Genomic DNA, 230686 nt, shown 5'->3' with positions numbered 1-230686 from the left:
GCGCCAGGCCGGCGATCGTCCGGGCGAGCCGGTCCGCCGAGCCCACAGGCACGGTCGACTTGCCGACGACGAGGGCGGGGGCGGTGAGGTGCGGGGCGAGGGACTCGATCGCGGCGTCGACGTACGACATGTCAGAGGCGTACTCGCCGTGCTTCTGCGGGGTGTTCACACAGACGAAGTGGATGTCACCGAAGGCGGCGACCTCGGCCCAGTCCATGGTGAAGCGCAGTCGCCCGGTGGACCCCTCGATCCCCACGACATGCTTGCGCAGCAGCTCTTCGAGCCCGGGCTCGTACATCGGGGCCTGCGCGCGCCGCAACAGGTCGATCTTCTCCTCGACGACATCGAGGCCCAGCACCTCGAAACCCAGTTCTGCCATGGCGGCGGCGTGGGTGGCGCCGAGATATCCGGTGCCGATCACGGTGATCTTGAGAGCCATGGGTGCTCCTGGGTATGACTTCGGGTGCGGTCTGGGGGTGGTCGTACGTGCGATGGCGAGCATAGTCGGGGCGTTTCAGGGCCCTTCACCGGGCAGATCCCCTCCAGTTCCTCCTCCAAGTTCCTCCTCCGGTTCTCCCTTGTCGCCAAGGTCACGTATCAGTCCGGTGGGCGGGCCCTTAAAATTTGGGTTACTTAACGGTAGTTAGCCTCAGTCACACAGCGTCTTTGGAGCGTGAGAGACCTTGGCCGGATCGGCTGATTTCGACCTGTACCGCCCGTCCGAGGAGCACGACATGCTCCGTGACGCGATCCGCTCCCTGGCCGAGGCGAAGATCTTGCCGTACGCCGCCGTGGTGGACGAGGAAGCCCGCTTCCCCCAGGAGGCCCACGACGCGCTGGTCACCGCCGACCTGCACGCCGTGCACGTACCCGAGTCGTACGGCGGCGCGGGCGCGGACGCGCTGGCGACGGTGATCGTGATCGAGGAGGTGGCGCGGGTGTGCGCCTCCTCGTCCCTGATCCCGGCGGTGAACAAGCTCGGCTCCCTCCCGGTGATCCTGTCCGGCTCGGAGGAGCTGAAGAAGAAGTACATGACGCCGCTCGCCAAGGGCGACGGCATGTTCTCGTACTGCCTCTCGGAGCCCGACGCGGGCTCGGACGCGGCCGGCATGAAGACGAAGGCGGTCCGCGACGGCGACTTCTGGGTCCTCAACGGCGTGAAGCGCTGGATCACCAACGCGGGCGAGTCCGAGTACTACACGGTGCTGGCCGTGACCGACCCCACCAAGCGCAGCAAGGGCATCTCGGCGTTCGTCGTCGAGAAGTCCGACGAGGGCGTCTCCTTCGGCGCCCCGGAGAAGAAGCTCGGCATCAAGGGCAGCCCGACCCGCGAGGTCTACCTCGACAACGTGCGCATCCCGGCCGACCGCATGATCGGCGACGAGGGCACCGGCTTCGCCACCGCGATGAAGACCCTGGACCACACCCGCATCACGATCGCCGCGCAGGCACTCGGCATCGCGCAGGGCGCCCTCGACTACGCCAAGGGGTACGTCAGGGAGCGCAAGCAGTTCGGCAAGCCGATCGCCGACTTCCAGGGCATACAGTTCATGCTCGCCGACATGGCGATGAAGATCGCCGCCGCCCGCGCCCTGACCTACCAGGCCGCGGCCGCCTCGGAACGCCTCGACAGCGACCTCACCTTCCAGGGCGCGGCGGCGAAGTGCTTCGCGTCGGACGTGGCGATGGAGGTCACCACGGACGCGGTCCAGCTGCTGGGCGGCTACGGCTACACCCGCGACTACCCGGTGGAGCGCATGATGCGCGATGCGAAAATCACACAAATCTACGAGGGTACGAACCAGGTCCAGCGGATCGTGATGGCCCGCAACCTGCCGTAAGCGGGACAGGCTGCCAGTACACGTTCGCCCCTGCCCGTCGGGCAGGGGCGAACGTGTTTCATGCTGTACGAGGGAGCCGCACAAGGGCTCAGCGGCGGCTGTCCGGCGCTCTCACAGCTTGGGCGCGGCCTGGGCGAGGCAGAGGAGCCCGAAGCCGCCTCCGGCCAGCAGGAGTGCCGTCCCCCGGTCGTGGATCCCGCCGGCCAGGAACGTCACGCCGCCGCCGATCAGCAGGAGCACGGCGACGAGCGTGAGGACCATGACGAACGCGCGGCTGTTCATGACGGGGACCGGAATCCGGTAGCTGTGCTCAGTTGCCCGTGACCGTGACCGTCTCGTCGTTCTTCAACTCGTCCACCAGCTTCTTCACCTTCGTCTTGTCCCAGACGAGGTTGCCGCCGGTCGAGCCCGAGATCGGCATGTTCATGGACTTGCCGTCGCCGCCCGTGACGCCCTTCATCGCCCAGAACATGTCGCCCAGGTCGAACAGACCCATGTCCTTGTCGACGATCAGAGTGTCGAGGCCCGCGCTCATCGTCGGGTAGAGCTTGAAGGGGTTCAGGATCGTGCCCGGCGTCGCGGTCTGGCTCGCCAGCGCCGCGAGGAACTTCTGCTGGTTCTTCGTACGGTCGAGGTCGCTGCCCGCGAGGGCGTAGCGGGTACGGACGAAGGCCAGGGCCTGCTGGCCGTTGAGGGTCTGCTCGCCCGCCGAGAAGTTCGCGCCGGACTTCGTGTCCTTCATCCCGCCCTTGGGGATGGTGAGGTCCACGCCGCCGACCGCGTCCACGATGTTCGCGAAGCCGGCGAAGCCGATCTCCACATAGTGGTCGATGCGCAGGCCGGTGTTGAACTCGACGGTACGGACGAGCAGCTCGGGCCCGTCCGTCGCGTACGCCGCGTTCAGCTTCGTGTGCTTGCCCGTGCCCTTGTACGTCTTGCCGGACTCGGAGCCGACGAACGTCGGGATCTCCACGTCCGAGTCGCGGGGGAGGGAGATCAGCGTCGGGCCGTTGTCGCCGGTGTGCAGGATCATCATCGAGTCGGTGCGCTTGCCCTCGGCGGATCCGGTGTGGAGCGCCTTCTTCTCCTCGGCGGACATGCCCGCACGGCTGTCGGAGCCGACGATCAGATAGTTGGTGCCCTTGCCGCCGTCCGGCCGGTCGATGACCTTGGACAGGTCGACCTGGCGGTTCAGCTTGGAGTCGGCCCAGAAGTACGTACCGACGGACACCACGACCAGCAGCGTGACCACGGTGATCGCGGTCCACTTGATCCGCTTGCGCCAGTTCGGGGCAGGGCGCGCACCACGACTGCTCGCCATGGCACCGGGCCCGCCCGGCCCGCCACCCTGGCCACCGGCGTCCGGCGCGCCGCCGTAGACCTGGCCGGTGTTGTACCCGCTGTCGAAGCCGTTGCCGTACGGGTCCTGCCCCTGGCCCTGATCACCGGCGTACGGCTGCTGCTGCGGGATCCCGCCGCCGTAGGGAGGGGCGGCCGGATTCTGGCCGTACTGGCCGGCTTGGCCGCGCTGGACCTGCCGCATCGCGCGCGCACCCTCGGGCTGTGCGTTCGCGCTGCCGCGTCCGTACCGGTTGTTGCGGTTGTCGTCGGACCACGCGTCGGGCCAATCGTTCATGCGGACCAGTGTGCAGTGCCGGGCCATACCCTTTACAAGGGTCGAAGGAAATTAGGAGCACTGCTGTTGCGAAGCTGACACAAATCGCCCACGTGTACGCCCCTGGCGTCTCACCCGCACTCCACCTGGTCCCCCGTACTCGCCCCGAACTCCCCGGCCCGAACCTTCCGCACCCCCTGGTAGTCCGCCCCGACAACCACCTTCAGCACCGGCCCCTGTCCCCGCACCACCCGCAACGAACTCCCCGGCAACGCGGCAGCCAGCGACTTCGCGGACCGGTCCCAGCGGGGGTCGTGCGCGATCACCGTCCGCCCCGCCCCCCGGTCCCGTGCGTTCACCGGCACCCGCGTGGTCCGGAACCCGGTCGCGGCCAGCGCCCGGTCCACCTTCCGCCCCAGCCCGGCGGTCAGCGTCCCGTTCTCCACCTGCACCCGAATCTGCTGCGGCGCCACCTCGACCCGCACCGGCGCACCACCCCCCTTACTGCCGCCCCCGCCCTTCCGCACCGCGAGCGGCTCGTCCTCCCGCAGCGCCCGGAACAGCCGCCCCGCCTTCGCCGCGTCCCACTTCAACGTCGAACCGATGCCCTTCACGGCGTACCCCATCCGCCCGATCGGCACGGTCGTGAACTCGGACGACGCCGGAGAGAAGTTCCGCATGGCCCGCCCGAGGTCCAGCAGCTCACCCGTACCGAACTCCTTGTCCGCCCGCACCGACCCGAGCACCGCCCGGGTGATGTCCCGGAACTTCATCGGGTTCAGCAGCACCCCGGACGACGTGGACTGTGCCATGAGCGCCGCCATGAACCGCTGCTGGCGCTGCATCCGCCCGAGGTCGGAGGACCCGTCGGCGTGCCGTGAACGCACGTACTGCAACGCCTCCCCGCCGCTCAGTTCATGCGTCCCGGCGGCGAGATCCAGCCCTGTGTAGGAGTCCTTCAGCGGCTTCGGCGTACAGATCTCGACTCCTCCCAGCACATCCACCGTCTTCATGAAGCTCATGAAGTCGATCTCCAGGTAGTGGTCGATCTTCACGTGCGTCATGTGCTCCACCGTCCGCACGGTGAGGTTCGGGCCGCCCTCCGCGTACGCCGCGTTCAGCTTGAGGACGTGTCCGCCGTGCCGGTGCCCGGTGGTCCGGTCGGTGTGCGGGGGCGTCTGGGCGTACGAGTCGCGCGGCAGGCTGACGACACTCGCCCGTTCCCGGTCCTCCGAGATGTGCATGATCATCATCGTGTCGGTGCAGTGGCAGGGCGCGCCGCCGAGCCGGTAGCGGCGCCGCTCGGCCTCACTGACCCCGCCCCGGCCGTCCGTGCCGACCAGCAGCACGTTCATGCCGTGACCGGCCCGCGGACGGTTCTTCATGTCCTTGAAGGGGTCGACGCGGGCGATGTCGGCATCGAGGCTGGAGACCACCGCGTGACCGATCCCGGCCGCGGCGAGCACCACGACGGACAGCGTCGTCACCGCCCGCATGGCCCAGCGTGGCTTTTTCCGCCGTACGGGGGGACGCGGGCGCCCGGACGACGGCCGTGGCCGGCGCTGCGGGGAACCGGGGGAGCGGGGGGATGCGGGGGATGCGGGCATGGGGGAACACCTCCGCGAAGGCAGGCCGGGGGAGGGGGGAGGGGGCCGAACGTGGGATCCGCGAGCACCGTAGGCCCATACGATCTGCGGCCCGGGTCAGGGCGCGGGCGGCGCGCGTCGGTGTCCCCCGTTCGCGGTAACGTGAGCCCCCTATGAACGCCAAGCCCGACGTGCAGCTGCCCGCCGTGTCCGTGATCATGCCCGTCCTCGACGAGGAGCGGCATCTGCGCGGAGCCGTCCAAGCGATCCTCGCCCAGGAGTACGACGGCGAGATGGAGGTCGTCATCGCCCTCGGTCCCTCCACGGACCGCACGGACGAGATCGCCGCCGAGCTGGTACGTGAAACGGCCGGTACAAGCAAACGCGTTCAAACGGTCCCCAACCCGACCGGCCGTACGCCCGCCGCGCTGAACGCCGCGATCAAGGCCTCCCGCCACCCCGTCGTCGTGCGCGTCGACGGACACGGCATGCTCTCGCCCGACTACATCGCGACCGCCGTACGTCTCCTCGACGAGACCGGCGCGCAGAACGTCGGCGGGATCATGCACGCCGAGGGCGAGAACGCCTGGGAGCACGCGGTGGCCGCCGCGATGACCTCGAAGATCGGCGTCGGCAACGCCGCCTTCCACACGGGGGGCGTGGCCGGACCCGCCGAGACCGTGTACCTGGGCGTCTTCCGACGCGCCGCTCTCGAGCAACAGGGCGGCTACAACGTGGAGTTCGTCCGCGCCCAGGACTGGGAGCTGAACTTCCGGATCCGGGAGGCGGGCGGCCTCATCTGGTTCTCGCCCGAGCTGCGGGTGTCGTACCGGCCGAGGCCCTCCGTGCGCGCGCTGGCCAAGCAGTACAAGGACTACGGCCGCTGGCGCCATGTCGTCGCCCGCTACCACGAGGGTTCCATCAACCTGCGCTATCTCGCGCCGCCCACCGCCGTGGTCGCGATAGCGGCGGGCGTGCTGCTGGGCGCCGTACTGACCCCGTGGGCCCTCCTGGTGCCCGGCGGCTACCTCGCGGCGATCGCGGCGGGCTCGGTCCCGGCGGGCAAGGGACTCTCACTGAAGGCCCGGCTGCAGATCCCCGTAGCCCTCGCCACCATGCACATGTGCTGGGGCTGGGGCTTTTTGACGAGCCCCAAGTCGCTTGCCAGGAAGGTGATCGCGGCCCGCCGGCCGGCGGTCCTGGACGGCGCGAACGCGGCCTGAACGATACGACAACGAGTCGGGGGTCTGCCGTCGGTCACTGACGGCAGACCCCCGACTCGTATGCGCGCAGTCGTTCACCAGCGATAGGGCGAGTACACCTCCATGCACGCGCCGGTGTCCGAACCGACCACCTTGTCGGCGGTGTCGGGCAGTTGACCGGCCTTCGGCGCGGTCTGCTTCGGATACGCCGTGCCCTCACGCCAGTCGGCGCCCACGGTCACCGTCACCCCGGAGACATCCGTCGACTTCTTCACCGAACTCGCCGGAATTCCAAGGGACTTGGCGACGAGCTGGGCATCGCCCGCCAGGTCCGCGCTCGGGTAGCTCACGACCGTCCTGTCCACGGACAGCGATCCGGAGGTGTCCGCCGCCGCGTTCGTGAAGCCCTTGCCCGAGAGGACCTCGCTGATCGCGGTCGCCCGGCGGCCGACCGCGGCGAGTGTGGCCGTCCGGGTGCCGTTCTGCACGAGCACGCCGATCTTTCCGGGATCGGCCGCCGGGTCCGTCGAAGCCGTCGCCGAGGCCGCCGCCTTCGGGGACTTCGCCGCCGCGGCGCCGCCCTTGTCGTCGAAGGCGATGTCGTCGCGGAGCATCGTCCACATCGTCTCGGCGTCGGTGTCGGCCGGCACCAGATGGTTCTCGTTCTGGGGGTCCACGACGGTCGGCATCGTCGTCATCGTGATGCGGTCGGTCGGTACCGACTTGAGCTGCATGCCCAGGTCGTACAGCTCCTTGACCGTGCCGAGCTCCTCGGACACCGTCAGGGACTTGGTGGCCGCCTCGGCCAGACCGGTCAGCCGCCCGGCGTCCGTGAAGACGTTCTGCCCCTTCAGCGTGCGGATCATCGAGTTCATGTACATGTGCTGGGCCTTGGCACGCCCCAGGTCGCTGTAGAAGGCATGCCGGGTACGCAGCCACTGCAGCGCCTCCTTGCCCTGGACCTTGTGCTTGCCGGCCGTGAGCTTGAGCCCGGAGCCGCCGGACACGTTGGGCAGCGGGTGGTCCCACACGTTCTGCTTCACACAGACCTCGACACCGCCGATGGCGTCGGCCATCTTCACCACGCCCGCGAAGTCGATCGTCATCCAGTGGTCGATATAGACCCCGGTGAGGTTCTGCCAGGTGGCGAGCGTGCAGCCGGCGCCGCCCCGGGCCAGCGAGGTGTTGATGATCTGGTTGGTCGCCGCGAACTTCTCACCGGTGTCGGGGTCCGTGCACTTGGGTATGTCGACGCGGGTGTCGCGCGGAATGCTCACCACGGCCGCGCTCTTGCGGTCGGCGGAGACGTGGACCAGCATCTGGACGTCGCCCAGCGGCGGGTTGCCGCGGTTCGCCTTGTCGCCGCCCAGGGACACGTTGGCGTCGGAGCCACGGCTGTCCGAGCCGATCAGCAGGATGTTCAGCGGAGTCTGCCCGGCCGCGTTCGGCTCGGTCTTCTGCGCCTTGGAGTCGCCGCTGCTGCGCTTGCCCTTCTGGATGTTGCTGTTCAGGTGCTCGTAGTACAGGTATCCGACACCGGCCGTGCCGAGTATCAGCACGGAGAGGGTCGCCGCCGACCAGCGCAGCATCTTGCGCCTGCCGGCCCGCTGCCCGCTTCCCCCCGGAGCAGCGCCGCTGCTGCCGTCGCCGGCCGTGCCGTCCCCGCTCCCGTCCCCGGCGTCGCCCCCCTGCTCGCGCGAACGGTCTCTCTGCCCCGGAACCCGAGCAGGCCGGACGCCTGGTCGCGTCCCCTCCCCGTGCACACTGCTCTGTGTCATTCCCCTGCCTCCCCACCCTTGCGCCGCCGTCGAACAGGCCTGCCTTGCGTCCCGTAAGACGCAAGGCAGGCCTGTCAGGTCAATCGGCGCACCAAAAACATCTGGCGCAGACACCCATCAGTCAGAGGGTGTGCTCAGCTGGCGCACTGCGCCTTGTCCGCCGTGGACTGTCCCTGCACGGTCGGTGCCTTCGCCGGCGCGGTGAGCGAGACGCCGGCCTCCTTGAAGTCCTTGCCCAGGGTCAGCGTCATGGTGGGCAGCCCCTGGGAGTTCGTCACGCTCTTGCCGGGCTTCATGGCCGAACCGGACAGCCCCATGATGGCGGCCAGCTTCCGGGCCTGGTCGGCCTGGTCGGGCGCATACTCCAGCGTCGTCTTCGCGAGCTCCGCCGGAGCGTTGCCCGCGTTCTCGGACTTGGTCACGCCCTCATCATTCTGCAGGTAGTTGAGAACCGCCTGTGCGGAGCCTCCGGGGGCGCCGCCGTTCATGATCCGCACCCGCACCTCGGAGGCGGCGGACTGGGTGCCCTTGAGGCGGGCGGTGACGGCAGCCGCCTCCTTCGCCTTCTGCTGCTTGACCGCGGTGAACGACACGTCGTTCGCGATCGCGTTGAACACCTCGGGACCCGTGGTCTGGTCGACGATCACTGTCTTGCGGACGACGCCGTCCGCCGGGTTGTCTGTGACCGGCACGGTCATGAAGGTGATGTTCTTCGTCGGCACCTTCTTCAGCTCCAGCGCCACGTCCTTGAGCGTGGAGACATTGCCGATACCGGTGTCCACGGTCAGCGCCTTGGTGGCCGCCTCGGCGAGCTTCAGCAACTTGGCCGGGTTGGTCAGGGTGTCGCTGGAGGCCATCTTGCGCATCAGCGAGCTGAGGAACTGCTGCTGCACCTTGATCCGGTCCAGGTCGCCCTGGTTGCCGAAGCTGTGCCGCGTACGGACGAAGGCGAGCGCCCGCTCTCCCTCGACCGTCGACTTACCGGCGGGCAGCTTCAGCTTCGACTCCTTGTCGTTGACGGCCTTGGTCACGCAGACCTCGACCCCGCCGACCGCCGTCGTCAACGTCTTCACGGCGTTGAAGTCGGCCATCATGAAGTGGTCCGGCGAGATACCCGTGACCTCCTTCACCGTGCGCATGGTGCAGCCCGGGTCGCGCTCGTCCTGCCCGAGGCTGGTGTTGAAGCGGACGTTCTGGGTACCGGTGATGATCTTCTCGGTCCCGTCCGCCAGCTTGGTCGGACAGTCCGGGACGTCGACGATCAGGTCACGCGGAATGCTCAGCGCGGTCGCGTTCGTCCGGTCCTTGGAGACATGCAGCAGGATCGTCGTGTCCGCGTGCCCGACGCTGCCCGCGTCGCCGTAGGCCTCGTTGCCCGCACCGGTGCGCTTGTCCGTGCCGATGATGAGGATGTTGAAGGCCTCGTCCTTGCTGAAGCCGGACTTGCCCGCCGTACCGACGTCCGTCGTCTGGACGTTGCCCTCAAGGTGCTTGAGGTAGAAGTAGCCACCCGTGGCGGCGGCCACCATGACGAAGGCCATGGTCCCGCCCGTCCAGAGCAGTATCTTCTTGGCCTTCGACTTCTTCTTCTCCGGCGCCCGCGAGCGGCGCCGCCCGGGCAGCGGCTCCTCGGGCACACCGCGACGCCGTCTCGGCGGCGGCACCTGCGCGGGCGTGCCTGGCACGCCGTGCGTCTCTCGCTCGTGCTCCCGCTCCGGTGCCGCCGAACGCCCGCGTCCCGCACCCGCGTTGGCGGGGGCAGCTCGACGAGGTCCCGGGACCGCTGATTGCGGTGCGGAGGGAGTCAGTCGCAGTTCGTATTCGCCGGTGCTCGGGTTGAGCACCCACTGGTCTGCGGGGTCGATGTCGTCCGCCCGCCCACGGCCTTGCGCGTCCACGGTTGTCTGCATCCTCCGTCGGGGCCACGCGGCGCCTTTCCCCCTCCAAAGGCGCTCGGGTCTCGGTCTACCGGTGTGCACACGACACGTGTCCTGACGCACCGGATCGCTCACACTATCCGTCCCATTGGGCGTCAAGCGACGACGGTGACAAATTCCACGCCCCTACAACTGGGCAATCCACCCATTTTCTTGAACTAAGGTTCGCCGACTTGGCAAGCGCTTTACCCGCAGACGCTCCGGGCGGCCGTGTTTCCGCGAAAAGTGGGTACGGGGACGGGTTCCGCGGGCGGGGTGACGGAATCGCTGCGAACCGGGATTTCCTCCGTGACGGTGACCGGCGTGTCCGTTCGCAATCGCTCGAACAACCGCCCGACATCTGGTTCGGCAAGCTGGTCACGATTGACGTCGTAGGCGTACGACTCCCGCGGAACGGTCAGGAATCGCACACGTTCCGTAGGGATGTCGCGCATACCGCGCACCAAACAGCGAGGAGGTCGCGGCAGGACGTCTGGTCCACCCGCGCGGTGTCGCTCCCGTTGCCGAGGCCTGACCCTCCATGGCGGGTACGTGCTCTACGACCATGACTCGGCGGGGAGGCGAGGGCGCCCGCTGCTGGGCTGAACGACTGAACGCCGGGCGAGGCGACGCACCCAGGGGTGCGGCACGCCCCGACAGGCCCGCAGCCGGGAAAACGACTCCCTACCCGCGCCGCGTAGCCGTAACCCGCTCATCCTCAACCCGCCTGGCCACCACATCCTCAGACGCTCGCTCAAGATGTCGGCACAACACCACAGACCCCCCGGTGGCGAGCGGCGAGTACAACCCCGCACTCACGCCCTCCCACGTGTCGTATCCCAACCCCGACAACAACCGTGACCCGGGCCCCGTAAGCCCCAACCCGACCGCATCCGCGCCCGCCAGCTCCACAACCTCCGCCCCGCTGAACTCCCGCCCCGCCACAATCAGCGCCGCCCCCGCCGGATCGACGGGCGCGTACGGGACAAAACGGTCCCCCTGCCCCGGCACCTCCACCGCGTAGTCGGCGAAGCCGGCCGGAGCCTGCGGAAACCGCCCGCCCAACGGCCGCAGCGCGAGGGCGATCCGCTCACCGGAACACGCGCGCGCCGCGTCCAGCGTGTCGGGCCCGCTGACGACGATGTCGGCGGCACCGGGCTCGCCCGCCATGTCCGCGACGACACCCACCGACGAACACGCCAGCAGCCACACCGCCGTCTGCCAGTGCGCGGGCAGCAGCAGCGCGACCCGGTCACCGGGTTCGGCGGACAGCTCGCCCTGGAGGAGATTCGCGGTCTTGGCCACCCAATTGGCGAAGGTGGCCACGGACAATTCGACACGTTCGCCCGTGGCGTCGTCGTAGAAGGTCACCAGGGGGCGTGCGGGATCCGTGGCGAGCGCGGATCGCAGCAGGTCGGCAGGGGTGCGGTCGGTGGCGTTCACCCGCGCAAGGGTACGCCGGGTCGCAGACGCGAACCGCCCCGCGCAGCCACCGGTTCGGGCCAACACGCCAGACGGTTCGTCAGTTCATCGTTGGACAGATATGTATGACTATGTCCAATATCAGGGGCATGCGTGGATATCTGTCTTCCTCTATCGGCGTCGTATGCGCAACCGCCCTGGCGCTTCCGTTGACCCTGCCCACAACTCCGGCTTCGGCCCTGGCGAGACCCGCCGAGGCAAGACCGGCGACGGCGGCATCCGCCGCTCCATCCGTCCCCGGCAGCACCCAGTCGCTCCCGCTCGCCCCCCGCCCCGGCGACCGCATCCTCGGTTCGGCCGCCGAACAGGGCCTGTACCGCCCGGACGTACGGCACTTCTCGCTCGTCGGCGTCGTCTGGGACAACCCGGACACCGAGTTGTACGGCCGGGTCGAGGTCCGTACCCGGGAGACCGGCAGCGGCCAGTGGTCCGGCTGGCAGGACGTCGAGACGCACAACCACGAGCACGCGGCCGACCCCGACACGGCCGAACGCGCCTCGGGCCGGGTCCGCGGCTCCACCGCACCGCTGTGGGTGGGCGACTCGGACGGCGTGGAGGTGCGCGTACGCGCGGACGGCGAGGAGCGCGCGCTGGACGCCCGCGCCCCCCTCCCTGCCGGCCTGCGCCTCGAACTGGTGGACCCGGGCCCGGCACCCGCGGAATCCGGCCGACAGCGCACTCGCGCCATGGGCACGGCGGAGACCGAGTACTCCACCGCGTCCGCGGAGTCGGCCGCGGCGAACGCGGACCTTGCCCCCCTCGGTGCCACCGAGATCCCCGCGCTGAACCAGCAGCAGACGGAAGAAGAGGCACTGACGCTGCAGCGAGCGGAAAAGCAACCGGATGGGAGACCGGGGACGCGATCGGAGGAGCGACGGGTGAAGCCGTACATCGGCCCACGCCCGAAGATCGTCACGCGTCGCGGCTGGGGCGCCGACGAGAAGCTGCGTGAACGCGGCTTCGTCTACATGAAGAAGGTGAAGGCGGCCTTCGTGCACCACACGGCCTCGGGCAACAAGTACTGGTGCTCGCAGGTCCCGTCCGTCATCCGCGGTATCTACCGCTACCACGTGCTGAGCAACGGCTGGCGGGACATCGGCTACAACTTCCTCGTCGACCGGTGCGGAAACATCTACGAGGGCCGCGCCGGGGGTGTGGCGAAGGCTGTGAAGGGCGCACACACGCTCGGCTTCAACACCGACAGCATGGGGATCGCGGTGCTCGGAACCTTCACCGGCACCAAGCCGTCCCAATCCGCAGTGAACGCGATCGCTCGGCTCACCGCCTGGAAACTCGGTCTGTACGGGGGCAATCCGAACGGAAAGACATACCTGAAGTCGGGTGGTGGCAATCTCTACCGAAAGGGAAAGAACGTACGACTGAACGTGATCTCCGGCCACCGGGACGGCTTCGCCACCGAGTGCCCGGGCCGGCTCCTCTACGGGAAGCTCGGCACGGCACGCAAGGCGGCGGCCAAGTACCAGGGGCGATGAGTTCTCGCATCGCGACACCGGAGCTCGGTTCTGCATACGAAAACGAACGGTCTGCACACACTGGCCGACCGAAGGACATTTCGGTCGGTCCCGGCAGGAAGCAGAGACGACAGGTGACAGAAGCGATCCTCCTGGTCGGCGGCAAGGGAACCCGGCTGCGTCCGCTCACCGTGCACACCCCCAAGCCGATGGTCCCGGCGGCCGGGGTCCCCTTCCTCACCCACCAGTTGGCGAGAGCGAGAGCGGCGGGGGTGGAGCACATCGTCCTGGCGACCTCCTACCTGGCTGAGATCTTCGAACCGCACTTCGGCGACGGCTCCTCGCTCGGCCTCCACCTGGAATACGTGACCGAGGACGAACCGCTGGGCACGGGCGGCGCGATCCGCAATGTCGCCTCACGCCTGCACTCCGCCCCCGACGACCCGGTCCTCATCTTCAACGGCGACATCCTCACGGGCCTGGACATCAGGGCCCTGGTACGCACCCACGAGGCGACGGCGGCGGACGTCTCGCTCCACCTGACCCGGGTGACGGACCCCAGGGCCTACGGTCTGGTCCCCACGGACGAAACGGGCCGGGTAACGGCGTTCCTGGAGAAACCGCAAACCCCCGAGGAGATCGTCACCGACCAGATCAACGCGGGGGCGTACGTCTTCCGACGCTCGGTCATCGACACGATCCCGGCAGGCCGCCCGGTGTCGGTGGAGCGGGAGACATTCCCGGACCTCCTCTCCATCGGCGCACACCTGCAAGGCCTGGTCGACTCGACGTACTGGCTGGACCTGGGCACCCCGGCGGCCTTCGTACGCGGCTCGGCGGACCTGGTCCTGGGCCGCGCCCCGTCCCCGGCCGTCCCCGGCCGCTGCGGCGACCGACTGATCCTCCCCTCGGCCCGAGTGGCCCCGGACGCCAAACTGACCGGCGGCACGGTGGTGGGCGAGGGCGCGTACGTGGCGGAGGGCGCACGCGTCTCGGGCAGCACGATCCTGGCGGGCGCGGTCGTCGAACCGGGCGCGGTCATCACCGACTCCCTGATCGGCAGGAGGGCCCGCGTGGGCGAACGCTCGATCCTGACCGGCGCTGTCATCGGCGACGACGCGATCATCGGCGCCGACAACGAACTGAGGGAGGGCGTACGGGTGTGGTGCGACGCCCAAATCCCAGCGGGCGCGCTCCGCTACTCGTCGGACCAGTGACGCCGGGTCACCCGGCCCTCTTTGCAGCCCCGGACGGCACCTTCAGGGCCGTTGGGGGGTCTGGGGGCGCAGCCCCCAGGAACGGGATGGGACGGGTAGGGGCGGCGGGGGCGAAAGACCACACCCCCACCTCAAAGCCGCCCAATATCCCCCTTGCGCATCCGCGGCCCCCGCCTCCCCGGCGTACGCCCACTCAGCAGGATCAACCGAGCCGCCCGATGCCGCTGCCCCGCATACGGCTCCAGCAACGACAACATCACGTCGTCATCCGCATCCCGATCCCCCGCCAGCGCGAACCCGACGATCCCCGGCAGATGCAGATCCCCCACGGTCACCGCATCCGCCGCCCCATGACTCCGCTGCACAACCTCCGCCGACGTCCAAGGCCCGACCCCGACAACCACCTCCAACCGAGCCCGCGCCCGCTCCGGATCCAGCGTCACCGCCTCCTCCAGCCGCCCCGCGACCCGAACCGCCCGCAGAATCGTCGACGCCCTCTTGTTGTCGACCCCGGCCCGATGCCACTCCCAGGACGGAATCAGAGCCCAGTCCCGAGCCGCAGGCACAACAAACAACCCTGGGCCCCCACCAGCACCCGCACCCGCACCTCCGGGCCCCGGCGCAGGCTCCCCGAACTTCCGTACGAGCAACCGCCAAGCCCGATAAGCCTCATCGGTCGTGACCTTCTGCTCCAGCACGGACGGAATCAACGACTCCATGACCAGCCCGGTCCGAGTCAGCCGCAACCCCGGCCGCCGATGCCGCGCGAGCGCGACAACCCGGTGCCGAGGCGCGAACGCCTCGGGATCGTCCGCCGCTCCCAGCAACTCGGGCAACTGCTCCAGCAACCACTCGGCCCCGGGCCCCCACGCCTCCCCCAGGACCACCCCGTCCCGCAGCGCGACCCGCAAGGTCCCCGGCCCGGCAGGCGTACGGCTGGTCCGCCACACGGACCCGTCCGGCGCCGCCCGGAACGTAGGGTCGCCGGGCCCTCGCCGCAACGGCCCCAGGACCAGCCCGAGGTCGAGCGGCACACCGGGCACCCAGGTCCGAGTCCGCCCCGGCGCGGCAGCCTGCCGGGGCACCCCACCAGGCACGACGACATGCCCACCCCGCACGGTCGTACGAGTGGGCCGGGAAGGCTGGGAAGCGAACCGTCCTGCCACGAAACCGTTCCTAGCACGCGAAGAGCAAAGCCAGAAGAAACGAACCCTCTAAAACAACCCCTCGAGGGGAGGAAGCCCAGGAAGTCCAGGAAGCCCCCAGACGCGCCTCACCCCGCACCCCTCACCGCACCTCGATAAACGCCCCCGCATCCCGATCCACCCGGGCCCGCGGCACCTCCGCCGGATGTCCGACCGCGACCGCCCCCATCGGATCCCACCCCGCAGGCAGCCCCAGCACCTCCCGAACGACATCCCGGCAGAACATCGTCGACGACACCCACGCCGACCCGAGCCGCTCCCCGGCGAGCGCGACGAGGAAGTTCTGCACCCCGGCCCCGGCCGCGACCACGAACATCTCCCGCTCGGCCCCGTCCCGCCGCGCGTCCCCGTACGTGTGCGATCCATCCATCACCAGACAGGGCACCACGAGATACGGCACCCCCCGCAGCACATCACCCCGCCGCACCCGCTTCTCGATGGACGCCTCACTCTTCCCGTCCCGCCGCAGATCCGCGATCCAGGCGTCCCGCATCGCGTCGAGCAGTTCGGTCCGCGACCGCTCCGACTCCAGCAGTACGAAGCGCCAGGGCGTCGTGTGATGAGGGGCCGGCGCGGTCACCGCGGCGGCGACCGCCCGCCGTACCGCACCGGGGTCGACGGGCTCGTCCGTGAAGGCCCGCACCGTACGCCGCTGCGTCACCGCCTCCCGTACGGCCTCCGACGTGCCGAGCCGGAACATGTCGTCGCGGGCGTCGCGCACCATGGCCCGCGCCCCCGTCGCCTCGGCGTCATCGCCCTCGACCACCACATGCGGCAGCCCGCGCACGACGGCGACGGGCAGCCCCGAAGCCTTGCCCTTGACCAGATCCCCGGCGGCGGCCAGCTCATCGGCGGTCGCCACGACCGTCGCGGAGAGCGGATTGCCGTACGCGTCCGTGCCCCCGCGCAGATCGTCGAGCACGCGCACGCCCGCGGCGCCGATCGCCACGTCCGTGAGCCCCGCGCGCCAGGGTCGCCCGAAGGTGTCGGTCACGAGGACCCCGATGTTGACGCCCAGCGCGTCCCTCAGTCCGTCCCGGACCGCCCGCGCGGACGCATCGGGATCCTCGGGCAGCAACAGCACTGTCCCGGAAGGCGTGTTGGAGGCGTCGACGCCGGCCGCGGCCATCACCAGCCCCTGCCGGTTCTCCACGATCCGCAGCGCCCCGCGCCGGGCGACGACCCGCACGGTCTCGGCGTCGATGGCGGCCTCCCGGTCCGCCGCCTCGACGACGCGCCCCTCGGCCTTGGACACGATCTTCGAGGTGACGAGCAACACGTCCCCGTCGAGCAGCCCGGGCTCGGCGGCGGCGATGAGCTTCGCGAGATCGTCCCCTGCCTGAACCTCGGGCAGCCCACGCACGGCCCAGACCCGATACCCGCTACCGCCACCGGTACCGACACCGGTGGCACCCTCGCTGGAAAGCTCGCCACTCAAGCGCCCCGCACCTCCTCCGCCAGCGCGAGCGCCTCGCGCGCCATCTGCGCCGACGCCTCCACGTCCGTCATCATCAGCGGCACAGCACGGCAGCGGATGCCGGCCGTCTCCACCCGCTCCACCGCGCCCGCGTCGACCGTGTCGACGAGCCAGCCGTCCAGCAGCCCCGAGCCGTAGTGCTCGGCGACCGCCGCTGCCGTCGCCTCCACGCCGACCGCCGCGAGCACCTTGTCGGCCATCCCGCGCACGGGCGCGTCCCCGACGATGGGGGAGAGGCCCACCACGGGCACCCCGGCCTCCGCGATCGCCTCACGGATCCCGGGCACGGCCAGGATCGTGCCGACGGACACGACCGGGTTGGACGGCGGAAAGAGGATCACGTCGGCGTCGGCGATCGCCTCAAGGACCCCCGGTGCCGGCTTCGCCTGCTCCGCGCCGACCGGCACGATGGCCTCGGCCGGAACGGAGGCCCGCAGCCGCACCCAGTACTCCTGGAAGTGGACGGCCTTGCGCTCACCGTCGACCTCCACGGCGACATGGGTCTCCACGCGGTCGTCGGACATCGGGATGAGCCGCACCCCGGGTTTCCACCGGTCGCACAGCGCCTCCGTGACGGCGCTCAGCGGATAGCCCGCGCCGAGCATCTGCGTCCGCACGATGTGCGTGGCGAAGTCCCGGTCGCCGAGGCCGAACCACTCCGGTCCGACGCCGTACGCCGCGAGCTCCTCCTTCAGATGGAAGGTCTCGTCGGTCCGCCCCCAGCCCTGCTCCTCGTTGATGCCGCCGCCGAGGGTGTACATCACCGTGTCGAGGTCGGGGCAGACCTTGAGCCCGAAGAGGTGAATGTCGTCCCCGGTGTTGCCGATGACGGTGATGTCCGCGTCCGGCACGGCCCGCTGAAGACCGCGCAGGAACCGGGCACCGCCGATGCCGCCTGCCAGAACCACAATGCGCATGCGGCCAAGTCTTGCAGGCGGGTACGACAACGCGTCGGCCGGTCGCCGGGACCCCTGTCAGTGGCTCTCGGCCGTCACCGCTGCCGAGGGTGCGCAGCGTGCCGCGTGCATCGGCATCTCCGTCAGGCCCGGGTAGTAGACGTGCAGGCTCACGGCCGGTTCGAGGCTGTCGTTGACCACCTCGTGGACGTACCCCGGAGCGAACACCCGTTGCGACCCCGCCCGCAACGCGCGCGTGCCGCGCTCCGTCCGCTCGGTCAGCTGCCCGTCCAGGACCGTCAGAACGCCTGACGAACCGCCGTGGTCGTGCAGCCCGCTGCCCTGCCCGGGGACCCAGGACAGCAGCCACACCTCGTAGCCGGGGCCGGTGCGCAGCCGGTGGTACCAGCGCGACGTCGCGTCGTACTGGACGAGGTGCTCCCACTGGGAGCGGTCCGCGGCGACGGCGCGGGCCAGGCCGACGAAGTCGGCGACGGTGGCCGGGTGCTCGCGCGGGGCCTGGAGGAGGTGCGGTACTTCGAGGATGTCGCCGGCGATCTGGAGGTCGCTGTCGCTGTTCATGGAGTGCGGAGGTCCTCGGCAGGAGTGTGGGGGTTGGCTGGGTGTCGCGTACCGTTCGCCCGGGTCACGGGCGGGAAGGGCATCGCCCTGGTGTGGGCTTCGGGGGAAACAGCAGCCGAGTCGCGGTGGACTCAAGGGCAGCCGGAGCGCGTTGGGCTCAACAGCTGGAACAGCAACAACAGCTACAGCGAGCACGGGCAGCACCGAGGGACCGCGCGGAGCGGGTCGAGGTGAGTGCCGAGTTCGCGAGCATGCCCACAAGGACACCGGTTCACACCTTCACTGTCAACTCGACACCCGGTATGTGGGACAAGTTTCACCTCATCCGGGTCACCTCTCAGGTGAAAGGTTTGTTCGCGCGTCTTCGAGGACACATGGCGCACAACCAGGCGCACGGACCTCGGAACGAGATCGAACTTCTGGGCGTCCTCCCTCGTGCAGGCTCTGTGCGGGGTAGTCGTCCCCCGGGGCCTCCTCTGCCCTGTCAAGGTTTATGCCGATTTGAACACTTTCCGCATGGCCTTGGTTCCGCAGAGTGAATAAGGGGCCCAATAGCAGATCTCGGCTTGACTCGCCCGGAGCAGCACACTTGTAATTTCACTCGTGTCGTTCGGCCGATATCGGTTAACGGCAACCTCACGGGGACGTGAAAGACAGACGAGGGGCGCACATGACCGAGACGGTGCAGCAACTGCTGGTCGACGACGCGGACGAGGAACTCGGCTGGCAGGAGCGCGCGCTGTGCGCCCAGACCGACCCCGAGTCCTTCTTTCCCGAGAAGGGCGGGTCGACCCGCGAGGCCAAGAAGGTCTGCCTCGCGTGCGAGGTCCGCTCCGAGTGCCTTGAGTACGCCCTCGCGAAAGACGAACGCTTCGGCATCTGGGGCGGCCTGTCCGAGCGCGAACGCCGCCGGCTGAAGAAGGCCGCCGTCTGAGGCGTACGGCAGCACAACGAACGGCCCGTCGCGGGTGGGGTTATCCACAGGCGGCGGGCCGCTGTTCCCGCCCGCCGCCCGACCACCGCCCCTCATCGAGGCGCTTCGCGCCGCCCCTCTTGATTCTGCCGATAGTGTGGCTGCTCGTCCGAGACGCCCCGCCGCTCACAGAGGGCACAGGCGTCCACCACAGTCCACCGAACCGGGGCCCGTACCTCGATGTCCGCGCACAGCCACACGGCAGCCGACTACGGCACTGCCGCAACGCCCGAGTTCCCGCGTCACGTGGTGACCGCGGTGCTCGTCTCCCACGACGGCGCCCGCTGGCTGCCTGACGCGCTTGCCGGGGTGCTCGGCCAGGAGCGCCCGGTGCAGAACGTCATGGCGGCCGACACCGGCAGCGCGGACGAATCCGCCCAGCTGCTCAGCGACGCCCTCGGCGCCGACCGCGTCCTGCACCTCGCCCGCCGCACCGGCTTCGGCCAGGCCGTCGAGGAGGCCCACCGCACCGCGCCGGTCCTCACCCCGGACGAGCTGACGTACCTGAAGCGCCCCAGCGGCTGGGACCCCGTCTCCCGCAGCTGGCGCGACGACGCGTACGACATGCCGGAGCTCCCCCACGGGGAGCCGGTCCAATGGCTCTGGCTGCTGCACGACGACTGTGCCCCCGACCCGGACGCCCTGGCCCAGCTGCTGCGGGTTGTGGAGCACGAGCACGAGTTGGGCCGGGGCGACGACATCGCGGTGGTCGGCCCCAAGCTGCGCGGCTGGTACGACCGCAGACAGCTCCTCGAAGTCGGCGTGACCATCGCCAACTCCGGCCGCCGCTGGACCGGCCTGGACCGCCGGGAGCAGGACCAGGGTCAGCACGACCATGTCCGCCCGGTGCTGTCCGTGTCCACCGCCGGCATGCTCGTACGGCGCGACATCTTCGAGGAACTCGGCGGCTTCGACCGCAGGCTGCCCCTGATGCGCGACGACGTCGACCTGTGCTGGCGCGCCACCGCCGCCGGCCACCGGGTCCTCGTCGCCCCGGAAGCGGTCGTACGGCACGCCGAGGCGTCCTCCCGCGAGCGCCGCACCGTCGACTGCGTGGGCCGCACCTCCGCGTCCCCGCACAAGGTCGACAAGGCCGGCGCCGTCTACACCCTCCTCGTCAACAGCCGTACGGCACAGCTGCCCTGGGTGCTGCTGCGCGTGATCCTCGGCACGCTGGTGCGCACGGTGGCGTATCTCGTCGGCAAGGCCCCCGGACAGGCCGTCGACGAGATCCGCGGCCTCCTGGGCACCCTGCTGCGGCCTGAGCGGATCATCGCCGGGCGCCGCCGCCGAGGTGTGCCCCAGATCGACAAGGGCGAACTGAGAGCACTGTTCCCGCCGCCCGGCGCGACCGTGCGGGCCACCATCGAACAGGTCGCCGGCGACCTCGGCGGCCGCTCCGACCCCGAGGTCACCTCCGGCGCGGGCCGGCACGGCAGCGCGGTCGAGTCCGGACCCGGCGGTGACGACGCCGACTTCCTGGAGGTCGAGCAGTTCGTCCGCCTCAAGCGCATCGCCCGCAAACCCGGTCCGGTGCTCTTCCTCGTACTTCTGCTCGTGTCACTCGTCGCCTGCCGCGAACTGCTCGGCGGCGGTGCCCTCGCGGGCGGCGCGCTGCTCCCGGCCCCCGCCGACTCCGCCGAACTCTGGGCGCGCTATCTGGACGCCTGGCATCCGGTGGGCGTCGGAGACACCTCGTCGGCGCCGCCCTATCTGGCGCTCGTCGCGATGCTCGCCTCCACCCTGTTCGGCTCGACGGGCCTCGCGGTCACCGTCCTGCTGATCGCCGCGGTGCCGCTGGCCGGTTTCACCGCGTACTTCGCCTCCCGCCCGCTCGTCGAATCACGGCTCCTGCGCGCGTGGGCGGCCGTCGTCTACGCCTTCCTGCCCGCCGCCACCGGCGCCCTGGCAGGCGGCCGGATCGGCACCGCCGTACTCGCCGTCCTCCTGCCGCTGATGGCCCGCGCGGGCATCGCGGCAAGCGGTCTCACGCATGCGTCGGGAGCGCGCGGCAGCTGGCGCGCCACCTGGGCGTACACACTGCTGCTGACGATCACCACGGCCTTCACCCCGATCGTGTGGCCCATCGCCCTGCTGCTCGGTCTCGCGCTCCTCGTCGTACGGCGAGGCGAGATCGCCGCCTACGGGGTGCGCTTCCTGGCCCAGTTCGGCGTACCGCTGCTGGTCCTCGCCCCGTGGTCGCTGTCCCTGCTCCCGTTCGGCTTCTTCCAGGAAGCGGGTCTGGAGTACGGCTCCGGCGCCGCCGGCGCCCTCGACCTCCTCGGCGCCAGCCCGGGCGGCCCCGGCACGGTCAGCGGGCTGATGCTCATCGGCGTCGTGCTGGCCGCACTGGCCGCCCTGCTGCGCACGGAGCGCCAGTTCGGCATCTGGACCGCCTGGGCGGTCGCCCTGGTGGCGCTCGTCTTCGCGGTCCTCTCGAACAGTTCGGCGTGGGCCGGACCCGCCACCCTCGTCTACGGTCTCGCCCTGCTCGCCGCCGCCGCACTCGGTGCCGACGGGGCACGCTCGCGCGTGGCCGAGCAGAGCTTCGGCTGGCGCCAGCCGGTCGCCGCGCTGATCGCTTTCGCCGCCGCCGCAGGCCCGCTGCTTCTCGCCGCCGGCTGGATGATCAGCGGTGCCGACGGCCCCCTGGAACGGCGCGAGCCCGTCCAGGTGCCCGCCTTCGTCGCCGAGGAGAGCGGCACACGCGACCAGGCCCGCACCCTGGTCCTGGCCAGCGACTCCACCGCCCGTGTCGGCTACACCCTCGTCCGCGGCTCCGGCGCCCGCCTCGGCGACGGCGAACTCGCGGCCCAGAGCGGCGAGAACGCGCTCCTCGACAAGGTCGTCGCCAACCTCGTCGCGGGCTCGGGCGCCGACCAGGCCGACGAACTCGGCGACTTCGCCGTGCGCTACGTCCTCGTCCACCGGGGAGCGCCCCGCCAGGTCAGCCGCGTCCTGGACGCCACGCCAGGACTGAGCAGGCTCAGCCAGCGGGACGGCGGCGCGCTGTGGCGTGTCGACCAGCAGGTCTCGCGCGCAGCCATCGTCCCGGCGTCCGGCTCCGGCGACCCGCAGCCCGTCGCCGCCGGACCCGTCGACATCCACACCACGATCCCGGCCGGCTCCGGCAGCCGCGTCCTGCGCCTCGCCGACGCCGTCGACGAGTCCTGGACAGCCACGCTGGACGGCGAACCCCTCACCCCCACCACGCTTGACGGCTGGGCCCAGGGCTTCGAACTTCCCTCCTCCGGAGGGAAGCTGGACGTCACCTTCGACACCCCGATCGGCCACACCGCCTGGCTGTGGACGCAGGGCGCGCTCGCCGTCGTCCTCGTCGTCATGGCCCTGCCGGGCCGCCGCCGGGACGTCGACGACGACCTCCCCGAGGAAGAGCGCGAGATCCCCGCCCAGGCCGCCACCGGCGAGGGCCGCCGCGCCCGCCGACTGCGCGCCCAGGCGGAGGCCGACCAGACCGAACAGCCCGACGACCAGGCCGAGTTCCCGTCGGACCCCCCTCCTCCTGCGGAGGAGGCCCCGGCCGCGATCCCGCACCAGCAGCCCTACGGCGACGAATGGAACAACGCGGCCTACGCGGGCACCCAGTACGAGGGCTACAGCGCCGACCAGTACCAGAACGCCCAGCAGTACCCGCCGGGCACCTACGACCCGGCGTACCAGGGGGACCCCTACCAGAGCGGCCAGTACGACCCGTACGCGTACGGCGGTTCGCCGCAGACGACGCCGTACGACCAGACGTACACCCAGGATTACGACCCCGCGTACGACCCGGCGCAGCCACACCAGCCCCACCCGCAGGGTGAGCACCCCGACGGGAGCCAGCAGTGAACCGCACCACCATCTCCCTGATCGCCGGCACGGCCGCGCTCGCCGCCGTCACCGGGTTCGCCTCGCTGAGCGCACCGGACGCGTCCGACGCGGGCACGGCCAAGGCCGCCGCCCAGCTGCCCGTGGAGCGCACGAGCCTGCTCTGCCCGGCTCCCAGCGCCTCCGACCTCGCGGAGACGACGTACACGTCCTTCACGCCCGTCACGGAAGGCACCGGGAGCGACGGCAAGGCCGAACTCACCGCTGTCACCGCGAAGTCGGCCGCCGGCGCCAAGGGCAAGGGCAAGGCGGCCAAGCCCGTCCTCACCCCCAAGGAACCCGGCAAGCCGGTCACGGGGGACACCTCGGGTGGTGACGCGCCCGCGCTCGTCGGCACCGCCGAGGGGAAGTTCGCGCCGGGCTGGACCATGCAGGAGACCACCGAGGTCGCCGCAGGCATCGGGCGCGGCCTGCTGGGCGTCAACTGCACCGTCCCGGACACCGAGTTCTGGTTCCCGGGCGCCAGTACCGCCGCCGACCGCACGGACTACGTCCACCTGACCAATCCGGACGACTCCGCCGCGGTCGTCGACATCGAGCTGTACGGCAAGGACGGCAGCCTCAAGTCCGAGGTGGGCGAGGGCATCACGGTCCCGCCGCACGGCAGCGAGCCGATCCTGCTGTCCACGCTCACGGACGGACCGCAGGCCGACCTCACCGTGCATGTGAACGTGCGCAGCGGCCGGGTCGGCGCGGCCGTCCAGGCCCTGGACGCCAAGACCGGCGGCGACTGGCTGACCGCGTCCACCGAACCGGCGGGCAGTCTGGTCCTGCCGGGCATCCCCAGGGACGCCACCGCCGTACGCCTGATCGCGTTCACGCCCAGCGACAGCGACGCCGACCTGAAGGTGCGCCTGGCCTCTCCGACCGGCCTGATCACCCCGGCCGGAAACGAGACGCTGCACATCAAGGCGGGCATGACCGCCGCCGTCGACCTCGGTGACCTCACACGCGGCGAGGCCGGCTCCCTGGTGCTCACACCGACCGACAGTGCGGTGCCGTTCGTCGCCGCCCTGGAGGTCGTACGCGGCAAGGGCGCCAAGCAGGAGACCGCTTTCATCCCGGCCACGGGGCCGGTCTCCGCGCGCGCGACGGTCGTCGGCAACACCGCCAGGGGCACCATCCTCTCCCTGACCGCCCCGGACGGCGCCGCCCAGGTCAAGGTCACGGCGTCCGCGGGCAGCCAGGGCGGCACGGCGGCTACGAAGACGTACACGATCAAGAGCGGTACCACCCAGGACGTCGAACTCCCCGTCCCGGCAGGCCTGAAGGGCACGTACGCGCTGACGGTCGAGCGGGTCTCCGGGGGAGCCGTCTACGCGTCCCGGACCCTCGTCGCACCGGTGAACGGCATCTCGGCGTTCACGGTCCAGACCCTGCCGGACGACCGGGGGACGGTGGCGGTGCCTGACGCGGAGCAGGATCTGTCGGTCCTGCAGAAGTGATCGACGTACGGAGGCGATCGCCGCGGGAGGCGATCAGGGGCGTCATTCCTCGCCGTACCGCGGATCCACGGTGTCCGGGGTGAGCCCCAGAAGTTCGGCGACCTGCTCGACCACGACCTCGTGGACCAGGGCCGCGCGTTCGTCGCGGCCCTTGGTGCGGATCTCGACCGGGCGGCGATAGACCACCACGCGCGCGGGGTGACCCTCATGGGCGGGAATCGTGCCCCCCAGGGGGACTGTTTCGTCGGCCCAGGCCTCGGGCGGGCCTTCGAGCCGCGGTACTTCGAGGACGAGGAAGTCGATGTCCGCGAGCTGCGGCCACCGCCGCTCCAGCCGCTCCACCGAGTCCTGCACCAGATCCGCGAACGCCTCGGCGCGGCTCGCGGAGAGCGGAACCTGCGGCGGCGCCACGGGGCCGCGCATGCCACGGCCGTGGCGATCACGGCGGCGGGGCCCGGGTCCTGCGGCGCGGGGCGGTACGGGGTTGTCCATCACTGACGAAGCGTAGTCCCCGCGACCACCGCACGGGCGCCGGGCACGCTGCGTCCGTCGGCATCAGCCGAGGCCGGACGGCCTGTCGACGACATGTCGCAGGATGACCATTCCGGCCAAGGTTGGGCTCGATTTCGTATGCCTCCTGGATCGTCGACGACCGTCGATATCATGGCAATTGACATGATTTATGCCAAGTGGCGACCGAGGCGGGGCTGTTCGGAATCTCGTACTGCGATGTCGCCCCAGGTCAACGAGGTGTCCCAGAAGCCCCGTGTGGGCGGTTTCACACCACGACACGGGAGAGTGGCCTGGTGGGGAGTCGTCGCGGCCCGCTCAAGAGTGCGGTACCGTCCAACGTCGTGAGCCCTGTACGTCGCTGTTCGCGCACCGCTTGCGGCCGTCCCGCCGTCGCGACGCTGACGTACGTCTACGCCGACTCGACCGCGGTCCTCGGCCCTCTCGCCACCTACGCCGAACCCCACTGCTACGACCTGTGCGCCGAGCACTCCGAGCGCCTCACCGCGCCGCGCGGCTGGGAGGTCGTCCGGCTCCTGGACAGCTCCGCTCCCGCGCGGCCCAGCGGTGACGATCTGGAAGCGCTTGCCAACGCGGTCCGCGAAGCGGCCCGTCCACCGGAGCGGGCGGCCGAAGCCGGCGGCGGGGCACGCATGGCCGACCCGCGCGAGGTCGCACGACGTGGGCACCTGAGGGTGCTGAGGTCCCCGGACAACTGAGCCCGCACGCGGCACTTCGGCATCGTCGATGGTGCACGGGGGCTGTCAGTGCCGACGGGTAGTTTGGGGTGACCGATAGGACTTTCAGGAGGGACGGCCGTGTCTGCAGATCTGTCGCAGCTCGTGAAGGCGTACGACGTACGTGGAGTGGTCCCGGACCAGTGGGACGAGCCGCTGGCGGAACTGTTCGGCGCCGCCTTCATCCAGGTGACCGGGGCGGACGCGATCGTGATCGGACACGACATGCGGCCCTCGTCGCCCGGCCTGTCGCGGGCCTTCGCGCGCGGAGCGGCGGCACGCGGCGTCGACGTGACCGAGATCGGGCTGTGCTCCACGGACCAGCTCTACTACGCGTCCGGCGCGTTCGACCTGCCCGGCGCCATGTTCACCGCCTCGCACAACCCGGCCCAGTACAACGGCATCAAAATGTGCCGGGCAGGTGCCGCGCCGGTCGGTCAGGACACGGGCCTGACCGAGATCCGTGAACTGGTCGAATCCTGGCTGGACTCAGGCGCACCGGAGCGGGAGTCCGTGACCACGGGAACGATCACGCGGCGGGACACGTTGGAGGACTACGCGGCACACCTCCGCTCGCTCGTCGACCTGACCTCCATCCGCCCCCTGAAGGTCGTCGTCGACGCGGGCAATGGCATGGGCGGCCACACCGTCCCGACGGTCTTCGCCGGTCTGCCCCTCACCGTCGTCCCCATGTACTTCGAGCTGGACGGCACGTTCCCGAACCACGAGGCCAACCCACTCGACCCGGCCAACCTCGTGGACCTCCAGAAGCGCGTCCGCGAAGAGAACGCCGACCTCGGCATCGCCTTCGACGGCGACGCGGACCGCTGTTTCGTGGTCGACGCACAGGGCGCCCCGGTCTCGCCGTCGGCGATCACGGCCCTGGTGGCCTCCCGCGAGCTGGCCCGCAACGGCGGCTCCGGGACGGTCATCCACAACCTGATCACGTCCTGGTCGGTCCCGGAGGTCGTCCGCGAACAGGGCGGCACACCGGTACGCACGCGCGTGGGCCACTCCTTCATCAAGGCGGAGATGGCGCGCACGGGCGCGATCTTCGGCGGCGAGCACTCCGCGCACTACTACTTCAAGGACTTCTGGAACGCGGACACGGGAATGCTGGCCGCCCTGCACGTCCTCGCCGCGCTCGGCGGCCAGAACAGCCCTCTGTCGGCCCTCGTCGCCCAGTACGACCGGTACGCGGGCTCCGGCGAGATCAACTCCACGGTGGACGACCAGACGGGCCGCCTGGCCGCGATCAGGACGGCCTACGAGGCCCTGGACGGCATCGAACTCGACGAGCTGGACGGCCTGACGATCGCGGCGACGGACTGGTGGTTCAACGTCCGCCCCTCCAACACGGAGCCCCTGCTACGCCTGAACGCGGAGGCACGGGACGAGGAGACGATGGCGAAGGTACGGGACGAAGTCCTGGCCATCATCCGAGCCTGACCCCGCGACGGGCGACACCTTCAGCCCGTCCGGCGTTTGAGGACGAGGCCCGTTCAGGGCCCTAGGGGGGTCTGGGGGCGCAGCCCCCAGGAACGGGAGGGGACGGGTAGGGGCGGCGGGGGCGAAAACCCTCCCACCCCACCCGCTCCGAGCCCGCCACCCCGCCCCCACGGCGGTACCCTGACCAGGCCACATCAGCGCACCCCGAAGGGACACCTCATGCCGCTAGAAGCCGGCCTCCTGGAGATCCTCGCCTGCCCGGCCTGCCACGCTCCCCTCAAGGAGCAGGAGACCGAGCTGATCTGCACCGGCCAGGACTGCGGCCTGGCGTACCCCGTCCGGGACGGAATCCCCGTACTGCTCGTCGACGAGGCCAGGCGCCCCGCGTAGTCCCGACCCGGCGATCGGAGGTGCCACCCATGCTCGACGAATCGCTGCTCGACGCCCCCGAGGCGTTGGCGGACGCAGACCGCCGCGGCCTCCTCCGCGGTGCGGCCGAAGCAGGCGCCCGCGTCCGTACCGCCGCCCGGCACGCGGCCGAGGCAGGCATCAACGACCTGAAACCGGACGGCCGCCCCCGCGCCGTCCTGATCGCGGGCCCCGGCGCCGCCGCGACCTGCGTCGCCGACCTCCTCGGCACCCTCGCCGGCGCGACCACTCCCGTAACACGCCTGGCCCCCACCGGCGTCGCCCCCGCGGCAGGCGCCCTGCGCTGGGACCTGCCGGGCTGGGCCGGCTCCGTGGACCTGCTCCTGATCGCCACTCCCGACGGCACCGAACCGGGTCTGTCCCTGCTCGCCGAGCAGGCCTACCGCCGCGGCTGCACCGTCGCCGCCGTCGCGCCCGCAGGCACGCCGCTCGCCGAGACGGTGCAGGGCGCGGCCCACGGCCTGTTCGTACGGATGGCGACCGCCCCGTACGAGCAGGAAGAGACGGACCAGCCGCTCGCCGCGTCCGCCCCCGGCGTCCTGTGGGCACTGCTCACCCCGCTGCTCGCCCTCCTGGACCGCACCGGCCTGCTCATCGCCCCGCCGGACGCGCTGGAGAAGGTCGCCGACCGCCTCGACCACATCGCCGAACGATGCGGCCCGGCCATCGCGACGTACAGCAATCCGGCCAAGACCCTCGCCGCCGAACTCGCGGACACGCTCCCGGTGATCTGGACGGAGGGCACGTCGGCCGGGCCCGCGGGCCGCCGGTTCGCCGCCGCACTCGCCGAACTGGCCGGCCGTCCCGCACTCGCCGCCGAACTCCCCGAGGCGCTCGCCGCGCACGGCGCCCTGCTCGCGAGCCGACTCGCCGCGGGCGCCGACCCCGACGACTTCTTCCGCGACCGGGTGAACGAGGCTCCCGCCCTGCACGCGCGCGTGGTCCTGCTCCGCGACCGCCCGACCGGCGGCCTCAGCGCCGCCCCCGCCGCCCGCGAACTCGCCCTCGGTCATGACACGGCGATCAGCGAGCTCGAACCGGAGGACGGCGCCGAACTGGAGACCCTGGCGGAACTGATCGCCACCACGGACTTCGCAGCGGTGTACCTGGCGCTGACTGCCGGGACCTGAACGACAGAAGAACCGCTGGGACAGAACCTCGAAACCACCCCATCCCCTTCTCCACCTGCATCTCCACCTGCCACTTCCTCTCAATCTGCACGCAGAAAGACCGGTATGGACCGCCTCGACAACACCATCCGCCCCTACGCCTGGGGATCCACCACCGCCATCCCGGCGCTCCTCGGTACCGAGTCGACCGGTGAACCGCAGGCGGAGATGTGGATGGGCGCCCATCCCGGCGCCCCCTCGCGCACCGGACGCGGCACGCTCGTCGAGGTCATCGACGCGGACCCGCAGGGCGAACTCGGCGCGGCGGCCGTCACCAAATTCGGCCCCCGCCTCCCCTTCCTCCTCAAGATCCTCGCGGCCGGCGCCCCCCTCTCCCTCCAGGTGCACCCCAACCTCGCCCAGGCGAAGGAGGGTTACGAGGACGAGGAGAACCGCGGGATCCCGGTGGACGCCGGGCACCGCAACTACAAGGACGCCAACCACAAGCCCGAACTGATCTGCGCCCTCACCGAGTTCGACGGCCTGTGCGGTTTCCGCGACCCGTCGCAGGCCGCCGAACTCCTCGCGGGTCTGGACGTCGACTCCCTCAAGCCGTACGTCGACCTGCTGCGCGCCCACCCGGAGGAGTCGGCGCTGCGCGAGGTACTGACGGCCGTACTCAGCGCGGACCGCGAGGACATGGCCCGCACGGTCACCGAGGCCGCGACCGCCTGCGCCCGCCTCGGCGGCGACTACGCCCCCTACGCGGACATCGCCCACCACTACCCCGGCGACCCGGGCGTCATCGCCGCGATGCTCCTCAATTACGTCCGACTCCAGCCCGGCGAGGCCCTGTTCCTCGGCGCGGGCATCCCGCACGCCTACCTCAACGGCCTCGGCGTCGAGATCATGGCCAACTCCGACAACGTCCTGCGCTGCGGTCTGACGCCCAAGCACGTCGACGTCCCCGAACTCCTGCGCATCGTGCGCTTCGAGGCGAGCGACCCCGGCGTACTGCGCCCGGAGGCCTCCGCCGACGGTGAGGAGGTCTACGACACCCCCATCGACGAGTTCCGCCTGTCCCGTTACGTCCTCCCGCAGACCGCGCCCGCCCGCGACCTCACTCTCCCGACCCCGCAGATCCTGCTCTGCACGGCAGGCTCGGTCCGTACCGGAGACATCGAACTCGCCCCGGGCCGGTCGGTCTTCGTACCGGCGAACGAGAAGACCGAAGTGTCCGGCCCCGGCACGGTGTTCCGGGCGACAGTCGTCGTCTGACACCGCCCGGAGACTGCCGGAGACTGTTCGAGCGCATCCCGGGCACTGGTTGCCAGGGCCTGTGTGACAGCCTGACGGGTCGTTGTCGGAGGGGGCTGCAACAATGGCCCACCGGCAAAGGGCGGGCAAAGCCCGGGACAGCGAACGTACGAAGGGACAACGCGAACACATGAGCGCGTCAGGCGGAACCAAGGCGATCGTGGCGGCACTCGGCGCCAACCTCGCGATCGCGGCAGCGAAGTTCGTGGCGTTCCTCTTCAGCGGTTCGTCGTCGATGCTCGCGGAATCCGTGCACTCGCTCGCCGACTCCGGCAACCAGGGCCTGCTCCTCCTCGGCGGCAAGAAGGCCCAGCGCGAGGCAACCCCGCAGCACCCCTTCGGCTACGGCCGCGAGCGGTACATCTACGCCTTCCTCGTCTCCATCGTGCTCTTCTCGGTCGGCGGCATGTTCGCGATCTACGAGGGCTACGAGAAGATCAAGCACCCGCACGAGATCGAGCACTGGTACTGGCCGGTGGGCGTCCTCGTCTTCGCAATCATCGCCGAGAGCTTCTCCTTCCGTACGGCCATCAAGGAGTCCAACCCCCTGCGCGGCAGCGAGTCCTGGAAGGAATTCGTCCGCCACGCCAAGGCCCCCGAACTGCCCGTCGTCCTCCTGGAGGACCTCGGTGCGCTCGTCGGCCTGGTCCTGGCCCTCGGCGGTGTCGGCCTCGCCCTCGCCACCGGCGACGGCGTCTGGGACGGCATCGGCACCCTCTGCATCGGCATCCTGCTCATCCTGATCGCGCTGATCCTGGCCGTCGAGACCAAGTCACTGCTGCTGGGCGAGGCCGCCGGTGCGGAAGCGGTCGTGAAGATCGAGAAGGCGATCGTCGACGGCGACACCGTCACCGGCATCATCCACATGCGCACGCTCCACCTCGGCCCCGAGGAACTCCTGGTAGCGGCCAAGATCGCCGTCCAGCACGACGACACCGCCGCCGAGGTGGCCACCGCGATCAACGCCGCCGAGTCCCGTATCCGCGCCGCCGTCCCGATCGCCCGCGTCATCTACCTGGAACCGGACATCTACAGCGAGAAGGACGCGGCCAAGGGCCCCGACCGCGAGGCAACCCCGGGCGGCCCGGCCCAGCCCGTCGGCCACTGAGTTTCCCTCCACTGGGTCTTGATCTGTCCTGATGTGTTCGTAGGCGGACTGGGGACGGTCGGGCCGACAGGTGTAGCTTGGGACGGAGCCAGACGTCGCTGCTGATGGCGGTCGGGCGGTCCCAGCACGGACCGACCGAGGGAGAGAGGGCCTCCGACGGACTGCGCTGCGCGCACTCGGGCATGCCTGTGTCCTCTTCGGGCACCCTGTGTCCGCCGTCGCGCAGACCAGCCGTATACACCTCGCCCCAACCTTGAGGAGCAGCCCGTAATGACGACTGTCGACAACCGACAGGACTTCAAGGTCGCAGATCTCTCCCTGGCCGAGTTCGGCCGCAAGGAGATCACCCTCGCCGAGCACGAGATGCCCGGCCTGATGTCGATCCGCAGGGAGTTCGCCGCGACCCAGCCGCTGGCCGGCGCCCGAATCATGGGCTCGCTGCACATGACCGTGCAGACCGCCGTCCTGATCGAGACCCTGGTCGCCCTGGGCGCCGAGGTCCGCTGGGTGTCCTGCAACATCTTCTCCACCCAGGACCACGCGGCCGCCGCCATCGCGGTAGGCCCGAACGGTACCCCCGAGAACCCCCAGGGCATCCCGGTCTTCGCCTGGAAGGGCGAAACCCTGGAAGAGTACTGGTGGTGCACGGAGCAGGCCCTGACCTGGCCGAACACCCCCACCGGCGGCCCGAACATGATCCTGGACGACGGCGGCGACGCCACCATGCTCGTCCACAAGGGCGTCGAGTACGAGAAGGACGGCAAGGTCCCCTCCGTCGACACCGCCGAGTCCGACGAGCACCGCGTCGTCCTCGAACTCCTCGACCGGACCATCACCGACGGCTCGCAGAAGTGGACCCAGCTCGCCTCGGAGATCCGCGGCGTGACCGAGGAGACCACGACCGGCGTCCACCGCCTGTACGAGATGCAGCGCGACGGCACCCTCCTGTTCCCGGCGATCAACGTCAACGACGCCGTCACCAAGTCGAAGTTCGACAACAAGTACGGCTGCCGCCACTCCCTGATCGACGGCATCAACCGTGCCACCGACGTCCTCATCGGTGGGAAGACCGCGGTCGTCTTCGGCTACGGCGACGTGGGCAAGGGTTGCGCGGAGTCCCTGCGCGGCCAGGGCGCCCGAGTGATCGTCACCGAGATCGACCCGATCTGCGCGCTCCAGGCCGCGATGGACGGATACCAGGTCGCGACCCTCGACGACGTCGTCGACAAGGCCGACATCTTCATCACCACCACCGGCAACAAGGACATCATCATGGCCAGCGACATGGCCAAGATGAAGCACCAGGCGATCGTCGGCAACATCGGCCACTTCGACAACGAGATCGACATGGCCGGCCTCGCGAAGATCCCGGGCATCGTCAAGGACGAGGTCAAGCCGCAGGTCCACACCTGGAAGTTCCCCGACGGCAAGGTGCTCATCGTGCTGTCGGAGGGCCGCCTGCTGAACCTGGGCAATGCCACCGGTCACCCGTCGTTCGTGATGTCCAACTCCTTCGCGGACCAGACCCTGGCCCAGATCGAGCTGTTCACCAAGCCCGACGAGTACCCGACCGACGTCTACGTGCTGCCCAAGCACCTCGACGAGAAGGTCGCCCGTCTCCACCTCGACGCGCTCGGCGTGAGGCTGACGACGCTGCGCCCCGAGCAGGCCTCGTACATCGGTGTCGAGGTCGAGGGCCCCTACAAGTCGGACCACTACCGCTACTGAGCCGGCACCCCCGCCAGTGGTGAGCACATCCGTGCACTGACGCGCTCACCACCAGCAGGACCTCCGAGGCAGGCCCCCGCACCCCCGTGCCGGGGGCCTGCCCCTTTGCCGAGGCTCAGAGGCTCGAAGGCCCAAGCGACAGCCCGAAGAACCCAGGACCCCCATGCCCCGAGGCCGCTATTCGCTCCACGATCCGCACGATCACACCCCCCTCGCAGAAGAACACTTCCACTGCGCCCCCGGCCCCTCCGGCTGGCGCTATGTCTCCCAACTGACCGCCCCCTCGGGCGGCCACAGCGGCTCCGTCGACCTCACCCTCGACGACCTGGGCCGTCCGATCCGCCTAGAACTCCACGCGGCGAGCTGGCAGGTCCGCGGTGCCGCGCTCGACGGTGTCACCTGGGTACGCACCGACCCCACCGGCGCCCACGCCACCGAAGGCAACGTCCGCGCCCATGCCTTCACCGGCGCATCCCCCGCGTTTCTGGTCGCCACCGCCCGTCTCTTGCGCCTCACCCCCTCCGCCACTGCGACTCGCGTACGCCTCGTCGCCCTCACGGACCCGGTCCTCGCCCCCCGCACCGTGGACCAGTCCTGGGCCTTGGTGAAAAGAGAAGCACACGCCACTGACAACGGCCCCCTGACCGTGGACGAATACCAGGTCACAGCCCTGGACACGGGCGAACAGCGCGCTGTACACATCGCCGGCGACGTGGTCCTCGCCGCACCGGGCATCGAGCTGGAACACCTCGAGTCCCCGCCGTCGACGTTCGCCGACTAGGCAGGCGGCGCGAACCCACCGGAGGAGCGGCGATCGCCTGCCTGGTCCGGCGGCGCACCTTCGACGACCGGGACGGGGACGACAGCTTCGGCAGCCGCAGGATAGGGAACGCCGGCAGGCGGATAAGAAGCCGCAGCCAGTGATTGCGGCGCCGGAGCCCCGAACGCACCAGGCACCCCGGGCCGCACGGCCGCCGCCCCGCTCCCGAACGCCCGCCGAGCCTCCCGCACCTGCCGCTCCTGCACCACAGCCGCGAGATAGGCCGCCGGCGGGACACCCTGTGGCGCCGGAGCCCCCGTACGCGCCGCCACCTCGGAGGCGAGCCGCTCGGCCATGGCCCAGCCCACCTGCGGATCCAGCTGCCGCATACGCGTCAGATACTGACGTACGGCCAGCCACAACCCGTCGGGCACGGCCGACAGATCGAGTTCCGCGAACCGTCCGGACAACCATGGCGGCGGGGGAGGAACGAAGGCGCTCCGACCGACGGGCACTCGCTCCCGTACGACGAGCGTGCCCGCGACGACGTCACCGAGCCGCCGTCCCCGCGCCGACACGAGCGAGGCGATACAGGCCACCACCCCGAACGTGATCAGAATCTCGACCACACCGACCGCACCCCGCACCAGCGCATGCCGGAACCGGATCGGCCCACCATCGTCCCGCACCACCCGCAGACCGCACGCCATCTTCCCGAGCGATCGTCCATGGCTGAGGGTCTCCACCGCGATCGGCGCGCCCACCAGCACCAGAACGAATGCGGCGACGGCGAGAGCGGCCTGCGCCGCCTCGTCCAGTGAAGCCGTGGATATGACCAGCACAATGGTGACGGCGGTGTACACCAACCCGACCACAACAAGGTCGAGCAACACGGCGAGCGCCCTGCTGGGCAATTTCGCGGGGCGCAGCTCCAGCGCCACCGCCTCGCCCGTAACCAGCTCACTCACGCCTGCCGTCCTTCCTGACCTGCCCCTGGAACCGCCAGTCTGCCAAGCTGAAGGGGCATCGTGCCCCAGTACGACAAACCGTCACCCACGACGTGCAGTCGACGAACAGCCGAGGAGCAGGCAAACCGATGGACCTCGACGTCTTCGCCTCCGCCCACCGAGCCGAGTGGGACCGCTTGGACGCACTGCTCCGCCGCCAGCGCCGCCTCACCGGAGCCGAGGCCGACGAACTCGTCGTCCTCTACCAACGCACCGCCACCCACCTCTCGCTGATCCAGTCGAGCGCCCCGGACCCCCAGCTGACCGGCCGGCTCAGCCAACTGGTGGCACGCGCGCGCAGTGCCGTGACAGGAACCCGCCGTGCCTCCTGGCGCGACGTCACACGCTTCCTCACGCACGGTTTCCCCGCGGCGGTCTACAGATCGCGCCACTGGTGGGTCCCCACCGCGCTCATCTCCACGGCCGTGGCGGTTCTCCTGGGCTGGTGGATAGGCACGCACCCCGAGGTGCAGTCCTCCATAGCGGCCCCCGACGAACTGCGCGCCCTCACCCGCCCCGGTGGCGAATACGAGACGTACTACTCCAGCCATCCCGCCGCATCCTTCGCCGCTCAGGTGTGGACGAACAACGCTCAGGCGGCCGCGTTGTGCCTGGTCCTGGGAGTCTTCCTCTGTTTCCCGGTCATCTGGATCCTCTTCCAGAACATGCTCAACGTGGGCGTCGGCTTCGGCCTGATGTCCTCGGCCGGCCGACTCGACACCTTCCTCGGCCTGATCCTGCCGCACGGCCTCCTGGAACTGACCGCAGTCTTCGTAGCCGCCGGTACGGGCCTCCGCCTCGGTTGGACCGTCATCGACCCGGGCCCGCGTTCCCGCCGCACAGCGCTGGCCGAGGAAGGACGAGCAGCCGTGGGAATGGCGATCGGCCTGGCTCTGGTCCTCTTCGTCTCAGGCGCCATAGAAGGCTTCGTCACCCCGTCCGGCCTGCCCACATGGGCCCGCATCACGATCGGGGTCGTCGCCGAACTGGCCTTCCTCGCGTACGTGTATGTCCTCGGTGGTCGCGCGGCACGCGCCGGCGAGACGGGCGACCTTGAAGCGGCCGAGAGGAGCGCCGCAGTCCCCACCGCTGCCTGATGTGCGGACACAGCGACCGGGCTGCTAGTCTCCTCTTCGCCCCACAAGCACCGTTGACGCGGAGCGAGTGGGGAGGTAGATTAGAGCAGTTGCCTAGAGCCCGACAGGTTCGGTGGCAACCGTGAAAAATCTGTTGGTTTCTCGAGAACTTGGATTCTTGAGGGCCACATCCCGATGAATCTCAGGAACGAGCGGCCGGTCAGTCCGGCCAAAAACTTCTGATAAAGTCGGAGTCGCCGGAAAGGGAAACGCGAAAGCGGAAACCTGGAAAGCACCGAGGAAATCGGATCGGGAAACGGTCTGATAGAGTCGGAAACGCAAGACAGCAAGACCGAAGGGAAACTGCCCGGAGGAAAGCCTGAGAGAGTCTCTCGGGTGAGTACGAAGGAAGCGTCCGTTCCTTGAGAACTCAACAGCGTGCCAAAAATCAACGCCAGATATGTTGATACCCCGTCTCTCCCGTTCGGGAGGGCGAGGTTCCTTTGAAGTAGTAAACACAGCGAGGACGCTGTGAACGGTCGGGCTTATTCCGCTTGACTGTTCCGCTCTCGTGGTGTGACCCGATTACGGGTTGACATTCACGGAGAGTTTGATCCTGGCTCAGGACGAACGCTGGCGGCGTGCTTAACACATGCAAGTCGAACGATGAAGCCTTTCGGGGTGGATTAGTGGCGAACGGGTGAGTAACACGTGGGCAATCTGCCCTGCACTCTGGGACAAGCCCTGGAAACGGGGTCTAATACCGGATAATACCTTCCCTCGCATGGGGGTGGGTTCAAAGCTCCGGCGGTGCAGGATGAGCCCGCGGCCTATCAGCTTGTTGGTGAGGTAGTGGCTCACCAAGGCGACGACGGGTAGCCGGCCTGAGAGGGCGACCGGCCACACTGGGACTGAGACACGGCCCAGACTCCTACGGGAGGCAGCAGTGGGGAATATTGCACAATGGGCGAAAGCCTGATGCAGCGACGCCGCGTGAGGGATGACGGCCTTCGGGTTGTAAACCTCTTTCAGCAGGGAAGAAGCGAAAGTGACGGTACCTGCAGAAGAAGCGCCGGCTAACTACGTGCCAGCAGCCGCGGTAATACGTAGGGCGCAAGCGTTGTCCGGAATTATTGGGCGTAAAGAGCTCGTAGGCGGTCTGTCGCGTCGGATGTGAAAGCCCGGGGCTTAACCCCGGGTCTGCATTCGATACGGGCAGACTAGAGTGTGGTAGGGGAGATCGGAATTCCTGGTGTAGCGGTGAAATGCGCAGATATCAGGAGGAACACCGGTGGCGAAGGCGGATCTCTGGGCCATTACTGACGCTGAGGAGCGAAAGCGTGGGGAGCGAACAGGATTAGATACCCTGGTAGTCCACGCCGTAAACGGTGGGAACTAGGTGTTGGCGACATTCCACGTCGTCGGTGCCGCAGCTAACGCATTAAGTTCCCCGCCTGGGGAGTACGGCCGCAAGGCTAAAACTCAAAGGAATTGACGGGGGCCCGCACAAGCAGCGGAGCATGTGGCTTAATTCGACGCAACGCGAAGAACCTTACCAAGGCTTGACATACACCGGAAACGTCTGGAGACAGGCGCCCCCTTGTGGTCGGTGTACAGGTGGTGCATGGCTGTCGTCAGCTCGTGTCGTGAGATGTTGGGTTAAGTCCCGCAACGAGCGCAACCCTTGTTCTGTGTTGCCAGCATGCCCTTCGGGGTGATGGGGACTCACAGGAGACTGCCGGGGTCAACTCGGAGGAAGGTGGGGACGACGTCAAGTCATCATGCCCCTTATGTCTTGGGCTGCACACGTGCTACAATGGCCGGTACAATGAGCTGCGATGCCGTGAGGCGGAGCGAATCTCAAAAAGCCGGTCTCAGTTCGGATTGGGGTCTGCAACTCGACCCCATGAAGTCGGAGTTGCTAGTAATCGCAGATCAGCATTGCTGCGGTGAATACGTTCCCGGGCCTTGTACACACCGCCCGTCACGTCACGAAAGTCGGTAACACCCGAAGCCGGTGGCCCAACCCCTCACGGGGAGGGAGCTGTCGAAGGTGGGACTGGCGATTGGGACGAAGTCGTAACAAGGTAGCCGTACCGGAAGGTGCGGCTGGATCACCTCCTTTCTAAGGAGTATCTAGGCCGCCAGGTATGTCCTGGTGGTCCAGGGCCATTACGTCGGCATACGTCCGGCGGTGGTTGCTCATGGGTGGAACGTTGATTATTCGGCCGGTTTCACGGGTCGGAGGCTGCAAGTACTGCTCTCGCAAGAGGGCGTGGAAAGCATGATCTCCGGGCGGGGACGGGTCGGGCACGCTGTTGGGTGTCTGAGGGTACGGCCGGTAACGGCTGCCTTCAGTGCCGACCCCGGTAAAGATCTGCTTCGGCGGGTTGTGACGGGTGGTTGGTCGTTGTTTGAGAACTGCACAGTGGACGCGAGCATCTGTGGCCAAGTTTTTAAGGGCGCACGGTGGATGCCTTGGCACCAGGAACCGATGAAGGACGTGGGAGGCCACGATAGTCCCCGGGGAGTCGTCAACCAGGCTTTGATCCGGGGGTTTCCGAATGGGGAAACCCGGCAGTCGTCATGGGCTGTCACCCACATCTGAACACATAGGGTGTGTGGAGGGAACGCGGGGAAGTGAAACATCTCAGTACCCGCAGGAAGAGAAAACAACCGTGATTCCGGGAGTAGTGGCGAGCGAAACCGGATGAGGCCAAACCGTATACGTGTGAGACCCGGCAGGGGTTGCGTGTGCGGGGTTGTGGGATCTCTCTTTCACGGTCTGCCGGCCGTGAGACGAGTCAGAAACCGTTGATGTAGGCGAAGGACATGCGAAAGGTCCGGCGTAGAGGGTAAGACCCCCGTAGTCGAAACATTAACGGCTCGTTTGAGAGACACCCAAGTAGCACGGGGCCCGAGAAATCCCGTGTGAATCTGGCGGGACCACCCGTTAAGCCTAAATATTCCCTGGTGACCGATAGCGGATAGTACCGTGAGGGAATGGTGAAAAGTACCGCGGGAGCGGAGTGAAATAGTACCTGAAACCGTGTGCCTACAAGCCGTGGGAGCGTCGCTGTATGTGCTTGCACATACAGTCGTGACTGCGTGCCTTTTGAAGAATGAGCCTGCGAGTTTGCGGTGTGTTGCGAGGTTAACCCGTGTGGGGAAGCCGTAGCGAAAGCGAGTCCGAATAGGGCGTTTTAGTAGCGCGCTCAAGACCCGAAGCGGAGTGATCTAGCCATGGGCAGGTTGAAGCGGAGGTAAGACTTCGTGGAGGACCGAACCCACCAGGGTTGAAAACCTGGGGGATGACCTGTGGTTAGGGGTGAAAGGCCAATCAAACTCCGTGATAGCTGGTTCTCCCCGAAATGCATTTAGGTGCAGCGTCGTGTGTTTCTTGCCGGAGGTAGAGCACTGGATAGGCGATGGGCCCTACCGGGTTACTGACCTTAGCCAAACTCCGAATGCCGGTAAGTGAGAGCACGGCAGTGAGACTGTGGGGGATAAGCTCCATGGTCGAGAGGGAAACAGCCCAGAGCATCGACTAAGGCCCCTAAGCGTACGCTAAGTGGGAAAGGATGTGGAGTCGCACAGACAACCAGGAGGTTGGCTTAGAAGCAGCCACCCTTGAAAGAGTGCGTAATAGCTCACTGGTCTAGTGATTCCGCGCCGACAATGTAGCGGGGCTCAAGCGTACCGCCGAAGTCGTGTCATTCCAGCAATAGGGCCAACGCCCGTTGGGATGGGTAGGGGAGCGTCGTGTGCCGGGTGAAGCTGCAGCGGAAGCTAGTGGTGGACGGTTCACGAGTGAGAATGCAGGCATGAGTAGCGATACACACGTGGGAAACGTGTGCGCCGATTGACTAAGGGTTCCTGGGTCAAGCTGATCTGCCCAGGGTAAGTCGGGACCTAAGGCGAGGCCGACAGGCGTAGTCGATGGATAACCGGTTGATATTCCGGTACCCGCTGTGAAGCGTCAAACATTGAACCAGGCGATGCTAAGTCCGTGAAGCCGCCCCGGAGCCTTCGGGCAAGGGGAGTGGTGGAGCCGGCGGACCAGACCTGCAGTAGGTGAGTGATGGGGTGACGCAGGAAGGTAGTCCATCCCGGGCGGTGGTTGTCCCGGGGTAAGGGTGTAGGACGGTGTGTAGGTAAATCCGCACATCATGAGTCTGAGACCTGATGCCGAGCCGATTGTGGTGAAGTGGATGATCCTATGCTGTCGAGAAAAGCCTCTAGCGAGTTTCATGGCGGCCCGTACCCTAAACCGACTCAGGTGGTCAGGTAGAGAATACCGAGGCGTTCGGGTGAACTATGGTTAAGGAACTCGGCAAAATGCCCCCGTAACTTCGGGAGAAGGGGGGCCATCACCGGTGATTGAATTTACTTCATGAGCTGGGGGTGGCCGCAGAGACCAGCGAGAAGCGACTGTTTACTAAAAACACAGGTCCGTGCGAAGCCGTAAGGCGATGTATACGGACTGACGCCTGCCCGGTGCTGGAACGTTAAGGGGACCGGTTAGTCACTCTTCGGGGTGGCGAAGCTGAGAACTTAAGCGCCAGTAAACGGCGGTGGTAACTATAACCATCCTAAGGTAGCGAAATTCCTTGTCGGGTAAGTTCCGACCTGCACGAATGGCGTAACGACTTCTCGACTGTCTCAACCATAGGCCCGGTGAAATTGCACTACGAGTAAAGATGCTCGTTTCGCGCAGCAGGACGGAAAGACCCCGGGACCTTTACTATAGTTTGATATTGGTGTTCGGTTCGGCTTGTGTAGGATAGCTGGGAGACTTTGAAGCGGGCACGCCAGTGTTTGTGGAGTCGTCGTTGAAATACCAGTCTGGTCGTGCTGGATGTCTAACCTGGGTCCGTGATCCGGATCAGGGACAGTGTCTGATGGGTAGTTTAACTGGGGCGGTTGCCTCCTAAAGAGTAACGGAGGCGCCCAAAGGTTCCCTCAGCCTGGTTGGCAATCAGGTGTTGAGTGTAAGTGCACAAGGGAGCTTGACTGTGAGACCGACGGGTCGAGCAGGGACGAAAGTCGGGACTAGTGATCCGGCGGTGGCTTGTGGAAGCGCCGTCGCTCAACGGATAAAAGGTACCCCGGGGATAACAGGCTGATCTTCCCCAAGAGTCCATATCGACGGGATGGTTTGGCACCTCGATGTCGGCTCGTCGCATCCTGGGGCTGGAGTCGGTCCCAAGGGTTGGGCTGTTCGCCCATTAAAGCGGTACGCGAGCTGGGTTTAGAACGTCGTGAGACAGTTCGGTCCCTATCCGCTGCGCGCGCAGGAACATTGAGAAGGGCTGTCCCTAGTACGAGAGGACCGGGACGGACGAACCTCTGGTGTGCCAGTTGTCCTGCCAAGGGCATGGCTGGTTGGCTACGTTCGGGAGGGATAACCGCTGAAAGCATCTAAGCGGGAAGCCTGCTTCGAGATGAGTGTTCCCACCCACTAGATGGGGTAAGGCTCCCAGTAGACGACTGGGTTGATAGGCCAGATCTGGAAGCCCGGCAACGGGTGGAGGTGACTGGTACTAATAGGCCGAGGGCTTGTCCTCAGTTGCTCGCGTCCACTGTGTTGGTTCTGAAACCACGAACAACCCCACACCCAAGGTCACGGGTGTGGTGCGGTTGATGTGTTTCACCGTGTTTCGGTGGTCATAGCGTGAGGGAAACGCCCGGTTACATTCCGAACCCGGAAGCTAAGCCTCACAGCGCCGATGGTACTGCAGGGGGGACCCTGTGGGAGAGTAGGACACCGCCGAACAAATATTGCGAAAAGCCCCGTACCGGGTACACCGGAACGGGGCTTTTCTGCGTTTCTCTGCCTTTCTCTGCGTTTCACAATTCATTAAAAGTGGTGTCTCTCCTCCGAGGAGAGACACCACTTAGAGGCGCCCTGCAGCCTTAAGGGCCAGATATGTGTCCGCCAGCGCCGGGGCCAGGTCATCCGGAGTTGCGTCGACAACCGTGACGCCGTGGCGGCGAAGTTGTTCGGCGGTTCGATGACGTTCCGTTTGTGCTTGGGCGGCGGCCGCAGCCTCGTACACCGCTTCTGTGTTTCCTCGGGCTGCTGCCATTTTTGCGATGTGAGGGTCGGCCACCGAGGCCAATAGGACTGTGTGGCGCTGGGTCAGTTGAGGGAGGACGGGGAGGAGGCCCTCTTCGATGGGGGCCGTGTCGAGGCTGGTGAGCAGGACGATCAGGGAGCGTCTGGGGGCCGTACGGAGTGTGGTGGCCGTGAGGCCGCGGGCGTCCGTTTCGATGAGCTCAGGTTCCACGGTGGCCATCGCGTTGACCAGGGACGGGAGGACGTCGGCTGCGGCGCGGCCCTGGACCAGGGCGCGCACCCGGCGGTCGTACGCGAGGAGGTCCACACGGTCGCCGGCTCGGGAGGCGAGGGCTGCAAGGAGGAGGGCCGCGTCCATGGAGGCGTCCAGGCGGGGGATGTCGCCCACGCGGCCCGCCGACGTACGGCCGGTGTCGAGTACCAGGAGGATGTGACGGTCGCGTTCGGGGCGCCAGGTGCGTACGGCGACCGTGGTCTGGCGGGCTGTGGCGCGCCAGTCGATGGAACGGGTGTCGTCGCCGGGGACGTATTCGCGCAGGCTGTCGAATTCTGTGCCTTCGCCGCGGGTCAGGACGCTGGTGCGGCCGTCGAGTTCGCGTAGGCGGGCGAGCTTCGAGGGCAGGTGCTTGCGGCTGGTGAACGGGGGGAGGACGCGTACCCCCCAGGGAACCCGGTGGCTGCCCTGGCGGGCGAAGAGGCCCAGGGGGCCGTACGAGCGGATCGTTACGCGGTCGGCCTGGCGGTCGCCTCGGCGGGTGGGGCGCAGGCGGGTGGTGACGCGGCGCCGTTCGCCGACGGGGACCGTCAGGCTGTGGCGGGAGGCCTCCACCTCGGTGCCGGACTGCCAGCTGCTGGGGGGCCAGGCATCGCGGAGGCGGGCGCGGAGCAGGCGGTTGGAGGGGTTGGTGACCGTGAGTGTGACGTCCGCTGATTCGCCCAGACGTGCGGATGTGTCGCCGGAGCGGGTGAGGCCGAGGCGGCGTACGGGGGCGGCCAGGGCGTAGTCGCAGGCGCACGCGATGGCCAGGGGGCCATTCACGGCGAGGATGCCTGTCCAGCCGGGGCCCCAGATGCCGATGGGGATCGAGCCCAGGGCCGCCAGGAGGGCGGCGCGTCCGGTGAGGGCCATCAGCGGGGGACGGGGACGTGGGCGAGGATCGCGTTGATGACCGAGTCGGCCGTTACGCCCTCCATCTCGGCCTCCGGGCGGAGTTGCACGCGGTGGCGGAGGGTGGGCAGGGCCAAGGCCTTCACGTCGTCGGGGATGACGTAGTCGCGGCCTGTCAGCCAGGCCCAGGCGCGGGATGTCGCGAGGAGGGCGGTGGCGCCTCGGGGGGAGACGCCGAGCGCGAAGGACGGGGATTCACGGGTGGCGCGGCAGATGTCCACCACATAGGCGGTGATCTCGGGGGAGATCGCCGTCTTGGCGACGGCCGCGCGGGCCGCTTCCAGGTCTGCCGGACCCGCGACTGGGCGTATGCCGGCGGCGCGCAGGTCGCGCGGGTTGAAGCCCTCGGCGTGGCGGGTCAGGACGTCGATCTCGTCCTGGCGGGAGGGGAGGGGGATCGTGAGCTTGAGGAGGAAACGGTCCAGCTGGGCTTCGGGGAGGGGGTACGTGCCCTCGTACTCGACCGGGTTCTGGGTGGCCGCGACCAGGAACGGGTCGGGAAGTGGGCGCGGGGTGCCGTCGACTGTGACCTGGCGTTCCTCCATGGCTTCCAGGAGGGACGACTGGGTCTTCGGGGGCGTGCGGTTGATTTCGTCCGCGAGGAGGAGGTTGGTGAAGACCGGGCCCTGCTGGAAGGAGAACTCCGCAGTGCGCGAGTCGTAGACGAGTGAGCCGGTGATGTCGCTCGGCATCAGGTCGGGAGTGAACTGGACGCGCTTGGTGTCGAGTTCGAGTGCGGAGGCGAGTGCCCGGACGAGCAGCGTTTTGGCTACTCCGGGGACGCCTTCGAGGAGAACGTGTCCGCGGCAGAGGAGGGCGACGACGAGGCCGGTCACGGCGGGGTCCTGGCCGACCACGGCTTTCGCGATCTCGGCGCGCAGGGCTTCCAGGGAGGCCCGGGCGGTGCCCGGATCCCCGGTGATCCCGGCGTTGTCAGTGGTCGGGTCCATCATGGACGGCGTACCTCTCTTTCGAGGGCGTCTAGCTGGTCGGCGAGGGAGATGAGGCCGGCGTCGTCGCCGGGCGGCGGGCCGAAGAGAAGGGAATGCAGGGACTGTCCGTCTCCGTGGTCGTGGAGGTGGGCGGACAGAGCGGGGAGCAGGGCCTCGGGCGCGTGTGCCTGGGGCACGGGGACGCCTACGAGGGGGGCGAGGCGAGTGCGGGTGGTGGAACGAAGAGCGCCTGCCGCGCGGTCGCGGGCGTTGGTCTTGCGGTAAAGGCGGGCGCGGCCTTCGACGGTTTCGGAGGCGCGGATCGCCACCGGGAGAGGTTCGGGTACGAGGGGGCCGAATCGGCGTGCCCGCCAGAAGGCGGCCAGAACTGCGGCGAAGAAGAGTTGCAGGGAGCCCCAGAGCCAGCCGGAAGGGAGCAGGTCGACGAAGCTGCGCTCGCCGGAGTCGGTGAGCGAGTCGTCGGAGAGCGAGGGGAGGTACCAGACCAAGTGGGGGCGGGAACCGAGCAGTTGGAGGGCGAGCGAGGCGTTGCCGTGCTCGTCGAGACGGTCGTTGTAGAGGATGTCGGGTGCGCCGAGCACGACGGTGTCGCCGTTCCCTGTGGCCGCGGGCACGCGCACGAGAGTGGGAAGGCCGTTGCTCGGGTAGCACGCGTCGGCGCCGGGGGCGGTGGTGTCGTAGCGGAAGCCTCCCGTGTCCGCCGTGCCCGCGCGTTTGGCGGCGGGCAGGTCGCAGTCCGGGGAGAGTTTCGAGCCGAAGCTGATCGCGGGGTCGGCGGTGACGCCGGGGGCGAGTGTCCCGATGGACGGGCCGCTGGGGGCGATCAGGACCGTGCGTCCGCCGGAGCTCGCCATCGCCGTGTGCAGTTCGTCCTGTTGACGGTCGGTCAGCAGGTCGGGGACCGCGATCAGGAGGGTTGTGTCGGCGTCGGCTGCGGCGCTCGCCCGGGCGAGGGTGGTGACCACGCGCGTGGACACGCCCCGGTCGGCGAGCAGTGTGGCGACGGCACGACTGCCGCGGGGGTCGGCGGAACGCGGGTCGAGGCCGCCGCGCTCAGTGCCAGAGCTGATCACTGCGATCGTTACGGCACCCACGAGGAGCAGAACGACCGCGAGTACGACGCCTCGCGCGCGGGTCCACACCTGGCGTGCGGTGGGCGAGGCCGAGGTGGTGGCCGGGAGCGTGGCCTCGGTGCTCATTCGGCGGCTCCCTGGCGGGCGTTGTGGGCCGTGCTGGGGGCGCTGCTGTTCGCGAGGGCCGGTTTCGTGCGCTCCAGGTCGTCGTCGAGTTCGGTGAGCCGGCGGTACATCTGTGGGGACGCGGTGCGTCCGCCGTACGTCACGTCGTCGAAGTCCCGGGCCGCGGTGCGCAGGCGTTCGGTGTGCGTGGGCAGGGTGCGGCCCGCTTCCGCGGCTGCCTCGTCGGCGGTGCGGCCGGGGCGGGCGTCGAGCAGGGCGCGTTCCTCCAGGGAGCGGACGACGGCGCGCATGCGTTCCTGGAGTGCCTGGTTCCAGTGGCCCTGGGCGGCGTGTGCCTCGGCGGCGGCGCGGTGTTCGGCGGCGCTGCGGGGGCGGTCGTCGAAGAGCACGGCGGAGGAGGTGGGGCCGGAGCGCGGGGTGCCGAGGCGCCACCACAGGGCGCCGATCACGGCGACGACGGCGAGGAGGACCACCATCAGCCCGACGGCTCCTCCGGGAGTCGCGGTCGAGGTCGCGTTGAACAGCCTGCCGAGCCAGTCCCAGAGGGCGTCCATGGCCCGTTGGAGCAGGCCGGGGTCGTTCTCGTGGTACATGCGCTTGGACAGCTCGCGCCTGGCCGCCTCCCGCGCGGGATCACGCGGGATCGTCACCGGCGGTTCGTCGGCCGCCAGTGACAGTACGGCGGTGTCGCCGGCGCGCAGCAGGGCTCGTACGGCCGCTTCGGCGGTGTGCGGCAGGGCCGGCACCGTAGTGAGAAATCCCCCCGTCAGGCTCACCGCATCAGCTCCCCGGTGTGGCGCCCGCCGCGCCGGAGCCGTGGTCCTGGACGCCGGCGGCGCGGGCCAGGTCGAGGTCGAGGGCTTCGCGACGGATGCGCTGGTCGATGTAGAGGAGCACGGTCACGCCCGCGGTGATGGGGAAGGTGATCGTGGAGCCGATCACCGAGCCGATGCCGCTGACGATCAGGAACGTCCAGCCGAAGCCGCCCGTGCCGTCGAGGATGCTGCTGATGCCCTCTCCAGTCAGGGCTGCGGCGATGAAGGTGAACGGGACGACGACGAGGGAGGAGACGATGCCCGCGATGATCGCGGCGAGCAGTTGGATGCCGAAGACCCGCCACCAGGAGCCGTGGACGAGCTTTGTCGAACGGCCGATCGACTTGATGATGCTTTGCTTCTCCAGCATCAGTGCGGGCGAGGCCAGGGAGAAGCGGATCATCAGCCACAGCGCGACGACGCTCGCGCCGAAGCCGCCCAGGACGGCGAGTGCCGCGCCGCCGCTCTTCGAAGCCGTGAGAGCCACGAGGATGCCCGGCGCGATGCCGACGGCGACGACCGCGGCGACCGTGAGCAGCAGCAGGAAGATGAGGCCGAACAACTTCGGGATCTGAGGGCGGGCGTCACGCCAGGCTTCGCCGATGGTCACCGGCTTGCCGAGCACGGCGCGGCTGGTCACGGTCGTGAGCAGCGCCGTCGCGATGACGGTGGCGATGATGGAGATCACGAAGATGACGCCGGAGCTGAGCATGGCGTTGCCCATGGCGCGGCTCAGTTCGTCGAGGCTGGCGCTCGTGTCGTTGAGGGTGTCGACGCTTGTGCTGTCGTCCAGGACGAATCCCTGGAGGAGGACGGCGACGATCTCCGTGACGACCGCGACGGTGAGCGAAATGCCCAGCACGGTGCGCCAGTAGGCGCGCATGGTGGAGACGGCACCGTCGAGGATCTCGCCGACGCCGAGGGGGCGCAGTGGGATCACGCCGGGTTTGGCCGCGGGCGGGGGGCCGCCCCAGTTGCCTCCCCAGCCGGGGTAGCCGCTGGTCGGGCCGTATCCGCCGTACCCTCCGGGGGCGCCAGCAGGGCCGCCGCCCCAGCCGGGGCCGGGAGGCGGTGGTGGGGGCGGGGCCTGGCCGGGGCCCTGGGTGCCGGTGGGGGCGGACCACTGGGCGGGCGGAGGCTGCTTCTGGGACCAGTTCGGGCCTGGGCCGGTCGTGTCGGGGGGCGGCTGGTCCGCGGGCTCCGCGGGGTCAGGGCGGTCGGCTGGGGCGGACGCGCCGGGCTGCTGCCCTTCGGAGGGGGCAGATCCGGGCGAGGCCCAGCCCGGAGTGTCGTTCATCGTCGCTCCTTCACGGTGCCCGTCCGCGTTCGCGGCAGGTTGGCAGCCATCGTGCCATGGGGAGAGCGCGGGGGGATCGGCCCCTGTATGGGCTGGACACCTTCAATTGTCCGACGGATAGGGGGCAGACTGGGTGGATGGGTGATCAGTACGCGCAATCCCGCGAGGACAACAGGCCCACCGAGATACCGGCGATCCGCTGGGAGGAACCTCCCGAGGGTCCGGTGCTGGTCCTTCTCGATCAGACGAGACTGCCGGCCGAGGAGGTCGAGCTGGTCTGTACGGACGCGCCCGCGCTGGTGGCGGCGATCCGTTCGCTGGCCGTGCGCGGGGCGCCGCTGCTCGGTATCGCGGGGGCGTACGGTGTCGCGCTCGCCGCCGCACGCGGCTTCGACGTGGACGAGGCGGCCGACGCGCTGGCGCAGGCCCGGCCCACCGCCGTGAACCTCGCTGTGGGGGTACGCAGGGCCCTGGGGGCGTACCGGGCGGAGCTTGCCAGGGGCGGTGACCTGGAGCAGGCGGCTGGGGCTGCGCTGGCCGCGGCGCGGGCGCTGCACCGGGAGGACGCCGAGGCCAGCGCGCGGATGGCGGTGCACGGGCTGGCGCTGCTGGACGAGTTGCTGCCCGGTGGCGGGCACCGGCTGCTCACGCACTGCAACACCGGATCGCTGGTGTCGGGTGGTGAGGGGACGGCGTTCGCGGTGGCACTGGCGGCACACCGGGCGGGGCGGCTGCGCAGGCTCTGGGTGGACGAAACGCGTCCGTTGCTGCAAGGTGCTCGCCTGACGGCATATGAGGCGGCGCGCAGCGGAATGGCGTACACCTTGCTCACGGACAATGCGGCGGGCTCCCTGTTCGCCGCGGGCAGGGTGGACGCGGTGTTGATCGGGGCCGATCGGATCGCGGCCGACGGATCGGTGGCGAACAAAGTGGGGAGCTATCCGCTCGCCGTGCTGGCCCGGTACCACCACGTGCCGTTCATCGTGGTGGCGCCGGTGACGACGGTGGATCCGGACACCCCCGACGGGGCGTCCATCGAGGTGGAACAGCGTGCCGGACATGAGGTGACGGAGATTGCCGCACCTCAGGTGCCGGTGGCGGGAGTGGAAGCGGGAGGCGGGATTCCGGTGGCACCCCTGGGGACCCAGGCGTACAACCCGGCGTTCGATGTGACGCCTCCCGAGTTGGTGACGGCGATCGTCACCGAAGCGGGTGCTGTTTCGCCCGTGACGGCTGAGGCGCTGGCAGAGCTGTGTGACAGGTCACGACAGATAACGATTTAGTTAATGGGATGATGTCGTTTATGAAGGGACGAGTCCTTGTCGTCGATGACGACACCGCACTGGCCGAGATGCTCGGCATTGTGTTGCGTGGTGAAGGTTTTGAGCCGTATTTCGTAGCCGACGGCGACAAGGCGCTGGCCGCTTTCCGTGAGTCCAAGCCCGATCTGGTGCTCCTGGACCTGATGCTTCCCGGCCGGGACGGCATCGAGGTGTGCCGCCTGATCAGGGCGGAGTCCGGGGTACCGATCGTGATGCTCACGGCCAAGAGCGACACCGTCGATGTCGTCGTGGGCCTGGAGTCGGGTGCCGATGACTACATCGTGAAGCCGTTCAAGCCGAAGGAGCTGGTAGCCCGGATCCGAGCGCGGCTGCGGCGGTCGGAGGAGCCGGCGCCCGAGCAGCTGACCATAGGCGACCTCCTCATCGACGTCGCCGGTCACTCTGTGAAGCGGGACGGGCAGTCGATCGCGCTGACGCCTCTGGAGTTCGATCTGCTGGTGGCGCTCGCGCGAAAGCCGTGGCAGGTGTTCACGCGGGAGGTGCTTCTGGAGCAGGTCTGGGGATACCGCCACGCGGCGGACACCCGGCTGGTCAACGTTCATGTGCAGCGGCTGCGCTCCAAGGTCGAGAAGGACCCGGAGCGGCCGGAGATCGTGGTGACCGTCCGTGGCGTCGGTTACAAGGCCGGACCGAGCTGACATGTCCGAGGACAGTGCCGCTTCGCCCCCCGGGCGTTCCGGGGGGCGTGCGGAGCGGCCTGTCGGGCGGCAGAAGGTGAGCAGGCCCGGCTCCGGCTGGCGGCAGTTCTTCGAGGGCGGGCTGCTCCAGGGCGGTGTCCAGGGCAGCCCGGTCCTTCGGCTGTTCATGCGCTGGGTGCGGCGCCCGCTGCTGCCCGTCATGCGGTTGTGGCGGCGCAACATCCAGCTCAAGGTCGTCGCCACGACGTTGCTGATGTCGCTCGGCGTCGTCCTGCTGCTCGGCTTCGTCGTCATCGGACAGGTGCGCAACGGCCTGTTGGACGCCAAGGTGAAGGCCTCGCAGAGCCAGGCTGCGGGCGGATTCGCGGTGGCCAAGCAGAGGGCGGACACGGCGGCCGGCGCCAGTGGGGACGACGGTTCCGGCACGGGCGGCCAGCCCGTGCAGAACGTCTTCCGGTGGATGAGTGACCTGGTGGAGTCCCTTTCCAGCGGCGGCCAAGGTGCCTTCGACGTCGTAACGCTCCCGGCCGGTGCGGTGGGCGACGACAACGGCGGCGGGCGCGGACTGCGTGCTTCCGGCGGGGTGGACCCGACCGCGAGCGTGCCCGAGGCGCTGCGCGAGCGGGCCGACGACAACACGCTGATGGCCCAGAGCTACACCCGTATCACCTACACCAACGGCAGTGAGTCACAGCCCGCGCTGATCATCGGCAAGCAGGTCGACGACCCGAACGGCGAGCCGTACCAGCTGTACTACCTCTTCCCGCTCACGCAGGAGGAGAAGTCGCTGAGCCTCGTCAAGGGGACGCTGGCGACGGCCGGGCTGTTCGTCGTCGTACTGCTGGGAGCTATCGCCTGGCTCGTCGTGCGGCAGGTCGTGACGCCCGTGCGGATGGCGGCGGGGATCGCCGAGCGGCTGTCCGCAGGGCGGTTGCAGGAGCGGATGAAGGTCACCGGCGAGGACGACATCGCGCGGCTCGGCGAGGCCTTCAACAAGATGGCGCTGAATCTGCAGCTGAAGATTCAGCAGCTGGAGGAGCTGTCGCGGATGCAGCGCCGGTTCGTGTCCGACGTGTCGCACGAACTGCGGACGCCGCTGACGACCGTACGGATGGCAGCCGATGTCATCCATGACGCGCGCGTGGACTTCGATCCGGTGACCGCGCGGTCGGCCGAACTGCTCGCCGATCAGCTGGACCGGTTCGAGACGCTGCTCGCGGACCTGCTGGAGATCAGCCGGTTCGACGCGGGCGCGGCGGCGCTGGAGGCCGAGCCGATAGACCTCAGGGAGGTCGTCCGGCGGGTGGTGAGCGGTGCCGAGCCGCTGGCCGAGCGCAAGGGGACGACGGTACGGGTCGTCGGCGATCAGCAGCCTGTCGTGGCCGAGGCCGATGCGCGGCGCGTGGAGCGGGTGCTGCGCAACCTCGTCGTCAACGCCGTGGAGCACGGCGAGGGCAAGGACGTCATCGTGAAGCTGGCCGCCGCGGGCGGTGCGGTCGCGGTGGCTGTGCGTGACTACGGGGTCGGGCTCAAGCCCGGTGAGGCGACCCGCGTCTTCAGCCGCTTCTGGCGGGCCGACCCGGCACGCGCGCGTACCACCGGCGGTACGGGCCTCGGCCTGTCCATCGCGCTGGAGGATGCCCGGCTGCACGGGGGCTGGCTGCAGGCGTGGGGCGAGCCGGGCGGCGGTTCACAGTTCCGGATGACGCTGCCGCGCACCGCCGACGAGCCCCTGCGGGGTTCACCGATACCGCTGGAGCCCAAGGACTCACGGCGTCACCGGGAGCTCAACGACGCGGGTCTGCCGCACGCAGGCGGTGACAAGCTCGCCACGGTGCCGGTGCACACGGCAGCTGCCGAACAGCGGCCGATAGCGCCGCGGCTCGCCGCCATGGCTCCGTCCGCCGACCCCACGGCGCTGCCCGGCAACGGCGCCCGCGTGGTGCCGCGCCCGGGCGGCGGTGCGCGGCGGGACGGTGTGTCCGGTACGGAGTCGCAGTCCTCGGAAACGGTGTCCTCGGATGCCGGGCCGGATCGTGTGGATGAGCAAGGGGAGGCATTTCGTGGGCCCTGACCGCGAGCGTGAGTGGGGCGGTCGGCGGCGGGAAGCGGCTCGCGCGGTGGTGTACGCCGCCTGTGGCGCCGTCCTGCTGGCCGGCTGCGCCTCGATGCCCGACAGCGGGGATCTGCGCGGAGTCGAGTCCACGCCCCGGCAGGACGCCCAGGTACGGGTCTTCGCCCTGCCGCCCCACGAGAACGCCCTTCCGGGGCAGATCGTCCAGGGCTTTCTGGAGGCGCTGACCAGCGACGATCCGCACTACGAGACGGCGCTCAAGTACCTGACGGCGCGTGCCGTGAAGGCGTGGCGGCCCGACGCGTCGACCACGGTGCTGGACGGCGGGCCCACTGCCGAAGCCGTCCACGACGGCAGCCGGGACGACACCGAGGACTACGCGGCCACGCTGACCGGCGGAAGGTTCGCCACGCTGGACTCCCAGCAGTCGTACGAACCCGCCGACGGGCAGTACAGGGCGACGCTGCACCTGACGCGCGAGAAGAAGAGCGGGCAGTGGCGCATCGACGATCTGCCGCAGGGTGTCGTGATGGGCACGTCGGACTTCCTGCGCAACTACACGTCCGTCAATAAGTACTACTTTGCTTCGAACGCGCCGTCGGAGTCGGACGCCCAGCCGGTGTCCGTCGCCGATCCGGTCTACGTCCGCAAGAAGGTCGACCCGATGACGCAGACGGTGAATTCGCTGCTGGAGGGCCCTTCGCGCTGGCTGGGACCGGTCGTCCGGTCGAGTTTCCCTACCGGTACGGAGCTCAAGAAGGGCGTCACCTCACTGGCCCCCGACGACCAGAACCGGTTGACGGTGCCGCTCAACGACAAGGCGAACCGGGTCGGGTCGGCCAAGTGCACCGAGATGGCGGCCCAGCTCCTCTACACCCTCCAGGACCTGACACCCACGGGTGTCGACGAGGTCGCCCTGCAGCGCGCCAACGGCACCCAGCTGTGCGCCCTCACAAAGAACGGGGCCGAGCCCGTCGCCGCGCGCGGTGTGGTGCAGCGCCCCGAGTTCCAGTACTTCATCGACGGCAAGCACCGGCTCGTACACGTGGCCGGCAATGACAGTCCAGCCGCCGACGTCACTCCGGTGCCGGGCGCGTTCGGCGAGGGCGAGAAGCAGCTGCGGTCCGCGGCGGTCTCGCGCGCCGAGGACAGCGCGGCCGGGGTCTCGCTGGACGGGACCATGCTGTACGTGGGGTCGCTGGTGTCCGGCGGATCGCTCGGTGAGCCCGTGCTGACCAGCCAGGGCAGCACCAAGGCCGACCGGCTGACCACACCCAGCTGGGACGGCGACGGCGACCTGTGGGTGGCCGACCGCAACCCCAAGAAGCCTCGGCTGTTGCTCCTGGAGAAGGGTGCGGGCGAGCCGCTGGAAGTCAGGACCCCGGGGCTCGACGGGCGCATCGAAGCGGTACGGGTGGCCGCCGACGGGGTGCGGATCGCGCTCATCGTGGAGAAGGACGGCCTGCGGTCCCTGTACATCGGGCGGATCGAGCGGGACGAGCGGTCGGCGCAGCCGGCGGACGGTTCGGCTCAGGAGAAGACGCCAGCGGAGCCGGGGCGGGCAACGGGGCAGAAGGCCGGCGACCAGTCGGTCGTCTCGGTCCTCGAACTGGACTCCGTGACACCGCAGTTGGAGGAGGTCACCGCCATGTCGTGGGCCGGGGACAGCCGGCTCGTGGTGGTCGGGCGTGAGCAGGGTGGCGTGCAGCAGATGGGCTATGTGCAGGTCGACGGCTCGACGCCGGTGGGGTCGGCGCCGGCCGCGCTGACCGGCGTCAAGGGCATCGCCGCGTCCGAGGACGAGATGCTGCCGCTGGTGGCGTACTCGGAGGAGGACGGCATCGTGCGGCTGTTGTCCGGTACCAAGTGGCAGAAGCTGGTCAAGGATGGGTCGGCTCCGGTCTATCCGGGGTGAGAGGCCTCGCCGGGAGTGCAGTGGGTTTTGACGGCCCGTCGAATGTCCGGCGGGCCGTCGGCGTTTCCGGGCGCCGCTTGTGGGGTGCGTGGAGTTGTCCACAGGACGTTGTCCACAGGGGTGGCCGAGTCGCGTCGGTGTTGGCACAGTGGTGCGCATGCGGGGCTGGTGGCGGGACCTCAGTGACTTGGTGCTGCCGGCCGAGTGCGGAGGCTGCGGGATGCCTCGCACGGTGCTCTGCCCGGAGTGCCGTGCCGCCTTGAACGGGGCCGTTCCGAGCCGGGTGCGACCGGTGCCTGAGCCGCTCGGGCTGCCGGTGGTGTACGCGGCGACCCGGTACGAGGACGAGGTGCGTGCGGTAGTCCTCGCGCACAAGGAAAGGGGTGCGCTGGCACTCGCGGGGCCGCTCGGGACGGCGCTGGCGGGAGCTGTGCGGGCAGGGCTCGACGGGGCCCTGCCCGGTCGTACGGGCGTGCTGCTCGTTCCTGTGCCGTCCGCGCGGCGGGCTGTACGGGCGCGAGGGCATGATCCGGCCCGGCGGATCGCGCTCGCCGCGGCGGGTGAGCTGCGTGGTTCCGGTACGCAGGCCCGGGTGCTGGCGGTGCTGCGGCAGCGCCGGGTCGTGGCTGATCAGGCGGGCCTCAACTCCCGGCAGCGGCTGGACAACCTCGCCGGTGCGCTGAGCGTGGTCCCCGGGGGCGGGCAGCTGCTCGCGGGTGCGGGTGCGGTCGTCCTGGTCGACGATCTGATGACGACCGGAGCCTCGCTTTCCGAGGCCGCGCGTGCCGTGCGGGAAGCGGTCGGGTGCGGAGAGGCGGGAGGGGCCGAATGGGCGGGAGAGATGGGGGACGTGAGAAGAGTGAGAAACGTCGTGTACTCGGACGCGGGGCGGGAAGGCAGAGGGCAGCGGGGGACGGGAACCACGGCCGCGGGCGTGGAGCGGAGGCCAGGGATGTCGGGAATCGCGGCGGCCGGCGCCTTCGGGGGCGTGATCTGCGCGGCTGTGGTCGCGGCGACGCCTGATTCTTTCGAAATAAACTGGAACTGACCGCGAACTTGCATCGTTGCAGGTAGCGAGAGGGTCAATTCACTGGAACGGAGGTACGCGGCAGTAGAGGGTGACGACATACGTCCGGGCGAGATATGTTCGGTTGTGAGGGAAAGCCGCAGGCCACACCTCGCAAATCCGAATGCCGTGCTGTGGATTTTCCTTAATCACCCCAGCCGGCCGAGTGGGGATCTTGCTCATGGGGGAGGAGGAGGTGGAAGTCACCGAGTCCGAGGTTCCGGGGCACACCGGAGCCTGGTGCGAAAGGGAGACGCTCCGCCACTGAAGCGGGGCGATCCGGGAACGGAGTTCTGCGTGGACATCGTCGTCAAGGGACGCAAGACCGAGGTGCCCGAGCGGTTCCGGAAGCACGTGGCCGAGAAGCTGAAGCTGGACAGGATCCAGAAGCTCGACGGCAAGGTGATCAGCCTCGACGTCGAGGTATCCAAGGAGCCCAACCCCCGGCAGGCCGACCGCTCCGACCGAGTGGAGATCACGCTTCACTCCCGCGGTCCGGTGATCCGGGCGGAAGCAGCGGCAAGCGACCCGTACGCGGCACTCGACCTCGCGGCGGACAAGCTCGAGGCCCGGCTGCGCAAGCAGCACGACAAGCGTTACACCCGCCGAGGCGCCGGCCGGCTGACAGCCGCCGAGGTCGCTGACCACGTCCCGGACGCGGCAACGCTGAACGGCAATGGTCACCCCGTCCACGAGGAAGACGCGGACGGCGTGCCCGTGAAGAGGATCGGCTCGCTGGAAGTGAAGGGCGAAGGCCCCCTCATCGTCCGCGAGAAGACCCACGTCGCCTCCCCGATGACGCTTGACCAGGCTCTCTACGAGATGGAACTGGTCGGGCACGACTTCTATCTGTTCGTCGACTCCGAGACCAAGGAACCGAGTGTCGTCTACCGGCGACACGCCTACGACTACGGCGTGATCCACCTCAACACGGACCCGATGGTCGCCCACCAGGCGCACGCCCCCGCGGCGGGTGGCACGCTGGGTGGCTGACCGCCCCCGGTGACAGCCGAGCGGGTGCCCCTGGAGCGCGTGTGCGCCCCCAGGGGCACCCGTGTGCGCCCCCTCCGGGGCCCGCTCTGTCACCGCACTGTCACCCGGGCATGGAATCATGGCCGCAACGGCTCAACCGGTGGGCCGTTGCCTTGGGTTGGCGATGGCACAGGACCACAGGCCACAGCCTTCAGGGGGAGGAACGATGGCGGACAGCTTCGGACCGATGCAGGTCGACCATGCCGACGACGGCGTCACCGGCATGGGCCCGGACGCGGGCACCTCGCGCAAGGAGCCGATCAGAGTCCTTGTCGTGGACGACCATGCCCTCTTCCGTCGTGGACTGGAGATCGTGCTCGCGGCCGAGGAGGACATCCAGGTCGTCGGCGAGGCGGGGGACGGTGCGGAGGCTGTCGACAAGGCAGCCGATCTGCTGCCCGACATCGTCCTGATGGACGTACGGATGCCGAAGCGCGGGGGGATCGAGGCCTGCACCTCCATCAAGGAGGTCGCGCCCAGCGCCAAGATCATCATGCTGACGATCAGCGATGAGGAAGCCGATCTGTACGAAGCGATCAAGGCGGGTGCGACCGGTTATCTCCTCAAGGAGATCTCCACCGACGAGGTGGCCACGGCCATTCGCGCCGTGGCCGACGGGCAGTCGCAGATCAGCCCCTCCATGGCGTCGAAACTCCTCACCGAATTCAAGTCGATGATCCAGCGGACGGACGAGCGGCGGCTGGTGCCCGCGCCGCGGCTCACGGAGCGCGAGCTGGAAGTGCTCAAGCTGGTCGCCACCGGGATGAACAACCGGGATATCGCCAAAGAGCTGTTCATCTCCGAGAACACCGTGAAGAACCATGTGCGCAACATCCTGGAGAAGCTGCAGCTGCACTCCAGGATGGAGGCGGTGGTCTACGCGATGCGGGAGAAGATCCTCGAGATCCGGTAGAGCGATCTTCGGTAGAGCGATCTTCGGTAGAGCGGTCGGGGGTTATCCGAGGGCCTGGGCCAGTTCCCTTGTCAGGGGGGTGCGCAGGTCAGGGGCGTCCACCCGTTCCACTCGTACGTTCGTGCAGTTCACCCAGCTTGCTGCCTCCAGCAGGGCCTGGGCCACCGCAGGGACCGCCTTGGGGCCGTTCAGAGTGACCTGTCTGGCCACCAGGGTGTTGCCCTCCCGGGCAGGGTCCACTCGTCCTACGAGGTGGCCGCCGGCGAGGACCGGCATCGCGAAGTAGCCGTGCACGCGCTTCGGCTTGGGGACGTAGGCCTCCAGGCGGTGGGTGAAACCGAAGATCCGTTCTGTGCGGGCCCGTTCCCAGATCAGGGAGTCGAAGGGGGACAGCAGGGTCGTGCGGTGGCGGCCGCGCGGGGGCGTCGCCAGGGCTGCCGGGTCGGCCCAGGCCGGTTTGCCCCAGCCTTCGACCGTGACGGGGACCAGACCCGAGTCCGCGATCACCGCGTCGACCTGCTCTGCCTTGAGACGGTGGTAGTCGGCGATGTCCGCGCGGGTGCCGACGCCCAGGGACTGGGCCGCGAGGCGGACCAGGCGGCGCAGGCATTCGGTGTCGTCGAGGTCGTCGTGCAGCAGTGTGTCCGGGATGGCGCGCTCGGCGAGGTCGTACACCCGCTTCCAGCCCCGGCGCTCCACGCACACCACCTCGCCGTACATCAGGGCGCGTTCGACAGCGACCTTGGTGCCGGACCAGTCCCACCATTCGCTGGTGCGTTTCGCGCCGCCCAACTCCGTTGCGGTGAGGGGGCCTTGCGTGCGGAGTTGTTTGACGACCTGGTCGTAGACATCGGGCGGGAGGTCGTGGTTCCAGTGGGGCCGGGAGCGGTAGGCGCGGCGGCGGAAGGCGAAGTGGGGCCATTCCTCCGCGGGGAGGATGCAGGCGGCGTGCGACCAGTATTCGAAGGCGTGGGGGTGGGGGGCTGGGGTGAAGGTTGGGGCTGGGGTGGAGGTTGAGGTGGGGGTGGGGGTTGTTGTTTGGGGGGTCGTTGACGTCGGGTTCCAGTAGGCGTCTTCGATTTTTTTGCGGGGTATGGCGCCCAGGCGGGCGTACGGGATGAGTTCGTGGGAGCGGGCGAGTACGGAGATCGTGTCGAGCTGGACCGCGCCCAGGTGTCGGAGGATGCCGCGGACGCCTGCCTTGCGGTTGGGGGTGCCCAGGAAGCCCTGGGCCCGTAGGGCGATTCGGCGGGCTTCGTCGGCGGAGAGTTTGGTGTGGGGGGTGGGGTTGGGCGGGCTGCTCGTCATGCTTCCGCACGATAGGGGGTGGGACTGACAGTGGGGGTGAGCTGGGGGTTTGGGGGTGGAGGGGTTTCGCCCCCGCCGCCCTTACCCGTCCCATCCCTGGGGGCTGCCGCCCCCAGACCCCTGCTTACGGCCCTGAACGGGCCTTGTCCTCAAACGCCGGACGGGCTGGATGGTGCCGGCCGGGGCTGAGGAGGTGGCGCACGGGGCTGAGGAGGGGCGGGCCGGGCTGAGGAAATGCCGCGCCTGGGTCCTGAGGGGTGCCGCCCTGAGCCTGAGGGTGCTCGTCCGGGTGTGAGGGGTGCCGCCCAGGGCTGAAGGATGCCGCCCGGGTCCTGAGGGGTGCCGCCCGGGGCTGGAGGAGGTGCCGCCCTGGGGCTGAGGGGGGTGCCGCTCAGGGCTGAGGGGTGTCGCCGCCCCGGGGCTGAGGTGTCGCCGGGGCTGCAGAAGCCGGTGGGAGTGGGGGTGGTGGGGAGGGGCTGGGTGGGTCTGTGTCGAGGGGGCGGGCGAGGGGCGGGTTGGTGGGAGAGGAGGGTCAGTTGGCGGGGCGGCTGGGGGTGTAGGGGGCCGTTGAGGGGAGGCCGAGGTCTGAGGGGAGTAGGGAGGCCACCCAGCAGTCCCGGCGTACTCCCTTGTTGTTGATTGCTGAGCGCAGGGTGCCCTCCATGGTGAAGCCGGCTCGTTCCGCTGCTGTTCGGGACGCCGTGTTGCCGACTTCGGCCCTCCACTCCACGCGGTCCACCGACAGATGGGTGAAGGCCCAGCGGGAGGCGGTGATCGTGGCTTCTGTGATGTAGCCGTTGCCGCGGTGGGCCTTGTCGGCCCAGAAACCGACTTCGCTGACCCCCAGGGAGCGCATGGTCAGGGCGAGCATGCCCACCAGCTCCTCCCCTTCGGGGAGGAAGACGCCGAACGTGAACATCGAGCCGTCCGCCCAGCCGTCGGGCACCAGCTGGGAGGTGAACCCGCGGGCGTGTTCGGGGAGGTAGGGCGACGGGATCGTCGTCCAGCGCTGGATGTCGGCGTCCTGCACCGCGGCGTACACGGCGTCCGTGTCGTGTGGGCCGACGGTGCGCAGGAACAGGCGGGCCGTGGTGAGCGTGACGGGGTCCATCGGCCGATTCTGCTCGGGGCGGGATGAGGGCGCCATCCCTTTTGCTGTGCGTGAGTTCGTGATCACAATTCGTGCAATTCATGAGTGGGGCGCGGCACCATCCGTGACTCCCGGCCGTTCTCCTTATGGCTGTCCCACTGGCAGACCTCCCGGCTTGGCGGGGTCCTCGCATACGATGGCCGTTGCTCAGTTAAGACAATGGAAACCGACCGTCCTAGGCCCGACCGGCAAGGAGACCAACCCCCGTGTCCGTCCTCTCAAAGATCATGCGTGCAGGCGAAGGCAAAATCCTGCGCAAGCTGCACCGCATCGCGGACCAGGTCAACTCCATCGAAGAGGACTTCGTCGACCTCTCCGACGCCGAGCTGCGGGCCCTCACCGATGAGTACAAGCAGCGGTACGCCGACGGTGAGAGCTTGGACGACCTGCTGCCCGAGGCCTTCGCCACCGTGCGCGAGGCCGCCAAGCGCGCCCTCGGCCAGCGTCACTACGACGTGCAGATCATGGGCGGCGCCGCGCTTCACCTCGGCTATGTCGCCGAGATGAAGACCGGTGAGGGCAAGACCCTGGTCGGCACGCTTCCCACGTATCTGAACGCCCTCTCCGGAGACGGCGTCCACCTCATCACGGTCAACGACTACCTGGCCGAGCGCGACTCCGAGATGATGGGTCGCGTCCACAAGTTCCTGGGCCTGACTGTCGGCTGCATCCTCGCCAACATGACGCCGGCCCAGCGGCGTGAGCAGTACGCCTGCGACATCACGTACGGCACGAACAACGAGTTCGGCTTCGACTACCTGCGCGACAACATGGCGTGGTCCCAGGACGAACTCGTCCAGCGCGGCCACAACTTCGCCGTTGTCGACGAGGTCGACTCGATCCTCATCGACGAGGCCCGTACGCCGCTGATCATCTCCGGCCCGGCCGACCAGGCCACCAAGTGGTACGGCGACTTCGCCAAGCTGGTCACGCGCCTCAAGCGCGGCGAGACGGGCAACCCCCTCAAGGGCATCGAGGAGACCGGCGACTACGACGTCGACGAGAAGAAGCGCACCGTCGCCATCCACGAGTCGGGTGTCGCCAAGGTCGAGGACTGGCTGGGCATCGACAACCTGTACGAGTCGGTGAACACGCCGCTGGTGGGCTACCTGAACAACGCCATCAAGGCCAAGGAGCTCTTCAAGAACGACAAGGACTACGTCGTCATCGACGGCGAAGTCATGATCGTCGACGAGCACACCGGCCGTATCCTCGCCGGCCGCCGCTACAACGAGGGCATGCACCAGGCGATCGAGGCGAAGGAAGGGGTGGACATCAAGGACGAGAACCAGACCCTCGCCACTATCACCCTGCAGAACTTCTTCCGTCTCTACGACAAGCTCTCCGGTATGACCGGTACGGCCATGACCGAGGCCGCCGAGTTCCACCAGATCTACAAGCTCGGTGTCGTCCCGATCCCGACCAACCGTGACATGGTCCGCAAGGACCAGTCCGACCTGATCTACCGCACCGAGGTCGCGAAGTTCGAGGCGGTTGTCGACGACATCGCCGAGAAGCACGAGAAGGGTCAGCCGATCCTCGTCGGCACGACCTCGGTGGAGAAGTCCGAGTACCTGTCGCAGCAGCTCTCGAAGCGCGGCATCCAGCACGAAGTGCTGAACGCCAAGCAGCACGACCGGGAGGCGACCATCGTCGCCCAGGCCGGCCGCAAGGGCGCCGTCACGGTCGCCACCAACATGGCCGGCCGTGGTACGGACATCAAGCTCGGCGGCAACCCCGACGACCTCGCCGAGGCGGAGCTGCGGCAGCGCGGCCTCGACCCCGAGGAGCACATCGAGGAGTGGGCCGCGGCCCTGCCGGCCGCCCTGGAGCGGGCCGAGAAGGCCGTGAAGGCCGAGTTCGAGGAGGTCAAGGACCTCGGCGGGCTCTACGTCCTCGGCACCGAGCGGCACGAGTCCCGACGGATCGACAACCAGCTGCGCGGTCGTTCCGGACGGCAGGGCGACCCCGGCGAGTCGCGGTTCTACCTCTCCCTCGGTGACGATCTCATGCGGCTGTTCAAGGCCCAGATGGTCGAGCGAGTCATGTCGATGGCGAACGTCCCGGACGACGTACCGATCGAGAACAAGATGGTCACCCGTGCCATCGCGTCCGCCCAGTCGCAGGTCGAGACGCAGAACTTCGAGACCCGCAAGAACGTCCTCAAGTACGACGAGGTCCTCAACCGGCAGCGCGAGGTCATCTATGGCGAGCGGCGCCGCGTCCTGGAGGGCGAGGACCTGCACGAGCAGGTCCAGCACTTCATGGACGACACCATCGATGCCTACATCGGCGCGGAGACGGCCGACGGCTTCGCCGAGGAGTGGGACGTGGACCGGCTGTGGGGCGCCTTCAAGCAGCTCTACCCGGTGAAGGTCACCGTCGACGAGCTGGAGGAGGCGGCGGGCGACCGGGCCGGGCTGACCGCCGAGTTCATCTCCGAGTCGATCAAGGACGACATTCACGACCAGTACGCGTCGCGTGAGGAGCAGCTCGGCTCCGAGATCATGCGTGAGCTGGAGCGTCGGGTCGTGCTGTCGGTCCTCGACCGCAAGTGGCGCGAGCACCTCTACGAGATGGACTACCTCCAGGAGGGCATCGGTCTGCGCGCCATGGCGCAGAAGGACCCGCTGGTCGAGTACCAGCGCGAGGGCTTCGACATGTTCACCGCGATGATGGAGGGCATCAAGGAGGAGTCCGTCGGCTACCTGTTCAACCTGGAGGTCCAGGTCGAGCAGCAGGTCGAGGAGGTCCCGGTCGCGGACGCCAAGCCGTCGCTGGACAAGGGTGCCGAGGACTCGGTGCCGGCGCAGGCGGGTGCCGGTTCCCGGCCCGAGATCCGTGCCAAGGGGCTCGACGCCCCGCAGCGGCCGGACCGGCTGCACTTCTCCGCCCCGACCGTGGACGGCGAGGGCGGCATCGTCGAGGGCGACTTCGTCGGGGACGACGACGAGGTGCGGTCCGAGGCGGACGGGCTCACGCGCGCGGAGCGGCGCAAGCAGCAGCGGAGCGGGCGTCGGCGTAAGAAGTGAGCAGCCTCCAGCCGGCGGTGAGCGGTGAGTCGCTAGTCGCTGTGTGACGTGTGGTGTGAAGGGCCGGGCATCCTGCGAGGGTGGCCGGCCCTTCTGCGTGTGCCGGGTGCCTAGTCGTCCGCCGTGTGTGGCCTTCGGGGGCCGCCCAGTTCCACGGCCGTGCAGCGCCAGCGGAAGTCCCGGCCCAGTTCCAGGCGGAAGGCCATCGCACGGAGCTGGTCGCCGGCGCCGATGCGGGCGAAGGCTTCCAGCGCGCCTCGGCTGGGCTCGTAGTAGCCGACGTCGCGGACGACTGGGCGGGTGCCGCGGGTTCGCAGGGGGCCGCGGGCCGCGAGCCAGGCGAGTTCGTCGTAAGCGCGGCCCACGGTGTGGCGGAGCATGCTGTGGACGGGGCGTTCGCCGCTCAGGACGGCCAGGAGGCGGTCGGCGAAGAGGTCGGTGGGGCGAGGCTGCGGGAGAGCGCGGGGCTGCTGGAGGGCCGTCTGGCGGGGCTGGGAGGGCTGCTGGAGGGGGCGCGGGGGCGTCGGCCTGTGCTGTTCCGGGTGCTGTCCTTGCCCCCCTCCTTGTCGCTGTCCCGGCCCCTGTCGCTGTCCCTGGGCGGGGACTCGGGGTTCGGGGTGGGTCTCGGAGGGGGCGGTGGCTTCGGGGAAGGGCGTGCGGGGGGTACCTCCACCCGGGGGCGTGCGGTGAGGGGTGCTGCCGGGGCGGCGCGTGTCCCGGCGTACCGGCGGGCGGGACGGGGTGTGGCGGACCGTCCTTGTCATCACCTTGTTCATGGAATGTCCCCGTTCTTGGGGCCCGGGGTGGGATACCGGGCGGTAACTTTCTGGTGGGGATCTTGTACGGGGAGTGATCGGCCGGGCGCAAGGAGAGACGGGGTGCGGGTCGGGGGGTCCGGAGGTTCACTTATCAGGGTGATTCTCGGATGGGAAAGGCCTGGTGGGAGGGGTGGCCGGGGTGAATTTCGAGGAGCGCTGTGGACGCTCGGAGAGGTGTGAGCGGGGACTCGAAAGGGGACGCCGCGACGTATCCTGAGGGTCTTCCCGGGTCGTGCGGGAGGGTCTCGGCTGCTGGTTTCCGGTTACTGGTTCCGGTACTGGGCCCGGTGCTGGGCCCGGTCACGGAAACGCCTTCTACGAAAGCGGTCAGCCATGCGCGTCTACGTCCCCCTGACCCTCCAGGGCCTTGCCGAGGCGTACAAGACGGGTGAGTTGGGGGCGGGACCGTTCGCCGCGTACGCCGTCACGCCCGCGTTGCGTGAGTGGTACCTGTCCGACGACATCGAGGAACTGGAGTACGCGGCGCTGAATCGGGCCGCGCTGGCGTCCCTGCGGTTGCTTGCGATGGACCCGGGGGTGACGCGGCGGCGTGTGGTCGTCGCCGTTGATGTCGCGGACGGGGTGGCGGTGGCCGACCCCGACCGGGGGCTCGATCCGGTCGCGCTGGGTGAGGTTCGCGTTGGTGGGGCCGTGTCGTTGGGGAAGGCGGCGGCCGTGCATGTCGACTCGGGGGATGCGAAGGGGGATGTCGCCGCAGCTGCGGCGGCGTTGGGGGCGGCGGATCAGGGGGATGACGACGCGCAGTTCACGGTGGACGGGGCAGAGGATCATGAGCTGCTTTGGTATGCCACGCAGGAGATTCCGAACCTGGTGGGGTTGTTGGACTGAGGGGTGAGCGGGGCTCAGGAGGGTTTTCGCCCCCGCTGCCCCTACCCGGCCCATCCCTGGGGGCTGCCGCCCCCAGACCCCCGCTCCGGCCCTGAACGGGCCTTGTCCTCAAACGCCGGACGGGCTGGGGGTGCGGTGGGGGGTGGCTGTATTTTCTTGGTATGGGGAAGTACGGAGTGGCGCACATCGTGTGGGACTGGAACGGGACGCTGTTTCATGACACCGATGCCGTCATAGGTGCGACGAACGCCGCATTCGCCGAGCTGGGGCTGGAGCCGGTCACGCTGGAGCAGTACAGGGCGCTGTACTGCGTGCCGGTGCCGAGGTTCTACGAGCGGCTGCTCGGGCGGCTGCCCACGGATGCCGAGTGGGCTGTCATGGACGAGATCTTCCACCGGTACTACGCGGAGCACCGGGTGGCATGTGGGCTGGCCGCCGGTGCGCGGGATCTGCTGGCCGGGTGGCAGTCGGCGGGGCGCAGTCAGTCCATTCTGAGCATGTACGGGCATGCCGAACTCGTCCCGCTGGTCAGGGGGTTCGGGATCGAGTCGCACTTCGTACGGGTCGACGGGCGGACCGGGCCCTCCGGTGGCAGCAAGGCCGAGCACATGGTGCGCCATCTCGGTGCGCTCACCGGCGTCGAGGCCGCGCGCACGGTGGTCATCGGGGACGCCGCCGACGATGCGATCGCCGCCCTGCACGTGGGTGCGCGCGCCGTGCTCTACACCGGTGGCTCCCATGGCCGGGCCAGCCTCGAAGAGGTGGGCGTGCCTGTGGTGGACAGTCTGGAGGAGGCCGTCGCGGAGGCCGAGCGGCTGGCTGCGTAGCCGCAGTGCCTCTCCCGTTCGGGGCGTTTCGGGCATCTTCTTTTCTCCACTGTGCAGAACGGCAAACTTCCCGGCCTTCTTTTGTACACAAATGGCGCATGACGTGGCCCCCGTCATGAGCGATAGCCTTATGGCGTGATCAGCGCGATACGTCGCGGGGGCGTCCTCGTCCCTGCCTTGCGCCCGGAGTGCACGGACCACATCCGTGCCCGGGTGGTGATCGCTGGTCGGCGCGGGCGGGACGGAACCCCGAGGGTTCCCAGGACGCCATACGCATCCCACGGACCGGCGTTGCCGAGAGCAGCGTCACACTCCGCCGGGGTGCCGAGAATGGCCGATAACCCCCCGCTCTTCCCACCTTGCGGCATAGCGTCGGAGCAGACCGGAGACCCCGCGTCGAGGCGTTGTACCGCAGGAGGAGCCGTACTTCCTTCTACGTCACGCAACGGCGCGCGACAGGAGTCAGAGGACAATGCAGACCAAGCTGGACGAAGCCAAGACCGAGCTGCTCGAAAAGGCCGCCCGGGTAGCTGAGAACAGCCCGGTCGGGGGGCGCCTACCGACCGGGACGACACGTGCAACCGCGCCCGGCGGAGACCCCGGAACCCCGGACCACGACACCGTGCTCGCGTTCCTCCAGCGCTACTACCTGCACACCGCCCCGGAGGACCTCGCCGGCCGCGAGCCGGTGGACGTCTTCGGCGCGGCCTTCTCGCACTACCGGCTGGGCGAGACGCGTCCGCAGGGCACGGCGAGCGTGCGGGTGCACACCCCGACTGTCGAGGAGAACGGCTGGACATGCAGCCACTCCGTCGTCGAGGTCGTGACCGACGACATGCCCTTCCTCGTCGACTCGGTCACCAACGAACTGTCCCGGCAGGGGCGTGGTATCCACCTCGTCGTCCATCCGCAGTTCGTCGTACGACGGGACCTGAACGGCCGGCTCATCGAGGTACTGCCCGACCGGCCCACCGGGAGTGCGGCCGTGGAGGGCGCCGACCTGCCGCACGACGCGCACGTCGAGTCGTGGATCCACGTAGAGATCGACCGCGAGACGGACCGCGCCGATCTGAAGCAGATCACCAACGACCTGCTGCGCGTGCTGTCCGACACCCGTGAGGCCGTCGAGGACTGGGAGAAGATGCGCGATGCCGCGCTGCGCATCGCCGACGAGCTGCCCAAGGAGCCGACCGCCGGCGACCTGATCGACCAGGACGTCGAGGAGGCGCGCGAACTGCTGCGCTGGCTCGCGCGTGACCACTTCACCTTCCTCGGCTACCGCGAGTACGAGCTGCGTGGAGACGACTCGCTGGCCGCCGTGCCGGGGACCGGGCTCGGCATTCTGCGGGCCGATCCGCACCACTCCGAGGACGAGGGACATCCGGTCAGTCCGTCCTTCGAGCGGCTGCCCGCCGACGCCCGGGCCAAGGCCCGCGAGCACAAGCTCCTCGTACTGACGAAGGCCAACAGCCGCGCCACCGTTCACCGGCCGTCGTATCTCGACTACGTCGGGGTCAAGAAGTTCGACGCGAACGGTGACGTCGTCGGTGAGCGGCGGTTCCTGGGGCTGTTCTCCTCCGCCGCGTACACCGAGTCGGTGCGCCGGGTGCCCGTCGTCCGGCGCAAGGTCGACGAGGTGCTGCGGGCCGCCGGGTTCTCGCCCGACAGCCACGACGGGCGCGACCTGCTCCAGATCATGGAGACCTACCCGCGCGACGAGATCTTCCAGACGCCGCCCGACGAACTCCGGTCGATCGTCACCTCGGTGCTGTATCTGCAGGAGCGGCGGCGGCTGCGGCTCTACCTCCGCCAGGACGAGTACGGGCGTTACTACTCCGCCCTCGTCTACCTGCCGCGCGACCGGTACACCACCGGCGTACGGCTGCGGATCATCGACATCCTGAAGGAGGAACTCGGCGGAACCAGCGTCGACTTCACCGCCTGGAACACCGAATCCATCCTGTCCCGGCTGCACTTCGTCGTCCGGGTTCCGCAGGGCACCGAGCTGCCGCAGCTGTCCGACCAGGACAAGGAGCGCATCGAGGCGCGGCTCGTCGAGGCCGCCCGGTCATGGGCCGACGCCTTCGCCGAGGCCCTCAACGCCGAGTGCGGCGAGGAGCGCGCCGCCGAACTGCTTCGCCGGTACGGGAACGCCTTCCCCGAGGGCTACAAGGCCGACCACAGTCCGCGCGCCGCCGTCGCCGACCTCGTCCACCTCGAAAAGCTGGGCGTCGGCACGAACTTCGCGCTGAGCCTCTACGAGCCGGTGAACGCGGCGCCCGGTGAGCGCCGCTTCAAGATCTACCGCACCGGCGAGTCCGTCTCGCTGTCCTCCGTGCTCCCCGTCCTCAACCGGCTCGGCGTCGAGGTGATCGACGAGCGGCCGTACGAGCTGCGCTGCTCGGACCGGACCACTGCCTGGATCTACGACTTCGGGCTCCGGCTGCCCAAGTCGCTGAGCAGCGGCGGGGATTATCTCGGGGACGACGGCCGCGAGCGTTTCCAGGAGGCCTTCTCGGCCACCTGGACCGGGCAGGCAGAGAACGACGGTTTCAACGCGCTGGTGCTGAGCGCGGGCCTCGACTGGCGTCAGGCGCTGGTGCTGCGGGCGTACGCCAAGTACCTGCGGCAGGCCGGTTCCACGTTCAGCCAGGACTACATGGAGGACACCCTCCGCAACAACGTCCACACCACCCGGCTGCTCGTGTCCCTGTTCGAGGCGCGGATGTCGCCGGAGCGGCAGCGGGCGGGCGTCGAGCTGACCGACGCTCTCAAGGAGGAGCTGGACGCGGCCCTCGACCAGGTGGCCTCCCTCGACGAGGACCGCATCCTGCGGTCCTTCCTCACCGTCATCAAGGCGACCCTCCGGACGAACTTCTACCAGGAGAGCGCGGGCGGCAAGCCGCACGACTACGTCTCCATGAAGTTCGACCCGCAGGCCATCCCGGACCTGCCGGCGCCGCGTCCCGCGTACGAGATCTGGGTGTACTCGCCGAAGGTGGAAGGCGTCCATCTGCGGTTCGGGAAGGTGGCGCGCGGTGGGCTGCGCTGGTCGGACCGGCGGGAGGACTTCCGTACCGAGATCCTCGGGCTGGTCAAGGCGCAGATGGTGAAGAACACCGTCATCGTGCCGGTCGGCGCCAAGGGCGGGTTCGTCGCCAAGCAGCTGCCGGATCCGAGTGTGGACCGGGACGCGTGGCTCGCCGAGGGGGTCAGGAGCTACAAGACGTTCATCTCGGCGCTCCTCGACATCACCGACAACCTGGTGGCCGGCGAGGTCGTGCCGCCCGCCGACGTCGTACGGCACGACGAGGACGACACCTATCTCGTCGTCGCCGCCGACAAGGGCACGGCGACCTTCTCGGACATTGCCAACGAGGTCGCCCAGTCGTACAACTTCTGGCTCGGGGACGCCTTCGCGTCGGGTGGCTCGGCCGGGTACGACCACAAGGGCATGGGCATCACCGCGCGGGGCGCCTGGGAGTCCGTCAAGCGGCACTTCCGCGAGCTGGGCGTGGACACGCAGAGCGAGGACTTCACCGTCGTCGGCGTCGGTGACATGAGCGGTGACGTGTTCGGCAACGGCATGCTGCTGAGCGAGCACATCCGGCTCGTCGCCGCCTTCGACCACCGGCACATCTTCATCGACCCGAAGCCCGACGCGGCCACCTCCTACGCCGAGCGGCGGCGCCTGTTCGAGCTGCCGAGGTCCAGCTGGGCCGAGTACGACAGCCAGTTGATCTCCTCCGGGGGCGGCATCTTCCCCCGTACCGCCAAGGCCATCCCGGTCAACTCGCACATCCGCGAGGCGCTCGGCATCGAGGGCGCGGTCAGCAAGATGACACCGGCCGACCTGATGAAGGCGATCCTCCAGGCGCCGGTCGACCTGCTGTGGAACGGCGGCATCGGCACCTACGTCAAGTCGAGTACGGAGTCGCACGCCGACGTCGGTGACAAGGCCAACGACGCCATCCGTGTCGACGGCGGCGACCTGCGCGTCAGGGTCGTCGGCGAGGGCGGCAACCTCGGGCTCACCCAGCTCGGGCGGATCGAGTTCGCGCAGGTCGGCGGGAAGATCAACACCGACGCCATCGACAACAGCGCGGGCGTGGACACCTCCGACCACGAGGTGAACATCAAGATCCTGCTCAACTCCTCTGTCGCGGAAGGCGACATGACCGTCAAGCAGCGCAACAAGCTGCTCGCCCAGATGACCGACGAGGTCGGCGGGCTCGTCCTGCGCAACAACTACGCGCAGAACACGGCCATCGCCAACGCCCTCGCCCAGTCCAAGGACATGCTCCACGCCCAGCAGCGCTTCATGCGCCACCTGGTCCGGGAAGGGCATCTGGACCGGGCGCTCGAGTTCCTCCCCACCGACCGGCAGATCCGCGAACGCCTCAGCGGCGGCCAGGGGCTGACCGGTCCGGAGACGGCCGTGCTCCTCGCGTACACGAAGATCACGGTCGCCGACGAGCTGTTGAAGACCTCGCTGCCCGAAGACCCGTATCTGCGCCGCCTGTTGGACGCCTACTTCCCGAGCGCGCTGCGCAAGAAGTTCCCCGAGCAGATCGACGGGCACGCGCTGCGCCGCGAGATCATCACGACGGTCCTCGTCAACGACACGGTCAACACGGGCGGTACGAGCTTCCTGCACCGGCTGCGCGAGGAGACGGGTGCCTCGCTGGAGGAAGTGGTGCGGGCGCAGACCGCGGCTCGCGCGATCTTCAACTCCAGCGCGGTGTGGGACGAGGTCGAGGCGCTCGACAACACGGTCGAGGCCGCCGTCCAGACCCGGATCCGCCTCCACTCGCGGCGACTTGTCGAGCGCGGCACGCGCTGGTTGCTCAACAACCGGCCGCAGCCGGTGCAACTCACGGAGACCGTCGAGTTCTTCGGCGAGCGGGTCAGTCAAGTCTGGTCCCAGCTCGCCAAGTTGCTGAGCGGCGCGGATCTGGAGTGGTACGAGAAGATCTACGACGAGCTGACGGGCGCCGGAGTCCCCGACCAACTCGCCACCCGGGTCGCGGGCTTCTCGTCCGCCTTCCCGACGCTGGACATCGTCTCGGTCGCCGACCGGATGGGCCGGGACCCGATGGACGTCGCCGAGGTGTACTACGACCTCGCCGACCGTCTCCACATCACCCAGCTCATGGATCGCATCATCGAGCTGCCGCGGGCCGACCGCTGGCAGTCCATGGCCCGCGCCTCCATCCGAGAGGACCTGTACGCGGCTCACGCGTCCCTCACGGCTGACGTCCTCGCGGCCGGCAACGGCTCGTCGACGCCCGAGCAGCGCTTCAAGGCGTGGGAGGAGAAGAACACCGCGCTCCTGGGCCGGGCGCGCACGACCCTGGACGAGATCCAGAGCTCGGACGCCTTCGACCTGGCGAACCTGTCGGTCGCCATGCGGACGATGCGGACACTGCTGCGGAGTCATTCGTAGCCGGTACGCGTTCGTACGCGTGTACAGGGGCGCCCCGAGCCGTGATGGCTCGGGGCGCCCCTGTTTTTCTTGACAACTGTTAGAGAAAAGCAGACAGGGAATTTACCCTTTCCTGCTAGACCGGGCACCTCGGATAAAGTCGCGGGCGTGAGTGTGAATGTCTCCGAGGACCGGATGTCCGTTCCTGCCCGACCGGTGCGGCGCGTAATCCTCGAAGCGGTGAAATTCGGGGCCGTCGGCGGCAGCGGTGTGCTCGTGAACTTCCTGGTCTTCAACCTGCTGCTGCACGGCCTCGGTTGGCGGGCGATGACAGCCACGGTCCTCGCCAGCTTCATCGCCATGGGTACGAACTATCTGGGCTTCCGCTATTTCACGTACCGGGACAGGGCCTCACGTACCAGGCAGCAGATCGCGCTGTTCTTCGTGTTCAGCGCGATCGGCATCGCGATGGAAAGCGGACTGTTCTACATCGGCTATCACGGTCTGGGATTGCACGGTCCGGTCGAGTCGAATGAGGTGAAGGGCGTCTCGATCGTGCTCGCGTCGGCGTTCCGCTTCCTCGTCTACCGGACGTGGGTCTTCCGGCACTAGAAACGAACAGGCCAAAACGAACAGGCCAAAAGGCTCTATGCGGCGGCGCGGGCGGGCTTCGCCGGGCGGTTCGTGAAAGCCTCGTACTCCTTCAGTACGTCGTCCGTCGGGCCGTCCATGCGGAGTTCGCCGCGTTCCAGCCACAGGACCCGGTCGCAGGTGTCGCGGATCGACTTGTTGTTGTGGCTGACCAGGAACACCGTGCCCGCGTGCTGGCGCAGTTCGCGGATGCGTTCCTCGGAGCGCTGCTGGAACGAGCGGTCGCCGGTCGCCAGCGCCTCGTCGATCAGCAGGACGTCGTGGTCCTTCGCGGCGGCGATGGAGAAGCGCAGGCGGGCACCCATGCCGGAGGAGTACGTCCGCATGGGGAGGGTGATGAAGTCGCCCTTCTCGTTGATCCCCGAGAAGTCGACGATGCCCTGGTAACGCTCCTTGATCTGCTCCCGGGACATGCCCATCGCGAGACCGCCGAGATAGACGTTCCGCTCGCCCGTCAGGTCGCCCATCAGGGCCGCGTTGACGCCGAGGAGGGAGGGCTGGCCGTCCGTGTAGATGCTGCCGTTCTCCACCGGAAGCAGTCCCGCGACCGCCTTGAGCAGCGTGGACTTCCCGGAGCCGTTGGTGCCGATCAGGCCGACGGCCTCGCCGCGGTAGGCGACGAAGGACACGTTCTTGACGGCGTGCACCTTGCGTACACCGGCCGCCTTCTCGCTCTGCTTGCGCCGCATCATGCGGTTGAGGGCGGCGGTCGCGGTGCCGCGTCCGGCGCCCGTGCCGTTGACCCGGTAGACGATGTCGACGCCGTTGGCGACGACGGTGGGGATCTGCTCGTTCGGGTTCTCAGCCACGGCCGTACGTCTCCTCAGCCTTCCAGAAGTAGATGAAGCCGCCGACGCCCGCGAGCAGCGCCCAGCCCGTCGCGATCGCCCAGACGTGCGGCGGCAACGAGCTGGAGTGGTAGCTGTCGATCAGGGCGAAGCGCATCAGGTCGATGTAGATCGCCGCCGGGTTGTTCTCCAGCATCACCGACACCACGTGCGGCATGTGGTTCTTCTGGGACAGCTTGTCGAGGCTCCACATGACCCCGGACACATACATCCAGGTGCGCAGCACGAACGGCATCAGCTGGGCGATGTCCGGAGTCGACGCGCCCATCCGCGCCATGATCATCGACACGCCCGTGTTGAACACGAACTGGAGTGCCAGGGCGGGGATTACCAGCAGCCAGGAGGCGGTGACGGGGATGCCGAAGCAGAGCAGAATCACGATCAGCGCGGCCATCGAGAACAGCAGTTGCTGGAGCTGCTGGATGCAGAAGGAGATCGGCAGGGCCGCGCGCGGGAAGTGCAGCGCCCGGACAAGGCCGAGATTCCCGGCGATGGCGCGGGTGCCCGCCATGATCGAGCTCTGGGTGAACGTCCAGATGAACACGCCCGTGACCAGGAACGGGATGTAGTCCGGCACGCCGTGCTTGGTGCCCAGCAGGACGCCGAAGATGAAGTAGTAGACCGCCGCGTTGAGCAGCGGGGTCATCACCTGCCAGACCTGGCCGAGCTTCGCCTGGCTGTACTGGGCGGTGAGCTTGGCGGTGGCGAACGCGGTGATGAAGTGGCGCCGCGCCCACAGCTGGCTGAGATACGTGCGCAGGGTGGGACGGGCGCCGCTGACCGAGAGCCCGTACCGGGCGGCGAGCGCCGTGAGGTCGTCGTCGGCCGGGGTGGCCTGTGACGGGGGCGGTGTGTGGAGGACCTGGCTCACATCCGCTGCTTTCACTTGGGGGGAGTGGAGAGGGGTGCACGAGCGGTCCCGTTTCCCGGCGTCCCCCGCCGGCCTGAGAAGCCGGTTCCTTACGCGTTTCTTTCCAAACTCTTACGTCGGGACGGGACCGTATCGTCGCAACGGGAGCGTATTCCGATTCGGCGTCGGAACGCAACCGTTTCGTCGTAACGCCCCTATGCTGGTCCGTATGACGACGAACACCGACGAGCCCGGGACCGCACCGGCACGGACCCGCCGCCGGGCCCCCGCCGGAGCCGCCGTACTGCGGGAGGACGTGACGGAGGCCATCCGGACGGCCGTGTTCGAGGAACTGGCGGCCGTCGGATACGCGCGGACGTCCATCGAGGGCATCGCGCGCCGGGCGGGCGTCGGCAAGACGGCGGTGTACCGGCGCTGGCGTTCGAAACTGCACCTGGTGCTCGACCTGGTCTCGGCGCTCGCGGTGCAGGGGCTGCCGGCGCCGGACACGGGCACCCTGGAGGGCGACCTGCGGCTGCTGTACGAGCTGACGTCCCGCGCGCTGCGCCACCCGGTCGCCTCGCAGATCATTCCCGACCTCCAGGCGGAGGCCGCCCGCAACCCCGAGATCGCCGACGCCATGCAGAAGGCGCTGCGGGAGGGGCAGGAAGGGGTGGCGAGCGGGATCGTCGCGGCGGCGGAGCAACGGGGGGAGGTCCGCTCGGGCATTGACCCCGACCTGGCCCTCGACCTGATCTCGGGACCGCTCTACTGGCGTTCGGTGGTGATCCGCAGCCCGAAGCTGCCGAAGGGGTATCTGGGATCGCTGGCCCGGGCGACCACCGCCGCGCTGAAGGCGCTGTGACGGGCTGATCCGTACGACGGAACGGGGGCGGGCGGTGACCGTGGTCACCGCCCGCCCCCGAAGATGGTGTAGCGGGCTACACCCTCACCGGGGAGCAGGCTTTCCCGTGCGTCCGCTGCCCCGTCGCCTAGCCTCATGACCATGTGGAAGACACTGCGGCAAGCAGCGCGGGCCACGGGCCAGCTGGTCGCGGTCGCGATCCTGGCCTTCGCCTCGTACATATTCATCACCGTCCTGCTGATCACGGCCACCGTCTCGCTCGCGGTCATCGGCATCGGGATGCTGCCCGAGACGACCCTGCTCATCCGCCGGATCGCGGGCACCAAACGGCGGATGGCGACCGAGTGGTCCGGCGTGGAGATCCCCGAGGTGTATCTGCCCATCGAGGGCAGGCTGAAGGAGAAGCTGCGCACCGTGGTCCGCGACCCCGGTACGCGCACCGATCTGCGCTGGATGCTCGCCCACTATGTGTACGGCGCCCTGCCGCTGCTGATGATCCCGCTCTGGCCGGTGGGTCTGGTCGTCGACGGTGTGTGGTGCGGGCTGCTGCGCCGCGAGGCGGTCGTCCTCCCTCTCATCAGCAGGCTCGCCGACCTCGACGCCTCCTGGTCGGCCGCCCTGCTCAAGCCCTCGCCCAAGGCGCAGCTCGTCGAGCGTGTCGAACAGCTGAAGGCGACCCGGGCCGACGCGGTCGCCGCGCACGGGGCCGAACTCCGGCGCATCGAACGGGACCTGCACGACGGCGCGCAGGCCCGTCTGGTCTCCCTGTCCATGCGGATCGGCCTCGCGAAACGGGCGTACGACCGTGACCCGGACGCCGCCCGCAAGCTGCTGGAGGACGCCCAGGACCAGGCCGAGGAGGCGCTGGCCGAGCTGCGCAACGTGGTGCGCGGCATCCATCCGCCGATCCTCACGGACCGCGGGCTGGTGGGCGCCGTACGGGCGTTGGCGTCGAGCAGCGGCCTGGAGGTCGGCGTGCGTGACGACGGTGTCGAGGACGGCGTACGGCCGCCCGCGGCCGTGGAGGCCGCCGCGTACTTCGTGATCGCCGAGGCGCTGACGAACGCGGCGAAGTACAGCGGTTCACCGACCGCCTGGGTCGAACTCGTCCGCGTACCAAGGGGGTTGCAGGTCCGGGTGGGCGACCACGGCCAGGGCGGCGCCGACGAGAAGGGCGGCACAGGACTGCTCGGGATGCGGCGGCGGGTGGCCGCGCTGGACGGCAGCGTGGACGTGTCGAGTCCGGTAGGAGGGCCGACCGTGATCGAGGTGGAGCTGCCCTGCGTATGGTGAGCGCGACCGCCGCTGAGCCGGCGAACTGGACCGGATCCGGATCGAGAACAGGACCGTCATGCGCGTAGTGATCGCCGAGGACAACGCCCTGCTGAGGCAGGGGCTCGTCCTGCTGCTGACGTCGGCCGGGCACGAGGTCCTGGCCGAGGTGGGCAGCGGCCCCGAGGTACTGCCGGCCATCCTCGAACATCGCCCGGACGTCGCGGTCCTGGACGTCCGGATGCCCCCCGGCTTCCGCGACGAGGGACTGCGCGCGGCGCTGGAGGCGCGGGAGCAGATCCCCGGCCTCCCGGTGCTCGTCCTCTCCCAGTACGTGGAGGAGTCGTACGCGGCGGAGCTGCTGGGCGGCGGTGCGAGCGGCGTCGGTTATCTCCTGAAGGACCGCGTGGGCAGGGTCGACGAGTTCCTCGACGCCCTGGAACGCGTCGCCGCCGGCGGCACGGCCCTCGACCCGGAGGTCGTCGCCGAACTCCTCACCCGCCGCCGTGACTCGCCTCTCGACTCCCTCACCCCGCGCGAGCGCGAGGTCCTGGAGCTGATGGCGGAGGGCCACGACAACACGACGATCGCCAAGACGCTGGTCGTCACGGAACGCTCGGTCAGCAAACACATCGGCAACGTGTTCCTGAAGCTGGGCCTGCCCCCGAGCGACAGCGGACACCGCCGGGTGCTGGCGGTACTGGCCTACCTGAACAACCGGAAGGGTTCGGCTACCGGGTGACCAGCCCGCGCGCCAGTGACACCAACTCCGGTGTGCGCACCACCCGTTCACCGAACCCCGGCAGGGGCACGTGCAACGGCCCGGTCCAGCGCGCGGGGATGCCGGTGACGCCGTACACCGCTCCGGCGAGGGTGCCGGTGACGGCTGCGACGGTGTCGGTGTCGCCGCCGAGGTCGATCGCCGCGCGGACGGCCGCCTCGTACGAGGACGTGGTCCGCAGCGCCCAGACGGCGGAGCCGAGACAGGGCCAGACGGCGCCGTTGAACTCCGTGGCCAGGTCGGGGTGCCAGCCGGGGGCGAGGACGGTGGCGTAGCGGGCCCGGTGTTCGGGGTGGACTGCGGCGAGGGCCTCCGGTACGGCGGCGAGCGGGTCGTCGCCGTCCAGCGCGACGCGTACCAGCTCGTGGCAGAGGGCCGTCCCCTCCCAGGCGGCGCGGTCCCCGTGAGTGAGCGCGGCAATGCGCCGACCGGCGTCCATCGTGGCCTGCCGGCCCTGGTCGGCGAAGTACACGGCCGAGGTGGCCGCCCGCATCAACGCGCCGTTGCCCGCGCCGCGTTGGCTGGCCTGAAAGTGCAGGGCGGCGGCCAGGTCCCAGTCGTCGGGGCCGCACAGCACCGCCTCCGTCTGCAGCCCGATGTCCTTCGGCTCGCTCACCGCCCACTTTCGGAACCGCCGGAAGACGTCCGGGAGTTCGAGCCCACCACACTCCAACAGCGATTCCCCGACCAGCACCGCCATCTGTGTGTCGTCGGTCGCCTCTCCTGGGTCCCAGCCACCGCCCCCGCACATCTCGCCGCCCTGGCCGGTCGAGGGGAAGCGCGCGGAGAAGGCGCCCTCGGGGCCGAACTCGAAGGGCGCGCCCAGCGCGTCACCGACGGCCGAACCGACGACGGCGCCGACAGCGAGCCGTACACGTTCCTGCTGAGCACCCTGGTCATCCACAGTCGCAGAATACGGAGGCCGCCGTACCTGCGGTGTGGCTAGGGTGTCGTCGTTCCCGCCTCCGGATGCAGCCGTACCCACCCCTCCCACGCCGATGTGATCATGTCCTGGACGTCGTGCTTCGCCTTCCAGCCCAGTTCCGTGGAGATGCGGTCGGCCGAGGCCACGACCCTTGCCGGGTCGCCCGGGCGGCGTGGGGCCACGACAGGGGGCAGGGTGTGGCCCGTCGCGTCGTTCACCCGGTCGATCATCTCTCGGACCGAGACGCCCTCCCCCCGGCCGATGTTGAGGGTGAGCTCGCGTCCCGGCGTCGCCTCCAGGGCCCGGGCCGTCGCCACATGGGCCTCCGCCAGGTCCATCACGTGGATGTAGTCGCGCACGCAGGTGCCGTCCGGGGTCGGGTAGTCGTCGCCGAAGACGCGCGGAGGTTCGTTGGCTGTCAGGCGTTCGAAGATCATGGGGACGATGTTGAAGACGCCCACGTCCGCCAGCTCAGGGGCCGCCGCGCCCGCCACGTTGAAGTAGCGCAGGCTCGCCGTCGACAGGCCTGTCGCTCTGCCCGTCGCGCGGACCAGCCACTCGCCCGCCAGCTTCGTCTCGCCGTACGGGCTCATCGGGACGCACGGCGTGTCCTCCGTCACCAGGGCTCCGTCCTCGGCGGCGGACGGCATGCCGTAGACCGCCGCCGAGGACGAGAACACGAAGGACGGCACCTGGGCCGCCGTGACCGCGTCCAGCAGGACGCGCAGCCCCTCCACGTTCTCCCGGTAGTAGTGCAGGGGGCGGTCCATCGACTCGCCCACCTGTTTCTTCGCCGCCAGATGGACCACCCCCGTCACCTCGTGGTCCCGCAGGGCACGCGCCACCCGCTCCCCGTCCAGGGTCGAGCCGACCACCAGCGGTACGCCGTCCGGCACGCGCTCGGCGATTCCGGTGGACAGGTCGTCGTACACCACAGCTCGTTCGCCCGCCTCGGTCATCGCGCGCACCACGTGCGCCCCGATGTAGCCGGCGCCGCCGGTGATCAGCCAGGTCATGTGCGGCCGTCCCCTCGTGTGGTCGGATGGTCGGTCGGACTTTGTCAGTTAACTACCGTTAAGGCGCACTAAGTTCCCGCTCGGGGAGTGAACGAACGGAAGAAGGCGCCGGGACCGGCACCGCGCCGGGGCGGGCCGAGCGCCACAACCGTACGAAGGACAGGATCGCCGCCGCGGCCAGCAGACCGTTGCGTACCACCATCATCGCCACGCCCGTCCAGGTGCAGTGCACGACTTCGGCGTACAGAACCGGATAGTCGAGGCCGCTGACCGCCGCGGCCGCCAGCAGCAGCCACGCCACCGGGCGCTGGCTGGTGTGCCGCGAGGTCAGGCACACGGCGGCCAGTCCGAGCAGCCAGACCAGGTACTGCGGGCTGATCACCCTGCTGGTGACCGTGAAGAGGAGTACGGCCGTCAGCGCCGCGTCGAACGGTGTCGCCTCCGTCCAGCGCCGGGCCCGCACCCGCCACAGCAGCAGGAGCCCGAACGCCACGGCAGTCAGGGCGAGGGACAGCGCCGCCACGGTCGAGACGTGCGGGCCCACGAACTCCATCGCGCCGTACTGGTAGCGCACGCGCCCCTCCCACCCGGCGCGCGTGGCGAGGGAGAGCGCGGTGCCGCCGAACGACTCGATCTGCACACCCCGCCCGCCCTGCTGGCGCAGAAACGCGAAGGGGCTGCTGAAAACCGCCGCCAGGAGTGCCAGCGCGGCCGTCGCCGTGACCGTGGCGGACGTCCACACCGACCGGGTCGTACGGCCCTTCGGCATACCCAGCAGCACCAGAGCGGGCCAGACCTTCACCAGAGCGCCCAGTGCCGCGAACGCGCCGCACGCGCGCGGGGAGCGCGACAACGTCAACAGGGAGATGACGGCGAACGCCGTGACCTGCACGTCGTAGCGTGCGAGCGGCACATGGAGGAGCAGTGGCAGGCCCGCCGTCCAGTACCCGGCACCGCGCAGGGAACGGTCAGGACGCCTCCCCGCGCGCGTGAGTGCCAGCAGGATCAGGGCGTCGGCGGTGAGCGTGAGCGCCACGAACGCCTCGAAGTACGTCAGCGTCGGCAGCAGCGTGGGTGACAACAGCACCGGACCGGCACCCGGCGGGTACTGCCACAGCGTGTCGTGCGCCGGGAACGCGCCCTGCGTGAGGACGCCGTACCAGCGGAAGTACAGCCGCTGTACCTCGCGCGCCACCGCGCCGCCGCCGAGCAGCGGGAGGTCGTCGTGGACCAGCAGCCACAGCATCAGGGCACGGGAGGCGGCCCAGCCGACGGCGAGGGAGGAGAGGGCGGAGGGTCTCTTCACGGCGGGATCGTAAGCCGCATGGATGCCATATTCACGTCAATTCATGGTCAATCACCATCAAACGTTCTCTAATCTCACAAAATCAGGCCTGTGATCAACAGGTCGATGAACAAGGAGATGAGCAGGAAGACCGCCGCCGTCGCGGTGCCACTGATCCCCATGGCCGTCATGCTGGTGATCGGCTGCTGGGGGCTGGACCGGGGCGGCATGTGGCGCGACGAGGCGGCCACCTTCCAGGTCGCGCGGCGCACGGTGCCGCAGATCTGGCGGCTGCTGCACGAGGTCGACGCCGTGCACGGCCTGTACTACCTGCTCATGCGGCCCGTCCTCGCCCTCCACCCCGGCGAGGTCCTCCTGCGGCTCCCGTCGGTCCTCGCCGCTGCCGCGACCGCCGGCCTGGTCGCGGCCCTCGGCGCCCGCCTGGCCCGCCCGCGCGTCGGCCTCTGGGCCGGTCTGCTGTACGCGGTCAACCCGATGGTCGGCCACTACGCGCAGGAGGGCCGGTCGTACGCGATGGTCGCGGCCGGCGCGGCCGGCGCGACGCTGCTGCTCGTACGGGCGGTCGGGAGCCGCTCCTGGACGGCGTACGCAGTGGTCCTCGCCGTCACCTGCCTCCTCCACGAGTTCGCCGTACTGCTGCTCCTCGCGCACGCTGTGACCCTCGCGCTCGCCGGTGTCCCCCGGCGGGTGTGGGCGGGCTGGCTGTACGCGGCCGGCGTCGTGGCGCTGGTGCTGCTCCCGCTGGCGCTGCTCTCGCACGCCCAGTCGGCGCAGGTGGGCTGGCTGCGGTCACCCGGGCAGGGCAGCGTGGACCGACTGGTGCACCAGTTCGCCGGCCCGACGGACGTGGTCCTCGTGCCCTGCCTGCTCCTCATGTACGTGGCCCTGCGCCGCCCCTGGACCACACGTCACGGCAGCGAACCGACCCTCGCCGCTGTCGCGCTCCCGCTGCTCCTCGTGCCGCCCGCGATCCTCATGACCGTCTCCCAGTGGTCGCCGCTCTACGACGACCGATACGTCCTGTACGCCCTCGCCGGCGCCCCCCTCCTCGCCGCCGCCGGGGCCGACCGCATCGCACGTGCCGTGCCGCGCCTGCCCCGGGCGACCGTGACCGCGGCCGGGGTGCTCGCGGTGGCCGTCGTCTGCGCGCACCAGCTGCCGCTGCTCCGGCAGGAACGTTCCGTGGCCGAGCGCGGCGGCGACAACCTCGCCGCAGCCTCCGCACTCGCGGCCCGTGAACTGCGCCCCGGCGACCCGGTGCTGTTCCTGCCGTCCATCGGGCGGCGCTCGGCACTGGCGTACCCGAAGGGGTTCCGCGGCGCCCGCGACGTGGCGCTCGCCGAGTCCGCCCGCGCGTCCGGCACGCTGTACGGCGTCGAGGTGGGCCCGGCCGCGCTGCGGCGACTACTGGCGGGGCTCGACCATGTCTGGCTGGTCGCGGAGCCGTACGCCCTGGACCCGTCCTGGCACCCGGCCGGCCCGACCGAGCGGGCCAAACGGGCGGTGGTGGAGGAGGAGTTCGAGTCGAGGCGGGAGTTCAGGGGTAGCGGGGTGACCCTGCGCCTTTATGAGCGCAGGCCGACGACAGCGCCCCGATAGGGGCGCGGGGCGGTATTGATATGCGGCTCCGCCGCGTGGGCGCGATCACCCACGACGGCGCCGCAGCCGAAGACCGACGTCACATTCCGGCGCCCCCAGCGGAGCGCTACGCCTCCAGCGCCGCAGCATCCAGAGCGACAGTGAGCTCGTCCAGACGAGTCCGCAACGCCCGGATCTCGTCCACGTCGAAGCTGGTCGCCGCGACGATCCGGCGCGGCACCTGAAGCGCCCGCTCGCGCAGCGCGAGGCCCTCCTCGGTCGCCCGCACCTCCACCGACCGTTCGTCCCGGGCGCTGCGCTCGCGCTGGACGAGGCCGGCCGTCTCCAGCCGTTTGAGCAGCGGGGACAGCGTTCCGGAGTCGAGGCGCAGGTGTTCGCCGACCTTCTTCACGGGCAGTTGTCCGTGCTCCCACAGCACGAGCATCACCAGGTACTGCGGGTAGGTGAGCCCGAGGTCCTTGAGGACCACGCGGTAGACGCCGTTGAAGGCACGGGACGCCGCGGCCAGCGAGAAGCAGATCTGCTGGTCGAGACGGAGGTAGTCCTCGGCGGAGGTTGCTGACATGCCTCCAGGGTACCTCTTTGCCCGCCATATAGTTGTGCACAACTTAATTGTGTGCTTAAGTTATTTCCACAAGGAACCCCGCAAGGGGCTCCGGAGAAGCTTTTGACGAGAGGGACGGGTTCCATGGACGCGATCTACACCGCAGTCGCCACCGCCACGCACGGCCGCGAGGGCCGCGCCGTCAGCTCCGACGGCAAGGTGGACCTCGCGCTCGCCATGCCGGTGGAGCTGGGCGGCAACGGTGCCGGAACCAACCCGGAGCAGCTCTTCGCCGCCGGTTACGCCGCCTGTTTCGGCAGCGCGCTGGGCCTGGTCGGCCGCGGCGCCAAGGTCGACGTCAATGACGCCGCGGTGACCGCCGAGGTCGGCATAGGCAAGCAGGGCGAGGGCTTCGGCCTCAAGGTCACCCTCCGCGTCGAGCTGCCCGACTCCGTCGACGCGGAGACCGGCCGCAAGCTGGTCGAGCAGGCCCACCAGGTCTGCCCGTACTCCAACGCGACGCGCGGCAACATCGAGGTCGACCTCGTCATCGAGTAGTACGGCCAGTGCATCCGGTACGTCACCAGCACATCTGGTACGTCGTTCAGGAACCGTTGAGGGCCGGCGCGCCGTCGGGGCTGAGCTGCGGATGCGGCACGCTCGCGAGCGGCGCGCCGGCGAACCCGGCCGCCGCCGACGGCACCGGGTGGCGCTCGGCGAGCGGAGTGACCGTCTGCCCGGTCGTCTCACCCAACACCAGCCGCCGAACGACCCGTTCGGCGGCGCGCCCGTCGTCGTACGGACAGAACCGCTCGCGGAACGCGGTCCGCAGCTGGGTGGAGCGTGACCCGCGCCAGTGGCCGGTCGCGAAGATGTCGATCAGCTCGTCCTCGCTGCGCGCGACCGCGCCCGGCGGGAAGGCGCGCAGGTCGAAGTAGGTGCCACGAGCCGCCTCGTACGCCTCCCAGTCGTCCGCGTGGACCACGATCGGCCGGTCCAGGTTGGCGTAGTCGAACATCAGCGACGAGTAGTCGGTGACCAGCGCGTCCGAGGCGAGGCACAGCGACTCGATGCTCGGATGGTCGGTCACGTCGATGAGCCGGCCGCCGGAGGCGTCCGTCAGCGGGGCGTCGTAGACGTGGTGGGCGCGGGTCAACAGCACGTAGCGCGGGCCGAGTTGGCGCAGCACGCGCTCCAGGTCGAGGGTGAGGCGGGCGCCGCGCTGGTAGTCGCGGTGGGTGGGCGCGTACAGGATCGCCACCGAACCCTCCGGGATGCCCAGCGACTCGCGCAGCCGGGTCACGTCCGTCGAAGTCGCCTGCTGGAACACGTCGTTGCGAGGCTGGCCGGTCTCAAGGGTGGCGTAGCCGCCGGGGAAGACGCGCTCCCATACGAGGGTGGAGTGGCGGTTGGCCGACAGACAGTGGTCCCAGGTGTCGACGTCCGCGAGGAGTGCCGTGAAGTCGGTGTCACGGGCGGCGGCCGGCCGGTCCTGGAGGTCGAGGCCCATCCGCTTCAGCGGCGTCCCGTACTGGGTCCGGATCACCGTCTGGCCGGCCCGCTTCACAAACCGCTCGTCCCAACTGCCGTTGTTCACCAGGTACTTGGAGCGGGCCAGCGCCGTCCAGTAGCGGGCGGTGCCGGGTCGCACCCGGGCGGTCGCCGTCGGGAGCGTGTGATGGTGCTCGGGGCGTGCGACCCACGCTGTGCGCATGCCCGGTACGAAGGAACGGAACGCGGCCTCCAGGGCGCCCGGGTTGCAGCCGTACCCGCGCCCGGAGTGACTGGTGAAGACGGCCCGGTCGGCGCGCAGCGGCAGCCGCCGCTGGACCCGGTAGTGCAGCCGCAGGGCGGACGAACGGACGCTCCGCGCAAGGGACTTGACGAGGCGGGTGATGCGCCTGCGCAGGGCGGACGCGAGTCGCACCGCCCGATACGTGCGGTAGCTGCCCGTCCGGACGAGAAGGTGGCGGAGCCGGGCGCGCAGCGGTACGGCGGCGCCCGGGGTGCGGTAACGGCGGTAGTGGGCCCGCGACTTGCGCAGGAACTCGGCACGGGCGCCGCTCGGCAGCCGGTCGGTCCGGGCCAGTACCGACATCAGCTGGTCGACCATCCGGCGGAACAACACCGGCCGCCAGCGCGTGAGTTCGGGGCGCGCGTCGACGAACGCGAAGAGCCGGTCGTACTGCTCGTGGATGTCGAAGTGCCCACGGTCCGTGGGGGCGTCGGTGTTCTGGCGCGGCCGGCGGTGGTGGACGCAGACCCGGTCCAGGGTCGCGACCGACTCGGCGGCCAGCAGGGCGGGGACCGTCCAGGGGATGTCCGCGTCGGCGCCGGGCGGGAACGTGAGGTTCTCGCGCTCGACGAACTCCCGCTGGTACGCCTTGTTCCAGGCCACCAGCGGCAGCTTCAGCAGCAACGGCCGGTCGTCGAGCCGGAAGGGGACGGGACCCTGCTCGGTGAGCTGCCCGAGGAACGGGCTGCGGACGGTTTCGCCGGTCCAGAGGGCGTTCGCGTGGTCGTAGACGATCACTTCCGGATCGCCCGCCTCCTTGATCCGGTCGGCGATCGCCCGCAGCGCGTCCGGGGCGAGGGTGTCGTCGCCGTCGACGAAGACGAGATAGTCCCCGGTCGCGTGCTCGATCCCCGCGTTGCGCGCCGCGCCCACCCCGCCGTTCTCCGGTAGATGGACGGGGCGCACACGGGCGTCGCGCACCGCGAACTCGTCGACGAGCGCACCGCAGGCATCGGGCGAGCAGTCGTCGACGGCGATCACTTCGAGATCCGGATACGACTGGCCGAGCACCGATTCCAGGCAGTCCTGCAGATACGCCTGAACCTTGTACGCGGGGACGATGACACTGAACCTGGGCAAGGCACATCCATGGGTCGGCGGGTCGGCGCGGGCCTACTGCCCGGGAACGGCCGATGGAGTGACTTGGTTACGCCGATTGCGGCATGTGGGGGACCGGGTGAAATGGGCTTCTTGTCCGGCCTTCCGCTCGTCCGGTTGTGAGCTTGTCCGGTTACTTGACCGCGCCCGCCATCACCCCCGACACGAACTGCCGCTGGAACGCGAAGAACACGGCCAGCGGGATCACCATCGAGAGGAACGCGCCCGGCGCCAGCACCTCGATGTTGCTGCCGAACTGCCGTACCTGCGACTGGAGCGCGACCGTCAGCGGCTGCGACTGCGAGTCGGAGAACACCAGCGCGACCAGCATGTCGTTCCACACCCACAGGAACTGGAAGATCCCCAGGGACGCGATCGCGGGCGCCGCGAGCGGCAGGACGACGGTCGCGAACAGCCTGATCTCGCCCGCGCCGTCCAGCCGGGCCGCCTCCAGCAGCTCGCGCGGGATCTCCGCGAAGAAATTCCGCAGCAGGAAGATCGCGAACGGCAGTCCGAAGCCCACATGGAACAGCACCACCCCGATGATGTCGCCGAAGATCCCGATCTTCCCGAAGAGATCGGAGAGCGGGATCAGCGCCACCTGCACGGGTACGACGAGCAGCGCGACGACGACCAGGAACCACCAGTCGCGCCCCCTGAAGTCCATCCACGCGAAGGCGTATCCGGCCATCGCGCCGATCATGACGACCAGGAGTGTCGCCGGGACCGTGATCCAGATGGTGTTGAAGAGGGAGCTCGTGATCGCGTCGTTCTCCAGCAGCGTCCGGTAGCTCTTGGCGGTGAGCTGCCCGGGCGCCGTGAACACCTTCCACCACCCGGAGGTGGAGATGTCCGTCGGGTCGCGGAACGACGACACGAGCAGCCCGAACGTCGGCACCATCCAGATGAGCGCGACGAGGATGAGGAAGAACCGCATCACGCCGCCCGCGGCGCCGGCGGCCACGCGGGCGGCGAAGGAGCGCTTGGCGCGCACGGGCGGGTCGAGGGGTCGGTCGAGGGTCGGGTCGACAGTCGTCACCGCTGACGCTCCTTCCTGAGTCGACGCAGATTGACGAACATCACCGGCAGGACGAGCAGCAGCAGAAGCACGCCGATCGCGCTGCCGACGCCGTAGTTGCCGCCCCCGCCGAACGACGACAGGAACAACTGGAGCGCGAGGACGTTGGCGTCGTCCTGACTGGGCTGCGGGGCGATGATGTAGACGAGGTCGAACACCTTCATCACATTGATCATCAGCGTGACGAGAACGACGACCAGCACGGGCGCGAGGAGCGGGACGGTGACCCGCCGGAACACCTGCCACTCGTTGGCGCCGTCGACGCGCGCCGCCTCCAGCAGATTCCGGTCCACGCCCGCGAGTCCCGCGGCGATGAGCACCATGGCGAACCCGGCCCACATCCACGTGTAGCTGCCGATGATGGCCGGGGTGACGAGGGTGGGCCCGAGCCAGTCGATCCCGTTGTAGGCGGCGGCGAAGTTCGAGCCGGGCAGGCGCAGTTGGGCCCCGTCGGCGTCGGCGGGCAGACTGAACGTCCCGTCGGCGCCGCTGGTCGCCGAGGCGACGACCTTCCCGTCCTTCACGGCCTCGACCTTGACCCCCTCCAGTGCCTTCTCACCCGGGTCGACCTGCCCCTTCGTACCGCCACCGCCGAGCTTGAAGTCCAGCCAGACGGTGCCGGTGACCCCGGAACCGGAGGCGCCCGCGGCCTTCGCGTTCTCCGGCGTGCCGGGGAGCTTGTTCGGGGCGATGCCCACGAGGGGCAGCAGCGCCGGGGTGCCCGGACTGACGGTCCCGGTGGAGGTGAACGAACCTCCGCCGGACGCCTTGAGGTCGCTGGCCTGGGCGTTTGGGCGGGCCTTCGGATAGACGGAGGCGTCCACGAAGGCGTCGTGCACTGACGTCACGATCGCGTTGGCGACACCCTGGTCCGGGTCCGCCTCGTAGACGAGGCGGAAGATGATGCCCGCCGCGAGCATCGAGATCGCCATCGGCATGAAGACGATCAGCTTGAACGCCGTACCCCAGCGCACCCGTTCGGTCAGCACCGCGAAGATCAGACCGAGCGCGGTGACGAGAGCGGGGGCCACGGCCACCCAGATCGCCGTGTTGCGTACGGCGGTCAGCGTGGCGTCGTTCGTGAAGATGTCGCCGTAGTTCTCCAGGCCGACGAAACCCGATCCGTCCGCGTCGTAGAGGCTGCGCCAGACGGAGTAGCCGATCGGGTAGACGACGAGCGAGCCGAGCAGCACGAGGGCGGGCAGCAGAAACAGACCTGCCACCCACCAGCGGGTGCCGGTGACGCTCTTGCGGGGGGAGGCGGGCGAGGGGATGAGGGTTGGAGCGGGGGTGGGGATGGGGGTGTCGGGGGGCTTGTTCTCCTTCGACTCCATATTGGGGCCGTCAGCCGTTCTTGTACGCCTTGGCGGCGTCGGCCTCTAGTTTCTGCTGGGTGCCCGCGATGTCCTTCGGGTTCTTGAGGAAGTCCTGGAGGTCCTTCCACTCGCCGACGCCTTGGGTACCGCCGAAGGCGGCCGGGGCCTGGTCGGACATGTCGAACCGGAAGTCGTCGCCGGCCGTGATGAGGGCCTTGGCGATGTCCCGGGTGACATCGTCCTTGTACGCCGACTGGTCCATCGTCTTGCTGGGCGAGAGGAAGCCGCCCTGGGCCGCCCAGATCTCGGCCGCGTCGGTCGAGCCGAGGAACGTCAGGAGGGCCTGGGCGCCCGCGCCGCCCTTCAGCGCGACGGCGACGTCGCCGCCGCTGACGACGGGTGCCTGGTCGCCGACCGCCGGGAACGGGAAGACCTTAGCGTTCGTGCCGATCTTGGCCTTTGTGTCCGCGTTGATGTTGGCGGCCACGAAGTCGCCCTCGAAGACCATCGCCGCCGGGGTGTCACCCGTGAAGGTCTGGGTGACCGACTTCGGGAACTCGGTCGCCAGCGCGCCGGAGCGACCGCCCGCGAGGAGGTCGTCCTTGCCCCAGAGCTCGGCGAGGGTGGTCAGGGCGTCCTTGACGGAGGGATCGGTCCACTTGATCTTGTGCTGGGCCAACTGGTCGTACTTCTCCGGCCCCGCCTGTGACAGATAGACGTTCTCGAACCAGTCGGTGAGGGTCCAGCCGTCGGCGCCGCCCACGGAGACGGCGGGGGAGCCGGCGTCGGAGAGGGTCTGGGCAGCAGTGACGAAGTCCTTCCAGGTGGTGGGAACTTCGGTGAGGCCCGCGGCCTCGAACGCGGCGGTGTTGTACCAGACCAGGGACTTGTTGGCGGCCTTGACGTAGATGCCGTACTGCTTGCCCTCGAAGGCACCGAGGTCCTTCCAGCCGGCGGAGAAGTTCTTGTCGAGCTGGGCCTGGGCGTCCGCGCCGAGCGGCTTGAGCCAGCCCTTCTCGGCGAACTGGTGCAGTACGCCCACCTGGGGCAGGAACGCGACGTCCGGCGGCTTGCCGCCCTGGATCTTCGTACCGAGGAACGTGGAGGTGTTGTTGCCGGTCGGCACGAAGTTGACCTTCGCACCGGTGCGCTTCTCGAACTCCTGCAGAACCTTGGTGAAGTTGTCCTGCTCGGGGCCCGTCCAGACGGCGGCGACCTCCAGGGTCTGGCCGTCCAGCTTGGGGAGCTTGACGGAGGCGGAGGTGTCACCGCCGGTACCGGTACTGGGCCCGGTGCCTTTGTCGCCCGGGTCGTCGTCGGAGCCACAGGAGGTGAGGGCGAGAGCGAGGGCTGTGGCGGAGAGGGCGGTCAGGGTGCGTGTACGTAACGTGCTGCGCATGTTTGCCCCGTTCGTCGTTCGGCGTTGAACGTGTTCGGCGCTGTCCCGTGGGCTCTGGTCTACGCCCGGTCGTGGGGGTCGGCAAGGGCGCCTACGCTGTCAAGCGGGTGATCGTGACCGCGTCGTGTCCTTTGCTTCCCTGTTTGCCGGGTGCCCTCGAATTTCTTTCCCACCCGCTCCGGGGAACAGGAGAGGAAGCCGCCGGGAAGGCGGCGGCGCATGGTGTGGGCCATGTCTGCATGCCGCTCGAAAAGTTCGAAGAACAGGCTGCTGTTGGTGATGCCCTATCACCAACTCGCCAGGAAGGCTGCCGAGGCGGGCTTCAAGGTCTGGTCTCTGTGGGACCCCTGGATACCTGAGGCCGACTTCCTGTCGCAGGTCGCGGATGCTTCGGAGGAACTGCTGCACACCAGTTTCGCGGACGAGGCGAGGCTGCGACGGTTGGTGACCCGGATCTCGCATCAGCACAACCTCGGGACCGTGCTGCACTGTGGCAGCGGGCCATCCGTGCTGCCGGTCGTCGAGGAGGCGTGGCATCTTGGGCTGTCTCCGAATCCGCCCGAGGCACTCAGGCGGCTCCGGGAAGCCGACGAGCCATTGGATGAGCCATCAGCGCAGGTCCCTCGGCTGGCTGTACAGACGCTCACCGTGGACGGCTCCCACCACGTCGTGGGCATGGCTTCTCAACTCACCAGCGGTCCACCGGACTTCGCCGTGACGGGGTATCTGTGCCCCGCGCCGCTGTCGACCCCGGAGCGGGCGATGGTCGAACAACTCGTCTGCCTGTTGCTGCGGGCGAGCGGCTACCGATTCGGGCCGGCGCACACCGAAGTGGCGCTCACCGCCGACGGGCCGCGGGTGGTGTGCTGCCGGCCTCGGCTCAGCCCCGATCGCATCCCGCTGCTGATCCAGGTCGCCAGCGGGTTCGACTGTGAGGCGGCGCTCTTCGACGCGCTCCTCGGCGAAGCTCCGCGGCCTCGGCCCGCGTACCAGTACGCCGAGATCGGTTTCTTCCCGCTGCCCGAAGGCCGGTTGCGGGCCTATACGGGGACGGAGGACATAGCGGTCACACCCTGGGTGCGCGGTGCGCGCTTCCCGTACACCGTCCACGACCGGATCCCACCCGCCACGGATCCCCGCTCGCGGCGCGCCTACGTGGTGGTGGAAGGCGGCTCGCCGGAGATCACGGGGGAACGGGTCCGCCAGGCGCGGGCCGACCTCGTCACCGACATCCGTACGGAGGGATGAGCGACCATGAACAGCGGAAGCAACTCCCTGAACGTCCTGGGCATGGACGCGGCGTGCGAAGCCGTCTACCGGCGGCTGCTGGCGCTTCCCGGGGCAGGCAGGCAGGAGCTGGCCGACAGCCTGGGACTGTCCGACCGGGCGCTGGGCGTGGCCCTGGGCCGCCTGCGGGCACTGGGATTCGTACGCCCGGCTGCCGAGCCCCCGCATCAACTGCATGCCGTCAGCCCACATCTGGGCATGGAGATCCTTCTCTCCCGGCAGGAGGCTGAGCTGGGCGCGCGTCAGCAGCGGCTACGAGAGGGGAGGGCTGCGGCAGCACGGCTGCTCGGTGAGTTTCCGCCACCCGGGGGCAATGTGCCGCAGGACGGCGTGGAATTCCTCGACGGGCTCGACAGCATCCGGGACTTCCTGAAGATCCTCAACTCCGAGGTCGGTGAGGAGATGCTGGCCTTCGCACCCGGAGGCGCGCAGACCGACGCGAACATGCGCGCTTCCCGTCCGCTGAACCGACGGCTCCTCGACCGCGGGGTACGGATGCGCACCGTCTATCTCGAAAGTCTGCGACGCGACCGTGCCAGCGTGGCCCACGCCGAATGGCTCACCCTGCACGGCGGAGAAGTACGGACCACGCCGACCCTCCCCAACCGCGTGATCATCTGCGACCGGAGGGTGGCCCTCGTCGCGGTGGACAGTGAACACACCGGGGCGGGTGCCGTCGTCCTGCGGACCCGCGGGCTGGTCGAGACGCTGTGCGCGCTCTTCGACGAAACCTGGCGGCGGGCCGATCCTTTCGGGGCACCTCAGCGCAGGGACACCACGGAGTTCACGCCGCAACAGGCGGAGGCGTTGCGGCTGCTCTCCCAGGGCCACACCGACCAGGCTGTCGCCAAGCGACTCGGCGTCTCGCCACGTACCGCCCGGCGCACCGCGGCCGAGGTCATGGCCCGGCTGGACGCGCGCAGCCGATTCCAGGCCGGGGTCATGGCCGCACAGCGAGGACATCTGCCCCGGCCCTACGCCTGAGCACGGCGTCCACGAGCGACGATCTGGGCCCCCGTGCCGGTCACGACCCGGACCTGGAGGGCACCGCAGGAGCAGTGCAGCCAGATCGTGGTGCCGACTGGGGTTCGCTGCCGGGTGAGGACCTGGAAGTCCTCATGCCCATCGGCTCCGCAGTAGGTGCACAGCGGCTTCTTCGGCGGCTGGGAAGTCCCTGTCGGGACGGCTGTGGAGCCGGTGAGCAACTGGGTCATGGCGGAACTCTCCTGTGGCTTCGGGGACGGTGCGTCGCTGCGTCGCTCCGTACGGCGGTAGGCGGTAGGCGGTAGGCGTCAGGCGGTGCGCGGGGTGCGTACGACCATGGCCATCAGGGCCGCGACGAGGCAGACCGCGCTCAGCGTGGCCCACACCACGTCGTAGGTGCCGAACAGGTCGCGGGCGGTGGCGCCGAGGAAGGCGGAGGCTCCCGCGCCCAGTTGGTGGGCGGAGTTCGTCCAGCCGAAGACGATGGGGCCGTCCTCGCCGTAGACGCGGCTGGTGAGCGCGATGACCGGTGGGACGGTCGCGACATCGACGAGGCCGTAGACAACCACGAAGACGATCATTGGGAGCGTGACCGTGGAGGAGAACACCATCGGCAGCACGAGCAGCGTGAGCGCGCGGATCGCGAAGTAGGCGGTCAGCAGGCGGCGAGGGTCGAAGCGGTCGGTGAGCCAGCCGGAGAAGACCGCGCCCAGGGCGGAGAAGATGCCGATCAGGGACAGCATCGAGGCCGCGGCCGTGACCCGCATGCCATGGTCGTGGGCGGCGGGCGCCCAGTTGCTCCACATGATGCCGTTGGTGGAGGCGCCGCAGATGACGAACATGCCGGCCAGCAGCCAGAACGGGCCGGTGCGCGCAGCGCTGAAGAGCACCTTCACCGTGCGCTGGGCCGCTCCGGACGCGGGTGCGGGCTTGGGCACGAACTCCGTTGCCCCGTACGGCTTCACGCCCGCGTCGGCCGGGTGGTCGCGCAGCAGCAGGAGCACCAGGGCGGCCACCGCCAGCGCCACGAACGCCAGTGTCACCACCGGCGGTTGCCAGCCGAAGCGGTCGACGGCCCACGCGAGCAGCGGCAGGAAGAGCAACTGGCCCAGGTGGCTGGAGGAGCTGAGCGCGCCGGTGACCAGTCCACGGCGCCTGTCGAACCAGCTGCCGGTGACACTGGCGGCGAAGGTCATGGTGAGGCAGCCGCTGCCGAGACCGATCAGTACGCCCCAGTACGCGACGAGCTGCCAGGGCTGTGCCATGACGCTGGTGAGCAGGGCGCCCGCGGTGATGAGCAGCAGCGCACCCACGACCACGCGGCGGATTCCGACCCGGTCCATCAGAGCCGCCGCGAAGGGAGCGGTGAGACCGAAGAGCACCATGTTCACCGAAGCGGCCAGGGCGATCTGGCCGCGGTCCCAGGCGTAGTTCTCATGCAGCGGCGTCACCAGCAGGCCGGGGACGGTGGTGAAGGCACCGGCCGTGACAATGGCCGCGCCCGAGACGACGGCGATGGCCCAGGCGCGGTGGAAGCGTGGCCCCCGGGCGCGCGGTGAGGTGGGCGGTGAGGTCTGTGTCAGCTGAGCCATGCCTCAAGCCTGGTGGGGGAGTCCCACCAAAACGAGGGTCCAGATGGCCGACATGCGCAAGGATATGGCCATGCCTGTCTTCTCCCACACCGGACGGCACCACATCGCCGTCCTCGCCCGCCAGGCCTTGCTCCCCATCGAGCTGGGCATCGTGCACCAGTTGTTCGGACAGGCCAAAGAGGGGGCGTCGGCGGACGGAGAGTGCCTGTACGAGGTCGCCACCTGCACGTTGCGGGCCGGCGACGTGCGTACGGACGGCGACTTCACCGTCCGGGTCCCGCACGGCCCCGAGGCGCTGGCCGAGGCGGACACCGTGATCGTTCTGTCGTCGTACGAGGACTACGTCCAGGAGGTCCCGGAGCTTCCGGCCCCGCTCGCCGCGGCCTTCGCCCGCATCCGCCCCGGCACCCGGATGGCCTCGATCTGCACCGGCGCTTTCGTGCTCGCCTCCGCCGGGCTGCTCGACGGGCACACCGCGACGACGCACTGGCGCTACACCGGCCTGTTCTCCAGGCTGTTCCCGCAGGTCGAACTGGACCCGGACGTGCTCTACACAGACGCCGGAAGCGTGCTGACCTCGGCGGGCTGTGCCTCCGGAATCGACCTGTGCCTGCACATGATCCGGCGTGACCACGGAACGGCCGTCGCCAATGACGTCGCCCGCCGCACCGTCGTACCGCCGCATCGTGAGGGCGGCCAGGTCCAGTACATCCGCCGCCCCGTGCCCGCCCTTTCGGCGCCCGCCACATCGGCCGCCCGCGAGTGGGCGCTGCGGCGCCTGAAAGAGCCCATCACGCTGGGCCAACTGGCAGCCAGAGAAGCGATGAGCGTGCGGAACTTCAACCGGCGTTTCCGCGACGAGGTCGGCATGACGCCGATGAACTGGCTGATCCAGCAGCGACTCGAACGCGCCAGGGAGTTGCTGGAGGAATCGGATCTGCCCGTCGACCAGGTCGCCGCGGAGACAGGACTCGGTACGGCGGCCAACCTGCGTCAGCACTTCCACGCGGCGCTGGGCATCTCACCGAGCGCCTACCGCACCACGTTCCGCGGTCCCGGAGATCCGAGGCCGGCGTACACATGACGAGGCGCGGGGCGGCTCCACCGGAGCGCCCCGCGCCTGACGGGTCATTCGGCTGAGGTCACATCCCGCGTGCGAACTCCCGGTTGCCCAGGTGCTGGGGGGCTCCGCTTGCGGTTGTCCCGTCCATGTCTGAAATCGCGGCCTGCACGTAGTACCGTTCCTAGTGTGATGCGCCAGAAGTCTTGAGGGTTAGTTCTTCTCTGTTTTCTGGTTGTCGGTTCCGACCTTGGTGAGGTAGTCGGCGAGGGAGTTGAGGATCTCGTCGGCGGTCTTGGTCCAGGTGAAGGGCCGTGGGTTCTCGTTCCAGGTGTCGATCCACGCGGCGATGTCGTCCTCCAGGGCCTTCACGGACGTGTGGACGCCCCGACGGATGAGCTTGTCGGTCAACAGGCCGAACCACCGCTCGACTTGGTTCATCCAGGAGGAGCCGGTCGGGGTGAAGTGGACGTGGAAACGGGGGTGCCTGCCCAGCCACGTCTTGATGTCGGCGGTGTTGTGCGTGGCGTAGTTGTCGCACACGAGGTGGACGTCGAGGCCGGCGGGCACCGCCTTGTCGATCGTGACCAGGAACTTCTTGAACTCGATCGCCCGGTGGCGGCGGTGCAGTGCCGATATGACGGTGCCGTCGGCGATGTTGAAGGCCGCGAACAGGCTGGTGATGCCATGCCGGTAGTAGTCATGGGTACGCCGCTCGGGCATGCCCGGCATCATCGGCAGCACCGGCTGCGAGCGGTCCAGCGCCTGGATCTGGGACTTCTCGTCGACGCACAGCACCACAGCTTTCTCAGGCGGGTGGTGGTACAGGCCGACGACGTCGACAACCTTGGCGACGAACTGCGGGTCGGTGGAGAGTTTGAAGGAGTCCTGGAGGTGCGGCTTGAGGTCGAAGCGCTTCCAGATCCGCCCGATGGTGGATTTCGACAGGCCCGTGCGCTGGGCCATCGAGGCCCTTGACCAGTGCGTGTCCTTGCCCGGAGTGGACTCCAGGGTCGCCACGATGACGTCCTCGACCTGATCGAGCAGGATCGAGGGCGGCCGGCCCACCCGGGGCTCGTCGGACAGGCCGTCGAGGCGCTTGACGATGAACCTCGCACGCCAGCGTTCCACCGTCGACTCGTCAACACCCAGGTCGATCGCGGCCTGCCGGTTCGTCCCGCCCTCTGCACAGCGCAGCACGATCCTTGCGCGCAACGCCAGATACTGGGCCGTCTTCGCCCGCCTCGCCCACCGGATGAGCTGATCCCGCTCAGCCTCAGTCAGGACCAGGTCGGCCTTCGGTCGGCCGATACGAGCGGCATCCTCAAGCCCGGCCAGCCGCTCAGCGGCGAACTTCCCGCGCCACTTCCTCACCGTCGACACCGTCACGCCGACCTCTGCTGCCACACGCGCATTCGGCGCACCGTCCGCGCACGCCAGCACAATGCGCGCCCGCTCCACAAAACGTGGCGCCACCACCCCACTGACCCAACGGGACAACTCCGCGCGCTCCTCAGCGGACAGAGTGACTTCAACAGCACGAGGACCCGGCGACATACAAACAGGCTAGCGACTTAGCCCCGATATTTCTGGCGCATCACACTAGAGACTGAGCGGGAGTGAGTTCTGTTGCCAGAACCCATGCTCAGCCGAACGCCCCGGACGGTGTTGGGCGTTCTGGTTGCCCGCGTTCGCTCCGCGTCCGGGCGGCACGGATCGTGTCCGTGGTCCGGGGATGCGGGGGCGGGTTCCCTCACGCCCAGGAACACGCCGATCGGCCTGGACGGTCCGATGCCCCACCGCATCACTCCGGTGTGGTGGGGGCGGTGTCGTCCGTCGCCGGATCGGGTGTCCCTGGGCGCGCCTTCCGATCGCCACGGCAGCAGTCTCGTGACGAGTGGTCTTACGGATAGTGGTGGTGAGGGGTTTCTGCCAGTGCTGGGCACCCCAGTGGCTGGTGTAGGCGGGGTCGACGGCGATGACCGCGACACCTGTCTGATCCGCCATCGAGGACAGCCGGGCGCGGAGTTTGCCGATGGGCATGCCGGAGATCAGCTGCCGGAAGCGTTTCCTGCAGCCGTGTTTCTCCCGGGTCTTCTCCGCCGCGAAGTCCAGGTCCTCCACCGCGACCGCCTTCACCCCGCACGTGTGGGCCCAGTGCAGGAGGCGGGTGAGGGCGTGGCGGACCTGGGCGTCGCGGTGTTCGGCGGTGCCGGTCAGGTCGTAGGAGAAGCGGCGTGGGCTGCCGGTCGGGTTGCCGTGGATGTCGAGGTTCCAGGCGGCGAGGTGGTCGGCGTTCATGTCGACACCGATCACACCCTGGGCGAGCGCGGCCTCCAGCGGGACGGTCTGTGCGACCGGAATCTGCCAGGAGGCGGTCAGGTACCAGCGGTCCCGGCCGGTATCGAGGTGGATGCGGTAGGCGACCGCCCGGTTCGCTGCGACCCTGTCGGCCCACTCACCGCCCCGGTGCGCGAACCGCACCGCGCAGGCCAGGACGTACCGTCCGTGCGGGGCGTTCGCCAGTTGAGCGAGAGGCGCGGGAAGCTTGATGCTTACCTCGCCGTCGGGGCTGATGCGGATCGTCTCGTTGCCGTAGCGCTTGCCGGACTCACCGTCCGCCTGACAGAACCAGCGCTCCGCCTCCCAACATCCGCGCCACTGCGACTCTGTGATCTGGGCCGCGTCCAGATGGTGGCGGGTGCGGGCCAGACGTTTGCCGCCCCGCACGACGTGCACGAGGCCGGCCTCACGATCTGCCCGCGCAGTGGCCAGCCGGTCCTCCAGTACGCGCAGCCTCCGGGACTTCGCATGCCACTCCCGCTGGGACCTGTATCCCCCGGGCGCGTGCTTGGTTCCCTTCTGCCCGACCGGCAGGGACAGCCGGTGTTCGATGGTGCGGATGCCCGCTTCCAGGTTGTGGAGGTGCGCGAGCTGGCCACGGCGGGCCAGCGCCCACTGGTCGTGCGTGGCCTTGGTGATCGACCCGGCCCACCGCGACGACGACAGTGGCGTCAGCTCCCGCTTACGCACCGCCCACGCCTCACCGGAATGCGCCAGACCGTCCCGGCAGCGCGCCTTGAGATCCTTCGAAGCCAGCGACCCCAGATGCGCACCCATCAGACGCAGCACCTTCTCATCGCCTGGCGTCAGCTCTTTGAGACGGGTACGGACGGCCACACCACTGGGACCCGACGCGACGAACGGCGGCGCGATGCTCCGCAGTTCACCCACCTCGCCACCCCCGCCCGGCCCCACCCGAAGAACCTTGTCGCCATGGGAAACGAGCGCTACCCAAGGAGGTCACGCATTCGATGAGGGAACGTCAGTTCCCTCATCGAAAACCGGCCCCACGGCCGAGGAGCGCGACACCCACCAGAGCATCAACACTCACTCCCACTCACCAAAACGCTCTTCAACACACTCCAGCGCCAACAGCTCCAAACCCCCTACGGACGATGCCTGCCTTCGAGCCCAAGTTGTGATCCTAAGCTCATGCAGGGGGCACCTACCCGGGTGCCCGCCCCGCCCCGTCACAGCAGCGACGGCACCTCCACTGCCGACACCGACCGCGCCGCCCGCTCCAACGCGCTGGCCAACAGCGCCAGATCCGTCGGCCCGTTGCCCAGTTCCCGCACCGGCCGACGCGCCGGCGGATCACCCATGCGCTGCCAGTCCAGCGCGGCGACAGTCGGCCGCAGCGTCGCCGTACGCGGGATACGCCCCGTCACCCGCCCCCCTTGGAACGGGACACCCCTTCCGTCCGCCCCGCTCAACCGCCCCCGCCCGGCCGCGGGTTCGTCCGGCCCCGGCGCGGTCGCGTCCAGCACGACCCGCAGCGCGGCCCCCCGGGCCAGTTCCGTCTCCGCCGTACGCCCGCCGACGCCCGCCGCGGCCACCAGATGCACCCCGAGCCGCTCGCCCTCCCGGGCCACCGCCTCCAACGCCCGCACCACGGATCCCGCCGACGGCCGCCCCGGCGACCCCAGCGGCGGCGACACCAACGCGTCCAGGTCGTCCACGACCACCACGAGACGGGCCAGGGGCGGTGTCTCCGTACGCCGCCGACTCGCCGCCGGCCGCAACCTCATCGTCGAACTGGGCGGCGAATCGAGATCCCCGGCGCCCTCCCCCGCCCCCGCGCCCAACGCGCCCACCGAACCGTGCGTGCCCGCCCCGGACTTCGACCGCTGCGGCCCGATCCGGCCGGACAGTTCGCGCCCGGTGTGCCACTCGGCGAAACCGACCCGCCCGAGCAACTCGGCCCGCCGCTTCAGTTCGGCGCTGAGCGACTGGGCGAACTCCCGCATGCGGACGGGATCGTTGGCCGTGAGGTGAGTGGTGACATGCGGAAGGTCGGTACACACCCGCAGCCCCTCCCCGTGCTGCGCACCGCCACCGCTCCCGCCGCTCCCACCAGTGCCGTCCCGGCCGTCCATCAGCACGATGCCCAGCCGGTCGGGCCGCTCGGCGGCGGCCAGTGACGCGACGACCGCCCGCAGCAACTCCGTACGCCCGCTGCCGGGCGGCCCCTCGATCAGCAGGTGCGGTCCATCGGCCGCGAGGTCAACGCCGACGGGCCCGCGCGGGCCGGCGCCGAGTACGGCCCAGGCCCGGCCGCCGAGCGTCTCCTTGTCGTCGGCCGCGTCCGCCCAACGGGCCATCAGGGACGCCGGGGTGGCCCGGGCGAGCCCCAACTCGTCGAGCAGCCGCGCCGCTTGCGGCAAGGGAGCGGAGACGCGCTGCTGCCGTCCCCCGGCGGCACCGTCGGTGCGCAGCGGAGCCAGCGCCCGCGCGAACCGCTCGGCCCAGGCCAGCGAGACGGCATCCACGGCGGCGACGGAACCCTGCCCGACCAGCCCGGCGCCGCCGGCGGGCGCTCGGCCCGTCGTACCGCCGGAGCAGTAGCCGGAGCCGGCATCGAAGCCTGCGTCGGTGGCATCCGCCCGCCCAGGCGCCGTCACCCCCGCCCGTGCCACCCGCATCACATGCAGCGCCGTGGCCACGTCACCGCTGAGCAGTGCCACCGCCCCGCACTCACGGAACGGCGGTGAGGCCGCGCACGCCGCCTCGTACGTCTCCGTCACCGGTGACGCGGGCGACGCCGCCTCCGTCTCCGCGAGGCACACGACGTGTATCCCGGCCCGGGGTCCCTCCTGCGCCAACCGAGCGACGGCCTCCCGGACCGCGGCACCGCCCGGGTCCCCGTCCACGACGACCACGGTGTACGGCCCCGCGAAACCGTCCGCCGACGCGGCAGGGCCGTCGTCCCGGGCCCACGAGGGCCGTCGGGCCGCTCCCCGGTCACCCTGCGCGCCCAGGTCCGGGTCTCCGCCACCCTCGGTGAGGCACTTCGCCGCCGTTTCCGCATCGCGGTCCTCCAGGCGGCGCAGGAGTTCGTCGGTGCGGGCCGTGGCCTGTTCGCGGTCGTAGGCGACGAGGAGGCGGCAGTCCTGACCGTGCCCGGGGCGCAGATGCGGGAGCCACCCGAGCCAGGACCACTCGGCGGTGCGCTCCTCGGGGGTGCGCGCGCGGTCCGTGCTGATCAGGACGACTTCCAGGGCCTCGGGGGAGTGCAGCGCCGTCAGCTGGGCCACCACCGCACGGGCCAGCCCCGCGAGCCGCGCGCGCGGCCCCGCCAGCCCCAGCGCCCCGACCTCACGCAGCCCGGCGGTCACCGGTACGGCGGGCAGCAGCCCCGAGCCGTCGGGGGCCGCGCGGTCCGCCGTACCGAGCCGGACCGTGAGCGCTTCCGGGTGGCCCGGGCCGCGCTCCCAGAGCCGAGGGCCCGGGCCCAGGGCCGTGAGCAGCAGCGTCGCCGGGTCGGGCCAGCTCTCCGGTGCCTGCGACGGGACGTCCGTGAACTCCGGGGCGGCCGGGTCGGACACCGGCCCCTCGTCGTCGTACACCTCGCCCTCGATCGCCTCCTGCTCCGCGCGCCCGCCGGTCAGCCGCCGCGCCCACTTGGAGAGCCCACCGCGCCTGCGCACGCCCTGCGGAACGTCCGTCCCCCTGACGGGCGTGCCCTTGCGCCCGCTGCCCGCGGAAGCCTCCGCCTCGCCCTCGCCCACGTCGTGGGAGCGTGCCCGCGGTACCGCGGCAGCCCCGGACACCGGCCCCGGCACGGAGAAGCCGGCGCCGTGGGTGTCCCCGGCGCCGCCGGAAGCCCTCGCCGTACCCGCGGTTCCCGGAGCGCCTGCCGGGCCCGTGGACCCCCGGCGCTCGATCTGCGGTGCCCGCCCCTGACCCGGGACGAGCGGCTGCGCCGCCTCCGCCGAGTTTCGCGGGGCACGTGACTCGGGTGCGCCCCCGGCGGCTCCCCAACTCGCCGAACCGTAGGCGTGATGGGTCTCCCCGGAGGGCGGTTTCGCCGTGCCGCCGGGCTGCACGCGCGCGTGAGGCGTCTGAGCCGGACGAGACGCGGATGTGGATCGGGAGGGGGATGTCGTGGGGGAGGGGCGCCTGCCGTGGGTGTCCTGGGCGTCCTCGGGGGCCACCGACTCGTCCGCCGGGCGCCCCGCGGTCGTCGTGCGCCCTTCGGTGACGCTCACGCGCACGTGGCCCTCGCCGTCGGGGGTCGTGCCCACGCGTGTGCCCGCGTCCCCGGGCGGCGTCAGCCGCAGGGCGGACTCGCCGATGCGCAGCAGCGCGCCCGGCGCGAGACGGACGGGGCGGGTGCCGAGGCGGGTGCCGGACAGCGTCGTACCGTTCGTGGAGCCGAGGTCCGCGACCCCTATGCGGCCGTCCGCCGCGACCGTGACCGCGCAGTGCAGCCGGGATACGTCCGGGTCGTCCAGCGGGACGTCGGCGTCGGCGGAGCGGCCGATGGTGATCTGGCCGCCGTGCAGGAGATGGACCCCGCCCGCGTCCGGTCCCGCGACCACGTGCAGCTGGGCCGCCACCTCGTCCGCCTCGGGGTGCGGCTCGGGCTCCGCGGGTGTACCGAGGGCGAGCACGGCGCCGTCGACCAGCGGGGGCTCCCCGAGGGTGCAGCGCTGGGCGTCGAGGCGCTGGTCGCCCGCGTAGAGCACCACCGCGCCACCGCTCTCGCGGTCCCGGCCGCGCTCGGGCAGTGACGAACCCCCGTCGCCCGCGACCACCGACGCCAGGGCCGAGGCGACCGTGGCGAGCGCCGTGCCGGCGGGAGCGGTGACCAGTACGTCGCAGCTCGCGGCGCGCGCCCACGGCTCCGAGGGCGGGCCCAGCGGGTCTACGACGGTCAACCGGATCTGCATCGCCGTCAGCGGTCCCTTCTGCACGGACACCCGGAAAGGAGGACGAAGTCACGCCACGGGTCCCACCACCGCGGACTTCCCCCACCGCACACGAGCACGTAGGCCAGTACTGGAGGCATCCTCGCACCTGCCACTGACAACGCGCCCGCCCCCCACCGATAAGTGATCTTGAATGGTCGTCTCTGCCCGCAAAAGTGCCTGACCAGTGACTGGCGGCTGTCCGTTTGGGATCGGTTTGGTTATCGGTTTGAGATCGGTCACGTTCGGGATTCGGCAACCGAGGTGACCGATCGAGACGTCTTTCCCGACGACTTTCCGACAGCTTTTCCCACGTTTCCCATGTCTTTTCGTCGAACGCGCGAAGGCGGCCGTACGTAGCCGTCTGTGGGTGGCGGCCGCTGCCCGGGGTGTTCAGGGAGCGCGGCACTACAGTGGGTCGGAAGACCGTGTACGGGATGTACGTATGTAAGGGAGCCATGACGTGCGGCCGGTAGGGAGCAAGTACCTCCTTGAGGAGCCGCTGGGACGCGGCGCCACAGGCACCGTCTGGCGCGCCCGCCAGAGGGAGACCGCGGGAGCCGAGGCAGCCGTGCCCGGCCAGCCCGGCGAGACCGTGGCGATCAAGGTCCTCAAGGAGGAGCTCGCCAACGACGCGGACATCGTGATGCGCTTCCTGCGCGAGCGGTCCGTGCTGCTGCGGCTGATCCACCCGAACATCGTCCGCGTACGGGACCTGGTGGTCGAGGGCGATCTGCTGGCGCTGGTCATGGACCTCATCGACGGGCCCGACCTGCACCGGTACCTGCGGGAGAACGGTCCCTTCACGCCCGTCGCCGCCGCCCTCCTCACCGCCCAGATCGCCGACGCGCTCGCCGTCAGCCACGCCGACGGTGTCGTGCACCGGGACCTGAAGCCCGCCAACGTCCTGCTCATGCAGGACAACGGCCGGATGCATCCGATGCTCACCGACTTCGGCATCGCCCGCCTCGCCGACTCCCCGGGCCTCACCCGCACCCACGAGTTCGTCGGCACTCCCGCCTACGTCGCCCCGGAGTCCGCCGAAGGCCGTCCGCAGACCTCCGCCGTCGACATCTACGGCGCCGGCATCCTGATGTACGAGCTGGTCACCGGCCGTCCGCCGTTCGGCGGCGGGTCCGCCCTCGAAGTACTGCACCAGCACCTCACCGCCGAGCCGCGCCGCCCGTCGACCGTGCCCGAACCCCTGTGGACGGTCATCGAGCGCTGCCTGCGCAAGAACCCGGACGAACGCCCCAGCGCCGAGAACCTCGCGCGCGGGCTGCGCGTCGTCGCCGAAGGCATCGGCGTCCACGCCAACTCGATGCAGATCGCGGCCGCCGAGGGTGTCGTCCACCTGCTCGCACCGGATCCGGCGCCGACCGCGGTACCCGGGGCGGGCGACCCGACCCAGGTGCTGCCGCACAGCGCGGGCATGCCGGGGGCGTACGACCCGAACGCCGCCACCAGCGTGCTGCCGCACACCGGGGGTCCAGGTGCCGTGGGAATGGGTGCCGTGGGCGCCGCGGACCCCACGGCCGTCATGCCGCCCGTGCCGCAGAACCAGCCCGGGGGGCCCGAGGACCCGCACCCCTGGCAGAACCAGCTGCGTGCCGCCCGGGACCGAAACGAGCAGACGCAGGTCCAGTACCTGGACCCCGGCGAGGACCCCCTGCGCCGCCGGCCCCAGCGGCAGCCGGGCCGGCCGCCGCAGCAACAGCCCCAGCAGCCGCCGTACCAGCAGCAGACGTCGCGTCAGCAGCGGGGGCCGCAGCCCCAGCCCGGATACGGATATCCGCAGGGGCAGGGGCAGCCGCCCCAGCACCAGCAGTACGCGCCGCCTCAGCACCAGCAGCACCAGCAGCCGCAGCGGTACGCGCCGCCCGCTCCCGCTCCCGTTCCCCAGCGCCCTCAGCAGCCCGAGGGACGGCCGCCGCGTGAGCCCAGGGAACCGAGGGAACCCAGGCAGCGCAGCGCCAACCGGATGAAGATCCCCGGGCTCGGCTGCCTCAAGGGGTGCCTGTTCACGATCATCATCCTGTTCGTCGCCGCGTGGCTGATCTGGGAACTGAGCCCGCTGCAGGGATGGATCGGGTCGACGAAGGGGTTCTTCGCGCAGCTCGGTGACTGGATCGACACCGTCAGCGGGTGGGTCGGGGATCTGGGCGGGGGCTCCGGCGGATCCGGGGGCTCTGGGAACTGACCCGGGACCCGGCGGCGCGCGAGTGGCCCGGCTGCCCCGGGCCGGCTGTCCCGGCCGCGAGGAGGTCACCCGGGCAATCTGGCGGTAGTCGGTGCATATGAGGACCAGACGGGCGGTGCTCCGGTCGTGATTCCGGTGCGACTCTGGGGATTTGTCGACACCTGGCGGGTGATTTCCGTCCCGGCGGTGAAGGTTGGGCCTCCGGACGCGTAGCTTTATCGGCTGAGGTCGAGGTCTGTCGGCTGGAGGTCCAGGGGCCCGCGGCACAGCCGCTGGTGTTTCGCCCCGGATCGGCGCCGCGTCGGCAACACGCGTCTGTAGGAGCAGTCTTGGCACGGAAGATCGGCAGCCGGTACACCGCCAACCAGATCCTGGGGCGGGGCAGCGCCGGCACGGTGTGGCTGGGCGAGGGCCCCGAGGGGCCCGTCGCCGTCAAGCTGTTGCGCGAGGACCTGGCGTCGGACCAGGAGCTCGTCGGACGCTTCGTGCAGGAGCGGACCGCGTTGCTCGGTCTGGAGCATCCGAACATCGTGTCCGTACGGGACCTGGTGGTCGACGGCAACGACCTTGCGCTCGTCATGGACCTGGTGCGGGGTACGGACCTGCGTACCCGGCTCGACCGCGAGCGCAGGCTCGCACCCGAGGCCGCGGTCGCGATAGTGGCCGACGTCGCGGACGGGCTGTCCGCCGCGCACGCCGCCGGGGTCGTGCACCGCGACGTGAAGCCGGAGAACGTCCTGCTGGACATGCAGGGCCCCCTGGGCCCCGGCGGCTCGCACCCCGCCCTCCTGACGGACTTCGGCGTCGCGAAACTGATCGACTCACCGCGACGGACCCGGGCCACGAAGATCATCGGTACACCGGACTATCTGGCGCCGGAGATCGTCGAGGGCCTGCCCCCGCGCGCGGCGGTCGACATCTACGCGCTGGCGACCGTCCTGTACGAGCTGCTGGCCGGCTTCACGCCCTTCGGCGGCGGCCACCCGGGCGCGGTGCTGCGCAGGCATGTGACAGAGACGGTGGTCCCCCTCCCCGGGATTCCCGAAGAACTGTGGCAGCTGCTCGTGCAGTGCCTGGCGAAGGCGCCGGCGTCGCGGCTGCGGGCGTCGGAGCTGGGGGCGCGGCTGCGGGAGCAGTTGCCGTTGCTGGTGGGGATGCCGCCGCTGGACGTGGACGAGCCCGACTCGGAGGAGGACGGGGCGGAGTTCGGCCAGGGCCCAGGGCATGGGCATGGGCAGGGTGCGCGGGACGAGGCGTACGACGAGGTGGCCGCGCCGGCGGGGGAGCGGGTGCGGCGGGGCGCGGTGCCGTTGGTGCGGGGCGCGAAGCCGGATTCGAACCGGGACACGCACACGTCGATGCGGGTGCCCGGGCCGGACGAGCTGGCGGGCGGGGCGCTGGGTACGGCCCGCGTGCCGCGTCCCGTGGGCGCGCCGCGTCCTGGCTCGGCCCGGCATCGGGCTTCGGCGCGGCGGCGCAGGGTGACGTTGGGGGCGGCTGCGGTGGTGCTGGTGGCTGCGGTGGGGGTCGGTACGTGGGTGGCCGCGTCGGGCGACGACGCGGGGGCGACGCCTCAGGACACGAGAAACTCGGCACCGGCGTCGCCGTGAGGGGCGGTTTTCTCGACCCCGCCGCCCCTACCCCCCCGTCCCTGGGGGCTGCGCCCCCAGACCCCCGCTACGGCCCTGAAGGGCCTTGTCCTCAAACGCCGGACGGGCTGAAATGCCTGGTCCTGGGCTGGACGGAGGCGGTGACGGGAGGGCGTGACCACGTCTGTCGAACGTCGGACGGACAGGTGGGAAAAGCCCGCCCCAGTTCAAGAGACGGCACCGAAATCCTGCCGCTCGGCGGAGCCGTTACGCTGGTGTCGTGGCAGTCGTCGATGTATCCGAAGAGCTCAAGTCCCTCTCCTCGACCATGGAGTCGATCGAGGCCGTCCTGGACCTCGACAAGCTGAGGGCAGATGTCGCCGTGCTCGAGGAGCAGGCGGCAGCCCCGTCCCTGTGGGACGACCCGGAGGAAGCGCAGAAGATCACCAGCAAGCTTTCCCACCTCCAGGCGGAGGTGAGGAAGGCCGAGGCGCTGCGCGGGCGGATCGACGATCTGAGCGTGCTCTTCGAGATGGCCGAGGAGGAGGACGACCCGGACACCCGCGCCGAGGCCGAGACCGAGCTGACCTCCGTCAAGAAGGCCCTCGACGAGATGGAGGTCCGTACCCTCCTCTCCGGTGAGTACGACGCCCGTGAGGCCCTCGTCAACATCCGCGCGGAGGCCGGTGGCGTGGACGCCGCCGACTTCGCCGAGAAGCTGCAGCGGATGTACCTGCGGTGGGCCGAGCAGAAGGGCTTCAAGACCGAGGTCTACGAGACGTCGTACGCCGAAGAGGCCGGCATCAAGTCGACCACCTTCGCCGTCCAGGTGCCGTACGCCTACGGGACGCTGTCCGTGGAGCAGGGCACGCATCGCCTCGTACGCATCTCGCCCTTCGACAACCAGGGGCGCCGGCAGACCTCGTTCGCCGGTGTGGAGATCCTGCCCGTGGTGGAGACGACCGATCACATCGAGATCGACGAGTCCGAGCTGCGCGTCGACGTCTACCGGTCCTCCGGCCCCGGTGGCCAGGGCGTCAACACCACCGACTCGGCGGTGCGCCTGACCCACCTCCCTACCGGCATCGTCGTCTCCTGTCAGAACGAGCGGTCGCAGATCCAGAACAAGGCGAGCGCGATGAACGTCCTCCAGGCCAAGCTCCTCGACCGGCGCCGTCAGGAGGAGCAGGCCAAGATGAACGCCCTCAAGGGCGACGGCGGCAACTCCTGGGGCAACCAGATGCGTTCGTACGTCCTGCACCCCTACCAGATGGTCAAGGACCTGCGGACGGACTTCGAAGTCGGCAACCCCGAGGCCGTGTTCAACGGTGAGATCGACGGTTTCCTCGAAGCCGGAATTCGCTGGCGCAAGCAGCAGGAGAAGTAGAACTCCTTATCGACAAAGCAACCGCCGCCCACAGGGCGGCGGTTGCTTTGCGTCTGGAGATGTCTGGGTTTTACATCACACTCACAGGGTCCGATGTGCGGCAAGGGAGGAGTAAGGGGACATTGCACGCGCAACGACCTTGACGTGTTCTTGGGAAATCGGAAAGGTAAAGCTCGGCATGCGTATCTCTGGGGCGCATGTGACCCGGGGGCGCTCACTGCCACCCCTGTCGATCACCGCCCCGAGCGCGGCTCCACTGATGATTTCAGCTACTGGGGGTAGCAGCCATATGACAAGCAAGACGCGGATCCGGGTCGCGCGGATCGCGGCCGGAGCGGTCATCGCCGCCGGTGCCTCGTTCACCGCCGCAGGCATCGCCTCCGCCACCGACGACGACTGCCTGATCGTGGTCTGCGCCGGTACGCCGAGCCCGACCACGCCCGACCCGACCGGGCTCCCGACTGCCCCGGAGCCCACGCTCCCGGACCCCGAGCCCACCCTGCCCGACCCCGAGCCCACCCTGCCCGACCCGGAGCCCACTCTGCCCGACCCGGAGCCCACCGCGACCGACCCGGAGCCGTCGGGCCCGGCGGAGCCCTCCACGGAGCCGAGTGAGCCCACCGAGGAGGAGCCGTCCGACGAGCCGACCGGCGACACCGGATCCGGCACGGGCAACGGCAGTGACGGCAACGGTTCCGGTACGGACACCGACGGCGGCAACAGCAACACCGACCCCGACGGCGGCTCGAACACCTCCGTCCAGGAGGAGGGCACCTCGTCCCTCACCGAAACGGGTTCCGAGACCTCGGCCCAGGGTTCTGGCGCCGAGCTCGCCGAGACCGGTGCCGCGGAGACGACCTTCCTCATCATCGGTGCGGCCACGATGATCGCCGGCGGTATCGCCTTCCGCGTCCTCCCGCGCCTCGTGGGCGGCCGTGGCGGCGCAGCAGCCTAGTAGCAGCTGGTAGTCGGCAGTACCTGGTAGTGCGTACGCACGAAGGGCCCGGAGCATCCTCGCTCCGGGCCCTTCGTGCGTTGACTGTGACTGTCGCTCGGGGACTGTCGCCGGGCTGCTCGGGCTATGCCGTCTGGTGCGCCACCAGTGCCAGTGCCGCTATCAGCACCGCCAGCAGCGCGATCAGCGCCATCGGATTGAGTCCGCCGAACGGACCCTCCTGCTGCCACCGCTCACGGTTGGCCCGGCAGACGCGACAGCGTCCCTCGCTCACGGGCGCCGCGCAGTTCGCGCACACCAATCGGTCGTACGTCATGCGCCTCGCCCTCCTTGCGCCGCTTTCACGTACACAACGCTTCCGGGACCGCAACCGTTCCCGACTCCATGCTCCACTGTGCCAGGTTCCGCGGATTTCGGCGCGGATCGCTTTATCCTGCCCAGCTCTCCCGCGGGTCAGTCGAGGTTGCGCGGCCGTCCGTCGACCGGCATAAAAGTGCACAACCCTTGCGCAAAGCACTCCCGTGCCTGCGCTCCTGTGCTCGGTTCGCGTATGGTCACGGTCACCTGCCCCCGATGGTCCGTGGTGTATCCGTGATCCGATTCGACAGCGTTTCCAAGGTCTACCCCAAGCAGAACCACCCCGCCCTCAGGGATGTCACCCTGGAGGTCGAGAAGGGTGAGTTCGTCTTCCTCGTCGGGTCCTCCGGCTCCGGAAAGTCCACCTTCCTGCGACTGATCCTCCGCGAGGAGCGCGCCAGCCACGGCCAGGTGCACGTCCTCGGCAAGGACCTCGCGCGCCTCTCCAACTGGAAGGTGCCGCAGATGCGGCGCCAGCTGGGGACGGTGTTCCAGGACTTCCGGCTGCTGCCGAACAAGACGGTCGCCGAGAACGTCGCCTTCGCGCAGGAGGTCATCGGCAAGTCGAAGGGCGAGATCCGCAAGTCCGTGCCCCAGGTGCTCGACCTCGTCGGGCTCGGCGGCAAGGAAGAGCGGATGCCCGGCGAGCTGTCCGGTGGTGAGCAGCAGCGTGTCGCCATCGCGCGGGCCTTCGTGAACCGGCCCAAGCTGCTGATCGCCGACGAGCCGACCGGCAACCTCGACCCGCAGACCTCCGTCGGCATCATGAAGCTGCTCGACCGGATCAACCGGACGGGCACGACCGTGGTGATGGCGACGCACGACCAGAACATCGTGGACCAGATGCGCAAGCGCGTCATCGAGCTGGAGAAGGGCCGCCTCGTCCGCGACCAGGCGCGCGGCGTCTACGGCTACCAGCACTGAAGGCCACTGACAGTCACTGACGGTCAGTGACCCTGACAGTCCTCGGAGTCCTCGGAAAGGCTTGAGCACGCCATGCGCGCCCAGTTCGTACTGTCGGAGATCGGTGTCGGTCTCCGTCGCAATCTGACGATGACCTTCGCCGTCATTGTCTCCGTCGCCCTGTCGCTCGCCCTGTTCGGCGGGTCGCTCCTGATGAGCGACCAGGTCAGCAGCATGAAGGGCTACTGGTACGACAAGGTCAACGTCTCGGTGTTCCTCTGCAACAAGAGCGACGCCGAGTCCGACCCGAACTGTGCCAAGGGCGCGGTGACCTCGGACCAGAAGAAGCAGATCCTCACCGACCTGAAGAAGATGGACTCGGTCGTCGAGACGGTCACGTACGAGTCCGCGGACGACGCCTACAAGCACTACAAGGAGCAGTTCGGCGACTCCCCGCTGGCCAGTTCGCTCACCCCGGACCAGATGCAGGAGTCGTACCGGATCAAGCTCAAGGACCCGGAGAAGTACCAGGTCATCGCGACTGCCTTCGACGGGCGCGATGGTGTGCAGTCCGTGCAGGACCAGAAGGGGGTTCTCGACAACCTCTTCGAGCTGCTGAACCTGATGAACCGGGCGGCGCTCGGCGTGATGGCGCTCATGCTGGTCGTCGCGCTGCTGCTGATCGTCAACACGGTGCGAGTCTCCGCCTTCAGCCGTCGGAGGGAGACCGGGATCATGCGGCTGGTCGGTGCCTCCGGCTTCTACATCCAGGCGCCGTTCATCATGGAGGCCGCGGTCGCGGGGCTGATCGGGGGCGGTGTGGCGTGCCTCTTCCTGATCGCTGGGCGCTACTTCACGATCGACCACGGCATGGCCCTGTCCTCGAAGCTGAACCTGATCAACTTCATCGGCTGGGACGCCCTGCTCACCAAGCTTCCGCTGATCCTCGCGACGAGTCTGCTGATGCCCGCGGTGGCCGCGTTCTTCGCGTTGCGCAAGTACCTGAAGGTGTGACGCATGCCAAGAGGGCCGTTCGGTCAACCGACCGTACGGCCCTTCGCGTTGTCCTAGACTCACCGGCATGTCGGGCCGCGACCTGTTCACACAGCCCCGCCGCGCAGGCCGCGGGGCGGCTCTGACGTTGCTCTTCGCCAGTGTCCTGGTCGCCGGCGCGGCCACCGGCTCGTTCCCCGAGCCCGCCGAGCGGAAGTCCTCCCTTCCGGACGCGGCTCCCGCCGCCGCCCCCGCAGGGCGCCACGAGGATGTCGCCGCCGTTGCCGCCGAGGCCATGGCCGACGGCAAGTCCCCCATGGAAGCCGCCGAGCGAGCCGTCAGCCGCAGCGGGGACCGCTGGGGAGCGGTGTACTCCCCGGGGGAGTACGAGGAGCTGGAGGAGGCCCTCGACGGCCGGTACACGGGCGTCGGGCTGTGGGCGCGGCGCGAGCGGGACGGCCGTATCGAGGTCACCAGGGTGCGGTCCGGGTCGCCCGCGGCCGTCGCCGGGATCCGTAGCGGAGACCGGCTGCGGAGTGTGGACGGCAAGGCGGTCGACGGGCGGCCGGTCACCGAGGTCGTCTCCTTACTGCGCGGTGACGCGCAGGACGCCGCCGCCGGTACGACCGTCCGGCTCGGGCTGGAACGCGGCACGCGCGCGTGGAGCGAGACAGTGCGCCGGGCACAGCTCTCCACGGACTCCGCGACCGTTCGGCAGGACGCCGAGAGCAAGGCCACCGTCATCCGGGTCGCCGCCTTCACCAAGGGGGTCGGCGATGTGGTGCGCAGCGCCGTACGGGAGGCCCCGGCCGACGCCGGGATCATTCTCGACCTGCGCGGCAACTCCGGCGGCCTGGTCACCGAGGCCGTCACCGCCGCCTCCGCCTTCCTCGACGGCGGCCTCGTCGCCACGTACGACGTCAACGGCGAGCAGCGCGCCCTGCACGCCGATCCGGGCGGCGACACCACCAGACCCCTGGTCGCGCTCGTCGACGGCGGCACGATGAGCGCGGCCGAGCTGCTCACCGGCGCCCTCCAGGACCGCGGCCGGGCCGTCGTGGTGGGCACCAGGACCTTCGGCAAGGGCTCGGTGCAGATGCCGAGCCGACTGCCCGACGGCTCCGTCGCCGAACTGACCGTCGGCCACTACCGCACCCCTTCGGGGCGCGGCGTCGACGGTGTGGGCCTCACGCCGGACCTCGATGCCGACCAGGGAGCACTGGAGCAGGCGGAGACCGTGCTCAGTGGGCTGGGCGACCCCTCGTAGTCCCTCGTGGTCCCTCGTGGTCCCGTCGTGCTCCCCTCGTACTCCCCTGGTAATCGACTTTCCTTCCAGCACCCTCCTAGTGCGAAAATGGCGTCACTATGGCTAAGGAAAAAGGGCGCAAGCTGATCGCCCAGAACAAGAAGGCGCGCCACGACTACGCCATCATCGACACCTACGAGGCCGGTCTGGTCCTCACCGGTACCGAGGTGAAGTCCCTGCGCCAGGGGCGGGCCTCGCTCGTCGACGGCTTCGTGCAGCTCGACGGGAACGAGGCGTGGCTGCACAACGTGCACGTGCCGGAGTACAGCCAGGGCACCTGGACCAACCACAGTGCCCGGCGCAAGCGGAAGCTGCTGCTGCACCGCGAGGAGATCGAGAAGCTGGAGTCGAAGTCGCAGGAGTCGGGTCACGCGATCGTGCCCCTCTCCCTGTACTTCAAGGACGGCCGGGCGAAGATCGAGATCGCGCTGGCGCGAGGCAAGAAGGAGTACGACAAGCGGCAGACGCTGCGGGAGAAGCAGGACCGTCGCGAGACGGACCGGGCGGTCTCGGCGGTGAAGCGCAGGCAGCAGCACGCGTAGCGCCGGGAATTCGGTGGCATCGGCGCGCGTTGGTCACGTACGATGGCAACTGCACCTCACCGAGGGTGCGTGTTCCTCCTCGGAGGGACTCCTCTTCGGAGGGCTTGAAAAAACAACATGGGGATGATCGGTTTCGACAGCGGCTGTCGAAGCAGGTGAAGCGTGTCGAGGAAGCGGCCATGATCTCGTAAACCACAGGCCGAAAAAAATAATCGCCAATTCAAACAGCGATTCTCTCAAGCAGCAGCAGCTCTCCCTCGCCGCCTGATTTCAGGTAGCGACGAGCTCTGCTCCTTACTAAGGGAGTGTCAGCCCGGGGCTGTTCCCGACCCGGATCCTGGCATCAGCTAGGGGACTAAACCTTGATCCCGGTCACGGGGTGAAGAGGGAAATCTAACAGTGACTGGGCCCGTCGGCGACTTGTTCGCGTGATTGCCGGGGCCGAGAAAAGCACAGCGAACTGCACACGGAGAAGCCCTGATTCCGCACCGTTGGACGCGGGTTCGATTCCCGCCATCTCCACAATTCCCATGTTATGCAGTGCCAAGGGCCCCGTCGCTTTCGAGCGGCGGGGCCCTTGTTGTGCCTTGTGCGGGAGGGGTGAGGGATGAGTGAGGGAGCGCTCGACAGTCGGCTCAGTTCGGCGGTTCGGGCAGGGGATGTCGAGTCGGTGCGGGTCCTGTTGGAGGAGGGCGCCGATCCGGACACGATGAATACGGAGGCGGACGCGGACGCGAACTCTGATGCGGATGCGGACGGTCTGCCGGTGCTGTGCGTGGCTGTCGCGGCGTACGACGAAGCAGTCGCCGAGGCGCTGGTGGAGGGCGGGGCGGACCCCGACCGGGTGCTGCCGGACGGGACCACGCCTCTGTGGCGCGCTGTCGACGGAGGCTCCCCGGCGGTCTTCTCGGCGGTCCTGGGCAAGGAGCCCCGGCTGCGGCTGCCGGAGGAGGCCCGGGAACGGCTGCTCACTCTGGCGCGGGGCTGGTACGAGACCGGTGCGGCCGACGAGCTGCGGCGCAGGACGGGTGGGTCGGGGCCGGCGGAGACGGTCCGGGTGCAGGACGACGGCGAGTGCGACTGGGTCGAGCAGGTCTCGCTCGGCGGGCTCGTCGTGCGGGCCGGGCACGGGGCCATCCTCACGTCGCTGGAGTGGGCCTTCCGCATCCTGACCCCCGTCGACGAGCTGATCGCCCGTGCCGTCGATCCGCCCGACGAAGACCATGTGAACTGGACGACGGTCCGCTGGATTCTCGCCGGGCGGCGCAGCTTCGAGACCTGGTCGGCCGTGGTGGCCCACCGCCATGACGTCGCTCCGGCGCACCGCCAGTTCGTGCTCGACTACCTCAGGATGCGGGCGCTCGTTTATCCCGACCCCTACTACAAGAAGCAGGAGTGTGAATTCCTGGCTGCCTGGGCGGCAGAGGAAACAGACAGCGGGATGCTCGCGAAGGTGCTGGACGTCTACACCGAATACACGCATGAGGGCCAGGAGGCCATCGGGCTCCGCTACGCCGACCATCCCGACCCCCGCGTACGTCGTGAAGTGCCCAACGCCCTCTCGACGTACGGCGTCCCCTTGACTCCTGAGGCCAGGGCCGGGTTGCTCACCCTCACCCGAGACCCGGACATCGAGGTGCGGGTCGCAGCGTGCGAGGCGGGCATGCGGGACGACGAACTCCTCCCGGCGATCACCCGGGCGCTGCTTCTCCTGGCCGAGGACCCGGACCCGGACGCACGGAGCGCGGCGGCGGTGACGCTCGCCAACTCCCGAATCCGCACGCCCGCCGTGGCCGACGCCCTGGTGGCGCTGCTCGCCCACGACAACCAACTCGTGCGCCTGGAAGCCGCCTACGGTCTCTCCCTGCGCGACGATCCGCGCACCGGTGAGGCGATCGACCGGGTGGGGCCCCTGGGCGCCGGTTTCGAGGATGACCACCGGGTCAGTGAGTTCTGGCGGTGGCGGTGGCGGAAGGGGAATCCGGCTGACGTGTGAGGGTGTGTGTCCTACGACGGCTTGGGGGCGTCGCGTGTGGGCGACTTGAGGGAGTCGACGAACAGGGTGTAGGCGGAGGCCGGGAAGGTGAGGGTGCGGGTGGTGGGGGTCTTGGAGTCGCGGATGGCTATGTGGGTGGGGGAGTCGGCTATCTCCACGCAGTCGTCGCCGTCGCCGCCGGCGGAGTAGGACGACTTTCGCCAGCTGTCGGGTGTCGGCAGGGGATGCTTCACAGCTCTTTCGCCAGCCTCTGGACGAGGTCGCGTGACCGTTCCGGTTCGAGTGCCATGGCCTTTACCTCCTGGAAGCGGGCTCGGTACGTGGTCAGTTGATCTTCTGCGTCGACATAGACCGCACCGGTGGGGGTGTCGCGGATCACTGTGTCCAGTTTGGTCACGCTGCCGCCCAGATAGGCCATGGTGCTGCTGCCCCAGGAGAAGCCCTCCAGATCGAAGGGAACGACCCTCACGGTGATGTGATCCGCTTCGGAGAGTTCCAGGATGCGGATGAGCTGGGTTCGTGCAGTGGTCCGGGTGTCGACCATGATCCGCAGCGCCGCTTCGTGAATCACCGCATCGAGGGGGATGGGCGAGGGGCTGTTGATGATCACCTGGCGCGCTATGCGGTGGCGCACGCGCAACTCAAGTTGTTCCTCCGTGAGTTCGGGAATCCTGGTGGAGTACACGGCGCGGGCGTAGTCCTCTGTCTGGAGCAAGCCCGGTACGAACAGGATGGCCACGTTGTACTGAAACCGGGCGTGGTGATCCAGCTCGGACAGGTCCATGAACGGTGTGGACAGCAGGCCGCGGTACTCCTCCCACCAACCCCGTGTCCGGTCGGTGGCCATTGTGACCAGCGCTTCGATGAAATCCTCGTCCGTGCAGGCGTAGTGGGACGCGAGGCGGCGGAGTCGCTGCTCGCTCACGCCCGCGAGTCCGGTTTCGATGTGGCTCATCTGGACGCGATTCGCCCCAAGCAGCGCTGCTGCCTCGGTGGCGGTGAGTCCTGCCGCCTCGCGGAGTCTGCGCAACTCGATCCCCAGGCGCAGTTGACGCGCCGTGGGTTCGCGTCTCAGGACCATCCATAGCTCCTTGATCAACACGCCTGCTGGTGCCGCTCGTTCGGGGTCAGATTACGCGATCGGCTTGCTCGGGCTTACAAGTTAGACATACCGTCGGTGATGCGACGCACACTCTGCGGAACGCCGGGATCCTCGGAAGTGCACCACTCCGTCCTGCCATGACGGCTGCGGCATGCCACCACCCGCCGACCGCACCCCCCCACCGCCGAACGGGAGTTGACGCATGCCCGAAGTCGAGAAGGAAACCGATCCCGAGTCCTGGGAGTACTCCCTCTACATCCCGAACGACCTCCGCGCCGTCACCGTCAGCCGCCGCACCCTCCGTCTGATCCTCACCATGCACGGACTGATCGACTTCGTCGACGTCGCCGAACTCCTCGCCACCGAGCTGGTGTCCAACGCCGTACGTCACACCAAGGGCCCCGCCGCCCTCCGCGTCCGCTGGTCGGCCGGTGTCCTGCGAATCGGAGCCTGGGATGCGGACCCCCGACCGCCGGAGCCGCCAAGGGAGTTGGGGCAGCTCGTCGAGTCGGAGGACGGGCGTGGGCTGGGGATGGTGTTGGCCTGTGCCCATCTGTGGGGGTGGCAGCCGCTGTCCCGTTTCGGGAATCGCGGCAAATTCGTGTGGTGCGAGCTGAACTCGGCGGCGTGAACGTTTTGCGTAACTCGAAAGAGCGAACGCATCGCGAATGCCTCGAAATCCCTTCCGTCACTGAGTCAAGGTTGCGCACATGGTCACATCAGCTCACGAGGGCTTGCACCGCATCTTTCAGGAGCGGCCCGAGATCCTGGCTCCCGTGTTCGGGGTGCTGGGAGTCCCGTTATCTGCGAAGGCGACGGTGGACGCCGTCACCACGGACGTGACGGAAACCCGGCCGCTGGAACGGCGCGTGGACACCGTGCTGCGCATCGGCCCGTCCGACGGCGAGGACTTCCTGCTCGCCATCGAGTCGCAGTCGGGCAAGGTTGCGGGCAAGGAGCGGAGCTGGGCGTATTACGTCAGTTACCTTCAGGCGAAGTACGAACTGCCCGTGCTGCTGCTCGTGGTCTGCCAGGACCAAGCCACCGCCAAGTGGGCGACCGGCCCCTTCGCCTGTGGCACAAGCGGCTGGACGGCTCTGCGCGTGTATCCGCTGGTCGCCGGTCCGGACAACCTGCCGGTGATCACGGATGTCAGGACCGTGGCCAAGAACCTGCCACTGGCCGTGCTTTCCGCCCTGGCGCACGCCCGCAGCTCCGACGGCGACGCCATACTGGAAGCAATCAGTAGCGCCCTTCAGGAACTCCGGGAAACCGATCCCGACACCGCCGAGTACTTCTTCGACTTCCTCGAAGTCACCTTGGGGAAGACCCCCGCAGGAAAGAAATGGGAGGACATCATGTCGTTCGTCAGCTACTTCCCCGGCCGGGGGACGGTTCGTGAGACGGCCTATCTGGAAGGCCAGGCCAAAGGCAAAGCAGAAGGGATCCTGTTCGTACTGGAGGTGCGCGGCATCCCCGTAGCGGCCGACGTGCGTGAACGCATCACGACCTGCACCGATCTCGACCGGGTCGACACCTGGCTGGAGCGTTCCCGGACGGTGGCGCGCGCCGAGGACCTGTTCGCCGGGGAGTCGGGCTCCGACTGAGTCCTCGCGTCGGCGGCCCGTGCGCTGCTCCACGGGGCCGTCGGCGATGTCAGTGCCCGCGCCTAGGGTGCTCCGCATGACCGACTGGATACATGATCCCTTTCCGGGCCGCGATGTGAACGTCGTCTTCGCGCGGCGTATGCCTCTCCGTGTGCTCACCCAGGCGTTGGACGCTCTGCATCGCGAACCCCTCGCGTACGGGGAGGGGGACGGGTGGGTGTGGGCGGTGCACGACATGCACAACTGGGATATCGAGGACTACGACTCGGTCCGCTACAGCGATCTGTGTCCGCGTGGCGTGGAGATCGTCGTGTTCGTCGTCGATCCGTGCAGTGCGAAGGCGTTCTCGCCCGAGTTCGAGTACTACCGGGACGGCCGGTTCGTCCTCGGGTTCAGTTTCGAGAGCATCGGGCAGCGGGTCGGTGACAACCCCGACTACCTGTCGGAGGAGCTTCTCGCCGCGAACCTCATCGGTCCCGATGCGGTGTACGAAGGTCGTGACGATCACGAGCGTCTCGTGCAGGCGATCGCCGACTTCTTCGAACTGCCTGCTCTGTCCGTGGCTTCCCTGGCAGCCGTGTCCTCCGAGGTGGTGGGGGAATGACAGTGACCTGGCTCGCCCCGAACACGTTCGTCACCTTTTGTAAGGGCATGGCCATGTCTACCGTGGTCGACATCTTCGGGGATGCGGGACGTCCTCCCCGGGCCGTCGGGGAGGCAGACGGCTGGGTTTGGGTGGTGCAGGACGCCTATACGGCCCCGGGTATGAACGAGAGCGGGCAGAGTGCCTGGGATCTGGCACGCAGCATCACGGCTGTCATGGGGCGCCATCATCATGCGCAGCTTGCCAGTGATCCGGAGCGCGTGGAGACCGTGTTTCTGGCCTCCACTCCCGCGTGCGCATGCCCGCACGGGCAGAACTACATGGTCCCGCACTGCGACGAGCACCCGTTCCAGTTCGCCTACAGCCGGGGTGGGTTCGAGAAAGCGCTGTTCAACCTGGGCGGGCGCCGGGAGTCACGACGTTCCGGAGGCCTGGCCGATCTGTTGGTACGGGAGCTGCTCGACGCGGGGATCGTCGGCCGGGACACCCCGAGGTACGACTCCGAGCCCGGGTTCAACGCCGACGGCGCTCACACCGTACGGATCATCGCCGAGCACTTCGGGCTGCCCTCACCACCGCTCGAACTCGGGCAGCGGTCCCAGCGGTGACACGACGGTGATGCCGTCCCGCCGCGTCCGGACGCCCGCCGTAGGGTGCTCGGCATGAGCATTGTCGGAGTCGGGATCGACGTCGCCGAGATCGAACGGTTCCGGGCCTCGCTGGAGCGGACCCCCGGGCTGGCCCAACGGCTGTTCCTGGAGAGCGAGTTGCTGCTGCCCAGCGGTGAGCGGCGCGGTGTCGCCTCCCTTGCCGCCCGGTTCGCCGCGAAGGAGGCGCTCGCCAAGGCGCTGGGCGCTCCGGCCGGCCTGCTCTGGACGGACGCGGAGGTCTGCGTCGAGGACAGCGGGCGGCCCTGGCTGCGGGTGACGGGGACCGTGGCCGCGCGCGCGGCGGAGCTCGGGGTGCGGTCATGGCATGTGTCGCTCAGTCATGACGCGGGGGTGGCTTCGGCGGTGGTGATTGCGGAGGGGTAGGTAGCTGCTCGCCAAGGAGTGCACGCGAGGTCGAATTAGCTCGATCGTGTGGTCGTCCGTGTGCGGGCTTGCGGCGGTCTGGGCCGTTCGGGTTAGCGTGGTCGTGCGTCCTGGGACAGCGGGTACGGCGTCAGCGTGCGGGGCCCCTGCTCCACCAGAGGATGGTTCAGGGCCTCCCCGTCGCCTCTGGCCGTACCCACATGGCCAGGTCGCGAGGGCTGTGTTCATCAGCGGCCTCCGGCCGCGGGGGCCTCCCGGGCCAGGACCGCGCACACGATGCGTGTCGCCACCCGGGGTCGAGTACGCCGGGGACCAGCTCGCCCAAGACCGTTCGGGGCGCGCGGCTGAACGGACTCACTCCCGCTCAGTCTCTAGGAACGGTAGGGCCCTCTGGAATCTGGCGTAAGGGGAGGGACTCTGTCCGGCGGGCTCGGCGGGCCGTGCGGGAGACTCGGTGTATGCGAACTGCGTACAGCGTGGAGACGGTACGGGCGGCCGAGCGTGAGCTGATGGCGCGGTTGCCGGAGGGTGCGCTCATGCAGCGTGCGGCGGCCGGACTGGCCGTCGCCTGCGCCCAGTTGATGGGGCGGGTGTACGGCACCAGGGTCGTCCTGCTCGTCGGCAGCGGCGACAACGGCGGCGACGCGCTGTACGCCGGGGCCCGGCTCGCCCGGCGCGGAGCCGGTGTCACGGCGGTGCTGCTCGCGCCGGAGCGCACGCATGCCGGGGGGCTCGCGGCGCTGCGGACAGCGGGCGGGACGGTGACGAGCGCCGGAGATGACGGCGTCGAGGGGCTTGTTCGGCGGGCCGATCTCGTCCTCGACGGCATCGTCGGGATCGGCGGGCGAGGCGGGCTGCGGGCCGACGCCGTGCCGTTGGTGGAGGCGGTACGGGGGGCGCGGGCTGCTGTGGTCGCCGTTGATCTGCCCAGCGGGGTCGACGCCGACAGCGGTGAGGTGCCGGGGGTGGCGATTCGCGCCGATGTGACCGTGACCTTCGGGACGCACAAGCCGGGCCTGCTCATCGATCCCGCGCGTGAGTACGCCGGGACGGTGCGGCTCGTCGACATCGGGCTCGGGGAGGTGCTTCCCGCGCAGGCCGAGCTGGAGGCGCTGCAACACGCGGACGTCGCCCGGTTGTTGCCGGTGCCCGGCGTCGAGAGCGACAAGTACCGGCGGGGCGTCGTCGGGATCGCGGCGGGTTCGGCACGGTATCCGGGGGCCGCCGTACTCGCCGTGGCCGGGGCGCTGCGGGGCGGCGCCGGGGCCGTGCGGTACGTGGGGCCCGCGGCTGACGCGGTGATCGCCCGCTTTCCCGAGGCGCTCGTGTCCGACCGGGGACCGCACAAGGCGGGGCGCGTGCAGGCGTGGGTCGTGGGGCCCGGGGCCGGGGACGACGCCGCCACGGTCGCCGAGGTGCTGGAGGCGGACGTACCCGTGCTGATCGACGCGGACGGGCTGCGGCTGGCGGACCGGGAGACGGTGCGGGGTCGTACCGCGCCGACGTTGATGACCCCGCATGCCGGGGAGGCCGCCGCGCTGCTCGGCGTGAGCCGTGCGGAGGTGGAGGGTGCCCGGTTGTCGGCCGTGCGTGAGCTCGCCGGCCGCTACGGCGCGACCGTTCTCCTCAAGGGTTCGACCACGCTGGTCGCCGCCTCGGCAGGCGGTGCCGTACGGGTCAACGCGACCGGCACGGGGTGGCTTGCCACCGCCGGTAGCGGGGACGTGCTGTCGGGGCTGGGCGGGTCGTTGCTGGCGGCGGGACTCTCGGCGTTGGACGCGGGGAGTGTGGGGGCGTATCTGCACGGGCTGGCGGGGAGGCTGGCGGCGGATGGGGCGCCGGTGGGGGCGCAGGATGTGGCGGAGGGGGTGCGGAGGGCTTGGCGGGATGTGCGGGGTGGGTGAACGGGGGCCTCGTCCTCAAACGCCGGACGGGTCAGAAGGCCGGGGTGGGTGCGAGTCTGGTCCTGGGTGCCTCTGAGACACTGGGGGCGCCATGAGTGAGACACCAGCCCCGCCGGCCGGCGCCCTGCGTGCCCGTGCCGAGATCGATCTGGCCGCCCTGCGGGCCAACGTACGGAATTTGCGTGCCCGCGCGCGCGGTGCGGCCCTGATGGCCGTGGTCAAGTCCGAAGCGTACGGCCATGGGGCGCTCCGGTGTGCTCGGGCAGCCGTCGAGGCGGGTGCCGACTGGCTCGGCACCGCCACCCCCGAGGAGGCGCTCGCCCTGCGGCGGCCGGACTCCGGGATTCCCCGCCATGTCCGGGTCATGTGCTGGCTGTGGACGCCCGGCGGGCCCTGGCAGGAGGCCGTCGAGGCCGACATCGACGTGTCGGTGAGTGGGATGTGGGCCCTGCGGGAGGTCGTCGAAGCTGCGACTGCCGCCCGGCGGCCCGCCCGCGTCCAGCTCAAGGCCGACACCGGGCTCGGGCGCGGCGGCTGTCAGCCGGGGGACGACTGGTGCGCGCTCGTCGCCGCCGCACTGCGTGCCGAGCACGACGGGCTGATCCGCGTCACCGGGCTCTGGTCGCATCTCGCCTGCGCCGACGAACCCGGGCACCCCTCCGTCGACGCCCAGCTCACCAGCTTCCATGACATGGTCGCGTACGCCGAGCGGCACGGACTGCGGCCCGAGGTGCGGCATCTCGCCAACTCGCCCGCCGTCCTCAGCCGCCCGGACACGCACTTCGACCTCGTGAGGGCGGGGATTGCCGTGTACGGCATCTCGCCCAGTCCCGAGATCGGCACCTCCGCCGACCTCGGCCTTCGGCCCGTGATGACGCTGGCCGCCTCGCTCGCGCTGGTCAAGCACGTACCGGGTGGGCACGGCGTCAGCTACGGGCACCACTACGTCACCCCGGGCGATACCACCCTCGGCCTCGTCCCCGTCGGCTACGCGGACGGCATCCCGCGCCATGCCTCCGGCACCGGTCCCGTACTGATCGGCGGCAAGTGGCGGACCGTGGCCGGACGGGTCGCCATGGACCAGTTCGTCGTCGATCTGGGGGGCGACGAGCCCGAAGCGGGCGCGGAGGTCCTGCTCTTCGGGCCCGGCGACCGCGGCGAGCCCACCGCCGAGGACTGGGCGCAGGCGGCCGGGACGATCGCGTACGAAATCGTCACCCGCATCGGAACCCGGGTGCCCCGCGTCTACGTGAATGAGTAACAAGTGGGGTAATCGCACGAGGAGCTTTCCGGTTGGCGGCACGAGTAACCCCGGCAACTCCGGCAAGTCTTTCAACTTGAGCAACTTGAGCAACTTCAGTAGTCCATCCACTTCGGTGGTAACTCCAGGCAGGAGCGGTACGTGAGCGAGAGCAGTGCGGAGGTCGTCGCGAGCGCCGCCACGGCGGCCGTGGCCTCCGCCGCGGGGGCGACGGGGAGCTGGCGCCGGGTGACCGGTATCGCGGGCGTCGCCATAGGGGTGGTGGCCGCCGGTGCCGCCGCGGGTGTCGCCGTCGAGCGGCTCACCGTGGGGCGCGGCATACGCCAGAAGGCGCGGCTCGCGCTCGACTCGGCGGGCCCGTACGGCGCGCTGCGCGGCACCCCGGGCAAGGCGTACGCCGACGACGGCACCGAGCTGTACTACGAGGTCGACGACGTCGACCCGGAGGCCGCGCCCGCCCTCACCCCGCGTCGGCGGCGCCTCTTCGGGCGCAAGGCCCCGGCCCCCGTCACCGTCGTCTTCAGTCACGGCTACTGCCTGAGCCAGGACTCCTGGCACTTCCAGCGGGCCGCCCTGCGCGGTGTCGTACGCAGTGTGTACTGGGACCAGCGCAGCCACGGTCGGTCCGGACGCGGGGCCGCTCAGATCAACGACGGGGTGCCCGTCTCCATAGACCAGCTCGGGCAGGACCTGAAAGCCGTCCTCGACGCCGCCGTGCCCGAGGGGCCGATCGTGCTCGTCGGGCACTCCATGGGCGGGATGACCGTCATGGCCTTCGCCGACCAGTACCCGGACGTGGTGCGGGAGCGGGTTGTCGGGGTGGCGTTCGTCGGTACGTCGTCGGGACGGCTCGGCGAGGTCAACTTCGGGTTGCCCGTCGCGGGCGTGAACGCCGTCCGGCGGGTGCTGCCTGGCGTACTGAAGGCGCTGGGGCAGCAGGCCGAGTGGGTGGAGCGGGGGCGGCGGGCCACCTCCGATCTCTTCACCGGCATCATCAAGCGGTACTCGTTCTCGTCGCGGGACGTCGATCCCGCCGTCGCCCGGTTCGCCGAGCGGATGATCGAGGGCACGCCCATCGATGTCGTCGCCGAGTTCTACCCGGCCTTCACCGAGCACGAGAAGACCGAGGCCCTCGGCCACTTCACGGACCTGCCCGTGCTGGTGCTGGCCGGGGTCGGTGACCTCGTCACGCCCAGCGAGCACAGTGAGGCCATCGCCGACCTGCTGCCGGACGCCGAACTGGTGCTCGTGCCGGACGCCGGGCACCTGGTGATGCTGGAGCACCCGGAGGCGGTCACCGACCGGCTCGCCGACCTGCTCACCCGCGCGGGTGCCGTGCCGGCAGGGGCTACCGTTTCTGGTTATGGAAGCACCAGCGGCAGCGCACAACCCGGCTGAATCGGGCCCACCATCGGGCACGGCATCGGGCACGGCATCGGGCACGGCATCGGGCACGGTACAGATCGTCGTCGACTCACCCGACGAGATGCGGGAGTTGGGTCGCAGGCTCGCCAAACTGCTGCGGGCCGGCGACCTCCTGATGCTCACCGGTGAGCTGGGCGCGGGCAAGACGACGCTGACGCGCGGGCTCGGCGAGGGGCTCGGCGTCCGGGGTGCCGTCACCTCGCCCACCTTCGTGATCGCCCGCGTCCACCCCTCCCTCGTCGACGGCCCGCCGCTCGTCCACGTCGACGCGTACCGGCTGGGCGGCGGTCTCGACGACATGGAGGACCTCGACCTCGACGTCTCGCTGCCCGAGTCCGTCGTCGTCGTGGAGTGGGGCGAGGGCAAGGTCGAGGAGCTGACCGACGACCGGCTCCATCTCCTCATCCACCGGGCCGTCGGAGACACCACCGACGAGGTGCGCCACGTCACCCTCACGGGGGTGGGGGAGCGGTGGGCGGCGGTTGACCTGAGCGCCGTATGAACGTTTGCGTGAATGTTCCGACAATCCGTCGGCAAGATGTTGCGTTGGGTGTGTTGCGCGTGGTCACATGGTATCCAGTTCGTGGTTAGGTTTACCTAACTACGTCCGCCCCCGAACTTCAGGAGGCGTCCATGTCGGCTACCGAGAACACGAGCACGCCCAAGCCGAAGCCGTACGCGGTACACGGGGTGTCCATGCGTGATCTGCTGGCGGCGGGCGCCGCCGCCCGTGCGGTCTCGACGCCCCCGCGCGCGCCTGACGCCCCCGTCGAGCGGCCCAAAGCCGCGTAGCCGGGCAACCCGTCTAGCGGATCACGACGACCTTCTCGCCGATCGTCGCGAACTCCCACATCGCGTCCCCGTCCGGCCGTGTCTCCCGGATGCCGCCCGTGCGCATCTCGGGGTCGGTCTGCGGAGCCGAGCCGTCCACCGCCGTGCTGAAACCGATGGTCACTCCGTCCACGCTCGTGAACCGCACGACGTGCTCGATCGGGGTGCCGTCCGTGCCCGTGATCGCGTTCGAGCGGGACCTGACCAGATAGCGGCCCGGCGCCGGATCGACCGTGCCCGGTGCGACCGTGAACGAGCGGCGCGCCCTGCCGTCCGTGCCGACCAGCCACACCCGGTCGTCCTCCAGGGAGTACACGACCCGTCGGCCCGCCCCGGATCCGGCCGGCAGAGCGCCCGGGTGCCGGGTGTCCCGGGGGACCTTCGAGGTGGTCACCGGCGTCGAGGAGGACAGGCGCTCGGAGCCTGGCCGCAGCGGGGCGTTCGCCGAGGCCTGGTAGGCGAGGAAGCCGACCCCGGCGAGAGCCGCCGCGGTGAGCCCGGCCACGAATCCCGAGCTGCTCCTGGTCACCAGCGCCCACCTCTTCGTCTTGTACGTCCCGTTTTGTGGCGACGGTAGCAGCAGCCGTACCGCCGACCGGAGCGGCCGTACAGGGGGCGCGGGCGCCGTAGGCTGTTCGCGTGCTCTTGCTCGCTCTGGATACCGCCACCCCGGCCGTCACGGTCGCCCTGCACGACGGGACGGCCGTCGTCGCCGCGTCGAGCCAGGTCGACGCGCGCCGGCACGGGGAACTGCTGCTGCCCGCCGTCGACCGGATCCTCGCCGAGGCGGGCACGGGCCTCGACGCCGTCACCGGCGTCGTCGTCGGCATCGGCCCCGGCCCCTACACCGGACTGCGCGTCGGCCTGATGACCGCCGACACCTTCGGACTCGCGCTCGGCGTCCCCGTGCACGGCGTCTGCACGCTGGACGGCCTCGCGTACGCCGCCGACGTCGAGGACGGCCCCTTCGTGGTGGCGACCGACGCCCGCCGCAAGGAGGTCTACTGGGCGCGCTACAGCGACTCCCGTACGAGGGTGACGGACCCGTCCGTCGACCGGCCGGCGGACATCGCCGACCAGGTCGCGGGCCTGCCGGCCGTCGGCGCGGGCGCCCTGCTCTACCCGGACACCTTCCCGGACGCGCACGCGCCCGAGCACGTGTCGGCCGCCGCCCTCGCCTCCCTGGCCGCCGAACGGCTGGCCGCGGGCGTCGAACTCCCGGCCCCCCGGCCCCTCTACCTGCGTCGCCCCGACGCCCAGGTCCCCAAGAACTACAAGGTGGTCACCCCCCAAGTGACGACTGCCGTGCTGCGCGAGATGCGCTGGTGGGACATCGAGCCCGTGCTGGAGCTGGAGAAGGACCTCTTCCCCGAGGACGCCTGGTCCCGGGGCATGTTCTGGTCGGACCTGGCCCACGCGCGGGGACCACAGGCGACCCGGCGGTACTTCGTCGCCGAGGACGAGCGTGCGGACGGGAGCAGGCGGATCATCGGGTACGCGGGTCTCGCCACCGCCGGGACCGCATCCGACAGTGGTTCCGCCACGGGGGCCGACGTACAGACGATCGCCGTCGCCCGCGAACACTGGGGCACCGGCCTCGGTGCCGTGCTGCTCACCGAGCTGCTGCGGGCGGCGACCGCGTTCGAGTGCACCGAGGTGATGCTCGAATGCCGGGTGGACAACGTGCGCGCGCAGAAGCTGTACGAGAGGTTCGGCTTCGAGGCCATCGGGTTCCGGCGCGGCTACTACCAGCCGGGGAACATCGACGCCCTGGTGATGCGGCTGCGCGATCCGTCGGCGTCGCTGCCGGTGCGCGAGGCCGACATACAGGAAATCGGCGTCCAGGAAGACGTACAGGAAATCGACGTACAAGGAACCGAGAGCAATGGCTGACTCCAAGGACGTACCGCTCGTCCTCGGCATCGAGACCTCCTGCGACGAGACCGGCGTCGGCATCGTCCGGGGGACCACGCTGCTCGCGGACGCCATCGCGTCCAGCGTCGACGAGCACGCCCGGTTCGGGGGTGTCGTGCCCGAGGTCGCCTCGCGCGCGCATCTGGAGGCGATGGTGCCGACCATCGAGCGGGCGCTGAAGGAGGCGGGGGTCAGCGCCAAGGACCTCGACGGCATCGCCGTCACCGCGGGTCCCGGGCTCGCGGGCGCTCTGCTGGTCGGGGTCTCGGCGGCGAAGGCGTACGCGTACGCGCTGGGCAAGCCGCTGTACGGCGTGAACCATCTCGCCTCGCACATCTGCGTCGACCAGTTGGAGCACGGGCCGCTGCCCGAGCCGACCATGGCTCTGCTGGTCAGCGGCGGCCACTCCTCGCTGCTGCTGTCCTCGGACATCACCTCCGACGTACGGCCCATGGGCGCGACCATCGACGACGCGGCCGGCGAGGCCTTCGACAAGATCGCGCGGGTGCTGAACCTGGGCTTCCCCGGCGGTCCCGTCATCGACCGGTACGCGCGTGAGGGCGACCCGAAGGCCATCGCGTTCCCGCGCGGGCTGACCGGGCCGCGCGATCCGGCGTACGACTTCTCCTTCTCCGGGCTCAAGACGTCCGTGGCCCGCTGGATCGAGGCGAAGCGGGCGGCGGGGGAGGAGGTGCCGGTGCGTGACGTGGCGGCCTCCTTCCAGGAGGCGGTCGTGGACGTGCTGACCCGGAAGGCGGTGCGGGCCTGCAAGGACGAGGGCGTCGACCACCTGATGATCGGCGGGGGAGTGGCCGCCAACTCGCGGCTGCGGGCACTCGCCCAGGAGCGGTGCGAGGCGGCCGGTATCCGACTCCGGGTGCCCCGGCCCAAGTTGTGCACGGACAACGGTGCGATGGTGGCCGCGCTGGGCGCAGAGATGGTCGCGCGGGGCAGGGCCGCCTCCGACTGGGATCTGTCGGCGGACTCGTCGTTGCCGGTGACCGACCCGCACGTACCAGGTCGTCATTCGCATGCGGTGAGTGAGGGGAACCTGTACGCGTGACCGTCGCGTTGATGTGGGAGGCACGGGCCGTCGAGGGGCGCGGGGGCGAACTCCTCGCCTGGGCACGGGCGCAGGTGCTGGCTGTGCCGCCGGTGCGCCGGGAGACGCTCCGGGCTCCGCAGGACCGCGTCCTCGTCATCACGTGGTGGGACGCGGACTACGACGCCGACCTGCCCGAACTTCCGGAGCCGGAGGCGGGGTTGGTGGCGCGGGCGGTGCATCGGTGGCGTTTTGAGGTGGTGGGAGAGTGATGTCCGCGTCTTCCGAATCTTCCGTATCTTCCGTCAAGGGTCGGACAATCCTCGCTTTGCCCGGATGAGGGGCAACTGGCCGGGCGGTACGGGCAAATGGGGCGACTCGATGGGTCGGCTTTCCTTGTCCGACCGTCTCCTTTGAACCCGCTTTGTGTTTTCCGGGGGCGTTGTTGAGGTGATCCTCGCTCGCGCGTGTCCCGCCCTGGATGATCAAGCGGCTCCTGTCTGTGTGGCGACATGCGGGTGGGGAGAGCGCTGATCATGGCCATCGCACCGGACTCAGGGAAAACTGTGGAAGTCGCCCAGTGGGTGGTGGGGTTCGCCATCGCCACGGTTCTTGTCGGGAGAGGCGTACTCCAACTCTCGGGGCGCGGCTCTCCGACAGGCCCGCCGGAGAGCCGGGGCAGGACGGATGCGTGGTCGGACATCCTGATCGGCGTCGGGATCAGCCTCGGCACCGCGGACCGCATCCCTGACAGTCACCGTCTCCTGTGGGACGACGTGCTCCTCGGCCCGGCGCTCGTCTGCCTCGCCGCCACGATCCTGTTGCACGAGGTGCCCCGGCAGGCCGACCGGTGACCGCCCGAGCCGCCCTGATCGCCACCCTGGCCGTCTTCGGCGCGCTCTCGGCCTGGCTGCTGCCCGACGGCTGGAGACTGGCCTCCCTGCCCCTCGCCCTGATCTGCGCGACGATCGCCCAGCGGTACGTGGCCGGGCCCCGGGGGCGTACCGAGGACGCGCCTGGGGCGACGACAGACGGCGCCAGGGGAAGCGGCCATGAGTGACACGAACGAACCGTCCGAGATCATCCCGATGTGGCGTCGACCGTCCGGGACGCCGTGATCGCCACCGTGGTGTAGCGCACGGTGAAGTCGCCGCCCAGTGTGTCGAGCGCGGCGCCGGTGGCTGAGAGCAGTTCCGTCAGTTGGGCGGGTGGGAGCCCGTTGGTGCGGCCGTGGGTGGGCAGCAGGTCCAGCCACTCGTCGCGGGTGTACGGGTGCTCCCACTCGTACCGCCACTCCTCCGGCTCGCCGAACGCGCCGCCCGCCTGCCGTATCCCGTCGGCCGCCTTGGCGAACAGGGGCGCGTACGAGTCGAGGGCGGGCCTCGTCCAGAGGTTGGGGATGTCCGGCAGGACGCGGTCGTGGACCTCGGCGAAGGCCCCGGTCACGTCGGGCGAGGGCTGGAACACGTTCCAGAACAGGGCGAGTTGGCCTCCGGGGCGCAGCGACCGAGCCGCCTTCGCGGCACCGGCGACCGCGTCCACCCAGTGCCAGGCCTGGGCGGACACCACCGCGTCGAAGGCCCGCCCGGCGGGGTCCCACTCCTCGAACGCCGCCACCTCCGCCTCGACCCCGCTCCGCCGCGCCAACTCGGCCATCCGGTCGTCGACTTCCACTCCGAGCACCCGGCACCCGGCCGCCTGGAACTGCCGGGCCACGATGCCCGTACCGACCCCGACGTCCAGGATGTCGGGGCCGGGGGCCGTGGCGACGATCCGGTGCACCAGGGCTTCGGGGTAGCGGGGGCGGGCCCGGTCGTAGCGGGTGGCTTCGGCGCCGAACGACCTTGCCGTCGCTGTGAGTTGAGGGTGCTCGGGCTTCGGCTGGTAAGGGGGCATGCGCTCACCGTAGTGGGCGTTCGCCGGACCAGAAATTTTTGCGCACCCCCTTCAACCTTTCCGCCCCGAGCGCGCTCAAGAACAGGTGAGGAAGATCTGTGAGGCGTGTGAGGGGCGTGATGCGTATGAGGCACGTGAGCAACAGCCACAGCCATGGCCGCAACCTCAGCCATAGCCATAGCCACAGCCATACGCATGACGGGAAACGGGAGGGTGGATGTCGGCGACGGTCCGGCAGCGGGACTTCGAGGAGTACGCGCGGGCGGGTCGGCAGCGCCTGTACCGGACGGCGTATCTGCTCTGCGGCGACCGCGAGCACGCCCGTGACCTGGTGCAGTCCACGCTCGCCCGGCTCTTCCAGCACTGGCAGCGGGCGAGCCGGGCCGAACACCTCGACGCCTACGCCCGTACCGTCCTGACCCGGCTGTTCCTGCACGAGCGTCGGCGCCGGCTGCGCGACCTGCTCGCCCATGCCCGCCCCGACCCCGCGCCGGCCGCGCCCAGACCCGAGCTGCGCGTCACGCTCATGGCCGCCCTCGGCGAACTCCCGCCCCGGGCGCGGGCGATGGTCGTCCTGCGCTACTGGGAGGACCTGAGCGTCTCGGAGGTGGCCGCGCAACTGCGGTGCAGCGAGTCCACGGTCAAGAGCCAGTGCTCCCGCTCCCTGACCCGGCTGCGCGTGGTGCTGGGCGACGCCCATGTGTACACCGCCGAGTACTGACCCCCCTTACCCCGCCAGTGCTGATGCGTCAGAGAGGAACATCCGTGCACGACACGCCACCCGGTCGCCCGCACCGGCCCGCGCCGGACGCCGGGCCCGACGACGCGCTCGTCGGGGAGCTGCGGGAACTGATGGAGCAGGCCGCCGCCGGGCTGGCGACGCTGCCCGATCTGACGCAGGAGGCGGTACGCCTCGGCAGGCGCCGCCGGGTCCGGGCGCGGGCCGCCGTGATCGGCGCGGTGGCCGGGGTCCTCGCGATCGGGGGCGTCGGCTCGGCTGTGCTCGGCGGCCTGGGGGACAAGGCTTCCGCGCCCGTCGGCCCGGCGGTCGCACCGCCCGCCGTCCCCTCCCCGACGCCACCGCCGGCCTCGGCCGCCCCGGTGCCCGTGGCCACGGACGCGTCGGAGGCCGCCCCTGGGGAGCGGATGGCCAAGGCGCTGACCCGGGCGCTCGGCGATCTGATCGGGACCGTCACCCCCAACGGCGCGGAGTCCTTCGCCGGCCGGATCGACGGGCACACCTTCCCTGTGACGCTGCGGGTCACGACCAGGTCGGACGCCCTCGTCGAATGCCCGGACCCGCCTGAGACGGCCATGACCTGCCGTACGGCCTGGCTGTCCGGCCGGATCGAGGCGCGGGTCGTGGTGGCGGGCGGCGCCCTGTGGGGCGGCAAGTCCGTCAGCGTCAGCTATCGCTACGCGGAGAGCACCGTGCAGCTGACCGTCGCCCCGGACGCCGATGCCAGGGTCTCCCCGCCCGTCACCGCCGACCAACTGGTGGCCGCGGCGGGCACTTCGGCACTGCTCGCCGAGGTGAAGGCCGAGATCAAGGACCAGGCGCAGTACGAAGCGCAGGAGCACGGGGCGACCCCCACGGCCGGGGCATCCCTTGCCCAGCCCTCCACCGCCCAGCCCTCCACCGCCGAGCCCTTCACCGCCGAGCCTTCCTCGGCGAGTGCCCCGAGCGGTACCGACAGCACGAGCGAGACAGGCGGTTCCCCCGATGAGTGAGCAACGACGTGCAGTGAACGGGTCGCGCCGCCTGGTCGCGTTACAGCGCCGGCGCAGGCGCCGGACCCGTATCGGGGCGATCGGCGCCACGGTCTGCCTCGCCGCGCTCGGGACGGCGGCGGTGCCGCTGCTCCTGCCCCGGCTGCTGCCGGACAACGCGTCGCAGGGGTCGCAGGCCGGTTCCCCGGAGGCCGTCCGGACAACGACTGAGCCCACCCCGGATCCGGAGACGGACAGCACGGGAGGTACAGGCGGTACGGGCGGTGTGGGCGGTACCGGTGCCACGAGTGCGCCCCCCGACGACTCCACCGCCGCCGGGCCCCCCGACCCCTCCGGGGAGGCGAAGTCCCCCAAGTCCCCGGACGCCACCGGTACTTCCGGGTCCGGGAAGGGATCCGGAAACGGCTCCTCCACGCAGCCCACCATCCCCACCTCCGGCCCGGGCACCTTCCGAACGGCACCGCTCACCGTCACCGGTCCCGCCTCCGGTACCCCCTTCCGCGTCCAGGTCGAGGACGGCGCGGGCGTCGACCCGGCGGACGCGGCCCGCCAGATCGGCACCATCCTGGGCGACCGGCGCGGCTGGGGTCAGGCGGGCGCCCGGTTCCGCCAAGTCACCGGCACGGATGCCGAGTTGACGTTCCGGGTCGCCACCGCGGCCACCACGGACAAGCTGTGCGCCGTGAAGCAGCCGGACCACATCGGCGAGGTCAACTGCCGTACCGGCGCCGACGTGGTGATCAACCTCAAGCGCTGGCAGCTCGGTTCCCCCGAGTTCGCCGGACCGCCGGTCGAGTACCGCGCCCTGATCGTCAACCACGAGGTCGGCCACTGGCTGGGCCGCGGACATGAGACCTGCCCGGGCCCTGGCCGCCCCGCGCCCGCGATGATGCAGCAGATCGACGGCCTCAAGGGCTGCGTGTCCAACGCCTGGCCGTACGACACGCGGGGCCGCTACCTGAGCGGCCCCGCGGTCCCGTGACCCGCCGAGGCGGGTCCGCCCGCTACGGACCGACCTCCGTCTCGCACCGCAGTCGCCGATCCGCCCCCAACTCCCTTACCGCACCCACGAGTCGCACCCGAGCCGTATGCCGCACATCCGCACTCGACGCCCCCAACCGCAGCTCCAGCGCCCCCGGTTCGACGATCCTGCGCCCCGCGCGATCCGTGAACGCCGACAGATCCGCGTGGAAGCGGAAGGTCACCCGGCGCGCCGCACCCGGCGCCAACTCCAGCCGCTCGTAACCGATCAGGCGCACGTCAGGCCGGGTCACCGAGGCCACCGGGTCGTGCAGATACAGCTGGACGACATCCGCCCCGGCTCGCGCACCCGTGTTGCGGACGGTCACGGACACCTCGTACGAGCCGTCCGTCCCGATCTCCGCCGCGCCCGCCTCCTCGAAGTCCTCCCAGACGAACGAGGTGTACGACAGGCCGTGCCCGAAGGGATATAGCGGTGTCGGGTCCAGACTGCTCACATCGTCCGCCAGCCCCAGCGGCGGCTGGAGGTACGTCCACGGCTGGCCCCCGCGTTCCCTCGGCACACTCACCGGCAGCCGACCTGACGGGGTGACGCGGCCCGACAGCACTCCCGCGACTGCCGGGCCGCCCTCCTCCCCGGGGAAGAACGCCTGTACTGCCGCAGCCAGTTGACCGTCCCAAGGGCCCAGCGCGTACGGCCTGCCGGTGAGCAGTACGAGCACCACCGGAACGCCCGTCGACACCAGCGCGTCCAGCAACTGGGCCTGTACGCCGGGCAGTTGCAGCTCCGCCACATCGCAGCCCTCGCCCGACGTGCCCCCGCCGAACAGGCCGGCCCGGTCGCCCAGTACCGCCACGCACACATCCGCCTCGGCGGTCCGGGCCACCGCCTCCTCGAAGCCCCCGGTGCCCGGCTCCGAGGTGTCACAGCCCTGAGCGAACGTCACCTTGGCGTCCGGGAGTTCGGCGCGCAGGGAGTCCAGGAGCGTGGCGATGTCGACTCCCACCGGGGTCTCCGGATGGCTGGGCAGGACATGCGAGGGGAACGAGTAGCAGCCCAGCATCGCCAATGCGTCCGCCGCCCGAGGTCCGACGACCGCGATCCGCGTGTCCGGGGCCAGCGGGAGCAGGCCGTCCGGGTTGTCCAGCAGTACCACCGACTCCTCCGCCAGCCGGCGGGCCAGCGCCCTGTTTCCGGCCGAGTCCAGGTCGATCGGCCCACCGTCCGGCTCCGGCCGCCAGTCCTCGTCCAGGAGGCCCAGCTCGCACTTCTGCGTCAGGACGCGGCGCGCCGCCCGGTCCACCAGCGACTCCGGTACGTCTCCCGCCCGTACCGCCGTCACCAGCGCGTCGCCGTAACTCCCCATCGACGGCAGCTCGACATCGATGCCGGCCGCCAGGGCCAGGTGGGCCGCCTCGGCCGGTGTCCCCGCGACCCGGTGCAGGGACTCCAGGAAGGCGATGCCGAAGTAGTCCGAGACCACCGTTCCCGTGAACCCCCACTCCTCGCGCAGGAGTTGGGTGAGGAGATGCGGATCGGCGGAGGCCGGGACGCCGTCCGTCTCGTTATAGGCGGCCATCACCGAACGCGCCCCGCCATCGCGCAGCGCCATCTCGAACGGGGGAAGGGTCACGTCCGCGAACTCCCGGACGCCCGCCCGTACGGGCGCCAGATTGCGGGCGCCGGCCGAGGACGCGTACCCCGCGAAGTGCTTCAGCGTGGCGATGATCCCCGCCGACTCCAGGCCCCGCACATAAGCCGACCCGATCGTCCCCACCAGGTACGGGTCCTCGCCGATCGTCTCTTCCACCCGGCCCCAGCGCAGATCCCGTACGACGTCCAGGACCGGGGCGAGGCCCTGGTGCACGCCGACCGAGGCGAGGTCGTGGCCGATGCGGGCCGCCATCTCCTCCACCAGCTCGGGGTGGAAGGTGGCACCCCAGGCCAGCGGCACCGGGTACGCCGTCGCACGCCAGGCCGTGAAGCCGGCCAGGCACTCCTCGTGGGCCAGCGCCGGGATGCCGAAGCGGCCCGCCTCGACAATCCGACGCTGGGCGCGGGCCAGTGCCTGCGCGCCCAGCGTCGGGTCCACGGGGGCCGTACCGAAGGGGCGGGTGAGCTGGCCGAGGCCCTGGGTGATCAGCTCGTCCCACTCATAGTCCGCGGTCAGGTCGTGCTGGTGCGGGGCGACCCCGTGACCGTCCGTCGAGGCGCCCACCCATACGCCGTACAGCTGGGCGGTCTTCTCTTCCAGGGTCATCCGGGAGAGCAGGTCGTCGACGCGGGCGTCGGCGCTCAGGGCGCGGTCACGCCAGGGAGCCGTGGTCATGAAACTCCTGTCAGAGAAGGTGGGTTCACCGGCCGTCGGTTCACTTGCCGCCCACGCCCATCAGGCCGCCGATCAGTGCGCGCCGGGCCACCAGATAGACGGCGAAGATCGGGACGCCGGAGAGGACGACGGACGCGAGCAGGGCGGGGATGTTCACGCCGTACTGGCTCACGAAGTTGAACAGGCCGAGGGTGAGGACGCGGGGTTCGTCGGACTGGGTGAAGATCAGCGGGAAGAGGAAGCCGTTCCAGGCCTGCAGTGCCGCGTAGATCACGACGGTGCTGATACCGCCCTTGGCCAGGGGGATGGTCAGCTGGAACAGCATGCGGACGGGGGAGGCGCCGTCGAGGGCCATCGCCTCGTACAGGTCCTCCGAGATGTCCCGCAGGGTGCCGGTGAGAACCAGCACCGAGACCGGCATCGCGAAGGCCGCCGTCGGCAGGATCACCGCCAACAGGCTGTCGTACAGGTCGAGTTTGGCGATCAGGAGGTACAGCGGGACCACCACGGCCTGGGCCGGGATCGCCACCCCGAGCAGGAACAGCCGGAAGGCCGCGCCCGACCAGCGGGTGCGGGTTCGCACGGCCACGTACGCCAGCGGGACGCAGAGCCCGAGGACGATACCCACGACCGTGACCGCGACGATCACCGTGTTGCTCAGCAGATGCCAGAAGCCCGAGTTGAGGACGGTGTTGTAGTTGTCGAGGGTCGGATCGGTGGGCGGTTTCAGGGGGTTGCCGGTGAGGGCCTTGTCGGGTCCGGTGAGCGAGGCCGACAGCATGGCGTAGATCGGGACGAGGACGATCACCAGCCAGACGATCGAACCCAGGCCCGCCAGCGGGTTGGCCCGCCTCGTCCAGTGCCTGCGGCGACGACGGCCGTCCGGCCGCGGTCGTTCCGGACGCTTGTCGGTCGTCGTGGGACGAGGAAGCGTGTCGTGTGACACTCCGTCACATCCCTTCACGCGTACTGCGCATACCGCCGAAGCCGGTCAGCCGGATGAGGATCAGGGACAGGCCGGTCGCGGCCAGGACGAGGGTGGACGCGATGGCGCTCGCGTAGCCGAAGTCGTATGTCTTGAAGCCCGCCTCGTACATCAGGTACGGCAGGATCGCCGTGTCCGTGCCCGGGCCGCCCTTCGTCAGGATCAGGACCGTCTCGAAGTACGTCAGCGAGCCGACGACGAGCAGAACGGTCGAGGTGGTGATGGTGTGCCGCAGCTGCGGCAGCGTGATCGAGAAGAACTGGCGGTAGCGGCCCGCGCCGTCGATCGCCGCCGCCTGATAGAGGACCTCGGGGATCTGACGGGCCCCGCCCTGGTAGATCAGTGTGTGGAACGGGATGAACTGCCAGCCGCCGACGAAGACGATCGCCAGGAACGCGCCGCTGGTCGAGCCGAGGGTGTCCTTCTGGATGATGCCGAAGTTCGGGTCGAGCAGGGCGTAGAAGAGGATGGAGATGGCGGTCGAGGAGAGCAGGAACGGTACGAAGAAGATCGCCGAGAGCACTGCCCGGTTGCGCTGGGGGCCTGCCGCCCACACCCCGAGCAGCAGGGCCACGACCGTCTGGAACACCCAACTCGCCACCGTCAGAAGGACGGTGATCCCGAGCGACTGGGTCAGTCGCGGATCGTCCAGCAGCTTCTGCCAGTTGGCGAGACCCACCGGCTTCGGGTCGCCGAGGCCGTCCCACTTGGTGAAGGAGAGATAGAAGGCCAGGGCCATCGGGACGACCGCGAAAAAGGTGAAGAAGAGGACCGCGGGGAGCGCCCAGACAGCGCTCGGCCGCCCGGCCCGCACCTTGCCCCGCTGAACCTTTTCGCCCCCGGAAGTGACCGTTGAGCTCACTTCAGCCCCTTGCAGGCCGACACGAACTCACTGGGCGCCGACTTGCCCGTGAACAGCTTCCCGATCTCCGTGTGCATCTTCGTGCCCAGCTCGTCGCCGAGCGCCTGGTCCCAGGAGAGCGTGAACGCGGGTGCCTGCTGGACCAGGTCGTACTGGAACTTGGCGTACTCCGGGTTGGGCGCGGAGGACAGCAGCGCCGAAGCGTTCGAGGTCGTCGGTACGTCGCCGAGGGCGACCAGGTCCTTCGCGTACGCCTCGGACGCACAGTCCTTGAGGAACGCGATCGCCGCGTCCTTGTTCTGCGTACGGGGGTTGATGGACCAGTAGTTGGTGGGGTTGCCGACGACGTTGCGGACATCGCCGACGCCGTCCTCGATCTTCGGGAAGGCCGCCCAGCCCAGGTTCGACTTGGCGAAGTCGGGGAACTTGCCGAGCTGCGTCGAGTACTCCCACGAGCCCATCAGATGCATCGCCGCCTTGCCTTTGGCGAACACCGCCGGGGCGCCGCCGTTGACGTACGACACCGAGGTGAACTTGGAGCCGAAGGCGCCGTCGTCGACGAGTCCCTTCACCATCTCGGCGGCCTTCAGAATCGCCGGGTCGCCCCAGCCCTCCGCGTCGCCGTCCTGGATGCGCCGGAAGACCTCGGGGCCGCCGATCCGGTCCACCAGGTACTCCAGCCACATCAGTTCGGGCCAGAGGTCGGAGCCGCCGAGGGCGAACGGAGTGATCTTCGCCTTCTTCAGCTTGGTGTTGACGTCGAGCAACTGGTCCCAGGTGGTGGGCGGTTGGAGCTTCTGCTCGGCGAACACGGTCTTGTTGTAGAAGAGGATCACCGGCTGCATACCGCGCATCGGTATGCCGTAGTGACGACCCTTGAGGTCCCCGGCGGCGAGTACGGAGGGCAGGAAGCCGTTCTTCAGCACCGGGTCGTTCTCGATGATGTCGGTCAGGTCGACGATCTTGTCGGCCTCCTGGTACGCCTTGATGGAGCCGCCGCCCCAGTTGAAGAAGACGTCCGGGGCGCTGGGCGACCCCATCGCCGTACGCAGCTTGGGCAGATAGTCCGAGCCCGGGATCTTCTCCAGCTTGATCTTGCCCTTGGCCGTCTTGCTGGCGGCCGACTTGTTGAACCGTGCGACGGCCGCCGCCTGGACCTTCACGGCGTCGTCCCCGTACACGAACGCGGTGATCGTGTCCCCGCCACCGCCCGAACCCTCACCCGAGCCGCAGGCGCTGAGGCCGGTGGTGAGCAGGGCGGAGGCACCGGCGCCGAGCACCCAGCGCCTGCTGAACGCCGTGCCGGTGGACCGTGCGGACCGCCCTCTGTTCGACTCCATGACAGCACCTCTCGCGAATGTTCTCAACGAAACCTGAACGAGTCTCTGTACGAATCTTTCGGGTGGTACTTCGAATGTTCCGGAAATTTATGGGGGGACAGGGTCTTCGTCAAGAGGTCGCGCAGGGATACGATCGCCGCCATGAGACCCTCGAAACCTGTTGAAACGCAGACGACACCGCAGTCCACCCAGACCGCGACGCTCGCCGAGATCGCCCGTGAGGCAGGCGTCTCCGCTCCGACTGTTTCGAAGGTGCTCAACGGCCGTGCCGATGTCGCCCCCGGGACGCGGACCCGTGTCGAGGACCTGCTGCGGGCGTACGGCTACCGGCGGCGCCGGGCCGAAGCGACCCGCTCACCGCTGATCGACCTGGTCTTCCACGAGCTGGAGAGCGCGTGGGCGATGGAGGTCATCCGGGGTGTGGAGAACGCGGCGCGGGAGGAGGGGCTGAGCGTCGTCCTCTCCGAGAGCGCGGGCCGTCTCACCCCGGGCCGCACCTGGGCCGACCAGGTCGCGGCCCGCCGCCCGCACGGTGTGATCCTCGTCCTCTCCGGCCTCGACGAGTCCCAGCGGGCGCTGCTGACCAGCCGCTCCATCCCGTTCGTGGTGATGGACCCGGCGGGCGACCCCGGCGACAACGTGCCCTCGGTCGGCGCGACCAACTGGCAGGGCGGTCTCGCGGCTACCCGGCACCTCGTCGAACTGGGCCACACCCGCATCGCGTCGATCAGCGGCCCCTCCCGGATGATGTGCAGCCGCGCCCGCGTCGACGGCTACCGCGCGGCGCTGGAAACGGCCGGCCTCCCGGTCGACCCCGCCCTCCTCAAGGTCGGCGACTTCCACCACGAGACGGGCTACCGCGCCGGCCTCGAACTCCTGCGCTCCCCGAACCGCCCGACCGCCGTCTTCGCCGGCAACGACCTCCAGGCCCTCGGCCTGTACGAGGCCGCCCGCGAACTCGGCCTGCGCATCCCGGAGGACCTGAGCGTCGTCGGCTTCGACGACCTGCCGATCGCCCGCCTGGTCGGCCCCCCGCTGACGACCGTCCGCCAGCCCCTGATGGAGATGGCGGAAACGGCGGCCAAGCTGGTCCTGAACCTGGGCAAGGAGGACGGCACGTCGGGAGCAACGAGGGTGGAACTGGCAACAAGCCTGGTGGTCCGCAACAGCACGGCGGCACCGCCGGCGGCCTAGAGGGGGCCAGGACGGCGTGCCCAGGGGCGCGGGGCTGTGTCGATCTGCGGCTCCGCCGCGGGGACGCGAACAACCACGACGTACCCGCAGGGCCCCACCGGCCTGACAAGGGGCGCGGGGAACTGCGCGAACAACCACGACGTACCCGCAGAGCCCCACCGGCCCCTTAGCGGCACAACCGTATTGACGAGTGACGCAAGACCCCCCAAACTGCTCCGAAGTCAATCGGTTGAACAGCCGAAACTTTCGGAGGCACCCGCAATGAGCCCCTCCAGAACAGCTTTACGCGCACGCCTGCTCGCCCTCCTCACCACTACCGCCACCACCGCAACGCTGCTCCTCGCCGGGACGGCAACCGCGGCAGACCCCCCGCTGCGCGACCTGGCCACCGCCAAGGGCAAAGTCATAGGCACAGCCGTCACCGGCTCCAAACTCACCGGGACCTACGGCGACCTCGCCGGCGCCCAGTTCAACTCGCTCACCCCCGGCAACGCCATGAAGTGGGAGTCCGTGGAGCCCTCCCGGGGCACCTACAACTGGACCGAGGCCGACCAGATCGTCGCCTTCGCCCAGGCCCACAACCAGCAGGTACGTGGCCACACCCTGGTCTGGCACAGCCAGAACCCGGGCTGGCTGGCGAACGGCACCTGGACACCGGCCCAGCTCAGCACGATCCTCCAGGACCACATCACCACCGAAGTAACGCGCTACAAGGGCAAGTTGGCGGCCTGGGACGTGGTGAACGAGCCCTTCAACGAGGACGGCACCTACCGCTCGACGCTCTGGTCCAACACCCTCGGCACCGACTACATCGCGCAGGCCCTGACCTGGGCGCGGGCGGCCGACCCCACGGCGAAGCTCTACATCAACGACTACAACGTCGAGGGCGTCAACGCGAAGAGCACGGCCCTGTACAACCTGGTCAAGTCCCTGAAGGAGCGCGGGATTCCGATCGACGGGGTGGGCCTGCAGGCGCACCTGATCCTCGGTCAGTATCCGTCGTCCCTCCAGCAGAACATCCAGCGGTTCGCCGATCTGGGCGTGGACGTGGCGATCACGGAACTGGACATCCGTATGCAACTGCCCGCCACAGACGTCAAGTTGACCCAGCAGGCGGCCGACTACAAGGCGGTCATGGACGCCTGTGTGGCCGTGACCAGGTGCGTCGGCGTGACGGTCTGGGGCTTCACCGACTCCGACTCATGGATCCCGGACGTGTTCGACGGATACGGCGCGGCGACCCCGTACACGGAGAGCTTCACCCCGAAACCGGCGTACTACGCGATCGCCCAGTCGTTCGGCGGCACCCCGTCGACGGAGGGCTGCACGGCGACGTACGGCGTCCCGAGCCAGTGGAACTCCGGGTTCACCGGGCAGGTGACGATCGCCTGTTCCGCGGGCCGGTCGCTGTCGTCGTGGAAGGTGAGCTGGACGTACGGCGCGGGGCAGCGGGTCGCGCAGGCCTGGAACGCCACCTGCACCCAGTCGGGGGCGGCGGTGACTTGCGTGAACGCCTCGTACAACGGGACGGTGCCGAGCGGCGGTTCGGTGAGCTTCGGATTCAACGGGACATGGAGCGGCAGCAATCCCGTACCGACGGTGACCCTGGGCTGAGAAGTCTGAGATTTTCCGAAGAATGCCGGGCATGCGCCCCCGCTCGTAATATTTCGGACGTACGTTCCTCTGTGTGGTGGGAGATGAGGAACAGACGTCGGACGACGACGGGGGCGCGGAAAGACAGGTAGGCCGGCAGGTGGGCCGACGGTCGTCACGCTGGTTGAAGGCCGTCGGGTTCACGCTCGCAGGCACCCTGGTGCTCGCCGCCGTGGGCGCGGGCTATGCCTACTGGCACCTGAACCACAACATCAAGAGCGTCGACATCGACAGCGCGCTCGGCGACAACCGCCCGGCGAAGACGCAGCCGCTGCCCTCGGCGGGCGCGTCCGCCTCGGCGTCCCCGTTGCCGAGCGAGGCGCTGAACATCCTGGTCCTGGGGTCGGACTCGCGCAGCGGCAAGCGGAACCAGGCACTCGGCGGCGGCAGCAGCGAGGGCGCGCGGTCCGACACCGCGATGGTCGTCCACCTGGACGCGGGCCGCACGAAGGCGACGATCGTGAGCATCCCGCGCGACACGCTGGTCACGCGCCCCTCCTGCCCGCTGTCGGACGGGGGTTCGACGAAAGAGGCGTCCGGCGTCATGTTCAACACGGCGTACTCGGTCGGCGGCCCGGTCTGCGCGGTCAAGACGGTGGAGTCGATGACGAACGTCCGCATGGACCACTACCTGGAGATCGACTTCGCCGGCTTCGCGGACCTGGTGGACGCGCTCGGCGGCGTAACCGTCACCACGGACGAGGACATCCACGACGACGACAGCCACCTCGACCTGACGGCGGGCGAACACCACCTCGACGGCACCAAGGCCCTCGCCCTCGCCCGCACCCGGCACGGCATCGGCGACGGCAGCGACCTGGGCCGAATAGGCCTCCAGCAGAAACTGGTCAGGGCCCTCCTCCAGCAGATCTCCTCGACGAACCTGCTGACCAGCCCGGCCAAGCTCTACAAGGTCGCCGACGTGGCCACGGCCAGCCTGACCACGGACACCGGCCTGAACTCGCTCAGCAAGCTGATGAGCCTGGGCCAGAGTGTGCAGGGCCTGTCGGCGGACGAGCTGACGACGGTCACGATGCCGGTGGTGACGGCGGCGTCCGACGCCAACCGGGTGGTCGCCCAGCAGCCGGAGGCGGCGGAGTTGTGGGCGTCCTTGCGCTGATGGAAAGCATCTGACCTGCGGAAACGCCCTCGGGGAAAACTTCCCGAAGAAATTTCCGCGGCCGTGTCGATCCGGGCCCTCCCCGTTCGACGCACAGGTGAGAGCCCGGAAAGGAACCGGGCCCCGCCCAAGGAGGAACCTCATGCCCCGCTATCTCTCCCTCGTACAGATCGACGAAGCCACCGTCCCCGCCGAGGGCCCCAGCCCTGAGCTGATGCAGCGCATGGGCGAGCTGATCGAGGAGATCACCAAGGCCGGGGTGATGCTCGACACCGCCGGCCTGACCCCCACCGCGCAGGGCACCCGCGTGCACTGGCAGGACGGCAATATCTCGGTCACCGACGGCCCCTTCACCGAGTCCAAGGAGGTCGTCGGCGGCTACGCGATCATGCAGTGCAAGGACAAGGCCGAGGCCCTGGAGTGGACCAAGCGCTTCCTGAAGGTCCACGAGGAGCACTGGACGGTGACCTGCGAGGTACGGGAGATCGCGGAGGGCTGAGCGAACCGTTCCTGGGGACTGAGCGGGAGTTGAGTCCGTTCAGCCGCGCGCCCCGAACGGTCTTGGGTGACGGGGAGGCCCTGAACCATCCTCTGGTGGAGCAGGGGCCCGCACGCTGACGCCGTACCTGGTGTCCCAGATCGCACCATCACGTTAGCCCGACCTCTCGTTACTTCCTACGCTCTCGGTTTCCTTTCGGCTTCCTTGGCCGATCGCCGCAGACGGTGTCTGATGGTGGGCTGTGACCCAGCAGCCCACCTCCGACACCGCGACCGAACAAACCGTCGAGACCGTCTTCCGCCTGGAATCCCCCCGCATCATCGCGGCCGTCACCCGCACCGTCCGGGACATAGGCATCGCCGAGGAACTGGCCCAGGACGCCCTGGTCGCCGCCCTCGAACAGTGGCCCCGAGACGGCGTCCCCGACAACCCGGGCGCCTGGCTCATGGCCACCGCCAAGCACCGTGCCATCGACCTGATCCGCCGCCGCGAGACGTACGCCCGCAAGCTGGCGGAGATCGGCCGAACCCTGGAGACGACCGCCCCGCCGGTCGAGCCGTCCGCCCCCGACGACATCGACGACGACCTGCTCCGCCTCGTCTTCACCGCCTGTCACCCGGTGCTGTCCGCCGAGGCCCGCATCGCCCTCACCCTCCGCCTCCTCGGCGGCCTCACCACCCCCGAGATCGCCCGCGCCTTCCTCGTCCCCGAGGCGACGATCGCCCAGCGCATCGTCCGAGCCAAACGAACCCTCGCGACGAAGAACGTCGCCTTCGAGGTCCCGTACGGCCCACAGCGCGAGGCCCGTCTCGGCTCGGTCCTGGAGGTCATCTACCTGATCTTCAACGAGGGGTACGCCGCCACAGCCGGCGACGACTGGCTGCGCCCCGCCCTCTGCGAGGACGCCCTGCGGCTGGCCCGCGTGCTGTCGGGCCTGATGCCCAAGGAACCCGAAGTGCACGCGCTGACGGCCCTGTTGGAGCTCCAGGCGTCCCGTTCCGCTGCCCGCACCGGCCCATCGGGCGAGCCGGTACTCCTCAAGGACCAGAACCGCTCCCGCTGGAACCGCATGCTGATCGCCCGCGGCTTCACGGCCCTGGCCCGAGCAGAAGCCGCCGGTGCCACCACAACCACATCAGGCCCGGGCCCGTACGCCCTCCAGGCCACCATCGCCGCCTGCCACGCCCACGCCCACTCCTACGACGCCACTGACTGGCCCCGCATCGCCGCGCTGTACACGGCCCTCGCCGCCCGATCCCCGTCCCCCGTAGTGGAGTTGAACCGAGCGGTGGCCGTCTCGATGTCCGATGGCCCGGCCCCCGCCCTCCGCATCATCGACGCCCTCGCCACCGAACCGTCCCTACGCGACTACCACTTGCTCCCCAGCGTCCGAGCCGACCTGCTCCAACGCCTGGGCCGCACAAAGGAGGCAAGAACCGAATTCCTACGAGCAGCAGAACTAACCCAGAACGAACGCGAACGGCACTTGCTACGCATGAGAGCGAAGGAGTGCGCCCCGTAGAGGCGCGGGGCTGTATCGATCTGCGGCTCCGCCGCGGGGCGCGACAAGCCCCCACCGGGCCCGCGCCTTCAGATCTGCCCAACCCGCGGAGCGCTCCGCACCGGATGCCCCACAAGCATCGCCGGCGCCCCCGCCACCCGAGTCAGAAAAACCGTCGCCGAGTTGGGCCCCCGAGGCTTCACCATCTTCCGGAGCTCCTCGGGCTCGACCGCCGACCCCCGCTTCTTCACGGTCAGCACCCCGACCCCCCGCTCCCGCAGCAGAGCCTTCAACTTCTTTACCCCGAACGGCAGTTGATCGGTGATCTCGTAAGCGGAGGCATACGCCGTAGCCCGCAGCTCATCCGCCGTCACATAGGCGATCGTCTCGTCGACGAGCCCCCCGCCGACCTCCTCGGCCACCTCCGCCACCAGATGCGCCCGGATGACGGCACCGTCGGGCTCGTACAAGTACCGCCCCACCGCACGCACTTGAGGATCCGGCAGCCCCCGCCCGACCAGAACACGCGGCCCCGGCAGCAGAGTTGCCCGCACCATCCCGGGCTCGGTCCCGAACCACAGCACCGCTTCCTTCACATCCCCGCCGTCCGAGATCCACTCGGCCCCGGCGTCGGCGGGAATCGCCTCGTGCGGCACACCGGGAGCGATCTTCAGCGCGGCCAGCGGAGCCTTCCGCGCCGCCTCCACGGCCCACGACAACGGCGGTGAGTACGCCTCGGGATCGAAGATCCTCCCGCGCCCGCCCCGCCGCGCGGGATCGACGAACACCGCGCCGTACGCCGTCGTGTCGACGTCGGTGACGTCGGCCTCCCGTACCTCCACCAGATCCCCGATCCCCAGCGCCTCGACGTTCGCGCGGGCGACGGCGGCTGTGAGCGGATCCCGGTCCACGGCGAGGACACGGATGCCCGCCCGGGCGAGCGCGAGGGCATCGCCCCCGATCCCGCAGCACAGGTCAGCGACGGAGGTCACGCCCAACTCCCTGAACCGCCCCGCCCGGTACGCGGCCACACTCGCCCGAGTCGACTGCTCGACCCCGTTGGGCGTGAAGAACATCCGCCCGGCGTCCCCGGCACCGAACTTCGCCACCGCCCGCTGCCGCAACCGCTCCTGTCCGAGCGCTGCCGAGACCAGTTCGGCGGGATGCTCGCGGCGCAGCCGGGTGGCGACGGCCAGTTCACGGGCCGGCTCGGTGCCGCGCACCTCGTCGAGGAGGGCGCGGCCCTGAGGGGTGAGCAGGGCGGCGAAAGCGGAGAGGGCGGCGGCGAGGTCGTTCACCAGGTCATTGTGAGCCAGACGGTGGACGGCGTGCTTGTGGCGCCGGTGTCGGACCGTCCGCACGGCAGGGCCCTGGGAAGATCCGACACCATGCGGACTGTAGGACAAAATGACAGTAAATGGGCCTCGGTCGGGCTGTGTGCCGGGACGGCCGCACTGGCCCTCGCAGTCGGCTGTGCCGCCGCAGGCGCCCCGAAACCGGTCCGCCCGGCCCCCGCCCCCGCCGGGCGCCAGCAGCAGTTCCACGCACCCGCGGCCCGCGCCCTCGACGCGTACGCCCAGCAACTGCGCCGTTCCTACGCGACCCGCGCGGCCGCGGCCAAGCGCTGGGGCCTGACTTCGCCCCCGCTGATCGCACCCCAGCCCCCCGCCCGCAAACCGCAGCTCACCACCCGCAAGGGCTTCGAGGTGGACGACCACGAGGAACGCGGCCTGCCGCCCGTCTTCACCACGATCCCCACCCGCCACAAAGTCGTCTTCCTCACGATCGACGACGGCGCCGAGAAGGACCCGGCGTTCCTGCGCATGACGAGCGAACTGAAGATCCCGTACACCGCCTTCCTCAGCGACTACCTGGTCAAGGAGGACTACGGCTACTTCAGGAAGATGCGCGACCTGGGCGTCGTACTCAACAACCACACCCTCCACCACCGTTACCTGCCCGCCCTCTCCTACGAGCGCCAGAAGGCCGAGATCTGCGGCATGCAGGACGTGATCAGGAAGCGGTACGGCACCCGCCCCGCCCTCTTCCGCCCGCCCTACGGCAACTACGACGAGGACACCTTGCGCGCGGCCAAGTCATGCGGTGTGAAGTACGTCCCGCTGTGGAACGAGGAGGTCTTCGCGGACCACTGGGACTACCGCGAGCCGGACCGGGACATCCACCCGGGTGACATCGTCCTCAGTCATTTCCGGGGCAAGGGCGACGGAAAGGGCACGATGCCCGACATGATCCGCCGTTTCATGAAACTCGTCACCGTCAAGGGATACGCGGTGGCCCGCCTGGAGGACTACCTGTGACCGCGCGCCCCCTGGCCGCCGCCGCACTGGCCGCCGCACTCCTCGCGGCAACGCTGACCGGCTGCGCCCAGTCCGTGGACCCCATCGAACGCCTCGGCAGAAAGGCGGCCCACGCGGCCCGGCAGGCGGCCCGTACGCACTCCCCGGCCGGCGACCCACACGCGTACCGCCGCTGGGGCCTGCCGTCTCCCCTGCGCCCGGCCCCGCCCCCGTCCCAGCGCCCCCGCCTCCGCACGGCGGGCCCCGGCCTTCCCCCGGTCGTCGACCACATCCCGACCCACGACAAGGTCGTCTTCCTCACCTACGACGACGGCGCCGAACGCGACCCCCGGTTCGTCGACCTGGTCCGCGAACTGCGCCTCCCGGTCAGCATGTTCCTCACGGACAGCGTCGTGGGCCCGGGCTACGCCCACTTCGCCCGCCTGCGTGAGGTCGGCGCGAACGTCCAGAACCACACCCTGGACCACCAGTCCCTGCGAGGCCTGCCGTACGCAGGCCAGCGCGCCGAGATCTGCGGCCAGCAGGACAAACTCCGCGAACGCTTCGGCCTCCGCCCCCGCCTCTTCCGCCCGCCCTACGGCACCTACGACCCGACCACTCTGAGGGCGGCCGCGGACTGCGGAGTCTCGGCGGTGGTGCTGTGGACCGAGGGGGAGAAGCCGCTCCGGGCGGGCGACATCGTCCCCGTGGAACTTCCGCTGGTCGAACGGACGGTGAGCCTGCTCAGGCAGGTTCAGGAGCAGGGGCTGAGGGTGGGCCGGCTGGAGGACTACCTCTGACATGTCCAGCCCGTCCGGCGTTTGAGGACGAGCGCGTTCAGCGCGACACGGGGGTCTGGGGCAGAGCCCTCAGGGACCGGCGATCACACCAACCCACGGCCACTCATCTGGACCCACGATCACTGGAAACCCCCGCGAAACCGCCGACGGCATTGGCACTCCGCTTGACCGAGTGCTAATCGCAGTCATAGTCTCAGGTCTGGCACTCCCCCCTGGAGAGTGCCAATAGCGACGGGCAGGTCCGGCACCCGCGACGACGGATCCACCTGGTCGCCACCTCAGACAGTTAACCCCGTGAGATCTCCGAAGGGGGAGGTCGGATCGTGACGACCACCAGCTCCAAGGTTGCCATCAAGCCGCTCGAGGACCGCATTGTGGTCCAGCCGCTCGAAGCCGAGCAGACCACGGCCTCTGGCCTGGTCATCCCGGACACTGCCAAGGAGAAGCCCCAGGAGGGCGTCGTCCTGGCCGTGGGCCCGGGTCGCTTCGAGAACGGCGAGCGCCTGCCGCTCGACGTGAAGACCGGCGACATCGTGCTGTACAGCAAGTACGGCGGCACCGAGGTGAAGTACAACGGCGAGGAGTACCTCGTCCTCTCGGCTCGCGACGTGCTCGCGATCGTCGAGAAGTAATTCACTCGGCATTACCAGCATTGCAGTGAACTGCGCCCCTGGCCCCCGCGACTCTCAACAAGCCGGGTGCTGGGGGCGCGGTTCGTTCTCCCAAGAATTCCGAGAGGGCTGAACCGCTCCTATGGCGAAGATCCTGAAGTTCGACGAGGACGCCCGTCGCGCCCTTGAGCGCGGCGTCAACAAGCTTGCCGACACGGTCAAGGTGACGATCGGCCCCAAGGGCCGCAACGTCGTCATCGACAAGAAGTTCGGCGCTCCCACCATCACCAACGACGGCGTCACCATCGCCCGCGAGGTCGAGCTCGACGACCCGTACGAGAACCTCGGCGCCCAGCTGGTGAAGGAGGTGGCGACCAAGACCAACGACATCGCGGGTGACGGTACGACCACCGCCACCGTGCTGGCCCAGGCGCTCGTCCGCGAGGGCCTGAAGAACGTCGCCGCCGGCGCCTCCCCGGCCGCCCTGAAGAAGGGCATCGACGCGGCGGTCAAGGCTGTGTCCGAGGAACTCCTCGCGACCGCCCGCCCGATCGAGGAGAAGTCCGACATCGCCGCCGTGGCCGCGCTCTCCGCGCAGGACACGCAGGTCGGCGAGCTCATCGCCGAGGCGATGGACAAGGTCGGCAAGGACGGTGTCATCACCGTCGAGGAGTCCAACACCTTCGGCCTGGAGCTCGACTTCACCGAGGGCATGGCCTTCGACAAGGGCTACCTGTCCCCGTACATGGTGTCCGACCAGGAGCGTATGGAGGCCGTCCTCGACGACCCGTACATCCTGATCCACCAGGGCAAGATCGCCTCCATCCAGGACCTGCTGCCGCTGCTGGAGAAGGTCATCCAGACCAACTCCTCCAAGCCGCTGCTGATCATCGCCGAGGACGTCGAGGGCGAAGCCCTGTCGACCCTGGTCGTGAACAAGATCCGCGGCACCTTCAACGCGGTCGCGGTCAAGGCCCCCGGCTTCGGCGACCGCCGCAAGGCGATGCTCGGCGACATGGCCGCGCTCACCGGCGCCGAGGTCATCGCCGAGGAGGTCGGCCTCAAGCTCGACCAGGTCGGCCTCGACGTGCTCGGCACCGCCCGCCGCGTCACCATCTCGAAGGACGACACGGTCATCGTCGACGGCGGTGGCGACACCGGCGCCGTAGCCGGCCGCGTCAACCAGATCAAGGCCGAGATCGAGAACACGGACTCCGACTGGGACCGCGAGAAGCTCCAGGAGCGCCTCGCGAAGCTGGCCGGCGGCGTGTGCGTGATCAAGGTCGGCGCCGCCACCGAGGTGGAGCTGAAGGAGAAGAAGCACCGTCTCGAGGACGCCATCTCCGCGACCCGCGCCGCGGTCGAGGAGGGCATCGTCTCCGGTGGTGGCTCCGCGCTCGTCCACGCCGTGAAGATCCTCGAGGGCAACCTCGGCAAGACCGGCGACGAGGCGACGGGTGTCGCGGTCGTCCGCAAGGCCGCCGTCGAGCCGCTGCGCTGGATCGCCGAGAACGCCGGCCTGGAGGGTTACGTCATCACCTCCAAGGTCGCCGAGCTCGACAAGGGCCAGGGCTTCAACGCCGCCACCGGCGAGTACGGCGACCTGGTCAAGCAGGGCGTCATCGACCCGGTCAAGGTCACCCGCTCCGCCCTGGAGAACGCTGCCTCGATCGCCTCCCTCCTCCTCACGACCGAGACTCTGGTCGTCGAGAAGAAGGAAGAGGAAGAGCCGGCCGGCGGTGGCCACGGCCACGGCCACTCCCACTGAGCCAACAGCTCACGCAGCACGAAGAAACCCCCCGTTCCTGGCTGGAACGGGGGGTTTCTCCCTTCGCGGGCGGTCAACTGATCCCCGATACGCCCCCCGAACGTCCCTTCTGCCCCACCCCTCCACCGCTCTACTGCTCCAACGAGTCCAGCGCCCCGAGCTGCCCCATCAGCCCCAGCCGGTCGTACTGCCACCAGCCCTCGACGATCTTCCCGTCCGTGTCGAACCGGTGGATGGTCATGCCGGTCATCGAGGCTTGCTTGCCGCTGTTGGGAATGCCGAGGAACTCGCCCCGCTGGGTCCCGTTCCACGTCCAGCGGGTGCAGACCCGGTCGCCCTGGGCGATCTGGTCGTGAACGGTGAACGCGAAGTCGAAGCCCGCGCGCCACATCTCGATCTCGCGCCGGGCCGCGTCCAGCCCGATGAGATCCTGTTCGTTGGACGGATCGTGGTCGTGGAAACTCTCCACGAACAGGTCGTTGAGCGGGGGCAGTTCACCCCGGGTGGCGATCACCTCGAAGAACCGTCGCGAGGAGTCCGCGCACAACTGTTCGTCCCGCACCACGTCCAGATCCGTGAACGTCGGCATCCCGTCGCACAGGGCGACCATCTCCCGGAAGATCCTGTCGGTCTCCGGAAGGTTCGAGTTCCGCATCGCCTCCTCGTACGACGGGAACTCCACGATCTCGACGAAGTGCGACGAATCCGAGAGATCCTTGCCGATCATCGTGTGCGTCGCGGACCGCTTCCCCTTGGTCTGCTCGACCCAGGTGTCCATCAGCCGGTTCATCTCGTCGAACCGACTGGTCTTGCAATCAATCAGCTGTACGAACGTCATGGCGCCGCCTCCGGCCCCCCTGGGTCCGGTACCTCTCTCCATACTCCCACCGGAGCCGCGGCACCACCTCTTCCGCACAGCCCGTAAATGTGTCACTGAGGCCCGTACTTCCGCCCTGTCTTCGACGAGATCCCGCCCAGCAGCGCCCTGGGCGTCACCTTCACCACGCCCATCAGTGCCTTGTAGCGCGGGTCCGGAATCGACAGCGACTTGCCCCGGGCCAGATCGGCGAGCGCCGCCGCGACCAGCTTGTCCGCGTCCAGCCACATCCAGTTCGGAATGTTGTCCGTCCCCATCCCGGCCCGCTCATGGAACTCCGTGCGCACGAACCCGGGAGCCAGCGCCATCAGCCGCACCCCGCTCCCCGCCAGATCCTTCGCCGCCCCCTGCGTGAACTGCACGACCCACGCCTTCGACGCCCCGTATGTACCGCGCGGCACGAAGGCGGCGACGGACGCCACATTGACGACACCCCCGCGCCCCCGCTCCCGCATGGCCTCGGCCGCCGCACTGGTCAGCCGCAGCACCGCCTCGCAGTGCACCTTGAGCATCCTCAGCTCGTCCGCCATCGACACGTCGAGATAGCGGCCCTTGTTGCCGAAGCCGGCGTTGTTGACCAGCAGGTCGACGGGGTTCTTGCGGTCGCCGAGGCGAGTGGCCACCGCCTCGATGCCGGCGTCCGTCGCGAGGTCGGCGCTCAGCACCTCCGCCTCGATGCCGTGCCGGTCGTGCAGTTCGGTCGCCTGCTCGCCGAGCCGCTTGGCGTCGCGCGCCACCAGGACGAGGTTGTGGCCGTCGGCGGCCAGCCGCCGCGCGAACGCGGCGCCGATTCCCGCGGTCGATCCCGTAATCAAAGCCGTTGTCATGGCGCAAGATTAGTGACCCAGGCTGTGCCCGTCCGCCCCCTGCACGCTCCCTCCCGATCGTGAAGTCCCCGCTCGGAGCACAGACGTAAGCCCTCGTCAGCAGCTGTGCCCTTCCCGTGTGTCAGCCGTACTTCTTCACATACGCGCGAACCGCCGTCGCCGCCTCCGAATGCAGCGCCGCACCGGCTGTGAGCAGCTGTGGCATCAGTGTCCGGTCGGTCGTCAGAGCCCGGAAGTACAGGGCGACCGTCACATCGTGTTCCGGTCGGTGCACGATGTCGACCGGGTCGCCCGCCCGTATCTCACCCGGCTCGATCACCCGCAGATAGGCACCCGGCGCACCCCGCTGCGTGAACCGCTTCACCCACCTTTTCTCACCCAGATGGCCCTGGAAGGTCATACAGGGGATACGTCCGCTGGTGACCTCGAGGATCACTTCGGACCCGATCCGCCAGCGCTCGCCGATCAGCGCGCCGGACACGTCCAGCCCCCGCGTGGTGACGTTCTCGCCGAACATCCCGTCGCGGAGCGGGCGGCCCAGCTCGCGCTCCCATTCGTCGAGATCCTCGCGCGCGACCGCGTACACCGCCTGTTCGTCGCCGCCGTGGTGCTCCTTCGAGCACACCGCGTCCCCGGCCAGACCGCTGCCGCCCATCCCCTTGGGCCCGGGCGCCGACACCCGCACCGGCCCGTCCACCGGTTGTTTGTCGATGGCGGTGCCCTGCGGATGATCCGTGTACGGCACGGACTGCGCACGACCCACGTTCACGGACAACACCCTCATCACGACACTCGCCCCCGTACTCGTTCGCCACGTCACCGCATCGATGACCACGACCACACGCTAAGTCACTCCTGCCCAAAGTGTCGACGCAATATTCGCCATCACACCCAAGATTCACTTATGATCGAAAAATGATCGAAGCCCGTCATCTCCGCGTCCTGCGCGCCGTGGCCTCCACCGGCTCCTTCTCGGCGGCGGGCCGCGAACTGGGCTGCACCCAGCCCGCTGTGAGCCAGCAGATGAAGGCGCTGGAAGCCTCCGTCGGCACCCCGCTGCTCATCCGCAGCGGACGAGAGATGCGCCTGACCCAGGCAGGCGAGGCGCTGGTGCGGCATGCGGCGAGCATCCTCTCGGGCCTCACGGCGGCGGAGGAGGAGGTCGCCGCCATCGCCGGCCTGCGAGCCGGGCGGGTCAGGCTGGTGTCCTTCCCCAGTGGCAGTTCCACCCTTGTCCCGACGGCTCTCGCCGCCCTGCGCGCCGCCCACCCCGGCACCCGGGTCTCCCTGCAGGAGGCCGAGCCCCCGCACTCCGTCGAACTGCTGCGCGAGGGCGACTGTGACGTGGCCCTGGCCTTCCGGTACGAGGGCGCGGCGGGCGCCGGTGAGTGGGACGACCTGGTGGTCCGCCCCCTCCTCACCGACCGGCTCGTGGGCCTCGTGCCCGAAGGGCACCGGCTGTCCCGCGCGGAGTCGGTCGCCCTCGGTGAACTCGCCGCCGAACCGTGGATCGCCGGCTGCCCGCGCTGCCGCGGCCAGCTGGTCGAGGCCTGCGAGAGCGCGGGCTTCACCCCCCGCATCGACTTCGCGACCGACGACTACCCTGCGGTGGTCGGCCTGGTGGGCGCGGGCCTGGGCGTCGCAGTCCTGCCGCAGCTCGCCATCGAGTCCGTACGACCACGAGGCGCGCGCACGGTGACGCTGGAACCGGCGGTCCGGCGGGAGATCGTCGCGCTGACGCTGCCCGACTTGGCGCAGGTGCCGGCGGTGGCGGCGACGCTGGATCAGTTGGCGCGGGCGGCGACGCGAACCTGAGGCGGGCCCCCGCCCCGGAAGAAACGTTCCTTCAGTTGTTCGAACCGAGGGCTTCGCCGGCCGACGCAGACGCCGACACCAGCCGGTTGCGGGCCCGCCCCATCAGTTCTTCGCGTTCGTCCTCGGTCAGTCCGCCCCACACGCCGTAGGGCTCACGCACCGCCAGCGCGTGCGCCGCGCACTGCGCGCGGACCGGGCATCTCATGCAGACCTCCTTGGCCGAGTTCTCGCGAGCGCTCCGTGCCGCACCGCGCTCTCCCTCCGGGTGGAAGAAGAGCGAGCTGTCGACCCCACGGCAGGCCGCGAGGAGCTGCCAGTCCCAGAGGTCCGCGTTCGGACCGGGAAGGCGGGAGAAATCTGCCATTGCATGTCCCCTTGTTGCCGTTCTGGGCTGAGGTGGTGCCCCCGACCGTACAACTACGATCTAAGGAGATGAAAATATGACTCATTGCGAATCTAGCCTCAGACACCAATAAATGGGAAGAAAAACGGCTAAATGGGGCATAGGTTGTGGTGAAACGTTGAGGGTCTGTTGTGCATGTCTGCACCGTGTGCGCGCCCTCACGTAGAGTGCCGAAGACGACACACAGCCCCGTAACTCTTTCGAGTGACCGTCGTTGAGAGTGCGGAGGCGGTTGGAGGAACAAGCGCTCGGACGGGCGGCAGTACCCACTGCCGGGAAATTCGGTCGAGCGTCAACCGCACAGGTGACGATTAGTACCAGCCTGGAGGCTCAAGGTGACGCGCATCAGCTGCGGAGGGCGGCCATGACATCCGTCCTCGTCTGCGACGACTCCCCGCTTGCCCGAGAGGCGCTCCGCCGCGCGGTCGCGACCGTGCCCGGTGTCGAGCGCGTGACCACGGCGGCCAACGGCGAGGAAGTCCTCCGCCGCTGGGGTGCCGACCGTTCGGACCTGATTCTGATGGACGTACGCATGCCCGGTCTGGGCGGCGTCGAGACGGTCCGGCGGCTGCTGTCCGCCGACCCCGGAGCGCGCATCATCATGCTCACCGTCGCCGAGGACCTGGACGGCGTGGCGCTCGCCGTCGCCGCCGGTGCCCGCGGCTATCTGCACAAGGACGCCTCGCGCGCCGAACTGCGGGCCACGGTGACGCAGGCGCTGGCCGACCCGACCTGGCGGCTCGCGCCGCGCCGGCTGCGTTCGGCCGAGATGGGCGCTGCGCCCACGCTCACCGCACGCGAGATCCAGGTCCTGGAAGGCATGAGCCACGGCCGGTCGAACGCGGAGATCGGACGCGAACTGTTCCTCTCCGAGGACACGGTGAAAACGCACGCCAGGCGCCTGTTCAAGAAGCTCGGTGCCTCGGACCGCGCGCACGCGGTGGCGCTCGGTTTCCGGTGGGGTCTGGTTCGTTAGGTGGACCTCAGCGGGGGTAAAGAAGTCCCCGCCTACCGCAAGGTGGGCGGGGGTCGCAAAACGGCCCGCCGGGTGCCCGCTGCTCGTTTCGCCGCGGATGCCGCATCCTTGAGGTGTGGAGTTCCTCGGGGACGAGTCGGTCGAGCGGAAGGGGAGGGCGCAGGAGATGAGTTCCGGCGCACCTGCTCATAACGCTTCGGTGCACAACAACGGACGCGGTGCCACGGAGAGAGCGGCGCCAAGGCACCATGGTCCGATGCGTGACGACGAGGCGGCTTATGCCCATGGGGTGATTGGTGCGCTCGTCCACCGCGCCGTCGACGGGGACGAGCAGGCGACGCACGACCTGCTCGCCCATGTCCACCCTCTCGCCCTGCGCTACTGCCGCACCCGGCTGTCCCGACTGCCGGGCGACGCGAGGCACTTCGTGGAGGACCTGGCGCAGGAGGTCTGCGTCGCCGTCCTCCTCGCCCTGCCGCGCTACCGCGACACCGGACGCCCGTTCGAGGCGTTCGTCTTCGCGATCGCCGCGCACAAGGTCGCCGACCTCCAGCGCGCCGCGATGCGCCACCCGGGTTCCACCGCGGTTCCCTCGGACGAGATGCCGGAACGCCCCGACGACTCCCTGGGTCCCGAGGAAAGGGCTCTCCTCAGCAGCGACGCCGAATGGGCCAAGAAACTCATGGCCAACCTCCCCGAGAACCAGCGCGAACTGCTCCTGCTGCGCATCGCGGTGGGTCTCACGGCGGAGGAGACGGGCCAGATGTTGGGAATGTCACCCGGGGCGGTGCGCGTGGCCCAGCATCGCGCGTTGAGCCGGCTACGGGCGCTGGCGGAGCAGTAAAGGCCGCAGCGATGGCCCCTTGTCCCGGTCTCCGGGTGAACGGTCGGGGTGCCGACTCCGTACGAATAGTCGATTCCGTACGAACGTACGAAGCCCCCGGGCACCTCGCACTGTGGAATTCGGGACCCGTGCTTCCCGTTAGCATGGACATCCGCACCGATCAAGGCCATTTGGGGAAGGTGTCATGACTGCCAACGTCGACGGAGTGCCCGCCAAGTTCGCGACACTCGGGCTGACCTACGACGACGTGCTGCTGCTGCCGGGCGCATCCGAAGTGCTGCCCAACGCGGTCGACACCTCGTCCCGCATCTCCCGCAACGTCCGTGTCAACATCCCGCTGCTCTCCGCGGCGATGGACAAGGTGACCGAGTCGCGCATGGCGATCGCCATGGCCCGGCAGGGCGGCGTGGGCGTGCTGCACCGCAACCTCTCCATCGAGGACCAGGTCAACCAGGTCGACCTCGTGAAGCGCTCCGAATCCGGCATGGTCACCGACCCGATCACCGTGAACCCGGACGCGACGCTGGCCGAGGCCGACGCGCTGTGTGCCAAGTTCCGCATCAGCGGTGTCCCCGTGACGGACGGCAACGGCAAGCTGCTCGGCATCGTCACCAACCGCGACATGGCCTTCGAGACCGACCGCTCACGTCAGGTCCGCGAGGTCATGACACCGATGCCGCTGGTCACCGGCAAGGTCGGCACCTCCGGCACCGAGGCCATGGAGCTGCTGCGCCGCCACAAGATCGAGAAGCTTCCCCTGGTCGACGACTCCGGTCTCCTCAAGGGCCTGATCACGGTCAAGGACTTCGTGAAGGCCGAGAAGTACCCGGGTGCCGCCAAGGACTCCGAGGGTCGGCTGCTGGTCGGCGCGGCCGTCGGCGCCAGCCCCGAGGCGCTGGAGCGCGCCCAGGCGCTCGCCGAGGCGGGCGTGGACTTCCTGGTCGTCGACACCTCGCACGGGCACAACAGCAACGCCCTGAGCTGGATGTCGAAGATCAAGTCGAGCGTCCACGTCGACGTGATCGGCGGCAATGTGGCCACGCGTGACGGTGCCCAGGCCCTGATCGACGCGGGCGTCGACGGCATCAAGGTGGGCGTCGGACCCGGCTCCATCTGCACCACCCGCGTGGTCGCCGGCATCGGCGTACCGCAGGTAACGGCCATCTATGAGGCTGCCCTCGCGGCCCGTGTCGCCGGTATCCCCGTGATCGGCGACGGTGGCCTGCAGTACTCCGGCGACATCGGCAAGGCGCTCGCCGCAGGTGCCGACTCCGTGATGCTGGGCAGCCTGCTTGCGGGCTGCGAGGAGTCCCCGGGCGAGCTGCAGTTCATCAACGGCAAGCAGTTCAAGTCGTACCGCGGTATGGGTTCGCTGGGCGCCATGCAGTCGCGCGGCCAGGCGAAGTCGTACTCGAAGGACCGCTACTTCCAGGCCGACGTCGGCTCCGACGACAAGCTCGTCCCCGAGGGCATCGAGGGCCAGGTGCCCTACCGCGGTCCGCTGGCCAACGTGCTGCACCAGCTCGTCGGCGGTCTGCGCCAGACGATGGGGTACGTCGGTGCGGCCACCGTCGGTGAGATGGAGACCAAGGGACGCTTCGTCCGCATCACCTCGGCGGGCCTCAAGGAGAGCCACCCGCACGACATCCAGATGACGGTCGAGGCGCCCAACTACAGCCGCAAGTAGGCGCAAGCGGTAACCGGACGTGCGAGAGGCGGTCCCGGAGGTACTCCGGGACCGCCTTCGTCGTACCCGTCGGGGATACTGGGAGGCGCAGAACCAAGGATGGAAAGGCCACACACGTGACTGAGATCGAGATCGGGCGCGGCAAGCGCGGCCGTAGGGCGTACGCCTTCGACGACATCGCCGTCGTCCCGAGCCGTCGTACGCGCGACCCGAAGGAGGTCTCGATCGCCTGGCAGATCGACGCCTACCGCTTCGAGCTGCCCTTCCTGGCGGCCCCCATGGACTCGGTCGTCTCCCCGGCCACCGCGATCCGCATCGGCGAGCTGGGCGGCCTCGGCGTCCTGAACCTCGAAGGCCTCTGGACGCGGTACGAGGACCCGCAGCCGCTGCTCGACGAGATCGCCGAGCTGGACGCGGACACCGCGACCCGCCGACTCCAGGAGATCTACGCGGCTCCCATCAAGGAGGAACTGATCGGCGCGCGCATCAAGGAGGTGCGCGACTCGGGCGTGGTCACCGCAGCCGCGCTCTCCCCGCAGCGCACGGCCCAGTTCTCCAAGGCCGTCGTCGACGCGGGCGTGGACATCTTCGTCATCCGCGGTACGACGGTCTCCGCGGAGCACGTCTCCGGTGCCGCCGAACCGCTGAACCTGAAGCAGTTCATCTACGAGCTGGACGTCCCGGTGATCGTCGGCGGCTGCGCCACGTACACGGCGGCCCTGCACCTGATGCGCACCGGCGCGGCCGGCGTGCTCGTCGGCTTCGGCGGCGGCGCCGCGCACACCACGCGCAACGTGCTGGGCATCCGCGTCCCGATGGCCACCTCGGTAGCCGATGTGGCCGCCGCCCGCCGCGACTACATGGACGAGTCCGGCGGCCGGTATGTGCACGTGATCGCGGACGGCGGTGTCGGCTGGTCCGGCGACCTCCCCAAGGCGATCGCCTGCGGCGCCGACGCCGTGATGATGGGCTCCCCGCTGGCCCGTGCCACGGACGCACCCGGCAAGGGCCACCACTGGGGCATGGAGGCCGTCAACGAGGAGCTGCCGCGCGGCAAGAAGGTCGACCTCGGCACGGTCGGCACGGTGGAGGAGGTCCTCATGGGCCCCTCGCACATTCCGGACGGGTCGATGAACTTCTTCGGCGCCCTGCGCCGCGCCATGGCCACCACCGGCTACAGCGACCTCAAGGAGTTCCAGCGTGTCGAGGTGACGGTGGCGGACTCGACGCACATGCGATGAGCTGAGATGACGCTGCGCTCGGCTTGGGCGGCGTCAGCGGCTTGGGCGGTCTGAAACGACGAAGGGGCCCGGTTACCCGTGGGGGTGGCCGGGCCCCTTCGCGTGCCCAAGCGGACCTGGTGGGGCGCGTTTTCGGTGAGGGGGCGCACGGTTGCTTTCGAGGCGAATGCGGGCCGGTCAAGGGTGGCGAGGCCGCTGGCGTGTGTCTCGGCGCCCCAGTTTCTCTGGAGCGCCCCCTTCCAGGGACATGGTTCCGGACCCCCGCCCGTCGGGGCCCGGCCCGAATTCCAGCCAGCCGCCTACCGGGTCTATGGGCGGTGTCGCGGAAGGGGGCGCCCATGGGTCGCCACCGCAAGCCCACCCGCTGGGACCGGATCCGTCTTCGGGCGGTCAAGTTCCGAAGGAGGTGCCTCTTGTGGACATACGGAAAGTGAGCGGCCACCCCCAGGAGAACTAGGGGTGGACACTCCGTTCACTTTTCAGGAGCCCCCGCAGTTCCCGCTGCGGTGGGCTCCACCTTTTTGTACGGTACCGGATGCGCCGACGGGCGGCCCGATGCCGGAGGCGGGGCATCCTGTGGACGTACGGATGGTGAGCGGCCGCCCCTAAGAGAGATAGGGGTGGACCCCCGTAACCCGTTCAGGAGCCTGCCGCAGCTAGACCCTGCGGCGGCCTCCACTTCGTACGCTACCGACGCAAGTGCACCCCACGCCACCGGCCCCGGAGGCGTAGCCATCTGCACGCGCCCCTGTTCACAACCGATGCGCCGCCCCCGTAGGCGTGGCCCCCCGTGTGTCCAAAAGCAGCTGCGCCTTCACCGACAGCCCCTGGAGGTCGTACGTGCGGTGCTGCTGGAGGAGGATCGTCAGGTCGGCGTCGGCCGCCGCCTCGTAGAGGGAGTCCGCGCGCGGGAGGGGGCGGTCCAGGACGCTCCACGACGGGACGTGAGGGTCGTGGTAGCTGACGGAGGCGCCCAGTTCCATCAGGCGGATCGCGATCTCCTGGGCGGGGGAGCCCTGTTGGTCGGCGAGGTCGGGCTTGTAGGTGACGCCCAGGAGGAGGACGCGGGCGCCGCGGGCCGATTTGCCGTGCTCGTTGAGGAGCGTGGCCGCGCGCTGGATGACGTACTGGGGCATGTGGTTGTTGACCTGCTGGGCGAGTTCCACCATGCGCAGGGTGCGGCCGGTGTGGCCGTGCAGGTCCTGGGGGGCGGCGTGGCCGCCGACGCCCGGGCCGGGGCGGAAGGCCTGGAAGCCGAACGGCTTGGTCTCCGCGCAGCGGATGACGTCCCACAGGTCGACGCCCAGGTCGTGGCAGAGGACGGCCATCTCGTTGACGAGGGCGATGTTGACGTGCCGGAAGTTGGTCTCCAGGAGCTGCACGGTTTCCGCTTCCCGAGGTCCACGCGCGCGTACGACCTTGTCGGTGAGCCGGCTGTAGAAGGCGGCGGCCGACTCGGTGCAGGCGGGGGTGAGGCCACCGATGACCTTGGGGGTGTTGGCGGGCGTGAAGTCGCGGTTGCCGGGGTCGACGCGGCTGGGGGAGTAGGCGAGGTGGAAGTCGCGGCCCGCCTGTAGTCCGGAGCCCTCTTCGAGGAGGGGGCGCAGGAACTCCTCCGTGGTGCCGGGGTGTACGGGCGACTCCAGGATCACCGTGGTGTGCGGGCGCAGACGGGCGGCCAGGGTACGAGCGGCAGCCTCCACCTGGCTGAGGTCCAGGGTTCCGTCGGCGCCGCGCGAGGTGGGCGCGCAGATGACGGCGGTGCGTACGCGGCCGAGTTCGGCGGGGCCGGCGGCCGTCCGGAAGCCCCCGGAGAGCATCCGGCGCAGTTCGGCGGCGGTGAGGGAACCGGCCTCGGGGCCGGTCTTGTAGCCGAGGGTGGGGATGCCGGCGGCGACGGCGGCCTGGGCCAGTGGCAGGCCGAGATGTCCGAGTCCGATGACGGCGAGGTCTGCGGGCATGCGTGGGCCGTCCTTCCCAATAGCCGAAGCGGGACAGGTGCGCAAACCCTGTGGACTGGACGGGCGAGCGCAATGTCAGACTAGGAGTAAATATGACCGATATGCGGGATTGGGTGGGCGAGTTTCCGCCGGTGTTTCTGTGCGGGTTGTCCACAGGCTGAGGGCGGGTGGTGGCCGAAGTCGGGCAACCCGGTCAGAATTCGGGCAGGGGGACAGGGCAGGCGCAGACGTACGGCGGAACCACAGTCGGCTGGTCGTACGGACGCGGCGGGCGCGACCGAGAGCGGGAGGCAGCGATGAGGACAGCGGCACTGGGACCGGCGCAGCGCGCCGAGTCACTGGCAGCAATGGCCGAGCGTGAGCTGGACGTGCTGGTTGTGGGCGCCGGCGTGGTCGGTGCGGGCACGGCGCTCGACTCCGTGACCCGCGGCCTGTCCACGGGGCTGGTGGAGGCCCGTGACTGGGCATCGGGCACGTCGAGCAGGTCCAGCAAGCTCATCCACGGGGGCCTGCGCTATCTGGAAATGCTCGACTTCGCCCTCGTGCGGGAGGCGTTGAAGGAACGCGGGCTGTTGCTGGAGCGGCTCGCTCCGCACCTGGTGAAGCCGGTGGCGTTCCTGTATCCGCTTCAGCACCAGGGCTGGGAGCGGCTGTACGCCGGGGCGGGTGTCGCGCTCTACGACGCGATGTCGATGGCCCGCGGGCACGGGCGGGGCCTGCCGGCGCACCGTCACCTGAGCCGCCGTCACGCTCTGCGCGTCGCGCCCGCCTTGAAGAAGGACGCGCTGGTCGGAGCGTTGCAGTACTACGACGCGCAGATGGACGACGCCCGCTATGTGGCCACCCTGGTGCGCACGGCAGCGGCGTACGGCGCGCAGGTCGCCAACCGCGCGCGGGTGACCGGTTTTCTGCGTGAGGGGGAGCGCGTTGTCGGTGCGCGAGTCGAGGATGTCGAGGGCGGCGGGGAGTACGAGATCCGCGCCCGGCAGATCGTCAACGCCACCGGGGTGTGGACCGACGACACCCAGGGGATGGTCGGCGAGCGCGGGCAGTTCCACGTCCGGGCGTCCAAGGGTATCCATCTGGTTGTGCCCAAGGACCGGATCCACTCGACGACCGGGCTGATCCTGCGCACCGAGAAGTCCGTGTTGTTCGTGATCCCGTGGGGCCGGCACTGGATCGTCGGGACGACGGACACCGACTGGGACCTGGACAAGGCCCACCCGGCCGCGTCCAGCGCCGATATCGACTATCTGCTGGAGCATGTGAACTCGGTGCTCGCGGTGCCGCTGACCAGGGACGACGTCCAGGGCGTGTACGCGGGTCTGCGGCCCCTGCTCGCCGGTGAGTCGGATGCCACCAGCAAGCTCTCGCGCGAGCACACCGTGGCGCATCCGGTGCCGGGGCTCGTGGTCGTGGCGGGCGGCAAGTACACGACGTACCGGGTGATGGCGAAGGACGCGGTCGACGCGGCGGTGCACGGGCTCGACCAGCGGGTCGCCGAGTGCGTGACGGAGGACGTGCCGCTGCTGGGCGCCGAGGGATACCGCGCACTGTGGAACGCCCGGGCGCGGACGGCCGCGCGCACCGGACTCCATGTGGTGCGCGTGGAACACCTGCTGAACCGGTACGGCTCGCTGGCGCAGGAGGTCCTCGACCTGATCGCCGCGGACTCCTCCCTCGGCGAGCCGCTGCAGGCGGCGGACGACTATCTGCGGGCGGAGGTCGTGTACGCGGCCTCGCACGAGGGCGCGCGGCATCTGGACGATGTACTGACGCGGCGGACCCGGATCTCGATCGAGACGTTCGACCGGGGAACGCGCAGTTCCCGTGAGGCGGCGGAACTGATGGCGCCCGTCCTCGGCTGGGACAAGGATCAGATCGAGCGCGAGGTCGAGCACTACGACAAGCGGGTGGAGGCGGAACGCGAGTCGCAGCGGCAGCCCGACGACCTGACGGCGGACGCGGCGAGGCTGGGCGCGCCGGACATCGTGCCGCTCTGACAGCTCCGGAACTTACGACTCGAAACGGTTCGAAGGCCCGGTTTTGAACTTCCGGCGGCTTCCAGCGCGTTCCCCTCGAATTCCTGAACGTCACTCGAACGGGTGTCGTGAGCTGGGATCTTTGCTCGGCACCTGTCCGTTCTACGGGGTGCCGGGGCAGAACTGAGCGGCGAGCGGAGCCGGTTCGAGGGCCGGGTCCGCGCTCGGGTCCGTGTTCATTCGGGAGGGGGGAAGGCAGTGAGAGCAGGTCGGACGGCAGAAGGCGTGCTTCGCGCGGGCTCCCTTCCCACAGGCCGCCGTCCGTCCCGAGGGGCACCCGGGGCATCGGCCGGTTGTCGGGTGAGGGACAATGGAGGCTCTGTCAGGGCGGGTTGCATGAGGGGACGCATGTCGGAGGCGGAGCGGGCGGGAGCATCCCGTCAGGACAGGAGTGAGCGTCTCCTCGCCGGGCGGTACCGGCTGGGAGGAGTCCTCGGCCGCGGCGGCATGGGCACCGTCTGGCGCGCGGAGGACGAGACCCTCGGCCGGACGGTTGCCGTCAAGGAGCTGCGGTTCCCGGGGAGTATCGACGAGGAGGAGAAGCGGCGGCTGATCACGCGGACGCTGCGCGAGGCCAAGGCGATCGCGCGGATCCGCAACAACAGCGCCGTGACCGTCTTCGACGTGGTCGAGGAGGACGACCGGCCGTGGATCGTGATGGAGCTCGTCGAGGGCAAGTCGCTCGCCGAGGCCATCCGTGAGGACGGGCTGTTGGAGCCGCGGCGCGCGGCCGAGGTGGGGCTCGCGATCCTCGATGTGCTCAGGTCCGCGCATCGTGAGGGCATCCTGCATCGCGACGTGAAGCCGTCGAACGTGCTGATGTCCGAGGACGGCCGGGTCGTCCTCACCGACTTCGGTATCGCGCAGGTCGAGGGCGACCCGTCGATCACCTCGACCGGCATGCTCGTCGGCGCGCCCTCCTACATCTCGCCGGAGCGGGCCCGAGGCCACAAGCCCGGCCCGGCTGCCGACCTCTGGTCGCTCGGCGGCCTGCTGTACGCGTCGGTCGAGGGTGTGCCGCCGTACGACAAGGGTTCCGCGATCGCGACGCTGACCGCCGTGATGACGGAGCAGCTGGAGGAGCCGAAGAACGCGGGCCCGCTGAAGGACGTGATCTACGGCCTGCTCACCAAGGATCCCGCCAAGCGGCTCGACGACGCCGGTGCGCGCAGGATGCTCAACGCGGTGATCCACGCACCCGAGCCCAAGCCGGCCGAGCCGGAGCCCTTGGACGCCACGAAGGTCGTGCCGTTGCCGGTCATCCCCGGCAAGGGCAAGCGAGCCGACAAGGGCGCGGAGAGCGGGAGTTCGGCCGACTCGGGCTCCGGGGGGAAGCGGGGCGAGGAAGCCGCCGAGCGGTTCCGTGGGGCCTTCCGGTCCGTGAAGAAGGCTGCCGTCGCGGCCGGTGCCGGAGCGGGGGCGGCGGTTCGGACGAAGTCCGCCGACTCTGCTGACTCTGCTGACGCTTCCGGGGCTTCCGGGTCCGGGGAAAAGGCCGGGGCTGGTGCGGGCGCGGGGGCTGCGGCCTCCGATACCGCGGTCTCGGGGAGTGTGGCTTCCGCCGGTGTGGCGGACGAGGCTGCGAAGAGCGGCGGTGCGGCGGACTCAGGGAAGCGGGCCGGGGGCGCTGCTCAGGGGGCTGTCGTTCCCGGTGCTCGGGACGGTCAGGCTCGGGACCGTGCGGCTCAGGGCAGCGAGTCTCAGGGCGGTAACCCCGGTGCCGGGGGGCGGAGTTCGGGATGGCCCGTGGTGCCGCCGCCGGATCTGCCGCGTCGGTCCGTGCCCAGGGCGCCGCTCACCGACGTCGTGCCGAAGCGGACGCTGGTGATCATCGCGGTGGTCGTCGTCGCCGTCATCGTGCTCGGCGTGGTGCTGGCCCTCGTGCTCGGGGGTGACAAGTCCACCGGCAGTTCCGCCGACGGGACGAAGAGCGGTGGGGACAAGGTGACGTCCACGTCCTCCGGCTCCGCCGAAACCAAGGAGGACACGGACGACGGCACCCGTGCGGACGGCGGGCAGAGTGCCGACGCCTCGAAGAGCGCGGGTGCAGGGACCGGCTCGGGTGCGGGGGCCGGCTCGGCGAACTCGCCGAGTGCGACGGCGAGTGGGTCCGGTGGGGCGACGGGTGTGTCCACGCACACGGATGGGCAGGGGTTCTCCATTGGACTGCCCGCCGGGTGGAAGTACGAGTCCACGGGGGCCTCGGGCGCCCGGTTCGCAGGACCGGGCGGGCAGAAGCTCCTCGTTGGGTGGACCACTACGCCCAAGGACGATCCGGTGGCGGACTGGAAGAACCAAGAGCAGTACATGACGCGTTCGCAGTACGACAGGATCCGAATAGAGAAGGTGAACTACCGGGGCTGGAACACGGCCGACTGGGAGTTCACCTACGCGGAGGGCGGGACCACGTACCGGTCGGTGGACCGGGGGTTCGTCGTCACCGACCAACTCGGGTATGGGCTCATGTACACGGCAAAAGCGTCGAATTGGGACAGTGAGCTGCGCAAGGAGACATGGCGGACGTTCACGGAGTCGTTCGAGCCGAAATCGTGATGCGGGCGCTTCCGAGTTGAGGCCGTGAGATCTCGAATCCCCTCTTTGTGAGTTGCCTCCGGCACGTATCGTGAGTGGTTGCGGACCGTACGCATGCAGAACGGGACGTATGGCGAACGGAATTGAGCAGCCGGACGGCCGGGGGAGGCATCGTGGAGGAATATGCGGGGCGGGTACTCGCCGACCGCTACCGCCTGCCGCTGCCGCCGGCCGATGAGTTCGAACAGTCCGAGATTCGGGCCTTCGACACCTACAGCGGGCAGGAAGTCCTGGTCAGGCAGGTGCCGTTGCCCGAAGTCGTCGAGGCCGAGGTGCTCGACGCGGACGGGCTGCCGGACGGGTTCGTGGCGCGGGACGGGCGTCGGGCGCGAGGCGCTGACACGCGGTCCGCAGCCACCCGTCGGCCCAGCGATCCGGCCGTACGGCGTGCCATCGAGGCCGCGCAGGCTGCCGCTTCCATCCCCGATCATCCACGGCTCGACCAGGTCTTCGACGTGTTCGCGCAGGGTGGTTCGCTGTGGATAGTGAGTGAACTGGTACCGGCCCGATCACTGGAGTCGCTGCTCGCCGAGAAGCCGCTGACGCCCTACCGCGCGGCCGAGGTCGCTGCCGATGTCCTCATGGCCCTCCGAGTGCTGCACGCCCATGGCTGGGTGCACCGCAACATCACCGAGCGCACGGTGCTCGTCTGCGACGACGGGCGCGTGATGCTCACCGGCCTGGCGGCCGGGGCGGCGGAAGAGGCCCTGTGCGGGTACGACCCGGTGCCCGGCCGGGACGCGCCTGGGGCGCCGGAGGACGCGAAGGCCATAGGAGGCGCGAGCACGGCTGCAGCTGGCGCTCCGGGGGCCGGCGGTGGTGCGCAGCATTCTGGTGGGGGCGGGAGCTACGGGGTTTCCGGGGGGACGTTCGCAGGGGATGCGGAGGCTGCCCGGCGTGCCGCCATCGAGGCGCGCACCGGTGCGGGTTCGGCGGGCGGTAGCGGCGGGGGCGGTGGGTACGGGCAGTCACCGGCTTCGTCGGCGGGTGGGCCGGGCGTGGCGAGGCCGCAGGGCTTGACCGGCGGTGGGGTCGGCGGTCCGGGGCATCCCGGCGGGAGTTACGGGGTTGTCGGAGGTACGTTCGCCGGGGATTCCGCAACGGACCCGGAGGCTGCTCGGCGTGCCGCCATCGAGGCGCGGGCCGGTGGCGGGGTGCCCGGGGCCGGCGTCGAGGGGAGCAACGGAGGGGCCGCTGGGGGTGAGCCGCGGGCGTTGGAGACCGGCGGGGACATTCGGGCGGCGCGGGCCGGGGCGATCGCCGCGTACCGGGCGGGCGCTCGGGCCGCGGCCCGGGTTCAGGAGGCCGAGCAGAGCGGGCGCACCGCGTTGCCCGGCGCCCGGCCTTCGATCGAGGCGGCCGGTGACACCGGTGGCGGTGTCGGTGCGTACGGCACCGGAGTGGAGCGGGCCCCGGCCACTCCGCCTCCGGGGCAGATCGCAGACCCCTACGGCGTGCGGACGACGACTGCCTGGAACGGTGCCGCCGGTCCAGCGGCCGGGGGCGCCGGACCGGCCGGGCAGGCGCGTACCGCACTCCCCGCCGGAGGAAGCGGCGCCGCGCCGAGCAGGGTCGCCGACAGCGTTCCGCAGCAGCAGCCCCGCCCGCTCACTCACGGCCACCCCCAGGACCAGTCCCCGTCGGCCGACCGCGTCGGCCAACCGACGGGCCGCTGGGGTGACATGGCTGTCGCCGATGCCCCCAGGCGTGGGCCCGCCACCGCGCTGGCCGCCGATCGGGCGCGGCAGGCCCGGATGGCTGTCGTCGGGGCGGTGACCGAGCGTTGGGCGCCCGAGCAGGCCGGGCCCGTGCACGAGAACTGGCAGCTGGCCCCGCCCATCGGTCCCGCGACCGACCTGTGGGCGCTCGGCGCGCTGCTCTTCAGGGCCGTACAGGGGCATGCGCCCTACCCCGAGGAGTCGACGGCCGAGCTGGTTCAGCTGGTGTGTGCCGAGCCGCCCGCCTTCGCGGAGGAATGCGGGCCGCTCAGGCCCGTCGTGGAGTCGCTGCTGCGTCAGGACCCCACCGAGAGGCTCGACTTCGAAGAGCTGAACGGCTGGCTGCGCTCCCTCGTCCGGTCGGCACCGGAGCCGGAGGCCGGCGTGCACCTCGTCGCCGCGCCGCCCACCGATCCGCGCCGGCTGCCGATCGTGCGGCGCAGGGGCGAGCTGGTGCGCAGGCGCCGGGCAGGCCTGCCCGCGACCGGTCCGCACGGCCGGCACAAGCGGGCCAGGCAGGAGCAGGCGCCGCGCAAGCTGGGCCGCAACCTGCTCCTCCTGATACTGCTCGCGCTGGTCGCGGCGATCGCGTACGCCATGTTCTTCATGCCGAAGGCCAAGAGCGACGGAGCGCAGGACGGGGAGCGGACCGGTTCCGCCGGGGAGGTGAGCGCTTCGCCGGAGCGGTCGGCCGACAACCCGGACGCGAGCAGCGAGCCACGGCCCGAGCAGACCTCGCCCGGCAGCGGGAAGAGCAACAGCGCCTCCCCGTCGGCCGGTTCGTCCGAGGGGCAGGCGACCCCTGGCCCCGATGCCGCCGCCGGTTTCACTGTGCGCACCGACCCTGACGGCTTCCGTATCGCCGTCGCCGACGGCTGGGACCGGACGGGCAAGAACGGGCGCGGCCAGGTCGTCTACTCGCACGGCTCGTTCCAGCTCATCGTCGTACCGGGCCGGGACACCACCAAGGCGTACGGCGCCGATCCGATGGCCTACCAGCGGGAGCGGGAGTACGAGTTGCAGCCGTTCCGCGACTCCACCTGGGCCACGTCCAGCGGGATGCGGACCATCGAGGTGGGCGGACGGACCATGGCAGAGGGGCAGTTCACCTGGCAGAACAGCTCCGGCAGCGAGGTGTTCGTACGCAATCTCGCGATCATCGTCGACGGGCGGTACCACGTGGTTCAGGTGCGTGGACCGGAGGCCGAGCGGGACGAGGTGACCCGTTTGTACGAGCAGGCGTCGGCCACCTACCAGTCCACCGGCTGACAGCGGGGCCCTGTCGGGCGGGCAGAACCGTCACAGTGCTGTCCCCGTAGGGGCCCCTGCGGTTCCCTCAGGCGAGAGGTCTCCTTAGGCTTGCCCCTGTCAAGACCATTGCGGGGAAACGTGAATCAGATGCAGGGCCTGCTCCTCGCGGGCCGCTACCGGCTCGTCGATGTCATCGGCAGCGGTGGCATGGGCCGGGTGTGGCGTGCGCACGACGAGCTGCTGCACCGTGCCGTCGCCATCAAGGAGTTGACGGCCGCGCTGTACGTGTCCGAGAGCGAACAGGCCGTCCTGCTCGCTCGTACCCGCGCCGAGGCGCGCGCGGCGGCGCGGATCAACCACCCCGCCGTCGTCACCCTGCACGACGTACTCGACCACGACGGCCGGCCGTGGATCGTGATGGAGCTCGTCGAGGGCAACTCGCTGGCCGACGCGGTCAAGGACGCCGGCCGTGTCGAGCCGCGCGAGGCCGCCAGGGTCGGCCTGTGGGTGGTGCGCGGACTGCAGGCCGCGCACGCCGCCGGTGTGCTCCACCGGGACGTCAAGCCCGGCAACGTCCTCCTCTCTCAGGACGGCCGTGTCCTGCTCACCGACTTCGGCATCGCCCAGGTCGAGGGGGACACGACCATCACCCGTACGGGAGAGATCGTCGGATCGGTCGACTACCTCGCCCCGGAACGGCTGCGCGGCGAGGACCCGGGACCGTCCTCCGACCTGTGGGCGCTCGGCGCCACGCTGTACACGGCGGTCGAGGGCCGGTCGCCGTTCCGCCGCACCTCCCCGCTGACCACCATGCAGGCGGTCGTCGAGGACGAGCCCGCCGAGCCGCGGTACGCCGGTCCGCTCGAGCCCGTCATCACGGCCCTGCTCCTCAAGGATCCCGCCGTACGGCCCGGAGCGGCCGAGGCCGAGCAGATGCTCGCGGAGGCGGCGGAGGGGCGACGGCCCCGCGCGGCCCAGCAGTACGTGCCGACACTTCATGCCGGGTCGGTGCGGATGCCAGGGGAGGGGGACGTCGGGACCTTCCGTATAGGCGGGGCGGCAGTCGGCTCTCCTACGCCGCACCAGGGGATCGCCGTTGCTCCTGTCGCCCCTGTCGGGCCGCGCCGCCGGGGTCGTACGATCGCTCTCGTCGCCGCGCTGGTCGTGCTCGTCGGCGGGGGTGGCGCGGTCGCGCTGCACCAGTGGAACTCGGGGGCACGCAAGGCCGGTTCAGCCGCCGCGGCCACTCCGTCCGCCACACCGTCCGTCACCCCTTCTGCCTCTGCCTCTGCCTCTGTTTCTGCCTCCGCCGGTGCGGGCGGACAGCCCTCCGCCGTGCCGAACGCCGTGCCGAAGGACTGGGAGCGTGTCGACGATCCGGCCGGTTTCAGCCTCTCGCTGCCGAAGGGGTGGACGCGGACGGTGGAGAACGGCCAGATCGACTACTCGCCCGACGGCGGGAACCACTTCCTGCGTATCGCCATCGACCAGAGCCCGGATTTCGAAGACCCCTACCTCCACCAACTCGACCTGGAAGAGCAGCTCAAGCGGCTCCGCGACTACCAGATGGTGAGCCTGGAGTCGAACGTCTACCGCGACCGGAAGGGTTCGCTCTGGGACTTCACCTGGACCGCGCTGGCCAAGGACTCGGCCTTCCCGGGGCCGCGGCGGGCCATCGAGCAGGCGTATCTCGGCCGGGACGGGGCCGAGTACCTGCTCTACATGTCCGCTCCGGCGGCCGACTGGGCGACCGCGCGCGAGCAGTTCGCGGCGGTGCTGCGCGGGTGGCGTCCGAACTCCGGCTGATCGAGCCCCGTGCACAACGGGCCTGTACGGCGGTTGTCGGTCATCCGCTGCTCACCGCTCCGGAGTCGCGTCCTCCGGTGCGGCATGATGAGGCTCATGGGGACCGAGGGGGACAGCTTCCGTGTGATCGCCGGGCGGTACCGCCTGGAGGCGAGAGTCGGCCGGGGCGGCATGGGCGTCGTCTGGCGGGCGACCGACCAGCTGCTCGAACGGCGGGTCGCGGTCAAGGAGCTGACGCAGGACACCTCTCTCTCGACGGACGAGGCTCGGCTGCGGCGCGACCGCACCCTGCGTGAGGCGCGCGCGGTCGCCCAGTTGAGCCACCCGCACATCATCGTCGTGCACGACGTCGTCGAGGACGACGAACGCCCGTACATCGTCATGGAGTTGATCGACGGCGGTTCGCTCGCCGACCGGATCTCCCGGCGCGGCCCCGTCGACGCCGACGAGGCCGCCCGGATCGGCATCGCCCTGCTGGGCGCCCTGGGTACGGCCCATGCCGCGGGTGTGCTGCACCGGGACATCAAGCCGGCGAACGTGCTCCTGGAGGACGGTACCGACCGGATCGTCCTCACCGACTTCGGTATCGCCCAGGTCGCGGGCGCGACGACGCTCACCGAGACCGGCTCCTTCGTCGGCTCGCCCGAGTACACGGCGCCCGAACGGATGTCCGGCGTCAGAACCGGGCCGGAGTCCGACCTGTGGTCGCTCGGCGCGCTGCTCTGCACGGCCCTGAGCGGCGAGTCACCCTTCCGGCGCGACTCGTTGGGCGGCATCCTGCACGCCGTCGTGATCGACGAGGTACGGCCACCGGCGCAGGCCGCGCCGCTTCTGCCCGTCGTACGGGGGCTCCTCGAACGGGATCCCGTCAGGCGCCTCGACGCGGCGGAGGCGGAACGGATGCTGCGGGCGTTCCGGGCGACCGGGCGTACGCCGAAGCTGACGGCCGGGTACACGCCGGGCCGGCAGCAGGCCAGGACCCAGAGGCGCGAGGAACCCGGCGGCCGGGAGGCGACGCCGACGGCCTCTCGACGTACGGCAACTTCCCGTATGGCTCCCGCGGGCACGGCGGACCGGTCGCCGCGGCCCTCCGGGCGGACCGCGCTCGTTGCCGCGGTGCTGGTCGCGGCGCTGGCCGGGGCGGGGGTGTCCGCGGCGGCGCTGCTGATGCACTCGGGGGACGGCAAGGGCGAGAGGCCGGGGAGCACGACGACAGCGACGGCGACAGCGACGGTGTCGGGGACGGCCGCCGCCACGCCGACGGCGTCTGGGACGGCAGCGGCGTCGGTGTCACCCAGCGCGGCCTCTGTGCCGCCCGGTACACCCGGGCCTTCCTCCCCTTCCTCCCCCTCTTCCCAGACCGCTCCCTCCGGCTATCGCCTCGCCCACGACCCGCGCGGCTTCTCGCTCGCCGTTCCGGACGGCTTCACGCGCACCGCGCAGAAGGAGCGCGTCTTCTATCTGTCGCCGGGGGAGACCTTCAGACTCGGGATCAAGATCACCGACCCCCAACCGGGAGGCCCACTGGCGGTGATGGAGAGGGCCGACGCCAACGGGGCCTCCGCGAACCCGGGTTACCGCGACGGGCGGGTCACCGAGACCGTGCACGCCCAACAGGTCGCCGCGCTCTGGGAGTTCACGTGGGACGGCTTCAGTGCGGCGGAGGGGCCGCGGCACACCTATGACCTGTGCTGGGAGGAGGGCGGGCGGATGTACGACGTGTGGGTGTCGGCGCCCGTCGGCAAGGTGCGGGAGGCCAAGGAGTATTTCGATGTCGTCCTGGACACCTTCGTCGCGGGTGGGTGACCGGACAATCGATGGAGGCGGCGATTTCAGAGACGGACGGCCGCCCTGAGAAGTCCCGCCTTCCCGGTCCTGCCCACCCGCAGGGCGAATCCGCCGCCGGGACGGGAAACCGGCTTCGCGTGCCAAAGGCCGCTCCGACGCCACCACTTGACCGCGCCCAGACCCTTCGGCGGCTGAGGCAGGGGCAACGCCCGCTCCCCGAGCCGTAGTTCGCCGCTCCACACGCCCGGACCCAGCTCGGCGACAGGCACATGGACGGTGAACTGCTCGCTGTGCGGGGGCTGTACAGCGGTGAAGACCGCCGTGGCATCAGCCTCCTCCGCGTTGCTCAGGTGCACGGTCAGGGCCCCGCGCGGGTACGCGCCGAGCGTGCAGCGGCCGGTTATCAGCAGCTCGGTGGGGCGGCCTGCGTGCCAGCGGATGTCGCCGAACGCGAGCCGCTTCAGCACCGGGTGTTTCCGCTCGCCGAGGTCGATCGTGTAGTTGCCGTACGGAACGGTGGTGTAGAGGGTGACGGCCCGCCTGCCGCGTAGGGTCTCCACGATCCGTACGTCGGGACGGCCGGACAGCCGGTCGGCCCGGCTGCTGCCTATGCGTACCTCGCGCGTGAGCGCCTTGGCGCCGACGGCGAGGGATATGTCCCACAGCCCGTCGGCGAGGGGCGTTCCGTCGGCGACCGTGTCGATGTCGAAGTCCGCCTCGAATCCGGCCTTCTCGTACGAGTACCGACCTTCGTCCTCCTCATCCTCCTCGGCGCCGATGCACGGGGACGCGGTGCGCGTGACGGGCAGTCGGTACTCCGTTCCCGACTCCCGCTCGCGCAGGACGAGTTCGGTGGTGAAGTCGTCGGTCTCGACCCGGTGCGGGTACGCGTATCCGTCCAACCGCACCCGGGTGCACCGCAGTTCGGCCCGCGAGACGTGGTGCCTTATCTCTGTTTCGTGCTGTCTCAGAGAATTCGTTTCGGGCACGGTCATCGGCACGTTCTCCAAACAGTGCGAAGTGTGAAGTGCGAATGCGCGCGCCGTTATCGGATATGCGTGGCGACTGGTTCGTGAAGATACCGTGACCTGATCGTGTCTTCAAGGTGAGAGCGCCCCGCTTTGTTCCTCCTGTGAGCAGGCTGAACAGGAACTCTGCTAAAACGTCGACATGGACATGGACACCGGCGTGGGCATCGAGCTGTTCGGGCGTGCGCATGCCCGGCAGCGCTGGGCGGCGCGCGGTGCGCTCGGAGCCGCCGGGCTGGCCGTGCTGCTGCCGATCGGGTACGCGGGCCTGGACAGCCTGCTGCTCGGAGTGGTCGGCGTGGGCGGGGCCGTGCTCACCGCCTCCGGCCTGTGGTGGGCGCTCGCCAGGCGCGGCCTCGTGCGGGGCGTGGGGGCGGTGCTCGCCGTCGCCACCCCCATCGCCGTGGTCGCCCTCTTCGCCGCCGCCAACCTGCTGTGGCTGGCGATCGTCTCCCTCGCCCTGTGGGGCGCCGCCGTGTGGGCCGGAAAGTTCGCGCTGAGCAGCACCAGGTCCCATGTCGTGCCGGTCCGCGAGTACGAGGCGCCCGCGCCCCTGAGGCCCTTCCTCCTCATGAACCCGCGCTCGGGCGGCGGAAAGGTCGAGCGTTTCCGGCTGCGCGAGAAGGCGGAGCGGCTCGGTGCCCGCGTCCACCTGATCGACCCCGACAAACCAGAGCCCGAGGACGTCGTCGCCCTGGCCCGGGAGGCGGTCGCGGCGGGCGCGGATCTGCTCGGCGTGGCCGGCGGCGACGGCACCCAGGCCCTCGTCGCTGGCGTCGCCGCCGAACACGGGCTGCCCTTCCTGGTCGTGTCCGCCGGTACGCGCAACCACTTCGCCATGGACCTCGGCCTCGACCGGGACGACCCGGCGACCTGCCTCGACGCCCTCACGGACACGGGCGGCGTGGAGCTGAAGGTGGATCTGGGCTTCCTCGACAGCGGCGCCGACAGGGCGGACGACGGCGGTACGGCGGGCAGCCGCCCCTTCGTCAACAACGCCTCCTTCGGTGCGTACGCCTCGATCGTGCAGAGCCCCGCCTACCGTGACGACAAGGTCGGCACCACCCTGGGACTGCTGCCCGAGCTGCTCACGTTCGAACGCGGTCCGACGCTGACCGCGACGGCGTACCCGCAGGCGCGGAAGCAACCGGGAGAACAGTCCGGGATGACGGTCGTGCACGGGCCGCAGGCCGTGCTGGTCAGCAACAACCGGTACCGGATGGACGACTTCGCCGGCCTCGGCCGACGCGAGCGCCTGGACGCCGGTGTCCTCGGGGTGCTCGGCATCAAGGTCGAGGACGCGGCCCAGGCCGCCGAACTGCTGCTCGGCCGGTACGCCACCGGCATGACCGTCGTCACCGCCCACGAGGTCGTCGTCGACGCCGACCTGCCCGAGATCGAGGTAGGCCTCGACGGCGAGGCCCTCGTCCTGCCCACCCCCGTCCGCTGCCGCGTCGAACAGGGCGCCCTGCGCGTCCGCGTCCCCCGTGACCGACCCGGCGTTCCCGCGCCGACGCCCCCGATGGACTGGCGGCGGCTGCGCAAACTGGCGGCGACGGTGGGTCGTACGGCACTGCCCCGCCGTACGACGGACGCCCTGAACCGGCGTCGACAAGCGTCGGTCCCGCAGGGTAGGGATGGGGCATGAGCAACGGCGGGGAAGGCGGCGCGGACAAGGGTGGGGGGAACAGAGGTGGGGCGTACAAGGGCGACGAGGGGCGGCTGGTCGGTGGCCGGTACCGGCTGACCGAGCGCATCGGCTCCGGCGGTATGGGAACCGTGTGGCGGGCCCAGGACGAACTCGTCGAGCGTGAGGTCGCCGTCAAGCAGCCGAGGCTGCCCGGGGACCCGCAGGACGCCGCCCACCAGCGGATCGCCCACCGCCTGCACCGGGAGGCGCGGGCCGCCGCGCGCGTCGACCATCCCTCGGCCGTCTCCGTCCATGATGTCGTCGTCGAGGACGGACTCCCCTGGATCGTCATGGAGTTGGTGCGCGGCGAGTCACTGCACGAGGTGCTCCAGCGCGGCGCCCTCAAGCCCGCCGAGTCCGCGCGCATCGGCCTCGCCGTGGTCGGCGCGCTGCGTGCCGCGCACTCCGTCGGGATCGTCCACCGGGACGTGAAACCTGCCAACGTGCTGCTCGGACAACATGGCCGGGTCGTCCTCACCGACTTCGGCATCGCCCACATCATGGGCGAGGAATCCCTCACGATGAGCGGGGAGTTCGTCGGCTCCCTCGAGTTCATCGCGCCCGAGCGCATGTCGGGCCGGGGCGCCGGCCCCTCCTCCGACCTGTGGTCGCTCGGCGTACTCCTGTACGCGGCCGTCGAGGGCTGGTCCCCCTTCCGCCGTACGACCCTCGAGTCCACCCTCGCCGCGATTCTCGCCGCCGAGCCGGTCCAGCCCCAACAGGCGGGTCCGCTCGGACCGTTGCTCGTACGACTGCTGGTGAAGGACCCCGCCGAGCGCCCCGACGCGGACGAGGTCACGGCGGCCCTGGAAGCGGTGGCCAAGGGCTGGCCCCTGCCGAAGGCGCCGGAGAGCGGGGAGTTGACGAAGGCTCAGGAGCCGGTCGGAATAAGAGAGTTCGCGGACGACGCGGGAACGGTACGACTGAAGGCTGACGGCCGGGCGCCAGAGCCTGCTCCCCTGTCCGAGCATGCCCCCCTGTCCGGGCCTGCCCCTGTGTCCAAGCCCGAGCCGGAGTCCCCGTCCGAGACCAGGGCCGATTCCGCTTCCGGGCCCGAGACAGCCGTACCCGGCACACCCGTACCCGGGGCCGTCGGCGCCGAGCTCTCCCCCGAGACCCGCGCCACCTCGCTGCCCGCCCCCAAGCCGCCGCGCCGCCGACGCCCCCTGCGGGTGGCCCTCGCGGTCCTGGCCGGCGCTGTCGCGCTCGTGGGCGCAGGCATGCTGTTCGAGGGCACGGTGATCGATACCAGCGGTGAGGACACGGCGGTCGCGGTGCGGGAGCCGCGCGCCACCCCGGGCGACGTACCCACCTCCGTTCCCGCGCCGACGGAGGTCCTGCCGACCCTCGACAGCTGGCTGGCCCACGAGGAGAAGGACCTGAAGGCGGTCCTCGCCCTGCCCCGCCAGTACGTCCGGTTCCATGAGCAGGGCGACGCCGCCGACCAGCCCCGGATGGCGATCTACGACAACGACGAGGTCATCCAGGTCCGCCTCACCATGTGGGACAAGGCGCCCCGCTCGCCCCTGGGGCAGGCGAATGAGGCCGCCGAGACCTGGTCGGGATACGGCGAGTCGCGCACCCAGTACACCGACACGACCGTCGACGGCTACGAGGCCGTCCAGGCCGACACCACGTACGAGACCGAGGGCAGGCTCGTCCGGGTCATGCAGGTGGAGATCCTGACCGACGACGGGCGTCTGTACGAGCTGCGCGTCGACATGCCCAAGGGGACGGCGAACGAGAAGCGGGGCATGGAAGTCTTCAAGGGGGCGCGCGACCAGCTCGAAATCGAGCGGTAGCGAGCCGGCGGCGAGCGACACCAACGCCCTGATCAGCGGATTCGTTGCCAGCACTCACTGGCGGCATGCGAGCCTGGTGTGCGCACTCGGTGAATCCGGGTTACCCATGGGTACCCAAAGCCTGCGAGTCCGTCATACGCTGCGGCTCATGACGGACTCGCAGGCCCCGGTAAAGCCCGGCACCGACGCCCCCACCGGTACGAACCCCCTGGCACCCGCGCCCACAGGCGCCCGCACCGCCGCCGACGTGGTCACCCCCGAGCTGGTCGCCCAGCTCACCAAGGGTGTCGTCGGCTCCGGCCGCACCGCCAACCACACCCCGTTCACCGGCGAGAAGCTGGCCGACCTGCCCGAGTCGACCCCCGAGGACGTGGAGAAGGCGTACGAGCGGGCCCGCGCAGCCCAGGCCCTCTGGGAGCAGACCCCGGTACGGCAGCGCGCCGCCGTGCTGCTCCGCTTCCACGACCTGGTGCTGGCCCGCCAGGCCGAGGTCCTCGACCTCATCCAGCTGGAGACCGGCAAGGCCCGCCTGCACGCCCACGAGGAGGTCCAGGCAGTCGCCGTGGCCGCCCGCCACTACGGGCGCATGGCCCCCCGGTACCTGAAGCCGAAGCGGCACGCGGGCGCGATGCCCACGCTCACCAAGGTCACCGAACTGCGCCACCCGCGAGGAGTGGTCGGCCAGATCGCCCCCTGGAACTACCCGCTGGAGCTGTCGGTCGGCGACGCGATCCCGGCCTTCGTCGCGGGCAACGCGGTCGTGATGAAGCCGGACACGGAGACCTGCCTCACGGCCCTCTGGGCCCGGGACCTGCTCATCGAGGCCGGGCTGCCCGCCGATGTCTTCCAGGTCGTCCTCGGTGAGGGCCCGGTCATCGGCCCAGAGGTCGTCAAGCACGCCGACTACGTCTCCTTCACCGGCTCCACCCGCACCGGCCGCGAGGTCGCGCAGGGCGCCGCCGCGCGCCTGGTCGGGGTGTCGCTCGAACTCGGCGGCAAGAACGCCATGTTGGTCCTGGACGACGCCGACATAGAGAAGGCGGCGGCGGGCGCGGTCCGGGCCTGCTTCTCCTCCGCCGGTCAACTCTGCATCTCCATCGAGCGGTTGTACGTCCACGAGTCGATCGCGGACGCGTTCGTCGAGCGCTTCGCGGCCCGTACGAAGGCGATGCGGCTCGGCAAGTCCCTGGCGTACGGCGCCGACATGGGCTCGCTGGTCGGCGAACGCCAGCTGGAGACGGTGACCAAGCACGTCGACGAGGCGGTCGCGAAGGGCGCGAAGGTCCTCGCGGGCGGCACGGCCCGCCCGGACATCGGCCCGTACTTCTACGAGCCGACCATCCTCGACGGCGTCGAGACCCCGATGGCCGTCTGCTCGGAGGAGACCTTCGGCCCGGTCGTCTCGATCTACCGCTTCAAGACGGACGACGAGGCGGTGGCCCTCGCCAACTCCACGCCGTACGGCCTGAATTCCTCGGTCTGGACGAAGAGCGGCGCCCGTGGCCGCGCCGTCGCGGCCCGCGTGCGCTGCGGCACGGTCAACGTCAACGAGGGCTACGCGGCCGCGTACGGCAGCGTCCAGTCCCCCATGGGCGGCATGAAGGAATCCGGCCTCGGCCGCCGCCACGGCTCCGAGGGCATTCTCAAGTACACCGAGGCCCAGACGGTCGCCCAGCAGCGCCTGCTGCCGCTGGCCCCGGCCCTGGGGATGGACGACGAGAAGTACGCGGAGTTCATGAGCAGGAGCCTCAGGGTGATGAAGGCACTGCGGCTCCGTTAGGGCTGAGGCTGCGTCAAGGCCGCAGCCGCGCCAGGCAGGTTCTGTTCTCAACGAGGAGAGCAAGTGTCGTACGACAGCGATCACGACTACGCCTATGACTACGACGTCATCGTCGTCGGCTCCGGCTTCGGCGGCTCCGTCACCGCCCTGCGCCTGACCGAGAAGGGGTACCGGGTCGGCGTACTGGAGGCGGGCCGCCGCTTCACGCGCGACACGCTCCCCAGGAACTCCTGGGACCTGAAGAACTACCTCTGGGCGCCCAGGCTCGGGATGTACGGCATCCAGCGCATCCATCTGCTGGGCAACGTGATGGTGTTGGCGGGCGCGGGTGTCGGCGGCGGTTCGCTGAACTACGCCAACACCCTCTACGTACCGCCGAAGCCGTTCTTCGACGACCCCCAGTGGCGTGACATCACGGACTGGCAGGAGGAGCTCAGCCCGTACTACGACCAGGCCCGGCGCATGCTCGGCGTACGGCTCAACCCGACGATGACCCCCTCCGACGTTCACCTGAAGGCGGCGGCCGAGCGGATGGGCGTCGGCGACACCTTCCATCTGGCGCCGGTGGGCGTCTTCTTCGGCGACGGCGCGGACGGAGAGGGAGGGGAGGGCGCGGTGAAGGCGGCGCCGGGGGAGCAGGCCCCGGACCCGTACTTCGGCGGCGCCGGGCCCACGCGCAAGGCGTGCACCGAGTGCGGCGAGTGCATGACGGGGTGCCGGCACGGCGCGAAGAACACGCTCAACGAGAACTACCTCTACCTGGCCGAGAAAGCGGGCGCGGTCGTCCACCCCCTCACGACGGTCGTGTCCGTCACGGACGACTCGCGCGGCGGCTACGCGGTGGCCACCCTCCCCACCGACGGGAAGAAGAGCGGGGGGCGCACCCTCACGGCCCGCCGTGTCGTCCTCGCGGCCGGCACGTACGGCACCCAGACCCTGCTGCACCGTATGAAGGCGGGCGGCCAACTCCCGCATCTCTCCGGCCGGTTGGGCGAACTGACCCGTACCAACTCGGAGGCGCTCGTCGGCGCCCAGACCGACGACCGCCGCTATCGCAGGGCAACGGGCGAGGCGAAGGTCGACTTCACGCGCGGAGTCGCCATCACGTCCTCCATCCACCCCGACGAGAACACCCACATCGAACCCGTCCGCTACGGCAAGGGCTCGAACTCGATGGGGGGCCTGTCGATCCTCCAGGTCCCGTACGCGGAAGGGTCGTCGAGGGCCCTGGGCTGGCTGGCGAACGCTGCCCGCCACCCCCTCCTCGTCCTCCGCTCGATCTCCAACCGCCACTGGTCGGAACGGACCATCATCGGCCTGGTGATGCAGTCCCTGGACAACTCCCTGACCACCTACCTGAAGCCGAAGGGCGCGGGCAAAGGCCTTTTGACGGCCCGTCAGGGTCACGGCGCCCCCAACCCCAAGCAGATCAGGGCGGCGACGGAGAGCGCGACGGCGATCGCCGCGGAGATCAACGGCTTCGCCGGCAGCAACGTGGGCGAACTGATGGGCATGCCGCTGACCGCCCACTTCCTCGGCGGCTGCCCGATCGGCGATTCACGGGAGACGGGCGTGATCGACCCGTACCACCGGCTGTACGGCCACCCGGGCATCTCGGTGGTGGACGGCGCCGCGGTCTCCGCGAACCTGGGCGTCAACCCGTCCCTCACGATCACCGCCCAGGCCGAACGAGCGATGTCGTACTGGCCGAACAACGGCGAGGCCGACCCGCGGCCGGCCCAGGGCGCCACGTACGAGCGTCTGAAGCCGGTCGAGCCGAAGGCCCCGGCGGTCCCGGCGGAGGCGTTCGGCGCGCTGCGGCTGCCGTTCCTGGGGATACCGGCAGTGCCGAAGAAGCAGTCATAACGGCACGTACGGAGAAACACGTACGGAGAAAGAGGAGAAGGACCCGCGTCCGGAGAAACAAGAGAAGGACCTGCGCCCGGAAAATAAGGGAAGGACCCGCGCCCCCCTCCGAGCGCAGGTCCTTCCCTTGTTCTTGCGGAGGCCTGACTACGCCTCGGTGCCCGCCTTCCGGCGACGCATCGCGAACACCGCACCGGCGCCGGCGACGACGGCGACACCGCCGACGAGGCCGATCATCGGCAGGGCCGAGCTGGAGCCGGTGTCGGCGAGGTTGCCGGTCGGCAGGTCGGAGACGCTGCCCTGGGGCTTCTTGACCGAGTCCTTGGGGCCGCTGTCGTTCGGCGTGGCCGTGCCCGGGTCGGTGTTCGAGGTGCCGGCCTTCAGAACCCGGAAGTCGTACTGGGCCCAGCCTTCGGCGATGCAGTCCTGGCCGTCGACGTTGTCGATGTAGGCGCCGGAGCCGAAGGAGTAGGCGTCGCCCGCGGGGGCCTGCTTGGAGATGCTGACGCGCAGATCGACGGACTCGCTCGCCTTGGCCTTCAGCTTGGCGACGTAGAAGAAGTAGTCGCCGGCCCAGTCGTCGTCGCCGATCCGGTCCCAGGTGCCGGTCTTGGGGTTCTTGAACTCCAGGTCGACGTACGGGCTGAGGAACTTCGCCTCGTCGACCTCGTAGTTCTCGATCACCGCGTAGAAGGCGACACCCTTGATGTCGGCCTTCGAGTCGTTGGTGACGATCAGCTTGAAGTTGTGGAAGCCGTCGCCCGCGACGATCTTGCCCGGCAGGCCCTTGATGTCGGCGGACACCTGGGCGTTGCCGTAGTTCTCGTCGAGGTCCTCGCAGAACGGGACGTCCGGGTCCGACGGGTCCTCGCTCGGCTCGGCGGAGGCCGACGCGGAGACGGAGGGGGACGGGGAGGGCGAGGTGGAATCGCTCGTGCTCGCGCTCGGCGAGGCGCTGCTCGACGACGGCACGTCGGACGGCAGGCCGGTGTCGGAGGGCGCGGGGTCCGAGGGGGTCGCCGAAGCGGTGTCGCTCGGGCTCTGCGAGGGGGTCTCGGTGACCGCAGTCTCGCTCGGGGTGGGCGAGGGCGACTCGTCGGCGAACGCGGAGGGCGCGGACAGCAGGGCGAGTGGGGCTATGACAGCCGTCGCCGCTGCTGCGGCCATGGCACGGCGAAGCTTCATGAAGACCTCAAGACCTCAGGACGTCCAGGTATGGGGCACGGGCGTGGCCCCTGGTTCTGAACGTGTGACATGCGCCGACTGTGAATGGTTGCTCTTCGCTGACAGAAAACTTATGTGTGCTGGGTCACATCTGAGGTGGCGAGTCGCCTTCGGCTGCCGGGTGGACGCGGCATGGCAATGGCAAAGGGCCCCGCGGGGCGGAGCCGCGGGGCCCTTCTCCGTCAGCACCGGCGTCAGGGCAGCGCCGGTGCCTGGGGGAAGCGGCGCCGGGGGGTTGCGCCGCATTGTTGGTCTGTACCCACGGTCGGCGCCCCGGCGTACGAGGGGCGCACGCCCGGTCTGGACCAATGGCAGTCGGGGATCGCAAGGCAATGCACTTGCCTGCTGCGGGACTTGGAGTTGTTCTTGCATCGTGCTGGAAGGTCACGGAGTACGCAACCTTTTGACCCGGGCTCGTACTTTTTGGCCCCTGTGCCGTGCCGTGCTGTGTCGACTGTGTTTACCGGTCGACCCCGGGCGTCCCCGGGGTCGACCGGTCTCTGGGGTGACCGGGCTGCTGTCCCCTGCTGTCCGGTCACAACCCTGGAGCCACGCGTGGTTTGTGCGGGCCCGCCCCTGGCTGGCACGGACACCGGTACCAACGAGGGCCGGGGACGCCGGTCACGCGCTGTATGGGTGAGACGGCGCCCGAACTCAGATGCGACCCGAACCCGACCCTGGACCCGGACTCAGATCCGGCCCCGGCACAGCTCCAGCAAGGTCATCGCGAGCGAGGTGCCGGGCCTGCCCAGCGCGTCCCGGTAGTGGCTGAGGACGTCCATCTCGCGGGACAGGTTCACACGCCGCCCGCCGGAGGCGATCCGCGACTCCTGGATCACGGCGGACACGGCCATCCGTTCCTGGACGAGACCGATGATCCGGTCGTCGAGAGCGTCGATGCGTTCCCGTGCGCCGGCGATCACATCGGCGGCCTCGGGGGTACGGGCGCCGGTCACATCGAGAGAGGTCATTCGGAGCTCCTTGTCGGAATGGGTGCCCCGGACCGGCAGGACCCGGAAACGGCAGACGCCCCGGGCCTTGTCGGCCCGGGGCGCCTGGGAAGTCGCTTGTCAGTTGCTCAAGCAGCACGACCATGGCAGCCGGTAGGCCGGTTGCCATAGGTAAAGAGGAAGGTCGGGTGCGTGAGCATAGGGGTCAGTATGCACAAGGGAGGGCGCCCTTCCAAGCGCGGTGCACCATTCCAGCCCGTCCGGTGTTCGAGGACGAGGCCGTCCAGCCGAAGCGGGGGGGTCTGGGGCGGCAGCCCCCAGTGGAGGGGAAGGTGCCCAACCTCCACCCCGGTAGAATCGACCCCACAGACCCCCGCCCAACCGCCGGAAGGCCCTCGTGTCAGCAGCGACCCCCGCCCCCGACACCGTCCTGGTCGTCGACTTCGGTGCGCAGTACGCCCAGCTCATCGCCCGCCGAGTCCGCGAGGCCCGGGTCTACAGCGAGATCGTGCCGAGCACCATGCCGGTCGAGGAGATGCTCGCCAAGAACCCGGCGGCGATCATCCTCTCCGGCGGCCCCTCGTCGGTGTACGCGGAGAGCGCCCCCAGCGTCGACCGCACCCTCTTCGAGGCCGGCGTCCCCGTCTTCGGCATGTGCTACGGCTTCCAGCTGATGGCGACCACCCTCGGCGGCACGGTCGACAACACCGGAGCCCGCGAGTACGGCCGTACGCAGCTGGCCGTCACCAAGCCGTCCTCCACCCTCTTCGAGGGCACCCCGGCGGACCAGTCGGTGTGGATGTCGCACGGCGACGCCTGCTCCGCCGCCCCCGAGGGCTTCTCGGTCACGGCGTCCACGGACGTCGTCCCGGTCGCCGCCTTCGAGAACGACGAGAAGAAGCTGTACGGGGTCCAGTACCACCCCGAGGTCATGCACTCCACGCACGGCCAGCAGGTCCTCGAACACTTCCTCTACCGGGGCGCGGGCCTGACCCCGTCCTGGACCACCGGCAACGTCATCGACGAGCAGGTGGCGCTGATCCGCGAGCAGGTCGGCGACAAGCGTGCCGTGTGCGGCCTCTCCGGCGGCGTGGACTCGGCGGTCGCCGCAGCCCTCGTACAGAAGGCCATCGGCTCCCAGCTGACCTGCGTGTACGTCGACCACGGGCTGATGCGCAAGGGCGAGACCGAGCAGGTCGAGAAGGACTTCGTCGCCTCGACCGGCGTCACGCTGAAGGTCGTCGACGCCGAGGAACGGTTCCTGAACGCGCTCGCCGGTGTCTCCGACCCCGAGGAGAAGCGGAAGATCATCGGGCGCGAGTTCATCCGTGTCTTCGAACAGGCGCAGGCCGAGATCATCGCGGACGAGGGTCCCGAGGTCGCCTTCCTGGTGCAGGGCACCCTCTACCCCGATGTGGTCGAGTCCGGTGGCGGTACCGGCACCGCGAACATCAAGTCCCACCACAACGTGGGCGGGCTCCCGGAGGACCTCGAGTTCGAGCTCATCGAGCCCCTCCGCCAGCTCTTCAAGGACGAGGTCCGGATGGTCGGCCAGGAACTCGGCCTGCCGGACGAGATCGTCCAGCGCCAGCCGTTCCCCGGCCCCGGCCTCGGCATCCGCATCGTCGGCGAGGTCACCAAGGACCGCCTCGACCTCCTCCGCGAGGCCGACGCGATCGCCCGCGAGGAACTGACGGCTGCCGGCCTCGACCGCGACATCTGGCAGTGCCCGGTGGTCCTCCTCGCGGACGTGCGCAGCGTCGGCGTCCAGGGCGACGGCCGTACGTACGGCCACCCGATCGTCCTGCGCCCGGTCTCCTCCGAGGACGCGATGACCGCCGACTGGTCCCGCCTCCCGTACGAGGTCCTGGCGAAGATCTCGACACGCATCACGAACGAGGTCGCGGACGTCAACCGAGTCGTCCTCGACGTGACGAGCAAGCCGCCGGGCACCATCGAGTGGGAGTAGTCCCGCAGGCCGTGAAGGTCACGTCCGCCTGAGAGTCCGCACCGGCTCTCCAGGCTGCCAGACCTGGACGACCAGGTACTTCTCGTCCTCCACGAACGTCCGCACGACCTCCGTCAGCTCGGTGCGGAAGAGGTGGAACAGCTCCGGCGGTTCCACCTCTTCGGCGTACGCGGCCTTGGCTGCCGGGTCCTCGACCTCGTACGCCCGCCCGCTGATCCGCACATCGCCGCCGCCCATGCCCGTCCCCGGGCCGGGATTCGCCTGGAGGGCGAAACGGGGGTCGCGGCACAGATCCCGCGCCTTGACCGAGTCCGGCATCATGGCGAGCCACAACTCGCCGTGCAGGAAGCGGACCTCCAGGCCGGAGGTACGCGGCGACCCGTCCCGGCGGAGGGTGGCGAGAGTGTGGTGCGTGAAGGACCGGAAGCGTTTCTCGACGGTTTCGGCCAGGTCGGGTTCCGCGGTGGTGAATACTGCCCAGTTCATGGGACCGAGTCTGACGCGGATACCCGACATCCTGTGACGTGTATTCGCCGGTGTCTCATCGGTGTCCGGTCAGCCTCTCGGGTCCCTGGCTCAGATATCTGTTTCATCTCTTCGCAAACATCCCTGTTCTCCTGCGCGGACCGACGGTAACTTCCGCTCCGTAAAGGAACCCAGTGCTGGAGGACCTATGCACGGGCCCACTCCGCCCCTGCCGTTGCCCACCGACCAGCTGCAGTTCGCGATGCCGCCGATGTACGAGTCGCTCGACGACGAGCGCAGGCACCGCAAGGAACGGCTGGCCGGGGCGATCAGGCTGTTCGGGCGGTTCGGCTTCGAGGACGGTGTCTCGGGGCACATCACGGCGCGCGACCCGGAGTACAGCAACTGCTTCTGGGTGAACCCGTTCGGGATGCCCTTCAAGCACGTCACCGTGAGCGACCTCGTCATGGCCAACCAGGACGGCCAGGTCATCGAGGGTCGCTACCACATCAACCAGGCGGCCTTCACCGTGCACGCCCAGGTGCACGCCGCCCGCCCCGACGTCGTCGCCGTTGCCCACTGCCACTCGGTGCACGGCCGCGCCCTCTCCGCCCTCGGTGACCTCCTCGACCCGATCACCCAGGAGAGCTGCGCCTTCTACGAGGACCACGCGCTGTACGACACCTACACGGGCGTCGCCGTGGACGCCGACGAGGGCCGGCGGATCGCCTCCGCGCTGGGCTCCCGCAAAGCCCTCGTGCTGCGCAACCACGGGCTGCTCACAGTGGGCGACTCCGTGGACGCGGCGGCCTGGTGGTTCCTGTCGATGGAACGGTCGAGTCAGGTCCAGTTGACGGCGCGGGCGGCGGGCCGACCCATCCTGATCGACCACAAGCAGGCGGTCTCGACGCGGGAGCAGCTCGGCGGTGACCTGGTCGCATGGATCAACTACCAGCCCCTCTGGCGGGACATCAGCAGGAGCGAGCCGGATCTGTTGAGTTAGCGAGCCCGGGGCGGTCAGAAACCCCGTAGGACAGCCGCCTTGGTGGAGGTGAACTCCTCGTCCGTGAGCACACCCTCGCGGTGCAGCTCGCCCAGCTCCCGGAGCCTGCGCAGAAGTACGTCGTGATGGTCGGACCGGGGCGGGACAGCGGGCGTGAGTCGGGGCCGCTCCACGTAGTCGACCGCCCGGGTGGAGGGGTGGGGCAGGCGGGCGGTGACCGCGGTCGCGACGAGCGCGGTGAGCAGGTCGCGGCGGGCGCTGCCCCACAGGTCGAGGGCGTAGGGGTCCTTCTCGGGCGGCAGCTTGGAGAACACCGTCCCGCGGGTCACGAAGCGCATGAAGCCGTCCTCGTAGCCGGAGTTGGGCAGCCAGTCGACCTGGACGAGATCGTTGGTGGAGATGATGCGGGGGCCGGTGGCCCGCTTGACCCGGTCGGAGGTGTCGGCCCAGTCGATACGGACCTGCGTCCCGTCGAACGACACCATGCCGTCGCTGGACCGCACCGACACCGGCACGGGCGGGCCGGGGAGCAGATACGCCTTGACCGGTTCCTCCGGAACCTGGTCGAGGAGCAGGGCGTGGCGGATTTCCTCGGCGAGGTACTCGGCGACCCCGGACCGGTCGATGTCCACGGTCAGCCGGTACGGGTCGGCCGCGTCCGGCAGCCGTCCGCCGGTCGCCTGCAGCAGCGGGTCGGCGCCCTCGCGCAGCCTGAGCCGCAGCCGCCCACGCTTGCGTTCGGGTTCGTAGACGATGCCGGAGACGGCCTCCAGGGGTACGGCGACCTCGCCGTACGTCTGCCGGAACAGCGGCACAGAACGGTGCAGCCCCGGCGTGATCCTGACCGTGCTGCCGTCGAAGGCCCAGGTCCCGTCGCGCTGGATGATCTCGGCCATACGCAAATTCTCGCAGCCGGGTCAACACGGGGGTCACGGTTTCACTCGCCCTTTCCGCTGCCGGGGCCGACCTGCCGCACGCGACGGGTGTTAGGTAGGGCACAATTCGCTCTCGTCGTGGGGGAGTTGCGAGGCCAGGTTTCGGGCCTCCAAAACCTCGGCTTTTTCCGGTGTTTTCCGGTGCATACCGGTGCGCTGATGTCCTGGTTCTTGATGTGTCGTGTCGGGTGTGGGGAAGGCGGGCGTCGGGCGTGGCGGTGCAGGAGGCGAGGCAAGGTGTGCTGCCCGGGGAACACGGGGGCGGCTGCACCTGTGGGGACTGCCCGCACGGGGCGCGTACGGGGCACCGGCGTGCGGTCGCCGAGTTCCTGCTCATGCGGGAAGGGTTCGCGGCGGGGCAGGGGCTGCCGGCCGCGGTGGCCCATTCGGCTTCGGCCTCCCGCCAGTGGGTCTCGGACGAACTGACCCAGTCCGCGGCGGTCGTCGCCGAGCGCGGCCGGGCCGAGGGCGAGGTGTGGCTCGCGCGGCTGTGGCGCCGTACGGCTTTCACCGTGTGGGCGCTGATCGGCGTCCTGCTGCTCGTACAGGCGCTCACCGCGATCGGGGCGGGCTGGACGTCCGCCCGGACAGCCGGACTGGTGGCCGCCGTACTGGTCGGCGGCGTGCTGACCGCCGCGTCCTGGTTCCACCGGGCGCGGGGTGGGGCGCTGGCGCCCCTGATCGGCGAGGACAACCGCCTGTCGACCTCCCGTGTGGTGGCGGCGAGCTGGGTGCTGTTCCTGGTGTACGCCGTGCTCGTCCTGGTGGGCCGGCTGGCGGCCGCCTCCGGCCACGAGGAGCGCGACGCTCTGATCGCCGGCCTCGAACTCGCCCGGGGCGCGGGCGTCGTGACCGTCCTCGCGGTGGTGTGCGCCATCGCGGTGCTCGTACGCAGGGTGGTCGGCCTGCGCGTCCTCGGCCAACGCCTGCAGAAGGTACGCGCGGACCGCCCCCGCGCAGCCGACCTCCTGACGGACGACTCGGGCCGCGGCACCTTCGCGGACATCCAGTACGTGATGATCGGCACGGTCGCTCTCCTCTTCGCGGTCGTACGGCTGGCCCGGCGCCCGGATCAGCTGCCGGACCTGCCGTGGGGGCTGGCTGTGGTGGTGCTGGTGTCGGCGGCGACCTATGTGGCCGGCAAATACGCGGAGGGCGGCCGGCCTGTGATCCTTTCGGTCGTGCGGTCCCGGGAGGCGGGCGACCTGGACGCCCCGATCCGCACCGGCGACGACATCGAGATCCGCGGCGCCGGCTTCGTGCCCCCGGGCGCGGGTACCGCGGACCGGCTGTCCCGCATGGTCGTCCGCATCGGCCCGGTCCACGTCCACGTCCCCCTGGTCCCGGTACCCGGCGGCTTCAGCAACCCCCGAGACGAGGTCCTGACGGTGCCGGTACCGGCTGATGTGGAGCCCGGCCGGGTGGAGGTGCAGGTCGTGACTGCGGCGGGTGTGGAGACGAACCGGTGCGTGATCGATGTGACGGACTGAGGGTTGGCCTCCTGACGGTGGTCGCGGGCTTGGCGGGTGGGTGCGGACAGGCGCGGATGCCCCGCCGTGCGCGGTGCCGTGCGTTGTGGGGTCGGGGCGCGCCGGGGGCATCCGTCCTCGGGCGGGCGTGAAATCGGTCGGTCACCAACGTGCCGGTGTTGACGCGCCAGCCCCTGCGGGGCGGCCCCCCCCCGACACGTCTCCTGCCGTGGTGAGGCGGCTGCGGGCACATGGGGCCCGGTCGTTTCTCCCTCCGCGCCCTTTGCCGCGCATGCACCAGCCGGAAAAATGCCGTGCTGGAGGTGAGCGAGGTCACGTTGTCGTGCGTATCGTCTGTTGAGGGGTCAACGTATGGCAGGCGAGAGGCGGCTAAGGGCGATGGCTCACAGCACTCGATCGGACACGCACTCTCCTTATCTCGACGGCGACCGGGACTGGCGGGACACAGCCACTCGCTACGCCCTACTGCCCCTGCGCGTCTTCCTGGGCATCACTTTCATCTACGCCGGCCTGGACAAGCTCACCGACAGCTCCTTCTTCGCCGACTCCGGATCAGGCTCTGTCGGTGACCTGATGCGCACGGTCCGGGACTCCTCCGCGATCCCGGCCCTCGTGGACCTCGCCCTCAAGAGCCCCGCCGGCTTCGGCTACGCCATCGCCATCGGCGAGCTGGCCGTCGGCATCGGCACGCTGCTCGGACTGCTGGCCCGGCTGGCGGCGGTCGGCGGTGCGCTGATCTCGCTCAGCCTCTGGCTGACTGTGAGCTGGGCCTCCGACCCGTACTACTACGGCAACGACCTCCCCTACCTGATGGCCTGGCTCCCCCTGATCCTCGCCGGCGCGTCCGTCTTCTCCGTGGACGCCGCCCTGCGGGCGCGACGGCGGCAGCGGTCCGGGGGATATCGGTAGCAGCAGGCTGGGAGTCGATGCGCGCGAGCGTGTCGACAGCGGGCGTCGAGCCGGTCAGTTCGGTATCTCCGGTGGCCTTGACGGTCCTGCCGTCTCCGGCGTGTTGCCGGTGGGTGCCGCCGCGCGGCGCCTTGTGCGGCTGCGTATCGCCCCGGTCAGAAGGGCCACCGCACCTGCCAGGGCCAGGCCGAACCCCAGGAGCGGGATCACCGCGAACCAGGGTGTCTCCCAGGCGTCGCCCGCGTCGCCCACGTAGGTGATGCCGGCGATGCTGACGAAGATGCCCGCGATCAGCTTTCCGGGCTGGAACTCATGACGCAGCACGAGTCACCTCCGCCTGACCCAGGCCGACTCCGAGGTCGAGGTCGACCGTGGCGGCGTTGGCGCCGCCGCTCGCCGGCGACAGCGTGACCTGCTTGCGCTTGCCCGGTGCGACGTCCACGTCCTGCTTGCCGTCGCCGGGCAACTGGATGTCGCCTATGCCCACTTCGATCTCCGCCTCCACCGTCACGCCCTTCGGCACGATCACCTCGATCCGGCCCACACCCACCTCGACCGCAGTTCTCACCGTCTGCCCCTTGGCGAGGCGCAGCCCGGTCAGGTCCAGCGTGGCGACGCCTGTGCCGACGTCGTACCTCGGTAGTACGTCTGTCACCGCTGTCGGTGTCCATTCCCTGCGCACCCAGTGGGTGCTGGCGTCCTTGGGCAGCGCGGCCGAGCCTGCCAGCAGAGCCGCCGTGATGATCGCCAGGAAGACCGAGCCCGCTCCGGTACGGCCGAGGAACGCGCTGACCGCGATGCCGACACCGAACACCGTGAGCGCGCACGCCAGGCCGGTCTGCAAGCTGGTGGCGAGTGGCTGGTCGTACCATCGCGCTGCCGTGCCGAGGAAACCGGCGAGGAGGGCCAGCAGGAAGATCCAGCCGCCGATCCAGCGGGGACCCCGCGGCTTCGGCTGGCGGGGCCAGGCAGCCCGTATGTCCGGACCTCGGCCGCCGTAGTTGCCGTGGGTGATGTTGACCGCCGCAGCGATGTCCCGGTCGCGGGTGTCGTGGGGGCCCCACAGATAGCCCGTACCGCCGACATGTGTGCCGTCCTTGACGATGGGGTCGCGCCACCAGGAGGGGTAGGCGGAGGGGACCGGGGGTGCCTTGGCCTCCGGTGGGGCGTCGGCGACGGCTTGGGCAGCCAGCGGGTCGGGGTCGGGGGCGCCGCGGTTGCGCGACCAGTAGCCTGCGCCCGCGAGGAGAATGGACAGTATGACGGCGAAGGAGAGCACCCCTCCGTTCTTCAGCATCGTCAAGAACACACCGCAGCCGACCAGCGCGAAGAGCACGGCCGTCAGCGCCTGGCCGTCCACCCGGCCGGTGAGCAGCTTGCGGACCTCGTTCTCCTCCTCGTCGTCGTACGGCACGAACAGCCAGGCGAAGCCGTAGAAGATGAGGCCGATGCCGCCGGTCGCGGAGAGCACCGCGAGCGTGATCCGGAAGATCACCGGGTCCATGTCGCACGTCCGCCCGAGCCCCGCGCACACTCCGCCCAGCATCTTCTGCCGCCGGTCGCGTCGGAACCTGGCCGGCAGCTGCTCGTCGGCTGGGGCAGCCGCCGCGGATGCCTCGGAGGGGCGGGAACTCGCATGTGTTCCCGTTCCCCTATCCCTTTGTGCGCCCGCGTCCGTGTGCTCGGGCGCGCGCGGTTCCCCTTTCTCCGTGGGCCGGGTTGCCGCGGCGGGTGCGGCATCCTGCGGCCCGGCGCCCGGAGTGGGGCGGGGGCCGGAGCCGGGTCCCGGACCCGTCGCGGCGTGCGTGTGATCTGTCATGCGTCCATGGTGGCGCTTGAGGCGGCCCGGCGGCAGTCGGAATGACCCTGGGCGAACCCTGATATCGGCCCTGAGACGCGGAGGGGGAAGCGTTCGACGGCAGGTGGGCTCGAAGATCAGGGGAGTCTCGGGGGCCGACCCTGATGCCCGGGCAGGCCGGGCGTGTGAACATCGATGGCATGCCGGAAGCCGCAGCGTTGCCACTCGTCGAACCGCGGCCCCCGCGCAAGCTCTACCGCAGCAGCGACGGACGCTGGCTCGGAGGCGTGGCGCGAGGGCTCGCCGGGCATCTCGGGCTGCCCGTGATCTGGCTGCGCCTCATGTTCGTCGGCCTGTTCATGGCGGACGGACTCGGTGCGCTGCTGTATGCGGCCTTCTGGTTCTTCGTCCCGCTGGGTGTCGGCGGCGTCGAGGCCCAGCGGCCGCCGTCCCTCGTCAGCACCGAGACTTCGCCCGACGGCCGTCGCAGACTCGTGGCCCGTAAGCCGGACAAGGGGCAGATCGTCGCCCTGCTCCTCATGGTCGTCGTGGCCATGGTCTTCGTCGGCAATGTGAATCTCGGCGGAGGAGCCAAGGCCTATCTGTTCCCGACTGTGCTCGTCGCCGCCGGCGTCGCCCTGGTCTGGCGCCAGGCGGACAACGCACGGCGGGCCCGCTGGATGGAGGTCGGCAGGCGCCGGCGCACGCTCACCCTCCTCCGTGCCGCGGCCGGCGTCGTGCTGGTCACGGCGGGCGTGTCCGGCGTCTTCGTCCTGCAGGGCTCCGCCTCCCACCTCGGCTCGGTCCTGCAGGCCGCGCTCGCGGTGCTGGTCGGGATAGCTCTGCTGGCCGGTCCGTATCTCGTCCGTATGACCCAGGACCTCTCCGAGGAGCGCCTGATGCGCATTCGCGCCCAGGAGCGCGCGGAGGTCGCCGCTCATGTGCACGACTCGGTGCTGCACACCCTGACCCTGATCCAGCGCAACGCGGAGAGCGCGAACGAGGTGCGCCGCCTCGCCCGTGCCCAGGAGCGCGAACTGCGCAACTGGCTCTACAAACCGGAGGGCACCGGAAAGGAAGAGGCCGACGAACCCAACACCCTCGCCGAGGCGGTGCGACGCAGCGCGGCCGAGGTCGAGGACAAACACGGTGTTCCCATAGAGGTCGTGGTCGTCGGTGACTGCCCGCTCGACGACAGAACCGGCGCACAGATGCAGGCCGCGCGGGAAGCGATGGTGAACGCTGCCAAGTACGGTGGCGAGGGCGGTGCGGTGCAGGTCTACGCCGAGGTCGAGGGCAGGACGGTCTTCGTGTCCGTCCGGGACCGCGGACCCGGCTTCGACCTTGACTCCATACCCGCCGACCGCATGGGCGTCAGAGAATCGATCATCGGCCGTATGGAGCGCAACGGCGGTACGGCGCGGCTACGCGCGGTACCCAGCGGCGGTACGGAGGTCGAGCTGGAGATGGAGAGGGCGGAGAGCACGTCATGAGCGAGGCGCACGGGGAGAACAGGCAGACCGAGCCGGCCGGTTCGGCGGAGTCGGCCGAACCGACAGCGACTGCCGAACCGACAGCATCTGCCGAGGCCGCACAGGCAGGCGGGCCTGCCGTCGGCGGCGGTGACAGTGGTGACGCGGGCGGGCGGCGGGTGCGTGTGGTTCTCGTCGACGATCACCGCATGTTCCGTACGGGCGTTCAGGCGGAGATCGGGCAGACCGAGCGGACCGGGGTCGAGGTGGTCGGCGAGGCCGCCGATGTCGACCAGGCGGTCACCGTCATCACCGCCACCCGCCCGGAGGTGGTCCTCCTCGACGTCCATCTGCCGGGCGGTGGCGGCGTCGAAGTCCTGCGCCGCTGCGCCCCGTTGATGGCCGACGCCGAGCGGCCGGTTCGCTTCCTGGCGCTGTCCGTCTCGGATGCCGCGGAGGACGTCATCGGCGTGATCCGCGGCGGCGCACGCGGATACGTCACGAAGACGATCACCGGCGCGGACCTCGTCGACTCCGTCTTCCGCGTCCAGGACGGCGACGCCGTGTTCTCGCCGCGGCTCGCCGGGTTCGTCCTGGACGCGTTCGCGTCCACGGATGCCCCGCCGGTGGACGAGGACCTCGACCGCCTCACTCAGCGCGAGCGTGAGGTACTGCGGCTGATCGCCCGGGGTTATGCGTACAAGGAGATCGCCAAGCAGCTCTTCATCTCCGTGAAGACGGTCGAGTCGCATGTGTCGGCGGTACTCAGGAAGCTCCAGTTGTCGAACCGGCACGAGTTGACGCGGTGGGCCACGGCACGGCGCCTCGTCTAGGTAGGCCCGCCTGGCCTCATGCCACCCTCGTGGCGCCCGCGAACGGCATCTCGTCCAGAGGCGCCACCCGTACCGGTGCCGAAGGGTTAGGGGCGTGGATCATCTGGCCGCGCCCCACGTAGATGCCCACATGACTGATGCCCGAGTAGAAGAACACCAGGTCGCCAGGGAGGAGTTCGGACTGTGAGACACGCTGGCCGGCGTTGATCTGGGCGTACGTGGTGCGGGGCAGGGAGATTCCCGCGTTGCGGTAAGCGGCCTGCATGAGGCCCGAGCAGTCGAAAGCGTCCGGGCCGGTGGCGCCCCACACGTAGGGGCTGCCGAGCTTCTGGTAGGCGTAGGAAACAGCCGCCGCCGCACGCGAGTTGGGTGCCTGTGCCACGCCGGAGGTCCCGGCAGCGCCGGACATCCCGGGGGCGTCGGCGGCTCCAGCTGCCCCCAGTTCCTCCCGCACACTCCCCGACGACCGTGACGCATGCCCACCGCCCCAGCCCGCGCCACCACTTCTGCCGTCCGCCGTGAGCCGGGCGCGTTCCTCCGCGCTGAGGCGGGCCAGTAGTTGGCGGGCCTCGCCCAGCTTGCCCGTCACGGTCTTCTTGTGGCGGTTCAGTTCGGCCTGACGAGATTTGAGGGTGGTCAGTTCGACGTGGGCGGCTCCACGGAGCTGCTCGATCTCCCGCAGTTGTTTGCGTACGCCGGCCACGTTCGACGCCTGTCTGCTGCCCGCCCGTTCGGCGAACGCGGCGCCGTCCAGATAGCCGTCGGGGTCGTCGGAGAGGGCGAGTTGCAGTGCGGGGTCGAGCCCGCCGGAGCGGTACTGTGCCGCGGCCGTCGAACCCAGTGCCTCCCGCGCGGAGTTGAGTCGCTCCTCCCTGCGCGCCGCCTCGTCCCGCAGGTTCTCCAGCCGTCGCTCCGCTCGCTGGGCCTTCTCCTTCGAGCCGTTGTACTTCTCGGTGGCGACCTCCGCCTCCTCGTACAGCTTGTTCACCTTGGCTTCGACCTGCGCCGGTGTCAGCTGTGGCTCGGCGTAACCGACACCGTCGAAGCCGGTCGCCGTCGCCGCGCCCGCGAGGGCGATCGTCGCGGCGGTGCGGGCCGTATGGCCGTTGAGCGAGCGCTGTCGGGGCTTGCGGTGCGCTGCCACCGGGGCGTCACGTCCTTTCGTACGACCGCCACTACGACGACCGCCGGACGGCTGCCTGGGAAGCGGACCCAGGAGGGCGGTTGCGCGTCCGGCGACGGTCCGCACAGGGGGAGCGGTCCGCCGCCGGACTTTCTCGGCGGTGGTGTCCGACTGCCGCCCCTGGCCCGGGCGACGGTGGGGAGCCGGCCACCTGGTGGAGGACGCTAAACGTGGTCTGTCGTGGGGGTAACGCCATGTACGGAACTGGCGTGAGCCGACCGCCGGGTGACCGCATACGACCGTGATCCAGGTCCGGCGTCGCCGCCTTCGCGCAGAGGGCTGACCGAAGGAGAGATTTGCGGGGCACGTGGGGGTGACAGGGTGCTATGGGGTGCATATATGCGAGATCTCCGAGCGCCTCGCGAACGACGAACGACGAACGCTGAACGCCTGGCGAACGCCGTGCGCCCATCCCGGTGTCATGCGGCGTGGGTGCCTCTGACTAGGCTCCGGGCTCATGGACGTACTCATCCATCTCTTCGTCGGCCTGCACATCATTGGCATCGCCTCGCTCCTGGGCGGGTTTCTCACCCAGATGAAGGCGATGGGGCAGGGCACGGCCCGCTTCGTGCCGGCGATGCTCCACGGTGCGTTCACCATGCTGGTCACCGGTGTCGCCCTGGTGGGCCTCAACCAGGCCGACGACCAGACGGTCAACAACGTCAAGATCGGCGTGAAGCTGGCCCTGCTGATCGTGATCCTCGGCCTCGTCTATGTGAAGCGGGACGACGAGAGCGTGGACAAGCGGCTGTTCGGTCTGGTGGGTCTGTTCACCACGGCGAACATCTTCATCGCCGTGCTCTGGACCTGACCCGGTCGAACCTCCCGCCTCCGTGCTTCAGGCCGGGCGCACCACGCTGTGGATCGTGGACTCACCGTCGTAGAAGATCGATTCCTCGCGGACGTACGCACCCGGCTTCGGGGCGTGGATCATCATGCCGTTGCCGATGTAAAGGCCGACGTGGCTGATGTCTTCGTAGAAGAAGACCAGGTCACCGGGCTGGATGTCGGAGAGGGAGACCGTCGTGCCTGCGTTCACCTGGTCGTAGGTGGTGCGCGGGAGGGTGACTCCGGCGGCCCGCCAGGCGGCCTGCGTGAGACTCGAACAGTCGTACGAGTCGGGGCCGGTCGCGCCCCAGACGTACGGTTTGCCGACCTGTGCGCGTGCGAAGGCCAGGGCCTTCTCGGCCTTGGTGGCGTACGAGGAGTCGGGGACCGTCGTCGTCGAGGTGTCCGCGGAGCTGCCGCCCGTCGGCTGCGCCGCTGCTGCTGCCGCTTCCTGCCGGCGCTGCTCCGCCGCCTGCTGCTGCCGGGCGAGTTCCTGTGCCTGACGGCGGGCCTCCGCCTGCTTCTCCCGTTCGATCGCCGCGAGGCGCAGCTTCTCCTCGGCGGTGAGGCGGGAGAGCAACTGGCGGGCCTGCACGAGCTTCGTCTGGACGGCGGTCTTGGTCGTCTGCAGCTCGTCCTGGGACTCCGTGAGCGACTCGAGGCTCACGGTGGCCTCCTGGCGCTTCTGTGTCGTCTCGGCCTGCTGCGTGACGTAGTCGTCGACCGCGTCCTTCTGGCGGGCGGTCAGACGGTCCATCAGCTGGTTCTGGTCGAAGTAGTCCTGCGGGTCGTCCGCGAGCAGGAACGTCGCCGTGTCCGGAGCGGCGGATCCGGTGCGGTACTGGGCCGCGGCGAAGGAACCCAGCTCCTCGCGCGCGTCATTGAGTTTCTGGGTGCGCTGGGCCACGTCGTCCATCAGGGCGTCGACACGCCCCCGCTGCTTGGAGGTCTTCTCCTTGGCGGCGTTGTACTTGTCGGTGGCCGACTCGGCCTGGCGGTACAGGTCGCCGACCTTCGCCTCGACCTCCTCCATGCTCGGCTTGTCGTCGGACGAGGGAGCCGGGGGTGTGGAGGGTGCCGTGGGCGCGGCGTTGGCGGTCTGGGACAGCAGGGCTACGGAGGTCAGGGCCGCCGTGGCGAAGGCGGGGGTCCGTATGCCTGCTACGCGCGTTCCCGTAGGACGCGACTTGCGGTGCGACGACGCCAAGGGAGGCGACTCCTTCCACGTTCCGCCTACCGGGTTAGCTGTCGGGTTCGGGCGGGTGGTTCGGAAGGGTTGCCCTACGGTCCTTGCCCTGGAGGGCAGTCGGACCGATTCACCCCAAGTTTCGGTGGGTCCCCGGCTCCTGCCGCACATGGCGGCACGATCGGACTCGGCGGAGGCCGCGCGGCCCGGCGACGTTCGCCGGTTGGGGTCGAGCGGCCTTAAGGCACGCTAACCAACGGGTGAGGCTTCTGTGAAGGTTGATGACCGCTATGCCCGATACGTTTTTGTGACCTCGGCCCTAAACATGGCTCTGTGGAGTCGGCTAAGAAGAGTGTGTGATGAATTCTGATGATTTGCGAAGCCCGGGTCTGATCCGGGGTCCGCTGTCCGGACAGGCGTGGCCATCCGGACAGAGGTGCGGCAGCAGGAATGCGGACGTGGTCGGCAACGTCCTGATCGACGTCCCGCCCGGCGGAGGGCCGTCCTTTCACGGTCTCGGCCGATATTCGGCGGATGTTTTCGGGGTGGCGGCCGGTTGTCAGTGGGGGAGCCTAAACTCGGAGAGCGATGAGCAGCCTCTTTGACGACAGCTTCCTGGCGGACCTCCAGGGCCCTCGGGCCCGCGAGGAGGAACCCCCGCCACCGCCCGAGGACGAGCATGTGCCGGAGTCCGTTCCGGACGACCTGTTCGGCGGGAAGTTCGACGCGCCGCCGGACCGGGACGCGTACTACCGCGACGGCGCCCCGCGTCCCGTGGTGGACCCGGCCGCACTCCTGGACGGGCTGAACGAGAACCAGCGCGCGGCCGTCGTGCACGCTGACACCCCCCTGCTCATCGTGGCGGGCGCCGGCTCCGGCAAGACGCGTGTGCTCACGCACCGCATCGCGTATCTGCTGGGCGAGCGGGGCGTCCATCCCGGCCAGATCCTCGCGATCACCTTCACCAACAAGGCCGCCGGTGAGATGAAGGAGCGCGTCGAGCAACTCGTCGGCCCGCGCGCGAACGCGATGTGGGTGATGACGTTCCACAGCGCGTGCGTGCGGATTCTCCGGCGGGAGAGCAAGAGGCTCGGCTTCACCTCTTCCTTCTCCATCTACGACGCCGCCGACAGCAAGCGGCTGATGGCGCTCGTCTGCCGCGATCTGGACCTGGACCCCAAGCGCTTCCCTCCCAAGTCCTTCAGCGCGAAGATCTCCAACCTGAAGAACGAGCTGATCGACGAGGAAGACTTCGCCGCTCAGGCGAGCGACGGTTTCGAGAAGACCCTCGCCCAGGCGTACGCGATGTACCAGTCGCGGCTGCGTGAGGCCAACGCGCTCGACTTCGACGACCTGATCATGACGACGGTCAACCTGCTGCGCGCCTTCCCGGACGTCGCCGAGCACTACCGCCGCCGCTTCCGGCACGTCCTCGTCGACGAGTACCAGGACACCAACCACGCCCAGTACGCGCTCGTACGGGAACTCGTCGGCACCGCCGAGCACCCGGTGGACGTACCGCCGAGCGAGCACGACCTGCGCCCGGCCGAGCTGTGCGTCGTGGGCGACGCCGACCAGTCGATCTACGCCTTCCGGGGCGCGACGATCCGTAACATCCTCCAGTTCGAGGAGGACTACGCGGACGCGACGACGATCCTGCTCGAACAGAACTACCGCTCCACGCAGACGATCCTGAGCGCAGCCAACGCGGTCATCGAGCGCAACGAGTCCCGCCGCCCCAAGAACCTGTGGACCAACGCGGGCGCGGGCGCGCGCATCACCGGCTATGTCGCCGACACGGAGCACGACGAGGCGCAGTTCGTCGCCGACGAGATAGACCGGCTGACGGACGCGGGCAACGCGAAAGCGGGCGACGTCGCAATCTTCTACCGGACGAACGCCCAGTCCCGTGTCTTCGAGGAGATCTTCATCCGCGTCGGCCTGCCCTACAAGGTCGTCGGCGGCGTCCGCTTCTACGAGCGCAAGGAGGTCCGGGACGTCCTGGCCTACCTGCGTGTCCTCGCCAACCCGGAGGACTCGGTGCCGCTGCGCCGCATCCTCAACGTGCCCAAGCGCGGCATCGGCGACCGCGCGGAGGCGATGATCGACGCGCTGTCCCAGCGCGAGAAGATCAGCTTCGCGCAGGCGCTGAAGCGCGTGGACGAGGCGTACGGAATGGCTTCGCGGTCGGCCAACGCCGTCAAGCGGTTCAACACACTGATGGAGGACCTGAGGACGATCGTGGAGTCGGGCGCGGGCCCGGCGACCGTACTGGAAGCGGTCCTCGAACGCACGGGCTACCTCGCCGAGTTGCAGGCGTCGACCGACCCGCAGGACGAGACCCGGATCGAGAACCTCCAGGAACTCGCCGCGGTGGCCCTGGAGTTCGAGCAGGAGTCAGGAGCGGCCGCGGAGGCGGGGGAGACCGAGCAGCCCGCGGAGGGCGAGGCGCCGGCCCCGGCCGGGCTCGCCGCGTTCCTGGAGCGGGTCGCCCTGGTAGCCGACTCCGACCAGATCCCCGACGAGGACGACGACGGTTCCGGCGTCATCACCCTGATGACCCTGCACACCGCCAAGGGCCTTGAGTTTCCCGTGGTGTTCCTGACCGGCATGGAGGACGGCGTCTTCCCGCACATGCGCGCCCTCGGCCAGGCGAAGGAGCTGGAGGAGGAACGGCGGCTCGCGTACGTCGGCATCACGCGCGCGCGTGAACGGCTGTACCTGACGCGGTCGTCGCTGCGCAGCGCGTGGGGGCAGCCCTCGTACAACCCGCCTTCGCGTTTCCTGGAGGAGATCCCGGCGGCCCATCTGGAGTGGAAGCGCACGGGTGCGATGGCTCCGGCGACGTCCTCAGGTCCGGCCTCCGGGGTGGCGTCGTCGTTTTCGTCGTTGGCGTCCTCGCGTTCGCGCTCCGCGGGCGCGGGCGCGTCCGGCTTCGCCACGCGCCGGGGCGGTGCCGAGAAGCCGGTCGTCGCGCTGGCCGTGGGGGACAGGGTCACGCACGACCAGTTCGGTCTGGGCACCGTGGTGGGCGTCAAGGGCACGGGCTCGAACGCCGAGGCGACGGTCGACTTCGGCGAGGAGAAGCCGAAGCGGCTGCTGCTGCGGTACGCGCCGGTGGAAAAGCTTTAGCGCTTCGCTGGACAGGCGGTGCAGGAGCTGCGGGCCCGCTGTGGCTGGTCGCGCAGTTCCCCGCGCCCCTGAGCGCCCCTGCGGGGCGCGATACCGGCCGGTTGCGCTTGCGGGTTACGTCGGGTCGAGGCCGTGGCTGCGCAGCCAGGGGAGCGGGTCGATCGCCGAGCCGCCGGCGGGCCGTACCTCGAAGTGCAGGTGCGGGCCGGTCGAGTTGCCGGAGTTCCCGGAGTACGCGATGGGATCGCCGGCCTTCACCGTCGTACCGGACGAGACCTGGTAGCTGGAGAGGTGGCAGTACCACGTCTCCGTGCCGTCCTTGTCGGTCAGGATCATCATGTTGCCGTACGCGCTGTTCCACTGCGTGCGGACGGTGCCGTCGGTCGCCGCCATCACGGTCGTGCCGTACGAGACCGGGAAGTCTATTCCGGTGTGCACGGACATCCAGTTGATGCCGGCCTGGCCGAAGTAGGCGCTGAGGCCGTGCTGTTCGACCGGGAGGGCGTACTTCGGGCGCAGCCGCTCCTTTCGGGCCGCTTCCGCCGCCGCCGCTTTCTTCTCGGCGAGCTGCTGGGCCTTGAGGTCGATACGTTCCTGCGTTCGGCTGGCCCGGTCGGCGAAGTCGTCGGCGCCCGCGGAGAGGCTCTTCAGCTGGGAGTCCAGCTTGTTGTTCGCGATGGACGGCTTCACGGCGACGCCGTCCGGCGCCGACGCGGTCGTGTTCTGCTCGTCGTCACCGCTCAACCCGTCCACGGAGGCGGCGGCGAAGCCCGCGACACCCATTACACAGGCGGACGGAACGGCGATGGTCAGCAGAGCGGAACGTTTGGCCGGGGTACGACGCCGGGACCGGCCCGCGTTGCGCGCCGCCGTACGGGACGCCGCGCGCCCGCCTCCGGGCATCGCGCCCGAGGCGACCTCTTCCTGGCCGTCGAGCAGCGGAGCCTCGGCGGGCAGATCGCCGTCGGCGACGAGGTCCGACTCGTCGTGGTCGAGGGCGTGTCGGTCGTACTCCGGTACGTCCGCCAGGTCCGCGATCTGCTCGAACATCGCGGTGGCCTGCTCGTCGTACTCGTGCTCTGGGTCGTGGTCGTACTCGGCGGACGAAGCAGGCGTGCTGTCCGGGCCGCTGTCCGAGTTCCACTGGGTGGCGTCGTACACACCCGTGTCGAAGGCCTGCGTGCCCCATTCCCAGTGCTGGGTCTGGTCGGCAGGGCCGGCCTGCTCGGGCTGGAGCCAGGTGCTCGCGTCCCAGTGGCCGCTGGTGTCGCCGCCGGGAGGCGGCGTCTGCGCGGGGATGTCGGCGAGTTGTTGGTAGCCGGGCGCCCAGGTGGTGGTGTCGTACGCCCCGGTGTCGTAGGCGGCGTGATGCTGGGCCGCGTACGGGTCGTAGTTCAGGGTGTGGTGACTGCCGGTGGACCACTGGGAGTTGTCGTACGAACCGGTGGCGTCGTCGCCCGGCATGTTGCCGAAGAGCGGGTCGGTTTCGAAATTTCCGGCAGTGGTACCCGTGCCCATGTTCGCGTCGAAACCGTTGGCGAAGGTGGGGTCGTACGTGGTGAAGTCACCGAAAGGGACTTCCTGGGTGCCGTACGACGTGTAATGAGCCGTCGCGGCATCGGAAGCCGGAGTCGGGGTGGTAATGGTCCCCGACGGGTGACGTTCGTTCACCAACTTCTCTTTCGCCTCGACAACAGGGGCTGGCAGAGCAGTGCGGCGACTGTACCCGGCGGTATGCGGGCGCGACAATCTTCCGCAGGTTTCGTGCCTGAGGGAAACGGGCATTCGGCCGTGTTTCGGGGGACTGCGGGCACGGGTTTGGCCTGGCGTTCGAAGATTGTTCGAATCGCGGCAGCTGTTCGGCGGTCGTGAGCCGCCTGTGGGTGGCGTTTGGGGCGGGGTCTACGCCACGGTCAGTCCGCCGACTCGGGCCTGGTCCGACCGCGCTCCGGCGGGGAGGGAGTGGCCGCTCTGGTCCAGGGCCTGCCGTATTCCGGTGGCGACGGCGGGGTGCACGGGCAGGGCGAGGTGGCCGATGCCGGTGACCTGCACGTTCTGCGCCAACAGGTCCGGGTGGTCGACGCAGGCCGTCTCCGGCGGGTCCATCACATGGTCCAGGTCGCTCCAGAAACTGACGAAGCGCGTACGGCAGTCGGGCGCGGGCAGGCGCAGTTCCTCGATGACCTCCGAGCCGGGGCGCATCTGGCGGACGATCGGGTGCGCGTCGGCCAGCGGGACGGCCCGGGTGCCTGAGTGCGGGGTGCCGAGGGTGACGAGCGTACGGACGCGGATGTCACCGCCGAGTCGCTGCACGTAGTAGCGCGCGATCAGGCCGCCCAGGCTGTGCCCGACGATGTCCACCTGCGGGTGGCCCGTGCGCCTGCATATCTCCTCTATGTGCCGACCGAGCAGTTCGGCAGCGGTGCGGATGTCGCAGGTCAGAGGGGAGTAGTTGAGCGACTCGATCTGCTGTCGGCCGTGCTGGACAAGGGAACGGCGCAGCAGGACGAAGACGGATCGGTTGTCGATGAAGCCGTGGAGGAGGACGACCGGGGGCTTGGGCTCCGTCGGCAGGTGGGTGGTGGCTTCTGCGAGCGGGGAGGGTTCCGGGGTCGTGGTCCGGCGTTCCTGGACGATGCCCGACGGATAGAGGAGCAGATGTCCGGCCAGGATCGCGATCTCCAGGGCGGTCGCCTTGAGGAGAGCGATGGAGAGCCCCGTCAGTCTGCTCGGCAGGACGCGCTCGCAGAGCGGAAGCAGGGGCTGTACTGCCCGGATGACCTTCATGGCCGACCTCCTGTCGGCACGCGGGAGGACTCCTCTGTCCCCCGTGTGCCCTCATGGGGGGTCGCGACGAGGGCGGCCGGTGATGGCGTCGGCGGTGGTGTACGAGTGGGGCGTGTGGTTTGTGCGACGCCAAGGGGTGGCGAAGCTTCCTGCCGTACGGCGACGAAGCTCCCCGCTGTCGTGCCCTTCCTGCCCTTCGTGCCATCTCCGATGCACCGCACCGCCCCGGCGCGCGGCTTGCGACGCGGTGGTGCGACGACCTCGATGCGGCTCCCCTTGCGCCGGTCCCGCCGGTGCGCGGCGAACGTGTCCCACTGTGTGATTTCCCCCTCGCCGACCGTCGCGAAACTGCCGGTTGCGGGATGCTTGACTTAGCGTTCGTTCACTTCATGGAGGCAGCGATGGGTGTAGCCGCTGGTCCGATCCGCGTGGTGGTGGCGAAGCCGGGGCTCGACGGCCATGATCGCGGAGCCAAGGTGATCGCGCGGGCGCTGCGGGATGCGGGTATGGAGGTCATTTACACCGGCCTTCACCAGACTCCCGAGCAGATCGTCGACACGGCGATCCAGGAGGACGCCGACGCCATCGGGCTCTCCGTCCTCTCCGGCGCCCACAACACGCTCTTCGCGGCCGTGATCGACCTCCTGCGGGAGCGTGACGCGGCCGATATCAAGGTGTTCGGCGGGGGGATCATTCCCGAGGCGGACATCGGGCCCTTGAAGGAGAAGGGGGTCGCGGAGATTTTTACGCCTGGGGCGACCACGGCTTCGATTGTGGAGTGGGTTCGGGGGAATGTCCGGGAGTCGGCGGGGGCGTAGCCCTCAGTTCCTCCGCCATCTCCGCGCGCAGGCGCAACGTGCCCACCAGGCGTTGGAATGCCTCCGCCCAGTAGGTTCCCGCGCCCGGTGACGCGTCCTCCCCTTCGTCGGGGACTGCCAGCAGGCCGTCGAGGCGGCCGGCCTCGGAGGGGTCCAGGCAGCGTTCGGCCAGGCCCATCACTCCGCTGAAGCTCCATGGGTAGCTCCCCGCGTCCCGCGCGATATTGAGCGCGTCCACCACTGCCCGCCCGAGCGGCGGAGCCCACGGCACCGCGCACACCCCGAGCAGCTGGAAGGCCTCGGACAGTCCGTGCGTCGCGATGAACCCGGCCACCCACTCCGCCCGTTCGGCGGAGCCCAGCGTGGCGAGGAGCTTCGCCCGCTCCGCCAGGGACACCGCCCCGGGCCCGCCGGCCTCTGGTGTCGAGGGCGCGCCGAGAAGCGCCCGGGACCAGTGGGCATCCCGCTGCCGCACCGCCGCCCGGCACCACGCGGCGTGCAGCTCGCCCTGCCAGTCGTCGGCCACCGGCAGCGCCACGATCTCCTCCGGCGTACGCCCGCCCAGCCGCCCCGACCACGATCCGAGGGGGGTGGCCTCCACCAACTGACCGAGCCACCAGGACCGTTCGCCGCGCCCCGCCGGGGCCTTCGCCACGACGCCGTCACGCTCCATGCCGGCGTCGCATTCGTGCGGTGCCTCGACGACGAGCGCGGGCCCACCCCTCGTATCGCCCTTGTCCCTACCCATGCCGTCCCCGCTGTTCGTACGGTCGAGCGCCACGCACGCTCCCGCGCGGACCGCCATCCGTGCGGCGAGTGCCGAATCCGGCAGCGCGGACAGCAACTCCGCCGCTGTCGCCCGGACGTTGCGGCTGCGGTCGGCCAACGCCCGCTCCAGGAACGGCTCGTCCTCGGCGCGCAGGCCGGTGCGGAGAGAGTCGAGGAACATCAGCCGGTCCTCGGCCCGCTCCGTCGGCCAGGTGGTCTCCAGCAACTCCCGGGCGGCGCCGGGCTCCCGCGCGCGTATCGCCGCGAGGAGGGAGACGCGCTCGGCGAACAGACCCTCCTGCCACAGCCGCTGGATCCGCTCGGTCTCCTCGACTCCGGGCAGGGTCGCACCCCCGCCCGGGGTCGAGCGCAGGGCGAATCGCCAGTCCGTGTTCAGCCGGGCGAGCCACAGCGCGCGCGGGCCGGCGAACGCCAACGCCGCCGGACGCAGATCCGTACGCCCCCTGGCCGCGTCGAGGAGCGCGGGCAGCGTCTGTGGAGGGGCCGCGAAACCGTGCGCGTTGGCCGCCGCGAGCCACTGGGGCAGCAGCTCCATCAGGTCCGGCGCCGTGCCCCGGCGACCGCTGCCGCCGGGGGTGCCGGGCCGGTCGGCCAGCAGCAGGGACAGCCTCCGGGCCGCAGCGGGGGGCAGCGGCGGGCGCGGGTCCGCCGCAGCGGGCTCCGGTCGCGTCGCGGTCCGGGCCGGCCGCAGCCCCGCCCGCCGCCGTACGGTCTCCACTGCCGCCGCGTCGAGCAGCGCGACCGGAGCCTGCCTGCCCGGCGGGCAGCCTGGGGGCGTACGCCGCTCGGTGCCGAGCAGCGCCGCCGTGACCAGCTCCTCCCAGGCACCCGCTGTGGGTGTACCCGCTGAAGGCGAGCCCTCGGGGGCGGAGTCCCCGCTGCCGTTCATGAGATTCCCTTTCCTCGGGAGTCGTCGGTCGTCCAGTCGTGAGTCGTGGGGTCGTGGAATGCCGCGCGCCCTCAGCACAGCGGGACCGCCTGTCCCGCAGCACCCTCCGGCCAGGCCGTCAGGGGAGTGAAACCCCGGTGACCGCACTCGCCGAAGACCGTGACGGGGGCGCCGCCCGAGAGAGCGAGGAGGCGCCACAGGCCGGGGTGAGCGATGGCGGAGGGGGCGAGGGGCAGCGCCAAGTCGGCGTCGGTGTCGGCCAGTTGCCAGGAGTCGCCGTCGGGGACCGGTATGACGCGGTCCAGTGTCACAGGGTAGGAGTCCAGCCAGGGGTCGTCCCGGAGCGCGTCCCCGTAGAGCTCCGTCGCGCGCGTGGTCGTCGTCCCAGGTGGCCGTACGTCCGTCGGTGCGGGCGGAGTGAACCGCTCACCCAGGGCCGCCCGCAACTGCCCCGCACCGGGATATGCGGACACCTCCGCCTCGAACGCCAGACCGACAGGCAGCGCCAGTTCGGGGGCGCGGCCGGCCGCCCCGTACGAGAGGAGCAGGGCGGTGCGGCCCGACTCCGCGCCGTGCAGCCAGATCCGGCGGGTTGTGAGGCGGGCGTCCGCCGTCTCGTACTGGGCGAGGACCAGCCAGTGGTCGCGCACACGTGGGCCGTCCGCCGAGCCGGGCAGACCGATCCGCGACCGTACCGTCGCCGCCAGACCGTCCGGCAGCTCGTCCCGGCGCAGCCAGCCCCGGTCGAGGAGGTGGAGCAGCGCGCACTCCTCCAGCAGCCGCACCGGCCAGCCCGGACCGGACGCCGGAATCGACCCCAACTCCCTTACCCGCGCGGCCAGTCCGGGGGCCTGGGCGTCGACCATGCGGGCCGCCGTCTCCTCCCACAGCCCGTACCCCGCCTGCTCCGCCGTGGCCAGGCCGCCGCGCAGCAGGTCGGCGAGGCGCTGCTCCAGCTCCGTCGCCCCCGCCGTTATCCGCTCGGCCCGGCGCTCCGCCCTGCGCCGCGCCGCCTCCGGATCACCGCCCCCGGCCGGGGAACCGGCCGAGCCCCCCGCCCGTTTCTCCTCCGTGCGTCTGCGCCGCCCCGCCAGCCACTCCTCTGCCCAGCCCGGCGCCTCCGCTCGTGGCACCGCGCCGTCCTCGCCCGCCCAGAGCAGCAGCAGTCCGAGCGCGTGCTTGCACGGGAACTTGCGGCTCGGACAACTGCACTTGTACGCGGGGCCGGTGGCATCCGCGATGTCGACGACTGTCTGATACGGCTTGCTGCCACTGCCCTTGCACAGTCCCCACACCGTCCCCTCGTCAGAACTGCCGGCCTCCGACCACGGCCCGGCCGCGCCGAGTTTGCTTCCCGCTTTGCGTGACGAGACGTCAGGCGCCAGTGCCAGCACCTGATCCGCCGTCCAGCGCACCCCCTGCTGAGTCATGACATCGAAGGTAGATCCCGGCACTGACAATCGGCCCTCGCCGCGAGCTCCGCTCGGCCTTCGGAACAGCATTTTCGCAGGTCAGAATGCGTTGTCAGTGGCGTGGTGCAGTGTGGTCACCAGATCCGAACGGGCCAAGACCGGCCGAGCTGGAGGGGGACCGAGCCATGCCTGTTTCCGCTGAACCGACATCCGTCGACCCGCGTCACGAGCAGTCCGCGCACGCGAACGGCACGGAGGAACTGCGCCCGCACGCCGAGGACGCCTTCGCCGCCGAACTCGCGGCGCTGGCCGCGCAGGACGACCGCCCGCGCCCGGCCCGCTGGAAACTGTCGCCGTGGGCCGTCGCGATGTACCTGCAGGGCGGCACGCTGCCCGACGGCACGGTGATCACCCCGAAGTACGTGGGCCCGCGCCGTATCGTCGAGGTCGCCGTCACGACCCTCGCGACCGACCGTGCCCTGCTGCTGCTCGGCGTGCCCGGTACGGCGAAGACCTGGGTGTCCGAGCACCTGGCGGCGGCGGTCAGCGGCGACTCGACGCTGCTGGTCCAGGGCACGGCCGGCACGCCGGAGGAGGCGATCCGGTACGGCTGGAACTACGCGCGGCTGCTCGCGCACGGCCCGAGCCGCGAGGCACTCGTACCCAGCCCCGTCATGCGGGCGATGGCTGAGGGGATGACGGCCCGCGTCGAGGAGCTGACCCGTATCCCGGCCGACGTACAGGACACGCTGATCACGATCCTGTCGGAAAAGACGCTGCCGATACCGGAGTTGGGGCAGGAAGTGCAGGCGGTACGCGGGTTCAACCTGATCGCGACGGCCAACGACCGTGACCGCGGGGTCAACGAGCTGTCCAGCGCCCTGCGCCGCCGCTTCAACACGGTCGTGCTGCCGCTGCCGGAGAGCGCCGACGCCGAGGTCGACATCGTCTCGCGCCGGGTCGACCAGATCGGCCGTTCGCTCGACCTGCCGGCCGTGCCGGACGGTGTCGACGAGATCCGTCGCGTCGTGACCGTCTTCCGTGAACTGCGCGACGGCATCACGTCGGACGGCCGGACGAAGCTGAAGTCGCCCAGCGGCACGCTGTCCACCGCCGAGGCGATCTCGGTCGTCACCAGCGGCCTGGCCCTGGCGGCCCACTTCGGCGACGGCGTCCTGCGGGCGTCCGACGTCGCCGCGGGCATCCTCGGCGCCGTCGTGCGCGATCCGGCGGCCGACCGGGTCGTCTGGCAGGAGTACCTGGAGGCGGTGGTCCGAGAGCGCGACGGCTGGAAGGACTTCTACCGGGCGTGCCGGGAGGTGAGCGCGTGAACCGTGACGGGGGTGCGGGCGCGGAGGGACAGGGGCGTGTGTACGGGATGTCGATGGGAGGCGGTTCGGTGTCCGTGCGGGCCGGTGGCGTGAGTGCAGCGGTCGGTGACGACGACTCGACGTGGCGCAGGAAGGGGGCGGCGTGACCGACGTCGAGACTGGCGCCGGGCCGTTGCTGCTCGGTGTGCGGCATCACGGGCCCGGGTCGGCGCGGGCGGTGCGGGCCGCGCTGGCGGCGGCGCGGCCGGCGGTCGTACTGATCGAGGGGCCGCCCGAGGCCGACGCCCTGATCCCGCTGGCCGCCGAGGAGGACATGCGGCCCCCGGTCGCCCTGCTGGCCCACGCCGTGGACGAGCCCGGCCGCTCGGCGTTCTGGCCACTGGCCGAGTTCTCCCCGGAGTGGGTGGCGATCCGCTGGGCCCTGGAACACGGGGTCCCGGCCCGCTTCATCGACCTCCCCGCCACGCACACGCTGGCGTGGGAGAACGAGGGTGAGGCGGAGAGGGAGCGGGAGGGAGAAGGGGACGGAGCCGACGGTCGTCCGTCCGACGCGGACACGGACGCGGATATCGATGTTCGGGTCGATCCGCTCGCCGTGCTCGCACAGACCGGCGGTTACGACGATCCGGAACGCTGGTGGGAGGACGTCGTCGAGCACCGGGGGTCGGGGGAGGGGGATGCGTTCGCCCCCTTCGAGGTGCTCGAAGAGGCCATGGGTGCGCTGCGGGAGGTGTACGGGACCGGAGGTCATGACCGGGATCCGGTGCGGGAGGCGTACATGCGACTCCAAGTGCGTGCGGCACAGCGGGAGTTCGGGGATACGGCGGTGGCCGTGGTGTGCGGCGCCTGGCATGTGCCCGCACTGCGGCAGAGGGTCGGTGTCGGAGCCGACCGGGCGTTGTTGAAGGGGCTGCCAAAGGTCAAGGTGGACGTGACCTGGGTCCCGTGGACGCATCGAAGGCTCGCGCGGGCCAGCGGGTACGGAGCGGGCATCGACTCGCCCGGCTGGTACGGGCATCTGTTCGGAGCGCGGGACCGGCCGGTCGAGCGGTGGATGACCAAGGTGGCCGGGCTGTTGCGCGACGAGGACAGGATGGTCTCCTCGGCGCACGTCATCGAGGCGGTGCGGCTGGCGCAGACGCTCGCCGCGATGCGAGGCCGCCCGCTGCCGGGGCTGACCGAGACGACCGACGCCGTGCGGGCGGTGATGTGCGAGGGCTCGGACGTGCCGCTGGCCCTGGTGCAGGACCGGCTCGTCGTCGGGGACGTGCTCGGGGAGGTGCCGGAGTCGGCGCCCGCTGTGCCGTTGCAGCGCGACCTGACACGCCTCCAGCGCCGACTGCGGCTCAAACCGGAGGCAATGGAACGGGAGTTGGAGCTCGACCTGCGCAAGGAGACCGACGCCGAGCGCAGTCGGCTGCTCCACCGGCTGCGGCTGCTCGGCATCGGCTGGGGCGAGCCCGCGGCGTCGCGTGGCAGTACCGGCACTTTCCGTGAGACGTGGCGGCTGCGGTGGGAGCCGGAGCTGGCGGTACGGGTCGCCGAGGCCGGCGTGTGGGGGACGACGGTGCTCTCGGCGGCGACCGCCAGGGCGGAGGCCGACGCCGTCGGCGCGGGCTCGCTGGGCGACGTGACCGCACTCGCCGAGCGCTGTCTGCTCGCCGAACTGTCCGAGGCGCTCCCCGTCGTGATGCGTGTCCTCGCCGACCGCGCGGCCCTGGACGCCGACGTGGGTCACCTGGCCCAGGCCCTGCCGGCGCTGGTCCGTTCCCTGCGCTACGGCGACGTACGCGGCACGGACACCGGGGCGCTGGCCGAGGTCGCGGCGGGCCTCGCCGAACGCGTCTTCGTCGGCCTGCCCCCGGCCTGCGCAGCGCTCGACCCGGACGCGGCGCAGGAGATGCGGCGCCATGTGGACGCGGTGCACGGGGCGGTGGGGCTGCTCGGCGAGGCCGCGGGCCGGGCTCCGGACACCGCTCCGGCACAGGCCCTCTCTCCGGCCGGCACCGCGGTTGCGGGGGCGTCTCCCGGCGACGCCTCTGCGGGCGCCGCTGCCGAGACCCTCGCGAGCGTCCCTGAGTCCGAGGAATCCGTTGGGTCCGAGGAGGCGTCCGCGGGTGGCTCCCCGGGTGCCCGCGTGGGCGTTGTGGCAGATGTCCCGGTGTCAGGAGATCGCAGTGAGCTGCAGGGCCGCCGGCGCTCGGTCGGGTCTGTGGGGGCGTCCGCGGGTGGCTCCTCGGATGCTCGCGCGGACATCGCGGCGGATGTCGTCGGGCCCGGACACCACAGCGAGCTGCGGCGCCGCTGGCACTCCGTGCTTCGGGTGTTGTCCGCGCGGGACAGTGTGGCCGGAGTGGTGCGCGGGCGGGCCGTGCGACTGCTGCTGGACGACGGGGAGTTGGCGCAGGACGAGGCGGCGGTGCTCATGGGTCTCGTGCTCTCGCCGGGGACGCCGCCCGGGGACGCGGCCGCGTGGATCGAGGGGTTCGTCGGGGGCGGCTCCGGGGGCGGGATGCTGCTCGTGCACGACACACGGCTGCTCGGGCTGGTCGACGCCTGGCTGACCGGCGTGCCGACGGAAGCGTTCACGGATGTGCTGCCACTGCTGAGGCGCACCTTCTCGGCGTATGAGCCCGGGGTGCGCAGAACGCTGGGGGAACTGGTCCGGCGCGGTCCTGGGCAGCGGGGGAGTGCGGTGGCAGGCGTGGCCTCTGTGCCGGGCTTCGCACCCGACCTCGACACCCGGCGAGCGGATGCCGTGCTGGCGGTGGTGCGGCTGCTGCTGGGGCCGACGGACGCGGGCGACGGGGGCGTCGATGACAACAACCTTGTGGGGGCGGGCACATGACGACGACTGAGACGGCGGATCCGGCACAGGAGCGGTTGCGGCGCTGGCGGCTCGTGCTCGGCGGCGACGCGGCGGAAGGGACCGGGTGCGCGCTCTCCGGTCAGGACGCCGCGATGGACGGGGCGCTCGCCGCGCTCTACGGAAGAGGGGACGGAGGCAAGGACCGGGCAGGACGGGACCGTTCGGCGGGGCTCGGGGCGTCCGCGCCGTCGGTCGCGCGGTGGCTCGGCGACATCCGGACCTACTTCCCGTCGTCCGTCGTCCAGGTCATGCAGCGGGACGCCATCGACCGGCTCGGGCTCTCCGCTCTCCTGCTGGAGCCCGAGATGCTGGAGGCGGTCGAGGCGGACGTCCACCTCGTCGGCACGCTCCTCTCCCTCAACAAGGCGATGCCGGAGACGACGAAGGAGACGGCAAGAGCCGTCGTACGCAAGGTCGTTGAGGACCTCGAGAAGCGACTCGCCACGCGGACCCGGGCCACGCTCACCGGTGCGCTGGACCGCAGTGCCCGTATCAGCAGGCCGCGCCATCACGACATCGACTGGAACCGCACGATCGCGGCCAACCTCAAGCACTACCTCCCCGAGTACCGCACGATCGTGCCGGAGCGGCTCATCGGATACGGGCGCGCCTCCCAGTCGGTGAAGAAGGAGGTCGTCCTCTGCATCGACCAGTCCGGGTCGATGGCGGCGTCGGTGGTGTACGCGTCGGTGTTCGGTGCGGTACTGGCGTCCATGCGGTCGATCGACACACGACTCGTCGTCTTCGACACGGCGGTGGTCGACCTCACCGATCAGCTCGACGATCCGGTGGATGTGCTGTTCGGTACGCAGCTCGGCGGTGGTACGGACATCAACAGGGCGCTCGCGTACTGCCAGTCGCAGATCACCCGGCCCGCCGAGACGGTCGTCGTGCTGATCAGCGACCTCTATGAGGGAGGCATACGCGACGAGATGCTGAAGCGGGTCGCCGCGATGAAGGCGTCCGGGGTGCAGTTCGTGACACTGCTCGCCTTGTCGGACGAGGGGGCGCCCGCGTACGACAGGGAGCACGCGGCTGCACTCGCCGCGCTGGGCGCACCGGCGTTCGCCTGCACGCCCGATCTTTTCCCGGACATCATGGCCGCGGCGATCGAGAAGCGCCCGCTGCCGATACCTGACACCGAGTGACGTGCGGGTGGCTTCGATCGGTAAGTAGGTCGATCGGCAAATAGGACATGAGTGCGCATCGGTGACGGGGGGCTTGCGCGACCTCGGGAGGGCCGTGCGAGGATCGGCGCCGCCTCATCCTGTCCTCCGTCAGCTCATGACGTGCCAGCTCATGACGCTCGTCTTCGTACCGCCGCCCCGGAGGGTCCCTCCTCTTGAACTGGCCAGCCGCCGTTGCCGTTGCCGTACTGCGTGTGACGCGTACGGCGGCGGGGCGGCGTGCGCTGCAAGTGGCGGTGCTGGTGGGCGGGCTGTTCGCGTTCGGGTTCCTCTGTGGGGAGCGGGCGCATGCGGCGGAGGGCGTGCCGGCGGTCCCGGTCCAGATCCCGGTCCAGATGCCGGTCCCGGTCCAGCGGCAGGTGGAGGCCGTGACCGAGGAGTTGGCGACGGTATCGGCGCAAGCGCCGACGCTGCCTGCCTTACCGACGCTCCCGGCTCTGCCTGCGCCTGTGCCCGTGCCTGCGCTTCCGGAACTGCCTTCATTACCTGTGCTTCCGGGACTCCCTGAGGTTCCGGCGATTCCCGAGCTTCCGGTACGTCCCGCGCCTCCGGGTGTGCCCTCTGCGCCCACCGTCCCCTCTGCTCCCGCTCCGCCCTCTGCTCCTGCTCCGCCCTCTGCTCCCGCTTCCCCCACCTCCCCTGCGGTTTCCTCGCGGTCGGAGAAGAAGATTCCGCCGACGCCCGCTGTCAGGACGTATGAGGGCGGAGTTGCCTACGGCCCCCGGTTCCTCGGCCAGGTCGGCGGTGCTGTGGAGGTTCGTGCTGTGGTGGCGTCCGGCGATCCGGCCGGCGTACGCGTCTCGCAGGCGTCTGCGCGTCAGACGCCCGGTGACAGGCCGGACAGGGCGCCCACCGGGGCGCCCGGCGATCGGGTGGTCGTCGACGGTGGGGGTCTTCGGCACGGTGGGCTCGGCGATGGGCGTGCCGTCGTGCCGGACCGGCGGGCGCCGGTGAGCCTCGTGCCGGGGGTTGCCCCGGTCGCCGTCGGTGTCGAGGTCCGGGACAGGTACCGGGACGTGCCGGTCTCCCCCGCCTAGGGGCTCCGCTCAGGCAGCGCGTCCCCTCCGTTCGGTCGCCGTGCGCGAATTCGTGCCGCGCGTGACGGGAGGGCGCGACGACTGCACGCAGTGCCAGCCAGGTGCCCGACCTCCTGCGCAGCACCTGACCTGACCCTGCGCACCTGGCCCGACCTGATCTCCGCACCCGACCTGATCTCCGCACCTGACCTGACTTCTGCTCGCCTGACTTCCGTACGCCTGACGTGCGGATCATCCGGACTCCGCCGGGAAAGCCCTCGTACGGCCGAATGCCATCGGTCAGGTCGGGGCGTGCCCGGCGGGCGGCGGTGAGTGGCTCCCATAGGGGTGGGGACCGCTTGCCGGAGGACCGTCAAAGCCGTTGGCGGACCTTCCAGTGGCCTCACCGGGCCTACCCCAGCCCGGTGAGGCCTCACCTTTGCACTCCTATCCACCGCAAACGCACCTTGGAAGGTCCTCACGCGGGCCGATCGGCGGCCGTGAGTGGCACCCTGTGACAGGTATCACCGCTCAGGTGTGATTCCTGATTTAGGGACCTGCGGGGTGCGGCGATAACCTGCGAGACGGACATGCCGCGCGCTCGGACATCGTGTGCGCCACCCTTGTGACACAGCGGACGTCACGTTGCCCATCGCGGCACGCCCACGGAGACAGCAGACCGTAGAGCGGCGAGACCACTGATAGGGACGGACGCGCGTGGACCTGTTCGAGTACCAGGCGAGGGACCTCTTCGCCAAGCACGGTGTACCGGTGCTGGCCGGTGAAGTCATCGACACGCCTGAGGCGGCGCGCGCGGCGACCGAGCGTCTGGGCGGCAAGTCCGTCATCAAGGCGCAGGTGAAGGTCGGTGGGCGTGGAAAGGCCGGCGGCGTGAAGCTCGCCGCCACCCCGGACGAGGCCGTCGCCCGCGCGACGGACATCCTCGGCATGGACATCAAGGGCCACACGGTCCACAAGGTGATGATCGCCGAGACCGCGCCCGAGATCGTCGAGGAGTACTACGTCTCGTACCTCCTCGACCGCACCAACCGCACCTTCCTCGCCATGGCGTCCGTCCAGGGCGGCGTGGAGATCGAGGTCGTCGCGGAGGAGAACCCCGAGGCCCTCGCGAAGGTCCCGGTCGACGCCAACGAGGGCGTGAGCATCGAGAAGGCCCGCGAGATCGTCGCGCAGGCGAAGTTCCCGGCCGAGGTCGCCGAGCAGGTCGCCGAGATCCTCGTGACCCTGTGGGACACCTTCATCAAGGAGGACGCCCTCCTCGTCGAGGTCAACCCCCTCGCCAAGGTCGCTTCCGGCAAGGTCATCGCCCTCGACGGCAAGGTCTCCCTGGACGAGAACGCGGAGTTCCGCCAGCCGGACCACGCCGCGCTCGAGGACAAGGACGCGGCCAACCCGCTGGAGGCCGCGGCCAAGGCCAAGAACCTCAACTACGTCAAGCTCGACGGTGAGGTCGGCATCATCGGCAACGGCGCGGGTCTCGTCATGAGCACCCTCGACGTCGTCGCCTACGCCGGTGAGGCGCACGGTGGGGTCAAGCCCGCCAACTTCCTCGACATCGGCGGTGGCGCCTCCGCCGCCGTCATGGCGAACGGCCTGGAGATCATCCTCGGCGACCCGGACGTCAAGTCCGTGTTCGTCAACGTCTTCGGCGGCATCACCGCGTGCGACGAAGTCGCCAACGGCATCGTGCAGGCGCTGCAGCTGCTCGCGGACAAGGGCGAGGAAGTCTCCAAGCCCCTCGTCGTCCGCCTTGACGGCAACAACGCCGAGCTGGGTCGCAAGATCCTCTCCGACGCCAACCACCCGCTGGTCCAGCGCGTGGACACCATGGACGGCGCGGCCGACAAGGCCGCCGAGCTCGCGGCTGCGAAGTAAGGAAGAGGGACAGACACAGCCATGGCTATCTTCCTCGACAAAGACAGCAAGATCATCGTCCAGGGCATGACCGGTGCCACGGGCATGAAGCACACCAAGCTCATGCTGGCGGACGGCTCCAACATCGTCGGTGGCGTGAACCCGCGCAAGGCGGGCACCTCCGTCGACATCGACGGCACCGAGATCCCGGTCTTCGGCACGGTCGCCGAGGCGATCGAGAAGACGGGCGCCAACGTATCGGTCCTCTTCGTACCGCCGGCCTTCGCCAAGGCCGCCGTGGTCGAGGCGATCGACGCGGAGATCCCCCTCGCGGTCGTCATCACCGAGGGCATCGCGGTCCACGACTCCGCCGCCTTCTGGGCGTACGCGAAGTCGAAGGGCAACAAGACCCGGATCATCGGCCCGAACTGCCCCGGTCTCATCACCCCGGGTCAGTCGAACGCCGGCATCATCCCGGGCGACATCACGAAGCCGGGCCGTATCGGTCTGGTCTCGAAGTCCGGCACGCTGACGTACCAGATGATGTACGAGCTGCGGGACATCGGCTTCTCGTCCGCCGTCGGCATCGGTGGCGACCCGGTCATCGGTACGACGCACATCGACGCGCTGGCCGCGTTCGAGGCGGACCCCGACACCGACCTGATCGTGATGATCGGTGAGATCGGTGGTGACGCGGAGGAGCGTGCCGCCGACTTCATCGCGAAGAACGTGACGAAGCCGGTCGTCGGTTACGTCGCCGGGTTCACCGCGCCCGAGGGCAAGACCATGGGCCACGCCGGTGCCATCGTCTCCGGCTCCTCCGGTACGGCCGCCGCGAAGAAGGAGGCCCTTGAGGCCGCCGGTGTCAAGGTCGGCAAGACGCCTACCGAGACGGCGAAGCTGGCGCGTGAGATCCTCGCCGGCTGACGTTTCTCGGCAGTAGTGAGCTGAACCTATGTGGGCCCGTTCCCTTCGTTGGGGCGGGCCCGCTGGCGTTGGGCGGGGGCCGTGGGATCACCGGGTACCCGGCGTTGCCGACTGTGCCCACCCTCCCCCAGTCCTGCCCCAGTGGAAGGACTGCCCACAGCCAGGCGAGGCGGGCGCTCACCTCGGTTCCGGTTGCACCCTCTCCGGGCCGGCTGCTGTCGCGTTCTGCAGTCTTTTCCGGAGGGCCAGTTCGGCGTGTGACAACGGTCCCGGTGCCGCCTGCGGTGGTACTCCCTGCACTGTTCTCCCCGGGGCCACCGGTGGCTCGTAGTGGGTCGGGGCCGTGTGGAGGGTGAAGGTGGTGGCGCCGATCAGGGCGACGGTGAAGGTGATCGCCGCCTGGGTCCAGTTGCGGGCGCGGCGTTCGCTGCACGCGCGGACGGACGACGGTCGGGCGGCGCGCAGGCGGGCATGGGTGGCCAGGCCCGCCAGACGGGGCGCGAGGTGGGCCGGGTCCGCGAGGTCCGGCAGGTGGGCGGCCACAGCTTCGCGGGCGTGCAGCAGACGGTTCGCCGTCGCCAGGGTGCTCGCCTCCGTCTCCGCCGCCGTTTCGGGCAGGCCGATGCCCACACCGTCGTGGAGAAGCAGGGTGCGGCGATACGTCGGAGGGAGTTTCAGGAGTACGGACAGCAGCGCGCGGTCGGCGGGGTCGGCAGGCGGGGCCTCCGGGTGGCGGTGGCGGGCGCGGAAGCGGTGCCAGGGGGAGAGCGCGCACTCGTACGCTGTGGCCCGTACCCACCCCGCCGGGTCCGGGTCCATGGCCACCTCGGGCCAGCGGTGCCAGGCCAGTTGGAACGCCCGCTCGACCGACTCGCGCGCCAACTCCCGCCGCCCGGTGAGGAGATAGGTCTGCCGTACGAGCGCGGGTGCGCAGAACGCGTAGAGCGCGTCGAAGGCCTGAGCGGGCGTCAGGGCGGCCATGTCCTCCGTGGCGGCGACAGGGGCCGGGTGCGCCGGTGCCGCCGCCAGCAGGCTCGCGTACGTCTGTGCCCTGCGTCCGCGCGGTGTCGTACGGCCGGTCTCCCACGCGCGGACCGTCTCGCGGCTGACGCCCACCCGTTCGGCGACCTGAGCCCGCGTCAGCGACTGGGACTCGCGCAGGCGTCGGCGGTCGGTGGGCGGGGGCAGCGGGGTGGTGGGGCTCTGAGTCACCGGGGGCACCTTCGCGTGGAATCGTACATAAAACGTATATTGAGTGACACGTCGTAAGTTCGCCTATTACGCCGGGAAAGCGCGTGTCGTTGGGAACATGGCGCTCGTGACCCAGATGACCGACCGCCGGCTTCCCTCCCTGCCCCTGCGTACCCGGGTCCGTGACCGATTGCGCGACCGATCCCCCGGACTGGGCGCAGGCCTGCTCGGCGGCGCGGTCGCGGCCGGGCTCGGGCTGGGTTCGTTCGCCGTGCTCGTCATGGTGCTGTGGATCAGCTCCCCGTACCCGGACAGCGGCCCCGACGGCGCGCTGCACATCGCCGCCGCGCTCTGGCTGCTGGCCCACGGAGCCGAACTCGTCCGCACGGACAGCCTGTCCGGCGCCCCCGCCCCCGTCGGCGTCACCCCCCTTCTGCTGCTCGCGCTCCCGGTCTGGCTGCTGCACCGCGCCGCCCGCGACGCGACGGAGGGCCCGGAGGAAGAGGGAGCGGCCCAGGACGCGCCCCCTCTGCCCGCCCACACCGCCTGGCTCGGCGTCGTCACCGGGTATCTGGCCGTCGGCGGGGGCGCCGCGCTGTACGCGGCCGGGGGCGGACTGCGTCCCGACTGGACGTGGACGGCCGTATGCGTACCGCTGCTCACCATGGCCGCGGCAGGCGCCGGGGTGTGGACGGCGTACGGCCGCCCGCGTGGGCCACTGTCGCCCCGGGTGCTGTATCTGCTGCCCAGGTGGGTACGCCGGCGCGTCCTGGACCCGGGTGCCCGTGGCCGGGGCCTGGCCGCCGGACGGGCCGCCGGGGCCGGTGTCGCCGTGCTCGTCGGGGGCGGGGCGCTGCTCGTCGCGGTGTCGCTGGTGGGGCACGGCGGGGCCGCCCGGGCCTCCTTCCTCCAGCTGACGGAGGCGTGGTCGGGCCGGATCGCCGTACTGCTGCTCTGTCTGGCCCTGATCCCCAACGCGGCGCTGTGGGGCGCGACCTACGCCCTCGGCCCGGGTTTCGCGCTCGGTGCGGACCGCGTCGCCGGCCCGCTGACCTCCGCCCCGGCGCCGCTGCTGCCGCCGTTCCCGCTGCTGTCGGCGGTACCGGACGCCGGCCCGGGCACCCCGCTGACCTGGGCGGTCGCCGCCGTACCGGTGGCTGCCGGGCTGACGACGGCCTGGTTCACGGCGCGGGCGGCATGCCCCGGCAGCGAGGGGAAGACGCTTTGGTCGGGTGGGCGTACCGCCGCGAACGCGTGCCTTGCAGCCGCCCTGTGCGCGGGCGCACTGGCGGCGCTGGCCGCCCTGGCGGGCGGACCGCTCGGCAGCAACGCCCTCGCCCACATCGGGCCGGTGTGGTGGCAGGCGGGCGCGGCGACGCTGGCGTGGACGGCGTCCGTCGCCGTACCGACGGCGCTGGGGCTGCGCGCGTGGCGGGTGCGTAAGCGCCCGAAGGACACCGGCACCGGCACCGGCAGCAGCACGGTGACGCCGACGACCTCGGCGGTGCCCGCCGAGGCGAAGAAGCGGCACGGTAAAGACGCAGCCGAGGATGCGTACGAGGCGAGCGACCCGTACGAGTCGGAGGCCGCCTACGACTTCCTCCCCGCCGACCTGCCGTCGCCCTCACTCTCGCCCTGGTACGACACCGCGTCCCGCGAGGCCCGCTGGGCAGCGCTCAAGGAGGCGTCGTCGACGACGCCGGAGCCGGAAGAGACTCAGCAGCCGTAGCCGGTCAGCTGTTCGTGCCGAACACGCCCCGGAGTTGCTTGGGGAGCAGGTCGGCGCAGTCCTTCTTCGCGGTGTTCGTGAGGGCGTCGTTCGCGCACGTGTAGTAGTCGCGGTAGACGAACTGGACGGTGAACAACCCGGCGACCATGGTGAGCGCCAGGGACGCCGTGACCAGACCGCTGATCGCGGCCGTCCGCTGCTGCCGGCCTCCGCCGCCCGCGCCCTGCGCGGGCGCCGGAGCGTCCGGGTCCGGGGTGCGGGGCTTGGCGCGCAGGGCGCCGATGCCCCAGTTCAGGGCGAGCGCGCCGAGCAGCAGTGCCACGTACGGCCAGCCGAAGAGGGCGAAGAAGACGGCCCACATACCGCACAGCAGTGCGTACCGTGCGCGGCGCTGGGCCGGGTCCGTCGGGTCCCAGCGCGGGTTGGTGCCCGGTCCGTCGGCCGGGCCCTCGGGGCCGCCCTGGCCGCCGGACCGGCCGGAGCGGTCGCCGAACCCGCCGGGGGAACGGCCGGGCTGCCGGTCGCTCCACTGGCTGCCCCACGGGGAGCGCCCGCCGTCGCCGGAGGCGTCGTCGCCCGCCGGGCGCCGGGGCTGCCAGGGCTTGTCCGGCGTGCCCTCGGGCGGCGGGGCGAACGGGTTGTCGTCCTGGGCCGCGCTCCCCTGCCCGTCGCCGTTCGCGCCGGAGTCGCCGTTCTTCTTGCCCGAGGGTGCGTCGGGCGGCGACGCGGGGCGCTCCCGCAGCAGCACCGACTGCGGGGTGAGCTTGAGGAGTCGCAGGCTGCGGTCCGACATCAAGTGAGCGTCTTCCCCTTGTTGGTTACAACTGTTGGCTACAACTCTGGTCACAGCTTTGCTTACATACAGCTTTGGTTACGGCGTTGAGTACGGCTGTTCCGGCGTGGGCCGCCACCCAGTGAACGCACCGTATGACGACCGCGTTCCCGGACCGGCTCCTCCCAGACGCTACCTTCCGGCCACGCCCCCGTCCCGTGGGGGCTGTCCGGAGTGCCGGTATCGTTGCTGCCGGTCGGCCGCTTCGTAGACTTCCCCGTATCCCCGGGCGCGAAGCATTCGTATGAATACACGAGCCGCCCGCACAGACTGTTCCCCCGAGAAAGGGCCCCGCTGTGGCCGAGTCCCAGGCCGCCAAGCGCCTTGTCGTGCTGGTCTCCGGCTCCGGTACGAATCTTCAGGCGCTCCTCGACACCATCGCGGCCACCGGCACCGAGGCCTATGGGGCCGAGATCGTCGCAGTCGGAGCCGACCGGGACGGCATCGAAGGGCTCGCGCGCGCGGAGCGGGCCGGTCTGCCGACGTTCGTGTGCCGGGTCAAGGACTTCGGCACCCGGGCGGAGTGGGACGCGGCGCTCGCCGGTGCGGTGGCCGCCTACGAACCCGACCTGGTCGTCTCCGCCGGGTTCATGAAGATCGTGGGCAAGGAGTTCCTGGCCCTGTTCGGCGGGCGGTTCGTCAACACGCATCCCGCCCTGCTGCCCAGTTTCCCGGGGGCCCACGGCGTTCGCGACGCGCTCGCGTACGGCGCCAGGGTCACCGGCTGCACCGTCCACTTCGTCGACGACGGCGTCGACACCGGACCGATCATCGCTCAGGGCGTGGTCGAGATCCGGGACGAGGACGACGAGAGCGCTCTGCACGAGCGCATCAAGGAAGTCGAGCGAAGGCTGCTCGTCGATGTCGTGGGGCGGCTCGCCCGCAACGGCTATCGCATTGAGGGACGAAAGGTAGTTATCCAGTGACCGCCGACATCACTGTCACGGCCGAGAGCAACAAGCGGGTCATCCGACGGGCGCTCATCAGCGTCTACGACAAGACCGGCCTGGAAGAGCTGGCCCGTGGCCTGCACGAGGCGGGCGTGGAACTCGTCTCCACGGGATCGACGGCGGGCCGTATCGCCGCCGCCGGCGTCCCCGTCACCAAGGTCGAGGAGCTCACCGGCTTCCCCGAGTGCCTGGACGGCCGGGTCAAGACCCTGCACCCCAAGGTGCACGCGGGCATCCTCGCCGACCTGCGCCTGGAGGACCACCGCAACCAGCTCGCCGAGCTTGGCGTCGAGCCCTTCGACCTGGTCGTCGTCAACCTCTACCCGTTCCGCGCGACGGTCGCCTCCGGTGCCTCGCCCGACGAGTGTGTGGAGCAGATCGACATCGGCGGCCCGTCGATGGTCCGCGCCGCCGCCAAGAACCACCCGTCGGTGGCCGTGGTCACCAGTCCGGCGCGATACGCCGACGTCCTGGCCGCGGTCAAGGACGGCGGCTTCGACCTCACCGCCCGCAAGCGGCTGGCCGCCGAGGCCTTCCGGCACACCGCCGAGTACGACATCGCGGTCGCGAGCTGGTTCGCGAGCGCCTACGCGCCCGCGGACGACTCACAGTTCCCCGAGTTCATCGCCGCCGCCCTGGAGCGCAAGAGCACCCTCCGCTACGGCGAGAACCCGCACCAGCCCGCCGCGCTCTACGTCGACGGCACGGGCACCGGTCTCGCCGAGGCCGAGCAGCTGCACGGCAAGGAGATGTCGTACAACAACTACACGGACACGGACGCCGCCCGCCGTGCCGCGTACGACCACGCCGAGCCCTGCGTCGCGATCATCAAGCATGCCAACCCCTGCGGGATCGGGATCGGCGCGGATGTCGCCGAGGCGCACCGCAAGGCACACGCCTGCGACCCGCTGTCGGCCTTCGGCGGGGTCATCGCCGTCAACCGTCCGGTGAGCAAGGAGCTGGCGGAGCAGGTCGCCGAGATCTTCACCGAGGTCATCGTCGCGCCCGACTATGAGGACGGCGCCCTCGAAGCCCTCGCCAAGAAGAAGAACATCCGCGTCCTGAAGGCCCCGGCCGCGCCCTCTCACCCGGCCGAGGTCAAGCCCATCGACGGCGGCGCGCTCCTCCAGGTGACGGACCGGCTCCAGGCCGACGGCGACGACCCGGCCAACTGGACCCTGGCGACGGGGGAGGCGCTGTCCGCGTCCGAGCTCGCGGAACTCGCCTTCGCCTGGAAGGCGTGCCGGGCCGTCAAGTCCAACGCCATCCTCCTCGCCAAGGACGGCGCCTCGGTCGGCGTCGGCATGGGCCAGGTCAACCGCGTCGACTCGGCGAAGCTGGCGGTCGAGCGGGCGGGGGAGGAGCGGGCGCGCGGTGCGTACGCGGCCTCGGACGCGTTCTTCCCGTTCCCCGACGGGCTGGAGATCCTGACGGCGGCCGGTGTCAAGGCCGTGGTGCAGCCCGGCGGTTCGATGCGGGACGACCTGGTCGTGGAGGCGGCGCAGAAGGCGGGCGTCACGATGTACTTCACGGGGACGCGGCACTTCTTCCACTGAGTCCTGATCGGTTTCCACCGAGTCCTGCTCGGTCGGCTGAACCACGTGTACGGCTGCGGCCCACCGGAACCTCGGTTTCCGGTGGGCCGCAGCCGTGGTGGCCGACGCGGGGACCTCCGGGAGCGGAATGGCGCATACCTGGGTACAGACGCAGGGATTCCGCTGGGACGGTGTGACGACAGACAACGTGTCTGTTCCAACCGGCCTCTGGAGGTCCGGAGATGCGCAGTAGAGCTCGTGGATCTGGTTTCCTTGTCGCCGCCGTCGGTACCGCGCTCGCCCTCGGGCTCGGCACCGCGTCGGCATCCGCGGCCGGGCAGGGCGCGGCGGCGGTCCCGTGTTCGTCGGGGTTGGTGTGTCTGGTGTCCACCGACGGGCTGACCAGGGTGAGCGTGGCGGAAGGGGCGACCGCCTCTTTCCTCCCCCCGATGAAGGCGGCGGCGATCACCAACAGCACGTCGGTCTGGTACTGCGTGACCGGTCCCGTCAACGGGGCCGTCCCACCCGGCGACACCCTGTTCGGGATCGACGGCATCATCGTCCGCCGGCTGACCCCGTCGCCCAGTGGCGCCTGCCCGGCGTAAGGACATGTCGAAGGGGTTCCAGCCCCCCATGGGGACCGGAACCCCTTCGCACACGACTGCTCAGGGTTGTCGTGTGGGCGACGACGTGGCGTTGGCCGCTCGTTCGCAGTTCGGCCAGTCGTGGAAGTCGTGGTCCTTCCTCCACAGGCGCTCGGCCGCCTCGATGTTCCAGGCCGGATCCAGCGCCAGCCGTGGTGTGCCGCCCAGTTCGCGCAGCCGGGCGTCGGAGATCTGGAACACGCCCCAGTTACGCGTGCCGTTGGTGTTGGGGAGGATGTGCAGCGGGTCCAGGAAGGACTGGCAGTCCGCGATGGCGACGGCCTTGTCGGGCGCTTCCTTGAACACGGCGCGGATGCGCTCCCGAACCTTCTCCGGCGACCAGACGTTCATGCGCACCTTCGACGACGAGTACAGCGCCTTCTTCGTCGCGTCGTCCACGATCCCGTTGGGCGGGAGGCCGGCGAACACCTGGAACGCGGTGACCCTGCGCAGGGTCTGCGGCCCGAAGTCCGAGTCGACGCCGATGTCCGCGCCCTTGTCGTGCAGCAGCTGCTGCACCTCGTGGACGCAGGTGTCGTGCTCGCCCATGGCGACCACCGAACGGCAGCCGGCCGAGAACAGCACGCGGTCGTCATAGGCGTTGGCGGACGAGGCCTCCTGAGTCGACAGGACCCAGGCGGAGATTCCGAGCGTCAGGACCGCTGCCACCGCGGCGGCCACCACGGAGTAGCGGGAGCGGCGCACCGGGGCGGGGTCCGGCGTCGCCGGTTCCTCGACAGCCGGTTCCTCGACAGCCGGGTCCGCTACAGCGTCCTGCGCATCCGGTCTCTCCGCCCCGCTCTCCTTGAGCCGGGCCGTGTCCGCGAGCGCCCACAGCCGGTGCAGTGACCGGAGTTCGTCCGGGGACGCGCCGCAGACCGTGCCGATGCGGTGGACGCTTCCGTAGTCCTGCGGTACCGACGAGCCCTTGCAGTAGCGGTGCAGGGTGGAGCCGGCGATGTCCGTCTTCTTCGCGAGTGCTTCGTAACTCAGTCCTGATCTGTTCTTCAACGCGCGCAATATCGCGGCGAGTTGTTCGGATTCCGGGTGTGCGGGCATGGTTTCCCCCCATGGCACGTTGGTCAGACGCTCCAGTAGCCGGGCCACTGTGCCACGCACGCCGTCCCATGGCCGTTCCAACGATCTCGGGACGTGCCAGGCGAACGGCGTCCCACCGTCCCGGCATCCCATCGGGACCGATTTCCTTGCCCGGCGGGGGCGCGACGAACTCCAGGAGATCAGGCCCATGAACCTTGCCGTACGCAGGCCGCGCCGCCTCAAGCCGCTCTTCGCGGTCCTCGCCCTCAGCGCGGCGGCGGCCACCGCCGCCGTCGACTGTGAGAGCGGCGACATCTGTTTCTGGACGGGCGCCAACTTCACCGGCCAGAAATGCTCGTGGGACGCCGCCGACCCCGACTGGCAGGGCGGCTCGGTCCGTTGCTCCTGGGCCGCGACGACGAACGTGAAGTCGGTGTGGAACGCCGGCACCAGCTCGTCCACCGGGGTCGCCTACTACCGGGGCGCCAACTACGACGACCGGATCGGCTGCACCCGGCAGCAGCACGGCGGCAGCCTCGCCGGCACCTACAAGGTCCGCTCCCACAAGTGGATCAGCGGCAGCTGCGGCTGATCACGCCTTGGCGTGCGACGCATCAGGGCCGTGTCCCCCTCTGACGGGTGAGACACGGCCCTGGGCGGTGAATGGCGCAAACACTTCGTCGCGCGTCAGTGCTTGTGCACGACCATCGTGCCGGCAGCCTTGTCGTGCCAGCCCATCTGGCGGCCCGACTTGTCCCAGAACGGAGACAGGTACACGACCAGCTGACCGATACCGCAGGCGAAGCTGCCGACGACCGGGATGATCCAGCGGATGAACGCGGAGCCCAGACCGGGCTTCTGGCCCGTGTCGGCCTTCGCCACGCGTATGCCGACGGCCATCTTGCCGAAGGTCGCGCCCGCCAGGCCGGTCATCAGCCACTCGTAGAGCAGACCCGCGATCGCCAGGGCCCCGAACACCGCGCCCATGGAGGCCACGATGTTGCCGCTGGCGTCGTTGATGCAGCTCTCGTAGTCGGCCGCGTTCGGGTCACAGTCCTGGGCCGCGCTGATCGAGCCGGCGATGCCCGCGAAGCTGAAGCCGAGGTAGATGACGGAGAGGATCACCATGTCGATCAGGCGGGCGCCCAGTCGGCGGCCCATCGAGGCGACCGTGGGACCGGTCCCGCCCGGGTAACCCGGCTGCTGGGGGTAGCCCGGCGCCTGCGCGTAGCCGTAACCCTGCTGCGGCGGGACACCCTGGGGCGCCTGCGGGTAGCCGTAGCCAGGGGGCTGCTGGCCCTGCTGCGGGTAGCCGTACCCGGGCTGCTGCGGGTTCTGCGGGTTCTGCGGCTGACCGTACGGGTTGTTGGGAGAGCCGAAACTCATGGTGGGATTCCTCCGTTGCACAGCTGGGGACGATGCGGATTGTGCGGAGGAACATCACGCTCTGAGCGGTTTGCCCCCGAACATCAACCGCGACACTGCGCCGGACATGCTTCTAGGGAGGCAAGTTGTTGTCCAGCCGCATTCTGCAGGTGTTGTGCAAGTGCAACATCGCTGATCATGGCGGGATACGGGCGGACGGGCGCCGTGCTGTCCCGGTGGGACCCGGATTGGAACCGGGGGCGGTCATCCGCGAGGATGGGGGTATGACCGCCCAGATTCTCGATGGCAAGGCCACTGCAGCCGCGATCAAGTCCGATCTGACCGCCCGCGTGGCGGCGCTGAAGGAGAAGGGCGTCACGCCCGGCCTCGGCACGATCCTCGTCGGGGAAGACCCCGGCAGCCAGAAGTACGTCGCCGGCAAACACCGCGACTGCGCGCAGGTGGGCATCGCCTCCATCCAGCGCGAACTGCCCGCCACGGCCACCCAGGAGGAGATCGAGGCGGCGGTCCGCGAACTGAACGAGGACCCCGCCTGCACCGGATACATCGTCCAGCTGCCCCTCCCCAAGGGCATCGACGAGAACCGCATCCTCGAACTGATGGACCCCGACAAGGACGCCGACGGCCTCCACCCGATGAACCTCGGCCGCCTCGTCCTGAACGAGCCGGCCCCGCTGCCCTGCACCCCCAACGGCATCCTCACCCTCCTCCGCAGCCACGGCGTCGAGATCAAGGGCGCGGAGGTCGTGGTCGTCGGTCGCGGTGTCACCATCGGCCGCCCCATGCCACTGCTGCTCACCCGGCGCAGCGAGAACGCGACGGTGACGCAGTGCCACACGGGTACGCGTGACCTGGCCGCCCACCTCCGTCGCGCCGACATCATCGTCGCCGCGGCCGGCTCCGCCCACCTGGTCCGCCCGGAGGACGTGAAGCCGGGCGCCGCCGTCCTCGACGTCGGCGTCTCGCGCTCCGCCGAGGGCAAGATCGTGGGCGACGTCCACCCGGGCGTCGCCGAGGTCGCGGCCTGGATCTCCCCGAACCCCGGCGGAGTCGGCCCGATGACCCGCGCCCAGCTGCTCGTCAACGTGGTCGAGGCGGCGGAGCGCAGTGTCGGCTGAGGCGGAGGACAGGCAGGCGGAACCGGTGGCGGCGTCTGCGGCGACGTCCGATGAGGGCCCCGAGCCCACTGCCGTCGACCCCGTCAGCGCGCCGGACGCCGAGGGGCGTCCCCGGCGTACGACGCGCCGCTTCCCCCTCTTCACGCGGGACACCGCGCGACCCGAGGGAGGCGGCCGGGCGGCTCCCGGGGATGCGCCGGCGCCGGCTCGGCAGTGGCCGATCCTCCTCGTGCTGGGGTTGGTCGGGTTCGGGCTGCTGCTGACCGCGCTCGACGTGTTCCGGTACGGGACGCTGCTGATCGGGGGCGCGCTGCTGGCCGGTGCGGTGCTGCGCTGGGTGGTGCCGGACGTCGGGATGCTCGCCGTACGGTCCCGGTTCACGGACATGGTCACGTACACGGTGCTGGGCACGGCCATCGTGCTGCTGTCGATGATGGCGCAGCCGAAGCCGTGGCTGACGATCCCGTTCCTGGACGACACCCTGCACTACACGATCAGCAGCCAGGGCCGGTAGGACCGCACTTTGTCCCAGCGGGAACCGATTCACCCTCTGACGTCGTCAAATGCCTCGGACCGGCCGACGAACGTCGAGGAGGACTCGCGATGAGCGCCTGGCAGCCGCTGCCGGACGATCTGCCGCCGGAGGTGCGGCATTTCGTGGAGCAGGTGCGGCTTCTCAAGGACCGCACCGGGCTCAGTCTGGCCGCGCTCGGCGCGCGCACCGCGTACAGCAAGTCCTCCTGGCAGCGGTATCTCAACGCGACCCAGCCGCCGCCCCGGCAGGCGATAGCCGCCCTGTGCCGGGTCGCGGGCCTCGCCCCCGCCGACGCCGAGCGCTTCGGCGTCCGCTGGGAGCTGGCGGTCCAGGCCTGGCCCCGGCCACCGGCCCCGGATCCGGCGAAGCCGGGGCAGCAGGACGGGGTGTACGAGGAGGAGGTGCCCACCCTTCCGTGGTGGGTGGAGTCCGAGTCGGCCGTGGCTGCCGAGGCTTCCGTCGACTCGTCCCGGCGGGTGCTTCTCGTCGCCGTACTCCTCGTACTTGCGCTCGGGCTTGTCGCGGTGGTCGGCGCTGTCGCTTTTGGTTGATGCCGTTGAGGGAATCTGACACAACTGCGTCCGATGTGACCGTTCTTGTGCTTTCTGTGTGGCGATGTGTCGATAAGTTCGAGGATTTGCAACCGGGCCGCAATGCGGCAGGGTTAATGTGGGCAATCGGGGCGTCCGGGGCGTCCCGTGTGTCATCCAGGGGTTCGGCCGGCCGGGAGGGTGGTCGGTGGAACACTGGACCGCAAGCCGGGGGCGTGCAACGGTGCACCTCCAGGCCAGACAATGCTCCTGTGCGCCCCCACCCCGGGAACCGAGATCCTGAATGGGCGCATCCGTGTGGGTAGCCAAGACAGTCGGATGAGGTTCGGCCGAGGGATCCACGGCACCACGCACGGGAGAACAGCCAGCACGACCGGGGGGAATGAGGGGGGAAGCAATGCCTCGTTGGAGGGCCTTGCCGGATGAACTAGATCCGCAGGTCAGGGAGTTCGCGAGCCAGCTACGCAGGCTCGTGGACCGCAGCGGCCTGAACATCGCGGCGGTGGCCGACCGCACGGGCTACAGCAAGACGTCCTGGGAGCGTTATCTCAACGGCCGGCTCCTCGCACCCAAGGGCGCGATCGTCGCCCTGGCCGAGGTCACCGGCACCAATCCCGTTCACCTGACGACGATGTGGGAGCTGGCCGAGCGCGCCTGGAGCCGCTCGGAGATGCGCCACGACATGACCATGGAGGCGATCCGGATCTCCCAGGCGCGCGCCGCGCTGGGAGAGTTCGGTGCGCCTGCCGTAGAGGCGAAGAACGGGAGCAGCAGCAACGGACGGGCCGCCCGGAGCGCGACGGTGACTCCGGGAATCGCGGGCCCCGCAGGCGTCTCACCGACCGTGCCGCCGCAGCCGACGCCCCCGGAGACCCGGGACGCGGTCGGCGGCGTAGGAGCGGGGGCGGCGCGGGGCGGTGTCTCCGGCGGCTCGGTGAGTTCCGCGAGTTCGACGAGCTCCGCCGGCTCCACGAGTTCCGTCTCGGCCGAGAGCAACTCGTGGGGTATAGCCGGATACCAGGGGCCGGCGTCGAGGGGTGGCGCCGGGGGGCGCTCCGCCCCGCCGTCGGGACCAGCCGGACCTTCCGGGGCGTCGGGGGCGCCCGGGTATTCGGGTGCGGCACCCTGGACGCCCGGTACGCCCGTGGGGGCGCCCAGCGGTTCGCCGCAGGACGCCCGACCGGCCGGCAGCGGTGGAACCGGTGGCAGTGGCGGTTCGCGGCGCAAGCGGCGGCTCACGATGTTCCTCGCGGGCGTGGTGGGCGCGTCGGTGGTGGTCGCGGCGGCCCTGATCCTCACCAACCGGGGCGATGACACCCCGGAGGCCAAGCCGAGCCCGTCCCCGACCACCTCGGCAGGTACGAATCCCGACCTGCCGGTCGGTGTGGAGTGCAGTGGCGCCGCGTGCACCGGCCAGGACCCGGAGAACATGGGCTGCGGCGGCGAGTTGGCGCAGACCGCCAACAGCGTCACCGTCGGCACCACGCTCGTCGAGGTCCGCTACAGCAAGACCTGCCAGGCAGCCTGGGCGCGCATCACCCAGGCGGCCCCGGGCGACCAGGTCGACGTCACCGCCTCCGGCGCGGCGAAGCAGCTCGGCACGGTCGACACGGACACCGACGCGTACACGCCGATGGTGGCCGTGAAGGACGCGGGCGACGCGACGGCGTGCGTCACGCTCAAGGCGACCGGGGAGAAGGGCTGTACCCAGTAGCGGGACAGGCGCATTCCCCTCGTACGGAACCGCGGAATCACGAAACCGCCGTACGAGGGGAATGCCCGGCCCGGTTCGGGGCAGGCGGTGAAGTACCCCCACGGGAGTCCGGCTCGATCGGTTCCCGGGCGGCGGTCGCCCGTCACACCTCTCCCGGACGGGCGGCCGCCGCTTGCTGTGGACGGTGAACGCGACTCTGCGAACCTGACTCTGTGGGGTGGGCCACACGGGACCCGGACATCCGGGATCCCGGATGCGCGATAGCCTGACGGCGGATCTCTCTTGACGCCAAGAGATCGATCATCCGAAACCCGGGGCAGCGACGCCCCACCGCCAGCTGTCATACGGAGAACGCCATGACCCGCACTCCCGTGAACGTCACCGTCACCGGCGCGGCCGGCCAGATCGGTTACGCCCTGCTCTTCCGCATCGCCTCCGGCCAGCTGCTCGGCGCGGACGTGCCGGTCAGGCTCCGCCTCCTGGAGATCACCCCGGCGCTCAAGGCCGCCGAGGGCACCGCGATGGAACTGGACGACTGCGCCTTCCCGCTGCTCCAGGGCATCGACATCACGGACGACGCGAACGTAGCCTTCGACGGCGCCAACGTCGCCCTCCTGGTGGGCGCCCGCCCGCGCACCAAGGGCATGGAACGCGGTGACCTCCTCTCGGCCAACGGCGGCATCTTCAAGCCCCAGGGCAAGGCCATCAACGACAACGCCGCGGACGACATCAAGGTCCTCGTCGTCGGCAACCCGGCCAACACCAACGCGCTGATCGCCCAGGCCGCCGCGCCGGACGTACCGGCCGACCGCTTCACCGCGATGACCCGCCTGGACCACAACCGCGCGCTCACGCAGCTGGCGAAGAAGACGGGCTCGACGGTCGCCGACATCAAGCGCCTCACCATCTGGGGCAACCACTCGGCCACCCAGTACCCCGACATCTTCCACGCCACCGTCGGCGGCAAGAACGCCGCCGAGGTCGTGAGCGACGAGAAGTGGCTCGCCGAGGACTTCATCCCGACCGTCGCCAAGCGCGGCGCCGCGATCATCGAGGCCCGTGGCGCGTCCTCGGCCGCCTCCGCCGCCAACGCCGCCATCGACCACGTGTACACGTGGGTCAACGGCACGGCGGACGGCGACTGGGCCTCCATGGGCATCCCGTCCGACGGCTCGTACGGCGTCCCGGAGGGCCTCATCTCCTCCTTCCCGGTCACCACGAAGGACGGCGTGTACGAGATCGTCCAGGGCCTGGACATCAACGAGTTCTCCCGCGCCCGCATCGACGCCTCGGTGCAGGAGCTGACGGAGGAGCGCGAGGCGGTTCGCGCGCTCGGCCTCATCTAGTCAGCCAGTCCCAACCGCTCTGCTCTCGGGCCCCGTTCAGGCTTCGGCCGGACGGGGCCCGGGTGCGTCCGGCCCCGGCGGGGACAGTCGCTTCTCGAACCAGTGCCCCGCGTACGGGTTGTCGTCGTAACGCGGGATCTCCGCGTAGCCGCACGCCCGGTACATCGCCCGCGCCTCCTTGAGCACGGCGTGCGTGTCCAGTCGTACGACCGTCAAGTGCCGTACGGCGGCCTGCTGTTCGAGGCCGTCGAGGAGGCGTCGGGCGAGCCCGAGCCGCCGGGCGGCGGGATGCACCCACACGTGCCGGATCTCGCCCACCCCGGGTTCGAGCCGCCGCAGCGCCCCGCACCCCACGGCGCGCCCTTCCTCGTACGCCACCAGGAAGGCACCCGCGTCCCCCGACACCTCATGAGGCTGTACGAGGGCGGCCGGGTCGAAGCCCTCGGGGAACCGTTCGTCGATGTCGGCGGCGTACTCGGCGAGGCAGGCGCGGGCGTCGGGGCTCGCGCCGTCGACGGCCTCGACGGTGATCGCCGCGAGGCGGAGCAGACGCCGGGCGGTGTCGAGGGCGGCCGTCAGTTCGCCGCGCCGGGTGTCGTCGAGGCCGGCGAGGAGGCCCGCCGCCAGATCGTCGGCCCGCCGGTTCTGCTCCGTCAGCGCGGCCTGCCCGGCCGGCGTCGGCTCCACGACCCGTGACCTGCTGTCCCCGGGGTGCACCCGAACCCGCACCAGCCCCTGCGTCTCCAGCGCGCGCACCATCCGGCTCACGTACCCGGCGTCCAGGGTGAGCCGGCTGCGGAGCTCGCGCAGCGAGGTCCCGGCTCCGATCTCGAAGAGCAGGCGCGCCTCGCCCAGTGGCCGGTCCTGGCCGAGGTAGTGGTCGTCGAGGGCGCCGATGCGTCGTGTGAAGTACCGGTTGAACCGCCTGAGGGTGTTCACGTCGTCCGCTGAGACTGGCTTCATATTTCTTTGACTTTAGTCAAAGAACTGTCGGGATTCCACAGGATTCCACACCCGAGACCCCCTGAATTCGGTGAAATCGGGTGTCCGGCAAGGCCGTTGTGTGCACGCTCGGTGCATGAGCGATTACAGGGACGATGTCCCGGCGTATCTGACGATCCGGGTCACCGCCCAGGAGGGCCCGATCGCGGCCTTCGCGGAGCAGGAGGCGGGGGAGGCCGCGCAGCGGTATCCCGACCTGATGGGGGTGGGCGTCCCGGAGTTCTTCCACGCGAGGGAGTGCGAGACGGGCGGCTGGGAGCTCTACGGCTACGGCAGCGACACCCCGCAGGGCTCCCGCGACTCGCTCGGCTCGGTGTTCCGGCTGCGGGCCAAGGAGGCCGAGGACGCCGGGGACGAGGCCGCCCGGCGCAAGTGGATGGCGGCGGCGGTGCGCATGGACCGGGAGGTGGTGGACGAGGTACGGGTGCGCGGCGAGCGTTTCCGGATCGTGCGTGCCTCCCGCTTCGTCCGGATGGGGCCGAACGGGCCCGAGCCGCCCCGCCCCTCCGACCCCGACCCGGGGGAGGTCGGCGAGGCGTACCGGGTGGGGCCGCGCACCAAGGGTTTCGTGGTCGACCCCGTCACCGGTACCGGACTGTCCGACGGCATCCTCAAACTGGACCTCATCCAGTTCGTCGGCGTCGTGCCCGGCGCGCCGCAGGCGGTCCGGGACGAGGCGCGACGGGCGATCCACACGCATCCGGGCGGGGTGCTGCTGCCCGCCGTCTACATGATCTCCGAGCGGGTGGACGGGAGTTGGCGGGCCCACAACCCCGGTGCCTCCGACTTCACGCCCCAGGGCGCGCGGGACTCGCTGGCCTACTGGCTGCGCGTGATGGCGCCCTTCACCCTCCGGCTGAGCGAGGAGAAGGCCGCGGAGTACGCCCTCATCGCCGACCGCGTCGACGAGAAGCGCTCCAACGTCGCGACCGTCGACGGTATCCGCTACCGCGTCACCCGTGTCGAACGCCTCGTCAGGGTCGGCCCTGACGGCCCAGAGGGCCCGCGCCCCTCCGACTTCGACCCCGAGCCGCCCGTCGACGTACAGACACGCCAACTCAAGGAACAGGGCCTGTGGAAGGAGGAGGACGATGACGAGCCGATCCAACTCGGCGAACGGACCCTGGAGTTGAAGCGGCGCTGGGAGGCGGAGGAGGCGCGGCGGCAGGCGGTGCGCGAGAGCAGGAAGCAGGCGAAGGGCTGAGCAGGAACGGCCGCACCGGCAGCGGCCTGCCGCCGCACAGTCGGCAGTTCCATTCCGTTTCCGTTTCCGTCACTTTTCCGATCCCCAAGCCATCTTCATCCTCTTCAACGGATACAGTAATCCCATGACCACCACTGAACCCATATCCCGAGTCGCCCTCAAGAAAATCACCCCCGAGGTCTCCGCCTCGATGGGCGCCCTGCATGGCGCCGCAGTTTCCGCCGCGCGGGACGCCAAGGTCGAACCGGAACTCCTCGAACTGATCCGGATTCGCGCCTCCCAGCTCAACGGGTGTGCGTTCTGCCTCGACATGCACACCAAGGATGCCCGCGCGGCAGGCGAGACCGAGCAGCGGATCTACGCCCTGAACGCCTGGCGGGAGACCCCCTTCTTCACCGAACGGGAGCGCGCCGCACTGGCGTTGACCGAGGCAGTGACCCTGGTGCACGACGGGCACGTCCCCGACGACGTGTACGCCGAGGCCGCCGGTGTCTTCGACGAGGCGCAGGTCGCCGCGCTGATCTGGGCGGCCACCGTCATCAACGCATACAACCGGATCGCCATCGCCACGCGCATGGTTCCCGGCGGATATCAGCCGGTCCAGAAGAGCAACTGAATTCAGACATGAAAAGGTAGGGAAGGGCGAATGATATCGCCCCGCCCTACCTCTCTTCATTTAATTATTGCAGCGGCTCCATGAGGCCTTCCAGCCATGGTCGCCATTCGGCGGCCCGTACCGGATGACCCGCCCGCATAAGCGGTTCCGTTCCGCCCGTCCATTCCTTCACCGGACGGATTCCGTGCAGGGCGTTCACCAGCCACACCTCGCGGCCGTCCAGGTCGGCGAGGGTGCGTTCGCGGTGGGCGACGCGGATGCCGGTGCGCTGGGCGCGTTCCTGGATGAGGGCAGCGGTGACTCCGGCCAGGACGGGGAGCTGTGGGGAGGGCAGGCACAGGGTGTCGTCCTCCCACCACAGGAGGCTGGTGGTGGCCCCCTCCAGGACCACGCCCGAGGGGGCGATCAGCACCGCCTCGTCCGCGCCCTCGGTGGCCGCCCGTTGCCGGACCCGGGCCAGGATGTCCAGGTCGGGGCCCTTGCGGCGGGGGACGGTACGTGGGTCCAACTGGCCCGCCGCCCAGACCCGTACACCGGTGCCGAGCGGTGGCGCGTGGCGGAGCAGGAGCCTCAACTCTCTTGATTCGGCGCCCAGTTCGACCCGGGGAAACCATTCCCCGGTGTGCGGCAGCGCGGCGGTCATGTCCCGCCAGAAGTCGACCAGTTGGCGCGGCGAGGGGCCGCCGGAGTCGCCGCAGGACCGTAGGAAGCGCTCCCGGTGCCGGCCGAGGCCGCGTACCCGGCCGTCGCGCAGCAGCCACGAGTCGGCGACCGCCAGTCGCTCACCGACCGTCGGCACGCAGCCGTGCGAGTCCGGACCGGTCAGGCCACGGCGCGGCGTCCACGTCAACAGCCCTTCCGCGACCGCTGCTTGTGTTGCTGGTTGCGTCATCAAGTGCTCTCTCTTGATACCTCTGCTCTGATACTTCTGATACCTCTGTCAGTACTTGCGGCCCGCCACCGCCGGCGCCCCGTTCCGGGGCCCGTACGGTGCGTGCTCCAGCCACGACCCGCACCACGGCAGCACCGGTGCGAGGGCCGCCGCCGCGCGCTGCTTGGCCCGGACGATCCGTCTCCGTGGCCGCAGGTGGTCGAGGGCGTTGCCGGCGGCGGCACTGTTGAACACGGCCGCCGCGTGCCGTACTTCGGCGAACTCGGCGACCGCTCCCGCCAGTCCGGTCCTGGCCACCGCCGCGATGGCCTCCGCCGCTGCCGCCGCGTCCGCGATCCCGCTGTTCATACCGCGCGCCCCGAACGGCGGGAACAGATGCGCCGCCTCCCCGACGAGCAGCACCCGCCGGTGCCGATCGGTGAACGCGTCCGCGACCTTGCGCAGGAAGCGGTACGTCGACACCCACAGGATCTGCTCCCCGTACCCCTTACCGGAGTCACTGGCTCCCAGGACCGCCGGCAGCCAGTCCCGGACGGCCTCCTGCGTGCCGTACGCCTCCTGCGAGTCGTCGTCGCGGCACTGGAGGTCGACCTGGAAGCCGCCGGTGAAGGGCACCCGCATCACGCTTCGGCCGCCCACGCCCGGGTGTTCGTAGTGGAAGACGCGCTCCAGGGGGAGTTCGGCGCCGGGGATGTCGGCGACGTCCACGACCACGTGGAACCCCTCCGAGCGCGTGCCGTCCATGGTGATCCCCAGCTCCGCCCGGACCGCCGAACGGGCGCCGTCGGCGGCGACCACATGGGTGCCGTGCCAGACGCCGCCGTCGGAGTCGGTGAGGGTGACCCCGGTCGGCGAGGACCGTACGCCCGTCACCCGTACGCCCCACGCGAACTCCACGCCCGCGTCCCGGCAGGCGGCGCGCAGGAAGCGCTCGGTGTCCACCTGGCGCAGGCTGGTGAAGGGCGGGGTGGTCGCGGGCGCCTTCGGCTGCTCGGGGAAGGTGCGGGAGTAGACCTCGCGGCCCCGGTACAGCGTGCGCCGGGTGTGCCACGTCCGTCCGTACGACGCGAACTCGGCGGCCAGGCCCGGGCGCATCCCGTCCAGCAGGCGCAGGGTCTCGCGGTGCACGAACAGGGCGCGGCTGCCCGGGCGTTCACGGTCCTCGGGGTCCGCCTCCAGGACGACGACGGGCAGCCCGTGGGCGCGCAGCCCGAGGGCGGCGGAGAGGCCTACGGGACCCGCGCCCACGACCAGTACCCGGTCAGGGGTGGTGTCGGTGTCGGTGTCAGGGGGGTTCATGTGCGGGCGCTCTCGGCCAGCATGCGGGTGATCTCCACCCGTTTCACCTTCCACGTCGCCGTCATCGGCAGCTCCTCGAACCGCCACT

Annotated in this window: 187 protein-coding genes, 3 rRNA genes, 1 other RNA gene, 2 pseudogenes and 1 riboswitch (2 of these 194 only partly in view); of the genes and pseudogenes, 119 read left to right on the top strand and 74 right to left on the bottom strand. The window is 69.9% G+C overall.

Translation table 11 applies throughout. From position 1 onward, the window contains the following. On the bottom strand, positions 1–439 hold the start of the coding sequence (locus OG734_RS17485; protein WP_330288427.1) for a UDP-glucose dehydrogenase family protein. It extends 905 nt beyond the left edge of the window; the window shows 439 of its 1344 coding nt (coding positions 1–439); it begins with the start codon at positions 437–439; its stop codon lies beyond the left edge, outside the window. A gap of 244 nt (positions 440–683) precedes the next feature. Here OG734_RS17485 and OG734_RS17480 point away from each other — a divergent pair, with 244 nt between their 5' ends. Then, positions 684–1841, top strand: coding sequence for an acyl-CoA dehydrogenase family protein (locus OG734_RS17480; RefSeq protein WP_330288426.1), 1158 nt, complete (start codon positions 684–686; stop codon positions 1839–1841). Positions 1842–1952: 111 nt separating this feature from the next. Here OG734_RS17480 and OG734_RS17475 read toward each other — a convergent pair whose 3' ends face one another. The 3 genes from OG734_RS17475 to OG734_RS17465 form a co-directional block, all read right to left on the bottom strand. Beyond that, positions 1953–2123, bottom strand: a complete 171-nt coding sequence (locus OG734_RS17475) for a hypothetical protein (protein ID WP_330288425.1) — start codon at positions 2121–2123, stop codon at positions 1953–1955. 28 nt (positions 2124–2151) lie between these two features. Then, positions 2152–3477 carry an LCP family protein gene (locus tag OG734_RS17470; RefSeq protein ID WP_330288424.1) on the bottom strand — a complete coding sequence of 442 codons (1326 nt, stop codon included), beginning with the start codon at positions 3475–3477 and terminating at the stop codon, positions 2152–2154. Positions 3478–3587: 110 nt separating this feature from the next. Then, complete coding sequence (locus OG734_RS17465) at positions 3588–5063, bottom strand: LCP family protein (RefSeq protein WP_443064869.1); 1476 nt, start codon at positions 5061–5063, stop codon at positions 3588–3590. A gap of 152 nt (positions 5064–5215) precedes the next feature. Here OG734_RS17465 and OG734_RS17460 point away from each other — a divergent pair, with 152 nt between their 5' ends. After that, positions 5216–6265, top strand: coding sequence for a glycosyltransferase family 2 protein (locus OG734_RS17460; protein WP_330288422.1), 1050 nt, complete (start codon positions 5216–5218; stop codon positions 6263–6265). A 74-nt stretch (positions 6266–6339) separates the two neighbouring features. Here OG734_RS17460 and OG734_RS17455 read toward each other — a convergent pair whose 3' ends face one another. From OG734_RS17455 to OG734_RS17440, 4 genes and pseudogenes are all read right to left on the bottom strand, one after another. After that, positions 6340–8022, bottom strand: coding sequence for an LCP family protein (locus OG734_RS17455; RefSeq protein ID WP_330288421.1), 1683 nt, complete (start codon positions 8020–8022; stop codon positions 6340–6342). 134 nt (positions 8023–8156) lie between these two features. Continuing rightward, positions 8157–9920: an LCP family protein gene (locus OG734_RS17450; protein WP_330288420.1), complete on the bottom strand. Its 1764-nt coding sequence runs from the start codon at positions 9918–9920 to the stop codon at positions 8157–8159. 224 nt (positions 9921–10144) lie between these two features. After that, positions 10145–10405 (bottom strand): annotated as a pseudogene (locus OG734_RS17445) (LCP family protein); the annotation flags it as partial. Between the two features lie 217 nt (positions 10406–10622). Next, a complete protein-coding gene (locus OG734_RS17440) occupies positions 10623–11381 on the bottom strand; it encodes a TIGR03089 family protein (RefSeq protein ID WP_330288419.1) in 759 nt (252 codons plus the stop codon). A gap of 128 nt (positions 11382–11509) precedes the next feature. On the opposite strand from OG734_RS17440, the gene OG734_RS17435 reads away from it, so the two are divergent. Further along, positions 11510–12913 (top strand): peptidoglycan recognition protein family protein, encoded by a 1404-nt coding sequence (locus tag OG734_RS17435; protein ID WP_330288418.1) that lies wholly within the window; start codon positions 11510–11512, stop codon positions 12911–12913. A gap of 113 nt (positions 12914–13026) precedes the next feature. Beyond that, a complete protein-coding gene (locus OG734_RS17430; RefSeq protein WP_330288417.1) occupies positions 13027–14109 on the top strand; it encodes an NDP-sugar synthase in 1083 nt (360 codons plus the stop codon). 131 nt (positions 14110–14240) lie between these two features. Here the strand turns inward: OG734_RS17430 and OG734_RS17425 are convergent, their stop codons facing one another. The 4 genes from OG734_RS17425 to OG734_RS17410 form a co-directional block, all read right to left on the bottom strand. After that, on the bottom strand, positions 14241–15275 hold the full coding sequence (locus OG734_RS17425; RefSeq protein ID WP_330288416.1) for a DNA-3-methyladenine glycosylase family protein: 1035 nt from the start codon (positions 15273–15275) through the stop codon (positions 14241–14243). Positions 15276–15396: 121 nt separating this feature from the next. Beyond that, a complete protein-coding gene (locus tag OG734_RS17420; protein ID WP_330288415.1) occupies positions 15397–16752 on the bottom strand; it encodes a coenzyme F420-0:L-glutamate ligase in 1356 nt (451 codons plus the stop codon). Next, positions 16749–17708 carry a 2-phospho-L-lactate transferase gene (cofD, locus tag OG734_RS17415; protein WP_235478204.1) on the bottom strand — a complete coding sequence of 320 codons (960 nt, stop codon included), beginning with the start codon at positions 17706–17708 and terminating at the stop codon, positions 16749–16751. Before cofD ends, OG734_RS17420 begins: the two co-directional genes overlap by 4 nt. Positions 17709–17765: 57 nt before the next feature. After that, complete coding sequence (locus tag OG734_RS17410; protein ID WP_330288414.1) at positions 17766–18269, bottom strand: cysteine dioxygenase; 504 nt, start codon at positions 18267–18269, stop codon at positions 17766–17768. 670 nt (positions 18270–18939) lie between these two features. Here OG734_RS17410 and OG734_RS17405 point away from each other — a divergent pair. The 3 genes from OG734_RS17405 to OG734_RS17395 all read left to right on the top strand — a co-directional run bounded on the left by OG734_RS17405 (position 18940) and on the right by OG734_RS17395 (position 24575). Next, complete coding sequence (locus OG734_RS17405; protein ID WP_330288413.1) at positions 18940–19203, top strand: WhiB family transcriptional regulator; 264 nt, start codon at positions 18940–18942, stop codon at positions 19201–19203. A gap of 219 nt (positions 19204–19422) precedes the next feature. Then, entirely contained in the window at positions 19423–23091 is a 3669-nt protein-coding gene (locus OG734_RS17400) for a glycosyltransferase (RefSeq protein ID WP_330288412.1), read from the top strand. Continuing rightward, complete coding sequence (locus OG734_RS17395) at positions 23088–24575, top strand: DUF5719 family protein (RefSeq protein ID WP_330288411.1); 1488 nt, start codon at positions 23088–23090, stop codon at positions 24573–24575. The genes OG734_RS17400 and OG734_RS17395 overlap by 4 nt, the downstream gene beginning before the upstream one ends. A gap of 42 nt (positions 24576–24617) precedes the next feature. Here the strand turns inward: OG734_RS17395 and OG734_RS17390 are convergent, their stop codons facing one another. Continuing rightward, the gene (locus tag OG734_RS17390; protein WP_330293697.1) at positions 24618–25067 is read right to left on the bottom strand and encodes a metallopeptidase family protein; all 450 of its coding nucleotides are present in this window, start codon (positions 25065–25067) and stop codon (positions 24618–24620) included. Between the two features lie 314 nt (positions 25068–25381). Between OG734_RS17390 and OG734_RS17385 the strand changes: the two genes are divergently transcribed. From OG734_RS17385 to OG734_RS17350, 8 genes are all read left to right on the top strand, one after another. Beyond that, positions 25382–25804 (top strand): DUF3499 domain-containing protein, encoded by a 423-nt coding sequence (locus OG734_RS17385; protein WP_330288410.1) that lies wholly within the window; start codon positions 25382–25384, stop codon positions 25802–25804. A 99-nt stretch (positions 25805–25903) separates the two neighbouring features. Beyond that, a complete protein-coding gene (locus tag OG734_RS17380; protein ID WP_330288409.1) occupies positions 25904–27271 on the top strand; it encodes a phosphomannomutase/phosphoglucomutase in 1368 nt (455 codons plus the stop codon). Positions 27272–27490: 219 nt separating this feature from the next. After that, positions 27491–27661, top strand: a complete 171-nt coding sequence (locus OG734_RS17375) for a Trm112 family protein (protein ID WP_133928598.1) — start codon at positions 27491–27493, stop codon at positions 27659–27661. A 29-nt stretch (positions 27662–27690) separates the two neighbouring features. Beyond that, positions 27691–28830 carry an SIS domain-containing protein gene (locus OG734_RS17370; RefSeq protein ID WP_330288408.1) on the top strand — a complete coding sequence of 380 codons (1140 nt, stop codon included), beginning with the start codon at positions 27691–27693 and terminating at the stop codon, positions 28828–28830. 105 nt (positions 28831–28935) lie between these two features. Next, the gene (gene manA / locus OG734_RS17365) at positions 28936–30087 is read left to right on the top strand and encodes a mannose-6-phosphate isomerase, class I (protein WP_330288407.1); all 1152 of its coding nucleotides are present in this window, start codon (positions 28936–28938) and stop codon (positions 30085–30087) included. Between the two features lie 169 nt (positions 30088–30256). Next, a complete protein-coding gene (locus tag OG734_RS17360; RefSeq protein WP_330288406.1) occupies positions 30257–31234 on the top strand; it encodes a cation diffusion facilitator family transporter in 978 nt (325 codons plus the stop codon). 270 nt (positions 31235–31504) lie between these two features. Then, positions 31505–32962: an adenosylhomocysteinase gene (gene ahcY / locus OG734_RS17355; protein ID WP_330288405.1), complete on the top strand. Its 1458-nt coding sequence runs from the start codon at positions 31505–31507 to the stop codon at positions 32960–32962. A gap of 163 nt (positions 32963–33125) precedes the next feature. Beyond that, positions 33126–33743: a hypothetical protein gene (locus OG734_RS17350; RefSeq protein WP_330288404.1), complete on the top strand. Its 618-nt coding sequence runs from the start codon at positions 33126–33128 to the stop codon at positions 33741–33743. On the opposite strand, the gene OG734_RS17345 is transcribed toward OG734_RS17350, so the two are convergent. Next, positions 33740–34690, bottom strand: a complete 951-nt coding sequence (locus tag OG734_RS17345) for an RDD family protein (protein WP_330288403.1) — start codon at positions 34688–34690, stop codon at positions 33740–33742. The genes OG734_RS17350 and OG734_RS17345 overlap by 4 nt on opposite strands. Positions 34691–34818: 128 nt before the next feature. Here OG734_RS17345 and OG734_RS17340 point away from each other — a divergent pair, with 128 nt between their 5' ends. The 4 genes from OG734_RS17340 (at position 34819) to rrf (ending at position 41581) form a co-directional block, all read left to right on the top strand. Next, on the top strand, positions 34819–35826 hold the full coding sequence (locus tag OG734_RS17340) for a stage II sporulation protein M (RefSeq protein ID WP_330288402.1): 1008 nt from the start codon (positions 34819–34821) through the stop codon (positions 35824–35826). Between the two features lie 577 nt (positions 35827–36403). Beyond that, a 16S ribosomal RNA gene (locus tag OG734_RS17335) occupies positions 36404–37930 on the top strand. 321 nt (positions 37931–38251) lie between these two features. Then, a 23S ribosomal RNA gene (locus OG734_RS17330) occupies positions 38252–41372 on the top strand. Between the two features lie 92 nt (positions 41373–41464). Beyond that, positions 41465–41581: ribosomal RNA gene (rrf, locus tag OG734_RS17325) — 5S ribosomal RNA — on the top strand. The 16S, 23S and 5S rRNA genes sit together here, the layout of an rRNA operon. A 121-nt stretch (positions 41582–41702) precedes the next feature. Here rrf and OG734_RS17320 read toward each other — a convergent pair. From OG734_RS17320 to OG734_RS17300, 5 genes are read right to left on the bottom strand one after another with little or no spacing between them, the layout of a single operon-like run. Further along, positions 41703–43013, bottom strand: coding sequence for a DUF58 domain-containing protein (locus tag OG734_RS17320; protein WP_330288401.1), 1311 nt, complete (start codon positions 43011–43013; stop codon positions 41703–41705). Then, positions 43013–44005, bottom strand: coding sequence for an AAA family ATPase (locus OG734_RS17315; protein ID WP_443064868.1), 993 nt, complete (start codon positions 44003–44005; stop codon positions 43013–43015). The genes OG734_RS17320 and OG734_RS17315 overlap by 1 nt, the downstream gene beginning before the upstream one ends. Next, a complete protein-coding gene (locus tag OG734_RS17310) occupies positions 44002–45204 on the bottom strand; it encodes a DUF4350 domain-containing protein (RefSeq protein ID WP_330288400.1) in 1203 nt (400 codons plus the stop codon). Before OG734_RS17310 ends, OG734_RS17315 begins: the two co-directional genes overlap by 4 nt. Beyond that, complete coding sequence (locus OG734_RS17305) at positions 45201–45980, bottom strand: DUF4129 domain-containing protein (protein WP_330288399.1); 780 nt, start codon at positions 45978–45980, stop codon at positions 45201–45203. Before OG734_RS17305 ends, OG734_RS17310 begins: the two co-directional genes overlap by 4 nt. A gap of 4 nt (positions 45981–45984) precedes the next feature. Then, a complete protein-coding gene (locus tag OG734_RS17300) occupies positions 45985–47316 on the bottom strand; it encodes a hypothetical protein (protein WP_330288398.1) in 1332 nt (443 codons plus the stop codon). A gap of 137 nt (positions 47317–47453) precedes the next feature. On the opposite strand from OG734_RS17300, the gene mtnA reads away from it, so the two are divergent. From mtnA to OG734_RS17265, 7 genes are all read left to right on the top strand, one after another. Then, positions 47454–48599 carry an S-methyl-5-thioribose-1-phosphate isomerase gene (mtnA, locus tag OG734_RS17295; RefSeq protein ID WP_330288397.1) on the top strand — a complete coding sequence of 382 codons (1146 nt, stop codon included), beginning with the start codon at positions 47454–47456 and terminating at the stop codon, positions 48597–48599. An 8-nt stretch (positions 48600–48607) separates the two neighbouring features. Next, positions 48608–49297, top strand: a complete 690-nt coding sequence (gene mtrA / locus OG734_RS17290; RefSeq protein ID WP_330288396.1) for a two-component system response regulator MtrA — start codon at positions 48608–48610, stop codon at positions 49295–49297. Between the two features lies 1 nt (position 49298). Beyond that, entirely contained in the window at positions 49299–51371 is a 2073-nt protein-coding gene (mtrB, locus tag OG734_RS17285; protein ID WP_330288395.1) for an MtrAB system histidine kinase MtrB, read from the top strand. After that, positions 51361–53286 (top strand): LpqB family beta-propeller domain-containing protein, encoded by a 1926-nt coding sequence (locus OG734_RS17280; protein WP_330288394.1) that lies wholly within the window; start codon positions 51361–51363, stop codon positions 53284–53286. Before mtrB ends, OG734_RS17280 begins: the two co-directional genes overlap by 11 nt. A gap of 157 nt (positions 53287–53443) precedes the next feature. Then, entirely contained in the window at positions 53444–54334 is an 891-nt protein-coding gene (locus tag OG734_RS17275; protein ID WP_330288393.1) for a ComF family protein, read from the top strand. Between the two features lie 315 nt (positions 54335–54649). Further along, the gene (gene hpf / locus OG734_RS17270; RefSeq protein WP_443064867.1) at positions 54650–55345 is read left to right on the top strand and encodes a ribosome hibernation-promoting factor, HPF/YfiA family; all 696 of its coding nucleotides are present in this window, start codon (positions 54650–54652) and stop codon (positions 55343–55345) included. A gap of 205 nt (positions 55346–55550) precedes the next feature. Continuing rightward, complete coding sequence (locus OG734_RS17265; protein WP_330288392.1) at positions 55551–56297, top strand: response regulator transcription factor; 747 nt, start codon at positions 55551–55553, stop codon at positions 56295–56297. A gap of 42 nt (positions 56298–56339) precedes the next feature. On the opposite strand, the gene OG734_RS17260 is transcribed toward OG734_RS17265, so the two are convergent. Continuing rightward, positions 56340–57605: a winged helix-turn-helix domain-containing protein gene (locus OG734_RS17260; protein WP_330288391.1), complete on the bottom strand. Its 1266-nt coding sequence runs from the start codon at positions 57603–57605 to the stop codon at positions 56340–56342. A 532-nt stretch (positions 57606–58137) separates the two neighbouring features. Further along, complete coding sequence (locus OG734_RS17255; RefSeq protein ID WP_330288390.1) at positions 58138–58716, bottom strand: GNAT family N-acetyltransferase; 579 nt, start codon at positions 58714–58716, stop codon at positions 58138–58140. 245 nt (positions 58717–58961) lie between these two features. Here OG734_RS17255 and secA point away from each other — a divergent pair, with 245 nt between their 5' ends. Continuing rightward, entirely contained in the window at positions 58962–61787 is a 2826-nt protein-coding gene (gene secA / locus OG734_RS17250; protein ID WP_330288389.1) for a preprotein translocase subunit SecA, read from the top strand. A gap of 110 nt (positions 61788–61897) precedes the next feature. On the opposite strand, the gene OG734_RS17245 is transcribed toward secA, so the two are convergent. Further along, on the bottom strand, positions 61898–62563 hold the full coding sequence (locus OG734_RS17245) for an Rv3235 family protein (RefSeq protein ID WP_330288388.1): 666 nt from the start codon (positions 62561–62563) through the stop codon (positions 61898–61900). A 375-nt stretch (positions 62564–62938) separates the two neighbouring features. Between OG734_RS17245 and OG734_RS17240 the strand changes: the two genes are divergently transcribed. The 4 genes from OG734_RS17240 (at position 62939) to OG734_RS17225 (ending at position 70318) form a co-directional block, all read left to right on the top strand. Then, positions 62939–63454 carry a DUF6912 family protein gene (locus OG734_RS17240; RefSeq protein ID WP_330288387.1) on the top strand — a complete coding sequence of 172 codons (516 nt, stop codon included), beginning with the start codon at positions 62939–62941 and terminating at the stop codon, positions 63452–63454. 161 nt (positions 63455–63615) lie between these two features. Then, positions 63616–64281 (top strand): HAD family hydrolase, encoded by a 666-nt coding sequence (locus OG734_RS17235; RefSeq protein WP_330288386.1) that lies wholly within the window; start codon positions 63616–63618, stop codon positions 64279–64281. A gap of 472 nt (positions 64282–64753) precedes the next feature. Then, positions 64754–69727, top strand: a complete 4974-nt coding sequence (locus OG734_RS17230) for an NAD-glutamate dehydrogenase (RefSeq protein WP_330288385.1) — start codon at positions 64754–64756, stop codon at positions 69725–69727. 147 nt (positions 69728–69874) lie between these two features. Further along, the gene (locus tag OG734_RS17225) at positions 69875–70318 is read left to right on the top strand and encodes a GtrA family protein (RefSeq protein WP_330288384.1); all 444 of its coding nucleotides are present in this window, start codon (positions 69875–69877) and stop codon (positions 70316–70318) included. Between the two features lie 35 nt (positions 70319–70353). On the opposite strand, the gene OG734_RS17220 is transcribed toward OG734_RS17225, so the two are convergent. Together OG734_RS17220 and OG734_RS17215 are read right to left on the bottom strand one after the other, a co-directional pair. After that, positions 70354–71166 (bottom strand): ABC transporter ATP-binding protein, encoded by an 813-nt coding sequence (locus OG734_RS17220; RefSeq protein ID WP_330288383.1) that lies wholly within the window; start codon positions 71164–71166, stop codon positions 70354–70356. Further along, positions 71159–72076: an ABC transporter permease gene (locus tag OG734_RS17215; protein ID WP_330288382.1), complete on the bottom strand. Its 918-nt coding sequence runs from the start codon at positions 72074–72076 to the stop codon at positions 71159–71161. The genes OG734_RS17220 and OG734_RS17215 overlap by 8 nt, the downstream gene beginning before the upstream one ends. Positions 72077–72284: 208 nt before the next feature. Here OG734_RS17215 and OG734_RS17210 point away from each other — a divergent pair, with 208 nt between their 5' ends. The 3 genes from OG734_RS17210 to OG734_RS17200 all read left to right on the top strand — a co-directional run bounded on the left by OG734_RS17210 (position 72285) and on the right by OG734_RS17200 (position 74934). Then, complete coding sequence (locus tag OG734_RS17210) at positions 72285–72920, top strand: TetR/AcrR family transcriptional regulator (RefSeq protein WP_330288381.1); 636 nt, start codon at positions 72285–72287, stop codon at positions 72918–72920. Between the two features lie 141 nt (positions 72921–73061). Beyond that, positions 73062–74213, top strand: coding sequence for a sensor histidine kinase (locus OG734_RS17205; RefSeq protein ID WP_330288380.1), 1152 nt, complete (start codon positions 73062–73064; stop codon positions 74211–74213). A 58-nt stretch (positions 74214–74271) separates the two neighbouring features. Next, a complete protein-coding gene (locus tag OG734_RS17200; protein WP_330288379.1) occupies positions 74272–74934 on the top strand; it encodes a response regulator transcription factor in 663 nt (220 codons plus the stop codon). Here the strand turns inward: OG734_RS17200 and OG734_RS17195 are convergent. From OG734_RS17195 to OG734_RS17185, 3 genes are read right to left on the bottom strand one after another with little or no spacing between them, the layout of a single operon-like run. After that, positions 74924–75877 (bottom strand): ADP-ribosylglycohydrolase family protein, encoded by a 954-nt coding sequence (locus OG734_RS17195; protein ID WP_330288378.1) that lies wholly within the window; start codon positions 75875–75877, stop codon positions 74924–74926. The genes OG734_RS17200 and OG734_RS17195 overlap by 11 nt on opposite strands. Positions 75878–75915: 38 nt before the next feature. Next, positions 75916–76914, bottom strand: a complete 999-nt coding sequence (gene galE, locus OG734_RS17190) for a UDP-glucose 4-epimerase GalE (protein ID WP_330288377.1) — start codon at positions 76912–76914, stop codon at positions 75916–75918. A 58-nt stretch (positions 76915–76972) separates the two neighbouring features. Next, positions 76973–78160, bottom strand: coding sequence for a glycosyltransferase 87 family protein (locus OG734_RS17185; protein WP_330293694.1), 1188 nt, complete (start codon positions 78158–78160; stop codon positions 76973–76975). A gap of 177 nt (positions 78161–78337) precedes the next feature. Here OG734_RS17185 and OG734_RS17180 point away from each other — a divergent pair, with 177 nt between their 5' ends. Next, positions 78338–79819, top strand: coding sequence for a glycosyltransferase family 39 protein (locus OG734_RS17180; RefSeq protein WP_330288376.1), 1482 nt, complete (start codon positions 78338–78340; stop codon positions 79817–79819). Positions 79820–79925: 106 nt separating this feature from the next. Here OG734_RS17180 and OG734_RS17175 read toward each other — a convergent pair whose 3' ends face one another. Continuing rightward, positions 79926–80384, bottom strand: coding sequence for a MarR family winged helix-turn-helix transcriptional regulator (locus tag OG734_RS17175; RefSeq protein ID WP_330288375.1), 459 nt, complete (start codon positions 80382–80384; stop codon positions 79926–79928). Between the two features lie 123 nt (positions 80385–80507). On the opposite strand from OG734_RS17175, the gene OG734_RS17170 reads away from it, so the two are divergent. After that, entirely contained in the window at positions 80508–80921 is a 414-nt protein-coding gene (locus OG734_RS17170; protein ID WP_330288374.1) for an organic hydroperoxide resistance protein, read from the top strand. 46 nt (positions 80922–80967) lie between these two features. On the opposite strand, the gene OG734_RS17165 is transcribed toward OG734_RS17170, so the two are convergent. The 4 genes from OG734_RS17165 to OG734_RS17150 form a co-directional block, all read right to left on the bottom strand. Next, positions 80968–83238, bottom strand: a complete 2271-nt coding sequence (locus tag OG734_RS17165) for a bifunctional glycosyltransferase/CDP-glycerol:glycerophosphate glycerophosphotransferase (RefSeq protein WP_330288373.1) — start codon at positions 83236–83238, stop codon at positions 80968–80970. Positions 83239–83389: 151 nt separating this feature from the next. Then, positions 83390–84295, bottom strand: a complete 906-nt coding sequence (locus OG734_RS17160; protein ID WP_330288372.1) for a carbohydrate ABC transporter permease — start codon at positions 84293–84295, stop codon at positions 83390–83392. Further along, the gene (locus OG734_RS17155; protein ID WP_330288371.1) at positions 84292–85668 is read right to left on the bottom strand and encodes a carbohydrate ABC transporter permease; all 1377 of its coding nucleotides are present in this window, start codon (positions 85666–85668) and stop codon (positions 84292–84294) included. The genes OG734_RS17160 and OG734_RS17155 overlap by 4 nt, the downstream gene beginning before the upstream one ends. 10 nt (positions 85669–85678) lie before the next feature. Further along, a complete protein-coding gene (locus OG734_RS17150; protein WP_330288370.1) occupies positions 85679–87049 on the bottom strand; it encodes an ABC transporter substrate-binding protein in 1371 nt (456 codons plus the stop codon). A 231-nt stretch (positions 87050–87280) separates the two neighbouring features. Here OG734_RS17150 and OG734_RS17145 point away from each other — a divergent pair, with 231 nt between their 5' ends. Both OG734_RS17145 and OG734_RS17140 read left to right on the top strand, forming a co-directional pair. Then, positions 87281–88297 carry a phosphoribosylglycinamide synthetase gene (locus OG734_RS17145; RefSeq protein ID WP_330288369.1) on the top strand — a complete coding sequence of 339 codons (1017 nt, stop codon included), beginning with the start codon at positions 87281–87283 and terminating at the stop codon, positions 88295–88297. A gap of 6 nt (positions 88298–88303) precedes the next feature. Beyond that, positions 88304–89320, top strand: a complete 1017-nt coding sequence (locus tag OG734_RS17140; protein ID WP_330288368.1) for a helix-turn-helix domain-containing protein — start codon at positions 88304–88306, stop codon at positions 89318–89320. On the opposite strand, the gene OG734_RS17135 is transcribed toward OG734_RS17140, so the two are convergent. Together OG734_RS17135 and OG734_RS17130 are read right to left on the bottom strand one after the other, a co-directional pair. Then, positions 89311–89550, bottom strand: a complete 240-nt coding sequence (locus tag OG734_RS17135) for a hypothetical protein (RefSeq protein ID WP_330288367.1) — start codon at positions 89548–89550, stop codon at positions 89311–89313. The genes OG734_RS17140 and OG734_RS17135 overlap by 10 nt on opposite strands. Before the next feature lie 78 nt (positions 89551–89628). Further along, positions 89629–90912 carry an MFS transporter gene (locus OG734_RS17130; RefSeq protein WP_330288366.1) on the bottom strand — a complete coding sequence of 428 codons (1284 nt, stop codon included), beginning with the start codon at positions 90910–90912 and terminating at the stop codon, positions 89629–89631. Positions 90913–90976: 64 nt separating this feature from the next. Between OG734_RS17130 and OG734_RS17125 the strand changes: the two genes are divergently transcribed. Continuing rightward, positions 90977–91996, top strand: a complete 1020-nt coding sequence (locus OG734_RS17125) for a GlxA family transcriptional regulator (protein WP_330293693.1) — start codon at positions 90977–90979, stop codon at positions 91994–91996. A 189-nt stretch (positions 91997–92185) separates the two neighbouring features. Here OG734_RS17125 and OG734_RS17120 read toward each other — a convergent pair whose 3' ends face one another. The 3 genes from OG734_RS17120 to OG734_RS17110 all read right to left on the bottom strand — a co-directional run bounded on the left by OG734_RS17120 (position 92186) and on the right by OG734_RS17110 (position 99207). Continuing rightward, on the bottom strand, positions 92186–93529 hold the full coding sequence (locus OG734_RS17120; protein ID WP_330287807.1) for an IS630 family transposase: 1344 nt from the start codon (positions 93527–93529) through the stop codon (positions 92186–92188). Between the two features lie 45 nt (positions 93530–93574). Next, entirely contained in the window at positions 93575–95206 is a 1632-nt protein-coding gene (locus OG734_RS17115) for a transposase (RefSeq protein ID WP_330288365.1), read from the bottom strand. 299 nt (positions 95207–95505) lie between these two features. Then, positions 95506–99207: an FHA domain-containing protein gene (locus OG734_RS17110; RefSeq protein ID WP_330293692.1), complete on the bottom strand. Its 3702-nt coding sequence runs from the start codon at positions 99205–99207 to the stop codon at positions 95506–95508. Positions 99208–99688: 481 nt separating this feature from the next. Between OG734_RS17110 and OG734_RS17105 the strand changes: the two genes are divergently transcribed. From OG734_RS17105 to OG734_RS17090, 4 genes are all read left to right on the top strand, one after another. Further along, positions 99689–101425 (top strand): serine/threonine-protein kinase, encoded by a 1737-nt coding sequence (locus OG734_RS17105; RefSeq protein WP_330288364.1) that lies wholly within the window; start codon positions 99689–99691, stop codon positions 101423–101425. Positions 101426–101754: 329 nt separating this feature from the next. Beyond that, positions 101755–103035 (top strand): serine/threonine-protein kinase, encoded by a 1281-nt coding sequence (locus OG734_RS17100; RefSeq protein ID WP_330288363.1) that lies wholly within the window; start codon positions 101755–101757, stop codon positions 103033–103035. Between the two features lie 259 nt (positions 103036–103294). Next, complete coding sequence (gene prfB / locus OG734_RS17095; RefSeq protein WP_330288362.1) at positions 103295–104401, top strand: peptide chain release factor 2; 1107 nt, start codon at positions 103295–103297, stop codon at positions 104399–104401. A 289-nt stretch (positions 104402–104690) separates the two neighbouring features. Beyond that, entirely contained in the window at positions 104691–105356 is a 666-nt protein-coding gene (locus tag OG734_RS17090; protein WP_330288361.1) for a hypothetical protein, read from the top strand. 124 nt (positions 105357–105480) lie between these two features. On the opposite strand, the gene OG734_RS17085 is transcribed toward OG734_RS17090, so the two are convergent. Then, positions 105481–105672, bottom strand: coding sequence for a hypothetical protein (locus tag OG734_RS17085; protein WP_330288360.1), 192 nt, complete (start codon positions 105670–105672; stop codon positions 105481–105483). A gap of 275 nt (positions 105673–105947) precedes the next feature. Between OG734_RS17085 and ftsE the strand changes: the two genes are divergently transcribed. From ftsE to OG734_RS17055, 6 genes are all read left to right on the top strand, one after another. Further along, entirely contained in the window at positions 105948–106637 is a 690-nt protein-coding gene (gene ftsE, locus OG734_RS17080; protein ID WP_044472073.1) for a cell division ATP-binding protein FtsE, read from the top strand. Between the two features lie 72 nt (positions 106638–106709). Then, a complete protein-coding gene (ftsX, locus tag OG734_RS17075) occupies positions 106710–107630 on the top strand; it encodes a permease-like cell division protein FtsX (protein ID WP_330288359.1) in 921 nt (306 codons plus the stop codon). A gap of 67 nt (positions 107631–107697) precedes the next feature. Continuing rightward, on the top strand, positions 107698–108876 hold the full coding sequence (locus OG734_RS17070) for a S41 family peptidase (RefSeq protein WP_330288358.1): 1179 nt from the start codon (positions 107698–107700) through the stop codon (positions 108874–108876). A 98-nt stretch (positions 108877–108974) separates the two neighbouring features. Beyond that, positions 108975–109457: an SsrA-binding protein SmpB gene (gene smpB / locus OG734_RS17065; protein WP_330288357.1), complete on the top strand. Its 483-nt coding sequence runs from the start codon at positions 108975–108977 to the stop codon at positions 109455–109457. A 119-nt stretch (positions 109458–109576) separates the two neighbouring features. Then, positions 109577–109982: a transfer-messenger RNA gene (ssrA, locus tag OG734_RS17060) on the top strand. An 82-nt stretch (positions 109983–110064) separates the two neighbouring features. Next, the gene (locus tag OG734_RS17055; protein ID WP_330288356.1) at positions 110065–111453 is read left to right on the top strand and encodes a HEAT repeat domain-containing protein; all 1389 of its coding nucleotides are present in this window, start codon (positions 110065–110067) and stop codon (positions 111451–111453) included. A gap of 11 nt (positions 111454–111464) precedes the next feature. Here OG734_RS17055 and OG734_RS17050 read toward each other — a convergent pair whose 3' ends face one another. Together OG734_RS17050 and OG734_RS17045 are read right to left on the bottom strand one after the other, a co-directional pair. Next, positions 111465–111674 (bottom strand): DUF397 domain-containing protein, encoded by a 210-nt coding sequence (locus OG734_RS17050; RefSeq protein WP_330293691.1) that lies wholly within the window; start codon positions 111672–111674, stop codon positions 111465–111467. An 8-nt stretch (positions 111675–111682) separates the two neighbouring features. Continuing rightward, complete coding sequence (locus OG734_RS17045; protein ID WP_330288355.1) at positions 111683–112534, bottom strand: helix-turn-helix domain-containing protein; 852 nt, start codon at positions 112532–112534, stop codon at positions 111683–111685. A 223-nt stretch (positions 112535–112757) separates the two neighbouring features. Here OG734_RS17045 and OG734_RS17040 point away from each other — a divergent pair, with 223 nt between their 5' ends. The 10 genes from OG734_RS17040 (at position 112758) to OG734_RS16995 (ending at position 121182) form a co-directional block, all read left to right on the top strand. Then, entirely contained in the window at positions 112758–113186 is a 429-nt protein-coding gene (locus OG734_RS17040; protein ID WP_330288354.1) for an ATP-binding protein, read from the top strand. A gap of 79 nt (positions 113187–113265) precedes the next feature. Further along, a complete protein-coding gene (locus OG734_RS17035) occupies positions 113266–114162 on the top strand; it encodes a hypothetical protein (protein WP_330288353.1) in 897 nt (298 codons plus the stop codon). 76 nt (positions 114163–114238) lie between these two features. Continuing rightward, entirely contained in the window at positions 114239–114766 is a 528-nt protein-coding gene (locus OG734_RS17030; RefSeq protein ID WP_330288352.1) for a hypothetical protein, read from the top strand. Next, positions 114763–115374, top strand: coding sequence for a hypothetical protein (locus OG734_RS17025; protein WP_330288351.1), 612 nt, complete (start codon positions 114763–114765; stop codon positions 115372–115374). Before OG734_RS17030 ends, OG734_RS17025 begins: the two co-directional genes overlap by 4 nt. A gap of 54 nt (positions 115375–115428) precedes the next feature. Then, entirely contained in the window at positions 115429–115800 is a 372-nt protein-coding gene (locus tag OG734_RS17020) for a holo-ACP synthase (RefSeq protein ID WP_330288350.1), read from the top strand. 458 nt (positions 115801–116258) lie between these two features. Then, positions 116259–117704 (top strand): NAD(P)H-hydrate dehydratase, encoded by a 1446-nt coding sequence (locus tag OG734_RS17015; protein WP_330288349.1) that lies wholly within the window; start codon positions 116259–116261, stop codon positions 117702–117704. A gap of 91 nt (positions 117705–117795) precedes the next feature. Then, positions 117796–118965: an alanine racemase gene (alr, locus tag OG734_RS17010; protein WP_330288348.1), complete on the top strand. Its 1170-nt coding sequence runs from the start codon at positions 117796–117798 to the stop codon at positions 118963–118965. A 141-nt stretch (positions 118966–119106) separates the two neighbouring features. After that, complete coding sequence (locus OG734_RS17005) at positions 119107–120363, top strand: alpha/beta fold hydrolase (protein ID WP_330288347.1); 1257 nt, start codon at positions 119107–119109, stop codon at positions 120361–120363. Beyond that, on the top strand, positions 120329–120892 hold the full coding sequence (tsaE, locus tag OG734_RS17000) for a tRNA (adenosine(37)-N6)-threonylcarbamoyltransferase complex ATPase subunit type 1 TsaE (protein WP_330288346.1): 564 nt from the start codon (positions 120329–120331) through the stop codon (positions 120890–120892). The genes OG734_RS17005 and tsaE overlap by 35 nt, the downstream gene beginning before the upstream one ends. Before the next feature lie 131 nt (positions 120893–121023). Then, positions 121024–121182, top strand: a complete 159-nt coding sequence (locus tag OG734_RS16995) for a hypothetical protein (protein WP_330288345.1) — start codon at positions 121024–121026, stop codon at positions 121180–121182. A 13-nt stretch (positions 121183–121195) separates the two neighbouring features. Here OG734_RS16995 and OG734_RS16990 read toward each other — a convergent pair whose 3' ends face one another. Beyond that, a complete protein-coding gene (locus OG734_RS16990) occupies positions 121196–121750 on the bottom strand; it encodes a hypothetical protein (RefSeq protein WP_330288344.1) in 555 nt (184 codons plus the stop codon). A gap of 110 nt (positions 121751–121860) precedes the next feature. Here OG734_RS16990 and tsaB point away from each other — a divergent pair. From tsaB to OG734_RS16960, 6 genes and pseudogenes are all read left to right on the top strand, one after another. Further along, positions 121861–122514 (top strand): annotated as a pseudogene (gene tsaB, locus OG734_RS16985) (tRNA (adenosine(37)-N6)-threonylcarbamoyltransferase complex dimerization subunit type 1 TsaB); the annotation flags it as partial. 24 nt (positions 122515–122538) lie between these two features. Next, the gene (gene rimI, locus OG734_RS16980; protein WP_330293690.1) at positions 122539–123114 is read left to right on the top strand and encodes a ribosomal protein S18-alanine N-acetyltransferase; all 576 of its coding nucleotides are present in this window, start codon (positions 122539–122541) and stop codon (positions 123112–123114) included. Next, on the top strand, positions 123107–124198 hold the full coding sequence (gene tsaD / locus OG734_RS16975) for a tRNA (adenosine(37)-N6)-threonylcarbamoyltransferase complex transferase subunit TsaD (RefSeq protein ID WP_330288343.1): 1092 nt from the start codon (positions 123107–123109) through the stop codon (positions 124196–124198). The genes rimI and tsaD overlap by 8 nt, the downstream gene beginning before the upstream one ends. Then, on the top strand, positions 124195–124449 hold the full coding sequence (locus OG734_RS16970; protein WP_330288342.1) for a hypothetical protein: 255 nt from the start codon (positions 124195–124197) through the stop codon (positions 124447–124449). The genes tsaD and OG734_RS16970 overlap by 4 nt, the downstream gene beginning before the upstream one ends. 264 nt (positions 124450–124713) lie before the next feature. After that, positions 124714–125031 carry a hypothetical protein gene (locus tag OG734_RS16965; protein WP_330288341.1) on the top strand — a complete coding sequence of 106 codons (318 nt, stop codon included), beginning with the start codon at positions 124714–124716 and terminating at the stop codon, positions 125029–125031. Then, entirely contained in the window at positions 125028–125237 is a 210-nt protein-coding gene (locus tag OG734_RS16960; protein WP_330288340.1) for a hypothetical protein, read from the top strand. Before OG734_RS16965 ends, OG734_RS16960 begins: the two co-directional genes overlap by 4 nt. 20 nt (positions 125238–125257) lie before the next feature. Here OG734_RS16960 and OG734_RS16955 read toward each other — a convergent pair whose 3' ends face one another. Beyond that, positions 125258–126073 carry a class I SAM-dependent methyltransferase gene (locus OG734_RS16955; RefSeq protein ID WP_330288339.1) on the bottom strand — a complete coding sequence of 272 codons (816 nt, stop codon included), beginning with the start codon at positions 126071–126073 and terminating at the stop codon, positions 125258–125260. Positions 126074–126290: 217 nt separating this feature from the next. On the opposite strand from OG734_RS16955, the gene OG734_RS16950 reads away from it, so the two are divergent. The 3 genes from OG734_RS16950 to OG734_RS16940 are packed head-to-tail and all read left to right on the top strand — an operon-like array spanning position 126291 to position 128786. After that, the gene (locus OG734_RS16950) at positions 126291–126794 is read left to right on the top strand and encodes a SigE family RNA polymerase sigma factor (RefSeq protein ID WP_330288338.1); all 504 of its coding nucleotides are present in this window, start codon (positions 126291–126293) and stop codon (positions 126792–126794) included. A gap of 44 nt (positions 126795–126838) precedes the next feature. Continuing rightward, positions 126839–127804, top strand: a complete 966-nt coding sequence (locus OG734_RS16945; RefSeq protein WP_330288337.1) for a hypothetical protein — start codon at positions 126839–126841, stop codon at positions 127802–127804. Beyond that, positions 127797–128786, top strand: coding sequence for a DUF3152 domain-containing protein (locus OG734_RS16940; RefSeq protein ID WP_330288336.1), 990 nt, complete (start codon positions 127797–127799; stop codon positions 128784–128786). The genes OG734_RS16945 and OG734_RS16940 overlap by 8 nt, the downstream gene beginning before the upstream one ends. 22 nt (positions 128787–128808) lie before the next feature. Here OG734_RS16940 and OG734_RS16935 read toward each other — a convergent pair whose 3' ends face one another. From OG734_RS16935 to OG734_RS16920, 4 genes are read right to left on the bottom strand one after another with little or no spacing between them, the layout of a single operon-like run. Further along, positions 128809–131115 carry a glycoside hydrolase family 3 N-terminal domain-containing protein gene (locus tag OG734_RS16935; RefSeq protein WP_330288335.1) on the bottom strand — a complete coding sequence of 769 codons (2307 nt, stop codon included), beginning with the start codon at positions 131113–131115 and terminating at the stop codon, positions 128809–128811. A gap of 40 nt (positions 131116–131155) precedes the next feature. Continuing rightward, positions 131156–132061, bottom strand: a complete 906-nt coding sequence (locus OG734_RS16930) for a carbohydrate ABC transporter permease (protein WP_330288334.1) — start codon at positions 132059–132061, stop codon at positions 131156–131158. A 4-nt stretch (positions 132062–132065) separates the two neighbouring features. Then, positions 132066–132962 (bottom strand): carbohydrate ABC transporter permease, encoded by an 897-nt coding sequence (locus tag OG734_RS16925; RefSeq protein WP_330288333.1) that lies wholly within the window; start codon positions 132960–132962, stop codon positions 132066–132068. Then, complete coding sequence (locus OG734_RS16920; RefSeq protein ID WP_330288332.1) at positions 132959–134302, bottom strand: ABC transporter substrate-binding protein; 1344 nt, start codon at positions 134300–134302, stop codon at positions 132959–132961. The genes OG734_RS16925 and OG734_RS16920 overlap by 4 nt, the downstream gene beginning before the upstream one ends. Before the next feature lie 141 nt (positions 134303–134443). On the opposite strand from OG734_RS16920, the gene OG734_RS16915 reads away from it, so the two are divergent. From OG734_RS16915 to OG734_RS16895, 5 genes are all read left to right on the top strand, one after another. Next, on the top strand, positions 134444–135496 hold the full coding sequence (locus OG734_RS16915) for a LacI family DNA-binding transcriptional regulator (RefSeq protein ID WP_330288331.1): 1053 nt from the start codon (positions 134444–134446) through the stop codon (positions 135494–135496). 261 nt (positions 135497–135757) lie between these two features. Continuing rightward, positions 135758–137110 (top strand): endo-1,4-beta-xylanase, encoded by a 1353-nt coding sequence (locus OG734_RS16910; RefSeq protein ID WP_330288330.1) that lies wholly within the window; start codon positions 135758–135760, stop codon positions 137108–137110. A gap of 73 nt (positions 137111–137183) precedes the next feature. Further along, positions 137184–138269, top strand: coding sequence for an LCP family protein (locus OG734_RS16905; protein ID WP_330288329.1), 1086 nt, complete (start codon positions 137184–137186; stop codon positions 138267–138269). Positions 138270–138411: 142 nt separating this feature from the next. Continuing rightward, positions 138412–138768, top strand: coding sequence for a YciI family protein (locus OG734_RS16900; protein ID WP_330288328.1), 357 nt, complete (start codon positions 138412–138414; stop codon positions 138766–138768). A 241-nt stretch (positions 138769–139009) separates the two neighbouring features. Beyond that, entirely contained in the window at positions 139010–140290 is a 1281-nt protein-coding gene (locus OG734_RS16895; protein ID WP_330288327.1) for an RNA polymerase sigma factor, read from the top strand. Positions 140291–140358: 68 nt separating this feature from the next. Here OG734_RS16895 and OG734_RS16890 read toward each other — a convergent pair whose 3' ends face one another. After that, positions 140359–141567: a class I SAM-dependent methyltransferase gene (locus OG734_RS16890; protein WP_330288326.1), complete on the bottom strand. Its 1209-nt coding sequence runs from the start codon at positions 141565–141567 to the stop codon at positions 140359–140361. 90 nt (positions 141568–141657) lie between these two features. On the opposite strand from OG734_RS16890, the gene OG734_RS16885 reads away from it, so the two are divergent. From OG734_RS16885 to groL, 4 genes are all read left to right on the top strand, one after another. Then, positions 141658–142587 (top strand): polysaccharide deacetylase family protein, encoded by a 930-nt coding sequence (locus tag OG734_RS16885; RefSeq protein ID WP_330288325.1) that lies wholly within the window; start codon positions 141658–141660, stop codon positions 142585–142587. Further along, positions 142584–143366, top strand: coding sequence for a polysaccharide deacetylase family protein (locus tag OG734_RS16880; RefSeq protein ID WP_330288324.1), 783 nt, complete (start codon positions 142584–142586; stop codon positions 143364–143366). The genes OG734_RS16885 and OG734_RS16880 overlap by 4 nt, the downstream gene beginning before the upstream one ends. 323 nt (positions 143367–143689) lie before the next feature. Then, positions 143690–143998 carry a co-chaperone GroES gene (gene groES, locus OG734_RS16875; RefSeq protein WP_006377800.1) on the top strand — a complete coding sequence of 103 codons (309 nt, stop codon included), beginning with the start codon at positions 143690–143692 and terminating at the stop codon, positions 143996–143998. Between the two features lie 121 nt (positions 143999–144119). Beyond that, entirely contained in the window at positions 144120–145745 is a 1626-nt protein-coding gene (groL, locus tag OG734_RS16870) for a chaperonin GroEL (protein WP_330288323.1), read from the top strand. A 130-nt stretch (positions 145746–145875) separates the two neighbouring features. Here groL and OG734_RS16865 read toward each other — a convergent pair whose 3' ends face one another. The 3 genes from OG734_RS16865 to OG734_RS16855 all read right to left on the bottom strand — a co-directional run bounded on the left by OG734_RS16865 (position 145876) and on the right by OG734_RS16855 (position 148233). Beyond that, on the bottom strand, positions 145876–146583 hold the full coding sequence (locus tag OG734_RS16865; protein ID WP_330288322.1) for an ester cyclase: 708 nt from the start codon (positions 146581–146583) through the stop codon (positions 145876–145878). Positions 146584–146675: 92 nt separating this feature from the next. Continuing rightward, positions 146676–147449 carry an SDR family NAD(P)-dependent oxidoreductase gene (locus OG734_RS16860; RefSeq protein ID WP_330288321.1) on the bottom strand — a complete coding sequence of 258 codons (774 nt, stop codon included), beginning with the start codon at positions 147447–147449 and terminating at the stop codon, positions 146676–146678. A 121-nt stretch (positions 147450–147570) separates the two neighbouring features. Next, a complete protein-coding gene (locus OG734_RS16855; RefSeq protein ID WP_330293689.1) occupies positions 147571–148233 on the bottom strand; it encodes an MOSC domain-containing protein in 663 nt (220 codons plus the stop codon). Between the two features lie 131 nt (positions 148234–148364). On the opposite strand from OG734_RS16855, the gene OG734_RS16850 reads away from it, so the two are divergent. After that, on the top strand, positions 148365–149264 hold the full coding sequence (locus OG734_RS16850) for a LysR family transcriptional regulator (RefSeq protein ID WP_330288320.1): 900 nt from the start codon (positions 148365–148367) through the stop codon (positions 149262–149264). A 31-nt stretch (positions 149265–149295) separates the two neighbouring features. Here the strand turns inward: OG734_RS16850 and OG734_RS16845 are convergent, their stop codons facing one another. Then, positions 149296–149628 carry a WhiB family transcriptional regulator gene (locus OG734_RS16845; RefSeq protein ID WP_330288319.1) on the bottom strand — a complete coding sequence of 111 codons (333 nt, stop codon included), beginning with the start codon at positions 149626–149628 and terminating at the stop codon, positions 149296–149298. 403 nt (positions 149629–150031) lie between these two features. Here OG734_RS16845 and OG734_RS16840 point away from each other — a divergent pair, with 403 nt between their 5' ends. The 4 genes from OG734_RS16840 to OG734_RS16825 all read left to right on the top strand — a co-directional run bounded on the left by OG734_RS16840 (position 150032) and on the right by OG734_RS16825 (position 154415). Continuing rightward, the gene (locus tag OG734_RS16840; protein WP_003948568.1) at positions 150032–150643 is read left to right on the top strand and encodes a response regulator transcription factor; all 612 of its coding nucleotides are present in this window, start codon (positions 150032–150034) and stop codon (positions 150641–150643) included. A gap of 256 nt (positions 150644–150899) precedes the next feature. Then, a complete protein-coding gene (locus OG734_RS16835; protein WP_053741094.1) occupies positions 150900–151487 on the top strand; it encodes a sigma-70 family RNA polymerase sigma factor in 588 nt (195 codons plus the stop codon). A 184-nt stretch (positions 151488–151671) separates the two neighbouring features. Next, complete coding sequence (gene guaB, locus OG734_RS16830; RefSeq protein WP_330288318.1) at positions 151672–153174, top strand: IMP dehydrogenase; 1503 nt, start codon at positions 151672–151674, stop codon at positions 153172–153174. Positions 153175–153290: 116 nt separating this feature from the next. After that, positions 153291–154415, top strand: coding sequence for a GuaB3 family IMP dehydrogenase-related protein (locus OG734_RS16825; protein ID WP_330288317.1), 1125 nt, complete (start codon positions 153291–153293; stop codon positions 154413–154415). Between the two features lie 752 nt (positions 154416–155167). Here the strand turns inward: OG734_RS16825 and OG734_RS16820 are convergent. Further along, entirely contained in the window at positions 155168–156376 is a 1209-nt protein-coding gene (locus OG734_RS16820) for a nucleotide sugar dehydrogenase (protein ID WP_330288316.1), read from the bottom strand. Between the two features lie 296 nt (positions 156377–156672). On the opposite strand from OG734_RS16820, the gene OG734_RS16815 reads away from it, so the two are divergent. The 5 genes from OG734_RS16815 (at position 156673) to OG734_RS16795 (ending at position 167591) form a co-directional block, all read left to right on the top strand. Then, positions 156673–158379, top strand: coding sequence for a glycerol-3-phosphate dehydrogenase/oxidase (locus OG734_RS16815; protein WP_330288315.1), 1707 nt, complete (start codon positions 156673–156675; stop codon positions 158377–158379). Between the two features lie 387 nt (positions 158380–158766). Beyond that, a complete protein-coding gene (locus OG734_RS16810) occupies positions 158767–160971 on the top strand; it encodes a serine/threonine-protein kinase (protein WP_330293688.1) in 2205 nt (734 codons plus the stop codon). Between the two features lie 152 nt (positions 160972–161123). After that, complete coding sequence (locus OG734_RS16805) at positions 161124–163997, top strand: protein kinase domain-containing protein (RefSeq protein WP_330288314.1); 2874 nt, start codon at positions 161124–161126, stop codon at positions 163995–163997. Positions 163998–164126: 129 nt separating this feature from the next. Beyond that, positions 164127–165785 (top strand): serine/threonine-protein kinase, encoded by a 1659-nt coding sequence (locus tag OG734_RS16800; protein WP_330293687.1) that lies wholly within the window; start codon positions 164127–164129, stop codon positions 165783–165785. A gap of 96 nt (positions 165786–165881) precedes the next feature. Continuing rightward, entirely contained in the window at positions 165882–167591 is a 1710-nt protein-coding gene (locus OG734_RS16795) for a serine/threonine-protein kinase (RefSeq protein WP_330288313.1), read from the top strand. A gap of 26 nt (positions 167592–167617) precedes the next feature. On the opposite strand, the gene OG734_RS16790 is transcribed toward OG734_RS16795, so the two are convergent. Beyond that, complete coding sequence (locus OG734_RS16790; protein ID WP_330288312.1) at positions 167618–168568, bottom strand: hypothetical protein; 951 nt, start codon at positions 168566–168568, stop codon at positions 167618–167620. 193 nt (positions 168569–168761) lie between these two features. On the opposite strand from OG734_RS16790, the gene OG734_RS16785 reads away from it, so the two are divergent. The 4 genes from OG734_RS16785 to OG734_RS16770 all read left to right on the top strand — a co-directional run bounded on the left by OG734_RS16785 (position 168762) and on the right by OG734_RS16770 (position 175739). Continuing rightward, positions 168762–170249 (top strand): diacylglycerol/lipid kinase family protein, encoded by a 1488-nt coding sequence (locus OG734_RS16785; RefSeq protein ID WP_330293686.1) that lies wholly within the window; start codon positions 168762–168764, stop codon positions 170247–170249. Beyond that, the gene (locus OG734_RS16780) at positions 170246–172093 is read left to right on the top strand and encodes a serine/threonine-protein kinase (RefSeq protein WP_330288311.1); all 1848 of its coding nucleotides are present in this window, start codon (positions 170246–170248) and stop codon (positions 172091–172093) included. The genes OG734_RS16785 and OG734_RS16780 overlap by 4 nt, the downstream gene beginning before the upstream one ends. Positions 172094–172241: 148 nt before the next feature. Beyond that, positions 172242–173873, top strand: coding sequence for a succinic semialdehyde dehydrogenase (locus OG734_RS16775; RefSeq protein ID WP_330288310.1), 1632 nt, complete (start codon positions 172242–172244; stop codon positions 173871–173873). Positions 173874–173936: 63 nt separating this feature from the next. Beyond that, a complete protein-coding gene (locus OG734_RS16770; RefSeq protein WP_330288309.1) occupies positions 173937–175739 on the top strand; it encodes a GMC family oxidoreductase in 1803 nt (600 codons plus the stop codon). A gap of 147 nt (positions 175740–175886) precedes the next feature. Here the strand turns inward: OG734_RS16770 and OG734_RS16765 are convergent, their stop codons facing one another. Together OG734_RS16765 and OG734_RS16760 are read right to left on the bottom strand one after the other, a co-directional pair. Next, positions 175887–176924: an LAETG motif-containing sortase-dependent surface protein gene (locus OG734_RS16765; protein ID WP_330288308.1), complete on the bottom strand. Its 1038-nt coding sequence runs from the start codon at positions 176922–176924 to the stop codon at positions 175887–175889. 728 nt (positions 176925–177652) lie between these two features. Then, positions 177653–177934 carry a chorismate mutase gene (locus tag OG734_RS16760; protein WP_330288307.1) on the bottom strand — a complete coding sequence of 94 codons (282 nt, stop codon included), beginning with the start codon at positions 177932–177934 and terminating at the stop codon, positions 177653–177655. 376 nt (positions 177935–178310) lie between these two features. Here OG734_RS16760 and guaA point away from each other — a divergent pair, with 376 nt between their 5' ends. Further along, on the top strand, positions 178311–179882 hold the full coding sequence (gene guaA / locus OG734_RS16755; protein WP_330288306.1) for a glutamine-hydrolyzing GMP synthase: 1572 nt from the start codon (positions 178311–178313) through the stop codon (positions 179880–179882). A gap of 18 nt (positions 179883–179900) precedes the next feature. On the opposite strand, the gene OG734_RS16750 is transcribed toward guaA, so the two are convergent. Beyond that, a complete protein-coding gene (locus OG734_RS16750) occupies positions 179901–180368 on the bottom strand; it encodes a pyridoxamine 5'-phosphate oxidase family protein (protein WP_330288305.1) in 468 nt (155 codons plus the stop codon). 187 nt (positions 180369–180555) lie between these two features. Here OG734_RS16750 and OG734_RS16745 point away from each other — a divergent pair, with 187 nt between their 5' ends. Next, positions 180556–181350: a class II aldolase/adducin family protein gene (locus OG734_RS16745; RefSeq protein ID WP_330288304.1), complete on the top strand. Its 795-nt coding sequence runs from the start codon at positions 180556–180558 to the stop codon at positions 181348–181350. 14 nt (positions 181351–181364) lie between these two features. Here OG734_RS16745 and OG734_RS16740 read toward each other — a convergent pair whose 3' ends face one another. Beyond that, a complete protein-coding gene (locus tag OG734_RS16740; RefSeq protein ID WP_330288303.1) occupies positions 181365–182246 on the bottom strand; it encodes a DUF4429 domain-containing protein in 882 nt (293 codons plus the stop codon). 251 nt (positions 182247–182497) lie between these two features. On the opposite strand from OG734_RS16740, the gene OG734_RS16735 reads away from it, so the two are divergent. Together OG734_RS16735 and OG734_RS16730 are read left to right on the top strand one after the other, a co-directional pair. Beyond that, positions 182498–183775 (top strand): hypothetical protein, encoded by a 1278-nt coding sequence (locus OG734_RS16735; RefSeq protein WP_330288302.1) that lies wholly within the window; start codon positions 182498–182500, stop codon positions 183773–183775. A gap of 378 nt (positions 183776–184153) precedes the next feature. After that, positions 184154–184684, top strand: coding sequence for a DoxX family protein (locus OG734_RS16730; protein WP_330288301.1), 531 nt, complete (start codon positions 184154–184156; stop codon positions 184682–184684). A gap of 54 nt (positions 184685–184738) precedes the next feature. Here OG734_RS16730 and OG734_RS16725 read toward each other — a convergent pair whose 3' ends face one another. Then, a complete protein-coding gene (locus tag OG734_RS16725) occupies positions 184739–185008 on the bottom strand; it encodes a hypothetical protein (RefSeq protein WP_330288300.1) in 270 nt (89 codons plus the stop codon). Further along, a complete protein-coding gene (locus tag OG734_RS16720) occupies positions 184995–186503 on the bottom strand; it encodes a PspC domain-containing protein (protein WP_330288299.1) in 1509 nt (502 codons plus the stop codon). Before OG734_RS16720 ends, OG734_RS16725 begins: the two co-directional genes overlap by 14 nt. A 143-nt stretch (positions 186504–186646) precedes the next feature. On the opposite strand from OG734_RS16720, the gene OG734_RS16715 reads away from it, so the two are divergent. Further along, on the top strand, positions 186647–187975 hold the full coding sequence (locus OG734_RS16715) for an ATP-binding protein (RefSeq protein WP_330288298.1): 1329 nt from the start codon (positions 186647–186649) through the stop codon (positions 187973–187975). Next, on the top strand, positions 187972–188787 hold the full coding sequence (locus tag OG734_RS16710; protein ID WP_330288297.1) for a response regulator transcription factor: 816 nt from the start codon (positions 187972–187974) through the stop codon (positions 188785–188787). Before OG734_RS16715 ends, OG734_RS16710 begins: the two co-directional genes overlap by 4 nt. Before the next feature lie 16 nt (positions 188788–188803). Here the strand turns inward: OG734_RS16710 and OG734_RS16705 are convergent, their stop codons facing one another. Continuing rightward, a complete protein-coding gene (locus OG734_RS16705; protein WP_330288296.1) occupies positions 188804–189931 on the bottom strand; it encodes a C40 family peptidase in 1128 nt (375 codons plus the stop codon). A 496-nt stretch (positions 189932–190427) separates the two neighbouring features. On the opposite strand from OG734_RS16705, the gene OG734_RS16700 reads away from it, so the two are divergent. After that, positions 190428–190781 carry a hypothetical protein gene (locus OG734_RS16700; RefSeq protein WP_330288295.1) on the top strand — a complete coding sequence of 118 codons (354 nt, stop codon included), beginning with the start codon at positions 190428–190430 and terminating at the stop codon, positions 190779–190781. Between the two features lie 27 nt (positions 190782–190808). Here the strand turns inward: OG734_RS16700 and OG734_RS16695 are convergent, their stop codons facing one another. Beyond that, the gene (locus tag OG734_RS16695) at positions 190809–192005 is read right to left on the bottom strand and encodes a C40 family peptidase (protein ID WP_330288294.1); all 1197 of its coding nucleotides are present in this window, start codon (positions 192003–192005) and stop codon (positions 190809–190811) included. A gap of 8 nt (positions 192006–192013) precedes the next feature. Then, a riboswitch (cyclic di-AMP (ydaO/yuaA leader) is annotated at positions 192014–192187 on the bottom strand. Positions 192188–192572: 385 nt separating this feature from the next. Between OG734_RS16695 and pcrA the strand changes: the two genes are divergently transcribed. Continuing rightward, on the top strand, positions 192573–195116 hold the full coding sequence (pcrA, locus tag OG734_RS16690) for a DNA helicase PcrA (protein ID WP_330288293.1): 2544 nt from the start codon (positions 192573–192575) through the stop codon (positions 195114–195116). Positions 195117–195230: 114 nt separating this feature from the next. Here the strand turns inward: pcrA and OG734_RS16685 are convergent, their stop codons facing one another. Then, positions 195231–196787 (bottom strand): M23 family metallopeptidase, encoded by a 1557-nt coding sequence (locus OG734_RS16685; protein WP_330288292.1) that lies wholly within the window; start codon positions 196785–196787, stop codon positions 195231–195233. A 231-nt stretch (positions 196788–197018) separates the two neighbouring features. Further along, positions 197019–197903, bottom strand: coding sequence for an esterase/lipase family protein (locus OG734_RS16680; protein WP_330288291.1), 885 nt, complete (start codon positions 197901–197903; stop codon positions 197019–197021). Positions 197904–198304: 401 nt separating this feature from the next. Here OG734_RS16680 and OG734_RS16675 point away from each other — a divergent pair, with 401 nt between their 5' ends. Further along, positions 198305–198721, top strand: a complete 417-nt coding sequence (locus OG734_RS16675; protein WP_330293685.1) for a cobalamin B12-binding domain-containing protein — start codon at positions 198305–198307, stop codon at positions 198719–198721. Here the strand turns inward: OG734_RS16675 and OG734_RS16670 are convergent. Together OG734_RS16670 and OG734_RS16665 are read right to left on the bottom strand one after the other, a co-directional pair. After that, positions 198648–200399, bottom strand: a complete 1752-nt coding sequence (locus OG734_RS16670) for a DUF5691 domain-containing protein (protein WP_330288290.1) — start codon at positions 200397–200399, stop codon at positions 198648–198650. The genes OG734_RS16675 and OG734_RS16670 overlap by 74 nt on opposite strands. A gap of 71 nt (positions 200400–200470) precedes the next feature. Next, a complete protein-coding gene (locus OG734_RS16665) occupies positions 200471–201829 on the bottom strand; it encodes an SWIM zinc finger family protein (protein WP_330288289.1) in 1359 nt (452 codons plus the stop codon). A gap of 167 nt (positions 201830–201996) precedes the next feature. On the opposite strand from OG734_RS16665, the gene OG734_RS16660 reads away from it, so the two are divergent. Genes OG734_RS16660 through OG734_RS16645 form a run of 4 tightly spaced genes read left to right on the top strand, consistent with a single transcriptional unit; the run spans position 201997 to position 207159 of the window. Next, positions 201997–203142, top strand: coding sequence for an ATP-binding protein (locus OG734_RS16660; protein ID WP_330288288.1), 1146 nt, complete (start codon positions 201997–201999; stop codon positions 203140–203142). After that, positions 203139–203288, top strand: a complete 150-nt coding sequence (locus tag OG734_RS16655; RefSeq protein WP_330288287.1) for a hypothetical protein — start codon at positions 203139–203141, stop codon at positions 203286–203288. Before OG734_RS16660 ends, OG734_RS16655 begins: the two co-directional genes overlap by 4 nt. Further along, positions 203285–205990, top strand: a complete 2706-nt coding sequence (locus OG734_RS16650; protein ID WP_330288286.1) for a DUF5682 family protein — start codon at positions 203285–203287, stop codon at positions 205988–205990. The genes OG734_RS16655 and OG734_RS16650 overlap by 4 nt, the downstream gene beginning before the upstream one ends. After that, on the top strand, positions 205987–207159 hold the full coding sequence (locus OG734_RS16645) for a VWA domain-containing protein (RefSeq protein WP_330288285.1): 1173 nt from the start codon (positions 205987–205989) through the stop codon (positions 207157–207159). The genes OG734_RS16650 and OG734_RS16645 overlap by 4 nt, the downstream gene beginning before the upstream one ends. 149 nt (positions 207160–207308) lie before the next feature. Here OG734_RS16645 and OG734_RS16640 read toward each other — a convergent pair whose 3' ends face one another. Further along, positions 207309–207599, bottom strand: coding sequence for a hypothetical protein (locus tag OG734_RS16640; RefSeq protein WP_330288284.1), 291 nt, complete (start codon positions 207597–207599; stop codon positions 207309–207311). A 348-nt stretch (positions 207600–207947) separates the two neighbouring features. On the opposite strand from OG734_RS16640, the gene OG734_RS16635 reads away from it, so the two are divergent. From OG734_RS16635 to sucD, 3 genes are all read left to right on the top strand, one after another. Beyond that, positions 207948–208235, top strand: coding sequence for a hypothetical protein (locus OG734_RS16635; RefSeq protein WP_330288283.1), 288 nt, complete (start codon positions 207948–207950; stop codon positions 208233–208235). A 696-nt stretch (positions 208236–208931) separates the two neighbouring features. Next, positions 208932–210110 carry an ADP-forming succinate--CoA ligase subunit beta gene (gene sucC, locus OG734_RS16630; protein WP_164323440.1) on the top strand — a complete coding sequence of 393 codons (1179 nt, stop codon included), beginning with the start codon at positions 208932–208934 and terminating at the stop codon, positions 210108–210110. A 21-nt stretch (positions 210111–210131) separates the two neighbouring features. Then, positions 210132–211016 carry a succinate--CoA ligase subunit alpha gene (gene sucD / locus OG734_RS16625; RefSeq protein WP_164323438.1) on the top strand — a complete coding sequence of 295 codons (885 nt, stop codon included), beginning with the start codon at positions 210132–210134 and terminating at the stop codon, positions 211014–211016. Between the two features lie 177 nt (positions 211017–211193). Here sucD and OG734_RS16620 read toward each other — a convergent pair whose 3' ends face one another. Further along, positions 211194–212228 carry a helix-turn-helix domain-containing protein gene (locus OG734_RS16620; RefSeq protein ID WP_330288282.1) on the bottom strand — a complete coding sequence of 345 codons (1035 nt, stop codon included), beginning with the start codon at positions 212226–212228 and terminating at the stop codon, positions 211194–211196. 97 nt (positions 212229–212325) lie between these two features. Between OG734_RS16620 and OG734_RS16615 the strand changes: the two genes are divergently transcribed. Continuing rightward, positions 212326–213936, top strand: coding sequence for a cell division protein PerM (locus tag OG734_RS16615; RefSeq protein WP_330288281.1), 1611 nt, complete (start codon positions 212326–212328; stop codon positions 213934–213936). Between the two features lie 4 nt (positions 213937–213940). Here the strand turns inward: OG734_RS16615 and OG734_RS16610 are convergent, their stop codons facing one another. After that, positions 213941–214729 (bottom strand): hypothetical protein, encoded by a 789-nt coding sequence (locus OG734_RS16610; protein WP_330288280.1) that lies wholly within the window; start codon positions 214727–214729, stop codon positions 213941–213943. A gap of 335 nt (positions 214730–215064) precedes the next feature. Here OG734_RS16610 and purN point away from each other — a divergent pair, with 335 nt between their 5' ends. The 3 genes from purN (at position 215065) to OG734_RS16595 (ending at position 217858) form a co-directional block, all read left to right on the top strand. Then, positions 215065–215694, top strand: a complete 630-nt coding sequence (purN, locus tag OG734_RS16605) for a phosphoribosylglycinamide formyltransferase (RefSeq protein ID WP_330288279.1) — start codon at positions 215065–215067, stop codon at positions 215692–215694. A gap of 8 nt (positions 215695–215702) precedes the next feature. Beyond that, on the top strand, positions 215703–217274 hold the full coding sequence (gene purH / locus OG734_RS16600; protein WP_443065091.1) for a bifunctional phosphoribosylaminoimidazolecarboxamide formyltransferase/IMP cyclohydrolase: 1572 nt from the start codon (positions 215703–215705) through the stop codon (positions 217272–217274). A gap of 221 nt (positions 217275–217495) precedes the next feature. Continuing rightward, positions 217496–217858 (top strand): hypothetical protein, encoded by a 363-nt coding sequence (locus tag OG734_RS16595; RefSeq protein WP_330288277.1) that lies wholly within the window; start codon positions 217496–217498, stop codon positions 217856–217858. Positions 217859–217918: 60 nt separating this feature from the next. On the opposite strand, the gene OG734_RS16590 is transcribed toward OG734_RS16595, so the two are convergent. Beyond that, positions 217919–218956, bottom strand: a complete 1038-nt coding sequence (locus tag OG734_RS16590) for a helix-turn-helix domain-containing protein (protein WP_330288276.1) — start codon at positions 218954–218956, stop codon at positions 217919–217921. Positions 218957–219143: 187 nt separating this feature from the next. Here OG734_RS16590 and OG734_RS16585 point away from each other — a divergent pair, with 187 nt between their 5' ends. Further along, the gene (locus tag OG734_RS16585) at positions 219144–219527 is read left to right on the top strand and encodes a peptidase inhibitor family I36 protein (RefSeq protein ID WP_330288275.1); all 384 of its coding nucleotides are present in this window, start codon (positions 219144–219146) and stop codon (positions 219525–219527) included. Between the two features lie 95 nt (positions 219528–219622). On the opposite strand, the gene OG734_RS16580 is transcribed toward OG734_RS16585, so the two are convergent. Continuing rightward, on the bottom strand, positions 219623–220321 hold the full coding sequence (locus OG734_RS16580; RefSeq protein ID WP_330288274.1) for an RDD family protein: 699 nt from the start codon (positions 220319–220321) through the stop codon (positions 219623–219625). A 263-nt stretch (positions 220322–220584) separates the two neighbouring features. Here OG734_RS16580 and OG734_RS16575 point away from each other — a divergent pair, with 263 nt between their 5' ends. The 5 genes from OG734_RS16575 (at position 220585) to OG734_RS16555 (ending at position 225585) form a co-directional block, all read left to right on the top strand. Beyond that, on the top strand, positions 220585–221439 hold the full coding sequence (locus OG734_RS16575; RefSeq protein ID WP_330288273.1) for a bifunctional methylenetetrahydrofolate dehydrogenase/methenyltetrahydrofolate cyclohydrolase: 855 nt from the start codon (positions 220585–220587) through the stop codon (positions 221437–221439). Between the two features lie 25 nt (positions 221440–221464). Further along, positions 221465–221953 (top strand): DUF3017 domain-containing protein, encoded by a 489-nt coding sequence (locus OG734_RS16570; protein WP_330293684.1) that lies wholly within the window; start codon positions 221465–221467, stop codon positions 221951–221953. A gap of 89 nt (positions 221954–222042) precedes the next feature. Beyond that, the gene (locus OG734_RS16565) at positions 222043–222525 is read left to right on the top strand and encodes a helix-turn-helix domain-containing protein (protein WP_330288272.1); all 483 of its coding nucleotides are present in this window, start codon (positions 222043–222045) and stop codon (positions 222523–222525) included. A gap of 397 nt (positions 222526–222922) precedes the next feature. After that, positions 222923–224239: an XRE family transcriptional regulator gene (locus OG734_RS16560; RefSeq protein WP_330288271.1), complete on the top strand. Its 1317-nt coding sequence runs from the start codon at positions 222923–222925 to the stop codon at positions 224237–224239. Between the two features lie 356 nt (positions 224240–224595). Further along, positions 224596–225585 carry a malate dehydrogenase gene (locus tag OG734_RS16555; RefSeq protein WP_330288270.1) on the top strand — a complete coding sequence of 330 codons (990 nt, stop codon included), beginning with the start codon at positions 224596–224598 and terminating at the stop codon, positions 225583–225585. Positions 225586–225621: 36 nt separating this feature from the next. Here the strand turns inward: OG734_RS16555 and OG734_RS16550 are convergent, their stop codons facing one another. Beyond that, positions 225622–226548: a bifunctional helix-turn-helix transcriptional regulator/GNAT family N-acetyltransferase gene (locus tag OG734_RS16550; protein WP_330288269.1), complete on the bottom strand. Its 927-nt coding sequence runs from the start codon at positions 226546–226548 to the stop codon at positions 225622–225624. A 115-nt stretch (positions 226549–226663) separates the two neighbouring features. On the opposite strand from OG734_RS16550, the gene OG734_RS16545 reads away from it, so the two are divergent. Together OG734_RS16545 and OG734_RS16540 are read left to right on the top strand one after the other, a co-directional pair. After that, a complete protein-coding gene (locus tag OG734_RS16545; protein WP_330288268.1) occupies positions 226664–227791 on the top strand; it encodes a DUF5954 family protein in 1128 nt (375 codons plus the stop codon). A 124-nt stretch (positions 227792–227915) separates the two neighbouring features. After that, entirely contained in the window at positions 227916–228407 is a 492-nt protein-coding gene (locus OG734_RS16540; RefSeq protein ID WP_330288267.1) for a carboxymuconolactone decarboxylase family protein, read from the top strand. Between the two features lie 64 nt (positions 228408–228471). Here OG734_RS16540 and OG734_RS16535 read toward each other — a convergent pair whose 3' ends face one another. The 3 genes in view from OG734_RS16535 to OG734_RS16525 are tightly spaced (at most 48 nt apart) and all read right to left on the bottom strand, a layout consistent with a single transcriptional unit that may run on beyond the window. Then, entirely contained in the window at positions 228472–229299 is an 828-nt protein-coding gene (locus tag OG734_RS16535; RefSeq protein WP_330288266.1) for an aminotransferase class IV, read from the bottom strand. A gap of 48 nt (positions 229300–229347) precedes the next feature. Then, positions 229348–230598, bottom strand: coding sequence for an FAD-dependent monooxygenase (locus tag OG734_RS16530; protein ID WP_330288265.1), 1251 nt, complete (start codon positions 230596–230598; stop codon positions 229348–229350). Next, positions 230595–230686: the end of a class I adenylate-forming enzyme family protein gene (locus tag OG734_RS16525; protein ID WP_330288264.1), read on the bottom strand. It continues 1495 nt past the right edge of the window; 92 of the gene's 1587 nt are visible here — the last part of the coding sequence; its start codon lies beyond the right edge, outside the window; the stop codon is at positions 230595–230597. Before OG734_RS16525 ends, OG734_RS16530 begins: the two co-directional genes overlap by 4 nt.

Source organism: Streptomyces sp. NBC_00576, from assembly GCF_036345175.1.
GTDB lineage: Bacteria > Actinomycetota > Actinomycetes > Streptomycetales > Streptomycetaceae > Streptomyces.
This window is presented reverse-complemented; position numbering and strand designations above follow the sequence as displayed.

What these genes read in the sequence shown, in the direction of transcription:
- OG734_RS17460 (WP_330288422.1), top strand. Translation starts at nt 5,216, where the DNA reads ATGAACGCCAAGCCCGACGTGCAGCTGCCCGCCGTGTCCGTGATCATG.
- OG734_RS16700 (WP_330288295.1), top strand. Translation starts at nt 190,428, where the DNA reads ATGGACGTACTCATCCATCTCTTCGTCGGCCTGCACATCATTGGCATC.
- OG734_RS17375 (WP_133928598.1), top strand. Translation starts at nt 27,491, where the DNA reads ATGCCGCTAGAAGCCGGCCTCCTGGAGATCCTCGCCTGCCCGGCCTGC.
- OG734_RS17370 (WP_330288408.1), top strand. Translation starts at nt 27,691, where the DNA reads ATGCTCGACGAATCGCTGCTCGACGCCCCCGAGGCGTTGGCGGACGCA.
- OG734_RS16730 (WP_330288301.1), top strand. Translation starts at nt 184,154, where the DNA reads ATGGCTCACAGCACTCGATCGGACACGCACTCTCCTTATCTCGACGGC.
- OG734_RS16580 (WP_330288274.1), bottom strand. Translation starts at nt 220,321, where the DNA reads ATGAGTTTCGGCTCTCCCAACAACCCGTACGGTCAGCCGCAGAACCCG.
- OG734_RS16540 (WP_330288267.1), top strand. Translation starts at nt 227,916, where the DNA reads ATGACCACCACTGAACCCATATCCCGAGTCGCCCTCAAGAAAATCACC.
- cofD (WP_235478204.1), bottom strand. Translation starts at nt 17,708, where the DNA reads ATGCGCATTGTGGTTCTGGCAGGCGGCATCGGCGGTGCCCGGTTCCTG.
- OG734_RS17045 (WP_330288355.1), bottom strand. Translation starts at nt 112,534, where the DNA reads ATGGTCCTGAGACGCGAACCCACGGCGCGTCAACTGCGCCTGGGGATC.
- OG734_RS16560 (WP_330288271.1), top strand. Translation starts at nt 222,923, where the DNA reads ATGCCTCGTTGGAGGGCCTTGCCGGATGAACTAGATCCGCAGGTCAGG.
- OG734_RS17310 (WP_330288400.1), bottom strand. Translation starts at nt 45,204, where the DNA reads ATGAGCACCGAGGCCACGCTCCCGGCCACCACCTCGGCCTCGCCCACC.
- OG734_RS17435 (WP_330288418.1), top strand. Translation starts at nt 11,510, where the DNA reads ATGCGTGGATATCTGTCTTCCTCTATCGGCGTCGTATGCGCAACCGCC.
- OG734_RS16840 (WP_003948568.1), top strand. Translation starts at nt 150,032, where the DNA reads ATGACATCCGTCCTCGTCTGCGACGACTCCCCGCTTGCCCGAGAGGCG.
- OG734_RS17110 (WP_330293692.1), bottom strand. Translation starts at nt 99,207, where the DNA reads ATGCAGATCCGGTTGACCGTCGTAGACCCGCTGGGCCCGCCCTCGGAG.
- OG734_RS16995 (WP_330288345.1), top strand. Translation starts at nt 121,024, where the DNA reads ATGTCGGCTACCGAGAACACGAGCACGCCCAAGCCGAAGCCGTACGCG.
- OG734_RS16820 (WP_330288316.1), bottom strand. Translation starts at nt 156,376, where the DNA reads ATGCCCGCAGACCTCGCCGTCATCGGACTCGGACATCTCGGCCTGCCA.
- OG734_RS16910 (WP_330288330.1), top strand. Translation starts at nt 135,758, where the DNA reads ATGAGCCCCTCCAGAACAGCTTTACGCGCACGCCTGCTCGCCCTCCTC.
- OG734_RS17015 (WP_330288349.1), top strand. Translation starts at nt 116,259, where the DNA reads ATGCGAACTGCGTACAGCGTGGAGACGGTACGGGCGGCCGAGCGTGAG.
- OG734_RS16565 (WP_330288272.1), top strand. Translation starts at nt 222,043, where the DNA reads ATGAGCGCCTGGCAGCCGCTGCCGGACGATCTGCCGCCGGAGGTGCGG.
- OG734_RS16940 (WP_330288336.1), top strand. Translation starts at nt 127,797, where the DNA reads ATGAGTGAGCAACGACGTGCAGTGAACGGGTCGCGCCGCCTGGTCGCG.
- OG734_RS17125 (WP_330293693.1), top strand. Translation starts at nt 90,977, where the DNA reads ATGGCCATGCCTGTCTTCTCCCACACCGGACGGCACCACATCGCCGTC.
- OG734_RS17090 (WP_330288361.1), top strand. Translation starts at nt 104,691, where the DNA reads ATGACAAGCAAGACGCGGATCCGGGTCGCGCGGATCGCGGCCGGAGCG.
- OG734_RS17135 (WP_330288367.1), bottom strand. Translation starts at nt 89,550, where the DNA reads ATGACCCAGTTGCTCACCGGCTCCACAGCCGTCCCGACAGGGACTTCC.
- OG734_RS16955 (WP_330288339.1), bottom strand. Translation starts at nt 126,073, where the DNA reads ATGCCCCCTTACCAGCCGAAGCCCGAGCACCCTCAACTCACAGCGACG.
- OG734_RS17040 (WP_330288354.1), top strand. Translation starts at nt 112,758, where the DNA reads ATGCCCGAAGTCGAGAAGGAAACCGATCCCGAGTCCTGGGAGTACTCC.
- smpB (WP_330288357.1), top strand. Translation starts at nt 108,975, where the DNA reads ATGGCTAAGGAAAAAGGGCGCAAGCTGATCGCCCAGAACAAGAAGGCG.
- OG734_RS16720 (WP_330288299.1), bottom strand. Translation starts at nt 186,503, where the DNA reads ATGACAGATCACACGCACGCCGCGACGGGTCCGGGACCCGGCTCCGGC.
- OG734_RS17255 (WP_330288390.1), bottom strand. Translation starts at nt 58,716, where the DNA reads ATGGACCCCGTCACGCTCACCACGGCCCGCCTGTTCCTGCGCACCGTC.
- OG734_RS16670 (WP_330288290.1), bottom strand. Translation starts at nt 200,399, where the DNA reads ATGAACGGCAGCGGGGACTCCGCCCCCGAGGGCTCGCCTTCAGCGGGT.
- OG734_RS17120 (WP_330287807.1), bottom strand. Translation starts at nt 93,529, where the DNA reads ATGTCGCCGGGTCCTCGTGCTGTTGAAGTCACTCTGTCCGCTGAGGAG.
- ahcY (WP_330288405.1), top strand. Translation starts at nt 31,505, where the DNA reads ATGACGACTGTCGACAACCGACAGGACTTCAAGGTCGCAGATCTCTCC.
- OG734_RS16615 (WP_330288281.1), top strand. Translation starts at nt 212,326, where the DNA reads ATGGCGCTCGTGACCCAGATGACCGACCGCCGGCTTCCCTCCCTGCCC.
- ftsX (WP_330288359.1), top strand. Translation starts at nt 106,710, where the DNA reads ATGCGCGCCCAGTTCGTACTGTCGGAGATCGGTGTCGGTCTCCGTCGC.
- OG734_RS17175 (WP_330288375.1), bottom strand. Translation starts at nt 80,384, where the DNA reads ATGTCAGCAACCTCCGCCGAGGACTACCTCCGTCTCGACCAGCAGATC.
- OG734_RS16775 (WP_330288310.1), top strand. Translation starts at nt 172,242, where the DNA reads ATGACGGACTCGCAGGCCCCGGTAAAGCCCGGCACCGACGCCCCCACC.
- OG734_RS17170 (WP_330288374.1), top strand. Translation starts at nt 80,508, where the DNA reads ATGGACGCGATCTACACCGCAGTCGCCACCGCCACGCACGGCCGCGAG.
- OG734_RS17140 (WP_330288368.1), top strand. Translation starts at nt 88,304, where the DNA reads ATGAACAGCGGAAGCAACTCCCTGAACGTCCTGGGCATGGACGCGGCG.
- OG734_RS17200 (WP_330288379.1), top strand. Translation starts at nt 74,272, where the DNA reads ATGCGCGTAGTGATCGCCGAGGACAACGCCCTGCTGAGGCAGGGGCTC.
- OG734_RS16590 (WP_330288276.1), bottom strand. Translation starts at nt 218,956, where the DNA reads ATGCCCGCACACCCGGAATCCGAACAACTCGCCGCGATATTGCGCGCG.
- OG734_RS17025 (WP_330288351.1), top strand. Translation starts at nt 114,763, where the DNA reads ATGACAGTGACCTGGCTCGCCCCGAACACGTTCGTCACCTTTTGTAAG.
- OG734_RS17130 (WP_330288366.1), bottom strand. Translation starts at nt 90,912, where the DNA reads ATGGCTCAGCTGACACAGACCTCACCGCCCACCTCACCGCGCGCCCGG.
- OG734_RS17360 (WP_330288406.1), top strand. Translation starts at nt 30,257, where the DNA reads ATGAGCGCGTCAGGCGGAACCAAGGCGATCGTGGCGGCACTCGGCGCC.
- OG734_RS17470 (WP_330288424.1), bottom strand. Translation starts at nt 3,477, where the DNA reads ATGAACGATTGGCCCGACGCGTGGTCCGACGACAACCGCAACAACCGG.
- OG734_RS17265 (WP_330288392.1), top strand. Translation starts at nt 55,551, where the DNA reads ATGGCGGACAGCTTCGGACCGATGCAGGTCGACCATGCCGACGACGGC.
- mtrB (WP_330288395.1), top strand. Translation starts at nt 49,299, where the DNA reads ATGTCCGAGGACAGTGCCGCTTCGCCCCCCGGGCGTTCCGGGGGGCGT.
- manA (WP_330288407.1), top strand. Translation starts at nt 28,936, where the DNA reads ATGGACCGCCTCGACAACACCATCCGCCCCTACGCCTGGGGATCCACC.
- OG734_RS17340 (WP_330288402.1), top strand. Translation starts at nt 34,819, where the DNA reads ATGGACCTCGACGTCTTCGCCTCCGCCCACCGAGCCGAGTGGGACCGC.
- OG734_RS17235 (WP_330288386.1), top strand. Translation starts at nt 63,616, where the DNA reads ATGGGGAAGTACGGAGTGGCGCACATCGTGTGGGACTGGAACGGGACG.
- OG734_RS16765 (WP_330288308.1), bottom strand. Translation starts at nt 176,924, where the DNA reads ATGAAGCTTCGCCGTGCCATGGCCGCAGCAGCGGCGACGGCTGTCATA.
- OG734_RS16550 (WP_330288269.1), bottom strand. Translation starts at nt 226,548, where the DNA reads ATGAAGCCAGTCTCAGCGGACGACGTGAACACCCTCAGGCGGTTCAAC.
- OG734_RS16610 (WP_330288280.1), bottom strand. Translation starts at nt 214,729, where the DNA reads ATGTCGGACCGCAGCCTGCGACTCCTCAAGCTCACCCCGCAGTCGGTG.
- OG734_RS16835 (WP_053741094.1), top strand. Translation starts at nt 150,900, where the DNA reads ATGCGTGACGACGAGGCGGCTTATGCCCATGGGGTGATTGGTGCGCTC.
- OG734_RS17475 (WP_330288425.1), bottom strand. Translation starts at nt 2,123, where the DNA reads ATGAACAGCCGCGCGTTCGTCATGGTCCTCACGCTCGTCGCCGTGCTC.
- OG734_RS17455 (WP_330288421.1), bottom strand. Translation starts at nt 8,022, where the DNA reads ATGACACAGAGCAGTGTGCACGGGGAGGGGACGCGACCAGGCGTCCGG.
- OG734_RS16900 (WP_330288328.1), top strand. Translation starts at nt 138,412, where the DNA reads ATGCCCCGCTATCTCTCCCTCGTACAGATCGACGAAGCCACCGTCCCC.
- OG734_RS16660 (WP_330288288.1), top strand. Translation starts at nt 201,997, where the DNA reads ATGCCTGTTTCCGCTGAACCGACATCCGTCGACCCGCGTCACGAGCAG.
- OG734_RS16680 (WP_330288291.1), bottom strand. Translation starts at nt 197,903, where the DNA reads ATGAAGGTCATCCGGGCAGTACAGCCCCTGCTTCCGCTCTGCGAGCGC.
- OG734_RS16535 (WP_330288266.1), bottom strand. Translation starts at nt 229,299, where the DNA reads ATGACGCAACCAGCAACACAAGCAGCGGTCGCGGAAGGGCTGTTGACG.
- OG734_RS17145 (WP_330288369.1), top strand. Translation starts at nt 87,281, where the DNA reads ATGTCTGCATGCCGCTCGAAAAGTTCGAAGAACAGGCTGCTGTTGGTG.
- OG734_RS17240 (WP_330288387.1), top strand. Translation starts at nt 62,939, where the DNA reads ATGCGCGTCTACGTCCCCCTGACCCTCCAGGGCCTTGCCGAGGCGTAC.
- galE (WP_330288377.1), bottom strand. Translation starts at nt 76,914, where the DNA reads ATGACCTGGCTGATCACCGGCGGCGCCGGCTACATCGGGGCGCACGTG.
- OG734_RS16790 (WP_330288312.1), bottom strand. Translation starts at nt 168,568, where the DNA reads ATGACCGTGCCCGAAACGAATTCTCTGAGACAGCACGAAACAGAGATA.
- tsaE (WP_330288346.1), top strand. Translation starts at nt 120,329, where the DNA reads ATGGAAGCACCAGCGGCAGCGCACAACCCGGCTGAATCGGGCCCACCA.
- OG734_RS16815 (WP_330288315.1), top strand. Translation starts at nt 156,673, where the DNA reads ATGAGGACAGCGGCACTGGGACCGGCGCAGCGCGCCGAGTCACTGGCA.
- OG734_RS16935 (WP_330288335.1), bottom strand. Translation starts at nt 131,115, where the DNA reads ATGACCACGGCTCCCTGGCGTGACCGCGCCCTGAGCGCCGACGCCCGC.
- OG734_RS17320 (WP_330288401.1), bottom strand. Translation starts at nt 43,013, where the DNA reads ATGGCCCTCACCGGACGCGCCGCCCTCCTGGCGGCCCTGGGCTCGATC.
- OG734_RS16800 (WP_330293687.1), top strand. Translation starts at nt 164,127, where the DNA reads ATGCAGGGCCTGCTCCTCGCGGGCCGCTACCGGCTCGTCGATGTCATC.
- OG734_RS16530 (WP_330288265.1), bottom strand. Translation starts at nt 230,598, where the DNA reads ATGAACCCCCCTGACACCGACACCGACACCACCCCTGACCGGGTACTG.
- OG734_RS16860 (WP_330288321.1), bottom strand. Translation starts at nt 147,449, where the DNA reads ATGACAACGGCTTTGATTACGGGATCGACCGCGGGAATCGGCGCCGCG.
- OG734_RS16745 (WP_330288304.1), top strand. Translation starts at nt 180,556, where the DNA reads ATGCACGGGCCCACTCCGCCCCTGCCGTTGCCCACCGACCAGCTGCAG.
- OG734_RS17245 (WP_330288388.1), bottom strand. Translation starts at nt 62,563, where the DNA reads ATGAACAAGGTGATGACAAGGACGGTCCGCCACACCCCGTCCCGCCCG.
- OG734_RS17085 (WP_330288360.1), bottom strand. Translation starts at nt 105,672, where the DNA reads ATGACGTACGACCGATTGGTGTGCGCGAACTGCGCGGCGCCCGTGAGC.
- OG734_RS16780 (WP_330288311.1), top strand. Translation starts at nt 170,246, where the DNA reads ATGAGCAACGGCGGGGAAGGCGGCGCGGACAAGGGTGGGGGGAACAGA.
- OG734_RS16645 (WP_330288285.1), top strand. Translation starts at nt 205,987, where the DNA reads ATGACGACGACTGAGACGGCGGATCCGGCACAGGAGCGGTTGCGGCGC.
- OG734_RS17350 (WP_330288404.1), top strand. Translation starts at nt 33,126, where the DNA reads ATGCCCCGAGGCCGCTATTCGCTCCACGATCCGCACGATCACACCCCC.
- OG734_RS16585 (WP_330288275.1), top strand. Translation starts at nt 219,144, where the DNA reads ATGAACCTTGCCGTACGCAGGCCGCGCCGCCTCAAGCCGCTCTTCGCG.
- OG734_RS17260 (WP_330288391.1), bottom strand. Translation starts at nt 57,605, where the DNA reads ATGACGAGCAGCCCGCCCAACCCCACCCCCCACACCAAACTCTCCGCC.
- OG734_RS16665 (WP_330288289.1), bottom strand. Translation starts at nt 201,829, where the DNA reads ATGACTCAGCAGGGGGTGCGCTGGACGGCGGATCAGGTGCTGGCACTG.
- OG734_RS16865 (WP_330288322.1), bottom strand. Translation starts at nt 146,583, where the DNA reads ATGACGTTCGTACAGCTGATTGATTGCAAGACCAGTCGGTTCGACGAG.
- OG734_RS17390 (WP_330293697.1), bottom strand. Translation starts at nt 25,067, where the DNA reads ATGGACAACCCCGTACCGCCCCGCGCCGCAGGACCCGGGCCCCGCCGC.
- OG734_RS16850 (WP_330288320.1), top strand. Translation starts at nt 148,365, where the DNA reads ATGATCGAAGCCCGTCATCTCCGCGTCCTGCGCGCCGTGGCCTCCACC.
- OG734_RS17150 (WP_330288370.1), bottom strand. Translation starts at nt 87,049, where the DNA reads ATGCGCAGCACGTTACGTACACGCACCCTGACCGCCCTCTCCGCCACA.
- OG734_RS16575 (WP_330288273.1), top strand. Translation starts at nt 220,585, where the DNA reads ATGACCGCCCAGATTCTCGATGGCAAGGCCACTGCAGCCGCGATCAAG.
- OG734_RS16750 (WP_330288305.1), bottom strand. Translation starts at nt 180,368, where the DNA reads ATGAACTGGGCAGTATTCACCACCGCGGAACCCGACCTGGCCGAAACC.
- OG734_RS17070 (WP_330288358.1), top strand. Translation starts at nt 107,698, where the DNA reads ATGTCGGGCCGCGACCTGTTCACACAGCCCCGCCGCGCAGGCCGCGGG.
- OG734_RS17185 (WP_330293694.1), bottom strand. Translation starts at nt 78,160, where the DNA reads ATGCTGTGGCTGCTGGTCCACGACGACCTCCCGCTGCTCGGCGGCGGC.
- OG734_RS17465 (WP_443064869.1), bottom strand. Translation starts at nt 5,063, where the DNA reads ATGCCCGCATCCCCCGCATCCCCCCGCTCCCCCGGTTCCCCGCAGCGC.
- OG734_RS16885 (WP_330288325.1), top strand. Translation starts at nt 141,658, where the DNA reads ATGCGGACTGTAGGACAAAATGACAGTAAATGGGCCTCGGTCGGGCTG.
- OG734_RS17035 (WP_330288353.1), top strand. Translation starts at nt 113,266, where the DNA reads ATGGTCACATCAGCTCACGAGGGCTTGCACCGCATCTTTCAGGAGCGG.
- OG734_RS17410 (WP_330288414.1), bottom strand. Translation starts at nt 18,269, where the DNA reads ATGAACAGCGACAGCGACCTCCAGATCGCCGGCGACATCCTCGAAGTA.
- sucD (WP_164323438.1), top strand. Translation starts at nt 210,132, where the DNA reads ATGGCTATCTTCCTCGACAAAGACAGCAAGATCATCGTCCAGGGCATG.
- OG734_RS17055 (WP_330288356.1), top strand. Translation starts at nt 110,065, where the DNA reads ATGAGTGAGGGAGCGCTCGACAGTCGGCTCAGTTCGGCGGTTCGGGCA.
- OG734_RS16760 (WP_330288307.1), bottom strand. Translation starts at nt 177,934, where the DNA reads ATGACCTCTCTCGATGTGACCGGCGCCCGTACCCCCGAGGCCGCCGAT.
- OG734_RS17300 (WP_330288398.1), bottom strand. Translation starts at nt 47,316, where the DNA reads ATGAACGACACTCCGGGCTGGGCCTCGCCCGGATCTGCCCCCTCCGAA.
- OG734_RS17020 (WP_330288350.1), top strand. Translation starts at nt 115,429, where the DNA reads ATGAGCATTGTCGGAGTCGGGATCGACGTCGCCGAGATCGAACGGTTC.
- OG734_RS17400 (WP_330288412.1), top strand. Translation starts at nt 19,423, where the DNA reads ATGTCCGCGCACAGCCACACGGCAGCCGACTACGGCACTGCCGCAACG.
- OG734_RS17405 (WP_330288413.1), top strand. Translation starts at nt 18,940, where the DNA reads ATGACCGAGACGGTGCAGCAACTGCTGGTCGACGACGCGGACGAGGAA.
- pcrA (WP_330288293.1), top strand. Translation starts at nt 192,573, where the DNA reads ATGAGCAGCCTCTTTGACGACAGCTTCCTGGCGGACCTCCAGGGCCCT.
- tsaD (WP_330288343.1), top strand. Translation starts at nt 123,107, where the DNA reads ATGGCTGACTCCAAGGACGTACCGCTCGTCCTCGGCATCGAGACCTCC.
- OG734_RS16950 (WP_330288338.1), top strand. Translation starts at nt 126,291, where the DNA reads ATGTCGGCGACGGTCCGGCAGCGGGACTTCGAGGAGTACGCGCGGGCG.
- OG734_RS17230 (WP_330288385.1), top strand. Translation starts at nt 64,754, where the DNA reads ATGCAGACCAAGCTGGACGAAGCCAAGACCGAGCTGCTCGAAAAGGCC.
- guaB (WP_330288318.1), top strand. Translation starts at nt 151,672, where the DNA reads ATGACTGCCAACGTCGACGGAGTGCCCGCCAAGTTCGCGACACTCGGG.
- OG734_RS17315 (WP_443064868.1), bottom strand. Translation starts at nt 44,005, where the DNA reads ATGATGGACCCGACCACTGACAACGCCGGGATCACCGGGGATCCGGGC.
- OG734_RS17210 (WP_330288381.1), top strand. Translation starts at nt 72,285, where the DNA reads ATGACGACGAACACCGACGAGCCCGGGACCGCACCGGCACGGACCCGC.
- OG734_RS17180 (WP_330288376.1), top strand. Translation starts at nt 78,338, where the DNA reads ATGAGCAGGAAGACCGCCGCCGTCGCGGTGCCACTGATCCCCATGGCC.
- OG734_RS16555 (WP_330288270.1), top strand. Translation starts at nt 224,596, where the DNA reads ATGACCCGCACTCCCGTGAACGTCACCGTCACCGGCGCGGCCGGCCAG.
- OG734_RS17275 (WP_330288393.1), top strand. Translation starts at nt 53,444, where the DNA reads ATGCGGGGCTGGTGGCGGGACCTCAGTGACTTGGTGCTGCCGGCCGAG.
- OG734_RS16595 (WP_330288277.1), top strand. Translation starts at nt 217,496, where the DNA reads ATGCGCAGTAGAGCTCGTGGATCTGGTTTCCTTGTCGCCGCCGTCGGT.
- OG734_RS17155 (WP_330288371.1), bottom strand. Translation starts at nt 85,668, where the DNA reads ATGGAGTCGAAGGAGAACAAGCCCCCCGACACCCCCATCCCCACCCCC.
- groL (WP_330288323.1), top strand. Translation starts at nt 144,120, where the DNA reads ATGGCGAAGATCCTGAAGTTCGACGAGGACGCCCGTCGCGCCCTTGAG.
- OG734_RS16810 (WP_330293688.1), top strand. Translation starts at nt 158,767, where the DNA reads ATGTCGGAGGCGGAGCGGGCGGGAGCATCCCGTCAGGACAGGAGTGAG.
- mtnA (WP_330288397.1), top strand. Translation starts at nt 47,454, where the DNA reads ATGGGTGATCAGTACGCGCAATCCCGCGAGGACAACAGGCCCACCGAG.
- OG734_RS16740 (WP_330288303.1), bottom strand. Translation starts at nt 182,246, where the DNA reads ATGGCCGAGATCATCCAGCGCGACGGGACCTGGGCCTTCGACGGCAGC.
- OG734_RS16795 (WP_330288313.1), top strand. Translation starts at nt 165,882, where the DNA reads ATGGGGACCGAGGGGGACAGCTTCCGTGTGATCGCCGGGCGGTACCGC.
- OG734_RS16915 (WP_330288331.1), top strand. Translation starts at nt 134,444, where the DNA reads ATGAGACCCTCGAAACCTGTTGAAACGCAGACGACACCGCAGTCCACC.
- OG734_RS17205 (WP_330288380.1), top strand. Translation starts at nt 73,062, where the DNA reads ATGTGGAAGACACTGCGGCAAGCAGCGCGGGCCACGGGCCAGCTGGTC.
- alr (WP_330288348.1), top strand. Translation starts at nt 117,796, where the DNA reads ATGAGTGAGACACCAGCCCCGCCGGCCGGCGCCCTGCGTGCCCGTGCC.
- OG734_RS16855 (WP_330293689.1), bottom strand. Translation starts at nt 148,233, where the DNA reads ATGAGGGTGTTGTCCGTGAACGTGGGTCGTGCGCAGTCCGTGCCGTAC.
- OG734_RS16545 (WP_330288268.1), top strand. Translation starts at nt 226,664, where the DNA reads ATGAGCGATTACAGGGACGATGTCCCGGCGTATCTGACGATCCGGGTC.
- OG734_RS17030 (WP_330288352.1), top strand. Translation starts at nt 114,239, where the DNA reads ATGACCGACTGGATACATGATCCCTTTCCGGGCCGCGATGTGAACGTC.
- OG734_RS16920 (WP_330288332.1), bottom strand. Translation starts at nt 134,302, where the DNA reads ATGGAGTCGAACAGAGGGCGGTCCGCACGGTCCACCGGCACGGCGTTC.
- OG734_RS16675 (WP_330293685.1), top strand. Translation starts at nt 198,305, where the DNA reads ATGGGTGTAGCCGCTGGTCCGATCCGCGTGGTGGTGGCGAAGCCGGGG.
- mtrA (WP_330288396.1), top strand. Translation starts at nt 48,608, where the DNA reads ATGATGTCGTTTATGAAGGGACGAGTCCTTGTCGTCGATGACGACACC.
- OG734_RS16965 (WP_330288341.1), top strand. Translation starts at nt 124,714, where the DNA reads ATGGCCATCGCACCGGACTCAGGGAAAACTGTGGAAGTCGCCCAGTGG.
- OG734_RS16715 (WP_330288298.1), top strand. Translation starts at nt 186,647, where the DNA reads ATGCCCGGGCAGGCCGGGCGTGTGAACATCGATGGCATGCCGGAAGCC.
- OG734_RS16845 (WP_330288319.1), bottom strand. Translation starts at nt 149,628, where the DNA reads ATGGCAGATTTCTCCCGCCTTCCCGGTCCGAACGCGGACCTCTGGGAC.
- OG734_RS16710 (WP_330288297.1), top strand. Translation starts at nt 187,972, where the DNA reads ATGAGCGAGGCGCACGGGGAGAACAGGCAGACCGAGCCGGCCGGTTCG.
- rimI (WP_330293690.1), top strand. Translation starts at nt 122,539, where the DNA reads ATGCGCTGGTGGGACATCGAGCCCGTGCTGGAGCTGGAGAAGGACCTC.